The organism is Zoogloea dura (assembly GCF_012927165.1).
Lineage (GTDB): Bacteria > Pseudomonadota > Gammaproteobacteria > Burkholderiales > Rhodocyclaceae > Zoogloea > Zoogloea dura.
The window spans coordinates 1-230,686 of the sequence record NZ_JABBGA010000007.1 but is presented as its reverse complement, the minus strand read 5'-3'; the positions used below and the strand labels follow the sequence as shown (position 1 = coordinate 230,686).

The following is a 230,686-nucleotide window of genomic DNA, read 5'->3' as shown; positions in this document are numbered from 1 at the left end:
GCTTCGTCGCCCTGCGCATCCGCATCCAGGACTATCGCGGCGAGCGCCTGCTGGTGCGTTTCGAAGTGGAGGATTCCGGCATCGGCGTGCCCCTGGAGGACCAGGAGCGCATCTTCCTGAGCTTTGAGCAGGGCGACGCCTCGCCGACCCGCCAGCATGGCGGCAACGGCCTCGGCCTGGCCATCAACCGCCAGCTGGCCGAACTGATGGGCGGCCGCAGCGGCGTCAGCAGCACCCCGGGCAAAGGCAGCACCTTCTGGTTCACCGCCCTGCTCGGACGCGTTCCCGAAACCTGAACGCCCCTACAGCCAATCCACCAGCGACACCCCGAAACCGAAGGTGGTCTGGCGGTGGTTGTAGTCGATCAGGGTCTCGCCGTAGCCGCTGAACAGCTGCAGATAGCCCTTCAGGTTGCGGTGGATCGGGAAGCTCCAGTCCAGCTGGGCAGAACCGCGGCTGTCGAACAGATTGCCGCGCAGGTTCAGGCCGATGCCGTGCTCACCCAGCTTCCACATGGCCTGGATGTCGCCATTGCCCAGGTAGCGGGTGATGTCCGGGTTGTCGTCGTTGCTGCTCTTCTCCTCGAAGCGGTGCCAGCCGCGCAGCAGCAGCGCAAAATCGCCCCGCTCCACCCCCACCTGGGTCATCAGCCGGTTCCAGCTGCGCGACAGCGGCTGGGCGCGTCCGTTGGACTGGTGGTTGATGCCCACCGACAACATCTTCACCTTGAAGCCCAGGCCCGCATCCAGGTTGCTGCGAAACACCGCCATCAGCTCGGGCTCGTAGTCCGTCTCGCGGAAGGGCGAGGAATTGCTCTTGTTGTACACCTGCCAGTTGGATTGCTGGGTATAACCCAGCCACAGGTCACCGTGGTGGCCCACCAAGCCTTCCCACAGCTTGGTCTTGAAACTGATCTGATACTTGGCCTCCACCGGCGCCACGTCCATCGGCTCGGTCACCGTGTGGTCCCGGGCCGGCGACCCCGGCTGCCGGTTGGGGGTATTGCTCCATCGGCCCAGCAGCAAGTAGGTCGGCCGGTACGGACGGATCAGGAAGGTGCCACGCTTGTCCTCCGCATCCAGCTCCCAGCGGGCGCTCAGCGCCGTGTTGCCGGTTTCTACAGCGGGTGGCGCTTCCTGGTGGGGCCGCCCCACGGCCTGGTCATAGCAGGCCAGGCGTTCGGTATTGTCGGCAATGGCGGCACAGGTGGACGGTTCGCCAGCGTAAGCCTGCGAAACGCAGCACAACAGGATGAAGAGCGCGGCGCTGCCAGGCCCCTTCGATCGATTGGGATGCCGCATCAAGAACACTCCGGAGCAGGTCAGGGCCTCGAATTGTGGGCGCCACGCGCCATACTGTCGAGCCGGAAAGCCTCTTAAGCGGAGAACAGATGAAGTCCATACGGGCCCTCGAGCGCGGACTCGAAGTCCTGCGCCTGCTCGAGCAGCACGAAGGCCGGGCACTGCAGGATCTGCACCTGCGCACCACCCTGCCCAAGCCCACCCTGCTGCGCATCCTGCACACCCTCGAAGCCGCCGGCCTGGCCTGGCGCGCCATCGGCGACGGACGCTGGCGACGCAGCGTGTCCCTGCACATCGGCAGCCGCCCCGCCGAACGCAACCTGCGCTTCGCCGAGCTCGCCGCCCCCCACCTCGCCGCCCTGCAACGCAAAGCCTTGTGGCCTTCCGACCTGCTCATCTACGACAACTTCCAGATGGAACTGGCCGAAAGCTCCCGACGCCTCTCCGGCCTGGCCATGAACCCGCGCTACCAGATCGGCTTCCGGGTGGACCTGATCCTCTCCGCCCCCGGCCGCGCCTGGCTCGCCTTCTGCCCCGACGCAGAACGCGAAGCCGCCCTCGCCCACTACGCCGAACATCCCCCCGCCAACCCCCTGAGCGCCCGCGTATTGAAAGCAGGGCTTGACGCCCTCCTCACCGAAACCCGGCAACAAGGCTATGCGGTCCGGGATCCGGGCTTCGGCGGTGCAGAGGAAGACATCAGCGTGTTCGACGACGGCTTCGACGCCATCGCCGTCCCCATCCTCACCCCGACCGGCGTCCCCGGCTGCATCAACCTGGTGTGGCCACGGCGGTACAAACTGCGCAGCAAGGTCGTGGAAGCGCATCTGGAGGATTTGCAGGGTACGGCGAGGGCGATTGCGGAGGGGTTGGGGGAGGGTCGGGGGGGAGGCGGTGCGTAGTTTTGGCGGGGTGAGGGGAGCTGCGGTCCCGGGCAAGGGTTGGTGGTTGCTGGGCTCAAGCCCGATGGGTGAGGGGCGGCTTTTCGGCCTTTGCTGACGCTCATGGTCAGCAGACGGAGTGGCAGCTATGCGGCAGTCAGCTGTCGCCCAGGCTACGTCAGGGCTGAACGACAGCTTTCCCGGCTGCCAGCAGACTGGATCCGACCCAAAGCGGACGTTCGATCTGGAACGTCCGATGGCTGCTTCCAGCGATTGCGGTCGTTGGTGTTCGAAGGCCCAGTCTACGCTGAACAGCGAAAAACAGTTGTAGTCGCCGGAGAACGTATGCAGCGTCAAGATCGGCGGTTTGGGCCATAACTGCGCCGGGCTCAGCGCCGAGTCAGCCTTGAAGCACTATCTCCGACTGATAGGACTGAGCTCTCCGAGGATCATACTCAGCCGTCTGAATCAGGCGTAGCGGAAGCCACCTCTTCAGCTAGTTCGTCGAGCACGGCAAACACGCCAGCAAGGTCGTCGTGATAGGAAGCCGTGTAGCCAGGCATAAACACGCATCGCCCACCGTCTTGGAGTCCAAGCCCCCGTATGTAGTCGCGATGTTGCAGCCAGTACATACCCATCGCTTTCGGGTCTAGTCCACCAGGTAACTCTGTCTTGGTCGCAACGAAGCCGCCCTCATCTCGACCTGTATGGAACGGGCTACTCAAATGAGATAGGCAGTGATCGAGGAATCGGAGCACATTATCGTCATCGATCTGCGGATTGAAGCAAAAGCCGAAGACATAGTCGTTCATCTGCTTCGATATCCCGCCGAGGTCCTCAGTCCCGACTTCATCGTAGTGGCCGCAACCGACGCCTGCGCCATTCGGAGCGAGCGCATTGCTGAGCTGATAGATCACGAACGAAGCGGCGAAGGAGCGTGCAGCGGCGACTCGAAGTGACATCGTTGTGTCGCCGTGCTCGGATCCGGGGTCCCGCGAAGCCTGTTCATGAAGATGGACAAAGGCCTTGCCTAGGAGCGCGTCTACGGGAACTTCATACGCTTCTGTAATGAAGTTCCGTCCAGTGTCAATGTAGGAACGCTTGAAAAGTGCAAAAACGCGTTGAGAGAGCTTCCTCATCCCTAGTAACGCCAGTCGACTGACCGACCCGGACGTCGGAGCTGACATGTCCTGGTCGACGATGAGTGCTGTGTGTAGGTTGTACAACTGACCACCGCGATCCGCCGAGCACTGCAACCTGAACAACATGAGATCGTTCCAGCCCAGTACGCCACGGTCTGTGCTGGTAAGCCGCTCCAGCAGGCCTTTGCCAACGAAACCTTGCTCGCCAAAGATGCGCCGCGCGATCTCTATGACGTTTTCCGGACTGTTTGTCCGTCGTCGGCCAGCCGTACGCCCCCAGCCTGCGCGATCCAACAGCAGCAACAACGAGTAAATCGACCTCGGCCGCAGGCCCCGATCATCGTTGTCGAACGACGAATATCGAGGCACGTACTCGACGAGCGTTTCAATGGCGTCTTCGGCGGTCGCGCTAGTGAAGTCGTAGGCCTGACTGACCAGCACTCGCCAGAACTGGTCGTGCGCTTGCTCTGTTCGTTCCAACAAAAAGTCCGCCTCTACGAGTACCGAAGCAATGGATTGCCCCTTGCGAACTCGATCCACAGCTGTTTGGTAGAGAACAAAGGTCTCTTGCGGCTCCGGCGTTGCAAATCGCACGATGAGCTTCAAGTAGTTCTCCAGGTTTCTGGTGCCGCCCTTGTTGAAACACGCACGAGACCGAAGGACCGACTCTTCAACGTTGCGCCCGTCGCCTAGCTCTAATATCCCCACATCAAACAACTCTTCTAGCAAGAACTTGGCAGCTCCTTGGTGCTCTTCCTTAACCTGTGCAAAGCCTTTGGCGTTCTTGAACCCCGGATCGTCGTACTCCAGCTTAACTGAGAAAATACCACTGCGCCCCTCTGTCTCCTCGGCGTATATGCGCCTGAACAACCCTGGATAGTTCAAATGCAGCAGCATCAGGTTAATTAGGTCACGCTTGTCGAAGTCGGTACGCCCCAGGTTCGTCTTCTCAATCTGCATGAGAAGAATCGCATTGATGAAGCGCTTGACCTTGCGCAGATCGCCGACCAAAGGCAGGTACTTTGCCGCAGAGTCGCCATCCAGAATATTCGCAAGCTCATTGAGAACGGCACCAAGCTTGACCATCGTGTCTGACGGCACTGAGCCGAGCTGACTTTCGGCGCGTCCCCAGTCACGCCGCAGAAAATTGCGGATACTGGAACTATCCACGAACAAGCTCAGTTTGACTGTCACAAACTTCTCAAGGAATTCACGCGCTCTGGATCCTTCCTCCTTGCCGCCGGCCAGTACCTCAGTGTCATAGCAAAGGACGTAGGTCGCTTGCGACAACTTGAATGTGCGCCGAGTTGCGAACAGGACGTTGTTGACGGTCTTTGCGTCCAAACGATCTAAGTCGTCGATGACAACAATCACTCGTCGACCAATGCGACGAAGGACCTCATCAATGTCATCAAGCAGTTCATCAACAGTTTCCTGCGATGGCTCCAGGGAAAGCTTGAAACCTAGGAACGAAACGTCCGCCTTCCCCTTGATGAGTCGAGAGTATCGGGAGGCTGCTGGACGGAACTCCGGTGCAAAGACCTTGCTCTGAATCGCAGCAGACAGGTCGCGAATCAAGCGATCGGCAAGATCTGGCTCCGACGCATATCGCAGGGGCTCAAACCGACAAACGATCACCTTGTCCGCAGCTCGTTCCCAGTAGCGCTCGGCAAGATTAATGAAGCTGGTCTTACCCACACCCCACGGGCCATCGACACCGAATACCAATCCCGAATGCGCACCGCTTGCGAGGACTGTCTCTGCGAACGACTTTGCTTGGGTCTCATTCGAAAGCAGATCGTCGTTCTCGCGTCCGATCTCTTCGTCCGCAAGGAAATGGAGTTGCGAAGGAGTCTGCCGCCTCCTAGGCCAATGCCGCTGGACGAGCGGGGACAAAAGCGCAGTGCAGAACAGCAGAAGAGCAACTGGCGCCCAATACGGGTCCGACGCTTTTAATGCTGCATGGAACTTAGAAAACCAAGGCATGGCCAACTCGTTTGACCACGCTCCCAAGCACATTGCGATGAGTAGGTCGAGACGAAGGCTTCGCCCCATTTGTACAGCAGAAATATGCGCACCACGATTGACGGCGTATACCACACAAATCGCCAGCCCGATGAGAACCAGTATGCCCCTTGCACAAAGGGAAAAGTCGGCTATCGCAGGAGCAAACGCAGTTCCTAGGTAGTAAGCTGCCCTGCAAACTTCTGCGGCTACAAAGCCCACAACGAACATCTTGGTAAAGACCAGAAGTTCCGGCATCTTCATCGTGTGCTTGGTAGCCGCCATTCACCATTCCTCCTTGTAAAGTGTGAGCGTCGCATGTTTGTGGCGATTAGTGGGGCGTGCTGGTTCGCTTCTGCCCCTGCGCTGCCCGGAAGATTATCTGCGGGCCGACGCAGACTTGCCAGGTGACGCAATCCTACAGCGCGAAGACGCCCGTCAAAATGACGTCGAACGCTTTGCTCCAAAGCCGGGAGTTCTCGCACGCAGTGCGCGCGATATATGGAAAAGCGTGGGTGTCGGACGTAGAGGAATATCGGAGATGCGCTTTACGTGTTGCCGCTCCCCATCCTCAACGGTAATTCAGACTGTTTCTTTCAGGCGTTCTGGGCGGCGGTTCGATTCATTGGTCAAAACGCCGAGGTAGCTGAAGTCGCCCGCTACGACCCCGAAGCCACTGACCGCTCGCACCTTTACCTTCCGTCGACTACCGGAGTCACCAAGGGCTGCAGGCTGATGCTGCTCAGGTCGTAGGTTGTCATACTGCGTCTGTGCCTTTACTGGCCGGTTTTCCCCGTATTCCACGTTGGATTGGCCGGGAGTTCGCCCCGGCGGGCGACCTCCTTTCTTGCTTCGCCAAGAAAGGAGGCAAAGAAGGCGACCCGCCTCCCCGGTCATTCGCTTGCGCGAATGACTCCCCTGCGCTGCTCACGCCAGGCGGCCGGCGCGGAACTCGCCCTGCGGGCTCAAACAGCCGCGCCGGACTTCCCCGCCTGCCGTTCCGCTGCTCGGCGGGTCGGAACGGGCTTTTCGCAAACACCGAGCCTTTGCTGAAGTAGTTGTTGATGATCAACGCAAAGCAAAACCCCAGCGTCTCGCACCCACCGAGCTTTCCGTAGAGGCTCGGTGTTTGCTGAAAGCCCGTTCTGACCCGCCGAGCAGCGCAGCAGCGGGCGGGGAAGTCCGGCGCGGCTGTCTGAGGAGGCGTAGCCGACGAGTTCCGCGCCGGCCGCCCGATGCGAGCAGCGCAGGGGAGTCGTCCGCTACGCGGACGACCGGGGAAGCCGGGTCGCCTTTCTTTCCCCCTTTCTTTGGCGACGCAAAGAAAGGGGTCGCCCGCCGGGGCGAAATCCCGGCCAATCCAAGGCGGAACAACGGAAAGCCGACCAGACAAAGGCCTCGAACACAGAAATCCGGACAAGCCCAAGTCCGTCCTTGGCCGAATTTCCATCCCCTCCAGCAAAACTCGATCACGCCACCGCAGAACTCAGTTCACGAACCTGTTAACTGAGTTAACGCATCGCGGATGTCAGTTCACAGCTTCGTTAACTCAGTTAACGAAGCCCGGATGTCACTTCACAAGTTCGTTAACTCAGTTAACGCACTGCAGATGTCAGTTAACGACTTCGTTAACTGAGTTAACGCTCCGCGGATTTGAGTTAACGGACGGCGTAACTCACATCCGCGCCCCCGGATGTCAAATCCGCGGTCGCTTGACTGAGTAAACCGGGTGCAGAAACGAGATCAGGCCCCCGTGGAGCCTGATCTCGCAGGGGAGCACAGCGCCCCCCGCCTGCTGAAACGAAGCAAACCTCAGCGTACTTCGCGCGGCTGCATCTTTACTTCGATGGACAGGTCGTCGTAGTACTTGCCGCCGTTGCTGTAGCCGGGCCGGTTGGCCAGGTTGTCGATTTCCAGGGTGCCGGTCTCGGCGACGTACTGTTTCCAGTCGGCCAGCAGTTCCTTGAGCTTGGCCGGTTGGGCGGTGGCGAGGTTGCGGCTCTCGGTGCGGTCCTTGGTGATGTTGTAGAGCTCCCAGCTGCCTTCGCCCCAGGGCGTGTTGGCGTAGACGATCTTCCAGTCGCCCTTGCGCAAGGCCTTGCGGCCGCCCAGTTCCCAGCCCACCACGTCGTTCTTGCCGCGCACGCCGGGCGCCTTGCCTTGCAGGTAGGGCAGCATGGACTTGCCCCGCAGGGGCAGCACTTCACGGCCCTGGTATTGGGTGCCCGGGTGGTTCACGCCGGCGATCTGGTAGATGGTGGGGGCTACGTCCATCACGTGGGCAAACTCACGCTTGATGGTGCCGCCTCCGATGCCCGGCCCCCAGGCAATGGCGGGCACCGAGATGCCACCCTCGTACATGAAGGACTTGTAGAGCTTGAAGGGTGTCGACCCCACCTGCGCCCAGCCCGGCCCGTACTCGATGAAGGAGCCCCGCTTGCCGATGTTGGCGGTGCTGTTGTCCATGTCCTTGTGGATCCACTCGCGGGTGCGGCCCACGTCGTACACCGAGTTGCCGTCGGCGCCGTTGTCGGACATGAAGAAGACGAAGGTATTGTCCAGCTCGCCCTTTTGCTTGATGTAGTCGAGCACACGGCCGATCTGGCGGTCCATGTTGTCGATCATGGCAGCGTAAACCGTCATGCGGCGGGCTTCGGAGGCCTTTTGCTCGGGCGTCAGGCTGTCCCAGCGGGGCCAATGGGGGTGGCCTTCGTACACAGGCGTGTCGGCGGGGACGAGGCCGAGCTTCTTCATGCGCTCGAGGCGTTCCTTGCGCAGCCTGTCGTAGCCTTCCTTGTAGCGGCCTTCGTATTTGGCGATGTCTTCGTCGGGTGCGTGCAGCGGCCAGTGGGGCGCGGTGAAGGCCAGGTAGGCAAAGAAGGGCTTGCCGGTGTCTTCGCCGTTCTTCATGTACTCCAGCAGCTTGTCGGTGAAGGCCACCGACGAGTAGAAGCCGTCACGGGGGATGTCGATGGCCTTGCCGTTCTCCCGATACACCGCCTTGGGCGGCTTGTCCGGGTCCAGGGCGACGATACCGCTCTGGTCGCCCCAGTGACTGGCGCCCCCCATCACCATGGCGTAGGACTGCTCGAAGCCACGGGTGGCCGGGCTGAACTGTTCGGGCACACCGAGGTGCCACTTGCCGGCCATGAGGGTGCGATAGCCGCCATCCTTGAGGATCTGGGCCATCGGCACGACGCGGTCGTTGAGGTAGCCCTCGTAACCGGGCTTGCCCTTCTGTTCGGCGGTGATCAGCTCGGCCATGTCGCCAAAACCGACCAGGTGATTGTCCGAGCCGGACATCAACATGGCCCGGGTGGGCGAGCAGAAGGGTGCGGCGTAGAAACTGGTCATGCGCACCCCGGTGCGGGCCAGCGCGTCCAGGTTGGGCGTGGATATCTCGGCGCCGAAGCTGCCCAGGTCGGTGTAGCCCAGATCATCGGCGACGATCAACAGGATGTTGGGGCGCTTGGCTGGAGCGCTGTCGGGCTTGGCAGCAGGTGCGGCGAGCGCCAGGGCAGGCGCCCACAGGGTGGCAAGCAGCAAGGGCAGGGTTTTCATGGTGTCTCCTCGGGATTCTTGTGTGGCCGGCGCACAAAACCGGCTTACACATTCTTGGATAAATCTCGAGATTGCGCAGATCTCTATCCACGCGTTCCACCACGCGAAACTTAGGCCCTCCTTGCCACCATGAACTCGCCGAGGATCCGCCCGGTGTGGGAGCGGGCCACCTGCACCACGCTTTCCGGCGGGCCTTCGGCGACGATCTCGCCGCCGCCGTCGCCACCCTCGGGCCCCAGGTCGATGAGCCAGTCGGCTTCGGCCATCAGGTCGAGGTCGTGCTCGATGACCAGCACCGTGTGGCCGGCGTCGGCCAGGCGGTGGAGCACGTGGATGAGCTTTTCCACGTCGGCCATGTGCAGGCCGACGGTGGGTTCATCGAGCACGTAGAGGGTGTGCTTCTCGGGCGGCAGGGGGCGGCCGGGGCCGGCGGCGGATTCACCGGCGCGGCCACGCACCTTGGCCAGCTCGGAGACCAGCTTGATGCGCTGGGCCTCGCCGCCACTCAAGGTGGGGCTGGGCTGGCCGAGGGTCAGGTAGCCCAGGCCCACGTCCTGCAGCAGGCGCAGCGGGTGGGCGATGGAGGGATGGGCGGCGAAGAAATCCACGGCCTCCTCCACCGCCATGCCCAACACCTCGGCGACGCTCTTGCCCTTCCAGTGCACGGTCAGGGTTTCGGGGTTGAAGCGGGCGCCGCCGCAGGCCTCGCAGGGCATCTTCACGTCGGGCAGGAAGTTCATCTCGATGGTGATCTGGCCCTGGCCCTCGCACACCGGGCAGCGGCCGGCCCCGGTGTTGAAGGAGAAGCGCGAGGCCGTCCAGCCGCGCATCCTGGCCTCGGTGGTCTCGGCGAACATCTTGCGGATGGCGTCCCAGAAGCCGATGTAGGTGGCCGGGCAGGAGCGCGGCGTCTTGCCGATGGGGGTCTGGTCCACCTCGAGCAGGCGGCCGATCAGCTCGCGGCCTTCCAGCCCGGCGCAGCCCACCGGTGCGCCGGCGGCCAGGCTGGCGTGCAGCACGTCGCGGGCGAAGGTGGACTTGCCGGAGCCGGATACGCCGGTCACCACCGTAAGGCGGCCAAGGGGCACGCGGGCGGAGACGCCCTTGAGGTTGTGCAGGGTGGCGTTGCGGACGTGCAGCGCCGGGTGATCGGCCTCCACCGCCCGGCGCGGGCCCAGCGGGTGCACCAGGGGGTGGTTGAAGCAGCGCCCGGTGGCCGAATCCGGCGCCGCCATCAGGTCGGCCAGGCTGCCCTGGGCGATGATCTGCCCGCCGCGCACGCCTGCGCCGGGGCCGATGTCGATGACGTGGTCGGCGCGGCGGATGGTGTCCTCGTCGTGTTCCACCACCAGCAGGGTGTTGCCCCGCCCGCGCAGGGCTTCCAGGGTGTCGAGCAGCAGCTGGTTGTCGCGCGGGTGCAGGCCGATGGTCGGCTCGTCGAGGATGTAGCACACGCCGGTGAGGTTGGAGCCAAGCTGGGCGGCCAGGCGGATGCGCTGGGCCTCGCCGCCCGACAGGGTGGGCGCGGCCCGGTCGAGGGCCAGGTAGCCGAGGCCGACCTTCTGCAGGAAGTCCAGGCGGCCACGGATCTCGGACACCAGGTCGCGGCCGATCTCGGCTTCGCGGCGGGCCAGCTGCAGCGCCTCGAAGAAACCCGAGGCCTTGCCCACCGCCAGGGACGACAGCTCGTGCAGGCCCAGGTCGCGGAAGCGCACGGCCCGTGCCACCGGGTTGAGGCGGGCACCGTGGCAGCTCGGGCAGGCTTCTTCGCTGTCGGTCTCCAGCTCGCCCAGGTCCAGATCGTCGGGGTTGTCCACCTTGCCGGCGATGCGGATGCCGGTGCCGTAGCAGTCGGGGCACCAGCCGTGCTTGGCGTTGTAGGAGAACAGGCGCGGGTCGGGCTCGGGGAAGCTGGTGCCGCAGTCCGGGCAGGCGCGCAGGGTGGACAAGGTGATGAGCGGAGCGCCGGGCTGGCCGAGGGGCAGCACCTTGAGCACGCCCTTGCCGTGCTCGAGGGCGGCCTCGACGTATTCGCGCAGCAGGGCCTCGGTGTCGGGCCCGATCTTGACCATGCCCAGCGGCAGCTCGATGTTGTGTTCCTTGTAGCGGTCGAGGCGCGGCCACTTCTTCGTCGGCAGGTAGTCGCCGTCGACGCGCAGCTGGTCGAAGCCCTTGCCCCGCGCCCACTTGGCCAGGTCGGTGTACAAGCCCTTGCGGTTCACCACCAGGGGCGCCAGCAGCTCCACCGACTGCCCCGCGCAGTCGCGCTGGATCTGGGCGACGATGGCCTCGAAGCTCTGCGGCGTGACCGGCACGTCGCAGTCGGGGCAGTACTGGGTGCCCAGCTTGACGTAGAGCAGGCGCAGGAAGGGCTGGATCTCGGTGAGGGTGCCCACCGTGCTCTTGCGCCCGCCGCGGCTGACCCGCTGCTCGATGGCCACCGTGGGCGGGATGCCGAAGATCGCATCCACCTCGGGGCGCGCCGAGGGCTGGGCAAACTGGCGGGCGTAGGCGTTGAGGGATTCCAGGTAGCGCCGCTGGCCCTCGCCGAAGACGATGTCGAAGGCCAGGGTGGACTTGCCCGAGCCGGACAGGCCGGTGATCACGGTGAACTTGTCGCGCGGGATGTCCAGGCTGATGTTCTTGAGGTTGTGATGGCGGGCATGGCGGATGGTGATGGCCTTCTGCGCCACGGCCCGGTAGCGCGGCGCCGGCTCGGCGACCCGCGGCGCGGCCTGCATGGCCGACAACTGGGCGGCGTAGTCGGCCAGGGCCTTGCCGGTGTGGGAGGCCGGCGTGGCGATGAGCGCGGCCGGCGTGCCTTCGGCAACGATCATCCCACCGCCGCTGCCGCCCTCGGGGCCGAGGTCCACCAGCCAGTCGGCGGCGGCGATCACGTCCAGATTGTGCTCGATGACCACCAGGGAATGGCCGGCATCCAGCAGCTTCTCGAAGGCCGACAGGAGCCGCGCCACGTCCTCGAAGTGGAGGCCAGTGGTGGGCTCGTCGAACAGGAAGAGCAGGCCGGGCCCGGTCTCCCCGTCGCCGGCCTTGCGCTTCTTGCCGGCGAGCTGGGCCGCCTCGGCCAGGTAGCCGGCCAGCTTGAGGCGCTGGGCCTCGCCGCCGGACAGGGTGGGCACCGGCTGGCCAAGGCGCAGGTATTCCAGGCCCACGTCGGCCAGGGGCGCCAGGGCGGCGAGCACGGCTTTTTGGTCGGCGAAGAAGGCCAGGGCCTCGGAGACGGTCATCTCCAGCACGTCGGCAACGCTCCGGCCGCGCCAGTTGAGGGCCAGGATCTCCGGGCGGTAGCGTTTGCCGTCGCAGTCGGGGCAGCGCAGGTAGACGTCCGACAGAAACTGCATCTCCACGTGCTCGAAGCCGGAGCCGGTGCAGGTGGGGCAGCGCCCGGTGCCCGAGTTGAAGCTGAAGGTGCCGGGCGTGTAGCCGCGGTCCTTGGCCTCGTCGAGGTTGGCGTAGAGCTTGCGGATGGCGTCCCAGGCGCCGACGTAGCTCACCGGGTTGGAGCGGGCGCTCTTGCCGATGGGGGACTGGTCCACCATCACCACGCCCTTCAGCGCCTCAACGCCCACCAGGCTGTCGAAGGCACCGGGCGGCTCGGCGGCCTGGCCGAAGTGCTTGGCCAGGGCCGGGTAGAGCACGTCCTGTATCAGGGTGGACTTGCCGGAGCCGGAGACGCCGGTGATGCCCACCAGGCAATGCAGGGGGATGCCCAGGTCCACCCCGCGCAGGTTGTGCTGGCGGGCGCCGCGCAGGCTCAGGCGCGGGGCGTCGGCCGACACCGGACGCAACACCCGGCGGGCATCCACGCGCTTGCGGCCGGCCAGGTAGGCGCCGGTGAGGGAGGCCGGGTCATTGGCGATCTGTGTCGGCGGGCCATAGGCGACGATCTCGCCACCCCGCTCGCCGGGGCCGGGGCCGATGTCGAGCAGGCGGTCGGCGGCCAGCATGAGCTGCGGGTCGTGCTCCACCACCACCAGGGAGTTGCCGGCATCGCGCAGACGCTCCATGACCCCCAGGATGCGGTTGATGTCCCGCGGATGCAGGCCGATGGAGGGTTCGTCGAGCACGAACAGGGTATTCACCAACGAGGTGCCGAGGGCGGTGGTGAGGTTGATGCGCTGCACTTCGCCGCCGGACAGGGTGCGCGACTGGCGATCGAGGGTCAGGTAGCCGAGCCCCACTTCCTGCAGGTAGCGCAGGCGGCCGCGGATCTCGCCAAGGAGCAGTTCGGTGGCCTCGTCCAGCGGTGCGGGCAGTTCCAGGCCGGCCACGAAGGGCACGATCTCGTCGATCGGCAGGGCCATCAGCTGATGGATGGCGAGGCTGCCCGCCGCCGACGGCAGGCGCCACAGCAGGGCATCGGGCTTGAGGCGGGCGCCGTGGCAGGCGGGGCATTCGGTGTAGCTACGGTAGCGCGACAGCAGCACCCGGATGTGCATCTTGTAGGCCTTGCTCTCCAGCCATTCGAAGAAGTGGCGCACGCCGTACCAGTAGCGCGGCCAGGAGCTGTCCCAGTTCTTCCACTTCTCGTCGCCCTCCAGCAGCCACTGGCGGTGCTCCGGCGGCAGGTCGCGGAAGGGGATGTCCATGGCCACGCCGTGCTTCTTGGCCATCTTGGCCAGGTCGTCCTGGCATTCCTTGAAGCTGGGGCTCTGCCAGGGCTTGACCGCCCCCTCTTCGAGGGTCTTGGACTCGTCCGGGATGACCAGCGAGAAGTCCACCCCGATCACCCGCCCGAAGCCGCGGCAGGTGTCGCAGGCGCCGATCGGCGAGTTGAAGGAGAACAGGCTGGGTGTGGGGTCGGAATAGGCGATGTCGCAGTCGGCGCAGTGCAGGCCGGTGCTGAACTTCCAGCGCTGCTCGCCGCCGTCGTCCAGGGCGTGCACGCTGAGGCGGCCCTGGCCGGTGCGCAGGCCGGTCTCGAGGGCTTCCATGACCCGGGCGTGCTCGGCATTGCCGAGGCGGAAGCGGTCCTGCACCACGTGCAGCACCTGGCCTTCGCGGGCATGGATGCGGGTGTAGCCCTGCTGGGCCAGCAGGCCGGTGATCTCTTCGTCGCTGAAGTTGGCCGGCACCGTGACCGGGAAGCTCACCACCAGGCGCGGGTCGCCGGCCGCCGCGGCGCGGGCGGCGAGATCGTCGAAGATGCTGGCCGGCGTGTCGCGGCTCACCGGCTTGCCGCAGCAGCGGCAGTGCAGGCCGGCAGCCCTGGCGTAGAGCAGCTTGAAGTGGTCGGCCAGCTCGGTCATCGTCCCGACCGTGGAGCGGGAGGTGCGCACCGGGTTGGTCTGGTCGATGGCGATGGCCGGCGGCACGCCTTCGATGCGGTCCACCTGGGGCTTGTCCATGCGGTCCAGGAACTGCCGCGCGTAGGGCGAGAAGGTCTCGACGTAGCGGCGCTGGCCCTCGGCATACAGGGTGTCGAAGACCAGGGAGCTCTTGCCCGAACCGGAGACCCCCGTCACCACCACCAGTTCGTTGTGGGGGATGTCGAGGGACAGGTTCTTCAGGTTGTTCTGGCGGGCACCGCGGATGCGGATGGCTTCGGCGGCGGCCGGCGAGTGGTCATGGTCGGCGCTGCAGGCGGGATCGGAACACATGGCGATAGGTGAATGAAAACACAGTACGCATTGTAGTGTCTTCCACCCTTCCGTCGCCGCCCCTTAACCTCCATTAGCGCCCATTTGCGGCAACCCCGAAGGCTCAGGGGTTGATCACCCGGTCGATGGCGGCCTCGTCCACCAGGGAGCAAGGCTGCACGCAGCGGGCCTCGGACAGGTAGGCCAGTGCCCGGGCGGTCACCGCCAGCACCAGGTGGCTGTCGCCGTCAGCGATCAGGATCAGGTGCTGCTGCGGCCCGAGCAGGGCGACAAAGCCGCGCATCACGCTGCCACTGGGCAGGCTGATGGCAACCGGGTCGCCGACCTCGACATCCTCCCACTCGGGTAGCAGGGATTGCTCGCCGATGAAATACTGCTTGTGCTTGAGCACCCACAGATTCTGCACGTCAGCCACCGGCGTGAGAGCCGGCACGGCGACCGGCCGGCGCATCGGCGGCGGCAGGGGATGGCCGGCGATCAGCGCCGCCAGCAGGCTGCGGACCATGGTGAGGCCCTCCACCACCTTCTCGTCGCTCAAGCCGATCCAGCGCAGGCCGTCCTCCAGGCCGGCCATCAGCGCCCGCATCTGGGCCTGCAACTCGGCCCGGGCAGCCGCGTCCGGGTGGGCCCGGGTAGTGCTCAGCAGGCGGTTGGCCATCTGCACCCGGGCCGCCCAGCGCGGGCTCTCGGTGCCGTAGCGGTAGGCTGCCTTGGCCAGCACATGGACCCAGTAGCCCTCCACGAAATCGCGGGCGGCGGCGCTGTCATCCGGACTCAGCATCAGGTGGATGGCGCGGCTCGCCTGATGCAGCGCCACCTCGCGACGCTCCAGGCGCCCCGCCTCGCCGGCCAGGGCGGCGGCACGTTCGAGGGCATGGCGGCGGCGCGCTTCGATCAGCCCCTCCGCATTGACGAGCGCCGCCTCGACATCCTTCTCGCCGATGCGCGGCGCCTTGGCGAGCTCCATGGCCAGGTGCAGCAGACCACGGCATACCGGCAATTCCGGCGAACAATCGGGTGCCAGGCTGCGGCCCAGGTTGCCGATCAGGTCAAGCAGGCGCAGGGCCGCATGGCGCGGTTCGGCCAGCAGGGTTTCGCTGCGCAAGGCCAGGCGCAGGAGCGGGATCCGCAACTGGGCGACAACCGCCTGGAGCGCTGCCGGCAGCACGTCCTTCCGGACTGCGTAGTCGCAGACCGCCTCGATGACCTCCACCGCAACCGCCCGGGCGGGTGACAACAGGGCGCCCAGCTCGCTGGTTCCCAGGGACTCCGGCATGCCTTCGCCAAAGCGCTGGCGCTCCCCGAGCCAGGCCTCGATGCGGTCGATCAGCACGGCGGCCAGCCCCGCATCCAGGTTGCTGCGCCCGCCCCGCATCTCCTGACGCCGCGCCATGACGGCCAGGCGCAGGGATTCGACTGGGTGGATCGGCAGGCTGCTGCGGGCCGCGGCGGAGTTGCTCCAGGCGGCCCCGTCGTTCTGGCGCGGCACCGCACGCACGCGCGCCGGCTCGCCCCCCGCCGTCGCGAGCCTTTGCTCCAGGGCACGGTAGAAGGCACACAGATGCCGCCCCAGGGCAGGCTCGAGAAGGGGGATCAGCTTGAGCCCCTCCGCCGGACTCAGGCCTTCCCTGTCCTTGAAGGCACGCAGCGCGCGGCACACAGCCTCCGTACCGAGGGGCAGTTCCTCCGGCGGAACGGCATCCACCCCGGCAAGGAGCGGCCGCATGCGGATGTTCAGCGCCGACAGCTCCCTTTCGCAAAAGGTGTGGAGACGCTGATCGAGATTCATCAGTTCGACGGAGTAATCGAGGTCCTCGTCGTGCACCAGGCTGATCCTCGAGGCAGTCAGCCCCCTGGCTGCTTCAAAGCCGGGACGCCCGCCACCGCAAAGCTCATCGAAACATTCGCCGGCGGCTTTCACGAAGGCCGTGCGCCAACCCGGATGATGGACGACCTCCTCGACGGCGGCACCCAGGGCTTCAAGGAAACCCTGCCGGCAATGGGCAATCAGGACGTTGGCGGGAGTGGCCGGCGACGGGCCGGCGGGCTTGAGCGACTGCATGGAAGGCTGAGAAAGTCAGAATGTCACAGATTGTGATACAGCAATCCTCAAAGAAAACACGGCATGGGAGTTGCTCCGTGATCTACGCCATGACGCGCCCCACGGCGAGCACCGAAGTGCAAAAATCTGTTGAAGATCCTCCAGATCTGGCCGTTAGACCCAGTTCGGCGCATTTCCTCAATGGACCTGCCGCGGGTTGCACGGCATCGCATTCATGCCCACCATGCCCGTGCCGAACTCAATTCCCCGGCCCGTGACATAGTGACGGCGGGGAGAGAGAATCGTCGGGCAAAACTCGCAGCCTTCCATAAAATGCCAAAATTGATTTTTTTGGCAAATTCAACATTTTGCCGCACACATTGTTGATCACGCTCATGAACACTGCCGTCGATACGCGCTCCCTGACTCACACCGAACTCGAAGAGGCCCTGGCATCCGTCCGGATCCCCGCCTATCCCGCGACCGTCGCCGAAGTCATGCGCGAGGCCCAGAAGGACGACCCCCAGGTCAAGGTTCTGGCCCGCATCATCTCGTCCGACGTGGGCATGTCGGCCCTCGCGGTCAAACTGGCCAATTCGCCCATGTTTGGCAACGGCGGTCCGGTGAAGAGCGTGCAGCAGGCGGTCAGCCGCCTGGGCACCAGCAATATCCTCAACGTGGTCATCGCGGTCGCCCTGCGCAACACCACCACCGGCCTGCCGGCCGATCTGATGGAGAAGTTCTGGGCACGCACTTCTACCCTGGCACTGGCCACCGGGGTGCTGGCGCGCCGCCACATCGGCATCTCGCCCGATGCGGCCTACACCTATGCCCTGTTCCATGACGCGGCGATCCCGGTGTTGATGCTCAATTTCCCGAAATATGCGGAAATCTGCGGTGAAGCCCTGGATGATCCGGAAAGCCTGATTCCGATCGAGCGCGAGCATTTCAACTGTGACCACGCGGTGGTGGGCTGGCTGCTCGCCCGCAGCTGGGGCCTGCCGCCCCTGATTGCCTCGGCCATCCGCTATCACCATGACCCCGAGGTCTACATCCTGCCGGAGAAGGAGTTGCCCTCCAGCGCCCTGGCCCTGATCGCCGTCACCGTGATCACCGAGCACGCGATTGCCGACCTGACGGGCAATGCCGCGCCAGTCGGCAGCAAGGTCTTTGAAGACGCCAGGATGTTCCTCGGCAGCTCGGACGCGGACATCGATGAGTTCCGCGAGATCATCGCCGCCGCCCTGGTCTGAGACCATGGCCTGAACCAGGCGGCTCACCCAACAAAAAGCCCGCCGGATCACGGCGGGCTTTTTGTTGGGCTTGGCTGGCAGGGTGCCCGGCCTATTCCTCGGCAACGACCTTCTTGCGGGCGGCGGGCTTTTTCGCCGCCGCGGGCGCCTTGGGCTCCTTCTTCTCGAACTCGAAGCCGACCTTGCCATCGTCACCCCTCACCAGGAAGGCCGAGAACTTGCGCTTGGTGCGGCTGGAGACAAAGCCCCTCAGCAATTCGGTACGCCCCGTATCGAGGAGCTTGTGCATCTGCTCGCGCTCGATGGGCTGCTGCAGGATGATCTTGCCGGAGCGGAAATCGCAGGACTTGTCCGGCCCCACCGATTTTTCGCAGACATAGGAAAGACCGTGCTCGTACACCTGGGCCTGGCACTTGGGGCACTGGCCAAGGGAGTCCTGCCCGGAGAAGTCCACCGCCTCGGCCGCCTCGTCCTCCTTGGGCTGGCCAAAGTCGAACTCGGGCTGCTGGTCGTCATTGAGACGGATCTCGGCGTTGAACAGCCGCCCCATCTTGTTGCGGAAACCCAGCAGCGGCCCGACCCGGCCGGTGGCCAGCAAGGTTTCGATCTCGGATATCTCGAACTGGCGGCCGGCAACGATCTTCCAGGCGCTCCAGTCGCAGGCCTGGCAGGCGAACTTCTTGTAGTTCTCCTTCACCAGGCCACCGCACTTCGGGCAAGGCGTCTGCAGGGTGGCGAAATCACCGGGCACGGTATCCGACTCGTAGCGCTTGGCGCGCTCGACGATGTCCCGCGTCATGGCCTGGATGTGCTCCATGAACTCGGCTCGGGACAAGGCCCCCCGCTCCATCTGGGCCAGCTTGTGCTCCCACTCGCCAGTGAGTTCGGGCGAGGTCAATTCGTTGGTGCCGAGGCCGCGCAGCAGGGTGATCAGGGAGAAAGCCTTGGCCGTCGGAATCAGCTCCTTGCCGTCGCGCAGCATGTAGGTTTCGCCGATCAGGTTCTCGATGATCTGGGCGCGGGTGGCCGGCGTACCGAGGCCACGTCCGGCCATGGCGGCGCGCAACTCCTCGTCGTCCACCATCTTGCCGGCGCCTTCCATGGCCGACAGCAGGGTGGCTTCGTTGTATCGCGCAGGCGGCTTGGTGACCAGTGACTTGAGCAGGATCTCGTCGGTGCTGACCTTCTCGCCCGGCGTCACGGCCACCAGCTGGGGCGTGCCGCCCTCTTCGTCGTCGGCCACGGCGGCAGCCTTGCCATACACGGCCAGCCAGCCCGGATTGACGAGGATCTTGCCCTCGGTCTTGAAGGCCTCGCCCTCGACCCGGGTGATGCGGGTGGTCACGCGATATTCGGCGGCCGGGTAGAACACGGCCAGGAAGCGTCGGGTGACCAGGTCGTAGATCTTGGCCTCAGCCTCGGACAGGCTCTTGGGCGCCGTGCCGGTGGGGATGATGGCGAAGTGGTCGGAGATCTTGGCGTTGTTGAAGATCCGCTTGTTGGGCTTGGCCCAGCCCTGCTTGACGATCTCGTTGGCAAAGGGGGCGTAGCTGTCCGGCAGACCGCTCAGGATGCCCTTCACCTGCCCCACGTAGTCCTCCGGCAGGGCGCGGGCATCGGTACGCGGATAGGTCAGGACTTTGTGCTTTTCATACAGCGCCTGAGCCAGCTGCAGCGTGGTCCGGGCCGAGAAGCCGAAACGGCCGTTGGCTTCCCGCTGCAGGGAGGTCAGGTCGAAGAGCAGCGGCGACAGCTGGGTGGAAGGCTTGGACTCCTCCTCGACGGTACCCGGCTTGCCCTCGCACTTGGCCTTGATGGCCTGTGCGCGTGCCTTGTCCCACAGCCGGAAGGCAGTGGCATGCTCGGCCAGCGGCGTGCCCTCCTCGGGCTTCCGGAAGCCTTCGTCGAACCAGCGACCGGCGTAGGCACCTGCGGCGCAGCCGAAGCTGGCCTCCAGCTCCCAGTAATCGGTGGGCTTGAAGGCGCGGATCTTTTCTTCACGCTCGACAACAAGCGCCAGGGTCGGTGTCTGCACACGCCCTACCGTGGTGAGGTGGAAGCCGCCGGTCTTGGAGTTGAAGGCGGTCATCGCCCGGGTGCCATTGATGCCGATCAGCCAGTCGCTCTCGGCCCGGCACACGGCGGCCTCGCGCAGGCCCTCGACGTCGGCGGCGGCACGCAGCTGTGCGAAACCGTCGCGGATGGCGCCGGCCGTCATGGACTGCAGCCACAGGCGCTGCACCGGCTTGCTGGTGCCGGCATGCTGCACGATGAAACTGAAGATCAGCTCGCCCTCGCGGCCCGCGTCACAGGCGTTGATCAGGCCGGTGACGTCCTTGCGCTTGATCAGGCGGGTGAGCAGCTTGAGCCGGTCTTCGGTCTTCTCGATGGGATTGAGCGCGAAATGCGGCGGTATCACCGGCAGGTGGGCAAACGACCACTTGCCGCGCTTGACCTCGAATTCAGCGGGCACTGCGAGCTCCAGCAGGTGACCCACCGCGGAAGAGAGCACGTAATGCTCGGATTCGAAATAATCCTTTTCCTTGGTGAAACCACCGAGGGATCGGGCGATGTCCGCCGCGACAGAAGGTTTTTCCGCGATGATCAGCTGCTTGCTCATGCCTGTAGGGTGCCTCGTGACGCCTTGCTGGAAAGATGTAAACACGCAGCTGCACGCCCCTTCGCGGGGCGCTCGGCAAACCGGTTTACTGGCGCTCGGGTTGTTGGGAGCTGCGGCGCATCATACGGAAGGCCGCGCCGGGCTTGCAAGCCGACGGCCATTCAATGCACCGGGTATGACTCCTGCCCCTCTTCCTCCTCAGCGGATTCATTGAGCAGTTCGTCGAGGATCAGGCCGTTGATGGGCCGGTCCTGCTGCCACAGCACCATCAACACGATGACCTTGAGGTTCTCCAGCTCAATCTCGGTCTCGCCGAGGGCCAGGGCCCGCTCGACGATCATTTCGCGACACTCGGAATCAAGGATGCCGCTGTTCTCGAGGAACAGCAGGAAGCCACGGCACTCGACACCCAGGCGGACCTGTTCGTCATCGGCATAGATACGCAGGGAACCGGCACGGGAGAACTGGGCCGGCCGCTCGCCGTCGGAAAGCTGGCGCAGGCCGGAGAGCCACTCGAGGGCTTCGGTGATCTCTTCTTCCTCGAAGCCAGCGGCCGTCAGCTTGCGGGCCAGTTGCGCGGGTTCAGGGCACGCGTCGGCGTGGACATAATTCTCGAACAGGTACACGAGGATATCGAACATGGCGCATGGGCCTGAGGCCGGTCATTTTCAGAGACGCTGGAAGCGCCCTCCGGGCAGGCGGGCAACCCGTCCTTCGAGCTCCAGCGTAAGCAGAATGGCGTAGAGCGCTTCCGGCGTCAAGCTGGTGCGGTGCACAAGCAGATCGATATCCACCGGATCATGCCCCGCCGCCTGCAGCACCAGGGCTTCCTCCCCCACCGCCTCGGCGACAAGGGGATCAAGGGCTGGCGCGGCTTCCGGCACGGCCAGGGACAGCTCCTCAAGGATGTCGTCGGCACACTCGACGAGCTTGGCGCCATCACGGATCAGGCGATGGCAGCCCCTCGCCAAGGGCGAGTGGATGGAACCAGGGATGGCAAAAACCTCCCGCCCGCACTCGGCGGCCAACCGGGCGGTGATCAGGGATCCGCTCTTCACCGCCGCTTCGACCACCAGCACCCCCCGCGCCAGGCCGGCGATGAGGCGGTTGCGGCGGGGGAAGTTGTGGGTCAGGGGCCCGGTACCCAGGGGAAACTCGCTGACGATGGCACCCTCCGCGGCAATCCGCCGGGCCAGCTCGCCATTGCGGGCCGGGTAGATCCGGTCGGCGCCGGTGCCGATCACGGCCACCGTCCGCCCCGCCCCCGCAAGGCCACCGCGGTGGGCCGCGGCATCGATCCCGAGGGCCAGCCCGCTGACGACCACCAGGCCGGCGCGGGACAGCACGGACGCAAAGGCCTCCGCATTGGCTTCCCCCTGAGGCGTGGCGCTGCGCGCGCCCACCACGGCAAGACCCGGCCGCTGCAGCAGCGACACATCACCTTTTACATAGAGGCAGACAGGAGGATCAGGAATCTCGAGCAAGCCGGCCGGATAAGCCGCATCGCCCAGGGTCACCAGGGCGTTGCCGGGCTCGTCGAGCCACGCCAGGGCCTGGGCCACTGCCGCGGAAGCATCATGCTCCAGCAGCAGCCTTGCCGCCGGCCCCCCGACCACGCCGGCCAGGGAACTGTGAGAAGCCGTGTACAGCGCATCCGGCGGCCCGAAGGCGGCCAGCAACTGGCGCTGCGCCGTCGGGCCGAGGCCCGGCGTGAGCGTCAGGCGCAACCAGGCCGCGGAGGGATGCAACCCCGGCAAGGGCCTGTGCCGCCGATCAGGGCCGGCGGACGCTGTCCGCCACCGCGGCGGGCCCGTTGCTCTCCATCACGAGGGCGTAGGCCACCCGCTCGAAGACCCGGAACACGAACACCAGTCCGTAGCGCTGCTCGGGCAGCACATAGCGCTGGGCCGGGCCGACGTTGTCTTCCCGGTACTCGGACTGACCACGGTTGCGGTGCAGGGCCAGCACGTGGCCGACCTCGATGTCGTCGCGCTTGCCGACGCTGAGGGCCAGCACGTTGTAGCGGCCAGCGCCTTCGACACCGTTATAGATGGACACCACGCGGCCGGAAACCTCGGTATCCGGGGCGTGGGGCACGTAGCTGGGCAGCTCGGGACGCCCCGCCGGCAGCAGGCGGTCACCCTTGCCGATCTCCTGTTTGAAGGAGGTGACCACCAGGCTGGCCGGCACCGGCGAACCGGGTGGGATGGACGGCAGGCTCGCCTCGGCCGATACGACGCCCGCTTCGGAAGCCACCCGGGCCTGCCCCAGGTAGGCTGCCTCATAGCCGAGGATCTCGCCGGTGACGGGATCCTTCAGCGGCTTGGACTTGCGATAAACGCTCCACTGGCTGACGCCCGGGGTGATGCGGGTCGCGAAGATGATGTCTCCGGGCCCGGTGAACACGCGCCCCTCCTGGGTGGCCACGACAATCCCGGCGGATGCGTCATCCGCATCGGCGACGACCAGCGGTTGCACCAGGAAGGGAGCGATGGCCCGCAGCGGAATGCTCTGGATAGCCGTCTGTGCGGTCTCGGAATGGACCTGCGGGAAGCGCTTCTCGTACAGCGGCTTGCTCCCGCCGAGCGGCCGGCCGAGCTTGAGGGACGGCCCGTTGCGGTCCAGCACGACGATCTGGCCCGGATAGATCAGGTGGGGATTGCGGATCTGCTCGCGGTTCAGCCGCCACACTTCCGGCCAGCGCCAGGGCTCGCGCAGGAACTTGCCGGAGATTCCCCACAGGGTGTCCCCGGGGACCACGACGTGGCTGTCGGGCGCATCGTCGGCAAGGCGGATCGGGCCGGCCGCCCCCGCGCCCGCGGGAAGCAGGGCGGCGACGCCGATGAAGAGGGCGGATATAATGCGGATCATTGGAATTGCGCTCGCTTTCGGCGGTCCAAATGGCGCTTGGCAGCATGGCCCCCGGGGCCGTGCGCGTTGCGAAGTCGATGCCCTTAGTTCAAGACGCGGGCATCGCAGATTTTGCTCAAAATTCTGCACGTAAAGTCTTCATCCGGCAATCTTTATGGCTCTCCTACCCATTCTCCGCTACCCCGATCCACGCCTGCACACCCGCGCCACGCCGGTTCAGAAAGTGGACGACGAAATCCGCCGGCTGATCGCCGACATGGCCGAGACCATGTACGAGGCCCCCGGCATCGGCCTTGCTGCAACGCAGGTCAACGTCCACAAGCGGGTGGTGGTCATCGACGTGTCCGAGGACAAATCGGCCCTGCTCGCCCTGATCAACCCCGAGATCATCGCCCGCTCCGGCGAACAGATCTGCGAGGAAGGCTGCCTGTCGGTGCCCGGCATCTACGACAAGGTGACCCGCTCCGAAACCGTTCGGGTGCGCGCCCTCAATGCCCAGGGCGAATCCTTCGAGCTCGACGCCGAAGGCCTGCTCGCCGTGTGCGTGCAGCACGAACTCGACCACCTGGACGGCAAGGTCTTCGTGGAATACCTCTCCCAGCTCAAGCAGACCCGCATCAAGGGCAAGCTTGCCAAGAAATCCCGGATCACCGCCTGATGAAAGTTGCCTTCGCCGGAACCCCCGAGTTCGCCGCCACCGCCCTTGAAGCCATCATTGCAGCCGGCTTCGAGGTGCCCCTGGTCCTCACCCAGCCCGACCGTCCCGCCGGCCGCGGCATGCAGCTGCAGCCCAGCCCGCTCAAGCAGGTGGCGCTGGCCGCCGGCATCCCGGTGGATCAGCCGGAAAGGCTGCGCACCCCCGAACAGCAGGCGGCATTGGCAGCGGCCGGTGCAGACGTGCTGGTGGTGGCGGCCTACGGCATCATCCTGCCCCAGGCGGTGCTTGACCTGCCCCGCTACGGCTGCCTCAACATCCACGCCTCGCTGCTGCCGCGCTGGCGCGGGGCTGCGCCCATCCACCGGGCGATTCAGGCCGGCGACGCCGAAACCGGCATCACCATCATGCAGATGGATGCCGGCCTCGACACCGGCCCGATGCTGCTGCGCCGCGCCGAGGCCATCGCCGCCGACGACACCACCGGCAGCCTGCACGACCGCCTGGCCTGGCTGGGCGCCGACATGATCGTCGAGGCCCTGCACCAGTTGCCGGACGGCCTCCACGCCACACCGCAGCCGGAAGGCGGTGTCACCTACGCAGCCAAGATCGGCAAGGCGGAAGCTGCTGTGGACTGGACCCGTCCGGCCATCGAGATCGAACGCATGGTGCGCGCCTTCAACCCCTTCCCGGGGGTCGTGGCCACCCATGGCGACACGCCGGTCAAGCTGTGGCGGGCGCGCGCCATCGACGCCTCCGGCACGCCGGGCGAGGTGCTGCTGGCCGAGGGCGCCGGCGTCATCGTCGCCTGCGGCGAGGGCTCGCTGTGCGTCACCGAGTTGCAGAAGCCTGGCGCCAAGCGGCTGCCGGCGGCCGACTTCCTGCGCGGCATGCCGATCGCCGCCGGCAGCCGCTTCAACTGAAACAGGGTTTTGCAGTCCATTGAATCTTTTGGGAATCGCCCCATCTAATCCCTCGCTTTCCGCTTAACTTCGAAAGGACGGATAAACCCAATGCTCGGCAACTGGCTCAAGACCTCTATCCTCATGGCAGGGATCATCGCCCTCTTCGGGGCGATCGGCGCCATGATCGGTGGCAAGTCGGGGATGCTCCTCGCCCTGGTCTTCGGCGGGGCGATGAACATCTTCTCCTACTGGTTCTCGGACAAGATGGTGCTGCGCATGTACAACGCACAGCCGGTGGACGAGACCAGCTCGCCCTACCTCTACAACATGGTCCGCGAGCTGGCCGGCCGCGCCCAGCTGCCGATGCCCAAGGTCTACATCATCCATGAAGACCAACCCAACGCCTTCGCCACCGGCCGTAACCCGGAAAACGCCGCTGTGGCGGCCACCTCGGGCATCCTGCAGATGCTCAGCGAGCGTGAGCTGCGCGGCGTGATGGCCCACGAGCTGGCCCACGTGAAGCACCGCGACATCCTGATCTCGACCATCTCGGCAACCATGGCCGGTGCCATCTCGGCCCTCGCCAACTTCGCCATGTTCTTCGGCGGACGCGACGCCGAGGGGCGCCCGACCAACATCGTGGCGTCCATCGCGGTCAGCCTGCTGGCCCCCCTGGCGGCCAGCGTGATCCAGATGGCGATCTCCCGTGCCCGCGAGTTCGAGGCCGACCGGGGCGGCGCCGAGATTTCCGGTGACCCGCATGCCCTGGCTGATGCGCTGACGAAGATCGACGCCTACGCCCGCGGAATTCCCATGGCCACCGCCGAGGCTCACCCCGAAACCGGCCAGATGATGATCATGAACCCCCTGTCCGGTGGCGGCCTGCGCGGGCTGTTCAGCACCCACCCGGCCACCGAGGAGCGGGTCGCCCGCCTGCGGGCCATGGCGCGACGCTGATACCTTCCTGCCTGCACAACCAGAACCCGGCCCCGGCCGGGTTCTGCACTTTCAGGAGGGGAGACGGAGCGGCAGGCTCACCCGGAAGCGGCTGCCCTTGCCGGGGCGGCTGGCCACTTCGATCTGCCCGCCATGCTGGCGCACGATGCGGTAGGTGGTGGACAGGCCCAGCCCGCGCCCCTGCCCCACCGGGCGTGTGGTGAAGAAAGGCTCGAAGATCCGCGCACGGGTCGCCTCATCCATGCCACAGCCGGTGTCCTCCACGTCCACGACCAGACTCTCGCCCACCTGCCTGGCCCGCAGGGTGATCTTCCCCGGCCCGCCGCCTAGCGCCCGGCAGGCGTTGTCGAGCAAGGCCTTGAACCCCTCGCACAGCAAGGTCGGATTGACCGGTATCGCAGGCAGTTCGCCATAACTGCGCACCACCTCCTGACCCGGCAGGCGGCCCGCGGCAGTGGTCCGCAAGACTTCGTCGAGCAGGGCGTCGAGCGGGTGGGGACTGACCTCAGTCGGGCCCGGGCTGGCAAAGTCCTGCAGGGCATGGATGATCTCGGCCACCCGGCCGAGCCCCTTGCCCGACTCGGAGACCAGGCTCGGCAGGTCCTCGCGGATGAAATCCAGATCGGTGCCATCCCGCGCGGCCACCCAGGCATCCTGCCGCCCCGAGCCCGCCACCAGCCGGTCGGCGGTATCCACCAGGGCCAGCAGCCGATCGGCATATTCCCGCAAGGTCCCCAGGTTGGAGGCCACGTAGCCCAGGGGGTTGTTGATCTCGTGGGCCACGCCAGCGGCCAGCTGCCCCACGGCGGCGAGCTTGTCGGCCTCCAGCAGGCGGTCGCGGGTGTCCTGCAGGGTATCCAGGGTGCGCTGCAGGGTCTGGTTGGCCGCGGTCAGCGCCGCCGTCCGCTCGCCGACCCGCTCCTCCAGACAGGCATTGATGCGCGCCAGCTCGTTGTTGCGTTCGGCCACCAGGCCGAGCAGGTTGCGCACCGCCACCACCAGCGCCGTATTGCCCGGGTCGCTGCTGTGACCGGACTCCGCCTCGTAGGCTTCCGCCGGACTCGTCCCGGCGGCCACGGCACGCATCTGGCGCGCCATGCTCTGGTCGGTATCGAGGATGTGGAAGGTGAGCCAGCTGGTCACGAAACGATGAAGCAAAGGCACTACCCGGCTCGTAGCCGAAGCACCCCGCATTTCACCGACCTGGGTCACGAAATCCGCATGGGCCTTGCGGTGGCTCTGGATATGGCGCGGATCGATCCCCGCGTCCACCATCAAGGCCTCTTCGGTTGCGAAATGGTGGAGCGCATAGCGGGACAGGCCATCCAGCACCTTGGCCAGCTCCGCCGGCTGGATCTCGATGCCGCTGGCGGCCCGCTGGGCCAGCACGTTGACCAGGTCCACCAGCTTGCGATGCTGGGCGTCCACCTCGCCAAAGCCGGTTTCGAAATAGCTCGCCCAGCAGAAGGGCTCAATCGACGCGCGGACGCTCATGCGGGCTCCTTGCCGGTGGTGGGCCCCAGGCAGCTGTGCAGTTGCTCCAGGAACACTCTCAAGGCCTCACTCAAGCACGCCACGCGCGGGGTCAGCGCCTCGGCTTCCTCCTCGCCGCGGATCGCCTGGCACACCTCCGCAGCCAGCAGGCTCAGGCGGATCGCCCCCACGTTGCCGGCGGAGCCCTTGAGGGAATGGCTCAAGCGCTCCAGTTCGGCCCGATCGGCCCGGGCGCTGGCCGCCTCGAGCTGCATGGGCAGCTCGGCATGCGTATCAGCGAACAATCGCAGCAGGCGCAGGTAGGTGGGCCACTTGCCGCGCACCATGCGCAGGCCCTGCCCCACATCCAGTCCGGCGATGGCATCCAGCGCGGCGGAACTTCCCTTCACCGGCGTGGCGCCCGGCACGATCCCGGCATCCGCGACCAGCCACTTGAGGAGGATCCGGTAAAGCGCCTCGGGCTCCACCGGCTTGGGCAGGAAATCGTTCATGCCGGCGCTCATGCAGGCCTCCCGGTCTTCCTCGAAGGCATTGGCGGTCATCGCCACCACCACCACACGGCTGCCAGAGGGCAGGCCCCGGATCTGCCGGGTCGCCTCGAGGCCGTCCATCAGGGGCATCTGCATGTCCATCAGGATCAGGTCGTAGTCGTACTGCATCGCCAGGGCCACGGCATCCTGACCGTTCTCCGCGCGGTCGATGGACAGGCCCAGGTCACCCAGCATGTCCATGGCCACCTCCTGGTTGAGGGGGTTGTCCTCGACCAGCAGGAGGCGCCGGCCCGCGACGCGACGCGCCACCGCGGCGGCCGTCTCCACCGCAGGCTCCTCGGCCGGCACCGGCAGCACGACGCCGGGGCGCTGCTGCAGCTTTGCCGTGAACCAGAAGGTGCTGCCCTGGCCGAGTTCGCTCTCGACACCGGCGTCGCCGCCCATCAGGCTGGCCAGATGGCGGGTCAGGGCCAGGCCGAGACCCGTACCACCGTACTTGCGGGTGGTGGACGCATCCGCCTGCTCGAAGGACTGGAACAGGCGCGGAAGCTGCTCGGGCGCAATGCCGATCCCCGTGTCGATGACCTCGAAACGCACCAGCAGGGCCGTGCCTTCGTCCTCGAGAACCCGGGCGCGCAGGGCCACGCTGCCATGCTCGGTGAACTTGACCGCGTTGCCGAGGTAATTGAGCAGGGCCTGGCGCAGGCGGGTCACATCACCCCGCAGCACCGGAGGCAGGCCTTCGGCATCGACGCGGAAGGCCAGCGCCTTGGCGCTCAGGCGGTCGTGGATCAGTGACTGGGCCTGGTTGAACAGGGCGACCGGCGAAAAATCCATGGTCTCGAGATTGAGCTTGCCGGCCTCGATCTTGGAGATGTCGAGAATGTCATTGATGATCGACAGCAGATGGGACCCCGCGCTGCGGATCTTGGCCAGGCGGTCCTGCTGCACGGGATCCACCCCGCTGCGCTCGAGCAGGCGGGCCAGGCCGAGGATGGCATTCATCGGCGTGCGGATCTCGTGGCTCATGTTGGCCAGGAAGGCACTCTTGGCCTGGCTGGCCGCCTCGGCCCGCTGGGTCGCCTCGGCCAGCTGGGTGGTGCGCTCGGCGACCAGATCCTCGAGGTGGTGACGATAGCGCTGGAGCTGGGCATCCAGCTCGCGCATGTCGGTGATGTCGAAGAAGGTCCACAGGAAGCCGTCACCGACGTTCGCCCCGGCCACCATGAGGGTCCGCAGCTGCCCGTCGCGGCAGGCGATGCGCAGCTCCACCGGATCATTGGTACGGCCGCCGCCCTGGCCGAGCATCACGGCGGCACGCCACACGTCCTGCGCCTGGGCACGCGCCTCCAGGGCCGGGAAGGCCTTGCGCCACCAGGCATCCATGTCGGGCAGGTCGTCGAGGGTGTAGCCGAAGGTCTGGACGAAACTGCGGTTGAGATCCACCACTTCGCCCGCCGCATTGATCAGCACCAGCGGCATCGGCGCCACTTCGAAGAGCTGCCGGAAACGGGCCTCGCTGGCCCTCATGGCAGACTCCTCCCGGTGCCGGATGATGGCGATGGCCGCCACATCGGTGGCCAGTTCCACCTGTTCCAGGTGGGGGGCCTGCGGCAGGGAGGCTTCGTCCGGATAGAGGGCGAAGGTGCCCAGCACCTGGCCGCTGCGGCTGAGGATGGGGGTGGACCAGCAGGCCTTGAGATTGAAGCGGGCGGCCAGATCCCGGTAATCGGCCCACAGCGGGTCGGTGGCAATGTCTCCGACGATCACCTTCTCGCCGCGGAAGGCCGCCGTGCCGCAGGACCCGACGGCTTCGCCGATGGCCACACCGTCGATGATCCGGTTGTAGTCATCAGGCAGGCTGGGCGCCGCACCGGTGCGCAGGTGGCGGCCATCCTCGTCGAGCAGCAGCACCGACGCCCGCACACCAGGCAGCTGGGCCTCCACCCCCGCCACCAGGCGCTCCAGCGTGGCGCTCAGGGCGGCACCGGAAGCCACCATCTCAAGCACCTGGCGCTGGGTCGCGAGGGCCAGCTCGACCCACTTGCGGTCGCTCACTTCGGTCCACGATCCGACCAGTTCGAGATGGCCGTCGGAGGCCGGCCGGCCCACCCGCAGCTCATCCCGCAGCCAGATATATCGCCCGTCGCGGCAGGCGAACCGGTATTCGAGGGCCACCTGACCCCGCTGCAGCACCTCCCTGATCCCCTCCAGGGTGGCCTGCCGGTCGTCCGGATGGATGCCATTGCGCCACCAGCCCGGCGCCAGGACCTCATCGGCGGAATAGCCCAGGATGCGGTTCATGTTGTCGCTGACGATGATGGGCTCGCTGCGCCCGTCCTGCGCCAGGGTGAGGGCATAGAAGATGGTCGGGCTGGCCTCCAGGAGATGGCCGAGCTGGCGCTCCGCCTCCAGCTGGCTGCGGGTCGCCTCCTCCCTGCCGGCCCGGTCGCGCAGGCCGCGAATCCCGAACGACAGGTCGCTGGCCAGGTCGCTCAGCAACTGCACTTCCGTCGCGTCGAAGGCGTCCTCGTCCGGCGAATAGACATTCAGCGCCCCGAAGCACTCGCCATCCAGACCGATCAGCGGCAGGGCGCAGGACGACTGGTAGCCGGCCTTCAGGGCGGGCTCGCGCCAGCGCTCGAATTCGGGATCGCTCAGGATGCGGCGGCACTGGACCGGCCTGCCCGTGCGGATGGCGCGCCCGGTGGGCCCACGCCCGGCATCCGTATCGGCCCACGAGAGCTGCAGCCCGCGCACATAGTCCATCGCAACGCCGAATCCGGCGACGAGGCTCACCGAACTCTGCTCGTTGAACTCCCGGTAACCCACCCAGGCAGACCGGTAGGCACCGAACTCCACCAGCACCCTGCACACCTGGTGGAGCAGCGAGCTCTCCTCACTCGCCCGCGCCAGCACCTGGCTGCACTGCCCCAGGGTCTGCAGTGCCCGGTTGCTGCGCCTCAGGCTGGCCGCCGTACGCTTGGTGTCGCTGATGTTGCGGGCCACGCCAAGCACACCGAGCAGTTGCCCGGTGGCATCGAGCATGGGGGTCTTGAGGGTCTCCACCCATTCCCGGTGGCCGTCGTCGGCAAACACCAGCTCTTCTTCATTGCTGACCGCACGCCCGGCGTGGATGGCCGCCAGATCGTTACGGCGGAAGAAGTCCGCCAGGCTCCAATGCACGAAGTCGTAGTCGGTACGGCCGATGATGTCGGCCTCGCGGGCACCAAAGAAGCGCTCGAAGCGCGGATTGCAGGCCAGGTAGACGCCGTCGGGGTCCTTCAGCCAGACCAGGTCGGGCAAGGTCCGGACCAGGGTCTTGAGGAGTGCATGCTCGCGTACCAGCGCATCACTGGAACCCGCGGGAGGTGGTCCGTCGCCCCCCAACGGCGGGACGCCCGCGACACTGCCGGGAGAACCGGACCGGTCGGATGGAGGCGGACGAGACATGCTGGGAATCTCCGGGGTGAACGTCGTCAGGGCATTCGGGCCTCAATCCCGTCGGGAAAGGCGGCCGCACGGCAAGGGCATGATCATAACGGCAGGATCGGCTGCCGGTTGAGGGAAGTCACCCCTGCCCCCCGCGCCCTCCGGGAGCACGGCTCCAGGCGAGCAGGGCGCCAGCGATTTCATGCAGGGGCAGCACACTCTGCACCGCGCCGCGCTGGATGGCCTCCTTCGGCATGCCGAAGACCACGCAGGTCTCTTCCGACTCGGCCAGCGTGGCCGCCCCGGCATCGAACATCTCACGCAGCCCGAGGGCGCCGTCGTCCCCCATGCCGGTCATGATGATGCCCAGCGCGTTGCCGCCCGCAGCCCGCGCGACGGAACGGAACAGCACATCCACGGAAGGCTTGTGACGGTTGATCAACGGCCCCTCCACCACCCGCACGTGGTAGCCGGCGGCATCCCGGGCGAGTTGCAGGTGACGCCCTCCCGGGGCGATCAGGACCAGCCCCTCCTCGACCCGGTCGCCGTGGCGGGCCTCCCTCACCTGGAGACGGCACAGGCCGTTCAGACGACGGGCAAACATGTCGGTGAAACCGGACGGCATGTGCTGCACCACCACGATGCCCGGCACGCTGGCGGGAAGCGCCGTCAGCACCGCCTCGAGCGCCTGGGTGCCCCCGGTGGACGTGCCTATCGCCACCACCTGGGCGCCATCGCTGCTCCCCTTCAGGCGCGGCGGACGAGGCAGATCGTCAAGGGTCAGCTTGGGGCGCGGCACCGGCGCCTGCAGGCCCGGACGCAGGCGCGCCGCTGCCGCCGCCCGCACCGCCGCCGCCAGGCTCTCGCTTTCATCCTGCAGGAACTGCTTGAGCCCCACCTTGGGCTTGGTCACCAGGCTCACCGCACCGGCGGCCAGCGCGTCGAAGCTGGCCTTGGCGCCCCGCGCCACGTGGGACGAGCAGATGACCACCGGGGTCGGCCTTTCGGCCATCAGCTTGCGCAGGAAGGTCAGCCCGTCCATGCGCGGCATCTCGATGTCGAGCACGATCACGTCCGGCCACTCCCGGCGCATCTTCTCGATGGCGAAGAGGGGATCCGCCGCGGTGGCCAGCACCTTCATGTCGGGCTGCGCCGCGATGGCCTCGCTGGCCACCTGGCGCACGATCGCCGAGTCATCGACGATCATCACCCGGATCGGCTTCCCCCTCATCAGCCCTCCCCGCCCAGGGGTCGGTGGGCCAGCCAGACATGCCCGGTCCACAGCTCGAAGAACAGCTTGCGATGGCCCCGCCCGCCGCAGTGGCTGACCGTCGGCCGATAGCCATGGCGGGCCAGCAAGGCATGCGCGCTATCCACGTTGCGGGCGGCGATGTCCATCACCGGCGGCGCGGCATCACCCCGCTGCAGCATGTTGCCGCCCCCGAAGACCTTCACCTGGTAATCCCCCGGCGCGCTGCCAACCCGCGCCACCTCCCGATCGAAGAGCGCCAGGGCCTCGTCGGCATAGCGCCCGTCCAGCGGATCGGACGGGCGGCGGGCACGTGACGGCAGCATGTAGTGGCACATGCCGCCGATCAGCCGGCGCGGATGCCACAGGGTGATCGATACGCAGGAGCCGAGCAGGGTCGCGATGCGGGTACGCCCGCTGCCGAAATGGAAGCCGCCGGGCTGCAGGAAGACCTCCCGGATGTCATCACCGGTTTCGATCATTCAACCAGCGGCTTGCGATAGATGGTCGCCCGCACCGCCTCGAGGCCTTGCTGGATGCCATTGAGGGTCTCGGAATGACCGATGATCAGGTGACCACCACGCTTGAGCCGGGGCAGGAGGTTGCCCACCACCTTGCGCTTGGTCTCCATGTCGAAATAGATCATCACGTTGCGCAGGAAGATCACGTCGAATTCGCCGATATCGGCCTCCACCGGCAGGGTCAGGTTGATCTGCACGAAGCGCACCCGGCGCCGCAGCTCGGGCACGATCAGGAAGGTGCCGCTCTGGGCGCGCACACCCTTCAGACAATACTTGACCAGGAAATCCGGTGGAATCCCCTCGTTGCGCTCCATCGGGTAGTGGGCCGCCTCGGCCTTGGCCAGCACCTGGGTGCTGATGTCCGAACCGACGATCTCCCAGGGCGAGGTATTCAGGGTCTCGGCCAGCAGCATCGCCAGGGTATAGGCCTCCTCCCCCGTGGAGCTGGCGGCGCTCCACACCCGGAAGGGGGCCGGGCTGCGCCGGGGCCGGATGATCTCATCGCGCAGGAACTCGAAATGGCGGGGCTCCCGGAAGAAATAGGTCTCGTTGGTGGTGAGCAGGTCCACCATCACCTGCAGCTCCTCCGGGTGCTGGCCACCGGCGAGCATCCGGTAATACTGGGAGAAGTTCGCCAGATCGTAGTGGCGCAGCCGCTTCGACAGCCGCCCCACCAGCAGCACCTTCTTGGCGTCGGACAGGCTGATGCCGGCGATCCGGTAGATCAGGCGCTGGAAGAGGCTGAACTCCTCATCGGTGATGGCAGCACCCGTCGTCGGGCGCCCGGCGGCGGGTGCAGGCATGGCAGTCTCAGAACAGTTCCACGTTGTCGTCCGGCGTCTTGGGCGCCGCCAGCGTGGCGGCGTAGGCCCGCTCCTCGCGGGCGATCACTTCCGCCGTGGCATGGGAGGTGACGATGCGCTTGCACCACGCATCGCCGACGGAGGGCAGGAACAGCACCTTGCGCGACCACGGCCCCAGGAAATCCGAGGCGATCACCGGGATGCCCTCTCGCTTCAGCCACTCGCGGGCGAAGTGCGCGTTGCGCTGCCCGATGGCCAGGGACTGGCCGGAGGTCTCGATGATGGTGCCGCCGCCGAAGGCCTTGGCCTGGATCCTCGGCTTGCGCGCGCCCTGGGCCAGCAGGGCGTTGAGCAAGGCCTCCATGGCGTAGTCGCCGGCCAGCAGCGAGTCCACCTCGCTGTGGGCGCTGCGCTGCAGGTTGGGCAGCATGAAATGGTTGAGGCCGCCGATACGCGCCTGGGCATCGAACAGGCACACTGCCACGCAGGAACCCAGCAGCGTGGACAGCGGCCTCTCCCGCTCCACCGCCCAGGCGCCGGGCGGCACATTGCGGGACAGGCGCTCGATCTCACGGGCCGGCAGACTCGCGTAGTCCATGGCCATCGGCGCGGGCTGCCGCCTCAGGCCTGACCGGCGCTGCCCGCAAGGGCATCTCCGGTGGCATCGCCGGCGAGATGGGAGAGCGAGGCGATCTCATCCACCGACAGCACCTTGGCCACGTCCAGGATGATCACGAACCTGCCGTTCACCTTGCCCATGCCCTTGATGAAGTCGGCCCGGATGCGCGCCCCGAAGGCCGGCGGCGGCTCGATTTCCGACGCCGGGATCTCCAGCACTTCGGACACCGAATCCACCACCACACCGATGTCCTGGCGCTCCTCGCCTTCGGCCAGTTCGATGATCACGATGCAGGTGCGGCGCGACACTTCGGAGCGCTTTCCGCCGAAGCGGCTGGCCAGGTCGATCACCGGCACCACCGCCCCGCGCAGGTTGATCACCCCGCGGATGAAGGGCGGCACCATGGGGATTTCGGTGACGGAGCCGTACTCGATGATCTCCTTGATATTGAGAATGCCCACGGCAAACATCTCGCCGCCGAGCTGAAAGGTGAGGTACTGGGCAGGGCTGGCCTCGACAGCCACCGGCGCCTTGGCGGCGCCCGTGGCAGGCAGGCCCGCCGGGGTGGATGGGATGCTCATGGCCGGACTCCTTTCACCCCTCAGAACTTCTCGAAGTCACTCTCGTTGAAGGCGAAGCCCGCCACCCGGGCCGCTGCCCTGGGCCTGGCCGCGGGGCGCGCACCGGCCATCGACGGAGCCTGGACGAGGCTGCGCCCCATGCTGCGTTCGTCGATGGTGAAGAACTGCATCAGCTGCTGCAGCTGTTCGGCCTGGCCGCCCAGCTCTTCGGCGGTGGCTGCCAGCTCCTCGGACGCCGAGGCGTTCTGCTGGGTGGCCTGGTTGAGCTGGTTCATCGCGTTGTTGATCTGCGCCACGCCGGAAGACTGCTCCTGGGAGGCCGAGGCGATCTCCTGGACCAGGTCGGACGTCTTGCGGATCGACGGCACGATCTCGTCGAGCAGGTGCCCGGCACGCTCGGCCAGGCCCACCGAGTCGCCCGCCAGGCCGCCGATCTCCTGCGCCGCCACCTGGCTGCGCTCGGCCAGCTTGCGTACTTCGGCCGCCACCACCGCGAAGCCCTTGCCATGCTCGCCGGCACGGGCCGCCTCGATAGCCGCGTTGAGGGCCAGCAGGTTGGTCTGGTAGGCGATGTCGTCGATGATGCCGATCTTCTGGGCGATCTTCTTCATCGCATCCACGGTGTTCTTCACCGCGTCGCCGCCCTCGGTGGCTTCCACCGCGGCCTTGGAGGCCATGTTGTCGGTGACCTTGGCGTTCTCGGCGTTCTGGTTGATGGAGGCCGACATCTGCTCGACCGACGCGGACGACTCCTCCACGCTGGCCGCCTGCTCGGACGAGGACTGGGACAGGCTCTGGGCGGTGGCCGAGACCTGACCGGAGGCGTTGGTCAGCGCGTCAGCCGCGGTACGCACCTGGGTGATGGTGTCGGAGAGCTTGGCGACGGTGTTGTTCACCGCTTCCTTGAGCGCCTTGAAGTCACCCTGGTAGTCGTTGACGATGTTCTGGGTCAGGTCGCCCTGCTCGATGGCGCTCATGATGCGGCGCACCTCGTTGATCGGGCCGACGATGGCATCCAGGGTGCCATTCACGCCATCCACGATCTTGCGGAAGTCGCCCTGGTGCTGGGTAGCGTCGGCACGGGTCTCCAGGCGGCCTGCGATGGCTGCCGCGGACAGCAGGTTGGCGTCGGCCACCAGCTTGTTCACCGCCTCGACGCAGGTGTTCAGGTTGTTCTTGATGAGGTTGAAGTCACCGTTGTAGCTGTCGGTGATCTTCGCCGGGATGTCGCCCTTGGAAATACGGTCCACGTAGTTGGCCGCCACGTTCAGGGGGCCGATCACCGCGTCCAGGGTGTTATTGACGCCTTCCACGATCTTGCGGAAATCGCCCTGGTGCTGGCCGGCATCGGCACGCGTCGCCAGACGACCCTCGACCGCGGCCTTGGACAGCAGGATGGCATCGGCAACGAGCTTGTCCACCGCTTCAATGCAGGTGTTCAGGTTGTTCTTGATGAGGTTGAAGTCGCCGTTGTAGCTGTCGCTGATCTTGGCCGGGATATCGCCCTTGGAGATGCGGTCCACGTAGTTGGCCGCCACGTTGAGCGGCCCGATCACTGCGTCCAGGGTGTCGTTCACCCCTTCCACGATCTTGCGGAAATCGCCCTGGTGCTTGCTGGCATCGGCGCGGGTGGCCAGGCGGCCCTCCACCGCAGCCTTGGACAGCATCGAGGCGTCGGTTGCCATGGCTTGCACCGCTCGTTGCACCGCCGCCACTGCATTCACAACCTGGCCGACCTCATCCTTCGCATCGCTTGTCAGGCTGAAGCTGAAGTCGCCCACTGCCATCTTCTTGGCGGCATCCACGACCTGGCTCACCGGGCGGGTGATGCTGCGGGTCAGCAGAAGGGCGATCACGACAGCCAGCACAATGGCCAGCACGGACAGCGAAATCAACAAGGTCTGGGCTGCTGCAGACAGTTCGACAGCAACCTCACCCGTGGTCTTCGCACCCACCACCTGGAACTTGGAAAACTCCTCAAGGGCCCCGTTGTAGGCCGCCGCCACCTCGCTATATTCCCCGAACAGCAGTTGCACGGCCTTGTCCTGGTTGTATTGGGGTGACGACGTATCAGCGATCGGCAGCAGGCGCTCCACCACCGCGTTGAAACGGGCACGGGCCTCCTGGGTCTTGGCCAGGAGCGCCTTACCCTTCTCGGTATGCACCATCGGCGCCATTTCCTCGAGGATCTGCACGTTACGACTGCGGTACTTGGCGATGTCCTCGAGCTGCTTTTTTTCCGCAGCCTTGTCGGTGCTCATGATCATGTTGCGCACCCCCCGTCCGATGAGCTGGACGTTGAGGCGGACCTCCTCCGTCTGCACGATCTTCGGCAGGCGCTCCTCGGCGAGCTGGACCACCTGCCCATTGAGGATGTTGATACGCGAGATCGACACGATGGAGATCGTTGCCAGCAGGACGAGGACAAAGGCAAATCCCAGTCCCAGGCGAACTCCGATCTTGAGGTTCTTGAACATGATGGTCTCCGGATGATGCAGAAGGTTCAGGCGCTACGTTGTTCGGGTCTGGCCAGGAGGCGTTGTTCTGCCTGGCCGGAAATCTTGATGAGGGCGGATATGTCGAGAATCAGGGCCACTTCGCCGCTGCCCAGGATGGTCGATCCGCCGATGCCCTGCAGGTGGCGGAAGATCGCCCCGAGGGGCTTGATCACCGCCTGCAGTTCGCCGGCCAGGCGGTCCACCACGATGCCGGCGCGCTGGCCGGCGTACTGCACCACCACCACGCTCTCGCGGGTCGGCCGCTCGCCGGGCAGGTTGAAGCTCTCGCGCAGGCACACAGCCGGCAGGACCTGGCCGCGCAGGTTGAAATAATTGCGGTCGTGCTCCGCCACCGGCCGTTCAATGCACTCGACCACGGCGTCCAGCGGGATCACATAGGAGCGGTTGGCCGACACGACCAGGAAGCCATCGATGATGGCCAGGGTCAGCGGCAGGCGCAGAGTCAGGCGGGTGCCCCTGCCCGGCTGGCTGTCCACGTTGATGGTGCCACGCAGGGCCTGCAGGTTCCGGCGCACCACGTCCATGCCCACCCCGCGGCCGGACAGGTTGGTGACCTGCTCGGCGGTGGACAGGCCTGGGGCGAAGATCAGGTCATAGACTTCCCGATCGGACAGGTGGGCTTCTGCATCAACCAGCCCACGCTCGATGGCCTTGGCCAGGATTCTGTCGCGGTTCAGGCCGGCGCCATCGTCGGTCACTTCGATGACGATATTGCCGGCGTCGTGAAAGGCGTTGAGCGACAGGCTGCCGCGCGGGTTCTTGCCGGCGGCCTCGCGCACCGCCGGCGCCTCGATGCCGTGGTCGAGGGAATTGCGCACCAAGTGCATCAGGGGGTCGCCGATCTTCTCGACGATGGACTTGTCCAGCTCGGTCTCACCGCCCGAGATCAGCAGCTCCACGTCCTTGCCCAGGTCCTTGCAGGCGTCCCGCACCAGGCGCTGGAAGCGGTTGAAGGTCTCGCCGATCTGCACCGTGCGCAGCTGCAGGGAGGCATCGCGGATCTCCTCGACCAGGCGGGTCAGCAGCGAGGCGGACTCGATCAGCTCGCCGTCGCGCCGGCTGTGGGACAACAGGCTGGTCGCCGCGCCGGCGATCACCAGTTCCCCGACCAGGTTGATGAGGTGGTCAAGCTTGTCCGCCGGCACGCGGATCAGCTTGGCATCGTGGGCCTTCTTTTCACTGACCTGGGTCTGCTTGGCCACAGCCGCGGCCACCAGCTCCGGCTGCACCACGTGCTGGGCCACCAGGATCTCGCCGATCTGCCTGGCCTCCTGGGCCATCTCCCCGGCAGCCGGGCCGGACTGGGCACGCAGGCCCTCGGCCAACTCGTCGGCGGTCAGGGCGCCCACCCGCACCAGGATCTCGCCCAGGCGCAGGCTGTCTTCGGGCAGGCTCTCGATCAGCTCGAGGTAGTCGCCCACCTTGCTGTTGGGGGGCAGGATGGCAAGCTGGCATTCATCGCGCACGAAGGCAAAGACGTCCTCGATGGCCTGCTTGTCGGCAGCCGATTCGAGGGCGATCTCGAAGCCCAGGTAGCACAGCTCCGGATCCATCACCTCCGCGGCCGGCATGCTGTCGGCCAGGGTTTCCAGATGGCGGATGTTGCCCACCGTCTCAAGGAAACGCAGGAAGTTCTCCGGGTCCATGCCCTGGCGCAGCACATCCGGCCCGAAACGCACGGAGAGGTGCCAGCAGTTGTGCCCGGCCTGGGGGGACGGAATGCGCTGCACGTCCGGTTCGACCACCCGCGGGCTGCCCGCCGCATGCTGCCCGGCCGGCCCGTAGGCGTTCAGCCGCTCGAGCAGGCGGGCCGAATCGGCGGCGATCTGCGCTTCGTCCTTGTCGGCGGCCCCGGCCTCGGCGGCCACCAGCACCCGCAGCTGGTCGGTGCAGGCCAGCATCAGCGCGGCCAGCTCGGTGGTGACCTCGATCTCGTGGTTGCGCAGGCGGTCGAGCACGTTCTCGACCACGTGGGCAAAGGCCTCCACGGCGGCCGCCTCCACCATGCCGGCGGCCCCCTTGATGGTGTGGGCTGCGCGGAAGATGCCGTTCAGCGTGGTTTCGTCGTCGGGCCGGTTCTCCAGCTCCAGCAACAGGGCTTCCAGGGCGTCGAGCTGCTCGCCGCTTTCCTGCACGAAGACTTGCTTGAGTTCGTCCATGATGGTTCTGCCGCTATTGCGCAGCCACAACGAGAGGGTCGCCGAACCAGGCGGCGAGGTTGTAGAACTCGATCAGGGATTGCACCGCCGGGCTGTGGGCCACGATGGCCAGGGTCTTGCCTGCGACGCTGGCTTCGCGCTTGACCAGCATCAGCAGCTGGCAGCCTGCCGAGTCCATGTGCTCCACGCCGGACAGGTCGAGTTCTATGCGTTCGCCTTCAGCGACGGTGTCGAGCAGCAGCGGTTTGAGTTCGGCCACCCGGTAGATCGTGAAATCCTCGTGGAAGGCCTTGCGGATCACATTCATCTTTTTCTCCATCCTGAGCGCGGGCAGGCTCAGAACAGCTCGACCGGCGGACCATCGCCGCCACCGCTGGCCACGGCAGGCGCGGCACGACCGCTGCGGCGCGCATGCTCGTCACGCTCCCGCTGCATCACATAGCTTTCAAACAACCGGTCGATCTGCTCGGTCATGGCCGGGATGTCGCTCACCGCGCCCTGGCCGGACAGGCAGGCCGACAGCTTGAGTACATGCTCGTCGAGACGCTCCAGGGCCTCGATCACGTGCCCCACCTGCTGCCGCGTCACATCCTGGAACTGCACGCCGGCCATGGTCTCCATGAACATGGCCCCAAGCTGCCCACTGGACTCGCGGATCACGGAAAGCATCCGGCTCTCGTGGGACAGCAGTTGGTTGTAGCTCTCGCTGACCTCGCCGAACTGGACCACCACGGTACGCAGGGCATCCTCTTCGGCGTTGGAGATGGTCTGATCCAGCTGCGCCTGGAACTTCGACTCGATGGTGCTCACCACCCGGCCGATGCCTTCGTTGATCTTCAGCACCGCCTGATCGGTCTGCCCGGCCAGCTTGCGCACTTCGTCGGCCACCACCGCAAAGCCGCGCCCCGCCTCGCCGGCGCGGGCCGCCTCGATGGCCGCATTGAGCGCCAGCAGGTTGGTCTGGCCGGAAATGTCGCGGACCAGATTGACGAACTGGGCCAACGACTTGGCCTCGTTGAGGGCCGACATCACATGCTCCTGCTCCTCGCTGACGTTCTCGAGGCGGGAATGGATGTAGCGCTGCAGGGCCTCGAGGGTTTCCTGGTTGCGGGCCGCCCGGTTGTTGGCCTCATCGACGATGTGGGAGGACTCGTCCGAGAAATTCTGGACCACCTCGTCGAGCCTGCGCACCACGGCATCCACCGCCTGCAGCCGTTCGACCATGCCGAAGGCGGCGCTCTCGGTCTGCTCGGTCACCGCGTTCAACTGGCCGACCAGGATGCTGTTGAGGTGGGGCACCTGGTCGAGGGACTTCCCGACCTCCACGGCAACCGCCTGGTGCTGCCCGATGACCTCACGCTCCTTGCCCAGCTCAAGTTCCACGCCATAAATGGCGTCGTGGTAGCGCGCAACAGACAAGGCGTGATGGACGACGAAGGCCAGGATCACCGCCAGCGCGGCACCGAGGGCGTCACCCATGGAATGGCTGAAGCCCAGCCCTTCGAGAAGCTCATGGTAGAACGTGTCGCCGAGATAGACCGCAGCGAACACCCCGGTCGCGGTCACGACAGACAGCAGGACGATGCGCTGCCAGGACTTGCTGCTCCCGCCCATGTCCCGGTCGCTCAGCGCAAGACCAGCTTAATCGTATTGAGCAGCGTATCCGCCGTGGCGGGCTTGACGATCCAGCCCGACGCACCCGCGGCCTTCGCCTCGGCACGCTTTGCCTGCTGCGACTCGGTGGTCAGGAACAGGATAGGCATGAAGCGCAGCTCGGCCTTCTGCCGCACCACCTTGATGAACTCGATCCCGTTCATGCCCGGCATGTTGAGGTCGGTGATCAGCAGGTCGGGCTTGGTGCCGCCGGCCAACTTCTTCTGGCCGTCCTCGGCACTGTTGGCGGTGACGACCTGGAAACCCGCCTTGGTCAGAATGCCCGAAATGGACAGCAGCACAGTGGCGGAATCATCCACCAGCATGATCGTTTTCACGTAATCACTCCCTCCCAGGGCATGCAGACAACATCCCCGGAACAACGTATCGAACTGGATGAAAAGGGCGCCGGAGGCCAATCCGGCCATGTCCGGCACCCTTTCTGTTACAAGGCTCTACGGACTTGGAATACCAAACTTGAGAAAAATCGCAATAAATTGTTATATGAAACAAAAAGGAATATCAATTCCTCATTGACACATCCAGCCCGGGACGCCGCAGGGCGCCGCCCCGCAAAATCTCAGGAAAACTCACATAAGCCGTTGTAAATCCGCCTGTTTTCTACACACACGGGCAACCCGGCCCTGTCTTTTTGCAGCGCAAGGTCGTATCATTCGGCTCCCCCGATCCCGCTTCTCCCGGTTCATCCCATGCTTCATCCCACCCGATTCGACGTCATTGTTGTCGGCGGCGGCCATGCCGGTACCGAAGCCGCCCTGGCGGCCGCCCGGGCCGGGTGCGCAACCCTGCTGCTCACCCACAACATCGAGACCCTCGGCCAGATGAGCTGCAACCCGTCCATCGGCGGGATCGGCAAGGGTCACCTGGTCAAGGAAGTGGATGCCTTGGGGGGCGCCATGGCCGCGGCCACCGACGAGAGCGGCATCCAGTTCCGCATCCTCAATGCAAGCAAGGGCCCGGCCGTGCGCGCCACCCGCGCCCAGGCCGACCGGGTGCTGTACAAGGCGGCCATCCGCAGGCGCCTCGAGAACCAGCCCAACCTGTCCCTGTTTCAACAGGCCGTGGACGACATCACCGTGGTCGGCGACCGGGTCACCGGCGTGGTCACCCAGATCGGCCTGCGCTTCGAGGCGCCCACCGTGGTGCTGACCGCCGGCACCTTCCTCAATGGCCTGATCCACGTGGGCCTGCAGCACTACTCCGCCGGCCGCGCCGGCGACCCGCCAGCGATCAGCCTGGGCGAGCGCCTCAAGGAACTCGCCCTGCCCCAGGGCCGCCTCAAGACCGGCACGCCGCCGCGCCTGGATGCGCGGAGCATCGACTTCTCGGTCATGGAAGTGCAGCCCGGCGACGACCCGGTACCGGTCTTCAGCTTCCTCGGCCAGGCCGGCCAGCACCCGCGCCAGCTGCCCTGCTGGATCACCAGCACCAACAGCCGCACCCACGACATCATCCGCGCCAACCTCGACCGCTCGCCCATGTATTCGGGCGTGATCGAAGGGGTCGGCCCGCGCTACTGCCCGAGCATCGAGGACAAGATCCACCGCTTCGCGGACAAGGACAGCCACCACGTCTTCCTCGAGCCCGAAGGCCTCGACACCCACGAGATCTACCCCAACGGGATCTCCACCAGCCTGCCCTTCGACGTCCAGCTGGACATCGTGCGCTCGATCAAGGGCCTGGAAAACTGCCACATCCTGCGCCCCGGCTACGCCATCGAGTACGACTACTTCGACCCGCGCAACCTCAAGTCCAGCCTCGAGACCAAGTCCATCGGCGGGCTTTTCTTCGCCGGCCAGATCAACGGCACCACCGGCTACGAGGAAGCCGCTGCCCAGGGCCTGCTGGCCGGCCTCAATGCCGCCCTGCAGGTCAAGGGCCAGGAGGCCTGGTGCCCGCGCCGGGACGAAGCCTACCTGGGCGTGCTGGCCGACGACCTGATCACCCGCGGCGTCACCGAGCCCTACCGCATGTTCACCTCCCGCGCCGAATTCCGCCTGAGCCTGCGGGAGGACAACGCCGACCTGCGCCTGACCGAAGCCGGCCGCCGCCTGGGCCTGGTGGACGACATCCGCTGGGCCGCCTTCTGCGCCAAACGCGAAGCCATCGACCGCGAAACGGCCCGCCTGCGCGCCACCTGGGCCACCCCCGTCAAGGTGCCGGCCGAGGCCGCCGAGGCCGTGCTCGGCAAGTCCATCGAACGGGAATACTCCTTCTTCGATCTGCTGCGCCGCCCGGGCGTGAGCTACGCAGCCCTGATGACCCTGCCCTGCGCCCCCGAAGCCCCCGAGACCGATCCACAGGTGGTCGAGCAGCTCGAGATCGCCGCCAAATACCAGGGCTACATCGACCGCCAGCTGGACGAAGTCGCCCGCCAGGCCGACGCCGAGGCCACCCGCCTGCCCGCAGACCTGGACTACGCCACCGTGCGCGGCCTGTCCAAGGAGGTCCAGGGCCGCCTCAACCAGCACAAACCCGAGACCATCGGCCAGGCCAGCCGCATCCAGGGCATCACCCCGGCAGCCATCAGCCTGCTGCTGGTGTGGCTCAAGCGCAGCGAGCTGGCCCGCGGCCGGGAGCAAAGATCCGCATGAACGCCCTGCAGACCCTCGAACAGGGCATCACCGCCCTCGGCCTCAGCCTGCCCGCCGACGCGCCGGCCCGCCTGCTGGCCTTCGGCCAGCTGCTGATCAAGTGGAACAAGGTTTACAACCTCACCGCCATCCGCGACGAAGCCCAGGTGGTTTCCCACCACCTGCTGGATTCCCTGTCGGTGCTGCCGCAGCTCGACGGCATCACGCGGCTGGTGGATGTGGGTTCCGGCGGCGGCCTGCCCGGCGTGGTGCTGGCCATCTGCCGCCCCGACCTGCAGGTGGATTCGGTCGAGACGGTGCAGAAGAAGGCGACCTTCCAGAACCAGGCGAAGATCGAGCTCAAGCTGCCCAACTTCCGCGCCCACCACGCCCGCATCGAGAACTGGCGTCCCGCCTACGCGCCGGACGCCCCCGACGGGATCATCTCCCGCGCCTTCGCCGACCTGGCCGACTTCGTGAACCTCACCGCCCACCTGGCCGGCCCCGACACCCGCATCCTTGCCATGAAGGGGGTGTATCCGGCCGACGAGATCGCCCGCATCCCCCAGGGCTTCGTCCTCGACGCCAGCCTGCCGCTGCACGTCCCCGGCCTGGACGCGGAACGCCACCTCATCATCGTGAAACGGACCTGAGCCCATGGCCCGCATTTTCTGCATTGCCAACCAGAAGGGTGGCGTCGGCAAGACCACCACCTGTGTCAATCTGGCCGCCGGCCTTGCCTCTGCCGGCCAGCGCGTGCTGCTGGTAGACCTCGACCCCCAGGGCAACGCCACCATGGGCTGCGGCATCGACAAGCGCAGCCTGAGCAAGTCGGTCTATCACCTTCTGGTCGGCCTGTGCACCGTCGCCGAGGCGCGGGTCCGCTCCGAATCCGGCGGTTTCGACGTGATTCCCGCCAACCGCGACCTGGCCGGCGCCGAAGTCGAGCTGGTCGGCCTCGACCGCCGTGAGAACCGCCTGCGCGACGCCCTGGCCCTGCACCAGTCCGAGTACGACTTCGTGCTCATCGACTGCCCGCCCTCCCTGTCGCTGCTGACCCTCAACGGCCTGTGCGTGGCCCACGGCGTGGTCATCCCCATGCAGTGCGAGTACTACGCCCTGGAAGGCCTCTCCGACCTGGTCAACTCGATCAAGAAGGTGCACGCCAACCTCAACCGCGACCTGTCCATCATCGGGCTCCTGCGGGTCATGTTCGACCCCCGGGTAACCCTCCAGCAACAGGTCTCCGCCCAGCTCGAAAGCCACTTCGGTGACAAGGTGTTCAAGGCCATCGTACCGCGCAACGTACGCCTGGCCGAGGCGCCCAGCCACGGCATCCCCGGCGTGGTCTTCGACCGCAGCGCCAAGGGCGCCCAGGCCTACCTGGCCTTCGCCAGGGAAATGATCGAGCGCGTCAAGACTCTCTGAACCCCAAGATGGCACCTCCCAAACTCAAAGGCCTCGGCCGCGGCCTGGACGCCCTCCTCGCCGCCAACAACGACCCGGAGCAGGCAGAAGGCGAACTGCAGAACCTCTCCGCCGCCGACCTGCAGCCCGGCAAGTACCAGCCTCGGACCCGCATGGACCCCGGCTCCCTCGAAGAGCTGGCGGCATCGGTCAAGACCCAGGGGGTGATGCAACCCATCCTGGTGCGCCCCATCGGCGGCCTCTTCGACGCCAAACGCTACGAGATCATCGCCGGCGAGCGCCGCTGGCGCGCCGCGCAACTCGCCGGACTGGCCAATGTGCCCTGCCTGGTGCGGGAGATCCCGGACGAGGCCGCGCTGGCCATGTCCCTGATCGAGAACATCCAGCGGGAAGACCTCAACCCCCTGGAAGAAGCGGCCGGCATCCAGCGCCTCATCGATGAATTCGAGATGACCCACCAGCAGGCCGCCGACGCCGTCGGGCGCTCCCGCCCGGCCGCCTCCAACCTGCTGCGCCTGCTGCAGCTGGCGCCCCAGGTCCAGGAACTGCTGATGGCCGGCGACATCGACATGGGCCACGCGCGGGCCCTGCTGCCCCTCGACGGTGCCGCCCAGGTCGGCCTCGCCAACCTGATCGCCGCCCGCGGCCTGTCAGTGCGGGAAACCGAGCGCCTGGTCCACCAGGCCCTCAACCCAAAGGCCAAGACCGAAGCGCCCGCGCCGGACAGGGACATCCTGCGTCTTGAAGAAGATATCGCCGACCGCATCGGCGCCACCGTGAAGATCAAGGCCAACAAGAAGGGCGCCGGCGCGGTGACGATCCAGTTCGGCAGCCTGGATCAACTGGACGGGCTGCTGGAGCGGCTCAACCTGAAGTCCTGAGTCTGAAGCACCGAGCCCGAGGCCCTGGCCCCACGCCGCAGCCGGCCGGGGCCGGCCCGGCCGTTCCAAGCCTCTTCAGGCCTCTTCCTTCCCCAGCAACTGGCGGATCAGCGAACGTTTGCCAGCCTGGCGCTTGGCGCCCTGCGACGTGTCGTGGGGCCCGGCCTTGCGCTGCAGTGCAGGCACGACCAGCGGATTGCGTGGCCTCTTGGGCGCAGCCCGCCCCGGCCCTTGGTCGGGGCCACGGAAAACGAGCTTCTGGCGGGTTCCAAGAGTCCGGTTGGCCATTTCAGGCTGTGGGGTGGGCCAGCGCAAGCTCGCGCAGGGTGACCTCTTCCGTGATGCCGGAGGTTTCAGCAAAGCAACCATCCAGCGGGCACTGCCGGCCGGGCGGACACTCATGCTCGGCGGCACATTGGCGTTGAGTCTGGTCGGTCAGGACCATCTCGCGGACCGCTTCGCAGCGGCTGATCGGCGAATCGATGAAGCACATTATCTTTCTCCCTTGATGTCCACTTACAGTGTAGATCCCAGGAGAAAAATTACCTCTTCATCAGCAGGGTTTTTATCGCCCCGTCACCAGTTCTGGGGCAGCTTGCGGCAGATGATGATGCGGTGCTGCTCGAGCTCCACGTAGCCGCCCGACACCAGGTCGCGGAGGATGCGGTTCACCATCTCGCGGGATGCCCCCACCATGTTGGCCAGATCCTGCTGGGTCAGGCGGCGGTCGATCTGCATGACGCCATCCTTCTCGACGGCCAGCGAGTTGAAGACCCGCGAGATCCGCCCGAAAACATCCACCAGCGCCAGCGACCGCACGCTCTCGGTCAGCGTGCGGATGCGTCCAACCAGGTTGCGCACCACGATCTGCATGCAGGCGGGATGAACTTCGATCAGCGCAAGAAACGCCGTCCGCGGAATCTGCAATACTTCGCTCTTGGTCACGGCGGCCACCGAAGCAGACCTGGGCGCCTCGTCGAGCAGGGCCAGCTCACCGAAGTAATCGCCCGGATCGAGCAGTGACAGCGTCACCTCGCGCCCCGCATTGTCGGTGAGAAAGGCCTTCAGGGCGCCACTCTGCACGACGAACAGGCTGTTGCCCTCGTCGCCTTCGGACACCACGATGGTATTGGCTGCAAATGTCCGCACGCGCGAGCGCTCCATCAGCAACTCGGCATGCTCGTCGGTCAGCCCCTCGAACAGATCCACCCGATCCAGATACTTCACAACTTTCCCCTCGATGACCGTTCCCTGCAGAGACTAAATTCTTGCCACGCTTGGACAAAAAACCATTCGGACTGCTGCTGGCCTCGCTCCTGACGATGGCCGCCCTGATGTTGTCGCCGGTCCGGAACCTTGAACAGGGTGCCGGCCTCGATCTCTTGTATACCTTGAGGGGCGTTCGCCCGCCTCCCGCGGAAGTCGTGATTATAACCCTCGATTCCGGCTCGGCCCGGGCCCTGGGGCAATCCGAACGTCCGGAACGCTGGCCCCGCCACCTGCACGCACGCCTGGTGGAGGGGCTCGCCGCCCGCGGCGCCCGCGTCATCGGCTTCGACATCCTCTTCGAGCGGGCCCGCGAGGCGGACACCGACCGCGCCCTCGCCACCGCCCTGCAGCGCGCCGGCAACGTGGTCCTGATGGAGGGCGTGACCCGCGAGGGCGTCCCCGGCCCGGATGGCAAGGTGGTCGCCCACGTGGACCGGATCACCCGGCCCCTGCCGCTGCTGGCCGACGCCGCCTGGGCCAGCGGCCCCTTCCTGATGCCCAAGACTCCGGACGGCGTCATCGAGTTCTGGGGCTTCGTGCCGAGCATCGGCGACCATCCGTCCCTGCCCATGCTGATGGCCCAGCTGATGACCGCCGGCTCGCCCGCCGCCATCTCGCCGGCACCGGACATCCGGCGGCGCCCGCTCAACCTGTATGGTCCCCTCGGCACCCTCAACACCATCCCCTACGCCCGGGCCCTGGAGCTGATCGCCGACCCGGTCGCCGGCGAGGCCGCCTTCCGTGGCAAGGCCGTGCTGGTCGGCTTTTCGGAGTTCAACCAGTCCCGGCAGGCCGACATCTTCCATACTCCCTACAGCACCGCCGACGGGCTCGACCTGAGCGGCGTCGAGCTGTGCGGCACGGCGCTGGCCAACCTGCTCGACGGCAGCGGCCTGCGCCGGCCCGGAGAGCTCGACCAGCTGCTCGCCGTGCTGGCCTGGTGCGCCGCTCTGACCCTGCTCTGGCAACGCGCCCGCACCGGCATCGCGGTGGGCCTGAGCCTCGCCCTGGGCGCGGCCTGGGTCATCGCCGCGGCCTGGAGCTTCGGCGCCCTGAACCTGTGGCTGCCGGTCATCCTCCCCGGCATCATCGCCCCGCTCCTCAGTGGCGCCCTCGGGCTGGGCCTGCATCTGCGCGCCAACCGCCGCCGCGAGCGGATGCTCGAAAAAGCCCTGGAGCTGGGCCTCAGCCGCCAGGGCAGCGAAAAGCTGGCCACCCTGCTGGCCGGCCATGCCGAGGGGCGCAGCGTGCAGGGCGTCTGCTTGTGCAGCGACATCGAGGCCTACACCAGCCTTTCCGAGCGCATGAACCCCGCCACCACCCGGGAAACCCTGAACCGCTACTTCTCGGTGTTCATCCCGGTCATCGAAGCCCACGGCGGCCACGTGATGGACATCGTCGGCGACTCCGCCATGTGCCTGTGGCTGATCGACAAGCACCCCGCCGACGCCTGCCGCCAGGCCCGCGCGGCGGCCCTCGAGCTGCACCAGCGCTTGAATGAAGCCCCGCTGGACGACGACACCGCCCTGCCGACCCGTTTCGGCCTGCACCTGGGCCCGGTCTTCCTCGGCGACGTGGGCTCGGCCGGGCACCGGGAGCTGCGGGTGGTAGGCGATGTCGTCAACACCGCCAGCCGCATCCAGGGGGCCAACAAGCCCCTCGGCACCCGCATCCTCGCCTCGGCCGAGATCTGCCGGGCCACCGGCGAGGCACCCGGTGCCGGCCAGGCCCGTCCGCTCGGCCGCTTCCTGCTCGCCGGCAAGCAGAGCAAGCTGGATCTGTACGAGATCCGCCCCCGTGCTATCCCGGTCGACGCCGCGCAACTCTTCGAAACCGCCCGCGGTGAGCTGGTCAGCGCCCCCGGCAGCGCCCGGGAGCGGCTCACGGAAGTCCTCACCTGGTGCCCCGGCGACGGCCCCACCCGCTTCTACTTGCAGCGCGTCATCAACCGTCTGGCCGGCGAAAATCTCCCCGACCGGGACGACTGCATCGTGCTCGACACAAAATAGGTATCAAAAAAACCATCGGGGCGCGTGCCAATGATGTAGGTCACATTCATTTACAGCTAATATCCTTGACGGGACAAAGTTCCTGATTTTCAGCTCATTTGATCACCCCGCCCATGCAGACTCCCACCCCCTTGCCCCACCGCGCGGCGCTCAGGCCCCTCGTCACCGGTATCACGCTGGCCTTCGCCGGCCTGTCACTCCCCGTCCTGGCCTGCGACCCGCCAGCCGGGCGCCTGACCGCCACAGAAGGACGCGTCGAAGTACGCTCCGCAGCTGGCGGCGCCTGGCAGCCGGCCACCCTGCGGCAAGGGCTGTGCCCGGGCGACCAGGTGGCCATCCGCGGCGCCGGCCGGGCCGCCGTGGTGCTGTCCCAGGACGTGCTGATCAGGCTAGACCGGGACTCCACCCTGACCCTGCCACCCACCGCCACCAGTGGTGAGCTGGGCCTGCAGAAGGGCATCGTGCATGTGATAAGCCGCTTCAACCGGCGCTTCGGCATCATCACCCCCTTCGTCAACGCCTTCGTGGACGGCACCGAATTCACCGTCTCGGCCGACGACAGCCTGTCCCGCGTGGTGGTCGCCGAAGGCCATGTGCGCACCGGCAACCCTGCCGGCGAACGGCGCATCGGTGCCGGCGAGGCCATCGAAGCCCGGTCCGGCAGCGCCCCCGCCCCGATCAGCGTGCGCCCCCTCGACGCGGTGGCCTGGGCCATCCATTACCCGCAGGTGTATCGCCTGTCTGCCAAGGACCTGGCCACCTACCCCGAGGCCACCCGCAGCCGCCTCATCCAGGCCCAGCAGGACGCCGCCGCCGGCCGCTTCACGGCGGCCCTGGAAGCTCTCGAGACCCTGCCGGAAAGCAGCACGCGGCCCGACCTGGCCGCCCTGAAGGCCGGCAGCCTGCTCGGCCTTGGCCAGGTGGACACCGCCCTGGCCCTGCTCGGCCGCTTCCCCGCCGACGCCCATGCCGGTCTCGGCGCCGTGCGCGCCGTGGCCCAGGTGGCCCGCCAGGACAGCAGCGCCGCCGACACCGCCCGCCAGGCCGTGGCCCGCGACGCGCGCTCGGACGCCGCCCAGCTGGCCCTCAGCTACACCCTGCAGGCCAGGCGCCAGTTGCCGGCCGCCCTCGACGCAGCCCGCCAGGCCACCACCCTGGCCCCGGACAACCCCCTCGCCTGGGCCCGCCGGGCCGAGCTGGAACTGTCCCTCGGCGACGCCGCTGCCGGTGGCGACTCCGCCCGCCGGGCCAGCGCCATCGCCCCCGACACCCCGCGTGCCCTGGCCCTGGCCGCCTTCGCCCGCCTGATGCAGGGCGAAACCGCCGCCGCTGCCCGCGACTTTCAGGCCGCCCTCGAGCGTTCCGATGCCGACCCCCTGGCCCACTTCGGCCTCGGCCTGGCCCTGATGCGCCAGGGCAACACCGCCGACGGCCGCCGCGAGGTGGAAATCGCCGCCCTGCTCGACCCGTCCAATGCCGAGCTGCGCAGCTACCTGGGCCGCGCCTACCTCGAAGAAGCCCGCAGCAAGGTGGCCGGCGACCAGTTCGACCTGGCCCGCCGCCTCGACCCGGCCTCCCCCACGCCCTGGTATTTCGACGCCTTCCGCGCCCTGCGCGACGGTGAGCCGCTGACTGCCATCGAAAACACCAACCAGGCCATCGCCCGCAACGACAACCGCGCCGTGCTGCGCCCCAGCGCCCTCATCGACCAGGACCGGGCCGCCCGCAGCGCCAGCATCGGCGCCGCCTACCAGCAGGTGGGCTTTGCCCCGGCGGCCCACAGCCTGGCCATGAATGCCATCGAGGACGACCCGGCCAGCCCCGCCGCCCACCGCCTGCTGGCCGACGTGTATGCCGAGCTGCCGCGCTTCGAAAGCGCCCGCCAGTCCGAACTGCTGCAGGCCAACCTGCGCCAGCCCATCGGCCAGTGGCCCCAGGCCCCCCAACAGGTGATGCCGCCCACCCCGCTGTTCGACGGCCCGCGGGCGGTGTCGCCGGACGAGGCCACCGCCTTCTTCGACCGCAAGCCCACCCGCTTCGCCGCCACCTTCGGCGGCGGCACCCACAGCGCCCTGGCCGCCAGCGTGCTGCTGTCCCACGCCTGGGAGCAGGGCCAGCTGTCCTTCGGCAGCTTCGACTACCGCAGCGCCGGCCTCACCGACCGCACCGCCGACACCCACCTGGCCGGCAGCCGGCTGGATGCGCGCATCCGCCTGGCCCCCGGCACCACCCTGCTGGCCGAGGCCCGCCATGCCGAACTGGGTGGTGGCACCCAGTACCGCAGCCTGTTCGACGGCCAGTCCCAGACCCTGAACCGGCGGGTCATCAATGACCTGGGCCGGGTCGGCCTGCGGCAAGAACTAGGCAATGGCGACGAGCTCCTGGTGGAAGCCAACACCCAGCGCGTCCGTTTCCTGCAGCAGGACTTCTTCCAGTACAGCAGCGCGCAATACGGCATCAATCTGGACATCGGCAGCGAGGTGCTTGAACAGCAGCGGACCCGCGGCCTGTCGGCCTTGTACACCCGCCAGCGGGAGGACCTGGCCCTCAGCGCCGGAGCCAGCCTGGCCCGCCAGTCCGGCAAGCGCGACATCTCCGTTTCCACGGCCTTGAGCATGGACCCGAGCATGGTGCTGGATGTGACCCGCCTGCCCACCAGCCCGCTGAAGGCCGACCACGACACGGTGTTCGGCTATGCACAGTGGCGCCTCCATCCGGCCCTCACCCTGCATGGCGGTGCCGACTACGTCCGCTTCGACGACCAGGGCCGGACCCGCTCGGAGCGCATCAACGGCAAGCTCGGCCTGGTGGCCCGTCCGGCCGCCGGCACCACCCTGCGCGGGGCGATCTTCCAGGGCGTATCAGGCTCGAAGTACGACGCCGAGAACCTCGCCCCCACCCAGTTTGCCGGCTTCAACCAGATCTTCGACGAGATCGCAGGCACCCGTTGGCGGCGTGCTGCCGTGGCGGTGGACCAGCGCCTGGCCGGCGGCATCACGGCCGGCCTGGAAGCCTCGGGCCGCTGGCTCGACGCCCCCATGTTCAATACGCTCGATACGAACCCCGGCTATCACCCGGAACGCTGGAAAGAAGCCCTGCACCGGGCCCACCTGGCCGTGCCCCTGGGCCGCCGCCTGGCCCTGAGCGCCGAATGGCGCCACGAATCGATCCGCTACGAGGGCCAGGACGGCCTGGTGCGCGATACCCCCTACAAGGTGACCACCGACCTGCTGCCCCTGCGCCTGTGGCTGAAGGCCGGTCCGGCGGATGCCTTGCTGGAGCACTGGATGGTGCGCCAGCGTGCATCGCAGATCGCCGGTGGCATCACCAGCAGCGAATCCGAGGCCCGCTCCACCTTCAACGTCACCAACCTGCGCTTCAGCGTGCCGCTGGTGGAACACCGCCTGAGCGCCAGCCTGGGGGTGTACAACCTGTTCGACCGGCAGTTCCGTTTCCACAACACGGACCTCAACGGCGACCCGCGCGTGCCCCTGTTCTACGCCCAGCGCACCCTGATGCTGCAAGGCCAGTTCCGCTTCTGACGCACCGCACCTGCCCCCGCTTTCCCCTAGCCCCCAACCACGGAGATCATCGTCCATGAGGCAGCCCCCCTCCCCCTTGCGATCCACCCTGCTGGTCCTCGGCCTGCTGGCCGGCATCGCCCTGCAGGCCCCCGCCCACGCGGCGGGCGGCCTGGGCCAGTTCACCAAGGGCAGCATCGCCCCCGCCGACATCAGTGGCGGGGTCATCTTCGGCAAGAACGGCGAGGTCATCCAGCTCGACGCCAAGGGCAAGCCCCAGCATGCCTGCATCATGAGCAAGGCCGGCTCGGGCAAGGCCAGCAAGCTGCCGGAATGCCAGGCCGGCGACAAGGCCGTCAGCCGCAGCGCCGCACCCGCCGAGAACGCGACAGGCGTTCCCTGCGAAGGCTATTACATCATCTGGGTCGGCGGCTACCCGGTCCGAATCTGGTACCCCTCCGGCTGCACCCCGCCGCAGTAAGCTGCGTACCCGGCGCGTAGCAACGAGGGCCGCATTGCGGCCCTTGTCGTTTCCGGTGTGTCAGAAGGTGAGGAAAGGGCTATCAGCGAAGCCCGGCGCGCAGCAGCCGGGACGGGTCACGCTCGTGGCGGACGAAGCGGGCCAGCACCAGTTGCTGCAGATCGATCTCGTCGGGCAGGTTGCCGACATCCAGGTTCTGGCACTCGCTGCAGCAGTGCCCGGCTTCCGAACACAGGGACAGGGCTTGCCAGCAATCGGGGGGACAAGGCTTGGCCATTCAGAGCACTCCTCGAAGAAGGAGCGAACCGGGGCGGCCCGATGAGCCGCCGACGGCAACGCCCAAAGGCAGAAGCTTAGGCAGCGCCCGCCGGCAAGGCAAGCGGGCGGATCACGCCCAGGCTGTGCGGGGATGCACAGCCGCAGGCCACAGCATGGCCCGCCTGCCGCTCAGCGCTGCACCACGAAGGGCTTCAGCTTGAGGGTGGTGGCAATGCGCTCGGCGATGCTGCGGGCCTCCGGCGCGGAGGGGAAAGGCCCCACGCGCAGACGGTATTTGCCATCGGCAGCCAGCACCGACACGGACTCCGACAACCAGGCCAGCTCGTGCTCGACGAAGTTCTTGAACTGCTCGGCGTTGAGCAGGGACGGGAAGACCCCAAGCTGCAGGAAGACCTGGGGCGCCGCAACTCGCTCGGCAGCCTTGGCCACTGGGGCAGACTGCGACACGGCAGCCAGCTCGGCTCCGCGGACCTCGGCCGGCGCCGCGGCGGGCACTGCCGGTGCTGCGGCCACGGCGACAGGCGCCGCCGGGGTGGGTGTATTCCGGCCCTTGGCTGCCGCCAGGCTGGTGGCCGGCTGGGCAGCCCGGGCCCGCTTCAGGGGCGGTACGCTGCGACCGGGCTGGACCATCGCCACACCCTCGGGCAGCACCAGGGACAGCTCCACCTGGGCCGAACCCTGGCCGGTATAGCCCAGTTTGTAGGCCGCCGCATACGAGAGGTCGATGATGCGCCCCGGGTGATAGGGTCCGCGGTCGTTGATGCGCACCACCGCCGAACGGCCATTGGCCAGGTTGGTCACCCGCACGTAGCTGGGGATGGGCAGGGTGGGATGGGCCGCGGTGAGGGCGTACATGTCGAAGCTGTCGCCGCTGGAGGTCTTGCGGCCATGGAAGGCCTTGCCATACCAGCTGGCCATGCCACGCTCGCGGAAGGCACTGCTGCTGTTGCCGAGGGCCAGGCCGCCGCCCAGGGAGTAGTCGCCCTTCTCGTAGCGGGGCGCCTCGGCGCTGAGGCTCTCGTCGCCGTCGTCCTCATCCACATCCTGCAATGAACGGTCGAAGCGCAAGGTACTGCCCAGGGCGCGTCCCGACACAGTCGGCTTGAGACCGGCCTGGAAATAGGCAGGCTCACTGACGGGCTCGTTGAACGCTCCGAAACGCGCCTGGGCCGGGAAGGGTGCTGGAGATTGCGCCACGTTTTGCGGGTTGACGGCGCAACCGGCCAGCATCAGGGCGCTAAGAAGAGGCGCCAGCCAGGGGCCGGCGCGACGGTGTGTCGCTACAGGGGTCATGACGCTCAATCCTGTTCGGGCGCGCGCGAAAGCGCGCGCGGGTTCAGGTGCCTACCCGGCGTCGATGGCGCTGGATGCTCATGAGCATGCCAATGCCTAGACACAAGGTAACGAGTGCAGTGCCACCGTAACTGACGAAGGGTAGCGGGACCCCGACGACGGGGAGAATTCCGCTTACCATGCCCATGTTCACAAACGCGTAGGTGAAGAAGATCAGCGTAAGGGCGCCGGCGAGGAGGCGCGAGAACAGGGTCGGGGCACCAGCGGCGATAAAAAGGCCGCGAAAAATCAACAGGATGTAGAGTACTACAAGAATCGCCGCGCCGGCTAGCCCGAATTCTTCGGTGAGCACGGCGAAGATGAAGTCGGTGTGGCGTTCGGGCAGGAAGTCCAGGTGGGTCTGGGTGCCGTTGCCCCAACCCTTGCCGATGACTCCGCCGGAGCCGATGGCGATGGTGGACTGGATGATGTGGAAGCCCTTGCCGAGCGGGTCGGAGGTGGGGTCGAGCAGGGTACATACCCGGTGTTTCTGGTATTCCCGCAGCCCCGGCCACTCCACGTCCGGCTTGCAGATGGTGTCGCCCATGGCCACGATGGAGGCAATGCCGACGATGCCCACCAGGGCCACCGGCAGGATCAACCGCCAGGTCAGGCCGGCAAAGAACAGCACGTAGAAGCCCGCCGCCGCCACCAGGATGGCGGTGCCCAGGTCGGGCTGTTTGGCGATCAGCCCCACCGGCACCAGCAGCAGGCCGGCTGCGATCAGGAAGTCGCGCACCCGCAGCATGCCCTCCCGGCTCTGGAAGTACCACGCCAGCATCAAGGGCATGGCGATCTTCATGAGCTCGGAGGGCTGGATGCGCGCCACACCGATGTTGAGCCAGCGCCGCGCGCCTTTGGACACGTCGCCGAACAGCGCCACCCCGATCAGCAGCACCACGCCCAGCACGTAGAGCGGCAGGGCGATGGTCATCATGCGCGGGGGCGGGATGCTGGCCGCCACCCACATGACCACCAGCGCCACCCCGATGTTGAGGGCCAGCGTATCCAGGCGCTCGGGCGAGGCGCTGACCATGACGACGGCGGAAAAGCCGATGATGGCGAAGACGATCAGCGCCAACAGGCCATCCAGTGGCGACAGCACCTTGAGCAGCCACTTGCGCGGATCGAAGCGGAAATCACTCACCAGCGCCATCCCCCATGCTGCCTTCGGCACCCGGGTCTTCCGGGGCGACGCCGGCGGGCAGCTTGCCGAGCAGGTAGTAGTCGAGCACCTGGCGGGCAATCGGCGCGGCGGATTCAGCGCCGAAGCCGCCGTTCTCCACCAGCACTGCCAGCGCAATGGTGGGCTTGTCGGCCGGCGCGAACGCGATATAGAGGGCGTGGTCGCGCAGACGCTCGGCAATCCGTGAGGAATACTTGCCACCCTTCAGGGAAAACACCTGGGCTGTACCGGTCTTGCCAGCCGCCACGTAGCCGGCCCCGGCGAAGGCGCGGGTGCCCGTGCCCTCCCGGTTCACCCCGACCATGCTGCGGCGAATGGTCTCCACGTGCTCCGGCTTGATCGGAATGGTCTTGATCGGCTGGGGCTCGATCAGCTTCCGCGAACCGTCCTTGGCACTCTCGATGTACTTTACCAAGTGGGGCTTGAACATCACCCCACCGGCGGCCACGGTGGCAGTGGCGTGGGCCAGCTGCAGCATGGTGTAGGAGTTGTAGCCCTGGCCGATGCCGATGGAGATGGTCTCGCCGCCATACCACTTCTGCTGCTCTGGCTTCTTGAAGCGGCGCCTCTTCCACTCCGGCGAGGGCAGTACTCCGCTGCTCTCACCTTCGATGTCGATGCCAGTGCGGGTACCGAAGCCAAACTGACCGATCATCTGGGCGATCAGATCGATTCCCATGTCATTGGCCAGCTTGTAGTAGTAGGTATCACAGGAATGGACGATGGAGCGGTACATGTCCACCATACCGTGCCCGCCCACCTTGTCGTCGCGAAAGTGGTGACCGCCGAAGTCGAAGTAACCCGGGTCGGCGATGGCCTGGCCGGGGGTCCGCTTGCCGCTCATCAGTGCCGCCAGGGCCATGAAGGGCTTGAAGGTCGAGCCCGGCGGGTAGGCGCCGTTGAGGGCGCGGTTCACCATCGGGTGGTTGGGCGACGTATTGAGTTCGTCCCAGTCCTGGGGCGCAATACCGTCCACGAACAGGTTGGGGTCGAAGGTGGGCACCGACACCAGGGCCAGCACCCCGCCACTGCCCGGCTCGATCGCCACCAGGGCGCCGCGCCGGTTGCCGAAGGCTTTTTCGGCGATTTCCTGGAGCTTCAGGTCGACGGTCAGGATCAGGTTGTTGCCGGGCACTGCAGGGGTGCGGCGCAGCGCCCGCACAGCGCGGCCGCCGGAATCCACCTCGACCTCCTCGAAGCCGGTCACCCCGTGCAGTTCGCGCTCGTAGCTCTTCTCGAGGCCGGCCTTGCCGATGTGGTCGGTGCCCCGGTAGTTGGCGGTGTCCTCGTTCTCCTCGATGCGCTCCAGGTCCCGGTCGTTGATGCGGCCGATATAGCCGATCACGTGGGAGGCGAAACTGCCCATCGGATAGTCGCGGAACAGGCGCGCCTTCAGCTCGACCCCGGGGAAGCGGTAGCGCTGGGCAATAAAGCGGGCCACCTCTTCGTCGGACAGGCGGTTGCGGATCGGCAGGGATTCGAAGCTCTTGGACTCGTCCATCAGCTTCTTGAGGCGCTTGCGGTCCTTGGGGAGGATGTCCACCAGCTTGGACAACTCCTCGATGGTGGCCTCCAGGTCGGCCACCTTGGACGGCGTGATCTCGAGGGTGTAAGCCGAGTAATTGCGGGCCAGCACGGTGCCGTTGCGGTCGGTGATCAGGCCGCGGTTGGGGACGATGGGCACCAACGAGATGCGGTTGTCCTCGGCGCGGGTGGAGTAGTAGTCGTAACGAACCACCTGCAAGTAGAAGAATCGCGCCACCAGCAGCCCGAAGCAGACCAGGGCCACCACCCCTGCCACGGCCAGCCGGCCGCGGAAACGGGCCAGTTCCTGCTCGGGGGTACGCACGGAGCTCATCGCCGGGGCCGCCTAGATGGGCCGGTTCTCATCCCGCTCGACGGGCTGGTACTGGGGCAGCAGCAGCACGTAATGCAGGGGAATCCACAGCACGGCAGCGACGAAACTGCCGAAGAACATCCACCACCCCGGAAACTCCGCGCCCGCCAGCAGGCGCACCAGAACCATCAGCACCTGGGACATGAACAGCAGCGGCAGCACGTGCAGGGCCTGCTCCACCGGGGTGAACCACAGCACCCGGCGCGACAGCTCGTTGGCGGCATAGGCCAGCAACACGTAGGCAAAGGCATGCTGGCCGAGGGCCGCACCCACGCCCACGTCGGTCAGCAGGCCGAACACGAAGCCCGCGCCGATGCCGATCTTGACCGGCTCGCGGACGCACCAGAAGGCCAGCACCAGGGCCACGAAATCGGGCACGGCCGGCAGGTGGCCGGTGGGGATGTAGTTGAGGAAGAGCGCGATGAAGAGCGTGGTGAAGACGAACCACATCTTCACGGGCAGCAGGATCCGGCGCGAACGGTGGGTGGGCTGCATGGTCGGCTCCGCTTAGTCCCGTGCGGCCCGGGCGCGGCGGCCCTTGCCCTTGTTGATGACTTCCGGCTCGGGCGGCCGGGACGGCAGGGCTTCCCGGTGGCCGAGCACCAGCACCTGGCCGTACTGCTCCACGCCCGCCGCCGGCAGGCAGGGGATGCCGGCGAAGGTGCGGGCCTGGTCGCGCTCGACCTTGGCCACGGTGGCCACCGGCAAGCCTGCCAGGAAGACCCCGTCGAGACCGGAGGTGACCACCTTGTCGCCGGCCTGCACGTCGGCGTTGGCGGCCAGGTAGCGCAACTCCATGAGGCCGTTGCCGGCGCCGAACAGCACCGCCCGCAGGCCGTTGCGGACGATCATGACCGGGATCGCCTGGTCGCGGTCGGTCAGCAGGGTCAGCTCCGATTGCATCGGGAAGACCCGCGTGATCTGGCCGATCACCCCCAGGTCGTCAACCACCGCCTGGCCGGCCTCAATGCCGGCCTGGGTGCCCTTGTCGAGGATCACCTTGCGCGAGAACGGGTCCTTGGCGGAATACATGATCTCGGCCACCACCGACTTCACCGGCTGGCGCTCCCGTGCCTCCAGCAGGGCCCGCAGGCGGCGGTTCTCCTGCTCGAGCTGATCCAGCCGCAGCAGGCGCTCGCCGCCCTGCAGCTGCTTGTTTTTCAGATCCTTGTTCTCGATCTGCAGACGGACCAGCGAAGCAAAGTAGTTGGACGCGTTGCGTACGAAATCCGCCGGCGTGGCCGCCGCCATCTGCAGCGGATAGGACAGCACCGACAGGCCCTTGCGGAAGGCTTCGAGATAACGCAGGTTCAGGTCGCTGACCAGCAGGGCCAGGGACAGCACCAGGAAAAAGACGAGCTTGGCCAGCGGCGCCGGCCCGCGTTTGAAGAAGGGAGGGGGGGAATGGCCGACCACTGGGAGTCAGGTCATCCGGCAAACGGCGGCGCCCGGGGCCGGCCCGGGGAGCTGGCGCAGGCGGCAGGGCATGATGCTCACCGCCGGCGCCGGGCCGTCTGGCCGACGCTTATTCGCTGGTGAAGATGGAACCGAGCTGGTCCATCTTTTCGAGCGCCATGCCGGAACCGCGCACCACGCAGGTGAGGGGGTCGTCGGCGACGATCACCGGCAGACCGGTCTCTTCCATCAGCAGACGGTCGAGATCGCGCAGCAGCGCCCCGCCGCCGGTCAGGACCATGCCACGTTCGGCAATGTCGGCCCCCAGTTCGGGGGGCGTCTGCTCCAGGCCGATCTTGACCGCGGAGACGATCTGATTGAGCGGCTCGGTGAGGGCTTCGAGGATTTCGTTGGAGGAGATGGTGAAGGCGCGGGGAATGCCCTCGGCCAGGTTGCGGCCCTTGACTTCCATTTCCTGCACTTCGGAACCCGGGAAGGCCGAACCGATGCCCTTCTTGATGGATTCGGCGGTGGTTTCGCCGATCAGCATGCCGTAGTTGCGGCGGATGTAATTGACGATGGCCTCGTCGAACTTGTCACCACCGACCCGGATGGAACCCGCGTAGACCATGCCGCCCAGGGAGATCACCCCCACCTCGGTGGTGCCGCCGCCGATGTCGACCACCATGGAGCCCGTCGCGTCGGCCACCGGCATGCCGGCGCCGATGGCCGCGGCCATGGGTTCTTCGATGAGATAGACATTGCTGGCACCGGCGCCGAGGGCTGATTCGCGGATGGCGCGGCGTTCGACCTGGGTGGAGCCGCAGGGCACGCAGATGATGATGCGCGGGCTGGGAGAGAACAGGCGGGTGTCGTGGACCTTCTTGATGAACTGCTTGAGCATCTGCTCGGTGACGGTGAAGTCAGCGATCACCCCGTCCTTCATCGGACGGATGGCAGTGATGTTGCCCGGCGTCTTGCCCAGCATCTGCTTGGCCGACATGCCCACGGACAGGATGGTTTTCTTGGCGTTCGGCCCGCCTTCGGTGCGGATCGCCACCACAGACGGTTCGTCGAGGACAATTCCCTTGCCGCGAACGTAGATCAGGGTGTTTGCGGTGCCGAGGTCGATGGCGAGGTCGTTCGAAAAATAGGAGCGCAGAGAACCAAACATCGGAGAAAAATCCCGGTAAAGCCGTTGGACGGGGGGGTGGGAATTGGGGCAACAGAATCGCTTATGATAACCTACAAACCTTTGTCGTTTAAGCAACTTTGTAAATTACCATGTCCCTCAGCCTCGACGAAGTCCGCCATATCGCCAAGCTCGCCCGCCTCGAACTCGCCGACGGCGATGTCGACGCTACCCAGGCCAAACTGAACGGGATCTTCGGCCTCATCGAGGAGATGCAGGCCGTCAACACCGACGGGGTCGAGCCCATGAGCCACCCCCAGGAGCTGGCCCAGCGCCTGCGCCCCGACGTGGTCACCGAAGGCAACCGCCGCGAGGCCTTCCAGGCCATCGCCCCGCAGACCGAGGCCGGGCTCTACCTGGTCCCCAAGGTCATCGAATAAGCCCTCCCCTTCCGGCGCCGGCCCCTGTGGCAGGCGCCCCCAAGGCGCCCCATAACGTTCACCTTGCCGTCCCACGCACCATGATCGACTCCAGCCTCAAGGACATCGCCGCCGCATTGCGCGCGAAAACCGTCTCCGCCGTCGAACTCGCCACCGACAGCCTGGCCCGCATCGAAGCCGGCAACCCGAAGGTCAATGCTTTCATCACCATAGACCGCGATGGCGCCCTGGCTGCCGCCCAGGCCGCCGACGCGCGCCTGGCCGCCGGCAGCGCCGGCCCGCTCACCGGCATTCCGATGGCCCACAAGGACGTCTTCTGTACCGAAGGCGTGCTGACCACCTGCGGCTCGAAGATGCTGGCCAACTTCACCAGCCCCTACGACGCCCACGTGGTGAGCCTGCTCAAGGCCGCCGGCGCGGTGATGGTCGGCAAGACCAACATGGACGAGTTCGCGATGGGCTCCTCCAACGAGAACTCTCATTTCGGCCCGACCCGCAACCCCTGGAACACCGACACGGTGCCAGGCGGCTCCTCCGGCGGCTCGGCGGCCGCAGTGGCGGCGCGCCTGGTGCCGATCGCCACCGGCACCGACACCGGTGGCTCGATCCGCCAGCCGGCCTCCCTGTGCGGCATCACCGGCATCAAGCCGACCTACGGCACGGTGTCGCGCTACGGCATGATCGCCTACGCTTCGTCCCTCGATCAGGGTGGCGCCTTCGGCTACAGCGCCGAAGACTGCGCGCTGCTGCTGTCGGCCATGGCCGGCCATGACCCGCGCGACTCCACCAGCCTCGAACGTGAGGCCGAAGACTACGCCGGCAACCTGGACAAGCCCCTCGCCGGCCTGCGTGTGGGCCTGCCCAAGGAGTTCTTCGCCGAAGGCATGTCCGACGACGTGCGCGCCGCCGTGGACGCGGCCATCGCCGAATACCGCAAGCTGGGCGCCACCACTGTGGAAGTGAGCCTGCCCAACGCCCGCCTGGCGATCCCGGCCTATTACGTGATCGCCCCGGCCGAGGCCAGCTCCAACCTGTCGCGCTTCGACGGTGTGCGCTACGGCCACCGCGCCGCCGAGTACACCGACCTGATGGACATGTACTGCAAGAGCCGCGCCCAGGGCTTCGGCGCCGAAGTGAAGCGGCGCATCCTGATGGGCACCTACGTGCTGTCCCACGGCTATTACGACGCCTACTACATCAAGGCCCAGAAGCTGCGCCGCCTGATCGCCAACGACTTCCAGGCCGCCTTCGCCCAGTGCGACCTGATCGCCGGCCCGGTCAGCCCCACGGTGGCCTTCGGCATCGGCGAGAAGAGCGACGACCCGGTGCAGATGTACCTGTCCGACATCTACACCATCGCCGTCAACCTGGCCGGCCTGCCCGCCCTGTCCCACCCGGCCGGCTTTGGCGCCGGCGGCCTGCCGGTGGGCCTGCAGCTGATCGGCAATTACTTCGGCGAAGCCCGCCTGCTCGGTGCCGCCCACCAGTTCCAGCAGGCCACCGACTGGCACACCCGCAAGCCGGCCGGCTTCTGAGGCAGGGATGCGCATCCATTCCGCCCACGGCCTCTCCCGTCACCTCGCCACCGGCCTGAGCCTGGTGCTGCTGGCCGGCTGCGCGGCCCTGGAAGGCGGCCCCGCAGCCCGCCCGGCCGAGAGCGCCCCTGCCTCCCGCGAACCCTCTGCAGCCAGCCCGCTGCCCGCCCCCTCCGGCAAGCTCAAGCCGATGCCCCTGCGCACCTTCACGGTGAGCACCCAATGCAATTTCCGGGACGAGGCGGGCAACTTCGGCAAGGCCCGGGTGGACGTGGAAAACTCCAAGGTGAAGGCCTTCAACGTCGAACTGGTGATGCCCAAGCGCGGCTCCTGCCGCTACGACCTCGCCCAGTTCCGCCAGACCCAGGCCCTGCCTTCCATCGAGCTCGCCGGCAAGAACAACTGCCGGGTGCGCATGTGGGAGCAGGGCGAGCAGGTCACCGTGTCCTTTGCCGACTGCCACAACCTGTGTTCCCCCGCCAGCGCCCACGATTATGTGTGGCCGCTGCTGATCGACAAGCCTACGGGCAAGTGCGACTGAACGACCATTTCTAGAGAGCCATCATGAGCAGAACCGACTGGGAAGTCGTCATCGGGCTGGAAATCCACACCCAGCTCAACACGCAGTCCAAGATTTTCTCCGGCGCCAGCATCGCCTTCGGCGCCGAGCCCAATGCCCAGGCCTGCGCCGTGGACATCGCCCTGCCCGGCGTGCTGCCGGTGCTCAACAAGGGGGCGGTCGAACGGGCCATCCGCTTCGGCCTGGCAATCGGCGGCACGGTTGCCCCGAAGAGCATCTTCGCCCGCAAGAACTACTTCTACCCCGACCTCCCCAAGGGCTACCAGATCAGCCAGTACGAGCTGCCGGTGGTGCTGGGTGGCAAGATCAACCTGCTGGTGCCGGACGGCAAGGGCGGCCACTACGAGAAGCTCGTCAATCTCACCCGCGCCCACCTGGAAGAAGACGCCGGCAAGAGCCTGCACGAAGACTTCCACGGCATGACCGGGATCGACCTCAACCGGGCCGGCACGCCGCTGCTCGAGATCGTCTCCGAACCCGACATGCGCTCCTCCGCCGAGGCGGTGGCCTACGCCAAGGCCCTGCACGCCCTGGTGCGCTGGATCGACATCTGCGACGGCAACATGCAGGAAGGCTCCTTCCGCTGCGACGCCAACGTGTCGGTGCGCCCCCGCGGCCAGGCGGAGTTCGGCACCCGCCGCGAGATCAAGAACCTCAACAGCTTCCGCTTCCTGCAGCAGGCCATCGACTACGAGATCCAGTGGCAGATCGACCTGATCGAGGACGGCGGCAAGGTCCAGCAGGCCACCGTGCTGTTCAACCCGGACACCGGCGAGACCCGCGCCATGCGCAGCAAGGAAGACGCCCACGACTACCGCTACTTCCCCGATCCCGACCTGCTGCCGCTGGTCATCTCCAGCGACTGGATCGAGCGGGTGCGGGGCGAGCTGCCCGAGCTGCCGGCGGCCCTGTCGGCCCGCTTCGAGGGCGAATACGGCCTGTCCGCCTACGACGCCACGGCCCTCACGGCCAGCCGCGAGACCGCCCAGTTCTACCTGGACACCGTTGCCGCCGCCGGCACCGCCAATGCCAAGACCTGCGCCAACTGGGTGATGGGTGAACTGGCCGCGCGCCTCAACAAGGCCGAACTGGACATCAGCGCCAGCCCGGTGAGCGCCGCCCAGCTGGCCGGCCTGGTGCTGCGCATCGCAGACAACACCATCTCCAACGCCATCGCCAAGAAGGTCTTCGAGGCGCTGTGGAACCAGGAAGGCGGGGCTGACGCAAACGCCGCCGACGCCATCATCGAAGCCCAGGGCCTCAAGCAGGTCACCGACACGGGCGCCATCGAGGCGATCATCGACGAAGTGCTGGCCGCCAACCAGAAGTCGGTCGAGGAATTCCGCGCCGGCAAGGAAAAGGCCTTCAACGCCCTGGTCGGCCAGTGCATGAAAGCCTCCAAGGGCAAGGCCAACCCGGCCCAGGTGAATGAGCTGCTGAAGAAGAAGCTGGGCTAAGGCGTGCAAGGGCGGCCAAAGCCGCCCTCCCCCCACGCGCAGCCCCGGTGCAAGCCCCGAAGTTACGCTCCGGGAGCAACCAGTTTCCCTCGCAGCGAAGCGGGTTTCCCTCCGGGACGAACCCTCTTCCCCCGGAGGGAAACCAGTTCAAGTCAGAGCCCAACTCACTGGGCTGCGAGGGTAACTTGCTGCCCTCTGAGGGGAACTTGTTAGCCTGGGAGGGTGATAAGGGCGGCTTTCCGTTGTTCCGCGTTGAATTGGCCGGGAATTCGCCCCGGCGGGCGCCCCCTTTCTTTGCGTCGCCAAAGAAAGGGGGAAAGAAAGGCGACCCGGCTTCCCCGGTCGTCCGCTGCGCGGACGACTCCCCTGCGCTGCTCGGCGGGTCAGAACGGGCTTTTCGCAAACACCGCGCGGTTGCTGAAGCAGGGGACGATGATCGACGCAAAGGCAAAACCCCAGCGCCTCGCATCCGCCGGATTTTCCGTAGAGGCTCGGTGCTTGCTGAAAGCCCGTTCCGACCCGCCGAGCAGCGGAACGGCAGGCGGGGTAGTCCGGCGCGGCTGTTTGAGCCCGCAGGGCGAGTTCCGCGCCGGCCGCCTGGCGTGAGCAGCGCAGGGGAGTCATTCGCGCAGCGAATGACCGGGGAGGCGGGTCGCCTTTCTTGCTTACTTCTTTGGCGAAGCAAAGAAGTGAGTCGCCCGCCGGGGCGAAATCCCGGCCAATCCAACCCAAAACAACGGAAAGCCACCCAGCAAAGGCTCCCCCTACAACAACGCCTTCGCCGCCTCGACACGCAAGGCCATGTCCACCGTCGGGTCGTTCATCACGGCCAGCAGGAAGCGGCGCGCTTCGTCGCAGGCCTCGCCACCGGCCGGGCGGGGCGGAGCGGTCGGCAGCGGCGGCGGGGCCTCCGGCGCCGGGCCGAGGCGGGCCAGGGCCTGCGCAAAGGCGGCCGGTTTGATCGCCTCGAAGCCGGCCAGGATGTCCGCCTGCTTCTCGGGGTTGGGGGCCATGTCCAGCCAGGGCTCATCGGCCAGCATGCCGCCCAGGCCGGGATCAATGAAGGCCGACCACTTGCCGGTGGCCGGATGCAGCCCGGGCACCATCAGCACCTCGCCCACCTCGTCCAGAGGGCACAGGATCCGCCGCGCCGGCGGTACCTCCGCCAGGTAACGGTCGGCCAGCCCGCGCAGGAAAGCACCGGCCTCAGCGACGGACACCGGCTCCACCAGCGCGAACCACAGCCGGTAGCCCGCCTCGCCCGACACTGCCATGGCCGGCGCAGGCAGCGCCAGATCATCCAGCAGCCCTGCGTACAGCGCGGCAGTCAGCGCCCAGGCCTCCTCGCCATCCACGCCCACGACCATCCAGGCCACCCGCCCGTCCGCGCCCAAGGGCGACAGGCGCAAGGCCTCCCCGGCGGCCAGGGCGCGCGGCAGGGCATCGGCGCCCGGGGTGGCGGGGCGGACATAAAGGCGCCGCAGTTCGGCGACGAGACGCAACGGGGGCTGGGACATGGCGATCGTGCAGGCTGGCCGGCAGACAGGCCCGGCCAATCGGGAAAAACGCCATTATATCCACCGGCCGCAAGCTCACCGCACGGCCCGGCCGGGGGCGCTCAATACGGCCGCCCGTCCTTGTGCAGGAAGCGCCAGCGGCCATCCTCACCCAGCTCGGCGGCCAGGTCGTCGTCCGGGTAGTTCGCCCGGTCACCCAGGCTGCGGTCCCCCACCTCCAGGTAGAGCACCGCCTCATCCGTGTCATTCACCAGGTGGTGGGCATCCCCCCCGCCGGCCGCAAAGCCGGCGCACATGCCGGGCGCCAGGCGGGTCCTCCCGGCGTTGGTGAGCAGCGCCGGGCGGCCTTCCAGCACGTAGATGAACTCGTCCTGGGTGAGGTGGGCATGGCGCAGGGCCGACATGGCGCCCGGTGGCAGGCGGGTCAGGTTCACCCCGAAGTTGCGCAGCCCGAAGGCATCGCCCAGGGGCTGCTTGACGCGCCCGGCGAGGCGTTGCGCGAACTCCGGGGGATAGGACGAGGGGGTGCGCCGCGGCGGCATGTCGGCGGCGGGCAGGGCAATGGGGCGGAGGGAAGGGGTCATGGCGGGCTCTCCTTTGTCTGCGCACGAAGCGCCGGTTGCGCTCCGCAAGGCCGCCATTCTCGCTTGTGTCCGGGAGACGCCCTTAGCCCGTCCGGGCCGGAATATGTGCCAGACCGTTCAGCCTTCCCGCAGCCGGGACGGTGGAAACCCGAAGCGGCTCCGGAAGGCAGCGGTAAAGCGGCTGTGGGAGTCGTAACCACAGCGCGCGGCGATCTCGCCAACCGGCAGCCCGGTGCCCTGCAAGAGCCCCAGGCCGACCTCCAGCCGCAGCTCCCGCACCAGCCCGGCGCAGGCCAGGCCATGGGCGGCCAGGCGCCGCCGGAGGGTGCTGACGCTGACCCGGCAGGCGGCGGCGACGGCCTCGACGCTCCAGTCGGCGTGCGGCCGGCCGAGGACCAGGCGGCGCACCTGCTCGGGCCAGTCGACCTCCTCCCGGGCGTGCAGCACACAGCCCGCTTCGGCCAGCATCAGCAGCACCTCCTCGACCCGGTGCTGACGCAAGCCTTCCGACAGGCCGGGCCGGGCCAGGCCGGCCAGGGCCCGCTCCAGGCATTCGGTCAGCCCGCCGTCCGGCGTCAGCACATGGCAGCCCTGCAGCGGGGCCAGCGGAAAGTCTCCGCCATGGCGGGCGGCAAAGCGGCTCAGCGCCGCATCACCAAACTGCAGGATGTGCGCCTCGTAGCAGCCGTCGGGGCGGGGGTCGTTGATCACGTCCCAGCAGCTGCCCCGCGCCAGCAGCACCACCTGCCCGGCTGGAATCTCCCGCGGCCCGTCCGCCCCGAGCAAGGTCTTGCAGCCCTTGCGGACCCACACCAGCGCGTCGTCCCGCACGGTGAGGCTGCGGATGCGGTGCAGCGCACGCACCGAGATGCTGCCGCTGGCGGCGTCGTCGAAAGTGCCCATGGAAGATGGCGGCCCGCTCAGGCCGCCGGCGGGTCCAGCCATTTGAGCAGGGTGCTGAACAGCAGCTCGGGCCGCACCGGCTTGCCGATGTGGTCGTTCATGCCGGCCTCGATGCACACCTGCCGGTCCTCATTGAAGGCGTTGGCCGTCATGGCCAGGATGGGGGTGTCGGCGTAGCCGTCGAGGGCGCGGATCGCCCGGGTGGCGTCCACCCCGTTCATGTTCGGCATCTGCATGTCCATCAGGATCAGGGCATAGCGGTTCATGCGCGCCAACTCGACCGCCGCCAGGCCGTCCTCGGCCAGGTCCACCACCAGGCCGGCGCCTTCCAGCATGTCCCGGGAGACCTCCTGGTTGATCGGTTCATCCTCGGCCAGCAGGATGCGGGCGCCGGGGTGGCGCGCCTGCAGCACGCCCGCCGAGGCGCCCTGCCCGCTCGCCTGCAGCCGCGGGGCGCCGTCCGGATTGCGCTCCAGGCGCACGGTGCACCAGAAGGTGCTGCCCTCGCCGAGAACGCTCTCCAGGCCGACCGCCCCACCCATCAGCTGGGCCAGCCGCTTGCTGATGGCCAGCCCCAGGCCGGTCCCCCCGTAGGCGCGGGTCATCGAGCTGTCGGCCTGCTCGAACGGGGTGAACAGGCGCCGCTGGTCCGTGTCGCTGATGCCGATACCGGTATCCTGCACCTCGAAGCGCAGGAGCACGCCGGCCGTGCTGTCCTCGACCAGCCGGGCCCGCACGGTGATCGTGCCGCGGGGCGTAAACTTGATCGCGTTGCTGACGAAGTTGAGCAGGATCTGCCCCAGCCGCAGGGAATCACCAATGAAGAACCCCCGGGCGAGTTCCGGCGCCAGGTCGACGCGCAGCTCGAGATTCTTGCGCCGGGCCTTGTGGCCCATCAGGCTCAGCAGGTTCTCCACCACCTCGCCGAGCTGGAAGCTCACCGGGTTCAGGGACAGCCGCTCGGCCTCGATCTTGGAGATGTCGAGGATGTCGTTGATGACGTGCAGCAGGTGCCGCGACGCCTGGTCGATCTTGCCCAGCTGATCCTTGAGCGGGGCATCCGGGCCATTGCGCAGGGCGATGTTGGTCATGCCGATGATGGCGCTCATCGGCGTCCGCAACTCGTGGCTCATGTTGGCCAGGAAGGTGCTCTTGGCCCGGCTCGCCGCCTCCGCCACCTCCTTGGCCTGGGACAGGGACACATTGATCTCGTTGATCTCCCTGATGTTCCGGGTCACCGCGTCGTTCATCGCGATGAAGCTGCGGGTCAGCTCGCCGAGTTCGTCCTCCCGCCGCTGCGCCTCCGCCAGGGGGCCGGTGTCCACGCCCGGAACTTCGCTCTGTTGCCCGCCCGCGACATCGTGAAAGATGCGGCTGAGGGTGCTGATCGGGGTCGAGATCGAACTCGTGAAGCGCAGCACCATCGGCAGGATGAGCAGCAGGCTGCCGGCGGCGATCAGTCCCAGGGTGGTGACGATCTCCACGATGTTCTTGCGCACGGTCTCCTTGGAGCGCAGCACCGCGATGGTGCCGACCCGCTCCTCACCGCGCAGCAAGGGGATCAGGCCCTGGTAGAAACCCGCCCCGTCCACCGTGATCTCGTTGAAGGAATGGGCGCCGGCACGCCGCTCCGCCCCCGCCGGCACACCCCGCCAGTCCGGCGCGGCATAGGCCGGCATGTCGCCGACACTCAGGCTTTGCGGGGTGAAGATGTTGATCTTCACGTGGCTCAGGCTGGACAGACGATCCACGAAGCCCTGGTCGAGCGGCTGCGCCGTCACCACCCGGCCCACCTGCCGGAGCTCGCGCTTGCCGGTGGCCGGGTCGAAGGCCTCGCCCATGATGTAGGCGTCGGCCTCGATCAAGACCTGGCCGGCATCCACCAGGTAGCGCGTCAGGGGCTTGCGGGGCGGCTCCACCGCCAGCTGCAGCGCCGCCCTGGCCGACCGCTCGACCTGCAGCTTGTCCCGGCTCAGCTCCTCGCCATCCTTGAGCGTGGCGACCCGGAATACCGGCATCACCTGGTAGTCCACAAAGCCGACCTGGCTTCCGGCGCCGTCGAAGTGCGCAAAGAACACCAGCCGCCCGGCCATATCGTAGAGGCCGAGGCGGGACAGCCGGGCCGAATGTCCGATACGCATCGCCTCCTGGGCCAGCTGACGGTAGGTGCCCAGCAGGGTTTCACCCTCGACATCGGCCTGCGCATACTGCGCCAGGTACCAGATGGTGTCGCCGATGTTCTTTTGCGCCGCCAGCTGGGTGGTGGCTTCCAGCAGGCTGCCCTCGCGCTCGGCCAGGCTGTCGCGGATCACCTCCGAGGCCTTGCGCAGCTCGGCCTGGGCCTGGTCCAGATACTGCTGCCCGATGACCCACGAGGCCGCCAGCATGGAACTCAGCGCCACCACCAGGCTGACCGCCACCGCGCTCAGCAGCAGCCGGTTCCGGATCCGTGTGATCTTCATGGGCGCCAGCGCTAGCGGCCCGCTCCGGGCCTGTAGGAAAGAACCGGCACATAGCCCTCCGGCGCGATGGAGGCGCTGAATGGGTAGCGCGCCGCGTTGCTGCGGTCGACCAGCCCGAGCTTGATCAGGATGGTGTGCGGCAGCTTGCCGCCGCGGCCTTCCAGGTAACTCACCACCGCATTGGTGGCCACCCGGGCCTGGCTGACACCCTTGGTGTCGGCGGCGGCGGCGATCTCGCCCTTGCGGATGGAGTCGGCGATGTTGCGGGTCAGGTCGTAGGCCACGATGCGGATCCGGCCGCCGAGCCCGGCCTCCCGCACGGGCAGGATGGCGGCCGGCGCACAGCCGGTGCAGCCAAGGATGTAATCAAGCTTCTGCCCATGGCGGGCAATCAGCTGCGCCGCCAGCTGGGTCTGCCCGATCAAGTCACTGTCACCGTAGAGCGTATCGAGGATATTGACCTTGATGGGCGCTCTGCGCGCCGCCTCGTGGCTGCCGGTGACTTCACCGGAGACCCACCCGGCCCCCTCGGGCCCGGGCAGCAAGGCCACATTGATCGTGTTCAGGCCGCGCTTTTGCGCATCCCGGATGACCCAGTCCATGGCGTTGCCCCCCATAGCCTTGAGCGAGGTGGTCACCTTGACGGCCAGGCTGTCGCTGGTGCTGTCATTGGCCAGCTCGAAGACCGGAATCCCCATCTTGCGCGCCCGGTCAATGGCCGGATTATTGCCGGTCAGGCTGATCGGCGAGATCACTATCGCATCGTAGCGGGCCGCAATCGACTCATCCATCTTGCGCAGCTGGCCGACCAGGTCGTTGTAGCCGTCCGCCGGCAGGATATCCACGGCCACCCCCAGGCGCCGGGCCTCGCTGATGACGCCGTAACTGCAGCCGATCCAGTAGGGGTCCTTGAGGTGAGGGAACAGGAAGGCGATACGCCACGGCTTGCTGGCCGGCGCGGTCAGGGCGTAATGACCATTGACCACCCGGCCGGTGGCCAGCGCATCGTCCGCCGTGCCCTGCGGCTTGAGCGGCGGAAAGATGGACTGCACCGGGATCGGCAACACCTCATCGGACGGCCCGGCAACCGGGCCTGCCGCGGAGGCGGCCGCCATCAACGCCCCCAGCCACAGCACGGACACCCCGCAGACTCTGCCAATACCCCCAGCCAACCGGATCAGCCCCACCCTCGCCCGCCTCTCTGTGATCGGCCCACCGTCAGGGGACGGGCCACCTGTCACTATCGACACGACAGCGCCCGGCCTTGAGCCGCGCTTCCGCCGCCGCTCAGCCGAAGCGCTCCGCCAGATAGCCCAGCAGGGCCTTGATCCTGGCCGGCTGGTAGCGCCGGCTGGGGTAGGCCACGTAGAGCGGGGTCGAGTCATAGAGGGCGTCGGGAAAGAGATCGACCAGACGGCCGGCGTCCAGGTCGGCCTGCACGTCGAGGCGCGACTTGTAGGCGATGCCGTGCCCCGCCAGGGCCCACTGGCGGACCAGGGCACCGTCGTCGGCGGCGCGGTCACCGGAGACGGTGATCTCCCGCTGCTGGTCATGGCAGTACAGGCGCCAGCGGTCGAACAGCTCGCCATTGCGATAGAAGCAGATGCAGTTGCGGCGGGCCAGATCCTCGAAGCACTCCGGCTGCCCGTGACGGGCCAGGTAGTCGGGAGAGGCCACCAGTACCCGGGGGTTGTCGCATAGCTTGCGCCCGACCAGGCCGGAGTCCTCCGACAGGCCATAGCGCAGCACCAGGTCGATGGGGTTGCGGTAGAGATCGATGAGGCCGTCGGAGAGATGCATCACCAGCCGCAGCTGGGGATGGCGCTGGCGGAAGGGCTCGAGCAGGCTGTCGAGGCAGCCGCGCCCCAGGTCGGAAGGCGCGCCCAGGTGGATGTCGCCGGAGAGCTGCTCGCGGCCCTGGCGCAAGGCGGCGAGGCCTTCATCCAGGGCCTGGTGGGACTGCTGGCAATGCACCAGGAAGATCTCGCCCGCCTGGGTCAGGCGCAGCGAGCGCGTCGAGCGCTCGAAGAGCTGGCTGTCCACGCGCTTCTCGAGGCGCTTGAGGGCCGCGCTGGCGGCCGCCGGGCTGAGCCCCAGGGCCCGCCCGGCGGCGCTGATGGAACCCAGTTCACTGACCCGGATGAAGAGCTGGACATCGGATAGCTGGATCATCTTTCAAAATATTTTTGAAACTTCGTCACATCATAGGCCAATTATCAAATTCCGGACCAATCCCTAGACTTGCCCGGTCTTCACTTGATTCCGGTGCCCACCCATGAACACGCCCCTCTTCCAGCCTCTCACCCTCGGCAACATCACGCTGCCCAACCGCATCGTGATGCCGCCCCTGACCCGCGCGCGGGCGGCCCAGCCAGGCAATGTGCCGACGGCCATGAACGCCGCCTACTATGCCGAACGCGCCTCGGCCGGGCTGATCATTGCCGAGGCCACCGACATCTCCGCCGCCGCCAAGGGCTATTCCCTGACGCCGGGCATCCACACGGCGGAGCAGATCGCCGGCTGGCGCCAGGTGACCGACGCGGTGCATGCGGCCGGCGGGCATATCTTTCTGCAGATCTGGCATTGCGGCCGCATGTCCCACCCGGACCTGCATGGTGGTGCCCGCACGGTGGGCCCGTCGGAAGTCGCCTTCCCCGGCCAGATCTGGCTGGCCGGCCCGGACGGCAAGGGTGGCATGGTCGATTGCCCGGTGCCCCGCGCCCTGGACATCCGCGAGATTCCGCCCATCGTCGCGGACTTCCGCCAGGCCGCCCTGAACGCCATCGAGGCGGGCTTCGATGGCGTGGAGATCCACGCCGCCAACAGCTACCTGATCGACCAGTTCCTGCGCACCACCTCCAACCTCCGCGACGACGCCTACGGCGGCAGCCGGGAGAAGCGCCTGCGCTTCCTGTTCGAGGTGGTGGATGCGGTTGCCGGGGCCATCGGCGCAGCGCGCACCGGGGTGCGCCTGTCGCCGCGCAACCGGGCCCGCGGCATGGATTGCCCGGACAGCCTGCCCACCGCCCTGGAGGCCGCCGCCCGCCTGCACCAGCGGGGCGTGGCCTATCTGCACTTCAACGAACCCGAGGAAAACCCGCCCAGCGCCGAGGCCGGGGCCTTCCACCGGGATCTGCGGGCGGCCTTCCCCGGCCCGGTGATCGTGGCCGGCGGCTACACCGCGGCGCGCGGCGCAGCCGTGATCGACCAGGGCCATGCCGACCTGGTGGCCTTCGGCCGCCCCTTCATCGCCAACCCGGACCTGCCGGCCCGCCTGGCCCACGGCTGGCCGCTCAACCCGCCGGAGCCGGCCACCTTTTTCGGCGGCAACGCCGCCGGCTACACCACCTACCCGGCCTACGCCGGCACGGCCGAAGAGGCCCCCGCCTGAAAGCCGTCGGCTCCCAGCGCCCTCGGCGCCATCGACCGGGATGATGCCCGGACTTGAACACTTCACCCTCCGGGATGGAGTGCTTCAAGTCCGGGTTGGACTTTCCGGGCCTTGATTTGAAATCGTCCAAATCAGAGATGGACTCGCCGGGCTCCGATTTGGACGATTTCAAATCAAAGATGGACGGCTTCAAGTCTGATTTGCACTGTCGCACCTCGGACTTGAACCCGCCAAGCCCGGATTTGAACGCTTTCAAACCAAGGATGGACGGGTCCAAGTCTGAGCTGGACCCTCGCCCCTCCGGGCCCTGAACCTGGAGGCCTGGCCACGATCTCCCGGGCCAGGGCGCCAGGCCGGCGAGGTGAATGCGCCGGGCCAAGCCCGCCGGTACTCAGCCGGACTGCTTGCGCAGCCAGACCAGCAGCGTGGAATAGAGCCGGTCGGGCTCCACCGGCTTGGAGAGGAAGTCGTCCATGCCGGCCTCGATGCAGCGCACCCGGTCCTCGGCGAAGGCATTGGCGGTCATCGCCACGATCGGCACCCGCCTCCCGCTCTCCAGCTGGCGGATCCGCCGGGTGGCCTGCAGGCCGTCCATCTCGGGCATCTGCATGTCCATCAGGATGATGTCGAAGGCCGCGTTGCGCACCATGTCCAGGGCCACCGCGCCATTGCCGGCAACGGCCACGTCGAGGCCCGCGTCCTGCAGGAACAGCCTGGCCACCTCCTGGTTGACCGGCTCGTCCTCCACCAGCAGGACGTGGGCCCCCGCGAACTCCCGCCGCAATGCCACCTCAGCCTGGCCGATCACGTTGCGGGCATGGCGCACGTCACGCAGCGGGCCCCCCACCCCCAGGCGGGCGGTGAACCAGAAATTGCTCCCCACGCCCGGCACGCTGCTGGCCCCGGCCTCGCCCCCCATCAGGCCGGCCAGCCGGCGGGTGATGGCCAGGCCAAGCCCGGTGCCGCCGAAGCGCCGGGTATTGGAGGCGTCGAGCTGTTCGAAGGCCTGGAACAGGCGGGGCAGGAATTCGGGCAGCACCCCGATGCCGCTGTCCGTCACCTCGGCCTTGAGGCACAGGCAGTCGGCCTCCCGCGCCACCACCGAGACACGCAAGGAGACCGTGCCCGATTCGGTGAACTTCACCGCGTTGCTGGCCAGGTTGAGCAAGGCCTGGGTGAGGCGCGTGGCATCGCCATTGAGCATGTGGAGGAGGCTGTCGCACTCCACCTGGAGCCTCAGGCCCTTGGCCTGGGCCCGGTCCTGGATCATGGTGGCGACGTTGCCGACCAGGGTCTCCAGGGAGAACTCTTCCTCTTCGAGGATGAACTTGTCGGCCTCGATCTTGGACAGGTCGAGGATGTCGTTGATCACCGCCAGCAGGTGCTCGGCGGCCGTGTCGATCTTGGCCAGCCTGTCGGCCTGGGTCGGGCTGACGCCGTCGCGCTTCATGATCCGCGCCATGCCCAGCACCGCGTTGAGCGGCGTGCGGATCTCGTGGCTCATGTTGGCCAGGAAGGCGCTCTTGGCCCGGTTGGCGCTCTCGGCGGCCTCCTTGGCCAGGGCCAGCTCGCGGGTACGCTCGTCGACCAGGCTTTCCAGGTGCAGCCGGTGGCGCATCAGCTCGGCCTCGTTGCGCTTCTGCTCGGTGATGTCCTGCTTGATGCCGAGGTAGTGGGACACGCTGCCGTCGGCACGGCGCACCGGCGAGATGATGGCCGACTCCACGTAGGTTTCGCCGTTCTTGCGCCGGTTGCACAGCTCGCCGCGCCATATCCGGCCATCGGACAGGGCGGACCACATCTCGCCGAACACCTTGGGTGAGGTCTCGCCCGACTGCATGATGCGCGGGTTCTGGCCGACCACCTCCTCGGCGGCGTAGCCGGAGGCCTCCTCGAAGGCCTTGTTGACGTAGAGGATGCGGGCATCGAGATCGGTGAGGACGATGCTGCCGGGGCTTTGCTCGACCGCCGTGGTGAGCGTGCGCAGCTGCTCCTCCGCCCGCTTGCGCTCGCTGATGTCGGTGGAGATGCCGCACAGGGCATACACGCTGCCGTCGTCCCGGCGCAGGGGGATCTTGACCGACAGGTAGCTGCGGACCTGGCCGGTGCGCAGATCGACGTTGCTTTCCTCGACTTCGATGCCTTCGCCGTCCTCGATGATCCGCCTGTCGTTGACACGCAGGCGCGCGGCCGTCTCCGCGTCGAAGAAATCCGCGTCGGTGCGCCCGATGAGTGCTTCGCGGGTGCAGCCGAACAAGGCCTGCACGGCCCGGTTGGCATAGAGGTAGCTGTAATCCTGACCCTTGATGTAGATGCAGGCCCCGACGTTCTCGAGAATGGTCTCGAGCATCTCGTCGCTCTGCCGGCGCTGCAATTCGGACAGGCGGAGGGGCGTGACGTCCAGGACGATGCCGATGTAGCTCACCGTCCGGCCCGCGTCGTCCTGCACCGGCTGGCTGCGGCACATCAGCCAGCGGGGTGGCAGCTGAGGCGGAAGGGCCACCCGCCACTCGGCCTCGAAGCCCTCGCCCAGCGCGCTGGCAGCGGCGATGATGTGCTCCACCCGCTCGCGGTCCTGCGGATGGATCGCAGACCGCCAGGCATCGTAGGACGGGGTGCAGGACTGGTAGGGAAGGCCATAGAGCTCCCAGATCTCGTCCGACCAGAAATTGTCGTTGGTCTCGAGGAACCACTCCCAGGAGCCGGCCCGGGCGGCGTCCAGGGTCAGCCGCAGCCGCCGCTCGCTGGAGCGCAGCAGCGCCTCGGCAATGCTGCGCTCGGTCACGTCGGACACGGTGGCGAGCACCTGGTCCGCGCCCTCGATGCCCAGGCTGCTGAGGCTGATCTCGACCGCAATCTCGTCGCCGTTCTTGCGTCGCCCGCTCAGATGGCGCCTGGCCACCAGGGCCAGGCTTCGCGCCGGATCCGCCTGCATGAGCTCACGGTGGCGCAGGTGCCGCGCCTGCAGCGCATCGGGCACCAGCACATCCACGGACTGCCCGACGAGCTCGCCCGGCGCATAGCCGAACATGCGCTCCAGGGAGGGATTGACGAGGATCATCGCGCCCTGCGGGTCGACCACCACCAGCCCCTCGACGCTCGAATCCCAGACCCGCCGGAAGCGCGCCTCGCTGTCGGCCTTGGCCTCCTCGGCCCGGTGCAGGTCGGAGACGTCGGTGAAGGTCAGGACCGCCCCCGCCGTGTCGTTGAGCTCGTTGAGATAGGGGTCGATCTGCATCAGGTAGTGAAAACCGCGCTGATGCACGTGCTCGACCAGGGACGCGCCCTCGGTGACGACCTTGCCCACCCACTGGCGCAGGTGGGGCAGATCCAGGTGGCAAGGCACGCCGTACAGGAACTGGCCGATGTCATTGGGCAGCAGGCCGAAGACCCGCCCGGCCAGCGCGTTGAAGCGGGTCACCCGGCCATCCCGGTCCACCACCACCAGGCTGGTGCGGATGGAGTTCTGGATGTTGCCCAGGATGGCGTTGAGCTGGGCGTACTCCAGCGTGCTGATCCGCAACTCGTCGTTGAGGGTGGTGAGCTCCTCGTTGGAGGCCTGCAGCTCTTCGTTGGACGACTGCAGCTCCTCACTGGAGGACTGGATCTCCTCGTTGAGGGATTGCAGCTCCTCGTTGGAGCGCTCGAGCTGCTCGATCACCGCCTGCAGATGCTCCCGGGTGTCGGCCAGCTCCTGGCGCAGCCGCGCGATCTCGTCCGCGGCCACGGCCGGCGGCATGCCGGCAATCCCCTCGCCAGCGGGGAGGTCGGCCTGCACCGGGGTCTCCTCGAAGGAGATCAGGGTCACCCCCTCGGCCTCATCCGGCCCGGACACGCTGCGCAGCATCAGGCGCACGCGCAGCACCCGGCCGTCGAAACGCACCAGGGTCTCGCCACCATGCAGGGCCTGGGCCTTCTCGAGGCGCATGCGGTAGCACAAGGCCTTGAGCTCGCCCCGCAGCTCCGGGATGCACAGCGCAAACACGGAAAAGTCGGCCCTTTCGGACGGCAGCTCGAAGTAACGCCGGCTGGCCCCGAAGAAATGCAGGGGCGCAAAACCGGCGTCCACCAGTACCCCCGGCGGCCCGTAGGCCTCCAGCATCATTTCCCGGCTGCGCGTCACGAGGGACTGGGAGCGCTCGACACCACCCGGCTCGGGAAGCGCCGGACGCACCAGGCGATCGAGGCCGCCGCCCAGGCGCAGGCTGCGGTGCGGATGCCGCGTCACCATGGCCCGCCGCCGGTACAGCTTGACCGCCGGATCGATGGCCTCGAACAGCCCACCGGCCCCGCCCGCCGATTCGGATTGCCCGAGCAGGAGCAGGCCGGCCGGATTGAGGGCAAAGTGGAAAGTACGGATCAGCTCGGCCTGCTGGGCCGCCTTGAAGTAGATCAGGATGTTGCGGCAGCTCACCAGGTCCATGCGGATGAAGGGCGGATCACCGGTGAGGTCGTGCGCGGAGAACACGCACATTTCCCGCAATATCTTGCTGACCCGCCAGCCGCCTCCGTCGGGGCGGAACCAGCGCGACAGGCGCCCCCGCTCCACGCCTGCCAGGTCGCCTGCCGCATAGAGCCCGGCACGCGCGAACTCGAGGGCCTCCTGGTCAATGTCCGACGCGAAGACCCGTACCTCCTGCCGGGCCAGCCGTTCCCCCAGGACCTCGGCCACCAGGATCGCGATCGAATAAGCCTCCTCGCCCGTCGCGCAGGCCGGCACCCAGATGCGCAGGGGATCACCGTCCGGCTTGGCAAGCAGCAGGGTGCGCAGCGCGCCGGCCAGCACATCGAAGACCTCGCCATCCCGGAAGAAGGACGACACCGAGATCATGAAGCAGTGCTGCAGCAGCCCCAGCTCCTCGGGATGGGCCTGCACATGGGCCAGGTAGTCCACCAGCCGCTCATGGCCGAGACTGCGGCTGCGGCGCAGGGTCTGGCGGCGCAGAGTGTTCTCCTTGTAGCGCGCCAGGTCTACACCGGTCTCGCTCGACGCAAGCGCCAGCAAGGCGTGCAGGGCGGCGGACTCCTCGGCGTCGCGGGCCTCGAGAAAGGTCTTGAGACGGGTATCGAGGTGATTGAGCCAATCGGCACACCAGTCCAGGTCGCCGCCGGAGCCCATGCCCAGAAGCATGCCGCCCGCCAGGCGCAGCGCCGCGGCGCCCCCTCCGGGCATGTCGGCCCGGGGCAGGACCGCCACTGCGGCGGCGCCGCGCAGGCTGACCACGGACTCGAGCAGGCGATCGACCGCGGAGCGGGCCACCTCTTCCGCTCCCTCCTGGAACACCTTGATGCCTTCCGCGTCCACGATGATCTGGTGCCCGGGCGGACACACATGGACGCTGTCGGCCACCGCCGGGCGGTCATCGCCCCCCTCGATGACATCCAGGCTGCAGGCGGCCAGGGCCGCGGCCGGCAAGGGATCGGCCAGGATGCAGACGACCCGGCCCTGCCGGCGCAACCTGCACAGCAGCTGCACAACGAGGCCGGGCGCATCGGCGAAACCGCCGATGACCACCAGGTGGGGAAGACTTTCGCGGCCCGTCTCCGGGGCCGGATTTATTCTGACTCCCGTCATGGGCAATGAACGACACCGGGCTATGCAATGGGTAGCCAAATGGTATGCCGAAGCCCGCCGCTTGACCATGGGGACACGCGCGTCACACAGCGCGCCTACTCCGGGAGAGGTAGGCTCTTGCGAAACGCACCCGGACGTTCCATGATGGAACATCCACCTTCCCGGAGAGTGCTTCCATGATCCGCCATATCGCCCTTCTGCTCGCCCTTGCCCTCGGCTTCGCCGCCGGTGCCCAAGCCTGCGGTGAAAACGCCAAACACTCCAAGCCGGACATGAGCAAGCCGGCCGCCCCGAAGACGGGCACCTGATCGATCAATAAAAATACCAGAGGCGCGTAAGCGCCCTTTTTTCAATCACCCTGCCTGCACCTATATAAGGAGACAAACCATGCACAACCGTACCCTTCGAGAGATCGTTGAAGGCCAGACCGTCATCTCGGCCCTAGCTGACACAAGCGTCCGGGCCGCGGCGATTGCCATGGCCAACAGCAAGATCGGCGCCATCGTCGTGGTGGACGACAATGGCCAGCTGGCCGGCCTGTTCACTGAGCGCGACGTGCTCAACCGGGTCGTGGCCAAGGGGCTGGATCCGGACAAGACGCCGTTGTCTGCGGTGATGACCAGCCAGCTGCAGACGGCCGCACCGGACAAACCCCTGTCCCACGCCCTGCACATGATGTTCGAAGGCGGCTTCCGCCACGTGCCGGTGGTGGACAACGGCCGTCCGGTGGGCATGGTCTCCGCCCGCAACGCCCTCGGTCTGGAAATCTGCCAGTTCGAAAAGGAACTCGTCGAACGCGACCACATCGCCGAGATCCTGTAAGCCCGGGCAAAGCCCTCCAGCCCGTCATGCAAGAGCCCCGCGAGGGGCTTTTGCATCTGGCGCCGCCCCGCAGCGGGTGGCACAAACCGCCAGAAGCACGCCGAAATCGCCTAAAATCGCGTTTTCCCCTCTGCAGACCCCCATCCCATGTTTTCCGGAATCGTCGCCGCCACCGGCCGTATCCTGAACATCGCGCCCCTCGAAGAAGGCGTACGCCTGACGGTCGATGTCGGCACCCTTGAACTCGACGACGTGCAGCTCGGCGACAGCATCGCCAACAACGGCGTGTGCCTGACGGTCATCGCCCTGGAGGGCAAGACCGTCCAGTTCGACGTGTCCCGCGAAACGCTCAACTGCACCGTAGGCCTGGCTGAACCCGGCGAAGTGAACCTCGAGAAGGCCCTGCGCCTGGCCGACCGCCTCGGCGGCCACCTGGTCACCGGCCATGTGGACGGCATCGGCGAGGTCGTCCGCTTCGACCCGATCGGCGAAAGCCACGAGCTGGTCATCCGCGCCCCGGCCGATCTGGCCGGCTATATTGCACGCAAGGGCTCGATCACCATCGACGGCGTCAGCCTCACCGTCAACCGGGTCGAAGACCGCGAATTCTCGATCAACCTGATCCCCCATACCGTCCAGGTCACCACCCTCAAGCGCCTGGCTGCCGGCAGCCGGGTCAATCTCGAAATCGACCTGATCGCCCGCTACGTTGAGCGTATGCAGGCCTGGCGCAACGTCGAACAGGGAACCCCCGCATGACCGCACTCGCCCCCATCCAGGACATCATTGCCGACATCAAGGCCGGCCGCATGGTCATTCTCGTGGACGAGGAAGACCGTGAGAACGAAGGCGACATCGTCATCGCCGCCGAGTACATCACGCCCGAGGCCATCAACTTCATGGCCAAGCATGCCCGCGGCCTGATCTGCCTGACCCTCACCGAAGAACGCTGCCGCCAGCTGGGCATCAACCACATGGCGCGGGACAACCGCAGCCAGTTCAGCACCGCCTTCACCGTCTCCATCGAGGCCGCCGAGGGCGTCACCACCGGCATCTCCGCCGCTGACCGGGCGCGCACCGTGCAGGCCGCCGTGGCCCGCCACGCGAAGGCCGCCGACATCGTCCAGCCGGGGCACATCTTCCCGATCATGGCCAAGCCCGGCGGCGTGCTGATCCGCGCCGGCCATACCGAAGCCGGTTGCGACCTGGCCGGCATCGCCGGGCTGGAACCCGCCTCCGTGATCTGCGAGATCATGAACGACGATGGCACCATGGCCCGCCTGCCCGAGCTGATCGAGTTCGCGCAGATCCACGGCCTCAAGATCGGCGCCATCAGTGACCTGATCGAATACCGGGCGCGCACCGAGAAGCTGATCGAAAAGGTCAGCGAGAAGACCGTGGACACGGCCCACGGCCCCTTCCGCCTGTCAGCCTTCGAGGACAAGACCTCCGGCGACGTCCATCTGGCCATGGTGTATGGCGACATCGACCCCGAGGTGGACACCCTGGTCCGCGTCCACGAGCCGGTATCGGTGCTGGACTTCCTCGATCCGGCCAGCGGTCGTCACAGTTTCCCGGTGGACGCCGCCCTGAAACGCATCGTCAGCCACGGCCACGGTGTGATCGTCCTGCTCTACCGGCCGCAAACAGGCCAGGACCTGCTCGCCCAGCTGTCCGGCGATCCGGTGATCAACCGCCCGGCCCAGAAATGGGACCCCCGCCTGTTCGGCATCGGCGCCCAGATCCTGGCCGAACTCAAGGTCGGCAAGATGCAGCTGCTCGCCAGCCCCCGCAAGATTCCCAGCATGGCCGGCTTTGGCCTGACCGTCACCGGCCACGTGGCCCCCGACGCCTGAGCCCGCCTCATCACAGGATTTACCATGCCCCGTTACGACAACATCCCTGAAATCGCCCCCAGCCTCGACGGCAAGGGCCTGCGCGTCGGCATCGTCATGTGCCGCTTCAACATCGACGTCTGCGAAGGCCTGCTGTCGTCCTGCACGGCCGAGCTGCAGCGCCTTGGCGTGGCTGCCGGAGACATCACCATCGCCACCGTGCCGGGCGCCCTCGAGGCCCCGCTGACCCTGCAGGTGATGGCTCGCAGCGGCCGCTTCGACGCCCTGGTGGCCCTCGGCGCGGTGATCCGCGGCGAGACCTACCACTTCGAGCTGGTATCCAACGAGCAGGGTGCCGGCATCACCCGGGTCACCCTCGACACCGGCGTGCCCATCGCCAATGGCATCCTCACCACCGAGGATGACGACCAGGCCCTCGCCCGCATGCAGATCAAGGGGGCCGACTGCGCCCAGGCTGCCGTCGAGATGGCCCGTCTGCTGAAGGCGCTGGCATGAGCAACGCCATCAAGTCGCCCCGCCGCCGCGCCCGCGAGTTCGCCCTGCAGGGCGTGTACCAGTGGCTGCTGAGCCAGGCCCAGCTCACCTCCATCGAAAGCCAGATGGCCGAGGTCGGCGGCTTCGACAAGTGCGATCGGGAACTCTTCCTGGGCCTGCTGCGCGGCACCATCTCCAACGCCCCCGAACTGCAGGTGGGCTTCGCCCCCTACATCGAACGCCCGCTCAATGAGCTGTCGCCGATCGAACGCGGCATCCTGCTGATCTCCACCTTCGAGCTGATCCACCGCCCCGAGACCCCCTACCGGGTCGTCATCAACGAGGCCATCGAGCTGGCCAAGGGCTATGGCGGCACCGATGGGCACAAGTTCGTGAACGGCGTGCTCGACAAGCTGGCGGCCCGCGTCCGCGCCGACGAGGTCGAGGCCAACGCCCAGCAACGCCGCGCCGCCCGCAACGGCAACCCGGGCTGACCCCGGCCCGGCGCCGACGGTCACCCGCATCGACACGATGCCCTCCGAGTTCGCCCTGATCCGTCGTCACTTCACCCGCCCGGCCCGCCACACGGACCTGGCGGTGGGTGACGACGCGGCCTTGATCCGCCCGGCGCCCGGCATGCAGCTGGCCATTTCCACCGACATGCTGGTCGCCGGCACCCATTTCTTTGCCGACACCGACCCTGAAGGACTGGGCTGGAAGACGCTGGCGGTCAACGTCTCCGACATCGCCGCGATGGGCGCCCAGCCCCGCTGGGTGGTGCTGGCGGCCAGCCTGCCGGGCGCCGATGAGGCCTGGATCGAGGCCTTCGCACGGGGCTTCTTCTCCTGCTGCGAAGCCTTCGGCATCGACGCCATCGGCGGCGACACCACCCGCGGCCCCCTCAACCTGTGCCCCACCATCTTTGGCGAGGTGCCCTTCGGGCAGGCCATCACCCGCAGCGGCGCCCGGCCCGGCGACGACCTGTGGGTGTCCGGCACCCCCGGCCGCGCGGCTCTCGGCCTGGCACACCTGCAAGACCGGACGACACTCGCCGCCCCCTGCCTGGACGACTGCCTGGCGGCCCTGCACCGGCCCCAGCCCCGGGTGGCCCTGGGCCTTGCCCTGCGCAGCATCGCCAGCGCCATGCTCGACGTCTCTGATGGCCTGCTCGGCGACCTCGACCACATCCTTGAACTGTCGGGCGTGGGCGCCGAGATCGATCACGCCAGCCTGCCCCTCGCTCCCCTGGTGGCAGCCTGCGGTGACGCCGGCCTCGCCTTCCGGGCCTGCACCGCCGGCGGTGACGACTACGAGCTGCTGTTCTCGGCCCCGCCAGACCGGCGTGACGAACTCCTCGCCCTGCAGGACAGCCTGCAGCTTCCCCTGCACCGCATCGGCCGGCTCACCGCCGACATCCGGCAGGTGAGCCTGCGCTATCCCGACGGCCACCTCGAAAAGCTGGCGGCCAGCGGCTACGATCACTTCGGCCGCGACGCATGAAGCCCACTGCACGCTTCCTGCTGTCCGACCCGGCGCACTTCGTCGCACTCGGCTTTGGCTCCGGCTTGTGCCCCAAGGGGCCGGGCACCGCCGGCACCCTGGCCGGCTGGCTGCTCTACCCCTTCGTCAGCGCCGCCCTCAGCGACAGCCTGTTCGGCGGACTGCTGCTGGCGTCCTTCCTGTTCGGCATCCTGGCCTGCGAAAGGACCGGCCGGGCCCTCGGCGTGGCCGACCACGGCAGCATCGTCTGGGACGAGATCGTCGCGATCTGGCTGGTGCTCTGGCTGAGCCCCGACGGCCTGGCCTGGCAGGCCACGGCTTTCGTCCTTTTCCGCTTCTTCGACATCGTCAAACCGCAACCCATCCGCTGGGTGGACGAACACACCCGCGGCGGCTTCGGCGTGATGCTCGACGACCTGCTTGCCGCCGGCTACACCCTGCTGGCGCTGGCTCTTCTCGTAAGGATCTTCGACTGATGGACGCCCAACTCGAAACCCTGTCGCGCATCGTCGGCGATCACCTGCAGAGCCGCGGCTGGCGGCTGGCCACCGCAGAATCCTGCACCGGCGGCTGGGTGGCCGAAGTCGTCACGGCCACCGCCGGCAGCTCGCACTGGTTCGACAGCGGCTTCATCACCTATTCCAACGATGCCAAGGTGGCACTGCTGGGCGTTTCCCCCATGACCCTGGCCCGCCATGGAGCGGTCAGCGAGAACACCACGGCCTCCATGGCCAGGGGCACCCTCGAACGCACCGAGGCCGATGTCGCCCTGTCCATCTCGGGCATCGCCGGCCCCGGCGGCGGATCGGCCGACAAGCCGGTCGGTACGGTCTGCTTCGGCTGGGTGCGCACCGGGGAAGCCCCCCAGACGGCCACCTGCCGCTTCGACGGCGACCGGGAGTCGGTGCGCCGTCAGGCCGTCATCTTCGCCCTGGAAGAACTGCTTCGCCGCTATCGCTGACAGGCATTTTCCGGAGAACAGGCCAGCAAGGGTGGACCTCTCGCAATAACTGTATAAAATAACAGTTATGCGCAAGCATGCTCCGTACCCGGCATTGCGCGCCCACCCGCACGCAAACTCTGTGCCATAATCTCCAAAACCCTTAAAGCAAGGAATACGACACATGGATGACAACAAGGCCAAGGCCCTCGCCGCCGCGCTTTCGCAGATCGAAAAGCAGTTCGGCAAGGGCTCGATCATGCGCCTCGGCGACGGCGAGGTCGAAAGCGACATCCAGACCGTTTCCACGGGCTCCCTCGGCCTCGACATCGCCCTCGGCATCGGCGGCCTGCCCCGCGGCCGGGTTGTCGAGATCTACGGCCCCGAATCCTCCGGCAAGACCACCCTGACCCTCCAGGTCGTCGCCGAGATGCAGAAGCTCGGTGGCACCGCGGCATTCATCGACGCGGAACACGCCCTCGACGTCACCTACGCCCAGAAGCTCGGCGTCAATATCGGCGACCTGCTGATCTCCCAACCCGACACCGGCGAACAGGCCCTCGAGATCGCCGACATGCTGGTCCGCTCCGGCGGCGTGGACGTGGTCGTCATCGACTCCGTGGCGGCGCTCACCCCCAAGGCCGAAATCGAAGGCGAGATGGGCGACCAGCTCCCCGGCCTGCAGGCCCGCCTGATGTCCCAGGCGCTTCGCAAGCTCACCGCCAACATCAAGCGGACCAACACCCTGGTGATCTTCATCAACCAGATCCGCATGAAGATCGGCGTGATGTTCGGCAGCCCCGAGACCACCACCGGCGGCAACGCCCTCAAGTTCTACGCGTCCGTCCGCATGGACATCCGGCGCATCGGCACGATCAAGAAGAACGACGAGGTGATCGGCTCCGAGACCAAGGTCAAGGTCGTCAAGAACAAGGTCGCCCCCCCCTTCCGGGAAACCCTCTTCGACATCCTGTACGGCGAAGGCACCTCCCGCGAGGGCGAGATCATCGACCTGGGCGTGACCCACAAGTTCGTGGACAAGTCCGGCGCCTGGTATGCCTACAATGGCGAGAAAATCGGCCAGGGCAAGGACAACGCCCGCGAGTTCCTGAAGGCCAACCCGCACATCGCCCGCGAAATCGAAAACAAGATCCGCGTGGCCTGCAGCCTGCCCGAGATGGCCGTCATCGCACGGGCCCCCGCGGCAGCGGCAGTCGAGTAAGACCCGGGCAGCCCCATGGCCGCCAGCCTTCACGAACGTGCCCTGCGTTGCCTGGCCCAGCGGGAACACTCCCGGGTCGAACTGGCGCGCAAACTGGACGGACTGGGCAGCGAGGACGAAGTCAAGACCGAGCTCGACCGTCTGGCCGAGCTCGGCCTGCTTTCCGACGCCCGCTTTGCGGACGCGTATGTAAGAGCCAAGGCCAGCCGCTTCGGCGCCTCCCGCCTGCGCCTGGAACTGTCCCGGCGCGGCGTGCCGGCGGAGCTGATCGGCGAAGCCATCGAGGACAACTGCGGCGACAGTGAGCTGGAGCGGGCGCGGGATGTCACCCGCCGCAAGTTCGCCGGCGCCCCGGCGGATCAACGGGAATGGGCCCGCCAGGCGCGTTTCCTTCAAGGTCGCGGTTTTTCCACCGAAATAATACGTAGAGTCCTGAAAGAACACCCCGGCGATGAGCCTGCTTAAAGTCAGCAACCTGCGCAAAAAGTACAAGGCCCGTACCGTCGTCCACGACGTCTCCTTCGACGTCGGCAGTGGCGAGGTGGTTGGCCTGCTCGGCCCCAACGGCGCCGGCAAGACCACCTGCTTCTACATGATCGTCGGCCTGGTGGCCGCCGACGGCGGCGAGATCACGCTCGACGATCAGGTGCTGACCCATCGCCCCATCCACCAGCGCGCCCGCCTGGGCTTGTCCTACCTGCCCCAGGAAATGAGCGTCTTCCGCAAGCTCACGGTGGCCGAGAACATCCAGGCGGTGCTCGAACTGCAGAAGCTGGACAAGACCCGCATGGCTGAGCGCCTGGACGAATTGCTCGAGGAACTGGGCATCGACCACCTGCGCGACAGCACCGCCATCTCCCTGTCGGGTGGCGAACGCCGGCGCTGCGAGATCGCCCGCGCCCTGGCCACCGACCCACGGCTGATCCTGCTCGACGAACCCTTTGCCGGCGTCGACCCGATCGCCGTGATCGACATCCAGAAGATCATCCGCTTCCTCAAGGAGAAGGGCATCGGTGTGCTGATTACCGACCATAACGTGCGTGAAACCCTGGGGATCTGCGACCGCGCCTTCATCATCAACGCCGGCGAAGTCCTGGCCAGCGGGCGGCCCGACGAGATCGTACACAACGAGCAGGTTCGCCAGGTCTACCTCGGCGAGCACTTCCGGCTCTGAGGGCCACGACGACCCATGAAGCCAAGCCTTCAGCTCAAACTCTCCCAGCACCTTGCGCTGACTCCGCAGCTGCAGCAGTCCATCAAGCTGCTGCAGCTGTCCACGCTTGAGCTCAACCAGGAAATCGAGAAGATCCTTCTCGAAAACCCCATGCTCGAGCGCGAGGAGCCCGAAGGCGATCTCGGCTCGAGCCGCATGGAGACACCCGCGCCGGTGGCACCGGCGGGCAGCGAGGCCGCACAGGAGCGGGAGCAGGAACAATCGAGGGAAGCCGACCGTGAACGCGAAGCCGATCCGGATTTCGACAATTCCGGTGAGGCCGGCGAATGGCAGGCGGCAGGCAGCGGCAGCCAGCGCGACGATGATGACGACACCGACTTCCAGGAATTCCAGGCGGCGGTTCCGTCGCTGCGCGACCACCTGGACTCCCAGATCTCCCTGACCCCCCTGTCCGACCGGGACCGCGCCCTGGTCCGCTTCCTGGTCGAGGCCCTCGACGACGACGGCTACCTGAGCCAGGATCTCGAAGACCTGCTGCCCCTGCTGCCACCCGAACTGGAATTCGAGCTGGACGACCTCAAGATCGCCCTGTGCCAGATCCAGAGCCTCGACCCGGCGGGCATCGGCGCCACCGACGTAGCCCAGTGCCTCGGCCTGCAGTTGCAAACCTACCCCCCCAGCGACGCCCGCGAGCTCGCCCGGGCCATCGTCGCCAACCACCTGGAACTCCTGGCCGCCCGCGACTTCCTCAAGCTCAAGCGGGCGCTGCGCTGCAACGACGAGGCCCTGCGTGAGGCCCACGCCCTTATCCTGAGCCTCAACCCCCGGCCGGGCGCCCAGTTCTCCCAGGCCGACACCCGCTACGTGGTGCCCGATGTGGTGGTACGCAAGCTGCGCAACAACTGGGTGGTCAACCTCAACCCGGACGCCATGCCGCGGCTGCGCGTCAACCAGCTGTATGCCCAGATCCTGCGTGACAACCGTGGCGCCAGCGGCTCCCTGTCGAGCCACCTGCAGGAGGCACGCTGGCTGATCAAGAACGTTCAGCAGCGTTTCGAAACCATCCAGCGTGTCTCGCAAGCGATCGTTGACCGCCAGCGCCAGTTCTTCGATTATGGCGATGTGGCAATGCGCCCGCTTACCCTGCGGGAGATCGCCGAGCAGCTGGATCTACACGAATCCACCGTCTCCCGGGTGACCACCCAAAAGTACATGGCCACGCCGCGGGGCATTTTTGAATTCAAGTATTTTTTCGGCAGTCACGTCGCCACCGACAGTGGTGGGGCCGCTTCCTCGACAGCGATTCGGGCGCTGATTCGCCAGCTCGTGGGAGCGGAAGACAAGAAGAAACCCTTGTCCGACGCGAAGATTGCCGAGTTGTTAGGCCAGCAGGGTATCGTGGTGGCTCGCCGGACCATTGCAAAATACCGCGAGTCGCTCGATATTCCGCCGGTCAGTCTGCGCAAATCCATCTGACAGAAAGGTAACAGTCATGAACCTCAACATCACGGGGCATCACGTCGAAGTCACGCCGGCCATCCGCGAATACGTGTCGACCAAGCTCGACCGCGTCATCCGGCATTTCGACAACGTCACCAGCGTCGGCGTGATCCTCTCGGTGGAGAAGCTGCGTCAGAAGGCCGAAGTCACCGTGCACGTGCGCGGCAAGGACATCCACGTCGAGAGCGAAGACTCTGACATGTATGCCGCCATCGACACCCTGACCGACAAGCTGGATCGACAGGTCCTGAAGTACAAGGACAAGACCGGCGACCACGGCCATGACTCGCTGAAGCAGCACCTCGCCGAGTCCTGATCGTCCGCACGAGCAAGACCCTTTTCCCCGGGACCGTTGTGGCTATAATGCGCCCCAGTTGACACAACGGCCCCGGCGGCACCGCCTCCGGATCCCGGAATCGCACCTCACCGGAAACCTGTATCGGCCAGGCCGAATGCAGGAGAATCCATCAATGAATCTCATCGCCAAACTCCTGCCTCCGGCCAATGTGGTCGTCGGCCTCGAGGCGAGCAGCAAGAAGCGTGCTTTCGAGCAGGCCGGACTGCTGTTCGAGAACAATCACGGCATCGGCCGCAGCACGGTCTTCGACAGCCTCTTTGCCCGCGAAAAGCTGGGGTCCACCGGCCTGGGCCAGGGAATCGCCATTCCTCACGGCCGCATCAAGGGTCTCAAGGATGCCCTCGGTGCCTTCATCCGACTTGCCGAGCCCGTCCCCTTCGACGCCCCTGATGGTCGCCCGGTGAGCATGCTGTTCGTGCTGCTGGTACCCGAACAGGCCAACGAGCATCACCTGCAGCTGCTCTCCGAGCTGGCCCAGATGTTCAGCGACCGCCCCTTCCGCGAACAACTGATGAGCGCCCCGGACGCACTCGCAGCCCACGCCCTCTTCGCCCAATGGGGTAGCGATGCGCCAGACAACGGTAGCCCGTCTGTTTGACGACAACCTGGAACGCCTGAGGCTGCGGCACATCTGCGGCAGCCTCGAGACCCGCATTTCGGTCTCGGAAGACCGCATCTGGCCTGCCGACATGGTCGGCCACCTCAACCTGATCCACCCCGACCGCCTGCAGATCCTGGGCTCCTCGGAGGTCGCCTGGGCACGGCGCCAGACCCGCGAAAAGGTCATCCATCACGTCAGGGAAATCCTTTCCTACGCACCGCCGGCCCTCATCGTCGCCGACGACGAGGACATCCCGAGCATCATCCGCACCCTCTGCGCCAACGAGGATGTCGCCCTGTTCGCCAGCCCCCTGCCATCGGCGAACGTCATCGACAACCTGCGCAGCTACCTCTCCCGCAAGCTGGCAGAGCGGGTGGCCTTGCATGGTGTGCTGATGGACGTGCTGGGCCTCGGCGTCTTCATCACCGGAGACTCCGGCGCCGGCAAATCCGAGCTCGCCCTGGAACTGATCTCGCGTGGACATGGCCTGGTGGCGGACGACATCGTCGAATTCTCGCGCATCGCCCCCACCGTGCTCGAAGGGCGCTGCCCGGAACTGCTCCAGGACGTGATCGAGGTCCGCGGCCTAGGCATCCTCAACATCCGCACGATCTTTGGCGAAACCGCCTGCCGGCGGAAGATGAAGCTCAAGCTGGTGGTGCACCTGCAGCGGCGCCAACCGGGTCAGGAAGACCCTTTGCGCCTGAGCCACGACATGGAGCAGCAATTCATCGTGAGTGTGCCGGTGCGGCGTGTCGTGCTGCCGGTGGCAGCCGGCCGCAACCTGGCCGTACTGCTCGAAGCCGCGGTACGCTCGACCATCCTGCTGTTGCGCGGAATCGACTCCACCCAGGAATTCGTCGATCGTCAGCGACGGGCCATGGAGGAAGGTTTCTAGGGGTCTTCATCACGGCAGCACACTATTTAACCCGAAGTCCGGCGATCACCCCCTGACCGGCGGTCAACGCCGTGCAGGGTGCGCCGTTTATGATGCTGTAGCCGTTCCCGCAATCGCCCTTACGAGGAGTGACCTGATGAAAAAACTGATCCTGAGCGTCGCCGTGACCCTGCTCTCCGCCAGCCTGGCCCCCGCGGCCCTGGCCGCCACCGGGCAGCAGAACAAGATGAAGGAATGCAATGCCTCCGCCGCCGACAAGAAGGGCGACGAACGCAAGGCATACATGAAGGAATGCCTCTCCGCCAAGCCTGCCGCCAAGCCCACCCAGCAGGAAAAGATGAAGTCCTGCAACAAGGAAGCCGGCGAAAAGGCCCTGAAGGGCGACGAACGCAAGGCCTTCATGAGCGGCTGTCTGAAGGGCTGAGAGCCCCCACATCCAGCACCTCCCCCCGGGAGGTCCGCGAGAAAAAGGCCGCATGCGCGGCCTTTTTCATTTGGCTCGGCCGGTGAAGGCTCAGGCGAGGGCAAAGGCCACCGCGTCGGACATGTTCTCGGCCGGCGAGAAGCCACAACCGATGTGCCCCTTCTCACCCAGAATGAACTCATCCCGCTTGATGCATAGCTCGGCACGCCCCTGCTCGAGCAGGTAAGTGCCATTGGTGCTGGTGTCCGCCAGGTAGAAAAGGCCACCGCGCAATTCGATGCGGGCATGCTGGCGGGACACGCGGGGATCCGGGATCACGATGTCATTGCCCGTCTCGCGCCCGAAAAGCAGTGTCGGATGGGCCGCGTCGATGCACCAGTTGCGTCCGCGGAAACTCACATTGAGGGTCTTGTGGGCCTGGATCGCATCGAGGCGCAGTTCGGCAGGCGTCGGCGGCGGCGCTTCACCCAGTTCGAGGGCAGGAAAGGGAACGCCGCCCTCGTTGTCCCCCAGGCGCCCCAGCATGCGGCGCATGGATGGCGACAAGGCCTGACCGAAACCTTCGGAGACGGCGATGGTATCGGGGTTCTGGCTGGAGACCAGCCAGGCGGCAAGGGCTTCCGGCTTTTCAAGCGCACTCTCGGCATCCGCCTCCAGCACCACCCCGGCCCGCAGCACCAGCTTGATACCACTCATCGGCGGCAGCGCCCGGACACGCTCGCGCATCTCACGGGCAGCCAGCAAGGCCGAATCCGCATCGGCGAAACGCGCCACCACCACGTCCGTCCGGACCTGCAGGTCGGTCGCGGCGTAAGCCTCGGCACAGCGGGACATGCGGTTCAGGCAACGCTCAACGGCGTAGCCTGCCTCCGCCCCACCCAGCCGGACGGCCAGCCGGTCGCCTCCCGCGACATCGGCATACACGAGACTCGGGGCCTGGACACGCTCATTCATGCTTGCGAACTCCGGCAATACCTGGCGACCCGTCCGGGACGGGTCATGGATGCTAGCCTTTCCAGATTCCGATCGGAATCGCATCGCCTGCCACAAGCTCGGCAGGCAGATCGGGGGCGTCGAAAACAGTGTCACCCTGCTCAACATTTGTAGCACAGGAGACACCACGGAAGTCAAAGAGCTCGTTATCCGCGAGATGCGAGGGCACCACGCTCTTCAGGGCGTTACCGATCGAATTGACACGGCCGGGGAAGCGGGCATCCCAGTCCCTCAGCATAGCCTTGATCTGCTTGCGCTGTGCATTCTCCTGGCTGCCGCACAGGTTGCACGGAATGATGGGATATTCCATGCCCCGTGCGAAACGTTCGATGTCTTTTTCAGAGCAGTACGCCAGCGGACGGATGACCACGTTCTCACGGTCGTCACTGACCAGCTTGGGCGGCATGGACTTCATCTTGCCAGCGAAGAACATGTTCAGAAACAGGGTTTCGATCATGTCGTCGCGGTGATGGCCCAAGGCAATCTTGGTGGCTCCGATCTCTTTTGCAGTGCGGTAAATGATGCCGCGCCGCAGCCTCGAACAGAGCGAACAAGTCGTCTTTCCCTCGGGAATTTTTTCCTTGACGATCTTGTAGGTGTTTTCGGTGACGATGCGGTATTCCACCCCGAGGGATTCAAAATAGGCAGGCAGCACATGATCCGGAAAGCCGGGCTGCTTCTGGTCCAGGTTCATCGCCACGATGCGGAAGTCGATCGGCGCCCGCTCCCGCAGGGCCAGCAGGATGGATAGCAGGGAGAAGGAGTCCTTGCCGCCGGAGACGCAGACCAGCACCACGTCGCCGTCCGAAATCATGTTGTAGTCCCCGATGGCCTCGCCGACCTTGCGCTCTAGAAATTTCTTGAGGCGCAGGAAGGTGTTTGAATGGCGCGACTCCTTTTCCGGGACGTCTGCGGTCGGGAGATCGGCAACTGCCACTGCATGTTCCATGTTGTTCCAGTATTCGAAGATTATAGTTCGTCCGGGTATCACCCCATCCGAATCAAGTGTTAAAGAATCTATAGGTGGGCGCTGCGCCCGCCGTCCACCGCGAGGATCTGACCGGTGATGTAGGGCGCCTCCAGCAGCAGGAAGACCACGCTGCGCGCAATGTCCGAGGGAGCACCAACCCGCCCCAGCAAGGTATGCCGCACGATGGCATCACGCTCCTCGGGTGGAAACTGGCCGTCGTCCGGCCATTCGATGGCCCCCGGCGACACCCCATTGACCCTTACCTCGGGCGCCATCTCGAGCGCCAGGGCGCGGGTCAGACCCAGCAGGCCCGCCTTGGCGGCGCAGTACACGGGATAGCCCTTGAGCGGACGCTCCGCGTGGATATCCACGATATTGACGATCCCGCCGCGGCTCGCCCGCAGATGGGGAGCGGCGGCCTGGGCCAGAAACAGCGGCGCCTTGAGGTTGGAACCCATCAGGTCGAACCACGCCGCTTCGTCTATCTCGCCCAGGGCGGTCGGGAAGAAGCTCGAGGCGTTGTTGACCAACCCGTCCAGCCTGCCGAAGGCTGCCACGGCCCGCTCCACCAGGCCCGCCAGCGCAACGCTGTCGAGCAGGTCGGCCTGCAGGACCCGCGCCGAGTCCGGCCGCCGGGCATTGAACTCCGCCGCCAGCGCCTCGGCCTCCGCCCCGGAGCGACGGCAGTGCAGGACCAGGCTGGCACCTGCAGCATGCAGGTGGCGCGCAATCTCGGCGCCGACACGGCGGGCAGCACCGGTAACCAGGACGACGGGAGCGGAAGCTTCGGACTTCATCTGTTCAGGAATGGGACATCAGCCAAGGGATTGCAATGATACGGTGCGTCGGCCCCGCCGGGACACCTGGCTGGACGGGTAGAATGCGGGCTTTTCCGCGCACGCATCCCATGAAGCTCCCCCAGCCCTCGCCTGAAGCCCTTGAACAGAGCGACCGCCTGGTCGCCCGGCTGAACTCGCTGATCGACGCCGAGGGAGGCTGGATCTCGTTTGCCACCTACATGGCGGAAGCCCTCTACGCCCCTGGCGTCGGCTACTACAGCGGCGGCGCCCGCAAATTCGGGCCCGGCGGCGACTTCATCACCGCCCCGGAACTCACACCCCTGTTTGGGCAGGCGCTTGCCGCACAAGTCCAGCAGATCATGGCCCTGTCGGCGCCCCATATCATCGAAGCCGGCGCCGGCACCGGCCTGCTGGCCGCCGACCTGCTGCTCGAACTTGAACATCGCGGCGCCCTGCCCGACAGCTATGCCATCCTGGAGGTGTCCGGCGAGCTGCGCGAACGCCAGTTCGACACCCTGGCCCGGAAGGCTCCCCACCTGGCCAGCCGGGTCAGCTGGCTGGACGGCATGCCCGAGCGTTTCTCAGGCGCCCTGGTGGCCAACGAGGTCCTGGACGTGATGCCCGTCCACCTGATCGCCTGGCGCCCCGAAGGCATCTTCGAGCGCGGCGTGGCCAGAGCTGAGGCAGGGGGCTTCGCGTGGGCCGACAAACCGGCTGCCGGCAGGGTTGCCGAGGCCGCCGCAGCCCTGGAGATCCCCCTGCCGGAGGAGGGCGAGTACGTCAGCGAGCTCAACCTGGCTGGCCGCGCCTGGATTGCCGAATGGGCCGCGCGCCTCGAAAGCGGGGCCCTGCTGCTGGTGGACTATGGCTACCCACGGGCCGAGTATTACCTCAGCAGCCGCAGTACCGGCACCCTGCTCTGCTATTTCCGGCACCACGCCCACGGCGACCCCTTCCTGTGGCCGGGGCTGAACGACATCACCGCCTTCGTGGACTTCACCGCGGTGGCCGAAGCCGGCTTCGAAGCCGGCCTGGATGTACTGGGTTATGCCGACCAGGCCAACCTGCTGTTCAACTGCGGGATCCTGGAATGCCTGTCACGGCGTGCCCCGGAAGAAGGGGCCGACTACATCCGGGCCGCCAAGGCCGTGCAGCGCCTGACCGGCCCGCACGAGATGGGAGAACTGTTCAAGGTGATCGCCCTCGGCCGGAACATTGACCAGACACTGATCGGCTTCCTGCGCGGCGACCGGCTCCACACCCTGTAAACGCCTGAACCCCTGCGAACCGGCCCGTCACAGGCCCGGCGGCAGGGTGCTCACATCTACTCCTGGTAGAGATAGACTGCGCTCAGGAAGGCGTCCACATCCGTCGGTACAAAATGCCGCTCGGGCGTGCTGGCGGGGATTTCCTGCAGACCGAGGGCCAGCTCGGGCGGCAGCGGGTTGGCATTGAGCACTTCTTCGCCATAGGCCAGACCGACATCGTCTTCCGGGTCGGTATAGGTGCGGGCACCACTTTCCATGTCCATGCAGATCACCATTTCGGCCTCCGTTCGGGGTGGGGGAGCAGTCCCCCTGGGTTAACTTAACGGCGGCAGCCTTCGAAGGTTGAAGGAAACTCGGCCGACGCTCCGGGGAGTGGTCCCCGGAAACCTGCCTCGTGCGTGATTCAAGAATGGGTCAGCCCGGCGCTGTCGGCAATGACGAAGGTCACACCGCCAGATTTTTTACAACAATATTACAAATCCAGCGTCTTCAACCAGGCCACGATGGGGTCGGCAGCCTGTTGCCAATCCGACTCCATCATCATTCCATGGCCCAGCCCCGGCAGGATGAGCGAGTCCACCCCATAGCGCTGGGCCGTCATGCGAACCTGCTCGGGCGGTATCAACACGTCGTGCTGGGCCCCCATCACCAGCATCGGCGGCAACTGCATGCGCGACACGAAGGGCAGGTCGAACAGGGACATGTCCCAGATCGCCCGGTGGGATTCGGGCTGGCAGAGGTGGTAATAGCGCTGCAGCCGCTCCAGTTCGATGGCTTCATGGAAGAGCGCATGGCGCAGGGTTTCCATCTGCGGCTGGCCTCCCCCCATGATGCGGTTCAGGTCACCGAGCAGGCCCGGCTTGGAGAAGGCCAGGCCGAAGGCAGACCCCAGCAGGCCTTGCGGCGGAACCGAGGAAATCAGCACAACGGCGGGAGCCGAGTGCTTCTCCAGGTATTTCTGGACCACCATTCCGCCCATGGAATGACCGATCAGCACCGGCGCAACGGGCAGCTTCCCGACCACCTCGGCCACGTCATCGACGTAGTCGGCAATGGAGAAACTGTCCAGGTAGGCCCCTCCACGGCTGCCGCCATGGCCAGACAGGGAGACCGCGTAGGAGGAGTATCCCTTGCTGGCGAAATACTTCAGGAAATACTCGTCCCAGCACCATGCCCCGGTGTAGGCGCCATGCACGAACAGCAGGGGCGTCTCACAGGACGGAACGGAAGGGGCACGGCAGAGAACTTCCAGGTCACCAAAGCGGGATCGATTCATGCGGCGGCTCCGCATCCGGCCGGGCCGGCGGAGGTGACAACGAGGGCGAGGATCATGGGCTGTTCTGGGGTTATGGTGTTATCGGTACAAGGTACCGTACCCGCTGCGTGCGGCAAAGCACAAAAGTCGCCGAATGAGGTGCATCCGCGTTTAAATTGAGGGTTTGTACCCAGGCAGGTAACCGGAAATGCTCAAGTGGCTGCTCGCCATCGTAGTAATCGCCGTCGTGTCGGGATTCGGTTCCAGCCTCAGGACCCGGCGCTGGCGCCTGGGCCACCTGCCCGGCGACATCCATTTCGACCTCTTCGGGCGGCACATCCACATCCCGCTGACCAGCACCCTCCTGCTGTCCCTGCTGGTGGGGCTGCTGATCCGCTGGCTCTGATCACCCCGCGGCCGCGCCCCACGATCCCACGGCAACACTCACTCCAGCGGCGCCCGCACCGCGAAGATCACGCTGTCGAGCACCACCCCTTCAAGCGACACCAGCTCGAGCACATGCCGGCCGGCCACCGGCCGCCAGGCCGTACGCAGGCCATTGCTGCCGGCCAGCCGCTCGCCATTGAGACGCCACCACGCCCCCGGCGGCGCGTGCACGGCATCGAGCATGACGCGGAAACCGGGGTCATCCACGATGGCCATGGCATCGACAAGCACCCCGTTGAGGGGATGGCTGATGCGCGCCAGGCTGCGCGGCGGGCTGACCCTGTCGGTTTCCGTCCCACGGACAAACCACTCCCTGCGGGCATTCTCGAGCGGCGGCTCGAACACCACCAGGCTGGACACCACCCCGGGCGGCGGAACCGGCCTGAGCGGCGGCGCCGCGCGGTGCAGTCCGCGCATCATCTCGTGCCAGACCTGCCCCGCCACCAGGGCTGAACTCCTGCTGCCGGAAATCCACAGCGCGAGGGTGTAACGCTCCGAAAACCCGACCGTGACGGAGTCGCGAGCATCCGGAGAGAACTGGCGGTACACAAAGGGCAGGCCTGCCCCATCCTCATCGGGCTCGACCAGCACGTCGCTGACGATGAAAGCCGCCTCAGGCCGCAGCAGACGCCGGGCCGGCCGCTCGCCCGAGGCCGGCAACCAGCGCGGCAACAGCCACTGGCCGCCGCTGGCCAGACTGCGGTAAAGCCCCGCCAGCTGCATCAGGCCCAGATCGGGCACGCCGCCACGCCCACCCTCCACCTCGGCCAGGCGCAGGCGCTCGACCAGCCCTTCGCCAAGCAGGCGCATCAGGTTGGCCGCCGGGTCGGACATACTCTCCGCCAGCGCCCGCCGCACGCTCACCCACATACGCTCATCGGGAGTGGTCGGCGCGTGATTGGCGAGAGGCTCTTCAAGGAAGCTCGCGGCCGTCACCAGACGGCGTTCGATGGCCAGGCCGTAAACAAAAGGCTGAATCAGGCTGCCGACAGGGCGCGGCGCCTGAGCCTGGTCGGTTTGGGCGCCATCCAGTGCCCCCACGTAGGCCAGGATGTCACCCGACAGGTTGTCCACCACGACGCCCGCCGCCTGCTCGCCGACGCCCGGCTTGCGCAGGGCGGCCAGCAGGCTGCGCTGGAGCTCGCCGTCCAGGGTCGTCACCAGGCGTTCCCCCGGATGGGTCAATAACAGCCGGGCAGCGTGGGGTGCCATATCCCAGCGCGGAGCGGCGGGACGATCGAGACTGGACTGGGCCAGACGCTGCACCTGCGCACAGGCCGCCGGTGCCCCCACCCGCTCGGCCAGCACGCAGGCACGCCGCCCGACCACCTCGGGCCGCGCATTGGGGCCGCGCAACAGGACCGCCAGGATCAGGGCCTCGGGTCGCCCGAGCTCGGCTGGCGTCTTGTTGAACAGCGCCCGCGACGCGGCATGAACACCCTGCAGGTCACTTCGAAAAGGCGCCAGATTGAGGTAGGCCTCAAGGATCTGCTCCTTGGTCCAGCGGGCCTCGAGGGCCTGGGCGGCGAAGGCCTGGTCCCATTTCTGGCCGATGGAACGGCGCGGCATGCCGCTGCGCCCCAGCGCCAGCTCCGGGTCGAGCAGACCGGCCAACTGCATGGACAGGGTAGACGCGCCCCGTTTGCGCTCGTACCACAGGTTGTGCCACAGAGAGCCGGCGAAGGCCCGCCAATCGACGCCGGAATGCTCGAAGAAGCGCTTGTCCTCGGCGGCCAGCAAGGCCTCCTTGAGCGCCGGGGACAGACTGTTGAGGCCCACCCATTCGAGGCGCCGCACCGTCATGTCGAGGCGACGCTCCGAGATCGGCGTGCCATCGCGTGCCAGCAGCACGGCGACCGAAGGCCTGGCCCCGGCCCGCACCTCGGCGAACGCAGGGATGGGGTGCACCGCCCAGGCAGGGCCCGCCAGGCACCACAGCAGAACAAGCAGGACCCGGGACCGGGCAGTCAGGAGCAGGACGAGGGGCAGGCGCAGGCGGGGCATGAGTGGGCGGCATTGTAGGCCGCAAACCGGCATGCCCAAGGCGGTATTACTGACGCTCTCCGGCGGAGAAACTGTCAATCTTGGTGTCCTTGTCCGATGGCCGGGCTTTCACGGCCGCCACCCGAGCCGCATGGACCGACTCGGCGATTTTCGACTTGTCCGCCAGGCCGCGGGCGATGGCCCCCGCGTCCACCCCGCGCACGGCGGCCAAGGCATCCAGCAGATGCTGCTGCTGCGGATAAGGCCGTGCCTCGAAGCCGGCCCGCCCCCGGGCATCACAGACGCAGGCGTCGAGCATGGCCACGAAGCGTTCGGGCCGGCGGAGGCCGTCGCAACGCTCGATCAGCTTGACCATGGTTTCCGGCCGCAGCTGCAAGGCCTGGTGCACGATGCCATGCTCGCGGGCCGTCATCAGGGCCAGATCGCGGCAGTCGGACGGGCTCTTCAGGCGCTCGCAGACCTGGCGGGCCAGGCGTTCGCTGGCGGCCTCATGGCCATAGTGATGCGGCAGCACATGGCCGGGCGTGACGCCTTTACCCAGGTCGTGGAGCAGGCAGGCAAAGCGGACAGGCAGGGGATGACCGGCCTGCGCCGCCGCATCGATCACCAGCAGCGCGTGGATCCCGCAGTCGATCTCCGGATGGTGCGCGGCCGGCTGGGGCACGCCGAACAGGCGGTCGAACTCGGGCAGCAGGCGGGCCAGCGCGCCGCACTCGCGGAGCACCTCGAGCATGCGCGAGGGGCGCGCCTCCATCAGGCCTTTGGCCAGCTCCTGCCAGACCCGCTCGGGCACCAGGGCATCGACCTCCCCGTCCGCCACCATGGCCCGCATCAGCGCCAGGGTCTCCGGGGCCACCCGGAAATCGGCGAAGCGTGCCGCAAAGCGCGCCAGCCGCAGGATGCGCACCGGATCCTCGGCAAAGGCCGGGCTCACATGGCGGAACACCCGCGCGGCCAGATCGGCCTGCCCGCCATACGGGTCCACCAGCTCACCGTCGGGCCCGCGGGCCATGGCATTGATGGTCAGGTCGCGGCGCGCCAGGTCTTCCTCGAGGCTGACCGAGGCATCGGTATGGAAGACGAAACCGGCATAGCCCGGCGCAGTCTTGCGCTCGGTGCGCGCCAGAGCGTATTCCTCCTGGCTCCGCGGGTGCAGGAATACCGGAAAATCCTTGCCGACCGGCCGGAACCCCTCGGCCAGGAGGGCCTCCGGCGTGGCCCCGACTACGACCCAGTCCCGGTCCTTGACGGGTTGCCCCAGCAGTTCGTCGCGGATGGCTCCGCCAACGCAGTAGATCTTCACGGACGATGCACCTGGAAAGCGGCGTAGCGGGAACGCTTGTTGGCCTTGCCCAGGTAAGCCGGCGCCACGGCCTCGAGCGGAGTGGGCTCCCGTCCCCAGGGCTGGGGCGGCCCCTCGGCCACGTTCGGCGCCCGCATCGACAACACGTTGTCCCGGCTCATCAGCTTCATCGGGAGCATCTCCAGGAAGCCTGCCTGCAGCATCGCCAGCCCTTCGGGCAAGGGCAGTACCGGACGCCGGAAACCGGTCAGGTCGCCCACGTACTCCACCAGCTCGCGCAGGGTGTACTCCTGCGGCCCGGCCAGCTCGAAGGTCTGGCCACAGGCATCCACCCGCTGCAGGCTTTCGGCCACCACCGCCGCGACGTCCTCCACGTACACCGGCTGGAAACGTGCCGTGGCACCGCCCAGGGGCATCACTGGAAAACGCCGGAGCAGGCTGGCGAAGAGGTTCAGGAAGCTGTCGCCCGGCCCGAAGATCACGGAAGGACGCAGGATGGTCCAGGCCACCTCGGGGCTGCCGGCCCGGATCGCCGCCTCCCCGGCTGCCTTGGAACGCTGGTACTCAGAAGGGCCGTCGGCACGCGCACCGAGGGCACTCACATGCACGATCCGCCCGACCCCGGCCTCCCGGGCCGCAGCAACCAGACGGGTGGGCAATTCCACGTGGGCACGCGCAAAGTCGGGCCCATAGGGTACGCCCGACCGCGAATGCAGCACCCCCACCAGGCTCACCACGGCATCCACCCCTTGCATCAGGCGGGTCAGCGCGGCCGGATCGAAGACATCGGCCTCCACGACCTCGGCGGTGGGCAGGGTCAGCAAATGACGGGCACGGTCGAGGCGACGGGTCGGCACGATGACCCGCAGGCCCTGCTGGACCAGGCGACTGGCCACTGCCGTCCCCACAAAGCCACTACCACCAACGACAAGCACTGTTTGAACGGGACTCATGACGGGATCCTCCAGGGTGGTTCTGATGACACAGAGTGGGGCAGGTCGAAAGAATTCCCGCGACCCCTCACCTTACTCCAGGCCCGCCCCCGGTGCCGGACTCCCCATGCCCATGTTCGAGGTATCCCCGTTGGTCGCGGCAATGGTACCGAGGCGCGCCTTGAGGGACGGCGCCCGCCCTTCGAAGAGCGCACCGTAGATCACCGCGTTGGCCATCACCTTCTTGACGTAATCGCGGGTTTCGCCGAACGGGATGGTCTCGGCGTAGATGGCGCCCTCGAGGGGCTTGGCGTCCTTCCAGCGCTTGGCCCGGCCCGGCCCGGCGTTATAGGCGGCGGAAGCCAGCACCGGGTGGTTGTCCAGCCCTTCCAGCACCATCCGCATGTAAGTGGTGCCGAACATCACGTTGGTGTCCGGATCCCGCAACCAGCCCACGTTGTAGCCCTTCATGCCGAGCTTGCCGGCAATCCACTGACCGGTGGACGGCATGATCTGCATCAGCCCCTGAGCCCCGACACTGGAGCGGGCGGCCGTCACGAAACGGCTCTCCTGGCGCATCAGGCCATACACCCAGGCAGAGTCCAGGTCGCGGCTCTTCGCATTGGGCTCGATCCGCTCCCGGTAGGGCGACAGGTAACGGAGGCTGTAGTCGTGCTCGTTGCGGGTCTTGTCGGCGGCATTGATGGCCCGGTCGTAGATCCCCAGCTGCAAGGCAATCTGGGCTGCCGCCAGCAGGAAACGATCCTCCTGGTTGCGCAGGCTCCAGTTCCACTCGCGGGTGCCTTCGGTGCGCATGTCCAGGCGGAACAGGGCCAGCGCCCGCTGCAGGCCGGGCGTCTGACGGGCCTGCTCGAGCTCGTCCGGGCTGATGGCGCGCGCCTTGCTGGGCAGGGTGAAGCCACGCCCCTGCTCCTCGTCAGCGAGGATGCTGTAGAAGGTCGGGTGGCCGCCGATCCGCTCGAACTCGCGCCGCGCCGCCTCACGGTTGCCCGCTGCCTGGTAGGCCCGCCCCAGCCAGTAGGTCCATTCCGGCAAGGCCCGCTGCGCGGCGGACATGGCCTCGACCGTGGATCGGACGGCACGCCAGTCGCCGGCGCGCAGGGCAGCACGCACGCGCCAGGCGGCCTGCTCCTCGATCAGAGGCGTATCGCCGGCCGCCTTGAACCACTCATGGGCTTCCGGGACCAGTTTCGCCGCCGCCTGCCAGGCGATCTGGCCCAGCGCATAGCCCCGTTCGGCGGGAGAAAGACGCTCGTCGAGCCGCGCATAGCGCAGGTAGGCCCCCATCGGATCGTCCCGCGACAGGCGCGCCAGCGCGATCAGGGCCAGCTCGCGGCCAGTCCGGCTCGCTGCAAAATTGACCGGCAGCCGGTCCAGCCAGGTGGACGGATTGGCCCCCACCTTGTCGAGGTCGGACAGGGCCGGAGCCTGGTCCGCCGGCAACCACCCAGCCACTGCGCGGGCGCCGCTGAAGCGCTTGACCTCCATCAGGCGACGCACCCGCCCCCAGATCTCATCGGAATTGACACGACCATCGCGGACCAGCGCCTGCAGCACCGGAATGCAGCTGTCGGGCGTGTCGAAAAGGGTGAACCACAGCGGGCGCGCTTCGTCGAGGACGGCCCCATCGCCGTTGGAGAGACGGGCCTGGAAGTGGTAGCAGCGCAGATCCTGCTCCGGCTGCTCCATGAACGGGAACTCCGCTGCAAAGCTGCTCCACTCGCCGCGCTTGCCGAGGGCCCGCAGCCAGTCGCCACGGAGCCTTTCCGCCAACCAGCTGCCGGCCTGCCGGCCCAGGAAATCACGGATGCGGATGGTATCGGCCTCGCCGGTCGGCCGGGCCACCAGGGACGCCAGCAGCCAGTATTCAGGATAGGGGTCGAGCGCATGCCCGGTGGGTGCGGCCTGCTGCAGCAAACGGTTGCGGTCACCGCTGCGCGCGGCATCTCGGGCCAGCAGAATGCGCTCGTCACCCGGATCGCCCCCGGCCGGCATCGCGGCCCACAGCACTGCCGCCAGCACGGCCCACACGCTATTCTTGAACACCTTACGATTTGCCACGCTCTACGCCCTTACGCCTCAGCCCTTACATCTCTTTACGCCCTACCAAAATGCCGCCGGAGAATAGCATAGTGCCCCTGCCCTTCCCCCACTCCAGCCCCGATTCCGGCAAGGAAATTGCTGCACTGCGAAAATCATTGCGGGAAGCACGCATCGCTGCCCGTGAAGCCCTTCCCGAACATGCCCGCCAGCATCACTCCAGACTCATCGAAACCCATCTCGATGCGCTGATCGCCCGGCTTGCGCCGCAACGCCTGGCCTTCTGCTGGCCCTGGCGGGGCGAGGTGGACCTGGTGGCGTGGGTTGGCCGCTGGCTGGCCGGCGGTGCGGCCCGCGAGGCCGCCCTGCCGGTGGTGGACGCACCCGGCCAGGCGATGCGCTTCCTGCGCTGGTACCCGGAGGCGGTCATGGAGCGGGATCATCACGGCATTCCAATACCCGCGGAGGCCGCGGCCCTGACCCCGGAGCTGGTCCTGATTCCGCTGAACGTCTTCGACCGGGCCGGCTACCGGCTGGGCTATGGCGGAGGCTATTTTGACCGCACCCTGGCGGCCCTGCGGCCAGCCCCGATCTGCGTCGGGGTGGCCTTCGAACTGGCCCGCGCGGATACCGTCCACCCCCAGGACCACGACCAGCCGATGGACTGGATCGTGACCGAGGCAGGTGCCGAAAAGGCGCTCAGCGCGTGACCGGGCGAACCCCCTGCAGGGGGCTGCCGAGAATGGCCGAACGGATCACGTCGATGGCGCCGCTGCGCGGATAGGTGACCCGCCAGGCCAGGGCGATCCGCCGGAAGGGCTCCGGCGCCTCGAAGGGGCGCACCGTCAGCAGGCTGTTGCCGCCGGGCAGCGGGTCGGCCGCGCTGCTCGGCAGCACCGTGATGCCGGCCCCGGTGGCCACCATGTGGCGGATGGTCTCCAGCGAGCTGCCCTCCAGGGTGCGCTGCAGGCCCTCACCGCTGCGGCACATCGGGCATACCTCCAGCACCTGGTCACGGAAGCAGTTGCCGGCCCCGAGCAGCAGCAGAGGCGCCTCGGCCAGGCGCACGGCGGAGATGCTCTCGTCCTTCTCCCAGGCATGGCCGGCCGGCATCAGGACCCGGAAGGGCTCGTCATAGACCGCCTGCGTGACGATGCCCGGCTCCTCGAAGGGCAAGGCCACCACGATGACGTCCAGATCACCACGCTTGAGCGATTCAGCCAGGCGGGCCGTGTAGTTCTCCTGGATCAGCAGGGGCATGGAGGGCGCAGCCTCATGGACCCGGGGAATCAGGTGGGGCAGCAGGTAGGGCCCGATGGTGTAGATCACCCCCAGCTTGAGCGGCCCCGACAACGGATCGCGGCCAGCGGTGGCGAGCTCCTTGATCTGGCCGGCCTCGAGCAACACCTTTTCGGCCTGAGCCACGATGCGGGCTCCGATGTCGGTGATCTTGACGTCTGCCGCACTGCGCTCGAAGAGCGTCACCGCGAGTTCGTCCTCGAGCTTCTTGATCGCCACCGACAGGGTCGGCTGGCTCACATTGCAACGCTCGGCCGCATGGCCGAAATGGCGCTCCCGGGCCAGGGCGACAAGATAGCGAAGATCGGTTAACGTCATCGGGTCACCCCTGTCTGCGATAGAGATTAACTATACATCGCCCATGCCGAAAGCACATGACGCGCTGCACCGACAGCCTAAACCACCCCCTTGTACTCCCGGCCACCGCCCCCATTTCATCGCCAGACCGCCCCAAGACAAGAGCCCCTGAACCCGCAAGCCACGCAGCAGGCAGCGCGGGGGGACCTTTCATCGCCGGGCCGCCCCAAGATGAAAGCGCCCCCTTGGGGGGCAGCGAACCGCGCAGCGGCGAGCGTGGGGGTCTTTTTGTAAGCGCTTGTTCAAACAAGGAACAGGACGCCCCGCCGGCCGTCCATTCCCAGGCCACATACTGGAGCATCCGATGAAACCCGTTTTGGTCAAATCCACCCTTGCTTTCTCTGCCGTCGTCCTGGCCCTGAGCGGCTGCCTGCAGGAAGGCGCCATTTCGCCGTCCCATGCGGCCAACACCGCCACACCGGCGGCCCCCGTCCAGGCGAGCGGCCCGGTTTCCCAGGGGCGCTACGGCCTGCCCGACTTCTCCGCGCTGGTCGAACAGGTCGGCCCCGCGGTGGTGAACATCAGCGTCACCCAGAAGGTGGCCCGCGGCGGTGCCACCTCAGGTGAAGACCCCTTCGCCGACGATCCTTTCTACGATTTCCTGCGCCGCTTCGGCATCCCTGCCCCCGGCACCCCGGGCAATGGCGGCGGCCGGGGCGGCCGGGCCCCCGAGCAGATCCAGCAAGGCGTGGGCTCCGGCTTCATCGTCAGCGCGGACGGCTACGTGCTGACCAACGCTCACGTGGTGGACGGCGCCACCGAAGTCACCGTCAAGCTCACCGACAAGCGGGACTTCAAGGCCAAGGTCGTCGGCAGCGACAAGCGCACCGACGTGGCCCTGCTGAAGATCGATGCCACGGGGCTGCCCTTCGTGAAGACCGGCGACGCCGAGCGCAGCAAGGTCGGCGAATGGGTGGTGGCGATGGGCTCGCCCTTCGGCTTCGAGAACACCGTGACCGCAGGCATCATCAGCGCCAAGGCCCGGCGCCTCCCCGACGAAAACTACGTTCCCTTCATCCAGACCGACGTGGCCATCAACCCGGGCAACTCCGGTGGCCCGCTGTTCAACCTGGCCGGTGAAGTGATCGGCATCAACTCCCAGATCTACTCCCGCTCCGGCGGTTTCATGGGCATCTCCTTCGCCATCCCCATCGATGTGGCCTTGAAGGTCAAGGACCAGCTGCAGAAGTACGGCAAGGTATCCCGCGGCCGCCTCGGCGTGACCATCCAGGGGCTGGACCCCGAACTCGCCCAGAACTTCGGCCTCGACAAGCCTTCCGGTGCGCTGGTCGCCAACGTGGAGGCAGGCTCGCCGGCCGAAAAGGGTGGCCTGCAAACGGGCGACGTCGTGATTGCCGTCAATGGTCAGAAGGTGGACAGTTCCGCGGATCTGCCGCGCATCATCGGCGAACAGAAGCCCGGAACCACCGTCCGCCTGTCGGTATGGCGTGACCGCAAGAACCGCGAGGTCAACGTCGTCCTGGGCGAGCAGACGGCCGAGAAGACCCTCGCAGCCAGCCCCGACCGCAAGGGTGAAAGCCCCAGCGCCAAGCTGGGTCTGACCGGACGGGCCCTGAGCGCCCAGGAGGCCTCGCGCCTCGGCGTGCCGGGCGGCATCGTCGTAGAAGGCGCCAGCGGCCCTGCAGCCAAGGCCGGACTGCAGGGCGGCGACGTGATCCTCGGCATCAACAATCAGGCGATCACCAGCGTGGAGCAGTTCCGCAAGCTTCTGGACGCCGCCGGCAACCGCTTTGCGCTGCTGGTCCAGCGTGGCAGCGGCCGGATCTTCATGGCCGTGCGGCTGGGCTGAGCCCCGGCCGGAGCCGCGGGCGCCCCTTTGGAGCCCGCGGCGGCCGTGCATCGCATCACGCTCATATTGAGCACTAATCCACAAGAAGGAGGTTGAGGGCCCCCTATAATCTCGGGCCGGGGTAATGTGCTGAACTGTCGGCCCCCCGATCCCACACGAAATCACACATCCCGAGATGCCCTTGCTTCCCGACAGGCGGTTCCTGTGCGCTTTACTGACCGGACCCGCGGTCGCCCTGGCAGCCGACGCCGTTTCGGTGCCGGGTGCGGAAGCCCCGTTTTTTGAAGACCTGCCCACCGTTCTGTCGGCCTCCCGCCTGCCCCAGCCCCTGAACGAGGCTCCCGGGGCGGTCACCATCCTTGACCGGGATTTCATCCAGGCCACCGGCTACCGCGATGTGGCACGCCTGCTACGCCTGGTTCCCGGCATGCAGATCGGCCAGGAACGCGGCCATTCCCAGTGGGTGACCTATCACGGACTCGGCAGCGACTTTCCCACCGAAATCCAGGTCCTGATCGACGGCCGCTCGGTTTATGCCCCCAATTCATCGGGCGGCGTGGACTGGTCGGCTCTGCCCCTGACGATCCAGGAGATCGAACGCATCGAGATCGTGCGGGGTACCAACTCCAACGCCTACGGCGCCAATGCCTTTCTCGGCGTGATCAACATCATCACCCGCCACAGCCACCAGGAGCACGGAGCCTCCGGGCTGCTGAACGTCGGTAACCGCGGCATCGCCGATGCCCAGGTAAGCTGGACCGGTGGCGGCAACGGCGCCGGGGTGCGGCTATCGGCGGCCCGCACCCGGGACAGCGGCTTCCGCAATGTGCATGACTCACGCCTGAGCCAGACCCTCAGCCTGCGCAGCGACTACCGGATCGATGCCCGCGACGAACTGACCCTGCGCGCCGGCTACAACCACATCAACCGCGAGGCAGGCTACGCCGATTCAATCTACAACAACAACGGCGAGCGCATGGCCGCATCGGAGAACAGCACCCTGCACCTGACCTGGCGGCGCACCCTCAGCCAGGACGAGGAATGGCTGGTCAGCTTTTACCGCAACCACGAATCATCGATAGACCAGTGGCTGGCCAGCTCACCGGACTTCCCCGCCGTCCCCCTCAACCGCAATCGCCAGAGCGATCGCAGCAACGCCGAAATCCAGCACCGCTTCGCCCTGAATGCCCAGACCCGCATGGTCTGGGGCCTGGAAGGACGACGTGACGAGACCTCTGCGCCCTTCCTGTTTGCCGGCGGCTCCCCCCCATCCATCAACCTGTACCGGGCCTTCTCCAACCTGGACTGGCACATCACGCCCGGCTGGCAGCTCAATCTCGGCGGCCTTCTCGAAAAGAGCGGAGACAAGGCGGCGCAGTTCGTTCCCCGTGCCTTCATCAACTGGCAGAGCACACCCACCTCGACCCTGCGCGCTGGCTACGCCCGCGCCTGGCAGCAGCGCAACCTGTTCGACATCTACGGGGATGTGCGCGCCTACGCGCCGGGCAGCGACCCAGCCACCAGCAAGCCGATCGCCTGGCCCTACGTACCGAATCCCAATCTGCGCACACCCTCCGTCGACACCCTCGAGATCGGCTATCTGGGACGTTTCCCGTCGATCGATGCAACCCTGGACGTACGCCTGTTCCATGAGCGGATCAGCCACTTCGTGATCCGCCGCAGCATCCCCTCGCCGGTAGGGCCGCTGGCGCTGGCGGGACTCCCCTCGTCCCAGTTCGACAACCTGAGCTCGCCGGTCGTCCTGCGTGGCCTCGAATACCAGTTCCGCTCACGGCCACGGCCTGGCACCGAGATCCTGCTGAGCCACACCCTGATCGATCGCCACACCAGCGAACCGGAAGTGGCAGCCCGTACGGCGCCCTACTCGGCGTCCCTCACTTGGCTGCAGGACTACGGCGGGGGCTGGAAGAGCACGGCCAGCCTCCTGCGCATGGGCTCGCTGGCCGGCGGCTATGGCTATGTGCCAGGCTGTGCCTACGCCTCCGCCGATTACACCAGCCTCGACCTGCGCCTGGCCCGGGCTTTCCGGCTTGACGGCCGGAAAATGGAACTGGCGCTCAATGGCATCAACTTGGGTGGCCGCCACCAGGAGATCGCCGACCGCTCGGAGCAATGCTTGCCCCAGTACGTGAACAAGCCGGTCAATCCGGCCTCACCGATGGTCTGGCTATCCCTGGCTGTGGAGCTCTAGCCGGCAACGGGAGGCGGAAAGACCCGCCCCCCGTTGCTTTCAGCCCACTCCGGGCGTCTCCGGACCCACAGTCTTGCGGATGAACACCGCACGCTGCACATCCTTGACCCACACCAGCCCGTCGCCGGTCTGCCCGGTACTGGCCACCTGGACGATGTGATCCACCAGCAGGTCGGCGATATCGTCCGGCGCAATGATCTCGATGCGCACCTTCTCCGTGAAGTCGGTCAGCACCTCCTTGATGGAGTGCGGGGTATGGCGCACCGTCGCACCACAGCCCGCCGCCTTGGTGACGGTCATGCCGGGAAAGCCCGGCAGGGCCCGCAACACCTCGCGCAGGCGCGGCAGCTTCTGGGGACGGATGATTGCAAGTATCTCTCTCATGTTGCGTTCCTTCAGGTGCGGGGACGGACCCGCGAGGGCCCGCCCTGGATGTCACGCTTCGTACGGCGTGTCGTCAAACCACTTGTAAAGGGTGGGTAGCACCACCAGGGTCAGCAGGGTCGAGGTGATAAGGCCGCCGATCACCACGATGGCCAGCGGACGCTGCACCTCCGAGCCCGGCCCAGTGGCGAACAGGAAGGGAATCAGCGCCAGCAGGGCCACCGTCGCGGTCATCATGACCGGCCGGAAACGCAGCACCGCGCCCTGCACCACCGCCTGGGCCACCGGCATGCCTTCCGTGCGCAGGCTGCGGATATAGCTCACCAGCACCACCCCGTTGAGCACCGCGATCCCCCACAGGGCGATGAAGCCCACCGAGGCCGGCACCGACAGGTATTCGCCCGTCACCAGCAAGCCCAGCACTCCGCCCACGCTGGCAAAAGGCAGCACCAGGATGATCAGGCTGGCCAGCTTGAGCGAGCCGAACAGCAGGAAGAGCAGGAAGAAGATCGCCGCCACCGTCACCGGGATGATGATGGTCAGGTGGCCCATCGCCCGCTCCAGGTTCTGGAACTGGCCGCCCCACTCCAGGTAATAGCCCTCCTTCAGCTCCACCTTGGCGTCCACCACCTTCTGCAGCTCGGCGACGAAGCCGCCCAGATCGCGGTCCTTCACGTTGATGGCCACCACCACGCGGCGCTTGGCCAGCTCCCGGGACACCTGGGCCGGGCCATCCACCACCTTGATGGCGGCCAGATTCTCCAGCGCCACCTGGGCACCGCTGGGCGCGCTGACCAGGATATTGCCGATCTTCTCCACGTTGTCGCGGTAGCTCTCCGGCAGACGCACCACCGAGGCAAAACGCCGCTCGCCCTCGTAGATCTCGGTGGCCTGCTTGCCACCGATGGCGGCCTCGATCACGTCGTTCACATCCGACACATTGAGGCCGTGACGGGCGATCGCGGCCCGGTCGATCTCGATCGACAGGTATTGCTGGCCGGTCACCCGCTCGACCCGGATGTCGGTCGCGCCCTGCACCGAGGACGCCACCCGGGCGATCTCGTCGGCCTTCTTCTTGAGCAGGTCCAGGTCGTCGCCGAAGACCTTGACGGCCACGTCCGAACGCACCCCGGTCACCATCTCGTCCACCCGGTCGGAGATCGGCTGGGCCATCACCACCTGGGCGCCAGGCAGCACCTTGAGCTTCTCGCGCATGGCGTCGGCGATGTCGTCCTGGGTCCACCCGTCGGGCCACTCGTCGCGCGGCTTGAGGCTGACGATGGGGGTCGATTCGTTCTGCCCCTGGGGATCGGCCGGCGACTCGCCGCGGCCCACCCCGGAGATAGCCGACTTGACGCCCGGCACTTCCATCACCAGCTTCATCGCCTGCATTTCCATCTTGATGGACTCATCCAGGGAGATGTTGGGCACCCGGTTGATGCCGGGCACCACCGAACCCTCCTTCATCTCGGGGATGAAGGCGGTGCCCAGCAGCGGAAACACCCCCAGGGTCGACACCAGCAGCACGATGCCGCCCACCACCGTCTTGCGGCTGTTGGCCACCGACCAGTGGAGCATCTTCAGGTAGGGCGCCTTGAGCTTGGCGATCAGCCAGGTGTCGTGCTCCGCACCGCCCTTGAGCAGGTAGGAAGACAGCACCGGGGTGAGGGTCAGGGACAGGAACAGCGACACCGCCAGGGCGATCGCGATGGTGTAAGCCAGGGGCGCGAACATCTTGCCCTCCATGCCCTGCAGGGTCATCAGCGGCAGGAACACCAGGATGATGATGCTGACCCCGAAGATGACCGGCGTAGCCACCTCACGCACCGCATCGAAGATGATGCGGACCTTGCTCTCGCCGGATTCGCCCGCGTGCCCAAGCCGCCCGAAGGCGTTCTCCACCACCACCACCGAACCGTCCACCATCAGGCCGATGGCAATGGCCAGGCCGCCGAGGGACATCAGGTTGGCCGAGATGCCATAGTGGTTCATGGCCATGAAGGTGAGCAGCGGTGTCAGCACCAGGGTCGCCACCACGATCAGGCTGGAACGCACATCGCCGAGGAACAGGAACAGCACCACGACCACCAGCAGGATGCCCTCCATCAGCACCTTGGTCACGGTCCACAAGGCCGCATCCACCAGCTCCGAACGGTCGTAGTAGGGCACGATCTTCAAGCCGTCGGGCAGCATGCCCTTGTCGTTGATCTCGGCCACCCGGGTCTTGATGCGGCTGACCACCTCCTTGGCGTTGCCACCACGCAGCATCATCACCACGCCGCCGACCGACTCGGTAACACCGTTCTTCACCACAGCCCCCTGACGCACGTCGTGGCCGAAGGCGACTTCCGCCACATCACGCACGTAGACGGGCGTACCACCCACCTCCTTGAGCACGATCGCGCCGATGTCGGACAGGCTCTTCACCAGGCCCACCCCGCGGATCAGGTACTGCTCGGCGTACTGGGGCAGGACGCCTCCGCCGGAGTTGGCATTGTTGCGGGCCACCGCCTCATATACATCACGGATGGTGAGGTGGTGGTGGCGCAGCCGGTCCGGGTTCACCAGCACCTGGTACTGGCGGGCATAGCCACCCTGGGAGTTGATCTCCGCCACCCCCGGAATCGAGCGCAGCAGCGGGCGCACCACCCAATCCTGGACGATGCGCCTCTCGGTCAGCTCCTTCTCGCTAAGCTGACGGTCGCCGTCATCGGGATGATCGAGGGTGTACTGGTACACCTCACCCAGGCCGGTGGATACGGGGCCGAGCACCGGCACGATGCCCGTGGGCATGCGGCTGCCCACTTCCAGCAGGCGCTCCATCACCAGCTGGCGGGCGAAATACACGTCCGTCGCATCGGTGAACACCAGGGTGATCAGAGACAGGCCGGGCTTGTTGAGGGAACGCATCTCCTCAAGCCCGGGCAGGCCGGTCATGGCGATCTCCAGCGGCACCGTGACAAAGCGCTCCACCTCTTCAGGGGAACGGCCCTTGGCCTCGGTGGCGATCTGGACTTGTACGTTGGTGACGTCGGGGAAGGCATCCACCGACAATTTGCGCGCCGCATTGAGGCCGAAGACCATCAACACGACCGCCACCACCACCACTACCAGACGTTGCTGGAGGGCGGTTCTGACGAGGGATTCGATCATGGCCGGTCCTTATTCCAGTTCCTTGCGCTTGCGCTCGTTGTTCAGGTGGAAAGCCCCCGACACGAGAATGCGCTGCTCCGGCTTGAGCCCGGACAAAACCGCCCGCTTGCCGTCCATGTCCGGCCCCAGACGCACCGGCGTCAGGCGGAACTGCTGGGCCGCTACTTCAACGAAGACATTGTCGGCATCGGAATCGCGCACCACCGCCTCGGCGGGAATGACCACCCGTTGCACCGGCGCGGCCTGGATCAGCATGGTGGCCAGCATGGCTGGCTTGAGCTGGCGGTTGGCGTTATCCACCACACTTCGTACTGCGATCGTGCGGGTTTCGGGATTCACCGTATCGGCCACGAAGATCAGCTTGCCAGACAGGCTCGAACCCAGCGCCGGCACCTCGATGTCTACTGTCTGCCCTGCCTTGACCAGAGCGGCCTGCTGCTCCGGCACCTCGGCAGTGACCCATACCCGGGACAGGTCGGCCACCACGTAGAGGGCGTCAGCGGGCTGCACGACCTGGCCCTGGGCCACCTGGCGCTCCACCACGGTTCCAGCCATGGTCGAAGCCACCGAGGTCACCGAGTTGATGGCCCCTGTCACCCCCAGCTTGTTAATCGCGGCGGAAGACATGCCCAGCACACGCAACTGATCGGCAGCCCCACGCTGCTCGGCGGAAGCGATGGAAAGCTCGCTCTCGCGCCGCTGCAACTCGGCCTTGCCGATCACGTCGGCGGCGAAGAGCTGGCGCGCCCGCTCGACGCTGCGGGCCTGCAGATCGGCGTGGGCCCGGGCTTTCAGGTAAGTGAGCTGGGCCTCGCCCAGCTCGGTGCTGTTGATCACCGCCAGGGAATCACCCACCTTCACCTGCTGGCCCAAGTGTGCCTGGATCTCGATGACCCGGCCGGTCACCGTGGCACCGATACGGGTCACCCGGGTCTGGTCGAAGTCCACCTTGCCGGCCACCCGCAGGGTGTCGGATATCTGGGTCTGTCCAGCGGGCATCACCTTGATTTCCGCACCAAAAGCGGGCGGAACGGTGACCAGTGCGGGATCGGGCGGGGAGACCTTGATTTCGGCCCCCGTCCCCTCGCTGAGGGTCGTCGCAGTGGCGTTGTCGCCTGCCTTTGTTGCGGGGCTGGACGCTTCCTTGCAGCCACCGAGGACGAGGGCGGCCAGCAGGATGGCCAGGTTAATCGGTCTGAGCTTCATGGTTGGGATCCGGATCATTGGGCAGCGCGCAGGCGCTCGATTTCGATGACGGCCAGCTGCAGTTCGTAGCGGGCGGAGATGAGTTCATTGCGGGCAAAGCGGAACACGCGCTGGGCGTCGAGGTAGTCGAGGATGCCGCGCTCACCGAAACGGTAAGCCGCCTCTGCCACCTTGAGGGCTGCCTCGGCCTCGCGCAGGATGCCGTTCTCCAGCGCGTTCACCTGGTTGCGGGCAATCTCGTAATGGCGATAGGCCGTTTCCAGGGCCTGCAGCAGCAGCAGCTCCTGGTTGTCGCGGTCGCTGCGCGACTTGCCCAGCAGGGCCCCCGCCTCGGCCACCGGCCCGGTCCGCCGATCCCACAGCGGCACCACCGCAAACACACCGATGCGGCTGTTGCGGGTCTCCACGTCACGATCCTCGGCCACCTTCAGGGCTACCTCCGGATGGCGGCGCAGCCGCTCCAGCTCCAGCTGGGTCTCAGCCCGGCGCACTTCCGCACGGGCCCGGGCCAGCTCCGGGTTGCGCGCCAGCACCTCCTCACGCAGGGCCTCGAGGCCCGGAACCGCCGGGCCGGCGGCCAGTGATCCATCCACCTCGAAGTCCACCGGCAAGCCCGGGCCCACCATGCTGCGCAGCAGCGCCTTGGCCTGGGCCACCCGCAAGCCGGCGCTCTCGGCCGTCTTCTGGGCGTTGAGCAGCTCTGTGTCGGCCTTGATCAGCTCATAACGGGGTGCTTCACCAGTCTGCACGCGGACGGCGACCCGCGCGCGGATCTGCTCGGCCAGGCTCAGGTCTTCGCGGGCAGCCCGCTGCTCGGCCTGGCGACGCAGCAATTCGAAGAAACGCTGGTCGAGACGCGCCAGCAGATCCACCTCGAAAACACGGCCCTCGGCCTGACGGGCTTCCAGCCCGTAGCCCGCCGCACCGACGCGTGCCTCGCGCTGCCACGGGTTATCGATGCGCTGCGTGATCTCGAGGGTCTGCGAAGCGCCCGTTGCGGCACCCGGCACGCGCGCCTGGGTCCGGCCGGCCAGGAACTCGACTTCCGGATTGGGATAGGCGCCCGCGGTGACGATCTGGGCCCGGCCCGCGTCCACCATGGCGCGGGCAGCCTGCAGCGAGGGATGAGTGGCCCGGGCCGCATCACGCAGGGCCTGAAGCTTGTAGGGCTCGGCCGCCGGCGCAGCGGCCAGGGCTGATTGCGCCATCGCCACAAAGGCGAGGGCCGCACAAAATCTGATTGACATAAAGATCCTTCAGTACCCGGGAGGGCACTGCCGATGACAACAAAAAGCAACAGGCGCGAACAACCCGTCGGCGAACAGCCCCTTGTCCGGGGGCAAGGTCAACCCAGACGTGGAGGTGGCGATATTTGCCGGGGTGTCACCGAAAACCAGTGGCAAAGCACATGGCCTGGAGGATCTTCAAGCAGAAAGCGGACCTGCCCACGTATCTCGCAGGCCAGGGCAGGGCAATCCAGCGGATCCGGACAATCCAGATCCATGCTTGCATCAAGGACGGGGGACAGCTGCTGGACCTGTTCGGCCATGTCAGCCAACTCGGCGGCGGCCTCCACGTTGTCGTCAGCCATGGAGGTGCCTGCCCAGAACAGGACAAGGCAGGCCATCAACAGGGAGAGGAGTCGACGCAGGGATTGCATTGCAACAAAAGACCGGAGTGGGGCCATCAAAGTTCCGCATCCGCTTACGATTACGTGGGAGCGACGAGACGTGGGCGTGACTATAATCGCACTTTTTTCGTTTTCCCTTCTCATCATGTTGCGTCGCATCATCCTGCTCCTGCTGGTCCTTCCGGCCCTCGCCTTCGCCCAGATGACCCCGCCGACGGTCGCGGCCAAGGCTTGGTTGCTCCTCGACGTGGGCTCCGGCCAGACCCTCACCGCAGAGAAGCCCGACGAGCGGATCGAGCCGGCCTCACTGACCAAGCTCATGACGGCCTACCTCAGCTTTGCCGCCGTCAAGAACAAGACCATTGCCCTCGACCAGGTCGTCCCGGTGTCCGAACGGGCCTGGAAAGTCCCCGGCTCCAAGATGTTCATCGAGCCGAACATGCCAGTCACCGTGAAGGAGCTGATCCACGGCATGATCATCCAGTCCGGCAACGACGCCTGCGTCGCCCTGGCGGAAGTGATCGCCGGCTCCGAAGAGAACTTCGTGCAGCTGATGAACAAGGAGGCCGCCCGCCTCGGCCTCAAGAACACCCACTTCGAGAACTCCACCGGCCTTCCCCACCCCTCGCACCTGGCCTCGGTGCGTGACCTGGCCACGCTGGCCACCGCCATCATCCGCGACTTTCCCGAGTTCTATCCGATCTATTCCATCAAGGAATACACCTACAACAAGATCAAGCAGCCCAACCGCAACCGCCTGCTCTACATCGACCCCACCGTCGACGGCGTCAAGACCGGCCACACCGATAGCGCCGGCTACTGCCTGATCGCCTCCGCCAAGCGCAACGAGCGCCGCCTGATCTCGGTGGTGGTCGGCACCACCAGCGACGGCGTGCGCGCCCAGGAATCCCAGAAGCTGCTCAACTGGGGCTACCTGGCCTTCGACACCGTCAAGGTATACACCGCCAACCAGGCCGTGCAGGAGTTCCGCATCTGGAAGGGCCAGGAGAACATGGTCAAAGCCGGCTTCCTGAACGATTTCGTGCTGTCCCTGCCGAAGGGTGACGGGGACAAGCTGAAGGCCAACGTGGTCAGCCAGCAACCCCTGATGGCGCCGGTGGCCAAGGGCCAGGCCATCGGCACCCTGCAGCTCAGCCTGGACGGCAAGCCGGTCGGCGAATACCCCCTGGTCGCCCTCGAGGAAGTCCCCGAGGCCGGCTGGTTCGGCCGCCTGTGGGACGCCATCCGTCTGTGGTTCAAGAACCTTTGAGCGAGACGCCGATGACTGAAGAACGCACCACCCTGCTCGAATTCCCCTGCGAATTCCCCATCAAGATCATGGGCGCGCGGGTGGATGGCTTTGCCCAGACGGTGCTCGAGGTGGTGCTGCGCCACGCCCCGGACTTCGACGCCGGGGCCATGCAGATGCGGCCCTCCACCAAGGGCAACTACCTGGCCATCACCTGCACCCTCAACGCCACCTCCCAGGCCCAGCTCGACGCCCTGTACCGGGAGCTGTCTTCCCACCCGATGGTCAAGGTCGTCCTGTGATCGTCCGACGCCCGGGCCTGGTGCCCTACGAGCCCACCTGGCGGGCCATGCAGGAATTCACCTCCAGCCGCGACGCCAGCACCGAGGACGAACTGTGGCTGGTCCAGCACCCGCCGGTCTACACCCTCGGCCAGGCGGGCAAGCCGGAACACCTGCTGCAGGCCACCGAGATCCCCATGGTCAAGATCGACCGGGGCGGCCAGATCACCTACCACGGTCCCGGCCAAGTGGTGGCCTACCTGCTCCTCGACCTGCACCGGCGCCACCTCAAGGTGCGCGAAATGGTCAATCTGCTGGAACAGTCCCTGATCGACTGCATCGCCGACTACGGCCTGACGGCCGAGCGCAAGGACGGTGCCCCGGGGGTTTATATTGCCGGCGAGAAGGTGGCAGCCCTCGGCCTGCGGGTCAGGAACGGCTGCACCTACCACGGCCTGTCCCTCAATGTCGATATGGATCTCACACCATTTACGTGGATCAATCCTTGCGGCTATAGTGGGCTCAAGACCATACAACTCAAGGACTTCGGTGTGACCGAGGCACCCGACGAAGTCGCCGAGCGGCTTCTCGGTCACCTCCGGCGACATTTTCCCGACGTCCCCCCCACTGCCTGACCAAAGGACAACCGCCCCATGGATTCCGAGAGCCGCAAGCAGCGCGGCGCCGCCAAGACCGCCCGCATCCCCATCAAGATCGTTCCCGCCGAACGCCTCAAGAAGCCCGACTGGATCCGCATCAAGCTGGGCGCCGGCGCCGAGGTCGAACGCTTCAACGAGATCAAGGACACGCTGCGCGAGCACAAGCTGCACACGGTCTGCGAGGAAGCCTCCTGCCCGAACATCCACGAGTGCTTCGGCAAGGGCACGGCCACCTTCATGATCATGGGTGACATCTGCACCCGCCGCTGCCCGTTCTGCGACGTGGGCCACGGCCGCCCCGAGGCGCTGGACGCCGACGAACCGGCCAACCTGGCCAAGACCATTGCCGCGATGCGCCTCAACTACGTGGTGATCACCAGCGTGGACCGGGACGACCTGCGCGACGGCGGCGCCGACCACTTCGTGCAGTGCATCAGCGCCACCCGCGAGGCCAGCCCCAAGACCACCATCGAGGTGCTGGTGCCCGACTTCCGCGGCCGCATGGAGATCGCCCTGGACATCTTCGACCAGGCTCCGCCGGACGTCATGAACCACAACCTGGAAACCGTGCCGCGCCTCTACAAGCAGGCCCGTCCGGGTTCCGACTACGCTTACTCCCTCGAGCTGCTGAAGCAGTTCAAGGCCCGCCACCCGGAGGTCAACACCAAGTCCGGCCTGATGGTCGGCCTCGGCGAGACCGATGACGAGATCCTCGAGGTGATGCGCGACATGCGTGCCCACAACGTGGACATGCTCACCATCGGCCAGTACCTGCAACCCTCCGGCGGCCACCTGCCGGTGCTGCGCTACGTCCATCCCGACACCTTCAAGATGTTCGAGACCGAAGCGCTGAAGATGGGCTTCAAGAACGCCGCCTGCGGACCCATGGTGCGCTCCAGCTACTGGGCTGACCAGCAGGCCCACGGCGCCGGGGTCGTGTAAGCCGGCCGCCCCTGCATCACCGAAGGCCGGATGTCCGCAGCCCGCGGCATCCGGCCTTCGCACGTTCACGGGCCGGCCTCCCCCTAAGCCCCACCCCGCGACGTTTTGCCACGCGCGGGCCATTGCCCGACCCACGGACAATCCGCGCTTTGCCACCCCGCGCAGGAAGTCCCGATGCATTCAATCCGTCCCAGGCCGGCCACGCTCGCCGTGATGCTCGCAGCCGCCTTCCCCCTCCTTGCCGCGCCCGCGGCCCGGGCTGAAGAGCAAGCCCCCGAATTGCCGGACGTGGCCGTCACAGCCCCGCGGATCAAGCCCCTCCCCACCGCTTCAAGCCCCGACCGTAGCCGCCTGGCCGGCCTGCGCGCCACCACCGCCGACACGGCGGCCCTGCTGGGCGAACTCCCCGGCGTGGCCCTCTCCAGCGCCGGCGGTGTCTCAAGCCTGCCGGTGATCCGCGGCTTCGCCGACGACCGCAACCGCATCCAGGTCGACGGCATGGACCTCATCTCGGCCTGCGGCAATCACATGAACCCGCCCCTGTCCTACCTCGACCCCAGCCGCCTGGAAAACATCCAGGTATACAGCGGCGCCACACCGGTCAGCCTGGGCGGCGACAGCATCGGCGGCACCGTCGTGGCCCGCTCGCGGTCGCCACGTTTCGCCGCTCCGGGCGAAGGCCCCCTCAGCAGCGGCGAGGCCGGCGTGTTCTACCGCTCCAACGGCGACGCCCACGGCGCCCGCATCAGCGCCGACTGGGCCGGCGAAAGCCTCGCTGCCCGCTATACCGGCTCCACCGCCCAGGCCCGCAACTACCGCTCGGCGAAGGCCTTCAAGGCCGGCACCACGGCCACCAACAGCGTGTCCGGCCCCCACTGGATCGCCGGCGACGAGGTCGCCTCCACCGCCTATCGCACCGACAACCACGCCCTGGACCTCGCCTTCCGCCATGAGCAACACCAGCTCGGCCTGGAGATCGCCACCCAGCACATCCCCTACCAGGGTTTCCCCAACCAGCACATGGACATGACCGACAACCGCAGCAGCCGGGTGAACCTGGGCTACCAGGGGCGCTTCGGCTGGGGCGGCATAGAAGGCCGGCTCTACCACGAGAGCACCCGCCACAAGATGGACTTCGGCGATGACAAGCTCTACTGGTATGGCGCCGCCCGCAACGTGGCGGGCATGCCCATGGACACCCACGGCCGCAACACCGGCGCCCGCCTGAAGGTGGAGCTGATGCCCAACGAGCGGGACACCCTGCGCCTTGGCGCCGACCTGCAGCGCTACCGTCTCGACGACCAGTGGGCGCCAGTGGCCAACTCGATGATGATGTCGCCCGACACCTTCTGGAACATCCGCAACGGGCGGCGCGACCGCAACGAACTGTTCGCCGAATGGGAAGCCGCCTGGTCGCCCCGCTGGCTCACCCTGGCCGGCCTGCGCGGCGGCACCGTCCGTACGGATGCCGGCAGCGTACAGGGCTACAACAGCATGGCGATGATGTACGGCAACGATGCCGCCCGCTTCAACGCCGCCGGGCGCCGCGTGACCGACCACAACCTGGACGCCACCCTTCTGGCGCGCTTCACGCCCGACGCCGGGCAAACCTTCGAGGCCGGCTATTCCCGCAAGACCCGCTCCCCCAGCCTGTACGAGCGCTACACCTGGTCCACCAACGGCATGGCCGTGGCCATGAACAACTGGGTGAACGACGGCAACGGCTACGTGGGCGACGTCGGCCTCAAGCCCGAGGTGGCCCACACACTCAGCCTCGCCGCAGATTTCCACGATGCGGCCGAGCAGGCCTGGGCAATGCGGATCGCCCCCTACTATTCCTTGGTGGACGACTACATCAATGCCCGCTGCCTCGGCAGCTGCACGCCCGGCCGCTTCAACGCCCTGAAGGTGGCCAATACCGACGCGCGGCTCTACGGCGTCGACGTATCCGGCCACGCCCTGCTGCATGCCTCCGAAGGCCTCGGCCGCCTGCTCGGCAAGGCCGTCGTCGGCTACGTGAAGGGCAAGGACACCCGCAGCGACGACGGGCTCTACAACATCATGCCGCTCAACGCCCGCCTCATGCTGGAGCAGCAGGCCGGCGCCTGGACTCATGGCATCGAGGGCTTCTTCGTGGCGGCCAAGCACGCCGTATCCGACGTGCGCAACGAGATCCGCACCGCCGGCTACGGCCTCCTCAACCTGCGCAGCAGCTATGACCAACAGCGCTTCCGGATCGACGTGGGCATCGAGAACCTCTTCAACAAGCACTACGCCCTGCCCCTGGGCGGCGCCTACATCGGGCAGGGCAGCACCATGTCGCTCAACGGCACCGGCGCGCCCTACGGCATCGCCGTACCCGGCATGGGGCGTTCGCTCTACGCGGGGCTCACCGTCCGCTTCTGACGCGGGCGCCGGCGCACTCCGCCGGTGCCCGCGTGCCAGGCGCGCACCAGATCGGCTCTCCCATCTGCCGGTTTGGCAGGGCAAACCCGCTTTTCCGGCCATTCCGGGTACTTGGAACGATTTTTGCAGCGCAACAGGGATATCGTTCAAGGAGCACCAACATGGCCGCGAATTGCACCTGGGATTCCATGGATGTCCACCTGCTGCGCGTACTCCACGCCCTGCTCACCGAATGCAGCGTGAGCAAGGCGGCGCGCCGCCTCAACCAGTCGCAGCCGGCCGTCAGCACCGCCCTGCGCCGCCTGCGCGACATCACCGGTGACCAGCTGCTGGTACGCAGCCGCAACGGCATGACCCCCACCGAAAGGGGGGCCGGCCTGCTCGAGCCGGTCAAGATCGCCCTGCAACAGATCGAAGCCATTGCCGTACGCCAGGTGAAGTTTGATGCGGCCAGCTCCCGCCGGGTCTTCAACATCGCCACCCCCGACTACCTCAATGCCGTGCTGCTGGGCGAGATCGTGGCCCGCCTGCGCAGGCTGGCGCCTCACTCCCAGGTCGCCTTCCACTCCCTCGGGCCCGACTACGACTACGCCCGCGCCCTCGAGAACGGCGAGCTCGACGTGGTCATCGGCAACTGGCCGCAGCCGCCGGAAAACCTGCGCATGGCCCCGCTGTTCGACGACGAGGTGGTGTGCCTGATGCGCAACAGCCACCCCCTGGCCGGCCGCACCCTGACCACTGACGAATACCTGTCCGCCGAGCACCTCGTCCCCACCCCCTATGCAGTCGGCCAGCGCGGCGTGATCGACCTGCACCTGGCGCGGGAACGCATGAAGCGCAACGTGGTGGCCTATGTGCCCTACTTCGGCCTGGTGCCCTACCTGCTGCTGGAAACCGACATGCTCTTCTCCAGCCCGCGCATCTTTGCCGAGCACTGTGCGCGGATGATGCCCCTGTCGGTGGCCGAGGCCCCCATCGACTTCCCGAAGATGAGCTTCTACCTGCTGTGGCACGACCGCAGCCATTACGAAGAGGAATGCCGCTGGTTCCGCGAGCAGATCACCACGGTGGCGCGCAACTCGCCCGCCCTGCAGCGCACCCGGGAAGCCTCCCAGGACAGCGCCCGCAGCCCGGCCGGCCTCGCGCCGGCCCCGGCATTTGCCGCCTGAAGAGACTCCCGCCGCGACACCCCGGCATCAGTGGTGCACTTGCCCCTGTGCGCTCAGTACATCGGCCGCATTCGGCGCCACGATGCCCTGGCGCTGCATGCGCCGGTAGAGGGTCGAGCGGGAGACACCGATATGGGCCGCCGCCGCCGAGATGTTCCAGTGGCACTGGCGCAGCACGTGCAGCATGTGCTCCCGCTCGTCCCCGGCCGGCAGCACAGGCGGGGGCAGCGCGAACACCGTGGGTGAAAGCGCCACCGGCATGGCCAGCGGATCGGTGACCGACTCGGGAAAGTGTTCCAGCGCCAGCGTTTCGTCGTCGCACACCGCCACGGCGAAGCGCAGCGCGTTGCGCAGCTCACGGATATTGCCCGGCCAGGGATAGCCGGCCAGACGCTCCAGCACCGCGTCGGGCAGCACCAGGCGCCGCCCGGCGGTGACCATCTCCTCCTCCAGCACCTGGCGGATCACCTCGCAGCGGTCACTGCGCTCCCGCAGGGGCGGCAGGCGGAACACCGCCGCATTGAGGCGGTAGAACAGATCCTCGCGGAACTGCCCGCTGCGCACCATCGAGGCCAGATCGCGGTGGGTGGCACAGATCACGTTGAGATCGACCTTCTCGGGCTCGGACGCCCCCAGGGCCACCACCTCGCCCTCCGCCAGCACCCGCAACAGGCGGGTCTGCAGGGCCAGGGGCATGTCGCCAATCTCGTCGAGGAACAGGGTGCCGCCGTTCGACTGCTGCACCTTGCCCTTGGCCCCCCTGGCCTTGGCCCCGGTGAACGCGCCCTCCTTGTAACCGAACAGCTCGCTCTCGATCAGGGTCTCCGGAATGGCCGCGCAGTTGAGCGCCACGAAGGGCTTGTCACGGCGCTGGCTGTGGCCGTGGATGGCCTTGGCGAACGCCTCCTTGCCGGACCCGGTCTCCCCCAGCAGCAGGATGGTGAGCTTGCGATCCACCACCCGCTTGACCCGCTCGATGCTCTCCAGCACCCGGGGATCTCGGGCGGCCAGCGCATCGAAACCACGCTTCACCGACAGGGTCGAGCACGGCGCGGCCTCCCGCACCGGCGCCCGCAGCTGGGCTTCGAAGAGCAGTCCGTTGGCCAGGCAGCGCAGGGCAATCGGCGCCCCCGGCCGCTCATGGGCACGCCGCACCAGCTCACTGGCCGACAGGTCGAAGAAATCCTCGAGGCGCCGGGACGGCAGGCTGGCGCCGGCAAACAGGCCGACCCGCAGGCGGCGGCTGGCGGCCACGATGCGGCCCCCGTCATCGAAGGCCAGGTAGTGCACCTCGCCCAGGCTCCAGCTGTCGCCGGGTGCGCTGATCGAGAGGGTCCACGCCGACTTGTAGCCCTCGACGAACAGGGCGTTCTCGATGGCCAGCGCATTCTGCTGAACCAGCCGGTACACCACCGCCTGGCTGTTGCGGTTCTCCGGCGCGGCGAAGGCCGATGCATTGAGCACCCCGACCAGCTCGTCGCCAGGCCCGAAAACCGGTGCGGCGCTGCAGGTGATGCCACTATTGTGGCTGCGGAAATGCTCGGCCCGGTGCACCAGGATGGGCGCCCGGTCCACGATGGCCGTACCGACCCCGCAGGTACCTTCCTCGACCTCCGACCAGCACGCCCCGACCAGGAAGCCACGGCGGCGGAAGTCCTCGTCCAGGCTCGGGCTGCCCCGGAAGTCGATGGTCGCCCCGTGGCCGTTGGTCAGCAGCACGCAATAACCCGAGTCGCGCACCTGCTCATGCAGGCGCGACACACCGAGCTGGGCGATGCGCAGGAAGGACGACAGGCGGTCACGCAGCTCGCGGAACTCGGATGCCGTCAGCACCCGCGCACCGGCCCGGGTGGAGGGATCGATGCGATAGGTCTCCTCCGATCTCCGCCACGACTCCCGCAGGCGCTCCTCGTTCCCGAGCAGGCTCAAGGCCCCACCGGGCACCACGCCCCCGGCCAGGACGTCTCCACGTCTGTCCCGCATATCCAGCTCCTCTTCGTCTCCACACTCATGCTGCGGCCTTCCTGCAGGCGCTTTGGTCACCCGGGAGCACGCTTCTTTGTGGGTGAATCATAGCGCACGGTAAATAGATCGGCGAATAAAAAACCACCTGCCTTCAATTATGGAAAATACTGCGATGCAACATCATGAAAATAGAAATCAAATTGCACAGGCGTTACACGACAACTGATCCATGCAGCGCTACACCTGTAGTGCACACCCCCCGAAAACGGCGCCATGATAAAAACCCATATTCCATCAAGGCAGAATTCAAATAAATAAAAAACAAACCCAAGCCAATGAATAAAAACACATAAATAAAAACTCAAATCCATAATTTCCTTTCCGCCCTGCCAATGGCACAGGCCTTGCCTAATCAGCCTGGCCACAAACCAGAAAGCAGGACAGGAAATGAATAAGACTCCACACCACCCTGATCACAGCCACCCCGTCGAAAGCCCCTCCTCGCCCGAGAGGAGAGATGCACTCCGAGCCAGCTCTGCGCTCCTTCTCTGTGCGGGGCTCGGAATAGGAAAAGCCGCCTTGGCCGAAGGCCCGTCCAATTCCCGGCCAAAAGCAGGCGACCAATTGGTCCGTAGCGACAGCGAGGGCAATCCGGTTCCACTGCGCAGCACCGAGATCCTCCCCGACACCAAGCCCCTGCCCGCCTTTCCGCTGGAGCCCGCCAGTGGCGAAGTGCGCAGCGGCTCGCGGCTCAACAAGGTGATCCTGATCCGCGTCGCGCCCGGCGACCTGACCGAGGAGACCCGGCCCTACGCCGCCGGCGGTGTCCTCGCCTATTCCGCGGTGTGCACCCACCAGGGCTGCGAAGTCTCCGAATGGGTCGCCAAGGACAAGACCCTGATGTGCTACTGCCACTTCTCCAAGTTCTCCCCGGGCCGGGCCGGCGAAGTGGTGGCCGGCCCCGCCCCCCGCACCCTGCCGCTCCTGCCCCTGCGGGAAGAGAACGGCGTGCTGGTGGTGGCCGGCCCCTTCACTTCGAACCCGGGGGTCGCCAAGTCCACCTGATTCAGCCTGAGTCCGCCCGATTTCCCGCAGCACCCGTCACGCCTGAAGTCTGCAGCACCCGCTCACCCACACCAATAATGGAGACACCAGACATGCAAACCCGACTCAAGGCCCTGTGCGCCAGCCTGGCTGCACTGCCCCTGCTGGCCAGCGCCGCCCTGCCCGCCTACAGCCCGGTCACCGACGCCCGCCTGACCAAACCCGAAGCCGCCAACTGGCTCATGTACCGGGGCAACTACGAAGGCTGGGGCTACAGCCCGCTGAAGCAGATCAACAGCCAGAACGTCGGCAAGCTGGTGCCGGCCTGGTCCTACGCCACCGGCATGACCGAGGGGCACCAGGCGCCGCCCATGGTGAACAACGGCTACATGTACGTGACCACCCCCAACAACCAGGTCATCGCCCTGGAAGCCTCCACCGGCAAGGAGCTGTGGCGCTACAAGAAGACCATCCCCGACGAGCTGATGCAGCTGCACCCCACCAACCGTGGCGTGGCCCTGTACGGCGACAAGCTCTACCTGGCCACCACCGACGCCTTCCTGGTGGCCCTCGACGCCGCCACCGGCAAAGAGCTGTGGAAGGTCGCCGTGGCCGACTGGAAGAAGGGCTACTACATGACCCTCGCCCCCCTCGCCGCGCGGGGCAAGATCATGGTGGGCTCGTCGGGCGGCGAGCTGGGCATCCGCGGCTTTGTCGCCGCCTTCGACGCCCAGACCGGCAAGGAGGCCTGGCGCACCTACACCATCGCCGGCCCTGGCGAAGCAGGCGCCGAGACCTGGCCCGGCGAGACCTACAAGACGGGCGGCGGCTCGGTGTGGATCACCGGCACCTACGACTCGGAAACCAGCCTGGCCTTCTGGGGCGTCGGCAATGCCGGCCCGTGGATGCCCGACACCCGCCCGGGCGACAACCTCTACGCCAACTCCACGATCGCCCTCGATGTGGACACCGGCAAGATCAAGGGCCACCACCAGTACCACTGGAACGACGCCTGGGACTGGGACGAAGTCTCCGCGCCGCTGCTGATCGACGTGGAGCACAAGGGCAAGAAGGTCAAATCCCTGGTCCATGCCGGCCGCAACGGCTACCTGTGGTTGCTCGAGCGCACCCGCGACAAGGTCAATTACGTGGATGCCTGGCCCTACGTGACCCAGAACGTGTTCACCAGCCTCGACCCGAAGACCGGCCGCCCCACCTACGACCCGAAGCGCGTCCCCGGCACCGGCAAGACCACCAACTTCTGTCCGTCCCTGTGGGGCGGCAAGGACTGGCCGCCGGAAGCCTACAACCCCGGCACCGGCCTGCTCTACATCCCCGCCAACAACAACCTGTGCTCCGAGCTGACCGGCGAACCCGTCAAGTACAACGCCGGCAACCTGTTCATCGGCGTGTCCCTCGACAACATCCTGACCAACGTGCGGATGACCGAGAAGTCCCGCAAGCACATCGGTGAAGTACAGGCCTGGGACCTGAAGACCGGCAAGAAGGTGTGGACCCACACCTACCCCGAGATGAACTGGGGCCCGCTGATGACCACCGCCGGCAACCTGGTCTTCGGCGGCGGTACCAACGACCGCATGTTCCGCGCCCTCGACGCGAAAAGCGGCAAGGTCCTGTGGGAGACCCCCACCCCGTCCGGCGTCACCGGCGTGCCCTCGTCCTTCGAGGTGAATGGCGAGCAGTACGTGGCCGTTCAATCCGGCTGGGGCGTGGATGCCCAACGCATGCAGGGCGCCTTCGACGCCGTCCTCGAACACAAGACCGTCGTCCCCCAGGGCGGCACGATCCACGTGTTCAAGCTCCAGAAGTAGCCCCCAAAGCCGGTTCAGCCCACCCGCGCGGCAGGCCCCGCACCGTCATCCCGACGGCGCGGCGGGGCAGGCCACGCCCAAAAAACGAAAAAGGAGACACTCCATGCAAACCCATCGCGCCGCAGCGGTTCGCTCCACCCCGCGCCCCACCTCGCGGCTGATCCCCGTCCTGCTGGTGGCCGGCCTGGCCGGCGGCCTTGCCCCTGCCGCCTTCGCCCAGACTACCTTCGACGTCATCGGCCCCCACGAATACGAGCTGCCGGTGGACTTCAAGCCCTTCAACGTCTTCGTCCAGTACGCCTACGTGCAGAACAACAAGGACACCTTCAACGCCAGCGGCGACAAGGTGAAGGGCAACGGCAGCCAGACCATCGTCGGCATGTCCAAGTACGTGCGCTTCTGGACGCCGGAGTCCAACCCGAAGATCGGCCTCGCCTACGAGGTCATCGTGCCGGAGATCGGCGTGCGCAACCAGCACGCCGCCAATGCCGCCGACCGCCACGTCAGCGGTGTCGGCGACCCGCTCACCGGCTTCGCCATCTGGATGAAGCCGACCCCCACCTCGACCTTCGGCTTCCAGTCCTTCCTGCAGGTGCCGGTGGGCGACAACCGGGTCAGCGACACCAACTGGAAGAACCTCTCCAGCTTCCTGTGGGACGTGCGCCTCACCGACAAGCTGGGCTGGACCGCCGATGCCGGCATGGTCTTCCAGAGCGAGAAGAGCGACGGCAGCCGCCCCGGCAACACCTTCCACACCAACCACCGCCTGGGCTACCGGGTCAGCGGCCTGCTCGAGCCCTTCATCGCCCTCGACTACGAGAGCACCTCCAGCCGCGGCGCCACGCCCAGCGCCCGGGCCCTCGACGGTGGTGTCGGGATGATGTTCCACACCTTCGACAACCAGTCAGTCAGCCTGCGCTATTCCACCAGCATCGACGGCAAGAACCACGCCGCCAACAACAGCCTGAACATCAAGTACGCCTACGTCTGGTAAGCCCCCAGCCGGCTGCCCGCGGGCGGCCGGCCTTTCCCGATACCGCGAAAAGGAGTGTTCCCATGAAGATCCTGCATGCCCTCGCCCTCAGCATCGCCCTGCTCGTCGCCGCCTGGGTCTATCTCAGCGTCGGCAACCCCGACCTCGGCTTCAACCCGTGGATCGGCTTTGTCGCCTGGGCCGCCTTCTTCGCCGCCGGTGGCGGCAGTGAAGGCTTGGGCAAGGCCCTGCCCGCCGGCATCGCCGGCATCCTCCTCACCGCCCTCACCCTGGCCGCCGTGCAGGCCCTGGGCGGCGGACTGGTGCCGCTGATCGGCCTGGTCGCCGTACTGGCCTTCGTGCTGGTGGCGATGGCCGACATCGGCGCCCTGTCCTACACCCCGGCGGCCTTCCTGGGCGCCGCGTCCTTCTTCGGCTCGGGCGGCAAGATCGACATCAGCATCGCCCTGGTCGCCCTGACCTGGGTGGCCGGCCTGGCTTTCGGCTTCGTCTCCGAGAGCGTCGGCAAGAAACTCGCCCGCCCCGCCTGAACGTCCCCCCACGCCCCCGACCTCCCAACACCCCCACCCCGAACGGAGACCTGCCATGACCACCCTGTACCAGAACTTCATCGACGGCCGCTTCCCGCCCGCCGACCCCGACACCGCCATCGATGTGCACAACCCCGCCACCCACGAACTGCTGGCGCGCATCCCCACCGCCCCGGAGGAGGAAGTGAATGCCGCCGTGGAGGCCGCCCGCCGCGCCCAGCCGGCCTGGGAACGCACCCCGGCGATCCAGCGCGCCGGCCACCTGCGCGCCATCGCCGCCAAGGTCCGCCAGCACAAGGAGCGCCTGGCCGAGATCATCACCCGCGAACAGGGCAAGATCCTCGGCCTGGCCCGGGTCGAGGTGGACTTCACCGCCGACTACATCGACTACATGGCCGAGTGGGCGCGCCGCATCGAAGGCGAGGTGCTGACCAGCGACCGGGCCGGCGAGAGCATCTTCCTGACCCGTCGCCCGATCGGCGTCACCGTCGGCATCCTGCCCTGGAACTTCCCCTTCTTCCTGATCGCTCGCAAGATGGCCCCGGCCCTCATCACCGGCAACACCATCGTCGTCAAGCCGAGCGAGGAGACCCCCATCAACGCCTTCGAGTTTGCCCGCCTGGTGGCCGAAACCGATCTACCCGCCGGTGTCTTCAACCTGGTCGGCGGGCGCGGCGCGGATGTGGGTGCGGCCCTGTGCAACCATCCGGAGGTCGGCCTGATCAGCTTCACCGGCAGCGTCGGAACCGGCTCCACCATCATGCAGGCCGCCGGCCGCAACCTGACCCGGGTGAACCTGGAACTGGGCGGCAAGGCCCCGGCCATCGTGCTCGCCAGCGCCAACCTGGACCTGGCCGCCAGGGCGGTGGTGGATTCCCGGGTGATCAACACCGGGCAGGTCTGCAACTGCGCCGAGCGGGTCTATGTGGAACGCGCCGTGGCCGACGAGTTCACCGCCAAGGTGGTGGCCCTGATGGCCGCCACCCGCTACGGCGACCCGATGGCCGAAGCCGACCTGAACATGGGCCCGCTGGTGAACCAGATCGGCCTCGACAAGGTGGCGGCGATGGTCGACCGGGCCCGTGAAGAGGGCGGTGAAGTCGTCCTCGGCGGCCGCAAGGCCGACCGGCCGACCGGCTTCCACTACGAGCCGACGGTGATCACCCACTGCCGGGCCGACATGGAGATCATGCGCAAGGAGATCTTCGGCCCGGTGCTGCCGATCCAGGTGGTGGACAGCCTGGACGAAGCCGTGGCCCTCGCCAACGACTCCGAGTACGGGCTCACCTCGTCCATCTTCACCCAGGATCTCAACGCCGCCATGCGCGCCTGCCGCGACCTGCGCTTCGGCGAGACCTATGTGAACCGGGAACATTTCGAGGCCATGCAGGGCTTCCATGCCGGCCGCCGCAAGTCCGGCATCGGCGGTGCCGACGGCAAGCACGGCCTCTACGAATACACCGAGACCCACGTGGTGTATATGCAGCACGGCTGAGCGCGCCGGGCGCGGGGGTGACAGCCCGCGCCAGCGCTCGAAACTTGATTGTCTTCTCCGTGTCGTTTTGCGGCCGCCTTGCTCCGGGCGTGGCCGCGGGGTGGCCGAGCCTTCCTCCCTCGCGCCCGGTCACCCCGATTTTTTCCGCCAGCCCTACGGCGCCACCCGCTCCTCCAGGCGCAACGCCGCGATGCGGGCGATCTGCGCCAACGCCTCGGCAAACTCCACCTCGTCCGGGTTATCCAGCCGCCGCTGCATCGCCGCGATGATGTCGGCCCGTGCCAGACCGCGCACCGCAATGATGAAGGGGAAGCCGAAACGGGCGTTGTAGGCCGCGTTGAGGGCCTGGATCAACTCGAACTCCTCCTGCGTGCACGCCGCCAGGCCCGCCCCCGCCTGCTCCCGGGTCGACTCGCGGGTCAGCTCGCCACGCACCGCGGCCTTGCCGGCCAGCTCCGGGTGGGCCCGGATCAGGGCCAGCTGGTCGGCGCGGGGCGCCGCCTGCATGGTGCCGACCAGGGTCCCCAGCAGGGCCTCCCGGTCGGCAAAGGGGCGGCGCGGCCAGGCGCGCTCGGCCACCCAGGGGGAATGCTCGAAGATGCCGTCGAGGGCCGCCACGAAGTCGGCCTGGTCCAGCTGCGACAGGCGGGCGGCGGTGAGGGTCGGGGTCGTCATGAAGGGGCTCTCCGGGCCTGGGAATCGGGAAGATCGGATCAATGCAGTTCGGCTTCCATCGCCATGCTCTTGGCCTGCTCGGCGGCATCGCGACGATAGCCGTTGAAGAACAGGTTGAGCAGCACGGCACTGATGGCAGTGAGCAGGATGCCACTGTGCAGCAGCGGGCCCAGCACCTTGGGCATCTGGTGGAAGAACTTGTCGGCCACCAGCGGGATCATGCCGAAGCCGATGCTGATGGCGATGATGTAGGGATTGAAGCGGTTGGTCTTGAGGTCCGCCGCCAGCAGGATGCGGATGCCGGTGGCGGCCACCATGCCGAACATCACGATGCCGGCCCCGCCCAGCACGAACTGGGGTACCGAGGCCACCACGTGGGCCATCTTGGGAAACAGGCCGAAGGCCACCAGGATCACCCCGCCGGCCACGCAGACCCAGCGGCTCTTGACCCCGGTGACGCCCACCAGGCCGATGTTCTGGGAGAAGGAGGTGTAGGGAAAGGCATTGAAGATGCCGCCGATCAGCGTACCCAGGCCATCCGTGCGGAGCCCCCGCTCGAGGTCCTGCGGGCTCAGCGGCTTGCCGGTGAGTTCGCCCAGGGCCAGGAACATGCCGAGGGACTCCACCATCACCACGATCATCACCAGGCACATGGTCATCACCGACACCAGGTCGAAGGTCGGCAGGCCGAACTGGAAGGGGTAGACCAGGGCGAACCACTCGGCCTGCTCCAGCCCGTCGAAATGCACCTTGCCCATCGCCAGCGCCACCAGGAAGCCGAACACCAGGCCCAGCAGCACCGACACGTTGGCGATGAAACCCTTGCCGTACTTGGACAGGATCAGGATCACCAGCAAGACTCCGAAGGCCACCCCCAGGTGCTCCGGCGCACCGTAGGCGGGATTGGGGACCATCTGGCCGCTGGTCAGATCCTTGATCATGGGCTGGCCGCCGGCTGCCCAGTTGATGCCCACCCGCATCAGGGTCACGCCGATCACGGCGATGATGGTGCCGGTGACCACCGGCGGAAAGAGGGGCAGCATGCGGCTGATCAAGGGCGCCACCAGGATGCCGAAGATCCCCGCCGCGATCACCGCCCCGAAGATCGCGGTGATCCCCAGGTCGGGATTGCCCGCCATCGCCAGCATCGGGCTCACCGCGGCAAAGGTCACCCCCATCATCACCGGCAGGCGGATGCCGAAGGGCCCCACGCCGAAGGCCTGGATCAGGGTCACGATGCCGCAGCACAGCAGGTCGGCGTTGATCAGCAGGGCGATCTGGTCCTTGGGCAGCTTGAGCGCACCGCCGAGGATCAGCGGCACCGCGACGGCGCCGGCATACATCACCAGCACATGTTGCAGGCCCAGCGCGAACAGGCGGGGCAGGGGCAGTTTCTGGTCCACGGGGTGGACGTCGGCGGGGGTCGTCACGGGCTTCTCCTGAAAGATCGGTCGGCAGTCCATGCCGCATGAATCGAGAGTACGGAGGCCCTCCGGGAGCGACAAGACGCTGGCGCGCATAACGATCTTGCGGACTTTCATATGAGCCAGCGCAGAGCCCCCCGGCACGCCCTCATGCGCGAACTGCGATAGGGGATATTCGCCGGGCGGATCCACGCCCTTCCTATAATCAGCCCATTCCCCACCCCCGCCCGAGGACCCGCCATGGGACGCCTGACCACCCACGTACTCGACACTGCCCGCGGCTGCCCCGCCGCCGGCATGGCCTATGCCCTGCATGCCGTCGCCGCCGACGGCAGCCGCCGGACCCTGTGCCGCGGCCTCACCAATCACGACGGCCGCGCCGCTGCGCCGCTGCTGGAGGGCGATGCGCTGGTCGCCGGCAACTACGAGCTGGTCTTCGAGGTGGCGGCCTACTTCGCCGCCGCCGGCGTGCCCCAGGCGGAGCCGCCCTTCCTCGACAGCGTGCCCCTCGCCTTCGGCATCGCCGATCCCGCCGCCCATTACCACGTGCCCCTGCTGGTGTCGCCGTGGAGCTATTCGACCTACCGGGGAAGCTGATGGACGCCTATCTCATCGAATGGGGCAGCCTGCTGCTGCGCTGGCTGCACCTGATCGTCGGCATTGCCTGGATCGGCTCGTCCTTCTATTTCGTGTGGCTGGACAACAGCCTCAAGCCACCCGTGGATCCGGCCCTCAAGGCCAAGGGGGTGGGCGGCGAGCTGTGGGCGGTACACGGCGGCGGCTTCTACAACCCGCAGAAATACCTGGTGGCCCCCGCCCACCTGCCGGACGAGCTGCACTGGTTCAAGTGGGAGAGCTACTCCACCTGGCTGTCGGGCTTCGCCCTGATCTCCACCCTGTATTACTTCCAGGCCGCCAGCTACATGGTCGATCCGTCCGTGGCGGCCCTCACCCCGGCCCAGGCGGTGGGCATCGGCCTGGCCACCCTGGCCGGCGGCTGGCTGGTCTATGACGGCCTGTGCCGGCTGCTCATCAACCGCAGCCAGCTGCTCTTCGGGCTCATTTACTACGCCTTCGTGGTGGCCGTGGCCTGGGCCCTGACCCACCTGCTGTCGGGCCGCGCGGCCTTCATCCACGTCGGGGCGATGATCGCCACCACGATGAGCGGCAATGTCTTCTTCTGGATCATCCCCGGCCAGAAGCGGGTGGTCACCGCCATGCAGAAGGGCGCCACGCCGGACCCGCTGGACGGCATCCGCGCCAAGCAGCGCAGCTACCACAACAACTACCTGACCCTGCCGGTGCTGTTCTGCATGATCAGCAACCACTACGCCTTCACCTACACCCACGCCCATGCCTGGGCGGTGCTGGCGCTGATCATCCTGGCGGCGGTGCTGATCCGCCACTTCTTCAACCTGAAGCACAAGGGCGCGGTGCGCTGGGAATTCCCCGCCATTGCCGTCGCCATCCTGGCCGGCGTGGCGGTGTGGCTGGCCCCGGCGCCACGGGTGGCAAACGCCTCGGTCGCCCCCACCCTGGCCGCCGTTCAGCCCATCATCCAGGCCCGCTGCGCCGCCTGCCATGCCGAGAAGCCGACCCTGATGGCCTCGGCGCCGGCCGGGGTGCTCCTCGACACCCCCGCCCGCATCGAAGCCCAGGCCCAGCGTATCTACGAGCAGAGCGTCAAGCTGAAGGCCATGCCCCTGGGCAACGTGACTGGCATCACCGATGCAGAGCGGGCCACCCTGGCGGCCTGGTTCGAGGGGCGCTGAAACCCGCGGCGTTCAGCCCAGCCGCTCCCAGGGCGGCAGCGGCTTGAACTCCGCCTCCAGCGCGTCCAGGAAGACTTTCAGCTTGGGCGCCTGGGCGCGGCTCGGCAGGTAACAGGCATACAGGGTGCTCGCCACGTACACCTGGGGCGCATAGTCCTCCAGCACCACCAGCAGGCGCCCCGCCGCGAGGTCGGCGGCGCACAGGTAGTGGGGCAGGATGGCGATGCCGTGGCCTTCCCGCACCGCGTCGAGGATGCAGCCCATGCTGTCCGACTGGAAACGCCCCCGCACCGGGACGTTGTGCTCCCGCCCGTCCCGGTCGAGCAGGTGCCAGACCCGCCCGTCGTGCAGCATGTAACTGAAGCAGGCATGTTCCAGCAGATCGGCAGGCACCCGCGGCCGGCCATGGGCCGCCAGGTAGGACGGCGCCGCGCAGATGAAGCGGCGCAGTTCGAGGAGCGGCCGCGCCACCAGGTCTTCCGGCGGGGTCTGCAGCAGGCGCAGGGCCAGATCGATGCCTCCATCGCCCAGGTCCACCCGGGCGTCGGACAGCAGCAGCTCGACCTCCAGCCCGGGGTGGCGTGCCAGCACCCGGGGGATCAGCGGGGCGATGCACTCCCGGCCGAAGATCACCGTGGTGCTGATGCGCAGCAGGCCGCGGGCCTCCGCCCCGACGTTGCGTACTGCCACCTCGGCCCCCTCGACCACCTCCAGGGCCTGCAGGGCATGGCCGTGGAAGACTTCGCCGGCAGGCGTCAGCACCAGGCGGCGGGTGCTGCGCTCGAACAGGCGCACCCCGAAGCGCCGCTCCAGCTCGCCGATCTGCTTGCTCACCTGGGCCCGGCTGCAGTCCAGGCGCCGGGCGGCGGCAGCCATGCTGCCTTCCGCCACCACCTTCACGAAACAATCCCAGTCGCCAAGCCAGCCCATACGTCAATGATCCGTTGACACAACGAGCACGATTATGGGCTATTTCGGAATCAATCGCCTGCCTATAGTGTCCGCAATCATCCTGGAGTCACCCTCATGTTCCACGCCCTGCGCAGCCCCGGAACCCTCGCAGTCACCCTCGCCGCCGCCGGCATCCTGCTGGTGACCATGGGCGCCCGCCAGTCCGTCGGCCTGTTCATCGGCCCGATCAACAGCAGCACCGGCCTGGGCATTGCCACCCTCAGCCTGGCCCTGGCCATCGGTCAGTTCGCCTGGGGCGCCATCCAGCCGCTGGCCGGCGCCCTCGCCGACCGCCACGGCCCGCGCCCGGTGTTGATCGGCGGCATCCTTCTGCTGGCCGCCGGCAGCGCCCTCACTCCCTTCATGGACACCGGCTTCGGCCTGATCGTCTCCCTCGGCCTGATGTCGGCCATGGGCTCCGGCGCCGGCAGCTTCTCGGTGCTGATCGGCGCCGCGGCCCAGCGCATGCCGGCCTCTGCGCGCGGCACGGCATCGGGCGTCATCAACGCGGGAGGCTCCTTCGGCCAGTTCCTGTTCGCCCCCATCCTGCAGGGCCTGATCCAGGCCATCGGCTGGATGGGCGCGATGGGGGCCCTGGCGGTGATGAGCCTGGGTGCGCTACCCCTGGTCAATCGCCTCACCGGGGCGGCCACCACCCGGCCCCACGACAGCAGCGAGCCCACCGATACCCGCGGCCTGCGCCAGGCGGTGAGGGAGGCCCTGCGCGACCGCAGCTACCTGCTGCTGCATGCGGGCTTCTTCACCTGCGGTTTCCATATCGCCTTTCTGGTCACGCACCTGCCCGGCGAGGTGGACCTGTGCGGGCTGCCGCCTTCGGTGGCCAGTACCTCGCTGGCGATCATCGGCCTGGCCAACGTGGCCGGCAGCCTGCTGGCAGGCGCCAGCATCGCACGCTACCGCAGCAAGCATGTGCTGGCCCTGATGTACGCCTCGCGGACCCTGCTGATCGCCTGGTATCTGCTGATGCCGCGCAGTGCCGCGGTGTATTACGTGTTCGCCGCCGGCCTGGGGCTGACCTGGCTGGCCACGGTACCGCCCACCGCCAACCTGGTGGGCAGGCTCTTCGGCGTGCGCCACCTGGGTACCCTGTTCGGCCTGACCCTGCTATCCCACCAGCTGGGCGGCTTCCTGGGTGCCTGGCTGGGCGGGCTGGCCCTGACCCGTTTCGGCGACTTCAGCTGGATGTGGTACGCCGACATGGCCCTGGCCGCCGCTGCCGCCCTGCTCAACCTGCCGATCCGCGAGGCCGCGCCCCGCACGGCCACCGCCTGACCCTCACCACCACGGAGATCCCCACCCCATGACGCCCACCCTGCGCCCCGAAGTCACCCTGGCCGTGCTCAACGAGAAGGGCAGCGAATACCTGCCCGGCTTCCTCGGCATGGAGATGACCGAGCTGGTCCCTGGCAGCCTGTCCAGCCGCATGGCGGTACACAAGCTGCACTTCGCTCCCAACGACTTCCTGCACGCCGCCAGCGTCGTGGCCCTGGCCGACACCACCTGCGGCTACGCCTGCCTGGCCCACCTGCCGCCCGGCGCGGAGTCCTTCACCACCATCGAGCTGAAGAGCAACCACCTGGGCACCGTGCGCGAGGGCCGCATCGTATGCACGGCCACCGCCCAGCATCTGGGCCGCAACACCCAGGTGTGGGATGCGGTGGTCAGCGACGAGGCCAGCGGCCGCAAGATCGCCCTCTTCCGCTGTACCCAGATGGTGTTGTGGCCGCGCTGAATTCAGCGCAACTCCTCAATGCAGCAGGCGGGTCGCCACCACCTGGTTGCGCCCGCGCAGCTTGGCCTGGTAGAGCTGGCGGTCAGCCTCCTGCATCAGCTGTTCCACGTCCCAGCCCTCCACCGCCTGCAGGGAGGCCACGCCGATGCTGACCGTCATCGCGGCACCGGGCAGCTCCACCACCTTGAGCCTTTCCACCTGCTCGCGGATCCGCTCGGCCACCATCAGCGCGTTGTCGGTCGGACACACCAGCAGCAGCCCGAACTCCTCCCCGCCGAGCCGCCCGAATACATCCTGGGGCCGGATGCACACCTCCACCGTACGGGCCAGGGCACGCAGGGCGGCATCCCCCGCCGGATGCCCGAACTGGTCGTTGAGCTGCTTGAAGTGGTCCACATCGAGCATCAGGAAGCTCACCGGCGACCAGGAGCGGGACGCAAAGCCCATCGCCAATTGCGCATGGGAAAAGAAGGCACGACGGTTGAACAGCCCGGTCAGGTCGTCCGTCCTGGCCGCGTGCAGCAGCTCCAGCTCGGTCTTCTCGCGCAACAGCAGCATGTAGCCCACGCTGCCGAAGATCAGCAAGGCGAAGAGCCCGAGGAAAACCACGCTGTGCATCAGGTTGCCGACCATCACCGAGACATTGTCGGTATGCACCACGTAAATCGCCCTCACCACGTTGATCAAACAGTACAGGAGATAGAAGAAACCCACTGCCCGGGTGAAACTGGAACTCTCCCGGCCAAAAGTGAGCATGTAGGCTGGAATGCAGAAGATCGCCACCAGCAGGACGCTGATGCTCAGATTCATCACGTTATAGGATGCATCCAGGCTGAAATTGAGCAGCAGGCTGCCCAGCCCCAGCACTGCGATCAATACATAGACGCGCTCAAGACGCGGATTGCGCCGCTCGATGGCGAGGATCGCCAGCACCTCGAGGATCCAGCCCACGATCAGCAGCCCGTTGCCGGCCACATACCACAGGAATAGCGGCAGGACCGGGCGGTGGAAGAACAGGATCCAGCCCGCCGCCTGAGCCACCCGACCCCACACGTAACGGGCGGGAAACTCCTGCCAGCTCCGGCACACCACGAAGAAGGAGGCAATCAACGCATTCCCGAGAGCCAGCAGGAGAATGGTGGTCTTGATATCGATGGCATACATCGCACACTCCTTGCCGCTGCACTGCAGTCAGGGAAGAGCCTTCTCCTGATTGTCGGAGACGGCCTCCGCAGAGGCAAGGCGGGATTGCAGGCCGCCGGACTTTCAGGCGCGACGGAAGCGGGTCAGCCGGACATCCACACTGACCCGCAACGCGGTCAGGGCCGCAGCCCGCGCCCGCCCTTCGGCAGTGGCGCGGAACAGGTGGGGGGTCATCAGCAGCAGGTCGGCAATGATCGCTGCCGAGGGCAGAGCAGCGGCGTAATGCACGCCATCGACGCCATCCATCTCAAACCCCGGCGGAGGCACCAGGCTGGCCGGCCTCTCCGGCTTGAGCACCGGATAGATCACCTCGCGCAGTTCGCGCAGGTGATCGGGGCCGGCATCCACCTGGATCAGCAGGCCGCCCGGCCTGAGCACGCGGGCGAATTCCGGGTACACCGGAAAGCCGAAGAGGCACAGGACCCGGTCCAGGGTGGCCGGCAATACCGGCAGGTTGGCATTGCTGCCCACCACCCAGCCCATCCGCCGCTCCTGCTTCGCCGCAGCCAGCACGGCCCACTTGGAGATGTCGAGGCCCAGCACCGCCAGGCCCTGCCCCGCCGCCTCGGCGGCCTCGGCCAGGCGGCGCAGGTAGTAGCCCTCACCGCAGCCGGCGTCGAGACAGGCCAGGGGCCTGTCAGCCGCGCCGGCATCCAGCACCGCGCGGCTCACCGCCGCGGCGATCGGGGCATACACGCCGGTTTCCAGGAAGCGCCGGCGGGCCGCCACCATCTCCTTGCTGTCACCGGGGTCGCGGGAGCGCTTCTGCTGCACCGGCAGCAGATGGGTATGCCCCTGGGCGGCGATGTCGAAACTGTGGCCGGCGGCGCAACGCCAGGCGGCGCCCGCCGGGATGAGCGGCGCGCCGTCCAGGGGGCAGGCCAGCGCCTGGAAGGGAGTGATCATGGGGAAACGGTCCTGGAGGCCCCGGTGGCGGGCCGGCGGGCCCGATGTTAGCCCACAATCGCGCCGCTGCGCCGGAACTCCCCCCGCATCGCCGGGTCCCTGTCCTGCGGCCCGGCCTTCCGGACCGAAAGTCATTCACCCCAAGGAGACCCCCAATGAGCCAGACCCTCGACGCCATCCCCCTCAAGAAGATCGACGGCAGCCCCGCCACCCTGGCCGAACACGCTGGCAAGGTCCTGCTGATCGTCAACGTGGCGTCCAAGTGCGGCCTGACCGCCCAGTACACCGGCCTCGAGGCGCTGTACGAGCGCTACCGCGACCAGGGCCTGGTGGTGCTCGGCTTCCCGGCCAACGACTTCGCCGGCCAGGAACCCGGCAGCGACAGCGAGATCGCCCAGTTCTGTACCGCCAGCTTCGGCGTGCAGTTCCCGATGTACAGCAAGCTCGTCGCCACCGGCCCCGACAAGCATCCCCTCTACGCTCACCTCACGGCCACCCGCCCGGACACCGAAGACCGCGCCCGCATGGAGCAGATGCTGAAGGGCTACGGCATCGAACCGACAGCCCGCCCCGAGGTGGTGTGGAATTTCGAGAAATTCCTGATCGGCCGCGACGGCAGCGTGCTGCGCCGCTTTGCGCCCGACACCGCGCCCGACGCAGAAGCGCTGACCACGGCTATCGAGGCCGCCCTGTCGGCCGGCTGAAACCAGGGCTGCGCCCTCCTCCCGGTCAGGGCGCCCGACCGATCCTGTAAATGACGTTGTCCGACAGGGACACCACGTACAGCGCCCCATCGGGCCCCCGCTCGATACTGGGCGTGATGCCGAAGCCCCTGCCGATCAGCAGGGTTTCGCTCTCGGTGCCGTCGAACTTGTTCGCGCTGAACAGGTTGTCGGCCACCTTGTCGGCCAGGCGGGGATCGGCGCTCAGATCGGCTTGCAGGCGGTCGGCGGTCAGGCGGATCCGGTACAGGCTGCCACCGGTTCCGCCCACCTGGGCAAAGGCTCTGGACGAGCCGATCCACAAGGTCCCCTCATAGGCGGTGCCCAGGGCATTGCCCTGCACAAAGGCCGCCCCGGACGGACCGATCTCGTAACGCCAGCTCAGCTCGGGATCCTTGTAGACAGCCCCCGGCAACATGACCATGCGGGCCTGGGCCAGGGCAGCGGAATAGGCCGCCCGGGTGGGCGGATAACGGACCTGCTGCAGGCTGCCGCCGAATTGGGTGGTCTCGATGCTCTTCCAGGTCGGCACCCGCGCCAGCGGCCCGGCCAGCTGGATCCAGCCGCCGTTCATGCCGGGCACGACCCGGTTGAGTTCCGAATACGCATCATCGGCATTCTCCGTGGCCCACAGACTGCCGGACAAGGGATCGAAGGCCATGCCGAAGCCGTTGCGGTGGCCATAGGAGAAGATCCTCTGCAGATTGGCCCCCACCTCACCGCCCATTGCCGCCCCTGTCGCGAAGAAGGGATTGTCGGCTGGCGTGGTGCCGTCGCCGTTCATGCGCAGGATCACCCCCGCCAGGTGCGCGTTGTCGGGTGAGGGCCCACCAAAAGTGTCATCGACGAGGGGGGCCGTCAGGAAGGGCCCGTTGGCCAGGTTCTGCATCCAGCCCCGCCGCCCCTGGTCGCCCATGAATACGTACAGCTTGCCGTCAGGCCCGAAGCGCATCACGCCGCCGTTGTGGTTGCCGCGCTCGGCGGGATTGGCCGTGCCCGGATGGCCGGGCGTCGCCACGTTGTCCGTCTGGCGCGCCCTCAGCCTGAGCAGGTTCCGGTCGAGGACCAGGCTGGCACCGCCCCACACAAAGCGGTCGACCCGGTTGCCGAGCAAGGGCGTGTCGGACAGCGCAGTCGAATCGACCCCGGACAGGCTTTCGGTCCAGAACACATACACGAAGGGCACGGTCGGGAAGGCCGGATCCAGGACCACACTGAGGAGACCCCGCTCGGAAGCGGAGTTCACAGCCAGATCCAGCGCCGGGACGGGCTGCACCACGCCGTTGATGACCCGCTTGATCTGCCCGGAGGCTTTCTCCGGCACCAGGAAATCGTTGGGGCCAAGGAACACGATCCCGATCGGCTGGTTGAGCCCGCTGTTCACCACGGTCTGCACCGTCAGGGCGGGGTCGAGCAGTTGGGCCGGAATGCTGTCAGCCCGGGCCGGCCCCGTCAGCCCCGCGCCCATGCCGGCCAACAGCCCCGCTACAGCCAGGGTAGCTTTCAGGCCGCTGCGGCCGCGCCGGCAGACTGCCATGGCGCAAAATGCCAGACCCAGCAGGAGCCCGCTCGCCGGCTCGGGAAGGACGCCGCCCTTCGCCTCAATGCGCACGTCGTCGACGCCCATCTGGAAGGAGAACACGTTGTCGGTCTCGGCAAAGCGCAGGCGCAGGGTCTCGCCATCATGAGCGGCAAGGATCGCGCTGATGTCCGCCACGATGGTGGAATAGCCGTCCACCAGCGGATCGCCGGCGACGCTTTGGTAGAGGGTCATCAGGACATCGCCGGCAGCCAGGCTGAACGGGTCCGCAGAAGCCTTCAGAATATCCACCCGGGCCTGCTGGTTGAGCGTCGGCGTGGCAAAGTCGAGGCTCGCCGGCGTGTAGAAGGCGTCCGCCCGGTTGCCGATGAAGAGCTGGAAGCTCAGATTCGCACTGCCTGCGCTGGCCACGAAATCCTGGTACAGCACATGGCTCCCGGGGCCGCCGAGGCCGCCATCGCTCATGGCCGCGGAGGTCCCCTCGGGAGGCGCCGGCACCGCCTCGCCCAGGGTCGGGCTGGTGGTCCCGCCCTGCACATAGAAGGTGCCCTCGCTACCGGTCTGATCAGCCGTGCTCCAGCCACTCAGGCCGGACTCGAAGCCCCCATTGACGAGGCTTGGCAAGGCCAGGGCCGGGCCCGCCAGGGAAAGGGCGACGAGCATGCCCGCCATCGTCGTTGCGCTACGCAGGATCTGACGTTTCATGAGTCTCTCCACGCGGGAACATCACTGCAGGAGCCGGGATGCCCGACTGACCGGACCGACAGAGGCACGCGAGCATAAAAAATGCCCGACGGGAGAATAAAAGTTACAAATCTCCAAGACTGTTTCCTGCTGCAGGGCTTACCGCGGCATGAATCCGGCTGGCATACTCCAGTCTCCAGCGCTTGCGCTTCGCCTGTAAAATTACCCGACAGCTTTTCCTTGTCGATCGCTCCGATGCCTGCCCTGGTCTTGGTATTTTCGAGGCCTCGACTAACCTGAAGACTCCGAGCGCCCTGCCGTCCCCGATGAACCGTTCATCAAGCACGAGCCTCACTGCCCCGCCCGGAGTGGCCCTGACCGGTCGGGCACCGCCCCCCATCCCCTTGCAGGAGGCTCACCTGGAAGATCCCGTCCTGCGGCTGGCACCCGAGATCCGCAGCGCCCCCTGTCCGCCGCCCACTCCAGGGGCCCGGACGATGACAGACGTGTGGCACGCCACCACCGGGGTGCGCACCCGCGTACCTGGAACAGCCCTGTACGCGGCGCTCGCCTGGCGCGGGCATTTCCTGCTGCTGATGGGCGATGCAGACGAGGCGCAGGGCCGGATGCACCTGCAGCTTGTCGATAGCGAACTCCGCTTCCTCGATTCGGCAAGCCTGACAACGCCCGGGGCCTGCCAGCCGCCCGGCCCGCTGGTGCTGTCCCACCCCAACCACATCGTGTTCTGTTTCCCGGCCGGTGGAACGGTCTGGCGCATCAGCCTCTTCCCCGCCTTCCGGCTACGCCTGCCGAGGCTCTCCGAACCCGCCGATGTACAACGCCACTTCTCCTGGCGCCGCCATTTCGGGGTGGCGCGGATCGACTGATCCGCGCTTCGCGCCAGCGCAGCTCAGACTACCGGCGGATACACCCCAGCAGCGGCAAAGAAACTGTCCAACCGCCCGATCAGGCCGGCCTTCTCTGCATCCGTCACAAAACTCGCCTCGAAACTGTTGCGGGCCAGCCGGTACCAGGTGGCGGCATCAAACGCGAACGCGGCCTGCACGGCCCGGATGTTGTCGTTGAGATAGCCGCCGAAATACGCCGGGTCATCGCTGTTGAGGGTCACCCGGGCGCCCGCCGCGAGAAGTTGCGGCAGGCTGTGCTCGCTCATCTCCGCAAACACGCAGAGGCGGGTGTTGGAGAGGGGACACACCGTCAGGGCCACCCCCTCGCGGGCCAGGCGGGCCAGCACCGCCGGATCGTCCACCGCCCGTACGCCGTGGTCGATGCGCCGGGCGCCGAGGATGTCCAGCGCCTCGGTGATGTACGCCGGCGGCCCCTCCTCGCCAGCATGGGCCACCACCGGCTTGCCCAGCGCGCGGCAACGGGCGAACAGGCGGGCGAACTTGGAGGGCGGATGTCCTCGCTCCGACGAATCCAGCCCGAAGCCGTGGATGCGCCCGATGAAGGGCTCCGCTTCGTCCAGCGCCGCCAGGCATTCGTCCTCGCTGAGATGGCGCAGGAAGCACAGGATCAGCCGGCCGCCGATTCCCCAACGACGGGCGCCTTCGGCGAGGCCGTCCTCCAGGCCTTCGAGCACGGTCCGGAAAGGGATGCCGCGGGCCGTGTGGGTCTGCGGGTCGAAGAAGATCTCGGCGTGGATCACCCCGTCGGCAGCGGCCCGCTCCAGGTAGGCCAGCATCAGGTCACGGAAGTCCTCGCGGGTCCGCAGCACGTCGGCGCAGGCGTAATACAGGTCGAGAAAGCTCTGCAGGCTGTCGAAGGCGTAGGCCGCCTTGAGGGCCGCCTCGTCGGCATACGGCAGGGAGATCCCGTTGCGGCGGGCCAGGGCGAAGGCCAGCCCGGGCTCCAGGGTGCCTTCGATATGCACATGGAGCTCGGCCTTCGGCATGCCGAGGGCCAAGGCCAGCGGATCGGCGGAAAGAGGTGCGGTCATGGTCGGATCTCCCGGAGAGGTGCACGTAGGCGCATCTTAGAACTCCACAAAAAAAGGCGCAGCCGAAGCTGCGCCCAGGTTGCCACTTTGCGAGGAGAGAAAGTGGCTTACTTCGGGATGGCGCCTTCCACGCCTTCCACGTAGTAGTTGATCTTGCGCAGGTCCGTGTCGCCCATGCTCTTGCCGGCGGCGAGGATCTCCTTGCCGTCCTGGGCCTTGAGCGGGCCGGTGAAGGGGTGCAGGGTGCCGGCCTTGATGGCGTCGCGGCGCTCTTCGGCCAGCTTCTTCACGTCGGCGGGCACGGCCGGACCGAAGGACTCGATGTTCACCGCGCCTTCCTTGACGCCCCACCAGATGTCGCCCGGCTTCCAGGTGCCTTCCAGGCTCTCGCCGACCACCTTGTTGTAGATCACGCCCCAGTGCAGTACCGAGGCCGCCAGGTGGGCCTTGCCGCCGAACTTGCTCATGTCCGAATCCCAACCGAAGGCCAGCACGCCCTTCTCCTGGGCCGCCTGCACCACGGCGGGCGAGTCGGTGTTCTGCATCAGCACGTCGGCGCCCTGGGCGATCAGGGTCAGGGCGGCCTCGCGCTCCTTGCCCGGGTCGAACCAGCTGTTCACCCAGATGGCCCGGGTGGTGGCCTTGGGATTGACGCTGCGGGCGCCGATGGTGAAGGCGTTGATGTTGCGGATCACCTCGGGGATGGGGATCGACGCCACCACGCCGAGCTTGCCGCTCTTGCTCATCTTGCCGGCCACCACGCCCAGCATGTAGGCCCCCTCATAAGTACGCACGTCATAGACGCCCAGGTTGGGGGCGGTCTTGTAGCCGGTGGCGTGCATGAAGGCGGTCTTGGGGAAGGCCTTGGCCACCTTGAGCTGCTGGTTCATGTAGCCGAAGGAGGTGGCGAAGATCATCTTGTAGCCCTGCTGGGCCAGGTCGCGGAAGACCCGCTCGGCGTCAGCCGTTTCGGGCACGTTCTCGACGAAGGTGGTCTTCACCTTGTCGCCGAACTTCGCCTCCACGGCCTTGCGGCCCTGGTCGTGGGCATAGGTCCAGCCGTGGTCGCCGGTGGGGCCGATATATACGAAGCCGATCTTGGCGGGGTCGGCGGCCAGCGCCTGGGAGGCGAGCCCCAGCGTCACGACGAGGGTGGCGACGCGGCACGCTGCGGTCTTGAATCGGGACAGGGACATGGGGTTCTCCATGGACACAGGTTTAGGTTGGTGGCTTCACTGTAACAACCGGACCGCCCGCAACCCATCCCGGTTCCGTTATGAAGGGTATATGGATCGGGCCACCAAGCCTCCTCCGCTGGAACGGGATAATCCACCCATCCCCACACGGAGCCTTGCCATGCCCCCCTTCTCCCCCCAGGACGAGCACTTCCTGCGCCAGGCCATCGCGCTGTCGGGCGAGATACGCACGCGCGGAAAGCACCCATTTGCCGCCCTGGTCGTCGATCGGCACGGCCACATCGTCGCCGAGGCCGGCAACGACTCGCTGCCGCCGGAGGGCGACCCGACCCGCCATGCCGAGCTGGTCGCGGCGTCGCTGGCCGCGCGCCTGCTGCCACCGGAGGAGCTGGCCGCCGCCACCCTGTATTCCAGCGCCGAGCCCTGCGCCATGTGCGCCGGGGCGATCTACTGGTGCGGCATCGGCCGGGTCGTCTATGCGCTGTCCGAACACAGCCTGCTCGGACTGACCGGCGACCATCCCGAAAACCCCACCTTCGCCCTGCCCTGCCGGGAGGTCTTCGTGCGTGGCCAGCGCCCCATCGAGGTGATCGGCCCGCTGCTGGAAGACGAGGCCGCCCTCGCCCATGCGGGCTTCTGGAGCCGCCCCTGACACACCGCCCCGCAACGGGGCCCGAACACATGAAGTCGCATCAGTTTGGGGAATATCAAAGGGCAAAGGACAGCGTTATGCTCTAATATGGTGCAAATTGCGGTAAAACCTGATGGAAAGCCTATGCATGCACCATAAGCAGGCATTCAGCAGGCCCGTATCACGCCGCTACAGCCTCCGTCACCACCGCCATGTCTCCAGAATTCCCCGTGAAGCCCACGGGTGGCACCCGCCACCCGTGGGCGCGCTTCGTTCTACCCCTGCTGGCCATTTCCGCCCTGATCGGCGTGATCGGCAGCGTGGCCTACGGCTACCTGAGTGATGAAATCCGCCAGGACAACCAGCGCACCCTGGCTGTCATCGCTGAACAGAAACGCCAGCAGATCGAAGACTGGCTGAGCAGCACCCGCATCGACGCGGAGTCGTCCTTCTCCGGGCATTCCCAGTTCGAGACCCTCTTCGGTGAATGGCTGGCCGGCCAGCGCCGGGACGCCCGGGTCCTCAGACACATGCAGATGCTGATGGAGGAGATCGCCCAGGTGCGTGGCTGGGAAAGCGTGACAGTGCTGGACGGCGAGGGCGCAAGCGTCTTCGGCGTCGGCAAGGCGCAGCCGCAGGAGCACGGCGCTCTGATCCGCGACGTGCTGGAGCGGCCGCGCATCCAGCTCGTCGATCTGCACCGCAACGCCCAGGGCGAGGCCCTGTATGGCGTGCTCGCCCCCATCGGCCCCTCCGGCGCCCGCCCCCTGGGCATCGCCTACCTCACCTGGAAGGCTGACCGGACCCTCTATCCTCTGGTCGAATCGTGGCCCGTCCCGACCCGCACTGCCGAGACCTACCTCGTCCGCCGGGACGGCCAGGCGGTACGCTTCATCACGCCCCTGCGCCATCAGCACGATGCCGCCCTGTCGATCACCCGCGCCCTTGGCACGCCCGACCTGCCCGCCGCCCGCGCCGCTTCCGGCGAACAGGGCATCCTGGAGGGCGGCCGCGATTACCGGGGGGTTCCGGTGCTCGCCTACACCGCCCCGGTGGCCGGCACCCCCTGGCTGATGATCGCCGAGATCGATGAGCAGGAGGCCTATTCCGGCATCCGCACCACGGCCTGGGCCACCGGCCTGGTCATGGCGCTGGGCCTGCTGCTGGTGTATTCCGCCGGCTACCTGATGTGGCGGCGGGATGGCCAGCGCCAGGAACTCGCCACCCTCCAGGCCCGCCAGGCTGCGGAAGCCCGCTTCCGGGTCGTCTTCGAACAGGCGCCCCTGGGCGTGGCCCTGCTTGACTCCGGCTCCAACCGGATCCTCGAGGCCAACCGCCGCTTCGCCGACATCGTCGGCCTGGGCCAGGCCGAGCTGGCCGGGCTGGACCCGATGCAGATCACCCACCCGGACGACGTCATCCTGAGCCGGCGCAAGCTGGCCGGGCTCAAGGCCGACGATGCCGGCGGCTACCGGATCAACAAGCGCTACCTGCGCCCCGACGGCACGGTGGTGTGGATCAGCCTGACCTGCGCCCCGGTCAAGGTCGAGACCGAGGACACACCGCGCTACCTGGCCATCGTCGAGGACATCACCGAACGCAAGCACATGGAGGAGCGCCTGAGCATCAGCGAGGAACGCCACCGCCTGCTCGCCGACAACGCCATCGATGTGATCCTGACCATGGACCTGGAAGGGCATGTGTCCTACGTCAGCCCCTCCGTCGAACAGCTCCGCGGCTTCACCCCGGACGAGGTGCGGAGCCAGCGCCTCGACCAGATGCTGACGCCCGACTCCCTGCGGATCGCCCAGGCCTACCTGCGCGAGCTGCGCACCAGCATCAAATCCGGCGAGCCCATCGGCCACTTCCGGGCCGAGCTGGAACAGCGCTGCCGGGACGGCAGCACGGTGTGGACCGACGTCACCGCCAACCCCCTGTTCGGCAGCGACGGCCGTTTCATCGAGATCCTCGGTGTCACCCGCGACATCAGCGAGCGCCGGCACCACGAGCAGGAGCTGCAGCAGGCCTACGACGCCGCCGAGGCCGCCAATGCCGCCAAGAGCGAGTTCCTGGCCCACATGAGCCACGAGATCCGCACCCCGATGAACGCCGTGCTGGGGCTCGCCCAGGTGCTCGAGCGGGAAGCCCTGGCCGGTCACCAGCGGGACATGGTCCAGCGCATCCGCAGCGCTGGCCAGTCCCTGCTGGCCATCCTCAATGACGTGCTCGATCTCTCCAAGATCGAAGCCGGCCAGTTACGCATCGAGCCCCGCCCCTTCCGGCTCGAGGTGCTGCTCGCCAACCTGGACAGCCTGATGGGTCAGGCCGCCCGTGCCAAGGGCCTGGCGCTGCACCTTCCGGCGCAGCCGCTGCCGCCCGGCCCGCTCCTGGGCGACGGCCTGCGCCTCGAACAGATCCTGTTCAACCTGACAGGAAACGCTATCAAGTTCACCGAACGGGGCGACATTTCCCTCGAAATCCACAACCTGCCGGCCGAGGCCGGCAGCCTGAGGATACGCTTCGAACTCCGCGACACCGGCATCGGCATCAGCCCGGAGGCGCTCGACCGCCTGTTCGCCCCCTTCACTCAGGCCGACGCAGGCATCGGGCGGCGCTTCGGCGGCACCGGCCTGGGGCTGTCGATCTGCAAGCGCCTGGTGGAGCTGATGGGCGGCGAGATCGGCGCCGAGAGCCGCCAGGGGGCCGGCAGCCTGTTCTGGTTCGAACTCCCCTTCGGCCTGGCCGCCGCGGATGCGCCGGACACCCTCGCCGTGGCCCCCGCCCCCCGCCCCAGCGGCCCGCGCCTCAACGGCGCGCACCTGCTGGTGGTGGACGACAGCGCAATGAACCGCGACCTGGTCGAACGGGCCCTGGCCCTCGAGGGCGCCACCACCACCCTGGCCGCCGACGGCCTGCAGGCCCTGCAGATCCTGCAGGCCCGGCCCGGCGGCTTCGATGCCGTGCTGATGGACGTCCAGATGCCGGTCCTCGACGGGCTCACCGCAACCCGCAGGATCCGCGAGGAGCTCGGCCTGTCCGCGCTGCCCATCATCGCCTTCACGGCCGGGGTCAGGGACGAACAGCAGGCCGCCGCCCGCGAGGCCGGGGCCAACGACGTCCTGCCCAAACCAATGGACCTGGAACAGATGACTGTGCTGCTGGCCCACTGGATTTCCGGCCCCGCCGCAAGCCGCGCGGCACCGGCGCAGCCCGCCGCAACAAGCGCTGCGCGCCCGTCCGTCACGGCCGGCGACGACGCCGGTTTTCCGGACATCCCCGGGATCGACCGCCAGCGCGCCGCCCAGCGCCTGAGCCGTGACCGCGACATGTTCCTGAGCCTGCTCGAGCTGTTCGTCGAAGACAACGCCCAGGCCCCGGCCCTGGCCCGCCAGGCTCTGGCGCAAGGCGACCGGGACAGCGCCGCCAGGCGCATGCACACCCTGCGCAGCAATGCCGGCTTCCTCTGCGCGCTGGACCTGATGGAGAGCGCCGGCCAGCTCGAGAAAGCCATTGAGCAGGACGAGCCGGACCTGGATGCCCGCCTCGCCGCCCTTCAGGCGGAGATCGATGCCCTGATTGCAGCCAGCGCCCCCTGGCGCATGGACTGCAAGGTCTGAGCCCGGCCCCGCCGGGCCAAGCAGGGATCAGGCCTCCGCGGCCGGCTCCATCGCGGCGAGCGTCTTCTTGAGATCGGCCAGGATCTCGCTCAACACCAGATGCTGGCCATGCCAGATCGGCGCGCCGGCCATGGCGATATCGGCGCACTCAAGGGCGGTCCGCAGAATCTCGTTTTCGGCACGCAGGATTTCGTTCGCCGCACGCAGGTGCTCGATCTCGAGTGCCGCCGCGCCATTGAGTTCGCAATCCGGCGCATGGGCGCGCAGGTTTTCGACGATGTCCATCACAACTCCTTTTCTCGCAAGGCCTGCACCGGTCCGGAAACTCCGGACCGGTGCAGGCCTTGCCGACAGCCTGAAGTATGAAGACGGCACACCTATATTAGAAATAGATTAATAATATTGGACTCATCATCCGTTCCGATACGTCAGCATGGACCTGCGACAGATCGACCTCAACCTCCTGCTGTCCCTCGACGCCCTGTTGGCCGAATGCAATGTCACGCGGGCGGCGCGCCGGCTGCACCTGAGCCAGCCGGCCCTGTCGGGGCAGCTGGCGCGCCTGCGCCAGATCTTCAACGACCCGCTGCTGCTGCCCGCCGAGACCGGGCGCGGCATGACCCCCACGGCCCGTGCGCTGGCCCTCGGCCCGGCGCTCCATTCGGTGCTGAAGGATCTGGAAGCCGTGGTGCAGTACCGCCCGAGCTTCGACCCCCTGACCGATGAACGCAGCTTCCAGATCGCCGTCAACGACACGGCCATGGTGGTGCTCGGCCTGCCACTGATCGAAAGGCTCGCCACGGAGGCCGGCCCCGGCGTGCGCGTGGCCTTCCGCAATCCGGCCGCGGAGACGATTGCCGCGCAGATGGAGGGCGGCGAGGTGGACCTGCTGATCGCCTCGGAACGCCTGCTGCCCGCCTCGATGAAGATGCGCCCGCTGGTCCACGGCCGCTTCGTGATGGCTCAGCGCAAGCGTCATCCCCGGGGCACCGGCCCCCTCGACGTGGAGGCCTACAGCGCCCTCCGGCACGTGCTGGTGACCGAATTTGCGGGGCGCTTCACCGGCTACATCGATGAAGCCCTCGCCGAAAGGGGATACCACCGCCAGGTGGTGGTCTCGGTCGAGAAGTTCTCACTGGTCCCCGAGATCCTGCGCCACTCGGACTACGTGTGCACCCTGCCGTCGATGCTGATGGGCCGCTTCTCCCACGCGCTCGACATGTTCGACCTGCCCTTCGACGACCGGGGCTTCGGCCTGCAGCTGGGCTGGCACCCCCGCAACCACGCCGATCCGGCGGTGAGCTGGCTGCGGAACCTGGTGCTCGGACTGGTGGAGGAAGGCGCCGGCGGCGCTGCCTCCGCCATCCGCACTCAGCAGGGCGTGTAGAAGCGCACGTCCAGCGGTTCCGCCAGCAGCGGCGCGCTATTCACCACCAGCCCCTTGAGATGCGGCGTCTCCATGTGGGCGTTGATGGCCTCCTGGCTGGCCCACTCCTCGACGAACAGGAACTCGGCCGCATCGGCCTTGTTGTTGATGAGCTCGTAGCGGATGCAACCGGCCTCCTGGCGCGTGGGCTCGAGCATGCCCAACAGCAGGGGACGGAGCGCTTCGATCGAATCGGGACGGGCGACAAGGCGGGCAACGATGTGAATGGACATGAATTTCTTTCAGGGTTCTGGATGAGCCGCCATGTATAGCCCAAAACGACGTGTTTGCGTGCAGGGGCAGGTTTCATTGCAGGCTTGAGCGAAGGCCCGGGGCGGCGGATGAAGCCGCAGGCGGCCTTTCTTGAAAACAAGAATCATTATCAATTATAATCCCCCGCCGAACTTTTCTTTCCAGCACAAGCCAGCCTCCGCCAGCCAGTGCCCACTGACTCAGGAGAACAATGTGATGCTGCGAATGACCCCGGTCGCGCTGGCGCTAAGTGTGGCTTTGTTGCCCCAGTCGGCCAACGCCCAGGTGGCTGCTGCCGAAGGAAGCGCCGGCGAGGCGACGCTGACGGCCGTAAAGGTGAGCGCCGGCACGGACTCGCCGACGGAGCTGCCATCGCCCTACGCCGGCGGCCAGGTCGCCAAGGGCGCGCGCCTGGGTGCGCTCGGCAACCAGAATGTGATGGACACGCCGTTCAACATCACCAGCTACACCGCCGAGCTGATCGAGAACCAGCATGCCCGGAGCATCGCCGACGTGGTGGCCAACGACCCTTCGGTGCGCTTCACGACCTCTGGCGGGCACATGTACGAGAACTTCCGCATTCGCGGTTTCGACGTGAACCAGAACGATGTGTCCATCGACGGGATGTTCGGGTTGGTTCCGTCAGGCCACGTTCCGCTGGAATTCGTCGAACGTGTCGAAGTCTTCAAGGGGCCGAGCGCCCTGTTTGGCGGCATGGCGCCCAGCGGCGCAGTCGGCGGCACGATCAACCTGTCGCCCAAACGGGCTGGTGATGCCCCCTTGACCCGGGTGTCAGTGGGCGTCCAGTCGGGATCGCAGCTCAGCACCAGCGTCGATGTCGGCCGCCGCTTCGGCGAACGCAAGGCCTGGGGCCTGCGGGTCAATGCCGCCTACAGCGACGGCGACACCACGCTGGATGGCCAGTCGAAGAAGCGCGAGTTCGTGTCGGCAGCGCTGGACTACCGGGGCAACGCCCTCAAGGCATCCCTCGACACCTACTACAGCAAGGAGTCGTTCAAGGGCGGCACGCCAGCCATGTTCTGGTTTGCCACCACGGCCATCCCGAAGGCACCGGATCCCAGCATCAACCCGTTCCCGGCCGCCTATGGCGAGCTCGAGAGCAAGGCGCTGATCGCCCGCGCCGATTATGAATTCCGCCGCGGCCTGGCGGCCTTTGCCGGGGTCGGCCTGATGCACCACGACTTTGCCGGCTTCATCAACGGCACCCACATCCGCAGCATCAATGCGGCAGGTATCAGCAAGACCTCCTTCACCTCCGGCCAGCGCGGCTACAACGAGAACCTGGCATCGGAAGCCGGCCTGCGCGCCAGCTTCGACACTGCCGGGGTGGGGCATGAGCTGGTGCTGCACGCCTCCGGCCTGAGCCAGGAATCCGGCGCCGGCAGCTCGATCTCCTCGCCCGCCTTCACCACCAGCATCTACAGCCCGACCTTCCAGGCCATGCCCTCGCTGCCGGCGACCACACCGAAGACCAGCGAGACCGATCTGTCCAGCCTGGCCCTGATGGACACCTTGTCCTTCCTGGAAGACCGCCTGCGCCTGACCATCGGCCTGCGCAACCAGCAGATCAAGACCACCAACTACAACGCCGCCGGCGCGGTCACGGCGCGCTACGACAAGAGCGCCGTGACGCCCGCCGTGACGATCGTCGCCAAGCCGTGGGGCCCCGCCGTCTCTCTCTACGCGAACTACGTGGAAGGCCTGAGCAAGGGCGACACCGTCACCACCCCCACCACCGCCACCAACTACCTGCACGTCTTTGCGCCGTACAAGACCGAGCAGAAGGAAGCGGGCGTCAAATGGAATGCCGGCAGCTTCGCCCATACGGCGAGCCTGTTCGAGATCACCCGGCCCATGATGGTCGCCACCGGCAGCAGCGCCGCGCCCACCCTGTCGGACGACGGCGAGAAGCGCATCCGCGGCCTGGAATGGAACACCTTCGGCGAGCTGGCGCGCGGCCTGCGCCTGCTCGGTGGCGCCACCTATACCCAGGGGGTCCAGACCAAGACCGCCTACGGCCTGAACGATGGCAAGGTGGCTGTCGGCGCACCCCGCTGGCAGGGCAACCTGGGCAGCGAATGGGATGTTCCGGGGCTGCCCGGCCTCACCTTGAGCGGGCGCCTGATCGCCACCACCAACCAGTACCTGGATGCCGCCAATACCATCCGCATTCCGGGCTGGGGCCAGGTGGACGCGGGGGCCCGCTACGCAACCATGATGGATGGCCGCAGGCTGGTGCTGCGCCTCAACGTCATCAACCTGTTCGACCGCCATTACTACGCGGGCAGCTTCAGCGACACCACGCCGATCGCCACCCTGGGCCTCGCCCGCAGCGTGTCGGCATCCGCCACGATGGACTTCTGAGGCCATGGGACACAGCGCCCGGCGCCTGAAGGCATGCGGACTGGTCCTGGCGGCGTGGGTGCTGCCGGCCACCGCCAGCGACCCGCACACCTGGAGCGAAGTGACGCTCCCAGCCGCACAGCAGCTCGATCTGCGCTCGGCCGAGGGCCACGCCTACCGGATCTACCTGTCGGTCCCGGCAGCCCCGCCACCGCCGGGGGGCTACCCGGTGTTCTACGTGCTCGATGGCAATGCCGCCTTTCCGGTGGCCGCCTTCCTCGCCCGGATCTCGGCGGGGCGACGGGACGTCACTGGGCATCCGCCGGCCCTGGTGGTCGGCATCGGCTACCCCGGTGCCACCGACTTCGACGTCCCGGCGCGCCGGCGCGACTACACCCCGGGCGGCAGCCAGCCGGGTCCGGATGCAGGCCGCGCCACGCAGTTCCTGGACTTCATCGAGCACACGGTGAAACCCCTGGTCGCCGCCCGCCACCCCGTGGACGGGCAGCGGCAGGCACTGTTCGGCCACTCCTTCGGCGGCCTGTTCGTGCTCAATGCGCTGTTCACCCGGCCGGCCGCCTTCTCCACCTACATCGCCTCCAGCCCCTCCATCTGGTGGGATGGCCAGCGCGTGCTGCAAGGTCTGCCCGCCCTGCAGGCGCAGGGCGATGCACCCCGGCCGCGGGTCCACATCAGCGTCGGCGCCCTGGAAGACGATCCGCCCAAAGGCAACTACCCGCCGGAAATGCGGGCGCTGCTCGACTCGCGCAAGATGATCCCCCCCGCCCGGGAACTCGCCGCACGCCTGGGCGCCCTGCCGGGCTGGCGTGAGCGGGTGGCCTACCACGAGCTTGCCGGCGAAGACCACGGCCCGGTCTGGCTCCCCGCCATGAGCCGCGGCATGCAGTTCTTTCTGGACACACCCCGAGCGCCCCTTCCGCCATGAACACACTGACGCTCCTCGCCCTCGCCACCGCCCTGGCCGGCTGCACCTGCATCCATCTCGCCTCGCCGAACCAGCGCTGGCGCCACACCCCCCTGCCCGCCGGACCCGCACGCGGGCTGGGTGCCCTGCTGCTGGCGGCCAGCTGGCGGGGCTTCGCAGAGCTCATGCAGGCCACCCCCGCCACCTTCACCTTCGCCACCGTGCTGATGCTGCTGTTCGTGCTCCTGCCCTATGTCGGCGCCCTCATCGCCATGAGGCGGGCGCGCTGATGGACACGCGCAAACCCCTCCCCATCCAGCGCGACTGGGTCGCCAAGAGCCTGGCCGGCACCTTGCTCGGCTTCGGCCTGGCCCTCTGCATCAGCGGCCTGTTCGTCCGCCTCAATCCCGGCATGGCGCTCCCGGTCAAAGGCCAGCTCGCCATGTGGATGCTCCCACCGATCTGGCTCGGCACCCTGGCCGGCAGCTATTTCTTTTCCAGCGGCCTGCGCGCCTGGCTGTGGCTGGGTGGCGCCAACCTGCTGCTCGCCGCAGTCCTGGCTGCCATTTCCGCGTCATCAGGAGCCTGAGCACGATGCTGCGAGCCGACTTCATCCGCATCTACAAGGCCGTGCACACCTGGACCGGCATCCTCACCGGCATGGCCTTGTTCATCGCCTTCTACGCCGGCGCCCTGACCGTCTTCAAGGAGCCGCTGGCACGCTGGGTGGCACCACCGGCGCTCGACCGGCCTGCCGTCCCCTTGAGCGCAGCCCAGCCCCTCATCGTCGAGACCCTGCGCACGCATCCCGCCGCCGCCAGGGACTTCACGCTCCACCTGCGGGACGCGGAGCACCTGCCTGCCCGCATGGAATGGCAGATCCGCCCGCCCGGTGGCGACGACCACGACGAATCCGGCGTCCGCCACTACGCGGCAAGCCTGGACGCTCAGGGCGCGGCCCAGGTGACCGAGACCCATCCGTCACGGGTCGCCGCCTTCATCGACACGCTCCACCGCGTCGTCGGGCTGCCGGTGGACAACGACCCGAACCGCTGGGTGATGGGCCTCGTCGCCGCGCTCTACACCCTTGCGCTGGTCTCCGGCGTCATCGTGCTGCTGCCCTCTCTGGTCAAGGACTTCTTTGCCCTGCGGATCGGCAGGAACCTCAAGCGCATGTGGCTGGACGCCCACAACGCGGTCGGCATCATCAGCCTGCCCTTCCACCTGGTGATGGCCCTGACCGCCGTGGCGTTCGCCTATCACGACGGCTTCTACAGCGTGCAGGACGCGCTCATCCATGGCGGCAAGTGGTCATCCGCCTTCGAGCGCCAGCGGCCGACGCCGGGCGCGGCACCGGCACGCGATCCGGCCGCCATGCTGCCGCCGCTGGAGCTCGTCGCCCGGGTCCAGGCGCTCTCGCCGGGCTTCGAGCCCGTCCTGCTGCAGTACCAGCAGGTGACCGGCCCCCGCCCCATGGTGCGCGTGTGGGGCAAGGACGCGGCCGCAGTGTCGCCACGCGCACGGGGCGGTTTCGCAGCCATCGACCCCTACTCCGGCAAGCTGCTCGGCAGCGACTTCCTGCCCGGCCTGCAGAGCACCCCCAATCTCGTCATCAGCAGCTTCTTCGCGCTGCACATGGCGGCCTTCGGCGGCACCCTGGTGCAGTGGATGTACTTCCTGCTCGGGCTGGCCGGGGCTTGGCTGTTCTACAGCGGCAACCTGCTGTGGATCGAGACCCGTCGCCGCAAGGCCCCCCGGCAAGGTGGCGAGCTGCCGGCCCAGCGCCGCGACGCCCGACTGCTGGCGGCCGGCACGGTGGGGGTGTGCCTGGGCTGCGTGGGCGGCATCTCGCTCACCCTGGTGGGCGGAAAATGGCTGCATGACCATGTCGAGGACCTGAACGCATGGCACTGGGGGCTGTATTACGCGGCCTTCTTCGCCAGCATCGCCTGGGCCTTCCGGCGGGGGGCAGGCAAGGCGGCGGTTGAACTGCTGTGGGCCGCGGCCGCCCTGACCGCGGCGATTCCGGTCACCACGCTGCTCGGCTGGAGCCTGCCTTCCCTCGGCCTGTGGGCGCATACCTCCGTCGCCACCCTGAGCGTCGACGCGACAGCCCTGGCCGGAGCCCTGGCCCTGGCGTGGATGGCGCGGGCCACAAGCCGCCGCGTGCGTGAGGGCGCCGCGGACAGCGTGTGGTCGGCAGGTGGTGGATAGGACGGGGGACGACGACGACGGGGCGCCGGACGCGCCTCTAGAACAGTTCCACGCCCGTCTCGCCCCTGCCCATGTTCAAGGCCGTCAGGACCTGCTCGAACTGCGCCTCGAAGTCCGCGCTGCGCGACATGCGCTCGAGCACCCGCTGGATGGCGTTGTCCATGGCGTGGCTGATGGAGGACTCCTGGGTCTGCGAGGTGTTGAGCCAGGAATACGAACGCTCGATGCCGTCGGCCAGCTCCTGTAGCAGCAGCCGGCAATCCATCTGCATCACACGGTTCTTCTCGCCCAGCACCAGCAAGGCCTGCTCAGCGGTGGTCATGGCCACCTGCAGTTGCTCGGCGCGCTGGCGCGCCTCCAGGCGCATGTCCACATTGACCGCCAGCGCCTCCGCCGTCTCGGCCAGGATCACCAGGCTGTCGCGCAGGGCGCCGGCCCGCTCCGGCTCGGCCGCCTCGTCCGGCATGTCGGACACGATGATCGAGGCGCGCTCATAGTTCACCACCAGGCGGCGCTTGAACTGGAAGACCCGACCCATCTCCTGGGCGTAATCGAGGATCGACAACTCCAGCGGCGTCGGCTCGCCATGGCCGGTCACCGCCGCCCGGCCGGTGGCATGGTGGATCACGGCACAGCAGCTGAGCCCCAGATCGCGGGTCGCCCCCATCAGCTGTACCGCCAGCTCGCGGTAGTCCTGACAGACCATGCTGGAGCGCATGAAATTGAGCAGGATGCCGTTCTGGGTGGCCCCCGACAGAAAGCCCATGGCCATCCGTTCGAGCACCGCCTTCTCCTGCGCCAGGGTCAGCGCCACCTGATGCTGGCGGATCGCCACCCCGACCTTGCGGATCAGGATGTCGCCATTCACCGGCTTGGTGATCAAATCATTGCCTCCCGCCTCGTAGGCCTTGAGGTGCTCCTCCAGGCACTGGTGGGCGGTCACGAAGATGATCGGGATGCCCGCCCATTCGCGCAACTGGCGACAGGTCTCATAGCCATCCAGCCCCGGCATCCCCACATCGAGCAGCACCACGTCGGGCAGCTGGGCCCGGCACAGCTCGAGGGCCTCCTCGCCAGACGCGGCGGTCAGCACGTCGAACTTGCGGGCCAGCACGCTCCGGTGGGCCGTGCGGGTCATCCGGTCGTCGTCGACGACCAGCACCCGACCGGTGATCACGACGTCATCCTCGATCGCCATCTCCCCGTCCGTGCCTTCCGGTGTGTGACTCAGCATCAGCGACATCCTCAAATCGTAAAAAAGGGTGAGCAATTCATGTAGTCATGGAGTCTAGCTGCAATTGCCGGCGCCGACTTCATACAGCAATCCCCATACCCCGTATACGCCGCCGCCGGCAGCGCCGCGGCGCGCCATGTGTTAACTTGAAATTGTCCCGGACAGTCCGGCATGAGCGAGCCCCCACCATGAGCGAACGTCCCATCCACTTCTATTTTCGTGGCGAGATCCGTCAGGTCGGCGGTCTCTCCCCCGCCCGCACGGTGCTCCAGTACCTGCGCGAGGATGTGCACGCCACCGGCACCAAGGAAGGCTGTGCCGAGGGCGACTGCGGCGCCTGCACCGTGGTGCTGGGCGAGGCGGTGGACGGCCAGCTGCAGCTGCGCGCAGTGAATGCCTGCATCCAGTTCCTGCCGACCCTCGACGGCAAGGCCTTGTTCACCGTGGAGGATCTGGGCAACCAGAGCGGCCTGGGGCTCACCGGCCTGCTCCATCCGGTTCAGCAGGCCCTGATCGATACCCATGGCTCCCAGTGCGGCTTCTGCACGCCGGGCTTCGCCATGTCGCTGTTCGCCCTTTACGAGAACAATGCCGACTGCCCCGGCCGCGAGGCGGTCTGCGATGCCCTGTCGGGCAACCTGTGCCGCTGCACCGGCTACCGGCCCATCGTGGACGCGGTGCCCGTCGCCTATGCCCAGCCCCGGGTGGCCGTGGATCGGCCTGCGGTCCTGGCCGCACTTGCCACGATGGCGACCCTGCCGCCCCTCGATTACCGGGCCGCCGGCCAGCGCTTCCTGGCGCCGCGCAGCCTGGACGAACTGGCCGCCGCCCGTCTGGCCGCCCCGCAGGCCCGCCTGCTGGCCGGCTCCACCGATGTGGGCCTGTGGGTCACCAAGCAGCTGCGCGACCTCGGCGACCTGATCCACCTGGGCGCCGTGGCCGAACTCAAGCTCATCCGGCACGATGCCGACGGCCTCACCATCGGCGCCGGGGCCAGCCTCACCGACGCCTTCGCGGCCCTGGGCGCCATCGAACCGGCGTGGGACGAGCTGGCCCGCCGCTTCGCCTCCACCCCGGTGCGCAATGCCGGCACCCTGGGGGGCAACGTGGCCAACGGCTCGCCCATCGGCGACTCCATGCCCGGCCTGATCGCCATGGGTGCCCACGTGGTGCTGCGCAAGGGTGATGCCGTCCGCAGCCTGCCCCTCGAGGACTTCTACCTGGCCTACCAGAAAACCGCCCTGGAGCCCGGCGAGTTCCTGCAGGCCATCCACATTCCGCCTCAACCCGCTGAGCGCCTGTTCCGCACCTGGAAAGTCTCAAAACGGGAGGACCAGGACATCTCCGCCGTCTGCGGCGCCTTCGCCCTCGACCTCACCGATGGCATGCTGCGCGGCGCCCGCATCGCCTTCGGCGGTATGGCAGCGACCCCGCTGCGGGCCCGCGCCACCGAGAGCTTCCTGCTCGACAAGCCGTGGAGCGCCGACACCGTGGACGCCGCCGCCGCCATCCTCGCCAACGAATACACGCCGCTTTCCGACATGCGTGCATCCGGCACCTACCGTAGCCGCATCGCCGCCGGTCTGCTGCGGCGCCTGTGGCTGGAACAAGCGGGCACCGCCCCGGCACGCCTCGGTGATCTGGAGGAACTCGTATGAGCGCAGCGCTCCCCAACCCCGTCCCGGGCGTCGGTGACGGCCTGCCCCACGAAAGTGCCCACCTGCACGTCACCGGCCGCGCCACCTATATCGACGATCTGCCGGTGCCGGCCGGCACCCTGCATGCGGCCCTCGGCCTGTCCGCCATCGCCCACGGCCGCATCCGCCACCTGGACCTGTCGGCGGTGCTGGCGGCGCCCGGGGTGCGGGCCGTGATCACCGCGGCGGACATCCCCGGCGTCAATGACTGCGGGCCGGTCAAGCACGACGATCCGATCCTGTGCGAGGGCGAGATCCTGTTCCACGGCCAGCCGCTCTTTGCGGTGGCCGCCGACAGCCACGACCTGGCCCGCCGCGCTGCCCGCCTGGCGAAGATCGAGGTGGAGGCCCTGCCGGCCCTGCTCACCGCCGAAGCCGCCGCCAAGGCCGAGTCCTGGGTGCTGCCGCCCGTCGAGGTGAGCCGCGGCAACGCCTTCGCCGCCCTGGCCGTGTCGCCCCGCCGCCTGCGCGGCGAGGTGCAGCTGGGCGGCCAGGAACACTTCTACCTCGAAGGGCAGGTCGCCTGCGCGATCCCCGGCGAGGACGACACGATGCGCGTGCTCACCTCCACCCAACACCCCACCGAGATGCAGCACATGGTGGCCCACGCCCTCGGCTGGCGGGTGCACCAGGTCACCGCCGAGTGCCGGCGCATGGGCGGCGGTTTCGGTGGCAAGGAGAGCCAGTCGGCCCAGATCGCCTGCATCGCCGCCGTGCTGGCCCAGCGCTGCGGGGTGGCCGTCAAGCTGCGCCTGGACCGGGACGACGACATGCGCATCACCGGCAAGCGCCACGACTTCCACATCGAGTACGACGCCGGCTTCGACGAGGATGGCCGCCTGCTCGGGCTCAAGCTGCTGCTGGCCTCCCGCTGCGGCTTCTCGGCCGACCTGTCGGGGCCGGTGAACGACCGGGCGATCTTCCACGCCGACAACGCCTATTACCTGGACGCGGTGGACATCCTGAGCCTGCGCGGCCTTACCCACACCGTCTCCAACACCGCCTTCCGGGGCTTTGGCGGTCCCCAGGGCATGTTCGCCATCGAGATGGTGATGGACGACATCGCCCGCGAGCTCGGCAAGGAGCCACTGGAGGTGCGCCGCCTCAACTTCTACGGCACCAGCGACGCCACCGGCCGCAATGTCACCCACTACGGCATGAAGGTGGAAGACAACGTGATCGAGCCGCTGGTGGACCAGCTCGCCGCCAGCGCCGGCTACGCCGCCCGGCGGGCCGCCATCGACGCCTTCAACGCGGGCAGCCCGGTCATCAAGAAGGGCCTGGCCCTGACCCCGGTGAAGTTCGGCATCTCCTTCACCGCCACCTTCTACAACCAGGCCGGCGCCCTGGTGCATGTTTACAACGACGGCACCGTGCTGGTCAGCCACGGCGGCACCGAGATGGGCCAGGGGCTTTACACCAAGATCCGCCAGATCGTGGCCCAGGAGTTCGGCCTGCCCATCATCGATGTGCGCCTGTCCTCCACCGACACCAGCCGGGTGCCCAACACCTCGGCCACCGCGGCCTCATCGGGCACCGACCTCAACGGCAAGGCCGCCCAGGCAGCCTGCCAGGCCATCCGGCGGCGCATCGCCGGCTTCGTGGCGGAGCGCCTGGGGGTCAGCGACGACCTGGTGATCTTCGCTGCCGGCATGGTCAGTGCGCCGGGCTTCGATGCCCCCTTCGCCAGCGTGGTGGCGGATGCCTACAAGGCCCGCATCCAGTTGTGGGACGCCGGCTTCTACCGCACCCCCAAGATCCACTACGACCCGGTCACGATGCAGGGCCGGCCCTTCTACTACTTCTCCTACGGCGCCTCGGTCAGCGAGGTGGCCATCGACACCCTGACCGGCGAATCGAAGGTGCTGCGCGTGGACATCCTCCACGACGTAGGCCGCTCCATCAATCCGGCCATCGACATCGGCCAGATCGAGGGCGGCTTCATCCAGGGCATGGGCTGGCTGACCACCGAGGAGCTGGTCTACCAGCCCGACGGCCCCCAGGCCGGGCGCCTCGCCACCCACGCCCCGTCCACCTACAAGATCCCGGCGGTGTCCGACCTGCCCCGCCAGTTCAATGTGCAATTGTTCGACAACGCCAACGTGGAGGACAGCATCCACCGCTCCAAGGCGGTGGGCGAACCGCCGCTGATGCTGGCCTTCTCGGTCTTCTTCGCCCTGCGCGACGCGGTGGCCGCGGCCCTCGGCCCAGGCACCCGGCCCAGGCTCGACGCGCCGGCTACACCAGAGGCGATCCTCAAGGCGCTGAAGGGGGGGCGGCTATGAACCCGGGATGCAGGGGTTGCAGGGGCGGCTTCAGCCGCCTGCAGCGCCTTGACTGGGCGGCTTTCCTTTGTTTTGCGTTGGATTGGCCGGGAATTCGCCCCGGCGGGCGACCCCTTTCTTTGCGTCGCCAAAGAAAGGGGGAAAGAAAGGCGACCCGGCTTCCCCGGTCATCCGCTGCACGGACGACTCCCCTGCGCTGCTCGCATCGGGCGGCCGGCGCGGAACTCGTCGGCTGCGCCTCCTCAGACAGCCGCGCCGGAAGGCCCCGCCCGCTGCTGCGCTGCTCGGCGGGTCAGAACGGGCTTTCAACAGACACCGAGCCTCTACGGAAACGCCGGTGGATGCGAGACCTTGGGGTTTTGCTCTTTACCCTGAAAGCCAACCCCGGTTTCAGCAAACGCGCGGTGTTTGCGAAAAGCCCGTTCCGACCCGCCGAGCAGCGGAACGGCAGGCGGGGAAGTCCGGCGCGGCTGTTTGAGCCCGCAGGGCGAGTTCCGCGCCGGCCGCCTGCCGTGAGCAGCGCAGGGCAGTCGTTCGCGCAGCGAACGACCGGGGAGGCGGGTCGCCTTTCTTGCTTACTTCTTTGGCGAAGCAAAGAAGTGAGTCGCCCGCCGGGGCGAAATCCCGGCCAATCCAACGTGAAACAACGGAAAGCCCCCCCACCCGCCTCCACCCTCCAGGAGATGTCACCATGAACGACTGGCTGCACACCCTCGCCAACTGGCTTGAAGCCGGGCAACCGGCGGTCATGGTCACCGTCGTGCGGGCCGACGGCTCCACCCCGCGGGAGGCGGGCGCCACCATGCTGGTCGGGCGCGCCGCCACCGCCGACACCATCGGCGGCGGCCACCTGGAGTGGCTGGCCACCAGCACCGCGCGCGAGCTGCTGCTCAGCGACGCCAAGCCGCGCCTGATGCGCTGCGCCCTCGGCGCCAGCCTCGGGCAATGCTGCGGCGGCGCCGTGTGGCTGGCCCTGGAGCGCATCGACGTGCGCGATGCCGCCATCTGGCGCACCCGCGCCGAGGCTGTCGCCGCCGGCCACACCCTGCAGCGGCGGCTGCTCTCCGGCGACGAGGGCAGCCTGTGGTCCCTGGCGGAGGGCGACCCCGGCCGCGGCGAGCCGGCCCACTTCTGGTCCGACGGCGGCCACTGGCAGTTCGAGCAGCAGGTGGCGGCCAGCCGCTTTCCGGTGATGCTCTTCGGCGCAGGCCACGTCGGCGAGGCCATCGCCCGCGCCCTGGCACCCCTGGGCGCCCAGGTGAGCTGGGTGGACAGCCGCGACGACATCTTCCCGGCCGTGGCCCCCGACGGCATCACCCCGCTGTGCACCGACACCCCCGCCGCGGAGGTGCGCGCCGCCCCGCCGGGCAGCTACTTCCTGGTGCTGACCCACAGCCACGCCCTGGACTTCGAACTGTGCGAGGCCATCCTCGCCCGCGAGGACTTTGCCTACTTCGGCCTGATCGGCTCGGCCACCAAGCGGGCCAGCTTCGAACACCGCCTGATCGCCCGCGGCCTCGAGCCGACCCGGCTGATCGACATGACCTGCCCCATCGGCATCCCCGGCGTACGCAGCAAGCAGCCGGCCGTCATCGCCGCCTCGGTGGCGGCCCAGCTGCTGCAGGTGCGCGAAGCCCGCGAAGCGGTGGCGAAAGTTGCCCGCCCGGTGGCGATCACCCCTTTCCTGCTATCCGGAGCCCGCCCGTGACGACCATCCCGCCCCCTTTCAGCAGCCCGCCCCCGGGCGCCCTGCGCCTGGAGCTGACCGGCATCACCAAGCGCTACCCGAGCGTGGTGGCCAATGATGGCGTCCAGCTCAAGGTCGCCCCCGGCGAGATCCATGCCGTGCTCGGCGAGAACGGCGCCGGCAAGAGCACCCTGATGAAGATCATCTACGGCGCCGTACAGGCGGATGCCGGCCAGATCCAGTGGAACGGGCGGGAAGTGGTCATCGCCAACCCCTCCGAGGCCCGCCGCCTGGGCATCGGCATGGTGTTCCAGCACTTCTCCCTGTTCGAGACCCTCACGGTGGTCGAGAACATCGCCCTGGCCCTCGACGAACCCTTCGACCTCAAGCGCCTGGCCGAGCGGGTGCGCGAGGTATCCACCCGCTACGGCCTGCCCCTCGACCCCGACCGCCTGGTGCACAGCCTGTCGGTGGGCGAGCGCCAGCGGGTCGAGATCGTGCGCTGCCTGCTGCAGGAACCCCAGCTGCTGATCCTCGACGAACCGACCTCGGTGCTCACCCCCCAGGCCGTGCAGAAGCTCTTCGAGACCCTGCGCCGGCTGGCCGCGGAGGGCGTCAGCATCCTCTACATCAGCCACAAGCTGCACGAGATCCAGAGCCTCTGCCACAGTGCCACGGTGATGCGCGGCGGCAAGGTCACCGGCACCGCCACCCCGTCGCAGGAGACCCCGGCCAGCCTGGCGCGCATGATGATCGGCCGCGAGCTGCCAGTGTGCGAGGTGCCGGCCTATACCGGCGAGGCGCTGCCGGTACTGACGGTGAGCAAGCTGTCGATGATCCCCGACGACCCCTTCGGCACCCAGCTCAAGGACATCGACCTGGAGGTGCGGCGCGGCGAGATCCTCGGCATTGCCGGCATCTCGGGCAACGGCCAGGCGGAGCTGCTGGCGGCCCTGTCGGGCGAAGCGCCCGGCCGCGCCGAAGCGGTCAAGCTGGTCGGCCTGCCGGTGGGCCACCTGGACGCCGGCAAGCGGCGCAAGCGGGGCCTCGCCTTCGTGCCCGAAGAGCGCCTGGGCCGGGGTGCGGTGCCGCCGATGTCCCTGGCCGACAACGCCACCCTGTCGGCCCACGCCCAGGGGCTGGTGAAGAAGGGCTTCCTGCGCCCCAAGGCCGCCTGGGAGTTCGCCAAGACTTGCATCCAGCGCTTCGACGTCCGCTGCGGCGGGCCCGGCGCGGCGGCCCGCAGCCTGTCCGGCGGCAACCTGCAGAAGTTCATCGTCGGCCGCGAGATCATGCAGAAACCCATCGCCATGGTGGTCGCCCAGCCCACCTGGGGGGTGGATGTGGGCGCCGCTGCCTTCCTGCGCCAGACCCTGATCGACCTGTCCCGCTCCGGGGTGGCGATCCTGGTGGTCTCCGAGGAGCTGGAAGAGCTCTTCGAGATCTGCGACCGCATCGCCGTGCTCGCCGAGGGCCGCCTCGGCCCCGCCGTGCCCAAGGCCCACACCAACGCCGAGAAGATCGGCATGCAGATGTCCGGCCTGTTCACCAGCGCCACCGACCGGGAGCCCGACCATGCCGCTGCTTGAACCCCGCCCCACCCCATCGGCGCAGATGCGCCTGTGGTCGCCGCTGATCGCCATCGGCCTGACCCTGCTGGTCGGTTCCCTGCTCTTCCTGTCCCTCGGTAAGGATCCAATCGAAGCCTTCGGCGTGTTCTTCATCCAGCCCCTGTCCTCGGGCAACGGCTGGAGCGAGCTGATGGTCAAGGCCGGGCCGCTGATCCTCATCGCCCAGGGCCTGGCCATCGGCTTCCGGGCGCGCATCTACAACATCGGCGCGGAGGGCCAGCTGATCGCCGGCGCGCTGGCCGGCGGCGGCGTGGCCATCGCCTGCGACGGCATCGACGCCTGGTGGGTGCTGCCCCTGATGGTGGTGGCCGGGGCCATCGGCGGGGCCCTGTGGGGTGCCATCCCGGCCCTGCTGCGCACCCGCTTCAACGCCCAGGAGACCCTCACCACCCTGATGCTCGCCTACGTGGCCAGCTTCGCCCTGTCGTACATGGTGAACGGCCCCTGGCGCGACCCGGAGGGCATGAACTTCCCGCAGTCCATCATGTTCGGTGACCCGGCCCTGTTCAGCCCCTGGTTCGAGGGCATGCGGGTCAACGCCTCGATCCTGATCGCCGCAGTCGCCTCGGTGGGCTTCTGGATCTTCACCTCGCGCAGCTTCCTGGCCTACCAGCTCACGGTGGGCGGCCTGGCCCCGGCGGCGGCCCGCTATGCCGGCTTCTCGGCCGACCGCACGGTGTGGATCAGCCTGCTGCTGTCCGGTCTCACCGCCGGCATCGCCGGGGTCGGCGAGGTGGCCGGGCCGGTGGGCCAGCTCAACCTCAACATCTCGCCGGGCTATGGCTTCGCCGCCATCATCGTGGCTTACCTGGGGCGCCTCAACGCCATCGGCATCGTGCTGGCCGGCCTGCTGATGGCCCTGCTCTACCTCGGCGGCGAGGCGGCCCAGGTGGCCCTGCAGCTCCCCGCGGCCATCACCGGCCTGTTCCAGGGCATGCTGCTGTTCTTCCTGCTGGGCGCCGACGTATTCGTCGACTACCGCCTGCGCCCCCGCCCGAAACCCGTCATCGCCTGAGGACCGCGCCATGCTCGAACACCTGATCCCCGTCCTCGCCGGCACCCTGGCCGCCGCCACACCGCTGATCTTCGCCGGGCTGGGCGAGCTGGTGGCCGAACGCAGCGGCGTCATCAACCTGGGCGTCGAAGGCATGATGCTGATCGGCGCCATCGCCGGTTTTGCCGCTGCAGCCGACAGCGGCGGGGGCGCCCTGGCCGGCCTGCCCGCCGGTGCGGTGGCCGGGGCCCTGGCAGCCCTGGTCTTCGCCGTGCTGTCACTGTCGATGGCAGCCAACCAGGCCGCCTGCGGGCTGGCCCTGACCATCTTCGGCATCGGCCTGTCGGCCTTCATCGGCCAGCACTACGTGAGCTTCAGCCTGCCCGGCCTGCAGCCCCTGGACATCCCGGGGCTGGTGGACATCCCGGTGCTGGGCCGGATCTTCTTCCACCAGGACGCCGTCACCTACCTGGCGCTGATCAGCTTCGGCATCGTCTGGTGGGTGCTCCGCAAGACCCGCCTCGGCCTGATCCTCAAGGCCGTCGGCGAAGCCCCCGACGCGGCCCACGCCATCGGCTACCCGGTGATCGCCATCCGCTATGGCGCCACCCTCTTCGGCGGGGCCATGGCCGGCATGGGCGGGGCCTACCTGTCCACGGTCTACACGCCCCTGTGGGTCCAGAACATGGTCGCCGGCCGCGGCTGGATCGCCATCGCCCTGGTCGTCTTCGCCACCTGGAATCCCACCCGCCTGGTCCTCGGCGCCTGGCTGTTCGGCGGCGTCACCATCCTGCAATTCCACGCCCAGGGCCTGGGCATCGCGGTGCCGGTGCAACTGCTGGCGGCCCTGCCCTACCTGGCCACCGTGGTGGTGCTGGTGCTGATCTCACGCGACAAGCGGCTGCTGCAGCTCAACCTGCCGGCTTCGTTGGGGAAGCCGTGGTTGCCGTAAGGGGGATGCTGTTTCGTGCTCTGGCTTGTGGTGGCTTTGCTGGGCGGCTTTCTGTTGTTTTGCGTTGGATTGGCCGGGAATTTCCCACGGCCGGGTTTGCACACCCGGCCGGCTACGGCGGCGCGGAGCAGTGCTCCGCGAAACCCCGCCTCCGCCCCCGGCGGGCGACCTCCTTTCTTGCTTCGCCAAGAAAGGAGGCAAAGAAGGCGACCCGCCTCCCCGGTCATTCGCTACGCGAATGACTCCCCTGCGCTGCTCACGCCAGGCGGCCGGCGCGGAACTCGCCCTGCGGGCTCAAACAGCCGCGCCGGACTACCCCGCCTGCCGTTCCGCTGCTCGGCGGGTCGGAACGGGCTTTTCGCAAACACCGCGCGTTTGCTGAAGCCTTGGTTGGCTTTCATGGAAAAAGCAAAACCCCAACGTCTCGCATCCACCGGTCTTTCCGTAGAGGCTCGGTGCTTGCTGAAAGCCCGTTCTGACCCGCCGAGCAGCGCAGCAGCGGGCGGGGCTTTCCGGCGCGGCTGTCTGAGGAGGCGTAGCCGACGAGTTCCGCGCCGGCCGCACCATACGAGCAGCGCAGGGGAGTCGTCCGCTACGCGGACGACCGGGGAAGCCGGGTCGCCTTTCTTTCCCCCTTTCTTTGGCGACGCAAAGAAAGGGGTCGCCTGCCGGGGCGAATTCCCGGCCAATCCAACGTAGAACAAAGGAACGCCGCCCAGCAAAGGCGGGTCCCCATAAAGCCCCAGGCGGCCCCACCCACCACAGGATCAACGGACACACCGAGACCATGCCGCACACCAAGACCCTCCTCCTCCGCCACGCCGACCTGGTCGTCACGATGGACCTCCACCGCCGCGAGATCCCCGACGGCGCGGTGTTCATCCGCGGCGGGGTGATCGAAGCCGTGGGCCCCACCGCCGAGCTCCCCGACCACGCCGACGAGGTGCAGGACCTGCGCGGGCGCATCGTGCTGCCCGGCCTGGTGAACACCCATCACCACATGTACCAGAGCCTCACCCGGGTGGTGCCGGGGGCCCAGGACGCGGAGCTGTTCGGCTGGCTGCAGACACTCTACCCCCTGTGGGGCGGGCTCACCCCGGAGATGATCCGGGTGTCCACCCTCACCGCCATGTCGGAGCTGATCCTGTCGGGCTGCACCACCTCGTCCGACCACCTCTACCTCTACCCCAACGGCAGCCGGCTGGACGACAGCATCGAAGCCGCCAGCGAGATCGGCATGCGCTTCCACGCCTGCCGCGGCAGCATGAGCGTGGGCCGCTCGGCCGGGGGGCTGCCGCCCGACGAGTTGGTGGAGGACGAGGACGCCATCCTGGCCGACAGCCGCCGCCTCATCGAGACCTGGCACGACCCGGCCCGCCACGCCATGCTGCGCATCGCCGTGGCGCCCTGCTCGCCCTTCTCGGTGAGCACCGACCTGATGCGCGAATCGGCGCGGCTGGCGCGCAGCTACGGGGTGTCGATGCACACCCATCTGGCCGAGAACGACAACGACGTGGCCTACAGCCGCCAGCGCTTCGGGATGACCCCGGCCGAGTACGCCGAGAGCCTCGGCTGGGTCGGCCACGACGTATGGCATGCCCACTGCGTCAAGCTCGACGCGGCCGGCATCGCCCTGTTTGCCCGCACCGGCACCGGGGTGGCCCACTGCCCCTGCTCCAACATGCGCCTGGCCTCGGGCATCGCCCCCATCCCGGCAATGCGGGCGGCCGGCGTGCCGGTGGGCCTGGGGGTGGACGGCTCGGCCTCCAACGACGGCGCCGACCTGCTCGGCGAGGCCCGCCAGGCCATGCTGCTGGCCCGGGTCGGCCACGGCCCGGCAGCCATGAACGCCCGCCAGGCCCTGGAGCTGGCCACCCTGGGCGGCGCCCGGGTGCTCGGCCGTGACGACATCGGCGCGCTGACCCCCGGCATGAGCGCCGACCTGATCGCCTTCCGCAGCGACACCCTGGCCCTTTCCGGCGCCGCGGTGCATGACCCGGTGGCGGCGCTGGTATTCTGCGCCCCCGAGAAAGTGGACCTGAGCCTCATCAACGGCCGCTGGGTGGTGCAGGACGGCACGCTCCAGACGGTGGACCTGCCCCGTGTGGTGAGCCACCATAACCACCTCGCCCGCCAGCTCGCGGAGGCCCTGTGATCCAGCAACAAACCCTGGCCGCCGGCCACCACGTCCTGGTCCGTGGCCAGGTGCTGCACTACCTGTCCGACCCCGGCCCGGGCGACGACCCGACCGCCTGGGAGTTCTTCGACGACGGCGCCCTGTGGATCATCGACGGACGCATCCACGCCGCCGGCCCGTGGGCCGCGATCCAGGCCAACATGCCGCCCGCCGTGCGCGAGGGCGCCGACTTCCACGACTACCGCGACCACCTGGTGCTGCCCGGCCTGGTGGACACCCACATCCACTACCCCCAGGCCGGCGTCATCGGCTCCTTCGGCCGCCAGTTGCTGGACTGGCTCAACGACTACACCTTTCCCGCCGAGCGCCGCTTCGCCGACTACTCGGTCGCCGAGCAGACCGCCGCCTACGTGGTGGACCGCCTGCTCGCCCATGGCACCACCACCGCGTCGGTGTTCGCCACCGTGCATGCCCACTCGGTGGACGCCTTCTTCCGGGTGGCCGAGGCAAAAAAGCTGCGCATGCTGTGCGGCAAGGTGCTGATGGACCGCAACTGCCCCGACACCCTGCAGGACACCGCCGAGTCCGGCCGCGCCGACAGCCTGGCCCTGATCGAGCGCTGGCACGCCAAGGGCCGCCTGGGCTACACCCTGACCCCGCGCTTCGCCCCCACCTCGACCCGGGAGCAGTTGCAGGCCACCGGCGAGCTCTTCGCCGCCCGGCCGGACCTGCACCTGCAGACCCACCTGGCCGAGAACCCGGCCGAGATCGAATGGGTGAAAAGCCTGTTCCCCGAGCGCGCCAGCTACCTGGACGTCTACGCCCACCACGGCCTGCTCGGGCCACGCAGCATCTACGGCCACTGCATCCACCTGTCCGACGCCGAGCGCCGCCAGATGGCCGCCACCGGCGCGGCGGCAGCCTTCTGCCCCACCTCCAACTTCTTCCTGGGCAGCGGCGCCTTCGATTACGCCGCCAGCAGCGCCGCCGGCATGCGCGTGGGCCTGGCCAGCGACGTGGGCGGCGGCACCGGCTTCAGCCTGATCCGCACCCTCGGCCAGGCCTATGAAGCCAGCCAGATCCACCACACCCCGCTATCCGCCATGCGCGGCTGGTACCTGGCCACCCTGGGCGGCGCCCGTGCGCTCTACCTCGACGACCGCATCGGCAGCTTCCAGCCCGGCCGCGAAGCCGACTTCACGGTACTCGACTGGACAGCCACCCCCGAGCTGGCCTGGCGCATGGACAGCACCCGGACACTTGCCGAAAGGCTGTTCGCGCTGATGATCCTGGGGGATGAACGCTGCGTGAGGGGGACGTATGTGCTGGGGGAGAAGACGTGGCCGGGCGGCCTGGGGGTTTGAGGGTAGCCGGATGCGCGGCGACGGGAAGGCCGCCGAAGGACATGCGCCTCAATCAGACTTGCCCACCCACGCGTTTGAACTTTTCAACAAATGCAGCGATTTTCTGGAACACGCTCTGCTTTTTGGTCAGATATTGCGGATTAAGCGGACTCATTTTGGGCAAGACGGCGTTGAGCTCCGTGCCGCTGTCACTGGCAAACTCTCGCTTGAGTGAGGTAGTGATATAGCGCCTGGCAGCCTCTGCATTCAGGCCCTCGTCGCTGATCAGCTCTTGCGCCTCGCGCTGCTGTTCCGCTTGTGCGAAGGTAAAGAAGGCATCAATCACACTGGCCTTATCGCCAATCCGATCCAGGTCGGTTTGATTAATAAAATCAACCAGCAAGCTCTCTTTGGCACGATTGCCCAGGCTGGCGCGAATCACCCGGCGTACATCTTCGACCAGCGAGGCTTTGTCCTTGATCTTTTTATTGTGCTCAAAGATCAATTCCAGAATGTAGTCCAGGTTGATCTCCTGTGACTTCAGCAGGTCCACCTCGAAGACCACGTCATCCCAGTCAATGGTGGATTTTTCCTTTTCAGAACCGGACTTCTCCCGACGCAGCCAATCGCGAACGTCGTTGTAGGTTGAACGGTAGTCTTGAATTTTCCGTTCAGCCGGTATCTTGATGGCTTGCAGCACTGCCAAGTCTTCATCGTTTAGATAATGCCTGGCCTTGAACGCCTCAACCGCAACCGGGTCGTCCATATCGACGCTCTGCAAGGCTTTCAGGCTGGCAAATTCGTCGTAGTTTTGCAGCACGTTTTCAACGCGCAAATACTCGCCGAACAGCTTGACGAAGGCCTTCTTGTCGGACTCCTTTTCAATCGCCGAGGGGTCAGGAAAGCGCTGCTCCAACTCCCTCACCACCTCCACAAAGCCCCGCCTCGCCTCACCAGTCACTACATCGGTGAAGCCTTCCATGTATTCCTTGTAGCTCTTCTCCAACACCACGTTCCTGGTGTTGTTGTTGCCGAACAGGGTGATGGCGTCGACAGTCGCCTGTTCCAGGTCACGGAAAGTGACGATATTGCCAAAGGTCTTGGTGGCATCAAAGATGCGGTTGGTACGCGAGTAGGCCTGCATCAAACCGTGGTAGCGCAGGTTCTTATCTACAAACAAGGTGTTCAGCGTGGGGGCATCAAAGCCGGTCAGGAACATGCCGACCACGATCAGCAGATCGATTTCCTTGGCTTTCACCTGCTTGGCCAGGTCGCGGTAATAGTTCTGAAAGCCGTTGCTGTCGACGCTGAAATTGGTCTTGAACAGCGCGTTGTAATCAGCAATGGCCGCACTCAGAAACTCCTTGGCGCTGACACTCATGGCTGAAACATCGAAGCTTTCATCCTGAATGTCGCCCACCGCATCCTGCTCCTCGTTGGCGGCAAACGAGAAGATGGTGGCGACCTTCAGGGGTTTGTCGCTGTCCTTTTGCAGTGCCTTGAACGACTCGTAGTACAGCTTGGCCGCGTCCACACTGCTCACCGCGAACATGGCGTTGAAACCCTTGGCACCCGCTTGCAGGCGGTGCGTCTTCTGCCGGAAGTTGTTCAGGATGTACTGCGTGATCTCGCGGATGCGGTCGGGGTGCAGCAGGGCTTGCCTGTTCTCCGCAGCGCTCAGCTTCTTCTCGTCCTTCTCTGTTTCGATGGCCTTGAACTGCGGGCGCACATCGTTGTAGTCCACCTTGAACTTCAGCACCTTCTCGTCCCGAATGGCATCGGTGATCACGTACGAATGCAGTTCGCGGCCAAAGACACTGGCGGTGGTTTCGGCACCCAACGCGTTCTGCGCAAAGATCGGCGTGCCGGTAAAACCGAACTGGTAGAACCGCTTGAACTTCTTCTTCAGGTTCTTCTGCGCTTCACCAAACTGGCTGCGGTGGCACTCGTCAAAAATAAAGACCACCTGCTTAGCGTAGATGGGCAGATCGCTCTCACTCTTCATCAGGTTGTTGAGCTTCTGGATGGTGGTGACGATGATCTTGTTGTCGTCCTTATCCAGATTTCGCTTGAGGCCAGCGGTGCTGTCCGAGCCATTCACGCTGTCCGGTGAAAAGCGCTGGTATTCCTTCATGGTCTGGTAGTCCAGATCCTTGCGGTCCACCACAAAGAACACCTTGTCGATAAACTCCAGTTCAGTGGCCAGCCGAGCCGCCTTGAAGCTGGTCAGCGTCTTGCCCGAGCCGGTGGTGTGCCAGATGAAACCACCGCTTTCCGTATTGCTCCAGCTCCTGGCCTGCCAAGCGCTGTTGATCTTCCACAGAATGCGCTCGGTGGCGGCAATCTGGTACGGGCGCATCACCAGCAGCGTGTTGCTGGTATCGAATACCGAGTAGCGCAGCAGCACCTTCAGCAGCGTGTCTTTCTGGAAGAAGGTAGCGGTGAAGTCTTTCAGGTCTTTGATCAAGCCGTTATCCGACTTCGCCCAGTTCATGGTGAAGTCGAAGCTATTCTTGTTGCGCTGGGTGGTGTTGGCGAAGTAGCGGCAGTCAGTGCCGTTGGAGATCACGAATAGCTGCAGGTACTTGAACAGGGACTGGGTGCTGTTGAAACTCTCCTTGCTGTAGCGATGCACCTGGTTGAAAGCCTCGCGGATCGCCACACCACGCTTCTTCAACTCCACCTGCACCAGCGGCAGGCCGTTGACCAGAATGGTCACGTCGTAGCGGTTGGCGTGTGAGCCGGCTTGCTCAAACTGCTTGATGACCTGCATCTTGTTACGGGCGATGTTCTTTTTGTCCAGCAGGTAGATGTTCTGGATATGCCCATCGTCAAAGACAAAGTCGTGTACGTAGTCGTCGTGAATCTTGCGGGTTTTCTCGACGATGCCATCGCTGGGCTTGTCCAGCCAGGTCTCCACAAAACGCAGCCATTCGCCATCGGAAAACTGCACATTGTTCAGCACCTGCAAAGCGCCGCGCACATTGGCCAGCAGCTTCTCCAGCGTGTTCAGGCCGGGCGCATAATCATAGCCCTGACTCTGCAAATCCTGAATGAACTCCCGCTCCAGATCGTATTCGCTTTGGTAGCTTTCGTTCGCCTGCCATTCTTTGACGTACTTATCCAGGACAATGAAGTTTTTCGATTCGGCAATGGTCTTGTAGTCGCTCATTCTTCAGCGCCCTTCTTTTTCAGCAGTCTTTTCACTTCACGATCAAAGTCAGATTCGATGCGTTGCTGCTTGTTGAATTTCTCGTATTCCGCAATGGCTTTCTGATCGGCCTGCTTTCGGCTGACTGATCCGTATCCCTCCAGAATCTGGTATTCATTGAAAGACAGAAACTTGTTCACGCTTTCGGCAAAGCTCTCCATCGTGAAGGTATTTCGCCGCTCGATGATACCCTCGATGTAATCAAAAAACGCGGCGACGGCCCGCTCAAGCTTCTTGATTTCCTCTTCACTCAAGTAATTCTTGGCCACAAGCGAATCGGACTTCAGCACCCGCCCACCCGGTGCATTTTTATACGTGCTCATGCCCATCAAGGGCTTGCTGGCATCAGCCTTCAGCGAAATTATTTCTGCTGACGTGTGGCCGGTAATCGCAAAATGAAACTTGTCCTGCACATGAGCGTAAAAAAGACGAGTGGTTTCAGACTTCGGGTCGTAATCTTTGCTGCACTCGGCAAAAATATCCGTGATCTGCTGATAAATCCGCCGCTCGCTGGCGCGAATGGAGCGCACCCGCTCCAGCAACTCACGGAAATAGTCCTTACCAAAAAAGCGGCCATTTTTCAGCCGCTCATCATCCATGGCAAAGCCCTTGATGATGTACTCCTTGATCAGCTGGGTGGCCCAAATACGAAACTGGGTTGCCTGCGCCGAGTTCACCCGGTAACCGACTGAAATCACCGCATCGAGGTTGTAGTACTTGACCTGTTGCGTCTGGGTCAGGCCTGCCACCGCACCGTGCTCAGTGGTTGTTTCCAAAATGGAAACAACCACTTCTTCTGCCAGTTCACCACGGTCAAAGATATTCTTCAGATGCTTGGAAATGGCCGGAACGCCGACACCAAACAGTTCGGCCATGCGCTTCTGGGTCAGCCAGATGCTCTCATTGCTGAGCAGAACCTCAACCTTGATGCTGCCGTTGGGGGCGGTGTAGAGCAGGAACTCAGTGGTTTGGTCCTGCAGGCTCAGGGGGCCTTTGTTCATGCCCTCAGCCCTCCTTCTGCTGCCAAAAGCCGTGGCTCTTGATGATGTGCTCCACCAACCTCACCAGAATCTGCTTCTCCTCAGGTTTCAGCGGAGCTACTTCTTCGGCAGCGTGCTTTGAATGACTTGAAAAATTCACTATTCGTTTTGCAACCGGATCAGGCAGGCCGTCGCTCTTATCTGGCAGAAGGAGCTCCCACCTCTTGTAGCCGAGAAATGTTGCTGTCTTTTCTAGGACATTTCTTAGCAAGTTGAAGTGATACTTTTCAATCTGTCCGGTCTTTATCGCTTCCTCAAGCAAAGCAATCAAGTGCAGGTGATAGGCGAACGGAGAATCGTTTGGCTGCTCTGAAAGATTGAGACTGCCATCGCTATCTTTCTCTAATCGTGACTTGCTGAACCATTTCGATTTCCAGCTATAACGATCGGTTTTTTCATCGCTACCGAACTCGTTGCATAGCACGTTAAAGAAAAGTGGACTATGTGTCGTGATGACAAATTTGATATTTGATTTGTTTAATTTAATAAGTTGCGCCAAGTCTATGGCCAGCTGAATCAGGTGATTGTCATCCAGAGAGCTGACAGGATCATCAATGAATACATATTCCAAGCTGTCAAATGGGGTTTGCTCAGGGAAGTCAGGCTGAACATCATTGAGTGTGAGAATCGCCTGCTCTACCAAAGAGTAGAAAATACTCCATATAAAACTATTTTCTTCACCTTTGGATATTTTCAAATTATCCGTGCGCTCATCATCGCCGCGCTCCAGCGAAAAAGTCACCTCCGAAAACGCTTTAACCGTGACCTCCTTATCGTCCTCGCCTTTGGCTTTGTACTCTTCGTTGAATCGCGGCGTGAGCTTGTCGTTGGCGTAACGCTGAAAGTTCGTGATGATATTCTGGTCCTGCCCTTGGTCCTTCAGTACCCAGTCGGTAAACGAGTTGGGCTGGATTTTCAGCTTGTGCACGGCGTCCAGCGCCAGATTGTTATCCCAGTAAAACAAGTCTTCGGTGAAGGCGTTGTAATACAGCATCTTGTTGCGCGAAAACTCGGCTTGATCGGCTTCTTCATCATCGTCGGCCTTGAACTTCCGCGACAGGCGTGTCTTGCCCGTGCCGTTGAAGGCATAGATCAGTTGCACCTTTTTATTGGCGGCTCTCAACTGCTGAGAGATTTCGGTCAGCGTCTTGCCCATGTTATGCCCCTACCTCTTTCGGCTTGGGAAAACTCAACAACAAGTCACGGTAGTGCTCGTATTGCTTCTTGCGCAGCTCGATTTCGCGGGGCAGGCCTTCGCTGATGGAGTGGGTCAGGGCGTCGAATTTGTCCAGGATGGCGACGATTCGCGCTTGCTCAGAGAGAGACTTTTCGCGGTCATCCGGATACGGAACAGGAATAGAAATCTTGGAAAAGCCATTGATCAACAGGGTATTGACCTTGGTCCTAGCAACATATTTCGCCTTTTCGGCAATGAATGAGGCGGTCTGCATGCAATAGGAGACAAACTTCGGATTCATAGCGTGCCGAAAAGCATAGCAGTGATCGTGAATGGCAACCTTTCCGTCACCAAGCCATGCCACAGCTTTGCCGACATCTTCCACTGTCTCGCCGACATCGGTGATCACCACGTCGCCCGGCTCTGCATAGCGCAGCGATTCAGCCATATCGTCTCTGACCTGAGAGTGTGCGTAGGTTGCAAACACGCCGTACCGAGTGTAGATCTCACCGTAGTGGATGACACTGATTCCGTCTTCGACATAATCAGCCTTCGTAAAGCGTTTGCCGCGAATAAACTCCCCGATTTCGCTCAGCGCTTTCCACTCGACATTTCCGCCTTCAAAGCTTAACAACTTATCTCGATAGTAGCTGTATTGTTTCTTGCGTGCGGTAAGCTCGGCGGTAAGCTCGGCGGTAAGCTCGGCGAAGGAGTCAAGTATGCGGACGATTTCGGCCTGAATTTCAAGTGACCTTTTGGCATTTTCTGGGCAAGGGATGGGAATTCGATAATTTAATATTGACGATTTATCCCCGCGTGGCATCTTTGCGCCTTTTGCGTTCTGCATGCTGTACGCAAAAAACTCATCTGAAGACAAAAGACAATAGAGAAATTTCGAGTCTACAAATGATTTTCTCTTGTTCTGGATGCGTACGGCAAGTACATCACCGCTACAGCCGCCCGAGTTTGTCGCTCTCCAAACCTTCTTTAGGTATGGGCGAATATTGCCGAGCAGGATGTCTCCCGGTTCGTATGCCGTCAAACGCTCCGTGTTAGGCAGGTAGGTTGCGTTAACTCGCCCGCCTTTGTCAGCGACAAGGTTATCTACTCCTACGAATGAAGTCGCATCTAGTTCTGCAGCATCAACTCGCGTCGGCGAATATTCCGCTACATCTCCCAATGCCTTCCATTCCACCGCGCCCCCATCCAGCAGCTTCTCCATAAAGCCCACGCTGCTCATGCCTCCAGCTCCTCGCCTTCGATCTCGGCCACGATGGCGTCAATCTCCTTACGCAGCTGGTCGATCCGGGACGCGGTGGTTTTCAGTTCGGCATTGAGCTGGACAATGTCCACCACCTCGCGGCTGTCCCTGGCTTCGATATAGCTACTCACCGACAGGTTGTAGTCGTTGGCCACGATGGCTTCAAAGCGCTCCGATTTGGCGAAGTGCGCGACATCGACCTTGCTGTCGAAGACCTGCATGATCTCTTCGATGTGCTGGTCGGACAACTCGTTGTTATTGGTTTTCTTATCGAACAAGCCGCTGGCGTCGATAAACTGGATGGTGGTGTCGGTTTTGTGTTTGGACAGCACCAGGATGTTCACCGCGATGGTGGTGCCATAAAACAGGTTGGAGGCCAGCGAAATCACCGTCTCCACATAGTTGTTGTCCACCAGGTATTGGCGGATCTTCTGTTCGGCGCCACCCCGGTAGAAGATGCCGGGGAAGCAGACGATGGCGGCGCGGCCTTTGGCCGAGAGGTAGCTGAGCGCATGCAGCACAAAGGCGAAGTCGGCCTTGGATTTGGGCGCGAGGACACCGGCTGGGGCAAAGCGGTCGTCGTTGATCAGGGTCGGGTCGTCCGAGCCTTTCCATTTCACCGAGTAGGGCGGGTTGGAGACGATGGCGTCAAACGGTTTGTCATCGCCGAAGTGGGGCTCGATGAGGGTGTCGCCCAGCTGGATGTTGAACTTGTCGTAGTTGACGTTGTGCAAGAACATGTTCATCCGCGCCAGGTTGTAGGTGGTGTGGTTGAGTTCCTGCCCGAAGAAGCCGTCTTCGATGATGTGTTCATCGAAGTGCTTCTTGGCTTGCAGCAGCAGTGAGCCGGAGCCGCAGGCCGGGTCGTAAATCTTGTTGATGCTGGTCTGCCCGTGCATGGCGAGGCGGGCGATCAGCTTGGAGACCTTCTGCGGCGTGAAGAACTCGCCGCCGGACTTGCCGGCGTTGGCGGCGTAGTTGGAGATGAGGTACTCATAGGCGTCACCGAACAGGTCAATCTGGCTGTCGTCAAAGTTGCCAAAGTCCAGGTCGGCCACGCCTTTGAGCACAGCCGCCAGGCGGGTGTTTTTGTCCCTGACCGTGTTGCCCAGGCGATTGCTGGTGGTGTCAAAGTCAGCAAACAGGCCTTTGATGTCCTGCTCGGAGGGGTAGCCGCTGGCGGACGCTTCAATGTCGGCAAATATTTTGGCCAGGTCGGTATTCAGGCTTTCGTTGGTACTGGCCTTGGCGGCCACGTTGACAAATAGCTGGCTGGGCTTGATGAAGTAACCCTTGGTCTTGATGGCGTCATCCTTGATCTCCGGGGTGATGACGCTATCGGACAGTTCGGCATACTTGATACTGTCGTCACCGCCTTCGATGTATGCCGCAAAGTTTTCGCTGATGAAACGATAGAACAGGGAACCGAGCACGTATTGCTTGAAATCCCAACCGTCGACCGCGCCACGCACCTCGTTGGCGATTCCCCAGATTCGGCGTTGCAGTTCGGCGCGTTGTTGGATGCTTGTCATCGTAAAAAGTCCAGTTTCAATTCATTTGGTTCGACTCAAGCACGGGGCGTGAGCCAAAGGAACCAGGTTGCTGCGGCACCATGCTCGAGTTCTATCTCCCAAACACTATTGCCTGGAAGATAGAAGCCGTTTGATTCATCAGGCCGATGCTGAACTATCGCCCAAGCTCTATCGCCCATCCATCACCGATAGGGCATGAGTTGTCCGATAGCCCGTTCATCTCAACGCCTAGTACCGCCGCCAGCGGCTGTTGCCCTCAAAACGCAGCTATCCGCGTTCGACCAGTTCTTCCAGTGAGCGCGTGACCTGCTTGGGGTGAATCTCACCGCCGACGCGCTTGTGGATATCGCTGATCGCAGATCCGGGGTAGCACTGCTGGTCTTCAAGCACTAGGGCTGTCAGGCGATGTGGTTCGATGCGCTTGAGCGTGGTCGCCCCGGCGAACTTGAGGCTGCGCAGCAGGCCCGGATCAACAAAATAGCGCGTGGCATGGGTATGCGGATTCATCGATCTCAGAGCGCAGGGAATGTCCACGATCTGCAGATATTGGCGCTCAAAGCGGTTCTTGAATCGCTCTAAATCGTCATCAGTTTATCAGGCAGGGACAGCCTTCGGATTCGGCCCGTACTCGTTGGCCTCCGGCTGGCTGTCCTGGATGGCGAAGAAGATCAGGATCAGTGCGCCGATCAGCGGCACGATCATCAGCAGGGCCCACCAGCCGCTGCGGCCGATGTCGTGCAGGCGGCGGACCGTCACGGCCACGCTGGGCACCATCACCGCCAGGCTGTAGAGGCCGGACAGCACATCCCCCAGGCCGCCCTCGCCACCGCCGCCCACCAGGGTCAGCACGATCATGATCACTAGGTTGAAGAGGGCGAACATCCAGTATTCCTTGCGCTGGGCACGCCCCTTGAAATCGGCGTACTGGCGAAATGCCTTCAGATACCACTCCATGGAAAGCTCCTTGTGCGAGAGAAGAACGGGTCGGGTCTTTCAGCACCATAGCATGGCGTCGCCGCCGTAACGCACGGCTGGCTGGCGTCACCACCGGCTCACCCGCCAGGAAAAATCCAATACGAATAGCCGCTCCGTGAATTCAGTCGCGCCCGGCCCGAACAAATCCTTGCAGGCCCTTGCGCCCCTGGTCCAGGCTCCTTATGTTGTTGGTCCGATAACAATAAATAGCCCGGGAGCCTGCTCATGCCTCACACCGCCCACCTCGTCGATCAGACCTGGCAAGTCCTCACCGAGACCTGCTCCGCCGAGGTCCGTGCCGAGGTGGCCCGTATCGTTGCGCAGGACAAGGCCGACCTTGCCGCCACCTTTTACCGCTTCATGCTCGAGGACGAGGGCGCCCAGCCCTTCCTCTCCGTGACCACCGTCGAGGCCCGTCTCAAGCCGGGGCTGCAACGCTGGCTGGGGGTGCTGTTCGGGCATACCAGCCGGGACGAGCTGGCCGGTGCGCTGGCCCTGCAGCGGCATGTGGGCGAGGTGCACGCCCGCGCCCAGATCCCGGTGAACCTGGTGGCTCGCGGGCTGCGCCTGCTCAAGCACGAAATCAACACGCGCCTGCTCGCCACGCCCCTGGGCCGCAACGAGCTGGTGAGCGCGGTGCTCTACGTGGACCGCCTGACCGACGTGGCCTTCGAGGAGATGAGTGCGGCCTTCATCCAGTCATCCGAGCGCAGCGTGCGCACCGACGAGGCCTACCGCATGTTCGCGGCCGGGCGGGACCTTGCCCTGGAACGCGAAAAACAGTCGGTGGCGGTGCTGGAGTGGGAGGCCCGCTTCTACCGCCTGCTCGCCGCCGGCTCGTCCTTCGACGACATGTCCAGCCTGGCCGACTCCGAGTTCGGCCTGTGGCTCAACCACAAGGCGCCGCTGCTCTTCGACGAAACGCGGGAGCTGCCGCTGATCATCGAGTGCGTCGATCGCATCGATCAATCCCTCTTTCCGCAGCTCGTCTTCGGGCGTGACAAGGATCTCCAGTCCGAAGCCAACCGGGCCCTGGCCAAGGCCGTGCTGGTGGAGGTGGACGAGATCAAGTTCCTGCTGCGCTCGATGTTCGACCGCCTGGTGGACCTGGACGTGGGCCGCGATGTGCTGACCCAGCTCTTCAACCGGCGCTTCCTGCCCTCCATCCTCAAGCGCGAGATCGGCCTTGCGCGACGCAACGAGGAGAGCTTCTGCGTGCTGATGCTCGACATCGACCACTTCAAGCGGGTCAACGACGAGCACGGCCACGACGCGGGCGACCGGGTGCTGCAGCATGTGGCGGGCCAGATCATGAGCCAGGTGCGGGGGGGCGACTTTGTCTTCCGCTACGGTGGCGAGGAGTTTCTCGCGGTGCTGGCTGCCATCGACGAGGAGCGGGCGCGGGCGGTGGCCGACAAGCTGCGCCGGCGCATTGGCGAGCTGGACATCCCCCTGTCGGGCGAGCGCAACATCCGGGTCACGGTAAGCATCGGCCTTGCCGCCAATGATGGCCACCCGGACTACCAGCGGATCATCGAACGCGCCGACAAGGCGCTGTACTGCGCCAAGGAGTCCGGCCGGAACCGGGTCTCCAGCGCCTGATATCATTCGTGCTCCGCAATGCTCCACCCGCCGGGCCGTCCGCCCGGCTTCCGCCATGACCGAAACCTCCGGCGCCAGCGCATCCGCGCTCCGCGTGCTGTCGCTCATCCCGCCGATGACGCAGCTCAACACGCCCTACCCGTCCACCGCCTACCTCACCGGCTTCCTGCGCAGCCGCGGGGTGGACGCGGTGCAGGACGACCTGGCCCTCAAGCTGGTGCTGGAACTGTTCTCGCCGGCCGGGCTGGATGCCCTGCGGGAGGCCGCGCGGGCGCTTCCGGGCAAGAAACACAGCCCCACCCTGCAGACTTTCGAAGCCGCCTTCGAACGCTATCGGGCCACCGTCGGCCCGGTCATCGCCTTCCTGCAGGGGCGTGACCCGACCCTCGCCCACCGCATCGCCAGCCGCGCCTTTCTGCCTGAGGGGCCGCGCTTTGCGTCGCTGGACGTGTATTACGACCCGGACGGCGGCGACCCGCTGGCCTGGGCCTTCGGCGCCCTCGGCGTGCAGGACAAGGCCCGCCACCTCGCCACCCTGTATCTCAACGATCTGGCCGACGTGCTGCGCGAGGCCGGCGACCCGCGCTTCGAGTTCGTGCGCTACGCCGAATCCCTGGCCATGGCCCAGCCCAGCTTCGAACCGCTGGCCCAGGCTCTCGCCGCCCCGCCGACGCTGGTGGACGAGACCCTGCTGCGCCTCGCCCTGGCCACCGTGGAAGCCCACCGGCCGCGGGTCGTGCTGCTGTCGGTGCCCTTCCCCGGCTCGGTGTACGCGGCCTTCCGCATCGCCCAGGCCATCAAGGCCCACGACCCGTCCATCGTCACCGTGCTGGGCGGCGGTTTCGTCAATACCGAACTGCGGGAGCTCACCGAGCCGCGCGTCTTCGACTATTTCGACTTCATCACCCTGGACGACGGGGAACGCCCCCTGCTGGCCCTGCTCGAGCACCTCGACGGCAGGCGCGGCCGCTCCCGGCTGGTGCGCACCTACCTGCGGGAAGACGGCGCGGTGCGCTACATCAACCTCGCCGAGCCCGACGTGCCCTTCGCCGAGGTCGGCACCCCGACCTGGGATGGCCTGCCCCTCGACGGCTACCTGTCCATCCTCGACATGCTCAACCCGATGCACCGCATGTGGTCGGACGGGCGCTGGAACAAGCTCACCGTGGCCCATGGCTGCTACTGGAAGAAGTGTAGCTTCTGCGACGTGAGCCTCGACTACATCGGGCGCTACGACGCCGCCGGTGCCGAGCTGCTGGTGGACCGCATCGAGGCCATCGTCGCCGAGACCGGCCAGACCGGCTTCCATTTCGTGGATGAAGCCGCCCCGCCCAAGGTGCTCAAGGCCCTCGCCGAAGAGCTGGCCCGGCGCAACCGGGCGATCTCGTGGTGGGGCAACATCCGCTTCGAGAAGTCCTTCAGCCCCGAACTGTGCCAACAGCTCGCCGACAGCGGCTGCATCGCCATCTCCGGCGGGCTGGAGGTGGCTTCCGACCGCCTGCTCTCGCTGATGAAGAAGGGTGTGTCGGTGGACCAGGTGGCGCGCGTCACCAAGGGCTTCAGCGACGCCGGCATCCTGGTGCATGCCTACCTGATGTACGGCTTCCCCACCCAGACCGTGCAGGACACCGTGGATGCGCTGGAATACGTGCGCCAGCTGTTCGACGCCGGCTGCATCCAGTCCGGCTTCTTCCACCGCTTCGTGTGCACGGTGCATTCACCGGTGGGACAGAACCCCGCGGAATACGGCGTCCGCCTCAAGCCCCTGCCGCCGATCAGCTTCGCCAAGAACGACGTCGGCTTCATCGACCCCACCGGGGTGGACCACGACGCCCTCGGCGTAGCCCTCAACAAGGCCCTCTACAACTACATGCACGGCATCGGCCTGGACCAGGACGTGCGCAGCTGGTTCGGTACAAAGGTGCCCCGCCCGCGCGTCCCGAAGAACTTCATCGCCCGCGCGCTGGGGTATTGACGCGCCCCGGGCCCCGCCGCCGGCTGGCCAGCCATCCCAGGCCGGCGCCCAGCAGGCAGGCCAGCGCCCCCGGCTCGGGCACCGTCGTGGCAACGAGGCTGTAGGTGAAGGACTCGAAGCCGTTCAGCGGCGACTGCCCGGTCAGGATCAGGGTCTGACCATCGAAGTCTCCTTCATAGGTGTTGTGGAAGAGGCTCCAGCCCACGCACACCCCCGGGAAGAACACGCAGGCATCGTCGCTGCCGCTGACATGCGTGCCGGCCACCACCCCGGCGAAATCCGGGAACACGAAACCCAGGGCCGCCGCCCCCCCGGCATCGACGACCGCCGAATCGAAGTGGATCAGGGTCATGTCGATGACGTTCGCCGGATCAAAGGGCGAGGGCAGGAAGATCGCCTCCCGGACCACCTCGAAATGGCCCGACAATGAAAAGACCTGCGATGGGGTCGGCACGGAACACTGACCGGACAGATCGCAGATCGGAGGCGCAGTCGAGATGAAGCTCACGGAACTCCGCCCCGGATCGATACGGACCTCGACGGCAGAGGCCGGCGCGCCCAGGGCAAGAAACGTCGATGCAAGCGTGAGCTGGCCAAGCAGGGCAGAGCAACGCGGGGAGATCAGGGATGACATCAGGGGCATATCCATCAGGGGTATGAGCTTTACGCTCGCAGGCAGGGGCTGAACGCAAGATCCCGCCCAGCAATCACCCAAAGGGCATAAATGTATCATGCATTTTGCAAATCCCGGAGCGAACCGGCCACCCGATCCCCTCCCCGGCATGACCGGGCCACGAGATGCCCCTTTAGAATGTCGGCTTTGACCCACAGCCTCCTGCCATGAAGATCAACCTCCTCCCCATCGGCGCCCGCTTCGAATACGAAGGCCAGATCTACACCAAGACCGGCCCCATCACCGCCACCGCCGAGAAGGGCGGCCAGCGCATGATCCCGCGCCACGCGGCGCTGCGCCCGGTGGATGGCTACTCCCCTCCCCCGTCGGACACCGGCACCCGCAAACTCGACGAAAAAGCCGTCCTCGAAGCCTTCGAGACCTACCATGCCATCGCCTTGCGGCTGGCCGAAGGGCTGGGCAAGGCAGAGCTGGAGCAGGCGCGGACGAAGTTCCTGGCGGTGCTGGCGAGCGGACGCGGAACCCTGGCGTGAAGAACGGGACTCAGTCCGTCCTCATCCTTTCGCTGCACGTTCAATGCGTTCCTTCAGATCCTCTGGACAGGATGCACGAAAGGGGCACTCCCTTCATCACACCTCCAGGGAGAAGCCCTCTGGCGGTTACCGGTGCCGAAGCTCATCCCAGTGCAGGTTAGACGCAAAAAAGGCCGGAACCCTTGATTTCTCTGGGCTTGCCGGCCTGCTTTGGACTTCTTCGGAACAGTAATTGGTGCCTTGGGCGAGACTCGAACTCGCACGTCTTGCGACACTACCCCCTCAAGATAGCGTGTCTACCAATTTCACCACCAAGGCATTCTTGCGTCTGACGGCTTCCACTCGGGACACCGTGCTTCCATTGAAGCTGAGACGCAGAAGGGTGCGCATTTTAGCCGAATCTGCGCCAAGGTCAACCCGTTTCAGGCGTAAAGCGGGCCGGACTCAGGCTGCGCCGTTGGGATTGCGGTGTGCCCAGCCGGTCATGCGCTTCTCGACGAGGGCGAAGAGTTCATACATCACCACGCCCATCACGCCGATGACGATCAGGCCGGCAAAGACCAGGGGCATGTTCATGGACGAGCTGGCGGACATCATCAGGTAGCCGATCCCCAGGTTGGAGGCCACCGTCTCGGCGATCACCGAGCCGACGAAGGCCAGGGTGATGGCGACCTTCAGGGACGCAAAGAAATAGGGCATGGCCCGTGGCAGACCGACCTTGCCGAGGATGTCGAGGCGCGAGGCGCCCAGCGAGCGCAGCACGTCCTCCAGCTCGGGCTCCAGGGTGGCCAGGCCGGTGGCGACGTTGACCACCACCGGGAAGAAGGAGATCAGGAAGGCGGTGAGGATGGCCGGCACGGTACCGATGCCGAACCACACCACCAGCACCGGCACGAAGGCCACCTTGGGGATGGAGTTGAAGCCCACCAGCAGCGGGTACATGGCCCGGTAGAGCAGCGGCGAGGAGCCCACCGCCATGCCGATCAGCAGGCCCACCACCACCGCGATGGCGAAACCGGCCAGGGTGGTGAGGAAGGTCTGGGTGGCGTGCATCATGATCGGCTCGAACTGCTCGACGCCCACCTTCCACACCGCGCTGGGCGCCGGCAGCAGGAATTCGGGGATGTCAAAGCCGAGACAGATCAGCTCCCACAGCAGGAACATGGCCGCCACCACCAGCCAGGGCGCGGCTTTCACGAGATTGGGTTGCATCGGATCAGTCCTTTCAGGTGGCGCGCACGCGGCCGATGTGTTCGCGCAGCTCATGCACGTAGCCGGCGAAGGCGTCGGTATAGGTCACGTCCAGGTCGCGGGGACGCGGCAGCTCGATTTCGCGGCGGACCAGGATGCGCCCGGGGCGCTTGCTCATCACGTACACCGTATCGGCGAGGAAGACCGCCTCGCGCAGGTCGTGGGTGACCAAGATCACCGTGAAGGGCTGCAGCTGCCACAGATCGCGCAACATGCACCACAGCTCCTCGCGGGTGAAGGCGTCGAGAGCGCCGAAGGGCTCGTCGAGCATCAGCAGGCGGGGCTGGTGGATCAGCGCCCGGCAGATGGAGGCGCGCTGCTGCATGCCGCCGGACAGCTCCCAGGGGAACTTGTCCTCGAAGCCGGCCAGGCCGACCCGGGCCAGCAACTGGCGCGCTTCCGCCTCGTAGCGGCTGCGCTCCTTCTTGAGGGTGGAGCGGTAGGGCTCGACGATCTCGAGCGGCAGCATCACGTTGTCCAGGGTGGTGCGCCAGGGCAGCAGGTTGGCGTTCTGGAAGGCCATGCCGACGATCTTCAATGGCCCGCCGACCTGGCGGCCATCCACGTACACATAGCCGCCGGACGGCATGCGCAGGCCGGAGATGAGCTTCATGAGGGTGGACTTGCCGCAGCCGGAGGGGCCGACCACCGCCACGAACTCACCCTCGCGGACATCCAGGCTGACATCCTCGATGGCCAGCGCACCACCGGGCGCATAGGCGAGATCGACGTTCTCGAATTTGACGAAGGACATGGGCGCTCCCGGGCCGCCTTACAGGCTGCGCTCTGCCTTGGCGGGCAGGAAGGCCGGGTTGAAGAGTTCCGCAGCGGACGGCACCTTGGGCAGCGCGTAGGCTTCCGCCGTCTCGGCCATGGAGCGCTTGAGGCGTTCCGGGGTCACCGCCCCCAGGCCGATCTGCTTCACCTCCGGCGTCACCACGCTGGACTCGAGCGCCAGCTTGAGGCGGCGGGTTTCCAGGGGCACATCGATCAGCGGGTCGCGTTCCTTCACGGACGGAATGGCGGCCTCGGGCTTGGCGATGGTTTCCTTGAGAGCCTTGTTGAAGGCGCGCAGGAAGCCCTCCACCGCCTTGGGCTTCTCGGCGATCAGCTTGGGGCTGGCGATGATGGCATTGCCGTAGAGCTCCACGCCGTGGTCGGGGTAACGCAGGGCGACGATGTCGGCCGGCTTCACGCCGCGGGCTTCCAGGTTGAGCAGGCTGGTGAAGTAGAAGCCGGTGATGCCGTCCACGTCCCCCCGGGCCAGCAGGGTTTCGCGGATGGCCGGATCCACCGACTGCCACTTCACCGCATCCACCACCAGCCCGTTGGACTTGGCAAAGGCCGGCCAGGCCTTGCGGCCGGCGTCGAAGATGGGCGCGGCAAGCGTCTTGCCCGCCAGGTCGGCCGGCTTGGTGACGCCGCTCTTCTTGAGCACGAAGACCGCCGCCGGGGTGGCGTTGTAGACCATGTAGACCGCCTGGATCCTGGAGCCCGGTGTTTTGGCGTCGTATTCCACCAGCGCATTGAAGTCGGCGAAGCCCATTTCGTAGGCCCCGGTGGCGACCCGGGTCACCGCACCGGCCGAGCCGTTGCCCGCGTCGATGGTCACATCGAGGCCCTCGGCAGCAAAGTAACCTTTGCTCTTGGCCAGCAGGAAGGGCGCAGCCGGGCCTTCGAAGCGCCAGTCGAGGGTGAACTTCAGCTTGACCGGTTCTTCCGCGACAACCGGCGAGGACAGGAAAGGAATGGCGGCGGCGGCAAGACCGGCGGCAAGCAACAGGCGGCGGGAAGCGCTGAAGGGGTGAGGCATGACGGAAGACTCCAGGAGATGAGGGGCGAAAGCCGCAGGTGGGCTGAACACCTGCTTCGCAACCTCCGTGCCAGAGTTCAAGTCATTGTTTTATATGTTGATATTTATGACATTACGCAACAGTGCCAGCACCGGACGGGAAAACCCGCGGTATCCGGCCCGATCAGGCATGAAAATACGCACCCGGGTGGTGCGGGCGACGCTTCCATGCACCCCGCCCGTGCATGCAAAAAACATATACCAATACGTAAAGAGTGTTTATTTTCAAATGGATATACCACCATATGAGTATATCCATTTGGTGATGAAGGATATCGCCAACCCGGAACCACGCTCCTGCTAGATTCGGTTCCATGGCTGTGCCGTGACTTGCTGCGCGGCACCCCGACCGATACTTGCATCGACCAATCAGGAGCTCACCATGAAGTTCTCGCAGAAGAAGTGTCTCGCCGCAGCCACGCTGGCTGTGTCCGCCCTTGCCGCACAGTCCGGTACGGCCCATGCAGCCACCTGGAGCGACACCTCCATCGGCTATCGCTGGGGAGCGAACTTCGCCGAACCCTTCGGCAGAAACGACATTTCCAAGAGCATCGTCAACCTCACCCACGCGAGCGGCTACAAGTACGGCACCAACTTCCTGAACGCCGACGTGCTGATGGCCGACAGCAAGGATCCATCCGCCCCGGGCTCCAAGTCGGGCTCCCAGGAGATCTACATCGTCTACCGCCATACCCTCGATCTGGGCAAGGTGACCGGCAACGACTTCAAGTTCGGCCCGGTGCGCGGCCTCGGCCTGACTGCCGGCTTCGATGTGAACACAAAGAACGACGCCGGCTACAACTCCAAGAAACGCATGATCGTGGCCGGCCCCACGCTGATGATGGATGTGCCGGGCTTCCTCAACGTGGGCCTCTACTACCTGTGGGAAAGCAACGCCCCCTACAGCAAGTTCAGCCACACCCAGACCGACCGCTACAGCTACGATCCGCACCCCATGCTCAACCTGGCCTGGGGCATCCCCTTCAACCTGGGTCCGGTGCCGCTGTCCTTCGAGGGTTTCGCCAATTTCATCGCCGCCAAGGGCAAGAATGAATTTGGTGGCAACACGGCGGCCGAAACCAATATCGACATGCAGGTCATGTACGACGTGAGCCCGCACCTGGGCGCCGCCCCGAAGACCTTCAAGGCCGGCCTGGAATACCAGTACTGGCGCAACAAGTTCGGCAACAATCACAATGGTCCGGCCGGCGACGGAGCCTTCGCCAAGACCACCATGATCCGCGTCGAGTATCACTTCTGAGCATTTCGCCAAGACGTTAAAAAGCCGGCCCGACTTACGTCGGGCCGGCTTTCTCCTTTGCGGGAGCGGAAATCAGCGGGCGGGCGCCAGCTCCGGCTGAATCGCCGGCAGTTCCGGCACCACAACCACCTCGTCTTCCAGCTTGCCGTCGAGGGCCAGGGCCATGCGATCCCGGTCCAGTTCCTTCTCCGAGGCAGACACCACCACGGTGGCCACCGCGTTGCCGATGATGTTGGTCAGGGCACGGGCCTCGCTCATGAAGCGGTCGATACCGAGGATCAGGGCCATGCCGGCCACCGGGATGGTGGGCACCACAGCCAGGGTCGAGGCCAGGGTGATGAAGCCGGCGCCGGTGATGCCGCTGGCGCCCTTGGAGGTAAGCATCGCCACTACCAGGATGGTCAGCTCCTGGGTCAAGGTCAGTTCGGTGTTGGTGGCCTGGGCGATGAACAGGGCGGCCATGGTCATGTAGATGTTGGTGCCATCCAGATTGAAGGAGTAGCCGGTGGGGACCACCAGGCCGACCACGGAGCGGCCGCAACCCATCTTCTCGAGCTTGGCCATCAGGCGGGGCAGGGCCGACTCGGAGGAGCTGGTGCCCAGCACGATCAGCAGCTCTTCACGGATGTACTTGACGAATTTCCAGATGCTGAAGCCGGTGTAGCGGGCAATCGCACCCAGCACGACAAAGATGAAGAGACCGCAGGTGATGTAGAAGGAGCCCATCAGCTTGGCCATCGGCACCAGGGAGCCGACGCCGTACTTGCCGATGGTGAAGGCCATGGCACCGAAGGCGCCCAGCGGGGCCAGCTTCATGACGGTATTGACGATGCCGAACATCACGTGGGAGATCTGCTCCACGAAGTCGAACACCGGCTTGCCCTTCTCACCCATGGCGGCCAGCGAGAAGCCGAACAGGATGGCCAGCAGCAGCACCTGCAGGATGTCGCCCTTGGCAAACGCATCCACGAAGGTGGAGGGGATGATGTTGAGCACGAACTCGGTGGTGCTCTGAGCGTGGGCCTTGGCCGTGAAGCTCTCGATGGACTTGGCGTCCAGGTGGGTCACGTCGGCGTTGAAGCCGGCACCGGGCTGGGCCACGTTGGCCACCAGCAGACCGATGGCGAGGGCCAGGGTGGAGACGATCTCGAAGTACAGCAGCGCCTTGCCGCCGACCCGGCCGACCTTCTTCATGTCCTGCATGCCGGCAATGCCGTGCACCACGGTGCAGAAGATCACCGGGGCGATGATCATCTTGACCAGCTTGATGAAACCGTCACCCAGGGGCTTCAGGTCCACCCCCAGCTTGGGCTCGAAATACCCCAGCAGCACGCCGCAGGCGATGGCGAACAGCACCTGTACGTAAAGTACCTTGTAAAACGGCTTTTTCATGACGGTTCATCTCCGGTGGTATGTGGCTATGGACTGGAGATTAGGCCCATCACCGGAGCACCGAAATTGTGTGCTCCCCCATTGTGGACGGCCCTATTGTGGAAAGCCGTAACACGGGGAGAAGCAGGAAGACACAGGCTCAGCCGGGCACCTCCACCGCCAGCCGGCGGACCAGCTCGATGCCATACGCATCGATGCGGGCACCCAGCGCAAGCACCTCCACGCCCGTCGCGAGGGCCGCCCGCAGAGCCCGGCCATAGTCGGGATCGATATGATCGGCGGGCCGCACGCCGTCCACGTCGGTGCGTTGCACGCAGAACACCAGCACCGCCCGGTGGCCGGCCGCCACCATGGCCGACATCTCGCGCAGGTGCTTGGCGCCGCGGGTGGTCACCGCATCGGGGAAGTAGCCGATCCGCCCCTCCACCGCCGCCGTGACGTTCTTCACCTCCACGTAGCAGTCCGGGCGCCCTGCGGCCTGCAGCAGCAGGTCGATGCGGCTGCCCTCGCCGTACGTCACCTCGGGACGGATGCCTGTGTAGCCGGCCAGCTCCGGCACCTGGCCGGCCTCGATGGCTTCGCGCACCAGGCCGTTGCTGCGCCCGGTGTGCACGCCCACCGTCACGCCGGGGGCGACTTCGACCAGTTCCCAGGTCCAGGGCAGCTTGCGGGCCGGGTTGTCGGCGGGCGACAGCCACACCCGGCTGCCGGGCTCCTTGCAACCCAGCATGGAACCCGTATTCGGGCAGTGCGCGGTGACGACCCGCCCGTCGGGCAGGCTGACATCGGCCAGGAAGCGCTGGTAGCGCCGCAGCAGCAGGCCTTCCACGAGGGGAACGGTGAATTTCATGGCACGCCCGGACTCAGGCCTCGACCGCCAGCTCGCCGCCCAGGCGGGCCGCCAGCTTGTCGGCGGACAACAGCAGCAACAGGCCGCCGCCCAGCCCGCCATCGGTCTTGACGATGCTGTCCACCAGGCTCGCGCTGCCCTGGAAGAGGCCGGCCACCGGCTGGATCAGGGACACCGGCACCTCCGGGATCTCGCCCAGCTCATCCACCAGCAAGCCCAGCAGCTGGCCGTTGGTGGCCCCCTTGACGATCACGATCTGGCTCGCTGCGCCGTTGGGCGCGCCATTCACGTAGTCGCGCAGATCCACCACCATGATCGGGTCGCCCTCGTACATCACACAGCCCCGCACATGGGCCGGCAAGCCCGGCAGGCTGGTGATGCGCTGCACGTCGATGGACTCGACGATGTCACCGGAGTGCATGCCGTACCAGTTACCGCCGATATGGAAGGTGGCCAGCTCGACGCTCACCTCGTCGGGCTTGCCCTGCAGACGGCTGGCCGCGCTGCGGCGAACCGGCGCGGCATGGGCAACGGCTGCCTCGTCCGCATCGGTCAGGGGAATCAGCATCAGCGCCAGCACGTCATTGCGGTAGGCATCGTCGGGTCCCTTGTATTCCCGGTAGCCCGCCGACATGCGTGCCGCCACGGCATGCAACCGGCCGTCATGGGCGACGATGCCGCTGTAGGACGCGCCGGGCGCCAGGGCGAAACAGGCCTCCGGCAAGGCCAGCGGCGTGCCCGCCGGCAGGCTCGGATCGGAGGCGGCGATCACCCGGCCGTCGCTGCCGGCGAAGATGGCCACGCCCGCATGGGGATCATCCGGCGCCGCCTGCGGCAGGGAGTCGCTGAGCATGGCCGCGAGCTGAGGCGCCGCATCAAAGACAATGGCGATGCCGCCGACCACCTGGTGGGTATGCACCGGGTGGCGCACGGCGGCACCGTAGATGTAGGTGGGCCGCCCCCCGTACAGGGGCGTCGGGGCAAAGGCCGACACGCAATAAGCCTGCGGGTTGTCGAGCATCAGGGTGCGACGCACCCACTCCTCCTCGAGTGTCTGGCCGACCAGGGCCTCACTGTCCGGGCTGGACACCGCCAGCACCGTGCCAACTTCGTCGAACAGGATCAGGTTGGTATACACCGTGTACAGGCTGTTGATGGTGCGCAGGATGGGGCTCAGGCGGCGGGCCGCCTCGGCGCCGGCCATGCCCGCCGCCAGGGCTTCCCGGAAGGCGGTGGTCAGCGCCCACCAGCGGCAGTCGTTGGCCCGCTCGTAGAGGTTGCGGTCCATGATGTCGATGGCCAGCGCGGCCCGCCCGGCACAGTCGCGCAGGATGGTGGACACCACCGTCTCGTGCAGATTGGCGATCGAGCGCTCGAAGATGTCCTTGGTGCGCACGCCGGTGTTGCTGATCTCCCACAGCAGGGTCTTCGAGAAGGACGCGTTGATGCCTTGGGCCGCCTTCCCCTGGCGGCTCTGCCGCACATTGCCGTTCCACACCGCGCGGTTGAGCTCCCTCTGGATCGCGTCGGCCTGCCGCGGGATCAGCTGGAGGGCCTCGGAGAACAGCGCCGGGCTCTCCATCACCTGGGCCAGCACGGGCGCCGGGACGTTCTCCAGGGCCCGCACCGCGGGGGCCTCGAAGGCGTACTCGAGGGGCACCATCACGTGGCCGCGCCAGCCGGGGCCGAAGTAGCCCTGGTAGCCCCGCGTCGCCCGGGTGGCGGCCATGTATTCGCGTCCGGCAAAGCGGATGATGCGGCAGGACGAATCGTCGCAGGTCTCAAGCGGTGCCCCGACCGGGACCTGCCAGGGGTCGCTGGAGGCCAGCACCCGGCCGGCGTCGTCGAGCACGGTGATCACGCTCCAGTCGTCGCCGGCGCGCAGGTTGCGGAAGATTCCCTCGCATTCGTTGGCAAAGCGGAACACCAGGCACAGCACCCCCGCCGCCCCGCCACCACCGGGCGGGCAGACGCGCCAGGCGTAGATCAGGGCCGGGCCGGCGCCGGGCTGCAGGTCGGTGGGGCCGTAGCGCTCCACGTAGGCGGCATCGGCGGTCAGCGCCTCGCGGATCAGCGGATCAGCGGAATGTTCAACCGGGTGGGCCTCGTCCAGCTGGCACAGCACGCTGCCATGGCGGTCGAGGAGCAGGATGTCCGAATACACCGAGTACTTGGCCACGTATTCCTGGAAGCGCGCCAGGATGCGCTGGCGGTCGCTCACCTGGCCGGCGCTGGCCGCTTCCACAAAGGCACACAGATCGCTGTCGGTGGCCAGGAAGCCAATGTCGGCGGTACGCTCGAAGAGGTTGCGGATCAGGATGTCGATGCTCACCTGGGCCCGCGAGCCCAGGTCTTCAGCCACCTTGCGGCGCGACTCGGTGGCCAGGCTGTTGAGCAGGGTGCCGGTGAGCTGGGCGAAGGCCGCCCGCATGCCGGTGATCTCGGTGCCGGTGCCCGACAGCTGGCCGAGCACCGTCAGGTTGTCCCACACCGCCTGGAGCGACTGCAGGGACTCCCGGTAGGTTTCCACCTCGACCATATGGCGGACGATGCGCGCCAGGTCGCCATCGAAATCCACGCCCTTCCAGCTTGCCATTGTTCGGTTCTCCATCGGGAATACAAGGTCAGCAAAACATTACGGCGGGCACCCTTCGAGGTTTAGTCTCCGGAAAAAATAATTTCTGCAGCGCAACAATTCAACCGGTGCGCCTCCCCGGCAAGGGCGCATCGCCGTATCATGCGGACAAGATCCAGACGGAATGCGGCTCTCGGGCCCATACCGCGCTGCCGCCACCTGCCATCCACCAAGACGAGCCATGCGCGAATCCAGCTCCGCAGCAGCTTCCAAATTGCCCGACTACCTGCGGGACACCTACACCTGGGCCTACCTGGATCACCGGACCGTGCCCTGGCTGGACAGCCCGGTGGTGGTGTCCGCCATTCTGTGGGGTAATGCCTCGCGGCTGATGAACCGGGCCGTGGCGGAATTCGAGCCGGGCCAGCGTGTCCTGCAGGCCGCCGCGGTGTATGGCGATTTTTCCCAGCGGCTGGCGCGCCGGCTGGGCGACAGCGGCCAACTGACAGTGCTCGACGTAGCCCCGATCCAGATCGCCAACACCCGGCGCAAGCTGGCCGGCTGGCCCCACGCCAGCGCCCACGTGGCCGACCTGGCCGAGCCGGTGGGCGAAGTCTTCAACGCGGTGTGCTGCTTCTTCCTGCTCCACGAAGTACCGTCCCACGCCCGCCGCCTCATCGTCAGCAACCTCCTCGACGCGGTGGAACCGGGCGGCCGGATCGTCTTCGTGGACTACCACCAGCCGCGCTGGTGGCACCCCATGCGGCCGGTGATGGCCATGGTCTTCCGCTACCTGGAGCCCTTCGCCAACTCCCTGCTGGCCGACTCCATCGACCGCCTGGTGCCGGAATGCGCCGCCTTCGAATGGCACAAGGAAACCTACTTCGGCGGCCTGTACCAGAAGGTGGTCGGCGTACGCCGCAGTGCCTGAGGGACAGGCAGGAGCGGGCTCAGCCGCTCGCGGACTCCGATCCTGCGGGCGGCTGAAGAGGGTGTTGTACAGCTTGTCTTGGTGGTCACACTGCGTTTGTGCCTTTGCTGGCCGGCTTTCCGTTGTTTTACGTTGGATTGGCCGGGAATTCGCCCCGGCGGGCGACCCCTTTCTTTGCGTCGCCAAAGAAAGGGGGAAAGAAAGGCGACCCGGCTTCCCCGGTCGTCCGCTGCGCGGACGACTCCCCTGCGCTGCTCGCATCGGGCGGCCGACGCGGAACTCGTCGGCTGCGCCTCCTCAAACAGCCGCGCCGGAAAGCCCCGCCCGCTGCTGCGCTGCTCGGCGGGTCAGAACGGGCTTTCAGCAAGCACCGAGCCTCTGCGGAAAGACCGGTGGCTGCGAGACGCTGGGGTTTTGCTTGTGCGTTGATCATCAAGCTCTGCTTCAGCAAACGCGCGGTGTTTGCGAAAAGCCCGTTCCGACCCGCCGAGCAGCGGAACGGCAGGCGGGGAAGTCCGGCGCGGCTGTCTGAGCCCGCAGGGCGAGTTCCGCGCCGGCCGCCTGCCGTGAGCAGCGCAGGGGAGTCATTCGCGTAAGCGAATGACCGGGGAGGCGGGTCGCCTTCTTTGCCTTCTTTCTTGGCGAAGCAAGAAAGAAGGTCGCCCGCCGGGGCGAATTCCCGGCCAATTCAAGGCGGAAAAAATGAAAGCCGCCCAGTAAAGGCACACCAGCTCGAACACAAAGTGCTGACCGCATTCCCCCACAGCCCTCGGCGAGGATCTCCACCGCCTCTTTTTTGATCGCCAGCGACGCAGCGATCAGCCTCGTCGCCCTGAAAAAGGGCGATCGAGGGTCGACGTCGATGCTCCGGGAGCCGACGGCGGGCCTCCGCAGGTCTCCTGGGGCCCTGCAACGCCCCTGCATCCCTCAGCCCAGCCGGTCGAGGCAGGCCGCGATGGCGGGCAGGCCTTCGCGGATGGCGGCGGGGCCGGGTGCCAGCAGGATCGCCGACTTGATCTCGTAGACGTGCCCGTCGCGCACTGCCGGCACCGCGTCCCAGCCCGGGCGGGCGGTGACGTGGCCGGGCTGGAAGTGCTTGCCGCACCAGGAGCCGATGACCAGCTCGGGCGCCCGCGGAATCACCACCGCAGGGTCGGCCAGGATGCGGTCGCGGGCATTGGGATGCACCGACAGCTCACCGAAGCAGTCCTCGCCGCCGGCGATCCCGATCAGCTCCGAGACCCAGCGGATGCCGGTGATCAACGGCTCGTTCCACTCCTCGAAGTACACCCACGGACGGCGCCCCAGGCGGGCGACCCGAGCCTCGCCCTCGGCACGGATCCGGGCGATGCTCTGCTCCAGCCCGGCCACCAGCGCCAGCGCCCGGGCTTCGGCCCCCACCAGGCGGCCGACGGTTTCGATCATGGCCAGGATGCCATCGACGCTGCGGTGGTTGAACACATGCACGGCCACGCCGGCCTTGACCAGGTCACGGGCAATCTCGCCCTGCAGATCGGAAAAGGCCAGCACCAGATCCGGCTCGACGGCCAGGATGCGCTCGATCTTCGCGCTGGAGAAGCCGCTGACCTTGGGCTTCTCCTTGCGGGCCCGCGGCGGGTGGGTGGTGAAGCCGGAGATGCCGGCGATGCGCGCCTCCTCGCCCAGCAGGTAGAGCACTTCGACCGTTTCGGTGGACAGGCAGACGATGCGCCGGGGCAGACGGGACATGGCGGTTCTCTATCGGAAGATCAGCGGGGTCAGTGGGGTCAGTGGGATCAGCGGGATCAGCGGGGGAAGGGGGCCGGGCAGGCGCTCCGCTCGAGCGCCGGGTTGCACAGCTGCACCTTGGCCAGGAAGGCTTCGGCGGCCTCGCGGGGTTGGCGGCTGGCGCGGCGCACGGCCTCCGCCGAATCGGACGGCAGACGCCAGGCCCGCTGCACCACGTAGAGCCAGTCGGGGCCTTCGATGGCCTTGACCACCGCCATCTCGGCGTAATTGGTGCCGGGCACCTGCGGGCACAGCAGGTAGGTGCCCGCCACCACGCCGTGGGACGCATTGCTGCCCGGCGGCTGGAGATCCACCTCGCCGGCGGGCACGCCGCAGCGAGCAGCCCGCGCCTTCTGCATGCCCTCCAGCAGCGCCACGGCCTGACCGTTGCCGCTCACCCGGGGAAGGCCCTGCACCGACACCAGCTGGGTCCAGTCCTGCAGGGTTTCACCCAAGGGCGCGAAATCCGCCAACCAGCCCCGGCCATCGCTGCGATTGGCCACCGGCAGCGTATCGGGCGGCAGCGGCAGATTGAGCCAGCGCGCCTTGCCGCCGGCCTCCTCGGCACGCCGGGCCTCGGCCAGCTCGCGCAGGCGCCGGTAGGGCGGGTCCAGCTCGGCCTGGAAGTCGGCGCCCTTGGCATCGACCACCACCAGCCGCGACGCCCCTTTCTCGAAACGGTACCACACGTCATAACGCAGGGCCTTGCCGCAGGCTTCGACCTCCCATGACTCCAGCGCGTGGTGGGTCGGCCGGGCACCGCCCTCGATGAGGTCCGGCGCCGCCTGAACGGTGTCGATGACCCGCAGCTCCCGGCAGGCCGGCGTGGCACGCTCCTGCAGGCCCTTGATCCAGTCGATCACCTTGCCCTGGGCGGCGGCCGGCCGCCAGGCGCCGGCAAACCCGGGCACCTGACGCTGGTCGGCCGGGATCGCCGCCACCTGGCCGATGCGCGTCAGCGTCTCGCCGGGCAAGGGGCCCGCCTCGGCGGCAGCGCCAGGCAGGGCCAGGGCAAGCAGCAGCAGGGACAGACCCGGCCCGCGCCTCATCGCCGCTCCCGGGCTTCTTCGAGCTGGCCGCAGAGGCGCTCGGCGCCATCCAGGATGCGCGGCGTGTGGCGCTGGATCTGGTCCGGCGGGATGAAGAAGAGGTTGCCGCGGGCCACCGCCGGCAGCTTGGTCCATTTGCGCCAGTCATCCAGCCACTCCGGGCGCGCCTCGCCCATCCCGCTGGCCACGATGGCCTCGGGCTGGGCCGCCAGCACGGCCTCCACGTCGATGGCCGGGGCCAGCACCGGCAGCTTGGCAAAGACGTTCTCGCCGCCGCACAGGCGCATCACGTCGGCGATCAGGTGCTCGCCGTTGATGGTCATCAGGGGACGGTTCCAGATCTCGTAGAAGGTGCGCACCTTGGGCCGCGCCGAGTACCGGGCGGCCAGCGCCGCGTAACGCTCGCGGAAGGCCTTGGCGGCTGGCTCGGCGACAGCCTCGGTGCCGGCAAGGCGGCCGAACTGGGACAGGCTGCGGGCCACGTCGTCGATCTTGCGTGGCTCGTTGATGAAGACCGGGATGCCCAGCCCGCGCAGCTTGTCGAGGTGGGCGTCGCGGTTGCCGCTCTTCCAGGCCACCACCAGGTCGGGCTTGAGGGCCACCACCTTTTCCATGTCCACCGCGGTGTAGCTGCCGACCCGCGCCACCTTCTTCGCGGCCTCCGGGTAGTCGCTGTACTGCACCGCCCCGACCACCCGCTCGCCCGCGCCGGCCGCATACAGCAGCTCGGTGACATGGGGCGCCAGGCTGACGATGCGGCGGGCCGGCTGGGCAAGGTGGACGGGCTTCCCCTGGTCGTCGGTCAGGTCCACATCGGCCCGGGCAAGGCCACTGAAAACAAGAAGGCTGAAGGCGAGGTGGCGCAGGCGCATGGAAGGCTGTCTCACAGTCGGGCGAGGGCCGCCTGCAGGCGGCTCCATTCGGTTTCGGAACCCGGCAGGCCAAAGCGCAGGCCGGCGGGGGAGGTAAACAGGCGGGTCAGGATGCCCTGCTCCGCCAGGCGCGCGTGGATGTCCGCGGCGGCGGGCGTTGGACGCCACTGGAACAGGGCCGTTCCCGCTCCGCCGGTCAGGCCGTGGCGGTCCAGCAGGGCCGCCAGGCGCCGACTTCCGGCCTGTAGCTGCTCCCGCGCGGCGGCCTGCCAGGCCCGGTCGGCGAGGGCCACGGTGGCCACCACCCGGGCCGGGCCGGAGATCGGCCATGGCCCCAGGCGTTCAGCCAGTGCCGCCAGCAGCTCCGGTTCGGCAAAGACAAAGCCGACCCGCGCCCCGGCCAGGCCGAAGAACTTGCCCAGCGAACGTAGCACCACCAGGCCGGGCGTGCCGGCCAGGGGCACCAGGCTGTCAGCGGGCTCGGCATCGAGGAAGGCTTCGTCAACGATCAGGCGGCCACCACGGGCCGCCAGGCGGGCCCGCCAGTCGAGCAGCTGCTCGCGGGGGAAACGCTGGCCGTCAGGGTTGTTGGGCTGCACCAGCAGCACGGTGTCTGCGTCCGTCACCGCCGCATCCATCCCGGCGGCGGGCAGCGCGACGAGCTGATGATCACGCCAGGCGTGGGGATGCTCGGCGTAGGTGGGCGCGAGGGTCAGCACCCGCCCCGCCGAAAAGCAGGCCGGCAGAGCCTGGATCGCCGCCTGGGAGCCCGCCACCGGCAGCAGCAGCGGGCTGCCATAGAAGGCCGCAGCCGCCTCGGCCAGGCCGTCGTCGTCCTCCGGCAGGCGCTGCCAGGCCTCGGCCGGCACGGCCGGCAGCGGGCAGGCGAAGGGGTTGATGCCGGTGGACAGATCCACCCAGTCGGCCAGCGGAATGGCGTACTGCTGCGCCGCCCGGCGCAGTCGCCCGCCGTGCTCAAGCATGGATGAAGGCGCTCGCCGCAGCCACCGCCAGCAACCACAGCCAGACGCTGTTATTGACCAGCGCCAGGGCCTTGTCGATGTCGCCAGCCTTGGCCGGGGCACCCTCGCCCAGCGGCGGACGGGTTTCCAGGCGGCCGTGGTAGACCGCCGGGCCGCCGAGGCAGACGTCCAGCGCCCCGGCGCCGGAAGCCATCACCGGGCCGGCATTGGGGCTGTCCCAGGCCGGCGCCTGGGTGCGCCAGCAGTGCAGGGCCCGCGCGGTGTGGCCAAGCAGGGCGTAGCTGAGCGCCGTGAGGCGGGCCGGGATGAAGTTGAGCACGTCATCGATGCGCGCCGCGGCCCAGCCGAAGCGCAGGTAACGCTCGGTGCGGTAGCCCCACATCGCATCCAGGGTGTTGGCCAGGCGGAACAGCAGCGCCCCCGGCCCACCCAGCAGGGCGAACCACAGCAGGGCCCCGAAGATGGCGTCGTTGCCGTTCTCCAACACCGACTCGACGGTGGCCTTGGCCACGCCGGATTCATCCAGGCCGGCGGTATCCCGCGAGACGATCCAGGACAGGCGCTCCCGCGCACCGGCCAGGTCGCCGGCGGCCAGCGGCACGGCTACCGCCCGGGCATGCTCGGCCAGGCTGCGCTTGCCGAGGGCGAAGTACAGCAGGCCCACATCCAGCGCCAGAGCCAACCAGCCGCCCTCCGCATGCACGGAGCCGGCCAGCGCCACCCAGGGCAATACGGCGACGCTCCAGGCCAGCAGGCCCGCCGCCCGATTGCTGCCGAGGCGCCGCAGCAGGCGTTCGACGGCTGCCGCATAGCGGCCAAAGCCCACCAGTGGATGGAAGCGCCGGGGTTCGCCCAGCAGGCGGTCGAGAAGCAGGCCGAGGGCCATGGGCATGGCGATCGGGAACAGGGCGGCGAGAAGCAGGACGAGCATGGGATAATCAGAAACTTTTTTGCACCCTGGATTGTAAGTCATGCGTCAAGCCCGCACCCTGATGGTTCAGGGCACCACCTCCGATGCCGGCAAGAGCACCCTGGTCGCCGGCCTGGCCCGCCTGCTCAAGCGGCGCGGCGTGCAGGTGGCCCCCTTCAAGCCGCAGAACATGGCGCTCAACTCCGCGGTGACGGTGGACGGTGGCGAAATCGGCCGCGCCCAGGCCCTGCAGGCGATTGCCGCCGGCCTCGAACCGCACACCGACATGAACCCGGTGCTGCTCAAGCCCTCCAGCGACATCGGCGCCCAGGTCATCATCCACGGCCACCCCGTGGCCAACCTGTCGGCGCGGGACTACCACGACTACAAGCCCCGGGCGATGGCCGCCGTGCTCGAGAGCTACGGCCGCCTGGCCGACGCCTACGAGGCCGTGCTCGTCGAAGGCGCCGGCAGCCCGGCCGAGATCAACCTGCGCGACCGGGACATCGCCAACATGGGCTTCGCCGAGGAGGTGGACTGCCCGGTGATCCTGGTCGCCGACATCGACCGCGGCGGCGTCTTCGCCCACCTTGTAGGCACCCTGGAGCTGCTCTCCCCCTCCGAGCAGGCCCGCGTGAAGGGTTTTGTGATCAATCGCTTCCGCGGCGACATCGGCCTGCTGCAGTCGGGCCTGGACTGGCTGGAGGCACGCACCGGGCGCCCGGTGCTGGGCGTACTGCCCTATCTGCACGGCCTGTTCCTCGACGCCGAGGACGCCCTCGCCGACGCCCGCGCCGAGAAAGGCGAGGCCCGCCTGCGGGTGGTCGCCCCGGTGTATCCGCGCATTTCAAACCACACCGACCTGGACGCCCTGCGCCTGCACCCCCAGGTGGACTTCAGCTGGGTCGGCCCCGGCCAGGCCATCCCGCCCGCCGACCTGATCGTGCTGCCCGGCTCCAAGGCCGTCCAGGCCGACCTGGCCTGGCTGCGCGCCCAGGGCTGGGACGAGGCCCTCCGGCGCCACCTGCGCTACGGCGGCAAGCTGGTTGCCATCTGCGGCGGCTACCAGATGCTGGGCCGCCAGCTGCACGACCCCCTGGGCCTCGAAGGCCGCCCCGCCAGCGTCGCCGGCCTGGGCCTGATCGACGCCGAAACCGTGCTGGAAGCCGAGAAACAGCTGGTCAACGTCACCGGCACCCTCCAGCTGCCCGGCCAGCCGACCGTCCAGGGCTACGAGATCCACATGGGAGTCACCCGCGGCCCGGCCCTGGAACAGCCCAGCGCCCTGCTCGGCAGCACTCTACGGGCCGACGGCGTGCTGAGCGCAGACGGGCAGATCCTCGGCACCTATGTGCATGGCGTGTTCGACCACCCGGACGCCCTGGCCGCCCTGCTCGCCTGGGCCGGTGTTAACGACGCAGTCCGGGTCGACCTGTCCGCCCGCCGCGAAGCCGACCTCGACCGCCTCGCCGACAGCCTGGAAACCAGCCTGCACCTGGATCGGCTGGCCGACTGCTTCGGTCCCGGCGCGGCCTCCAGCGCCTTGCGGACGTCATCTGCCACCGGGCTCCCTTGACCGCACCCCCTGCCCCTCTCTAACATTCCCGCATGGACGCAGAACTCGCCTCACTCGAACAAAAGCTCGAACAACTGATCAGCCGCCACGCTTCCGAGCAGGCGCGGCTGCACGGCCAATTCACCGCAGCCCAGGCAGACAAGCGCCAGCTGCAGGAACAGGTCGACGCCCTCGAAAACGCTAACCGCGAACTCAACGACAAGCTCGGACTGGTCGGCAGCCGCCTCGAAGCGCTGCTCGCCCGCATCCCGGAGGCCTGAGATGGAACACCTCGACATCAAGCTGCTGGGGCGCGAGTACCGGGTCGCCTGCAAACCCGAAGAGAAGGACGCCCTGCTCGCCGCGGTGACCTACCTCGACGAAAAAATGCGCGATCTCGCCGGCAAGACCAACTCGGCCGGCGAACGGCTGGCGGTCATGACGGCCCTCAACATCACTCACGAATTTCTGCAATTTCAGCGTGCCGGCGGGTTTGACATCCCCACGCTCAAGCGTAGAATCGAACGCATCAACGGTCGACTCGACGGTGCCCTGGCAGAGCAGGAAACGCTCTTCTGAACAACCCCAGGAACACCCCGGAGTCACCGGGCAACACAGGTTTCAGTTAATCCCCTGCGGTGTTGGTCAAGGCTTAAGACTCCTTGAACCAATGTCTACGTGACATGGGTCGCTGACCATTGAAACCGCTGGTGTGCGCGCTCCTCGTCGAGTGTGCCTGATGCGGAAGGGATGCGGCCCCCCTGAACTCCGGTTCAGGATGAAGGCCTGACGGCATGCGCGGGGGACCCAACAAGCAAAAGGCGCAGACCACGGTCTGCGCCTTTTGCTTTGTGCCTTTTTCTTTGTTCTTCTGCCTTGCTGCTCCTGCCCTTGCATCGGCCCGCAGACTCGCAGACCGCTCACAAGCCTGCCAGGGAGCCGCAGCTCCCCCGGCAATGTCCCACACTCAGTCCGGAGCCTTGAAGCCCGCGCCAGCCTTGTTGGCCAGGAAGGCCACTGCACGCTTCAGCTCGTTGTCGGTCAGGTCGGCTGCGCCGCCCTTCGGAGGCATGGCGTTCTTGCCGGCAGCAGCCGACTTCACCAGGCCATCGTAACCCTGGGCCAGACGCGGAGCCCAGGCACCCTTGTCACCCGCCTTCGGCGCACCGGCAGCGCCGCTCTCATGACAGGCGCCACACACGGAGGTGTAGATCTGCTCGCCCGTACGGCTACCCGGCGCGGCAGCCGGCGCGGCCTGCAGCGAAACACTGGCTACCGGCTGGGTCAGCTTGGCTGCCAGTTCTTCGTCAACAGCCGCCTTCTTGCCACAGCCCACAAGCTGAGTCGCCAGGGCCGCCACACCGACAGAAAGCGCAATCCGCGCAAAGGAACGGACGGGGGAACTACGAAAATCCGACATTCTGAATTCCTCGAGTACGGGCTAAATGGGGTAAAACATTAATTATAGCGGGGCTATTCATCTTCTGTCAGGCAAAGCATGGACTCCTGCATCGATTCGCGCTATCCTGCGCCCCACGCAACGCATCAAGAAGCAAGAAGCACCGCGCGCCCGTAGCTCAGCTGGATAGAGTACTGCCCTCCGAAGGCAGGGGTCACACGTTCGAATCGTGTCGGGCGCGCCAAACAAATCAATGGGTTAGATCTTGAGGATCTAGCCCATTTTTGTTTTGTGCCTACGCCGTGCCCATCCTGTGCCCATGCCGTGCCCTACGCTCCGGCAGCTTTTCCCCCGAGGCACGGTTTTGAGTTCTGCTTTCCGTGCCTTCGTTTTCACGAAGCCGAGTCGTCAGGCATTCGCTCAAACAGATCCCCCACCCCGCACGCAAACAAGTCGCAGAGGCGGTCGATCGTCTCCATGTCCACCCGGTTGGCCGTCTCGTTGTAGAGCAAGGTAATCGTGTTGCGGTGAAGGCCTGTTTCACGGGCTACGTCAGCAATCTTGAGCTTTCGCTCGCCCATCATCCGGGACAGGTGACATCGGATCATTCTTTCCTCCAAAACAAAAAGTCATCTTGAATGACAAAAATAGATTGACAACGACTTTCTGAGAGATAGAATGTCATTCAGAACGACAAAACACCCAGCTAGATGTGTTTTTGAAGTTCTGCGTGATTTTAATTCTTGGAGACTGTCATGTCACTGACCTACCTCACTACCGACGAACTGTCGGGCCTCATCAAGTACGACTCAAGAACCATCCGCGAACGCCTCAAGGACAGCGTCCTTCTTGAAGGCAAGCACTACATCCGGCCTTTTGGCGGCAGGAAGATCCTCTACATCTGGGAACACATTGAACGGGACATGGGCCTGAAGTCAGCTGACACGAGCTTCTCTATTCCGATGGCAAACGGAGGTGTGTGCCATGGGTAGTATTCGTCGGCGAACCGACAACAACCTACTCTTTCTGGATTTCCGCTACAGGGATATCCGCTGCCGGGAACAGACTGCGCTTCCCGACACGGCCACCAACCGGAAAAAGGTTCAGAAGCTCCTCGACCGCATCGAAGCCGACATCGCCGCCGGCACCTTCGACTACCGGCGCTACTTCCCGGCCAGCAAGAACGCCGCGCGTTTCGACGCCGCACCGGCGGGGACCGCCACTGTGACCGTGGCAGCACCAAGCGCACCCACGGCCTCCCCGACGCCCCTCTTCAAGGACTTCGCGGAGACTTGGTATCTGGAGAAGGAGGTGGAGTGGCGCAAGTCCCACCGGATCACCGTCCGTCGGGAACTCGACAGCCTGATTTCCCGCTTTGGGGAGAAGGCGGTCGGCCAGATCACCAAGGCTGACGTACTTGCCTACCGCGCCGAACTCGGCAAAGTAACCGCGCGGGGCAAGGAAACAAAGCTGTCTGCTGCACGGATCAACAAGATGCTGAACCCGCTCAGGCAAATCCTCAACGAAGCGGCCGACCGCTTTAATTTTCCCACGCCTTGCCAGAACATCAAACAGTTGCGCATCAAGCGCACCGATGTGGATCCCTTCTCCCTCGAGGACGTGCGATCCATCCTCGCCACGGTGCGGGAGGATTTCCGCGACTACTTCACAGTGCGCTTCTTCACCGGGATGCGCACCGGCGAGGTGGATGGGCTGAAGTGGAAGTACGTGGATTTCGAGCGCCGGCTGATCCTCGTGCGGGAAACGGTGGTCCTCGGCGACGAGGAGTACACCAAGACCGACGGCTCGCAGCGGGACATCCAGATGAGCCAGCTCGTCTTTGAGGCCCTGAAGCGCCAGCAGGCCGCGACCGGCAAGGTGTCGGAGTTCGTGTTCTGCAACCGGCTCGGCAAGCCCCTTGACCACAAGAACGTGACGAACCGGGTCTGGTATCCCCTCCTCCGTCACCTGGGGCTCAAGAAGCGACGGCCCTACCAATGCCGGCACACGGCGGCCACCCTGTGGCTCGCCGCCGGCGAGGCGCCGGAGTGGATCGCGCGGCAGCTCGGCCACACGACGACCGAGATGCTGTTCCGGGTCTACTCCCGCTACGTCCCCAACCTGACCCGCCGGGATGGTTCGGCCTTCGAGCGCCTGATCACCCAGTCGATTGCCGACACCCCCTTGCCCGTGAATCCCGTCGAGGAGCCCCGCCATGTCTGATGCCCGCAAAACTGTGTTTTCCCTGAACCAGCTTCCCCAGCCGGATCACGTCATCGACCGCCTGCCGCCGGTCTTCCGGATCCAGTCGATCGAGCGCCTGCCCTTCGACGCCCGCAACCTGCTCAACGTGGCGGTCGTCTTCCACGAACGGGCAGTGCTGCGCGTCGAATGGCTGTGCCGCCATCCGGACAGCCGCCTGACCGTCGGCAGCCTCGTGTCGATCCGCTGGCTGGGTCGGCCGACCAGCACCCTGGGGGCGATCCGGATCGCTCGGCTGGTGAAGCTCGAACGGCCCGAGGCGAGCTTGAATCCCTTCGACACGGTGCCCCACGCCTGGGTCCGGGATCGGGAGCTCGTCGCGCGGGCAGGGCGCTTCTGGGAAAGCCTGAGCCGGCCGCTGCAGCACCTTTTCAACGCGGTGTTCTGGGAGCCGCGGCGCTTCCAGCGTTATCTCGAGGGGCCGAGTTCGCTCCAGGGGCATCACAACGGCCGTAACGGCAACTTTCGCCATGCGCTGGAAGTTGCCGAGCGGGCCCGTACCCTCGGTAGCCATCACGCGGAGGTGCATCTGCCTGTGCTGATCGCGGCGAGCCTGCTCCACGACGCGGGTAAGGCCGAAGAGTACAAGTTCAATCCGGTGCGGTGCCGCTACGAGATGACGGAACGCGGGGCGCTGCTGGGCCACAAGCATACGATTCTCGAGTGGATCGCCGCAGCCCGGGCCCAGCACCGGGTGATCGTGCCGGAGGCCCATTACCTGGCGCTCCTCCATGCCATCACCGCCGCCAAGGGGGCGCCCGACTGGCTGGGGCTGCGGGAGCCCCTGAGCCTGGATGCCCACATCCTGTCGACGGTGGATCGCCTCTCGGGCCAGGCTGATCTCGTCAGCCGCCACGCGGCGCGGGACGGGGGCTTCGGTGCCTATCACCGCCACCTGGGCGGACGGCCTTACGTCGTGCGGGAGTGAGGCTGGCCGTGCTGCCGCGACCCACCCGCGGCGGCGCCCGCAGCTCGCTTAGGGAATCGAGACGTTTCGCTATGCTGTTCCGGACAGCGGACGTCCCGTCATTCCACCCTTCGTAATTGCTTGGAGATTCTCATGGATCAACATGATGACCGCGCTCGTCCTCAATCTCGGACCCTGCGTGGCACCTGTATCACCCGAACCGTCGATCTCGCCAATCCGCGCCTGATCGGCGTCTGGAAGTGGAACTTTGAAGAGGCCAGTCGCCGCCTGTACGCGGTGTGCGTCTATGCGCCCAACGTCCTGCGGGATGCCTACCCCCTGGAGGAATTGGAACATCTGAAGGACTGCATCGCGCAGCAGGGCCACAAGGTCGAGAAGATGATCGACTGGACGCGGACCCAGCTCGACGCCGCCGGCCTGCAGGTGGGCGAATCTGGCCGGGTCGAGCTTTTGAGCGCCGATATCCGCACGCCCCTGGCGAGCGCTTACGCGGACCTCTTCCTCCGCGCCGATCTCGCCATCCAGCTGCTGGACGCCCTGTGGGTACAGGGGGCACTGACCGACGCGGGCCACGCGGAGCGGACCGGGGCGATGCGCCGCGCACCGCTCAGTGTCCTGGGTGCGATCCAGCGGATGCATGCGCGGTGCCGGGCGCACATCGAGGCGCTGTACCGACAACGGGAGTCGGGGCCGACATAGACGGCGTGTAGCCAGGCTCAGGCGCTTTGGAGGGTCTCGAGCTGGGTGATCAACTGGCGGAGCTGGTCCCGGGAGCACCCTCCCAAGAGCCGGATCAGTTCCGCCAGGTCGTCATCCGGCTCGTACAAGCAGGAGACCGGAACACTCAGTTCTGCGGCCAGCCGCTGCGCCGTCTGCACGTCCGGCACATGCTTGCCCCGCTCGTACTGGTTGATCCGCGCACTGGCAACGAACTGGTCAATCCCGGCCAGGATGCCGAGCTGCTTTTGCGATACGCCTCTCGCCTCCCGGGCCGCCCGTAGCCGCCTGGCAAACACTGACTTCTCTTCCATCCCCGTCCCCCGCGCTTGAGGACTAAGAGATTCTTAGGAAGGACGCCTATGGCATACTAAGGAATCCTTAGCTTTGTGGTCATAAGACCCACCCAACCCGGGCCTCCGTGGCTTTTGACTGCGACGAAGTTCGCTCACACGACGGCCCACACATTGAATATCAATAAGGATCAAACCATGTACAAGATGACGACCGCATTGGTGCTCGGCCTCGCTCTGACCGGCTGTGCCTCGATGAAGCCCACGGTTCACACCGAATCGACCTTCGTGATTTACGACGTCAAACCCGCCACGCTCGACCGGAATCTGTTTCTGAAGGCGGTGCTCGATGGCGTGCAGAAGAGTGCCAGCAAACTGCGGGTGAATCGTGAGATTCCCCCCGCGGAGCTGCCGGCCACACCAGGGCGCTTCGAGCTCCAGGATCCGTTTGCGAATTCCAGGATGGGCGCGCTGCTGGCGTCCCAGGCCCAGAGCATCCGCGTTCCGGTCTGCAAGAATGCGCTGATGACGGTTTCTACCGATAACACCAGCATGGCGCAGTACGGTGAGCAGACGACCTTCTTCCTGTGCGTCCTGCCCTACAAGGATGGCTACCACATCGATATCCACGCGACCTTCGTGCGAGCGAACAGCGGCTTGACCCCGCAGGGGATCAGCGCCGCGGTCGGGCGCTCGCTGATCGGGGACTCGAGCCAGTTCATCCCTCGCACGATGAATAACGTCCGCGCCGCGGCCGAGGCAGTCGGGGGGAAGGTGACGGTGATCGATAGCTACATCCCTGAGGATTTCAAAGGGGCGTTTGTTAACCAGGCCGAGAGTGCCGGCAAGTAAGCCCAGGAAGGAGACACCTGAAATGGACAAACGCGTCGTTGGAACACTGCTGGGAATCGTCGGCGTGCTGTTGTGGTTCATGCCCTGGATGGCGTTCTCGATGGGGGACATGAACTTCCACCGGACCGGCAGTCACGTTGGCGGGATCGCTTACGTCCTGCTGATGAGCTCGCTGGCCTCTGCGGTGCTGTCCTGGGTGCCCCAGCCTGTGCCACGCATCATCGTGGCCGCGCTCTCGACGCTGCTCAGCGGGTTCTTCTGGCTGAACGCGGGGGAGGAGGCTGCGTGGGGACTGGTCTGGCTGTGTACAGTGAGCGGCTTCAGCCTGCTGCAGGCGATCGAGAGGAATAGCGCGGAACGGAAGTCGGATCCGCAGGCTGAGTAGTTCATCATCGGGCCGGGACGAGGGAGCGTGCCCCCTCGTCCCGATATCCGATTCCTTGAGCCATCAGCGCCCTCTCAATGCATCGAGCAGCTTTACAAAGTTCCTCTGGCGCTTCCACTCTGGCCGAACTTCCAGCAGTTCGTCGTCGAACAGGCCCAGCTACTCGCGGTGTGCTGCGAAAGGTCGAGACGTCCGTCTGAGTGAGTCTGGCACCATTACGCCGATTCGGCGCTGGCTCCAATGTGCCGGTCGGTGCCCGAAAAACCTCCTTCATTTTTTCCAAACCCTGCTACCGACAACTCGGGATGTTCTATCGATACTTGTCCTTGCCGGAGTGACCGGCATAACCAAGGAGAACATCATGAGCAAGGGTACCAACGGTAATAGTGGTCGCAGCGGAAGCGGAAGTGGGCATCAAGGAGGTCGCCCGAGTGGCGGAGGCGGGCGACCGGCGAACGGCCTCCCTGGCGGAAACTGGCCGAGCACGACGGGGCAGCCTTCCGGTGGTGGACGAGGCAATGCTCCAGCACGCGGCAGCAAATAAATCTGCTAGTCATTAGCTCCGCCTTCTAAGCTTGCGGCTGGATTTATCTTGGCCGCCGCAAGCTTGTCCAGATGGTATTGGCACCAGAAAGGTAGGCGTCCGGCAGCCCAATCATGGAAGCTCTCATAGCCAAACGGAAAGTATGGCCATGGGGCACATTGCTCCTGAGCACCCGGAGTCTTTGCATGCAAAACGGCATTACTCACGAAGGACTCCGAAATGTAGCCCAGAAGTGACAGACAGCGCATCGCCCAATGCATGCTCATGATGCGTTCCTCATCATCAGGACAACACCGCTGGATGATTACTCGCACCTGAGTCTCATCGGGTAGTGTCTGTCCGGCGCTCCAGCGCTTCAAGGTTTGAATATCAATAGAATCATCCACTTGCGATAGGTGGTCACTAAGCGCCCCCATCGACTTTTGCTTAGCAAGGTGCATCAAGAACCGAAAGAATGAGCGGCCAAATCCCACACGTCGTCCATCCTCATCGGCGATTAGGCTCGTGAGGTCATGCGTTATTTCATCACTTGACTTCATTTGCATGCCGACACACCAAGCAGCCAGCAAAGACATTGTGGTCTCTAAGGTAATAGCCCACTGCACACACACAAGCCGCCGTCTCGATGTTACAGCCGCTAGAGCAAAATACATTTCAGGTGAGGCCAGCTCGGCAGTGACTTTGTTTCGGTATAAACCCCTGGCCGCCGCTGCAAATTCACCGCTCTGAATTAGCGTTTCCGGGTTCCATAGCGCTTCAGAGAGAGTCATAAGATAGTGACTTGAATAAGAGCGCTCCTCATCCGTCTTGCGCAACCACACTCCCTGCAAGAAGCATCCCCACTCCCCATGAGGGCCGAGTACATCCTCTGGCCCATAGCTGCAACAGCTCGTTGACAAGACGCGCCGGCACGTCCTGTCCTCGTTTCTGGTGGTATTTGATGCTCTTAACGGTGGACTCTACCCCCAACTCTTTGAGGGCCTTATTGAAGGGGACTCCCATCAACTTCATGAATACAGCTGGAGAGAGCATAAATTGCCTGGTCAACTGTATTGGGGCCGGTCGCCCGCCAAACGGATTCAGGAATACTCCGCGTTTTTCAGCCATCTACAGAACCAACCGAACAGTCACGAAAAAGGTTGGTCCGGTGCCACGCCAAGTAGGTGCGATGACCTCCCGCCACCGAAAGAAGCCGAAGCCGCCGGTCGGCCAGTCCCAGGGCCTCCCACTGCTCCGACCCCAAAGTGGGTGACCGCAACAACGCTCCTTCATCAGAGAAGGTAAGCAATCCTCTGTCAAACAAGGCATCCAGATGAGGCACGAGCAGGAGTCCGTTAAACACGTCCAGCCTCTCAATGTCACTCCCACACACAGACCAAGGTTTGATGTGTGAAGCCCGAAGCAACTCGACGACATCAAACCCAGTTACGGCGCACCGGCCTCCCCAGTAGTCGATAAGTGAGCGTCGAAAGATGTCCTGTCCCACCCGCTGGGTGATCTCCCTTAGAACTTCGGTTCCATTTGGTGGAATGACGTGGGCAGACCGGAACTCACGTAGCCCTGACTGACTGACCACGCGGGCCAATTCACCGGCCCGAATCAATACCTCGTAGAGATGGCCGTAGTCCGGAATACCATCCATCCTTACGGACCAAACTCCGGTTTCGGGCACCGATGACAGGTGAAACTCGTCAATCAGCCGGTTACCAACCGCGGGGTCGGACACTCCTAGCTCGAACTGCAGCTGGGCCTCGTTCTCCCTCAGGGCAACACCGAGAGAGGCTGGAAACGCAGTAGAGCGAAAAATCAGCCAGTCTCCCTCTTCCTGACAAGTCAGGTCGAAACCCGCATCCGCGGTCGCTTTCGCGACACGCGTACGTTCGAGGGCAAATCCGATCAAAGCCATTAGGCTCCTTTCCCCGTCAAACGCCGACAGCCCCGTCACATCGAATCGAAGAGCTCGCGGACCTTTCAGGTGGCCAAAACAACGGGTTGCGGGATGCTGGACAAGCCAATAATATCTGTAATGAGGGCGCCAAGGCTGCAGGTAAGCTCCTTCAAACCATTTCGGACATCAGCCTGCTCTCGACACCATAGGCACCAACCGCCCATCCTCAAACTCCATCACTACCGTAGTCACTGTTAGCGGGTCATCTGGGAGCGATAGGCTGAAAGCCTCATAGCCATTCTTGCCGACGCGAACCTGCTGAGGAATTGACTTTTCCAGCCTCTTAAAAAGCGGCTCGAACAACACACCCGCCATGCGCTCACCGCCTGCGCCATGGACAGCGAATTGCTTGGAGACCCTCATCCATTCAGAATAAATAAAGTCAGAGGCCGCGAGTCGATGAAGAACGGACAACTTGTCATCGTCGTCGCCATCCAGCACGTAGGCGCGAGCAGCGACGCGCGCGATACAGCCGCCTTCGTCCGCATAGGCCCACAGATTTAGGCAAACTTCGGGATTGCTCAGTGGTCGTAACTTAGCTTCAGACATCACTTTTCTCCTCTGTCCTTCGTTACACCATCCAACGAGTTCGCATCTCTCTCGCCAGTAGGAGCTCCTTCCTGCCCCCCGTCCTTCGCGGGCAAGGCAGTTGTGACCATAGCCGTTTGTTGGCGCTCCACCAACTTGGACGTCAACACGCAGAACTTGAGCAAGAGCCACCACGCATACAACACCTCATAGTCAAACATACCCGAGTCGTCTCGCAGTCCATGGGCCACTTCGTTTCGAAGGTTAGTGCCCAGAGGATCAACAAGGAGACCCTGTAACTCAAACACACCGTCTGCGCCGAACGCCTGTGCAGCTTCCGGGGTCTCGAGCAGCGCGCTCAAAGGCCGTTCAGGTTGAAGCCCCCCCGGCTCGAGCATCGAAGTAGCACCGCCGCGAGACTCTACGACATGGCGTACCATCGCTTCGAGTTGCGATGGGATTAAATGTCCAGCAACCAGCATGTCCCCCTGAAAGCCTGCCAGCAGTGCCCTCAAGATACTTTCAGCGTGACCAGGCGGAATCCAAGGGCTGTATTGAATCAAGCTGGCCAAGTCGAGTCGGTCAGGCCCATGAGCGGAGAGGACTTCCAGCCTGGCCGGATTCAGCATTGCTTGGACGTTAAGGCTACGGGTCAGGTGCGCATTGCGGAACATGCGCCAGCGCAGACCATCATCCTTCGGGTCGTTTGCTCCGGCCTCTAGCCTAGGTGGTCGCGCAACAACTCGGCCTCGTGAGTTGAGAACCTCGCTGGAGAAAAGGCTGCCGAGCACCGCGACGCGCGCCTGCTCGTGAACATCTTGCTTGAGCTTAGAAATGGACGGTGGTTTCACCATCTTGCAGAGAGCAAGGATTGCCTCCGCGAGGGACTTGTCTCGAACGGCAGTCACTGCGATTTTTACAAGTGCCTCGGCATCCACGCTACTTGATAGCGGCTTTAGCTCCGTCAGCGACTCCTGTTGTAGCACCAATAGCCTTTCATGCAACTCCGCAGCGCGGTCACGCCCTCCTGGTGCTTGGCGCATCGCCTCCACCGCGTCGGACAAAACCGAAGCCGCAGTAATCGCGCCGCGCCCGAGTTGCTTGTATGCAAGCTCGGACTCCTTAACAAGGCATTCTGCGGATTGCCGCAGCGCCGGACCTTCGGCCGCAGCATCACCCCCAGCTCGGTGGCAGTCGGCTGTGAGTTGGTAGTAATCCTTCGCCCGCCAGAAGTCATTGGCTGCCTCAGCGGATGCAGCCGCGGCTAAGGCAAAGCCAGCGAACTGGCAGGCATCTCCATGCTTGAACTCCAACAGCAACCGCGTGAGTCGCAGCGTCAGGTAGAGCGGGTCGGTGCCGCGGTGGCGATGCAGCATAGCCTCAATCTCGCTCAGCACACGCAGGCGCAGGTCAGCTCCGCCTTTACCCAGCCCAGCAGCCAGTCGCAGCGCTCGCTCCAGACGCTTATGGCATGAGGACCAATCTTTGGGATGCTCAAGCCGCAAGGCAGAAGCAATGTAAGCATCCACGGCGCCTTGCGCCGCAGGAAAGGAGCGCGCTTGAATCCACAGCACATCCAGGAACCGCGCCCGAAGCTCCGGGTCTTGCAACGATAGCGCCCACGCCTGCAAGCTGAGGAGTTCCTCCTTCGGAAAGTCAGCTGGGATGGCGCTGCGCTGACCGTCCATGACGAACATGGGACCGAAGGGCTCGGCCGGTTGGTCTGCCCTCAGCATCATGGTCAACACGGCGCCCACAAATCGCAGGCACTCACGTTGCTCGGCACTCCATCGCCCCTCTTCACGCTCAACGCGGGAGACCTCGTCGCGGAAAGTATTGCAATCGAACCGCTCGACGCCGCAGAGCAGGCCGTCAAAGTCAATCAACTTCAGGGCATCGTGGTTTATGAGCGTCCAATCAAGTGGCACTGGCCTCTCCCGCATTCCTTTTTCTTGGCATTTAACGCCTACTGCAACTCAAAGCCCGGCAAGGTGGGCATCAGCTCCCTCCTGAACAGCAAACGTTCATCAACACCTGGCTCCAACTCCAGCACCACAGCTCCGTCGCCTTGAAGTTCGAGCGGTGGCGCCGAAGTCGTCGTGACGATAAACTGAAACGGCACGGCGCCATCCTTGCCAAATTGCTTAGCCGCTTCAGCGGCGGCGAGGAAGAACTCCCGGTACAGGCGCTCGCTCATATCGGCCTCTCTCGGACAGTCATGAACCAGGAAGCCCGGGTGGCTGCTCGCATCGGAGACAGCCGAGTCGAGCAGGCACACGATGTCGCCCAGAAGCACTTCCAGCACCTGGTAGGCTTCACCACCGCGCGCAACTTGGAAGGGCCGAAATTCGTGCCCCGAAACAAACCGAGCGTGTCCTGCGGCTCCAAGGAGTCTGGTCGAGACGGCTGCCGTCAAAGCCTTGATGGCGTCCACTCTTGATGACTGCTGAGACCTGCGGCTGAGCTCGGCGGCTCGGAGGGCATTCAGTGCTGTCTCGAACTCCTGAAGTTGCGACCGCGCCTCGACCAGCTCGGCCGTATCGCCGCCTATGGCTCTTTGTGTGTGCTGCACCTGAAGTTCGCTCCAGGACTGCTTCAAGAGTGCCCGTGAGCTCTCACTGGTGGCGACGCGGACTCGCAATCGGCGAAGCTCAGCCTTCTTCTCAGAAATGCGATGCGCTTGTTCAGAGGCGGTCTTTGCGGCCCTGTCGAACTCCCGCATCTGAGCTTCGTAGCGTTCGGCGAGCTCCGGGGCCGTTGCCTTGGCCTGTCGACCGTCTCGGTACCAAGTCATATTGACCGCGCTCTTGCGCTCCCGGATGTGCTGGCACGCATTGAACTCGACATTCCCGTGGTCGCATCGACCCTCCAGGCCTTCCAGTTGGTCCCGTTCATTGGTCAGCCGCTCAAAATCTGCTTGGTTCGCGTCAACCAGGGACTTGGCAATGCCCACCGTAAGTTCCGCCAGCTCGCGGGCTTTGTTTAGCTCATGCAGACGCACCTGTTCCCCTGCTAGGACATCCTCCGCCTGCTCCACGTCGCGCTCCAATCGCCGCTCCTCAAGCTCGGCAGCCTGCAAGGCCGCTTGAACACGCGATTCGAGGGATTCGCCGACTATCGTCATGAAGACCGGCTCGTCCTCTTCCGATTTCACCCGCAAACGTAACTGTCGGTCGGCATGGGTCAGCGCAAAGGTCGGTGCCCGTTCAAGTTCAGAAATGCGTTCCTTACACTGTTCGACCTGTTTCTGCTTGGCCTCAATGTCACGCAGCAGCCGGTCCAGCTCCAGGTCCACCAGACCCAACACCGAGGCGACCAACAGCGGCGGGTCACGCCGTGACCTCTTGAAGCCCAAGCCTTCACCCTCTCGCCAGTGGTAGAAGCCATCAAAACGGGTTCGTTGCTCCCTGATGCACCAAGCCAGCAAATGGCGCCACTCCAGCGGTTGATTCGTTCCTGGCAGTGAGCGTGTCGCAAGCCGGCCAATCGAGAACTGCTCCAGCGCGTGGCTGTAGCCGTCGAAGTCATTCGCCGCCGTTCCTTGGAGCAGCTGGTTCAACGCGTCGCATTGAGCCGCCATGGGCTGACTGTACGCGCCGTACGGTCGGAAAACCAACCAGACCGAGCCGTCCACATGGACCTGCGCGGCCACCCCACCTTTGGGAAAGCCTCCGGCGGCCTTGCCGCGCAGGGTGGCGATGGCGGGTGCATCATCACCCAGGACATACCTCAGTAACAGGCAAAGCGAGGTTTTACCGACGCCATGACCTGCGCTCGACAAGCCTGAGGCTTCGCTCGATGCGGACTCCTTGGCCCATACGATGTTCAGCCCTGCGTGCAGGTCGATTGTGCGCGTGAAAACGAGCGGCTCACGGGATTCGACGAGCCACAGGGTTTCGACCCATAGTCTGGGTTGAGCGCGGACCGGTTCACACGCCTTGAGCCAGTTTGACATCGCACCACTCCTACTGCGTGCCAGTTGCCTTGGGGCTTACAGGCACAGTCACGCTCTGCTCTCTCTCCAACGTCATGCGCCGACCCTCGGCTAGCCACAGAAGTCGAGCGGCTTCGTGATGTTCCGGCAACAGGATGACATCGCCCGGAGGTGTTCCGGAGCCACGCGTAAAAATGGGCTCGCCACCCCGCGTGGAACGCACGAGCACTCCGACTACCTCAAGGCGCTGAACGATAGGAAGGATGCGGCCCAGAAGCGGCGCTACATCTGCAATCTCAAGCGCCCCCCGCAGGGCTTCGAGGCTTGGACCATCAACCGGGCCAAGGTAGTGCGCTGCCGTTATCAATCCAGCGACCGCCGACTGGATTGCGACCAGTGAAATCCCCCCTGTTCGCTCAGCGACCAGTGCCGTAACAAGGCCGGCCAGCCGGCCTTCTTCGGCATTTCGAATCATTCCGTGTTCGGAGTACGAAACGTGCCCCGACTGTGCCAAAGACGACATGATGGTCTGCTGGTCCCACGCCTCCAGCACTAGCCTCCGCGTCCGGTACTCGTTATAGGCCCGCATCTCACCCTCTCTCAGCACGCGGAAGGTCTCGCCTGGGTAGGCGATTCCCATCACGTCGGCGGGGTCGAGGATGTAGCGCAGTTCGTCGCGGGTGAGGCCGTAGAGGCGGGCGTAGTAGGCATCGAGTTCGGCACGCAGTCGCGCGCGGCGTTCGGGGTTCCAAACGAAGGGCTGGCCCTGCTCAGCGGCGGGGCGCACGTCATAGGCGGCGAGGTCCTCGCCCCAGGCCTGCAGGTCGTGCGCAGTGTAGGTGAGTTCAAGGACGCGGGGAACAATGAAGGCGAGGTCAGCGGAGGTGTAGCGGTCAGGCGGCAGCACTGGGAACTGCTTCAGGTAGCCATAGGTAAGGTGCGTACCGCCGACCTTCTGGCGAGCCACATAGTCGAAAACCAAGGACTGCCAATTGCTGAGAAGGCAGGCTTGTCTCGCCGCATTGCCAGAGCTGAAGTAGAGGGGCAAGGTGTGACCAACACCGACGCGGGGAACGACCGTTCCGATGACGGTTCGCACCTTCTCGACTCCAGTGATGTCCCGCCAGCCCATCAGCCACCGCGGACTACGGCGGTCCATCCACTCGTCCACAAAGTTGAGCAATGAGCCAATCCTGGCTCCCTCGCTCGATAGGCCATGGAAGGTCTCTTGCCATGCCTGAATTGCCGTCTCCTCCGCCTCCATGAGCGGCGTGTCAGCGTCCTGTTTCGCCCACTTCGTCCAGTTGTTGATGTCCTCGCCACCTCTCGCGCTCCGTAGTGCGCCGAGGAGGGGACGGGCACTTCGGTCGATTTCAGCCATGGCACGCCACTGAGCCTCAGCCAGTACCCTGGCACTACCACCAACCAACTCGTCAGCACAGAGCCGCCGCATCCACTCGCCAGCAAGCCAAGTGGCAACCGCGAACTTGAGTGACTTTTCATCGTCGATCGTGGCACACGGGCCCAGTTGGTGGGTCAGAAGCCAAGCTTTGGCGACGCGGCTAGGTACCCGGGCAATCCGGGCCAGCACTTCGCGCTCGTCCACCCAGTAACGCGGGCGCACAGTGCAGGCGGGGTCGGCCTTCTGCGCGTCGCCCACGTCCGCGGTCTCCACTTCACCCGCAATACCACTCGAGGCATCCACATAGGTCGCCCACCGGTGGTCGAACTGGTGAATCATCTTGGCCTCGTACAGCGGCAAACTCACAGGCTGGCCGGCAACCGAAGGCACATCGGCGAACAAGCCGCTGTCGCTGGACATGTGGAACATGGTCTGGAAGCGGATTCCCCATGGGTTCTTCTCAGGCCGCACGGCTGTACCCTCGGCGTCGGTTAGAGCTTCTTCAATGAGCACTGGCGCGGCGTGGTAAAGCTTCTTGGTCAGTTCCGCATCGCGCTCGCTCCGAAACACCGGGCAGGTACGGGTGTTGGGGTTGATAAGTGCGAATTCGTCTGGGGTCAGCACAAAGCGGCGACGGGGGTCGTGAATCTGCTCGGGCTGACGCGCGAAGAACACGAGCGAGGCAACATCCCCAGAGGCTTCACCGCCTAGCGTCAGCAGCGCAAACCTGAACGCATGGTGCACGGACGGGAAAACGAACTCTTCATTCTCCAGACACAACAAGCTTCGGAGGTGTCCGCCAGTGGCTAGACGCTCAAAGTAGGCTTTGGTGGAATCGTCGGTGGCAATACCAGTTGGCACGATGAAGCCGGCGCGACCGCTGGGTGCCGTGGCCTGCAGGAAGGTCTCAGCAAACAGCGCGTAAGTATTGACGTCGCCCACCCCTGTGAGCGGATAGCGCCGACTGTCGTGGGCGTAAAGGCTGGCCGCTTCGGCGCCACGGCGCGCGGCGATGAAGCTTGCGTACAACGCCATTTCTGCGCGGTTGGGTGGAGTCAGGCCCTCGGCGCGCTCCAGGTCGGGGCTCAAGCGGTGGAGCAGAACGCCTTCGCGTAGCCATTCGATTCGTTGGGTGCGCTCGGCCTTGTTCTTGGCTTGGGCGACCAGCGCGCTGCGGGTAGCAAAAAACTCCTCTTCCTGCAGCTTGATGCGCTCCCACGGCGGGTTACCCAGCATCACGCTGAAACCTCCGCGCGCCGCCACCTGGGGGAAGGCCAGCCACCAATGGAAAACGCTGTGTTGGTGGCACAGCGCTTGCGCGGCGTCTTCCATCTCGACTATGGCCGTTTGACCGCTCATCACGCCCCACAAGTAGCCCGACAGCGGCACCATGTCACCTGCCTCAGCCAGCTTGGGGGCCAGGAAGGCGGCCACGTAGGTGTCAGCCAGACGCCCAAAGGTACTGTGTCGTGCCTCGGCTTCAGCTCTCGACCAAGCCTGGCGCTTGGCTTCGAGGTGCTCGAGGGTGTCGTCGTCCAGGGTCTCGACGCTGACGGCCTGCGCGGCCAAGCCAGACTGAGTCAACAGGTCACCGCTGGCAATCTGGCGCCAACTCTTCAGGTCGGCCTTGTTCTGCTTCTTAAGCGCCTTGGCGACTTCCTTGTCGTCGCCCGAAAGGGCGGTATAGGCCTCGTCGGGGATACCTTGCTCCAGCACCTTGGGGTCCAGAACACCAAGCAGCGCGTCGCCCACGCGCAGATGGTGGTCAATAAAGCTCAACGGCCGGTCGGGGGTGTAGGCCTCCAGCCACAGAGCAGTGCGGGCGAGCTCCACTGCCATTGGGTTCTTGTCCACGCCGTAGATGCAGTGCGCCACCACATCGCGCAGGGCGTGACGGAAGTCGTCCTCGGTAGGGTTTCCTTCCGAGGCGCGCAGTAGAGCCACTTCATCTGCGATGCGACGGGCGGCAGCGAGTAAGAAATGGCCGGAGCCACAGGCTGGGTCGCACACGGTGAGCGCGAGCAGGGCCTTGACCGGCTCCTGCGGGCTCTCGGCCAGAGTACGGACGATGACCGGCTCCAGCGCACTCTTGATGAGTTCCTGCACCAGGCTATCCGGGGTGTAGTACGAGCCGGTGAGCTTGCGGGCGTTGCCGCGGGTAGAGCCCTCCTCCTCGTCGCCGATGAAGCCGAACTTACGTATACCGCCGGTGAGCGTGACCTGGGGAACGAGTTCCAGCAGGCTCTCATACACGCTGCCAAGCTCCTCGGAATCCATGTCACGGTAGTTAACCCGCGACAGCGCCGCACCATCGCGAAAGAAACACAAGCTGAAGAGCGCGGACAGCAGTGCCTGGTTTTCCAGGCGGGCGATGTTGAGGTCAGGGCACTGGGCGGCATCAAACAGGCCCCCTAGGGCGGGCAGGCCCAGCGCGGGCTGTCCTCGGCCCAGTCCACCGAAGGTGATGGTGAGCACCTGCCACAAGTCGGCATGCCGGTCGTAGCTGCGGCGGCGAGCGGCGAGCTGGCGCAGTCGAGTGAGGCTGTAGCCGGCGAGATAGCGCTCGCGGGCTTCCTGCGTGGCTTCGGGCGCGAAGACTAGTTCGCGGTCTTCGATGGTGGCGAGGAATATGAAGCGGTAGATGAGGCGCAGCAGCTGCTCGAAGTAGGCCTGAGTGCTGAGTTCGCCGCTCTCGATGCGGCGGCGCAGTTCGGCGTTGTCCCTGTGGGCGAGAAAGCCGGTGCCGAGGGAACGCAGGGCTTCTGTGACGCCCACCCGCAGGCGGTCGCGGGCGCGGATGCCGTCTTCCTGTGCAGTGTTGCGCCAGCGCTCCAGCGCGCAATCGGCAGGCTCAGCGCCGACCTTGCCAAAGCGAGAGGCGTGAGCGAGCAGCCACAGGGCTGTGAAGTCCGGATAAAGCCCTTCGTTGAAGAGGGCTTCCAGGTCGGCCTCGATGTAGGCCGGGCGGGTCAGGCTCGGGTTGTCGCGCAGGATGCGCAGCTTGAGGCCGTTGCTCACCACAGCCCACAGGCAATCGCCACTAGCGTTGAGGTATTCCTGCGCGAGCAGGAAAGGCGAGCGGCGGCGTACGCCGTCGCCGTGACGGGTGCTGGGTTTGTCCAACGCCTGGTCACTGGCGGCGAAGACCAGTGGCACTCTGCCCTCTCCTGCGGCAAAGCCTATCGGGAATACGCGCTCGTCGAGGGTGACCTGTCCCACCGCGCGCATATCGGCAAAGCCCAAAACTTGGCGGCAGAAGGGTTCGAGGAAATCGCGCACCGTCACGACGTGGCTATCCATGTCGGCGCGCTGCCGCCTAGCGGAGAAGTCTTGCCAGAGGTTCTGCGCAATCTTCCAGTAGCGGCCGATTTCATCGCGCAGCTTGAGGCCGCGGGGGATGTCGTAGTCGGCCTCCGACTGCTCGGCGGCATCGAGATGCGCAACCTTGTTGAGAAAGTCTGGTGCCAGCAGCGCCCCCTCGATGGACAGGGCGGCAAAGGCGAGTTCGTGGTTATTACGGCGAGCCATGTTGTTGTCGATTCCTGTTTACTGGCTTCAGGCCGGGATGAGAACGAAGACGCCCATGATGTCCACCGGCAGGCTCGGCGTAACGCGATATTCCCCCCGCGCATCCGACGCCACCCGCACGCGGCGGTGGTCTTCGAGCAGTTGCTGGGCACGGGCACGGGCGAGTTCTTCCAGCGTGGGCTGAATCCCGGGCAGTTGCGCCAGCGCGCGCTGGATATGCTGGTCGCGCAGCGGCGGCGGCATGTTGCGGGCCGGTTCAGCAGTCATCAACGCGCGAGCGGAGGCTTCTTCAAGCGGTGTGGATTCGTTGCCAGCCTCCAACCCGACGGTGAGCGTCTCCTCACATAGCAGCAAGCGCGACTGCCCCCGGTGACTGACGGTGAGTTGGTGGCGCAGGCGCACCAGTAAGACGGTGGTTCGGGTCTCCACGGCTCCGGTGAAGATGGCCCCAGCCCGAGCAACGGCGTCGAGCGTTGTGTCTGCCTCGATGGAGGCATAGTCCAGCGCGGTTTCAAGCAGGAAGTCCGCCAATACGGATACGAGCGGGTGGGTGCGGTGGATGAACTGCGTACCCGGTGCCGGCGGCTGATGGAAGTCGATGCGCAGCGTGCCGGCGAGGCCCTCGCCTTCCAGGCGCTCACGCACGGCCGCGGGGAGGCTTGAGGCATGGAGTTTCCAGTGAGTCGCAGTGCCTTTGGCCGTCTCTTCTAGCGGCGCGCCGAGCTGCTGGGCGACCCGTTTGATGAAGCGCTCCACATCTGCCTCGCCGCCAAGCACGGCCAGCGTTTTCTGCCATTCGGGCAGTACATCTTCGGGCTTCAGGCGGCGCTGGGCGAACAGGGTGCGGTTCTTGGCTGCCTTTTCGCGCGCGGAGGTCCACGCGGTATCGATGGACAGCTCCGGGTCGCCGAAGTCGAGACCGAGCTGAGGGACGCGGGCCGTAGTCGTGCCCTTACGCAGCAGCACGGCACCAACCAGCGCCTGGGTGAGCTTGCCTTGGTCGTCGGGCATCGGCACCAGAACACCGAGCTCTTTACGGATACTCTCGGCCTTACGCAGGATGACCTGCAGCACAGCGCCGTCGACCGGGTTGTCCTGGCCGTAGAGCATGGTGGTGCGCACTTCGCGCGCTTTCTGGCCGAAGCGGTCGACACGGCCTTCACGCTGCTCGTGACGGGTGGGGTTCCACGACAGGTCGTAGTGCACCACCGCTGTGAAGAGGTTCTGCAGGTTGATACCTTCAGACAGGCAGTCGGTCGCGACCAGGATGCGCGGCTCCGCTTCACCCATGGCCTCCACGGCGGCTTCCCGCTCGGCGGGCGTGAACTGGCCCGTTACCGGCGTTACCTGATGGTTGCGGAAGACAGTGCGCAGATTATCGGCCACATAGTGCGCAGTGGCGATGTAGCGGCAGAACACCACCGGCTGGAAACCAGCTTCGGTGAGCTCCTTGAGGTGGTCGATGAGCTTCTTGAGCTTGGGGTCCTTCGCCGGTCCGGCCAGGCTCTCGGCACGGTCTATCAACTCGGTGAGACGGGCACCATCTTCGGTGCGGGCGCCCGGTTCGATGTCCTGAGTGGAGAGGTCGTCTTCCACGCCATCGAGCACGCGCTCGCGGCCCCGCTCTTCCGCCTCTTCCAGGGTGAGTTCGACTTCTACCGCATCCACGTTGTCAGTTGGCGCCGTACCGTGAAGGCGGGTACGCAACGCATTGACCGCTGCAGCCGGCGACGAGGAGATACAACGCAACAAAGCCAGTGCAGCCCACCAACTCATGCGTTGCTGCAACAGCCCTTTGCCTTCGGCACGCTCGACCAGATCGCGCGCGTAGTCGAGCACTTCATCAAACAACCGGCCCCAATCACCCGTTAGCTTGTAGGTGATTTCTGCAGACAGCCTTTCGGGAAAAACATTGCGGTCCTGCCATTCCTCGATGTCCGGGCGACGACGTTGCACGAAATGATTGGCCAGCTGCTCACGAAGCGGCTTGCGGCTAGTTGAAGGAATGTCCTTCAGCTCACGGAACTCCGGGTGGAGCAGACCAAGTAGGTTGTAGAAGGCTTCCTCATCCCCTGAGTGGGGAGTCGCAGTGAGCAAGACCATGTGGCGCGACGTATCTTCCGCTAACCCCTTGAGCAGAGTGTAGCGCTTCTGCTTGCCCTGGCCGCTGAAGGTACAGGTATGCGCCTCATCGACGATGACGCACTCCGGGCAGGCGCGCTGGAATTCGTCACGGCGGCGGTCGGACTTGATGTAGTCCAAACTGACCACCGTAAAGGGATAAGCCTCGAACACCGACTGATTGGCGGGCAAGCCGCGCTCCAGCCGGTTGGCGGTGGTGCTGCGTACGACCACGGCGTTGATGTGGAAGCGCTGCTTCAACTCGCGCTGCCACTGCTCGCACAAGTGCGGTGGGCACAGCACGGCCATTCGGATGATTTCTCCGCGGTCAAGGAGCTCCCGAACGATAAGCGCAGCTTCGATGGTCTTACCTATACCCACATCGTCCGCAATCAACAGCCGTACAACCTCCTGCTTGAGCGCCATCAGCAAGGGGACGAGCTGGTAGGCGCGCGGCTCAACGGCGATGTTACCGAAGCTGCGGAACGGTCCGGCACCTGTGCGCAGCTTGAGCTGCAGCGCATCACGCAGCAACTGACCGGCGGCAAAGTTGGACGCCTGTTCGGCCGTCGGCCAGGGGAAGGTTGCCGGACCTACCGGGCCCGGCTCGATGGGCAGGTAGATGAGGGTTGCGTCGTCGTCGGTGGCGCCGAGCGGGCGAAGATGGAGCGTGTCGTCCGAGGATTGGGGCAGGACTATCCACTCACGGCCACGGGCGGAGACGAGGGAGCCTGGCTGAAATGTAATGTTTTGCATTCGGAACAAAATTCAGTTTTATCGACTTCTTTTCCCTAAACTAGGCAGCCCACCCTGAAAAACATAAACCCATCTACTATTCCGTATAGAGGAACTCTCAATACGGCTCATGCTTTTCGGTCGAACATCAGCGAGAGGAATGTAGTCACGCCCTTCATGCATGGCTTCGTGCTTAAGACCCTGACCAAGAGGAATCCACTTTCCACACCGAAAGCATTTGAAACGCTTTTGATAGCGATAGACAGGCGATGCTTTAGCATTTTTAGAAGCACTATTAGCATCTAGTTTCTTATTTTCACTTTTCTTGGCCGCGACGGGAGCGGCATAATTCTTCGATGGCGGCGGCCCAGACCTCACATTACGAGTGCTCTCCGCCCCTTCGTCCTCTCGAAGCTCCCCAACCAAAGACAAGTAATCAACGCCATCCACGACTCCTCGAGTAGAAAGAGCCTTCCTTAGAACGTTCAAGTCGAGAACTGGGCCTCTGTCTTGCCTACGAGTAGTACATCTTCTTATAGCGCCGCTTTGAATATCTGCGCTCAACTTCACCTTCTTCGAGGGAGTTTTTCCCCCGTTGGATGCAGGCTTGATAACACCCTGAGCAATAAGGCGCTCGCGTAGCGAAAGATTACTTCCGGGAAAAACAGGTCGTGACAAAGCCGCTTCAGGCTTTGCGGCGGCTAAATTAACACCCTTACTTCTATCCTGCTCTGCAGAGCCATCATTCAATGACTTTTGATTAGCTTGACGGTAACGTGGCGTCAAAAAGTCTGACTTATTCGACGACTCAAAGGTCTTCGGTTCATTTTTATTCAGCAGCGCAAGTAGCTGTTCTTGCATACTCTTACGCATCTTTAACCTCATACACCTAGTCCAAACAAAGCAGAGTGATGCTTAAAAACCTCTTTCCAAGTACTCTTGTCCCTTGCAAACCGAACAACATAATATCCCGCAGCCTCCAAGCATGCATTGATGGCTGCATCCCGCTCGGCCTGAGATTCGGCCTCATGATGCGGACCGTCGATAAAGACAACCGCTTTCCAGTCCTCATAGAAAAAATCAGCGGATGCTTGGCAGCGCTCGATGGTGTGCTGCCCTTGGTCAGGAAGACGATAACCATGCTCACGCACATAGGCCAACCAAGCCTGTTCGAGGGAACTGCCGGAGACACGCTCAAGCTCGCCTCGCTGCTGTTCAGCAGTCCGCCCAAAGCTCCCCGACTCACCCCTCGCGCGTGAAAGCTGGCACAGGATGTCGAGGACCTTGCCATCGTTGTCGGCATCCTGCCGGTCGATGTTCAGATGGTCAGGCTGGTTGTAGTAGGAGAGCAGGCAGCGGTAGCAGCCCGCCTCGCAGATGGGCTTGCCGGCGGGGTCGAGCTCTTCTTCCAGATGCTCACGATCCCAGATGCCCAACTCGGGTCGGCGGAAATGCATGATGGCGAGCGCTTCGCCTGCGACCCTTGCCAAAGCCTCAGGCTCGGTGGCTAGACGGGTTAGCACGCCCGCCCCGCCCTCAGCGGACTCGTAGAAGAGAATGGAACGGCGCAGGTCAGCCTTCGGCAAGGGTTCGGCCATCAGCTCGCTTTCTTCGAGCTGATAGACCGCCTCGATGCCGCGCTTCAACGCATATTGGAGCGTCGCCATCGTTTTGATGCCGAGTTCCTCGAGCGGTCGCACAATGAGCACGTTACGACGGTCTTCCACATAGGGAACGATACGCTGCGGCGGAGTCTTATCAGGCGGGGTATCGGGTTCATCAGCCTCCTCTGCACCACCGACCCAGTGGCCAGTCACCGGGTTAATCATGAAGCCGAGGAGGCTCTTCTCCTTGCGACGTCGCCATCCAAGATTCATCCGCCAGACCGTGGCCGCGGGTCCGTACTGGAGTTCCAGTACCGGCGTGTCGCCTTCCTTCATGACCGCGTGCATGACCTGCAGCCGCGCATCCTGTTCTCCGAACTGGATGGTAGTCTGCATCTCATAGCCTTGGCGGGTGCGCTCCTCTTCGTTGGCGGTGATGCGCTCAGCCCGTTTGGTGGAGACGTTTTCGATGCGGTAGAGGTTTTGCACCGCTACCGAGTCAGCTAACGCTGCGTTACACGACACGCAGCGGTCAGCATCGCGCTGGTTGCGGAAGTGGCCGTAGCCGCAGGCGGGGCAGATACGGGCAACCTCTGTGCTGAGCTTGGCGCCGACCGAGACCTGGTCTTCAGCACCGACGGAAAGCATGGCGCGCACGACGCGATACTGGCTACCCTCGTGGTAGATGACGCTGTAGGGACCAAATTCGGACAAAGCCAGGAAGCGCGGGCGCGAGAGGAAGTTCTCGCGCCCAATCTTGCCTTTGCGCGCTGGGATGTAGGCCATCAGCGGCAAACGTGGGAAGTTATAGCCCGGCAGGAAACCTTGGCTGGCGAGATAGCGGTAGGTATAGAAGTCCGAGTTGGCGGAACCCGACTGCTGCAACAGCAGAGTCTGCTGACGGAAGGCTTCGTCGTGGCGCTGCTTGGCATCGCGACGGTCGCGTTCGCTGGCCGCGGGGTTGTTCATCACCTTTTGGTTGATCTCCATTTGCCGCTTGGTGGCGGCAAAAAGGTCGCGCCATCGGTCTAGTGCCCGGTCAAAGGATTGGAAGGCACGCCGGAAAACCTCGTCGGCGAAGGTTGGCGTGTGCCAAGGCGCTTTCTCCTCGGTGAGTTCGTCCTGGAGCATGCTCAGGACGCGCAGCCCACGATCGTGGGCACGTCTCTGCGGGGTGTCCGCATCCATCTGCTGCCGGTAGTCGTCGGTCAGGGGAGCTGTGGGGTCATTCATGTCGAGAAGACCACGCACGCTGTTGTCGAGCTTCTTGCCTGTTTCGGCAAGCCAGATGGCATGCAGGTGGCTCTGGATGAGTTCGCGGTTGGCGAGGTCGAGCGTGGGCGGATTGACCTGACCATGAACCATACGCACCGGGTCACGGAAAAAGTACTGATCGTGAGGCGACTGGGCTGCGCAATAGGTAATGACTAGCGCGGGCTGCCCCGCCCGCCCCGCCCGGCCGCTGCGCTGGGCGTAGTTGGCTGGCGTGGGCGGCACGTTGCGCATGTACACGGTGTTGAGCGACGAAATATCAACGCCCAACTCCATGGTCGGCGAGCAGAACAACACCGGCAGCCATTCGAGCGGCTTGCCATTTGCAGCCAGCCAGTCATCGCGGTCTTTCTGGGTAAAGCGGAAACGAGCCTCCCGCTCGAGTCGCTCATCCTGTTCGACTTGGGCGGTGTGCTCGCGCGCTTCAAAGTCGAACAAGCGATGCACCGGGTCAGCGAGCATGCCCGCGATGTTGCCGTACAAACTGCGGAAGAAGGTGTTGTCGTCCGCACCCTTCTTGCTTTTGCCCTCACCGAGTGTCCAAAGGAGACCAGTACCGTTGAGCTGGTAGCCTGTGATGCCGAATTCGGTCTCCTCGGATACCACCAAGCCGTAGGACTTGGCTGCCTTGAGCAGCGCCTTGATGACATCCTCGCATTGCTCATCCTTCAGCTTGGCGGCATGCGGGTTATCGCTCTCGTCAGCCTCACGCCAGTTACTGGGCCGTTTCAGTTCCCGGCCGAGCTTGGAGCGCGCACTGCCCGAAACGAGATATTCGACGTTCCGCCGGTCTTCGTCCCGGGGCTTGGCGCCAACGATGAACCAGTTCGAGGAGATAGGAGTCTCGTCCTCCGAGAACCCCCAGGGTTCCCGCAAATTAGCGTAGCTGGCGGTCTTGAGGCGGTCGAGTTCGCTGCGGTCGAGATAACGCGACGAGAGACACAGGCCTTGACGCATGGCATCGAAAAGCATAACCAAGAGCCGCTTGCGAACATCGGAGGACGCTGCCTGCAGGGCGGCGGGCGCCGCTGACCATTCGGCTGTATCAGCGACCAAGTCGTCGAGGTCCTGATACTCAATGTGGACGAGACCTAGCTGTTCGAGGTTGGGATTGTTGAAACGCCAGCCACGACGTAGGTCGAAGTACACCCGGTAGCCGAGGATGGCACGCATGATGTCCTGCACCTGGCGCCGGGCGTTGCCCTTAATGTCTGGCTCCTGCATGTACTCGGCACGGACACCGTGGTCATCACGGTCGAAGCCGAGCGCCTTGAAGACGGCTTCGGGAACCTGCCCCTCGGTAAGGCTGCCGCCGGCTTTCTGGACGGCGGCAAAAAGTGCGGCCCGCTGCAAGAGCACTTGCAGGAAATCATTGAAGTGGCCGACCTGAAGCGCAGCATCCTGACGGTTGTCGGTGAAGCCGAGAACCTTTTTGGCTTCTTCCTTGAGGTGTTCATCTGCCTCGTAGAGGTAGCGCAGCGCGGACAGGGTGAGCATGGTGGTCGCGGAACTCCGCCCTTCACCCGATAGGCCAGTGAGCCGCAGAGATTCCTTACCCGCGGTTGGGTGCACGACCCCACAACGCAAGCAGAAGCCGAAATTACCCGGGATGTACCAACCAGTTGTGCCGTCGCAAGTGTGGCGCCCTTCTGCATCGACTCGGACGTGATGGGGCTGACGCTTCTTGTAGTTCGAGCGCAACTTAAGGTCGCCGTCTTTCTTGGGCTCCAGCCAAGTCTCGGGATAGCGGTCGAGCGTGTCGTTCCAGACGCCTGAGGTGTCGGGCATGAAATAGCCATTCTTGACGTCCTCGTCCTCATGGCTGCGCTCTTCGATGTTGCGGGGATTGAACACCCGTCCGCTTGAGCTGCTCTCGTCCCAGACCGGGATGTACTCCTGTCCGCACTCACGACAGAAATGCAGCGCGTAGAGCCGACGGGCACGGTCGCCCGGAACGAACTGGCTGCCTTCGAGAGTGAGATAGCGTCGACCTTCGGGTTCGAGGGTGCCATACACCTTGCTGCCACCGGAAATGAACTGGTGGAGTTTGAACGCAAAGAGACTTCGGCCTCCCTCAGAGGGTGGCTTGTCGGTGGTCCGGTAGGCGAGCAAAAGGAAGTCCGACAGCACCGCCTTGGCTCGGTCTATCTCGACTCCTGCATCCGTCGCCAGCTGTTTGGCCGCGGCATCCAGGGTGATGGGGCGCGCTCGACGCCATTTGCCCTCGTCACGGGTCAGGCCCAGAGTCAATTCGACCCAGACAGCAAGCGGATGCTGAGCGAGCGTTGTGTAGGGAGCGGGCTCAGGCACTCCGACATCAGCAGCTTCCGCAAGCTGAGGGCGAACATGGTCAACCAGCAGATGCTCGGGCGTGACCCGCTGCAGGGTTTCGGTGATGACGCTGGCCGCCGTGATGCGGGTACCAAAGAGCCTACTGGCCACTTCGGCCACCTTCTCGTTCTTAGCCTGCTCGGTGCCTTCCGTAGCCATCGTTGCGGAAGTGCCGATGCATTGCAGCCGGTCGGCCAGCGCTTCTCGCACACGCCGCACCAGTAGCGCAACGTCAGCCCCTTGCCGGCCCCGATAGGTGTGCAGCTCATCCAGAACAAGGAAACGTAACCCCGTGGCGTTGCGAATCACCGCCTTGTCCTTGTCGTCCTGCCGGGTCATGAGCAGTTCAAGCATCATGAAGTTTGTTAGCAGGATGTCCGGAGGGTTGGCAGCCAGACGCTGACGCTCCTCATCGCTTTCCTGTCCTGTGTAACGGCCATAGGTCACGGGCGGATGGTCGCCGTAGTCGCCCAGGAACTTGCCGAGCTCCTCGAGCTGGCTGTTGGCAAGCGCGTTCATCGGATAAATGACGATGGCCCGAGTGCGTGGAGTCGGGTCAACCGCCTTGGCTTTCAGGATGGCGTCGACGACCGGGATGAAGTAGGCCAGTGACTTGCCCGAACCGGTGCCGGTCGTCAGGACATAGCTCGCGCCGCTCTGGGCGAAGCCGATGGCCTCTTCCTGGTGCTTGAAGAGAGTGAGCGACACACCCATGCTCGAAGCCGACTTACCGGCGCGGAAGATGCGTCCGCACTCGGAGTGCAGCGCGCCGGAAGCAACCAGGGCCTCGACCGTAGCGCCTGTTTTGAAGTTGGGATTAACCTGTACCAGCGGCGCGGGCCAGTAGCGGCCCGAGTCGTACGCACTATCCACGAAGGCCTGGACGTCCTTAGCGTTGATACGGGTAAAGCTACGGGTGAAGGCGGCGTAGTCACTGATCAACTTCACACGAAATTCAAAAACATCCATCCAGGACACCTTCCTTTTTTTGCCGCAGCCAAAGCACGACCTTGATGCTGGTCGCGTGATCTAACCTCGCCCCTTTGTAGCCACTGATTTTACTTGCACAGCTTTGCCGAGAGGGACCAAATACACAGCCAGCAAGGTTTTTCACCACCTCACCCAGGGGCATAGAATTTACCTGTCATCCGCATCTCTGCTTACTCAAAAAGCATTCAACGATGCTAAAACCCGCTCACACTCAATAGCTTGCGCAAGCACCTAGTGAACTTCTTCCAAAAGGCGTCTACTCTCGTCTCTTGGACGATCAGCATGGAAACGCCTGCACCGATGCCGCTGATGAGTTGCCTCTCCCTGGTGCGTATTCCGAGGAAACCGTCCACTCATAACGATCTGAAACCCTCCACGTGTTCCAGCCGCAAACCCTCCACCGATAACAATGCATGCCGCCACGCTCACCCTAACGGGCTTGGGAGCGTTTTCTTTTATCGTATTTGGGGAAGTCCGTGGAGGGCAAAGCCCGGAGCGGACTTCCCCGTACAGCACAATTCTTTCGGCTGCACAATCCTGCTTCAGCGGTAGTCCCTCACCCGCAAGTGCCAGGTGACGGGCGTCTCTGTGGTGGCCCAAGGGATGTGATCGTTGAGTTCAACACCACTCCACCCCTTGCCGAGCACCGGGAACCGACCCTATGGCAACAGCAAGACGTGGACATCTATCTGCAAAGCGTTTGCAAGACGTTCAATGTTGTCGATCGAGATATTTCGTACTTGGCGTTCAACGTGCGCCACGAAGGTGCGATGCAAGCCAGATTCCAACGCGAGATCTTCCTGAGACCATCCCCGTTCCTTGCGGAGGCGAACTATGTTCATCGCAAGGAGCTCACGCGCCGTTGGCGCGCGTGAACTAGACGATGATTCGCTGACTGGCATTGAATCAGTGTCTCGGAATGATGCTTTTAAGTCAGCCGCGTTTACGTCACAATATTGCCCCTCCCGACATATTCAGTTCCTACTGAGTTCACGGAAAACGTCCTCACCCGGCCAACGCGATCATTCGATTAATTGGTCACGCGCCGCTACTGAAAGTCTCGAATCGCAATGTTTATTACTGACGTGTCAGCTCATCATCCTTTCATGTCGGGCCTTCTTGGCACTGGAAAAGATGCTTGGCGGGCGGTGGGTATCACTACGCCCAATGAATGGTTTTACGTGAGTTATGCTGTTTTTACACAGGAAGGGCGTTTTTCCGAAACAGTGATGATTTCCAATCCTGCGAACGAGTTGGTAGCTTTTTTTGATCGGGAGAGCAAAGGTGTTTCAATCGTTGGCATCCAACTCGTTAGCCCGCCGTTTTTGAACGGTTCGGCTCACTGGAAGATGGAGCCATTGATCCGAATCTGGAAAAAGCCGTCCGACCCGTTGGCGCACGTGTATGAGGTCGCTGATGGTAAGCAGTACTGCAGCGCTTACGGCACATGGGACATCTCCGAGTATGAATTCTGGAAGGAGTTCACTTCACTCCAGTGATCGCCCAGAGCCTGGATCTGAATGAGGTGCAGATCTGGATGGTCCGTTCAACACCAAAGATCTGGCGCAACTTGTTCTTGGCGGACGGAAGTCACTTTCTGGATCACCCTCCCACCATATGATCAAGGCGATCGTGTTCGACGTGTTTGGTACCGGCGCGCGTCAAGGTAGTTGTCGCCTCGGTCATGCAGCCAACTGTTGAGTATTCACGTCAGGCAAATGCGTCTTTATGACGGACTCACGTTCCGGGTTGAGCGTGACTGCGCCAATGGGCGACCAGTTGCGCGTATTGCCGGACCAACGCGCCGGGTTGAGTTCGCGAGCCTCGGTGTAAAGAGCATGCCTGGCAGCCAGAATCGCCTGATCCTCACCGGCATGGCGCTGGGCCGGACTGACGTAGCGGATACCGCTGTGACGATGATCGACGTTGTACCACTGGACGAAGCCGGCT

General features: G+C 65.9%; 185 protein-coding genes, 2 tRNA genes, 1 other RNA gene and 1 pseudogene (1 of these 189 cut by a window edge). 90 read left to right on the top strand and 99 right to left on the bottom strand.

Going from position 1 to position 230,686, the window contains the following annotated elements; translation table 11 throughout:
- Positions 1-296: the final stretch of a sensor histidine kinase gene (locus HHL15_RS11335; protein WP_169145871.1), read on the top strand. Its footprint begins 2,173 nt before the window's first position; the window shows 296 of its 2,469 coding nt (coding positions 2,174-2,469); its start codon lies beyond the left edge, outside the window; its stop codon occupies positions 294-296.
- Positions 297-302: 6 nt separating this feature from the next.
- Here the strand turns inward: HHL15_RS11335 and HHL15_RS11330 are convergent, their stop codons facing one another.
- Entirely contained in the window at positions 303-1,301 is a 999-nt protein-coding gene (locus HHL15_RS11330; protein WP_169145870.1) for a phospholipase A, read from the bottom strand.
- A gap of 89 nt (positions 1,302-1,390) precedes the next feature.
- Here HHL15_RS11330 and HHL15_RS11325 point away from each other — a divergent pair, with 89 nt between their 5' ends.
- On the top strand, positions 1,391-2,203 hold the full coding sequence (locus tag HHL15_RS11325) for a helix-turn-helix domain-containing protein (RefSeq protein WP_169145869.1): 813 nt from the start codon (positions 1,391-1,393) through the stop codon (positions 2,201-2,203).
- A 434-nt stretch (positions 2,204-2,637) separates the two neighbouring features.
- On the opposite strand, the gene HHL15_RS11320 is transcribed toward HHL15_RS11325, so the two are convergent.
- The 4 genes from HHL15_RS11320 to HHL15_RS11305 all read right to left on the bottom strand — a co-directional run bounded on the left by HHL15_RS11320 (position 2,638) and on the right by HHL15_RS11305 (position 16,572).
- Entirely contained in the window at positions 2,638-5,613 is a 2,976-nt protein-coding gene (locus HHL15_RS11320; protein ID WP_169145868.1) for a KAP family NTPase, read from the bottom strand.
- A 1,527-nt stretch (positions 5,614-7,140) separates the two neighbouring features.
- On the bottom strand, positions 7,141-8,889 hold the full coding sequence (locus HHL15_RS11315; protein WP_169145867.1) for an arylsulfatase: 1,749 nt from the start codon (positions 8,887-8,889) through the stop codon (positions 7,141-7,143).
- 110 nt (positions 8,890-8,999) lie between these two features.
- Positions 9,000-14,510: an excinuclease ABC subunit UvrA gene (uvrA, locus tag HHL15_RS11310; RefSeq protein WP_169145866.1), complete on the bottom strand. Its 5,511-nt coding sequence runs from the start codon at positions 14,508-14,510 to the stop codon at positions 9,000-9,002.
- Positions 14,511-14,613: 103 nt separating this feature from the next.
- Positions 14,614-16,572: a DUF1631 family protein gene (locus tag HHL15_RS11305; protein WP_169145865.1), complete on the bottom strand. Its 1,959-nt coding sequence runs from the start codon at positions 16,570-16,572 to the stop codon at positions 14,614-14,616.
- A 374-nt stretch (positions 16,573-16,946) separates the two neighbouring features.
- Here HHL15_RS11305 and HHL15_RS11300 point away from each other — a divergent pair, with 374 nt between their 5' ends.
- On the top strand, positions 16,947-17,804 hold the full coding sequence (locus HHL15_RS11300) for an HDOD domain-containing protein (protein ID WP_169145864.1): 858 nt from the start codon (positions 16,947-16,949) through the stop codon (positions 17,802-17,804).
- 91 nt (positions 17,805-17,895) lie between these two features.
- On the opposite strand, the gene HHL15_RS11295 is transcribed toward HHL15_RS11300, so the two are convergent.
- The 4 genes from HHL15_RS11295 to HHL15_RS11280 all read right to left on the bottom strand — a co-directional run bounded on the left by HHL15_RS11295 (position 17,896) and on the right by HHL15_RS11280 (position 23,295).
- A complete protein-coding gene (locus HHL15_RS11295; protein WP_169145863.1) occupies positions 17,896-20,424 on the bottom strand; it encodes a DNA topoisomerase III in 2,529 nt (842 codons plus the stop codon).
- 161 nt (positions 20,425-20,585) lie between these two features.
- Positions 20,586-21,065, bottom strand: coding sequence for a DUF494 family protein (locus HHL15_RS11290; RefSeq protein WP_169145862.1), 480 nt, complete (start codon positions 21,063-21,065; stop codon positions 20,586-20,588).
- Between the two features lie 27 nt (positions 21,066-21,092).
- On the bottom strand, positions 21,093-22,172 hold the full coding sequence (dprA, locus tag HHL15_RS11285) for a DNA-processing protein DprA (RefSeq protein WP_235943346.1): 1,080 nt from the start codon (positions 22,170-22,172) through the stop codon (positions 21,093-21,095).
- Positions 22,173-22,197: 25 nt separating this feature from the next.
- Entirely contained in the window at positions 22,198-23,295 is a 1,098-nt protein-coding gene (locus HHL15_RS11280) for a LysM peptidoglycan-binding domain-containing protein (RefSeq protein ID WP_169145860.1), read from the bottom strand.
- A 154-nt stretch (positions 23,296-23,449) separates the two neighbouring features.
- Here HHL15_RS11280 and def point away from each other — a divergent pair, with 154 nt between their 5' ends.
- From def to htpX, 3 genes are all read left to right on the top strand, one after another.
- On the top strand, positions 23,450-23,953 hold the full coding sequence (gene def, locus HHL15_RS11275) for a peptide deformylase (RefSeq protein WP_169145859.1): 504 nt from the start codon (positions 23,450-23,452) through the stop codon (positions 23,951-23,953).
- On the top strand, positions 23,953-24,873 hold the full coding sequence (gene fmt / locus HHL15_RS11270; protein WP_169145858.1) for a methionyl-tRNA formyltransferase: 921 nt from the start codon (positions 23,953-23,955) through the stop codon (positions 24,871-24,873). The genes def and fmt overlap by 1 nt, the downstream gene beginning before the upstream one ends.
- A 90-nt stretch (positions 24,874-24,963) precedes the next feature.
- Positions 24,964-25,812, top strand: a complete 849-nt coding sequence (htpX, locus tag HHL15_RS11265; protein WP_169145857.1) for a zinc metalloprotease HtpX — start codon at positions 24,964-24,966, stop codon at positions 25,810-25,812.
- Positions 25,813-25,863: 51 nt separating this feature from the next.
- Here htpX and HHL15_RS11260 read toward each other — a convergent pair whose 3' ends face one another.
- The 12 genes from HHL15_RS11260 to HHL15_RS11205 all read right to left on the bottom strand — a co-directional run bounded on the left by HHL15_RS11260 (position 25,864) and on the right by HHL15_RS11205 (position 41,671).
- The gene (locus HHL15_RS11260; RefSeq protein WP_169145856.1) at positions 25,864-27,306 is read right to left on the bottom strand and encodes a hemerythrin domain-containing protein; all 1,443 of its coding nucleotides are present in this window, start codon (positions 27,304-27,306) and stop codon (positions 25,864-25,866) included.
- The gene (locus HHL15_RS11255) at positions 27,303-31,250 is read right to left on the bottom strand and encodes a PAS domain S-box protein (RefSeq protein ID WP_169145855.1); all 3,948 of its coding nucleotides are present in this window, start codon (positions 31,248-31,250) and stop codon (positions 27,303-27,305) included. Before HHL15_RS11255 ends, HHL15_RS11260 begins: the two co-directional genes overlap by 4 nt.
- 118 nt (positions 31,251-31,368) lie before the next feature.
- Positions 31,369-32,460, bottom strand: a complete 1,092-nt coding sequence (locus HHL15_RS11250) for a protein-glutamate methylesterase/protein-glutamine glutaminase (RefSeq protein ID WP_169145854.1) — start codon at positions 32,458-32,460, stop codon at positions 31,369-31,371.
- The gene (locus HHL15_RS11245; RefSeq protein WP_169145853.1) at positions 32,460-32,960 is read right to left on the bottom strand and encodes a chemotaxis protein CheD; all 501 of its coding nucleotides are present in this window, start codon (positions 32,958-32,960) and stop codon (positions 32,460-32,462) included. Before HHL15_RS11245 ends, HHL15_RS11250 begins: the two co-directional genes overlap by 1 nt.
- A complete protein-coding gene (locus tag HHL15_RS11240; protein ID WP_169145852.1) occupies positions 32,957-33,802 on the bottom strand; it encodes a CheR family methyltransferase in 846 nt (281 codons plus the stop codon). The genes HHL15_RS11245 and HHL15_RS11240 overlap by 4 nt, the downstream gene beginning before the upstream one ends.
- Positions 33,803-33,809: 7 nt before the next feature.
- Complete coding sequence (locus HHL15_RS11235) at positions 33,810-34,400, bottom strand: chemotaxis protein CheD (protein WP_169145851.1); 591 nt, start codon at positions 34,398-34,400, stop codon at positions 33,810-33,812.
- A 23-nt stretch (positions 34,401-34,423) separates the two neighbouring features.
- Positions 34,424-35,002, bottom strand: a complete 579-nt coding sequence (locus tag HHL15_RS11230) for a chemotaxis protein CheW (protein ID WP_169145850.1) — start codon at positions 35,000-35,002, stop codon at positions 34,424-34,426.
- 20 nt (positions 35,003-35,022) lie between these two features.
- A complete protein-coding gene (locus HHL15_RS11225) occupies positions 35,023-37,479 on the bottom strand; it encodes a methyl-accepting chemotaxis protein (RefSeq protein WP_169145849.1) in 2,457 nt (818 codons plus the stop codon).
- Between the two features lie 26 nt (positions 37,480-37,505).
- Complete coding sequence (locus HHL15_RS11220; protein WP_169145848.1) at positions 37,506-39,680, bottom strand: chemotaxis protein CheA; 2,175 nt, start codon at positions 39,678-39,680, stop codon at positions 37,506-37,508.
- A 13-nt stretch (positions 39,681-39,693) separates the two neighbouring features.
- Positions 39,694-39,987 (bottom strand): STAS domain-containing protein, encoded by a 294-nt coding sequence (locus HHL15_RS11215; protein ID WP_206198720.1) that lies wholly within the window; start codon positions 39,985-39,987, stop codon positions 39,694-39,696.
- Between the two features lie 29 nt (positions 39,988-40,016).
- Positions 40,017-41,294 carry a methyl-accepting chemotaxis protein gene (locus tag HHL15_RS11210; protein WP_169145846.1) on the bottom strand — a complete coding sequence of 426 codons (1,278 nt, stop codon included), beginning with the start codon at positions 41,292-41,294 and terminating at the stop codon, positions 40,017-40,019.
- Between the two features lie 11 nt (positions 41,295-41,305).
- Positions 41,306-41,671, bottom strand: coding sequence for a response regulator (locus HHL15_RS11205; protein ID WP_169145845.1), 366 nt, complete (start codon positions 41,669-41,671; stop codon positions 41,306-41,308).
- A gap of 372 nt (positions 41,672-42,043) precedes the next feature.
- Here HHL15_RS11205 and mnmG point away from each other — a divergent pair, with 372 nt between their 5' ends.
- Genes mnmG through HHL15_RS11185 form a run of 4 tightly spaced genes read left to right on the top strand, consistent with a single transcriptional unit; the run spans position 42,044 to position 46,236 of the window.
- Positions 42,044-43,948: a tRNA uridine-5-carboxymethylaminomethyl(34) synthesis enzyme MnmG gene (gene mnmG / locus HHL15_RS11200; RefSeq protein WP_169145844.1), complete on the top strand. Its 1,905-nt coding sequence runs from the start codon at positions 42,044-42,046 to the stop codon at positions 43,946-43,948.
- The gene (gene rsmG, locus HHL15_RS11195) at positions 43,945-44,580 is read left to right on the top strand and encodes a 16S rRNA (guanine(527)-N(7))-methyltransferase RsmG (protein ID WP_169145843.1); all 636 of its coding nucleotides are present in this window, start codon (positions 43,945-43,947) and stop codon (positions 44,578-44,580) included. Before mnmG ends, rsmG begins: the two co-directional genes overlap by 4 nt.
- 4 nt (positions 44,581-44,584) lie before the next feature.
- Positions 44,585-45,355: a ParA family protein gene (locus tag HHL15_RS11190; protein WP_169145842.1), complete on the top strand. Its 771-nt coding sequence runs from the start codon at positions 44,585-44,587 to the stop codon at positions 45,353-45,355.
- An 8-nt stretch (positions 45,356-45,363) separates the two neighbouring features.
- On the top strand, positions 45,364-46,236 hold the full coding sequence (locus tag HHL15_RS11185; RefSeq protein WP_169145841.1) for a ParB/RepB/Spo0J family partition protein: 873 nt from the start codon (positions 45,364-45,366) through the stop codon (positions 46,234-46,236).
- A gap of 75 nt (positions 46,237-46,311) precedes the next feature.
- Here HHL15_RS11185 and HHL15_RS11180 read toward each other — a convergent pair whose 3' ends face one another.
- The 3 genes from HHL15_RS11180 to HHL15_RS11170 all read right to left on the bottom strand — a co-directional run bounded on the left by HHL15_RS11180 (position 46,312) and on the right by HHL15_RS11170 (position 47,463).
- On the bottom strand, positions 46,312-46,524 hold the full coding sequence (locus HHL15_RS11180; protein ID WP_169145840.1) for a hypothetical protein: 213 nt from the start codon (positions 46,522-46,524) through the stop codon (positions 46,312-46,314).
- Between the two features lies 1 nt (position 46,525).
- Positions 46,526-46,729 (bottom strand): hypothetical protein, encoded by a 204-nt coding sequence (locus HHL15_RS11175; RefSeq protein ID WP_169145839.1) that lies wholly within the window; start codon positions 46,727-46,729, stop codon positions 46,526-46,528.
- 83 nt (positions 46,730-46,812) lie between these two features.
- Entirely contained in the window at positions 46,813-47,463 is a 651-nt protein-coding gene (locus HHL15_RS11170; RefSeq protein WP_169145838.1) for a Crp/Fnr family transcriptional regulator, read from the bottom strand.
- Between the two features lie 95 nt (positions 47,464-47,558).
- Between HHL15_RS11170 and HHL15_RS11165 the strand changes: the two genes are divergently transcribed.
- From HHL15_RS11165 to HHL15_RS11155, 3 genes are all read left to right on the top strand, one after another.
- Entirely contained in the window at positions 47,559-49,514 is a 1,956-nt protein-coding gene (locus HHL15_RS11165) for a CHASE2 domain-containing protein (RefSeq protein WP_328825027.1), read from the top strand.
- Between the two features lie 113 nt (positions 49,515-49,627).
- The gene (locus tag HHL15_RS11160) at positions 49,628-53,056 is read left to right on the top strand and encodes a FecR domain-containing protein (RefSeq protein WP_169145836.1); all 3,429 of its coding nucleotides are present in this window, start codon (positions 49,628-49,630) and stop codon (positions 53,054-53,056) included.
- A 55-nt stretch (positions 53,057-53,111) separates the two neighbouring features.
- Positions 53,112-53,516: a hypothetical protein gene (locus tag HHL15_RS11155; RefSeq protein WP_169145835.1), complete on the top strand. Its 405-nt coding sequence runs from the start codon at positions 53,112-53,114 to the stop codon at positions 53,514-53,516.
- An 82-nt stretch (positions 53,517-53,598) separates the two neighbouring features.
- On the opposite strand, the gene HHL15_RS11150 is transcribed toward HHL15_RS11155, so the two are convergent.
- From HHL15_RS11150 to HHL15_RS11120, 7 genes are all read right to left on the bottom strand, one after another.
- Positions 53,599-53,793, bottom strand: coding sequence for a hypothetical protein (locus tag HHL15_RS11150; protein WP_169145834.1), 195 nt, complete (start codon positions 53,791-53,793; stop codon positions 53,599-53,601).
- A 170-nt stretch (positions 53,794-53,963) separates the two neighbouring features.
- A complete protein-coding gene (locus HHL15_RS26790; RefSeq protein WP_169145833.1) occupies positions 53,964-55,088 on the bottom strand; it encodes a septal ring lytic transglycosylase RlpA family protein in 1,125 nt (374 codons plus the stop codon).
- A gap of 43 nt (positions 55,089-55,131) precedes the next feature.
- On the bottom strand, positions 55,132-56,274 hold the full coding sequence (gene rodA, locus HHL15_RS11140) for a rod shape-determining protein RodA (RefSeq protein WP_169145832.1): 1,143 nt from the start codon (positions 56,272-56,274) through the stop codon (positions 55,132-55,134).
- Positions 56,267-58,171, bottom strand: a complete 1,905-nt coding sequence (mrdA, locus tag HHL15_RS11135) for a penicillin-binding protein 2 (RefSeq protein ID WP_169145831.1) — start codon at positions 58,169-58,171, stop codon at positions 56,267-56,269. The genes rodA and mrdA overlap by 8 nt, the downstream gene beginning before the upstream one ends.
- Positions 58,172-58,183: 12 nt before the next feature.
- On the bottom strand, positions 58,184-58,705 hold the full coding sequence (gene mreD / locus HHL15_RS11130) for a rod shape-determining protein MreD (RefSeq protein WP_169145830.1): 522 nt from the start codon (positions 58,703-58,705) through the stop codon (positions 58,184-58,186).
- A 12-nt stretch (positions 58,706-58,717) separates the two neighbouring features.
- Positions 58,718-59,626: a rod shape-determining protein MreC gene (mreC, locus tag HHL15_RS11125; RefSeq protein WP_169145829.1), complete on the bottom strand. Its 909-nt coding sequence runs from the start codon at positions 59,624-59,626 to the stop codon at positions 58,718-58,720.
- A 109-nt stretch (positions 59,627-59,735) separates the two neighbouring features.
- Positions 59,736-60,779: a rod shape-determining protein gene (locus HHL15_RS11120; protein ID WP_169145828.1), complete on the bottom strand. Its 1,044-nt coding sequence runs from the start codon at positions 60,777-60,779 to the stop codon at positions 59,736-59,738.
- A 110-nt stretch (positions 60,780-60,889) separates the two neighbouring features.
- On the opposite strand from HHL15_RS11120, the gene gatC reads away from it, so the two are divergent.
- The 4 genes from gatC to gatB all read left to right on the top strand — a co-directional run bounded on the left by gatC (position 60,890) and on the right by gatB (position 64,749).
- On the top strand, positions 60,890-61,177 hold the full coding sequence (gatC, locus tag HHL15_RS11115) for an Asp-tRNA(Asn)/Glu-tRNA(Gln) amidotransferase subunit GatC (RefSeq protein ID WP_169145827.1): 288 nt from the start codon (positions 60,890-60,892) through the stop codon (positions 61,175-61,177).
- Positions 61,178-61,257: 80 nt separating this feature from the next.
- A complete protein-coding gene (gene gatA / locus HHL15_RS11110) occupies positions 61,258-62,712 on the top strand; it encodes an Asp-tRNA(Asn)/Glu-tRNA(Gln) amidotransferase subunit GatA (RefSeq protein ID WP_169145826.1) in 1,455 nt (484 codons plus the stop codon).
- A 7-nt stretch (positions 62,713-62,719) separates the two neighbouring features.
- Positions 62,720-63,253, top strand: coding sequence for a hypothetical protein (locus HHL15_RS11105; protein ID WP_169145825.1), 534 nt, complete (start codon positions 62,720-62,722; stop codon positions 63,251-63,253).
- Positions 63,254-63,276: 23 nt separating this feature from the next.
- The gene (gene gatB / locus HHL15_RS11100) at positions 63,277-64,749 is read left to right on the top strand and encodes an Asp-tRNA(Asn)/Glu-tRNA(Gln) amidotransferase subunit GatB (protein ID WP_169145824.1); all 1,473 of its coding nucleotides are present in this window, start codon (positions 63,277-63,279) and stop codon (positions 64,747-64,749) included.
- 764 nt (positions 64,750-65,513) lie between these two features.
- On the opposite strand, the gene HHL15_RS11095 is transcribed toward gatB, so the two are convergent.
- The 6 genes from HHL15_RS11095 to HHL15_RS11070 form a co-directional block, all read right to left on the bottom strand.
- Positions 65,514-66,266: a hypothetical protein gene (locus HHL15_RS11095; RefSeq protein WP_169145823.1), complete on the bottom strand. Its 753-nt coding sequence runs from the start codon at positions 66,264-66,266 to the stop codon at positions 65,514-65,516.
- Between the two features lie 101 nt (positions 66,267-66,367).
- Entirely contained in the window at positions 66,368-66,850 is a 483-nt protein-coding gene (locus HHL15_RS11090; RefSeq protein ID WP_169145822.1) for a cupin domain-containing protein, read from the bottom strand.
- 117 nt (positions 66,851-66,967) lie between these two features.
- Positions 66,968-67,795, bottom strand: coding sequence for a helix-turn-helix transcriptional regulator (locus HHL15_RS11085; RefSeq protein WP_169145821.1), 828 nt, complete (start codon positions 67,793-67,795; stop codon positions 66,968-66,970).
- On the bottom strand, positions 67,771-70,215 hold the full coding sequence (locus tag HHL15_RS11080; protein ID WP_169145820.1) for a hybrid sensor histidine kinase/response regulator: 2,445 nt from the start codon (positions 70,213-70,215) through the stop codon (positions 67,771-67,773). The genes HHL15_RS11085 and HHL15_RS11080 overlap by 25 nt, the downstream gene beginning before the upstream one ends.
- 11 nt (positions 70,216-70,226) lie before the next feature.
- On the bottom strand, positions 70,227-71,357 hold the full coding sequence (torT, locus tag HHL15_RS11075; RefSeq protein WP_206198717.1) for a TMAO reductase system periplasmic protein TorT: 1,131 nt from the start codon (positions 71,355-71,357) through the stop codon (positions 70,227-70,229).
- Between the two features lie 145 nt (positions 71,358-71,502).
- Positions 71,503-72,387: a LysR family transcriptional regulator gene (locus tag HHL15_RS11070; protein ID WP_169145819.1), complete on the bottom strand. Its 885-nt coding sequence runs from the start codon at positions 72,385-72,387 to the stop codon at positions 71,503-71,505.
- Positions 72,388-72,490: 103 nt separating this feature from the next.
- Here HHL15_RS11070 and HHL15_RS11065 point away from each other — a divergent pair, with 103 nt between their 5' ends.
- The gene (locus HHL15_RS11065) at positions 72,491-73,606 is read left to right on the top strand and encodes an alkene reductase (RefSeq protein WP_169145818.1); all 1,116 of its coding nucleotides are present in this window, start codon (positions 72,491-72,493) and stop codon (positions 73,604-73,606) included.
- A gap of 391 nt (positions 73,607-73,997) precedes the next feature.
- Here HHL15_RS11065 and HHL15_RS11060 read toward each other — a convergent pair whose 3' ends face one another.
- Positions 73,998-79,181, bottom strand: a complete 5,184-nt coding sequence (locus HHL15_RS11060; protein WP_169145817.1) for a PAS domain S-box protein — start codon at positions 79,179-79,181, stop codon at positions 73,998-74,000.
- A 176-nt stretch (positions 79,182-79,357) separates the two neighbouring features.
- Between HHL15_RS11060 and HHL15_RS26785 the strand changes: the two genes are divergently transcribed.
- The 17 genes from HHL15_RS26785 (at position 79,358) to HHL15_RS10980 (ending at position 90,950) form a co-directional block, all read left to right on the top strand.
- Positions 79,358-79,489 (top strand): hypothetical protein, encoded by a 132-nt coding sequence (locus tag HHL15_RS26785; protein ID WP_268967098.1) that lies wholly within the window; start codon positions 79,358-79,360, stop codon positions 79,487-79,489.
- Between the two features lie 79 nt (positions 79,490-79,568).
- Positions 79,569-80,003: a CBS domain-containing protein gene (locus HHL15_RS11055; RefSeq protein WP_169145816.1), complete on the top strand. Its 435-nt coding sequence runs from the start codon at positions 79,569-79,571 to the stop codon at positions 80,001-80,003.
- A 147-nt stretch (positions 80,004-80,150) separates the two neighbouring features.
- Positions 80,151-80,762, top strand: a complete 612-nt coding sequence (locus tag HHL15_RS11050) for a riboflavin synthase (RefSeq protein WP_169145815.1) — start codon at positions 80,151-80,153, stop codon at positions 80,760-80,762.
- Positions 80,759-81,859, top strand: a complete 1,101-nt coding sequence (gene ribBA, locus HHL15_RS11045; protein WP_169145814.1) for a bifunctional 3,4-dihydroxy-2-butanone-4-phosphate synthase/GTP cyclohydrolase II — start codon at positions 80,759-80,761, stop codon at positions 81,857-81,859. The genes HHL15_RS11050 and ribBA overlap by 4 nt, the downstream gene beginning before the upstream one ends.
- Positions 81,860-81,883: 24 nt before the next feature.
- Complete coding sequence (gene ribH, locus HHL15_RS11040; RefSeq protein WP_169145813.1) at positions 81,884-82,354, top strand: 6,7-dimethyl-8-ribityllumazine synthase; 471 nt, start codon at positions 81,884-81,886, stop codon at positions 82,352-82,354.
- Entirely contained in the window at positions 82,351-82,827 is a 477-nt protein-coding gene (gene nusB / locus HHL15_RS11035) for a transcription antitermination factor NusB (RefSeq protein WP_169145812.1), read from the top strand. Before ribH ends, nusB begins: the two co-directional genes overlap by 4 nt.
- A gap of 37 nt (positions 82,828-82,864) precedes the next feature.
- Positions 82,865-83,833, top strand: coding sequence for a thiamine-phosphate kinase (gene thiL / locus HHL15_RS11030; RefSeq protein ID WP_169145811.1), 969 nt, complete (start codon positions 82,865-82,867; stop codon positions 83,831-83,833).
- A complete protein-coding gene (locus HHL15_RS11025) occupies positions 83,830-84,309 on the top strand; it encodes a phosphatidylglycerophosphatase A family protein (protein WP_169145810.1) in 480 nt (159 codons plus the stop codon). The genes thiL and HHL15_RS11025 overlap by 4 nt, the downstream gene beginning before the upstream one ends.
- The gene (gene pncC, locus HHL15_RS11020; protein ID WP_206198716.1) at positions 84,309-84,794 is read left to right on the top strand and encodes a nicotinamide-nucleotide amidase; all 486 of its coding nucleotides are present in this window, start codon (positions 84,309-84,311) and stop codon (positions 84,792-84,794) included. The genes HHL15_RS11025 and pncC overlap by 1 nt, the downstream gene beginning before the upstream one ends.
- Before the next feature lie 163 nt (positions 84,795-84,957).
- The gene (recA, locus tag HHL15_RS11015) at positions 84,958-85,995 is read left to right on the top strand and encodes a recombinase RecA (protein WP_169145809.1); all 1,038 of its coding nucleotides are present in this window, start codon (positions 84,958-84,960) and stop codon (positions 85,993-85,995) included.
- A gap of 15 nt (positions 85,996-86,010) precedes the next feature.
- Positions 86,011-86,460, top strand: coding sequence for a recombination regulator RecX (gene recX / locus HHL15_RS11010; RefSeq protein WP_169145808.1), 450 nt, complete (start codon positions 86,011-86,013; stop codon positions 86,458-86,460).
- Entirely contained in the window at positions 86,447-87,169 is a 723-nt protein-coding gene (lptB, locus tag HHL15_RS11005; protein WP_169145807.1) for an LPS export ABC transporter ATP-binding protein, read from the top strand. The genes recX and lptB overlap by 14 nt, the downstream gene beginning before the upstream one ends.
- 15 nt (positions 87,170-87,184) lie before the next feature.
- Complete coding sequence (locus HHL15_RS11000; protein ID WP_169145806.1) at positions 87,185-88,645, top strand: RNA polymerase factor sigma-54; 1,461 nt, start codon at positions 87,185-87,187, stop codon at positions 88,643-88,645.
- Positions 88,646-88,661: 16 nt separating this feature from the next.
- On the top strand, positions 88,662-88,985 hold the full coding sequence (gene hpf, locus HHL15_RS10995; RefSeq protein WP_169145805.1) for a ribosome hibernation-promoting factor, HPF/YfiA family: 324 nt from the start codon (positions 88,662-88,664) through the stop codon (positions 88,983-88,985).
- Positions 88,986-89,139: 154 nt separating this feature from the next.
- Complete coding sequence (ptsN, locus tag HHL15_RS10990) at positions 89,140-89,625, top strand: PTS IIA-like nitrogen regulatory protein PtsN (protein ID WP_169145804.1); 486 nt, start codon at positions 89,140-89,142, stop codon at positions 89,623-89,625.
- Positions 89,594-90,526, top strand: a complete 933-nt coding sequence (hprK, locus tag HHL15_RS10985; protein WP_169145803.1) for an HPr(Ser) kinase/phosphatase — start codon at positions 89,594-89,596, stop codon at positions 90,524-90,526. The genes ptsN and hprK overlap by 32 nt, the downstream gene beginning before the upstream one ends.
- Positions 90,527-90,662: 136 nt before the next feature.
- Entirely contained in the window at positions 90,663-90,950 is a 288-nt protein-coding gene (locus HHL15_RS10980; protein ID WP_169145802.1) for a PsiF family protein, read from the top strand.
- A 90-nt stretch (positions 90,951-91,040) separates the two neighbouring features.
- Here HHL15_RS10980 and HHL15_RS10975 read toward each other — a convergent pair whose 3' ends face one another.
- The 3 genes from HHL15_RS10975 to HHL15_RS10965 all read right to left on the bottom strand — a co-directional run bounded on the left by HHL15_RS10975 (position 91,041) and on the right by HHL15_RS10965 (position 93,710).
- A complete protein-coding gene (locus HHL15_RS10975; RefSeq protein ID WP_169145801.1) occupies positions 91,041-91,904 on the bottom strand; it encodes an FHA domain-containing protein in 864 nt (287 codons plus the stop codon).
- Positions 91,905-91,956: 52 nt separating this feature from the next.
- Positions 91,957-92,892 carry a tRNA 2-thiocytidine(32) synthetase TtcA gene (gene ttcA, locus HHL15_RS10970; protein ID WP_169145800.1) on the bottom strand — a complete coding sequence of 312 codons (936 nt, stop codon included), beginning with the start codon at positions 92,890-92,892 and terminating at the stop codon, positions 91,957-91,959.
- A gap of 68 nt (positions 92,893-92,960) precedes the next feature.
- Positions 92,961-93,710, bottom strand: coding sequence for a pteridine reductase (locus HHL15_RS10965; RefSeq protein ID WP_169145799.1), 750 nt, complete (start codon positions 93,708-93,710; stop codon positions 92,961-92,963).
- Between the two features lie 110 nt (positions 93,711-93,820).
- Here HHL15_RS10965 and HHL15_RS10960 point away from each other — a divergent pair, with 110 nt between their 5' ends.
- Positions 93,821-94,981: a class I SAM-dependent methyltransferase gene (locus tag HHL15_RS10960; RefSeq protein ID WP_169145798.1), complete on the top strand. Its 1,161-nt coding sequence runs from the start codon at positions 93,821-93,823 to the stop codon at positions 94,979-94,981.
- 56 nt (positions 94,982-95,037) lie between these two features.
- Here the strand turns inward: HHL15_RS10960 and HHL15_RS10955 are convergent, their stop codons facing one another.
- Together HHL15_RS10955 and HHL15_RS10950 are read right to left on the bottom strand one after the other, a co-directional pair.
- Positions 95,038-95,244, bottom strand: coding sequence for a hypothetical protein (locus tag HHL15_RS10955; protein WP_235943345.1), 207 nt, complete (start codon positions 95,242-95,244; stop codon positions 95,038-95,040).
- Positions 95,245-95,453: 209 nt separating this feature from the next.
- Positions 95,454-96,257 carry an alpha/beta hydrolase gene (locus HHL15_RS10950; protein WP_169145796.1) on the bottom strand — a complete coding sequence of 268 codons (804 nt, stop codon included), beginning with the start codon at positions 96,255-96,257 and terminating at the stop codon, positions 95,454-95,456.
- 187 nt (positions 96,258-96,444) lie between these two features.
- Between HHL15_RS10950 and HHL15_RS10945 the strand changes: the two genes are divergently transcribed.
- Positions 96,445-96,642, top strand: a complete 198-nt coding sequence (locus HHL15_RS10945; protein ID WP_169145795.1) for a DUF2905 family protein — start codon at positions 96,445-96,447, stop codon at positions 96,640-96,642.
- Between the two features lie 38 nt (positions 96,643-96,680).
- Here the strand turns inward: HHL15_RS10945 and HHL15_RS10940 are convergent, their stop codons facing one another.
- From HHL15_RS10940 to HHL15_RS10925, 4 genes are all read right to left on the bottom strand, one after another.
- Positions 96,681-98,687 carry a transglycosylase domain-containing protein gene (locus HHL15_RS10940; protein WP_169145794.1) on the bottom strand — a complete coding sequence of 669 codons (2,007 nt, stop codon included), beginning with the start codon at positions 98,685-98,687 and terminating at the stop codon, positions 96,681-96,683.
- A 46-nt stretch (positions 98,688-98,733) separates the two neighbouring features.
- Positions 98,734-99,990 (bottom strand): multifunctional CCA addition/repair protein, encoded by a 1,257-nt coding sequence (locus HHL15_RS10935; protein WP_169145793.1) that lies wholly within the window; start codon positions 99,988-99,990, stop codon positions 98,734-98,736.
- On the bottom strand, positions 99,987-100,943 hold the full coding sequence (locus tag HHL15_RS10930; RefSeq protein WP_169145792.1) for a complex I NDUFA9 subunit family protein: 957 nt from the start codon (positions 100,941-100,943) through the stop codon (positions 99,987-99,989). The genes HHL15_RS10935 and HHL15_RS10930 overlap by 4 nt, the downstream gene beginning before the upstream one ends.
- 72 nt (positions 100,944-101,015) lie before the next feature.
- Entirely contained in the window at positions 101,016-103,004 is a 1,989-nt protein-coding gene (locus HHL15_RS10925) for a lytic transglycosylase domain-containing protein (protein ID WP_328825025.1), read from the bottom strand.
- A gap of 71 nt (positions 103,005-103,075) precedes the next feature.
- Here HHL15_RS10925 and HHL15_RS10920 point away from each other — a divergent pair, with 71 nt between their 5' ends.
- Positions 103,076-103,693, top strand: coding sequence for a 5-formyltetrahydrofolate cyclo-ligase (locus HHL15_RS10920; RefSeq protein WP_328825024.1), 618 nt, complete (start codon positions 103,076-103,078; stop codon positions 103,691-103,693).
- Here HHL15_RS10920 and HHL15_RS10915 read toward each other — a convergent pair.
- On the bottom strand, positions 103,683-104,600 hold the full coding sequence (locus tag HHL15_RS10915; RefSeq protein WP_169145790.1) for a hydrogen peroxide-inducible genes activator: 918 nt from the start codon (positions 104,598-104,600) through the stop codon (positions 103,683-103,685). The two genes, HHL15_RS10920 and HHL15_RS10915, sit on opposite strands and share 11 nt — an antisense overlap.
- A 343-nt stretch (positions 104,601-104,943) precedes the next feature.
- On the opposite strand from HHL15_RS10915, the gene HHL15_RS10910 reads away from it, so the two are divergent.
- Together HHL15_RS10910 and HHL15_RS10905 are read left to right on the top strand one after the other, a co-directional pair.
- The gene (locus HHL15_RS10910; RefSeq protein ID WP_169145789.1) at positions 104,944-106,449 is read left to right on the top strand and encodes a DegQ family serine endoprotease; all 1,506 of its coding nucleotides are present in this window, start codon (positions 104,944-104,946) and stop codon (positions 106,447-106,449) included.
- A gap of 181 nt (positions 106,450-106,630) precedes the next feature.
- The gene (locus HHL15_RS10905) at positions 106,631-108,661 is read left to right on the top strand and encodes a TonB-dependent receptor plug domain-containing protein (RefSeq protein ID WP_169145788.1); all 2,031 of its coding nucleotides are present in this window, start codon (positions 106,631-106,633) and stop codon (positions 108,659-108,661) included.
- Between the two features lie 39 nt (positions 108,662-108,700).
- Here the strand turns inward: HHL15_RS10905 and HHL15_RS10900 are convergent, their stop codons facing one another.
- The 5 genes from HHL15_RS10900 to HHL15_RS10880 form a co-directional block, all read right to left on the bottom strand.
- Entirely contained in the window at positions 108,701-109,045 is a 345-nt protein-coding gene (locus HHL15_RS10900; RefSeq protein ID WP_169145787.1) for a P-II family nitrogen regulator, read from the bottom strand.
- A gap of 51 nt (positions 109,046-109,096) precedes the next feature.
- Entirely contained in the window at positions 109,097-112,198 is a 3,102-nt protein-coding gene (locus HHL15_RS10895; protein ID WP_169145786.1) for an efflux RND transporter permease subunit, read from the bottom strand.
- A 9-nt stretch (positions 112,199-112,207) separates the two neighbouring features.
- Positions 112,208-113,404, bottom strand: a complete 1,197-nt coding sequence (locus HHL15_RS10890) for an efflux RND transporter periplasmic adaptor subunit (protein ID WP_169145785.1) — start codon at positions 113,402-113,404, stop codon at positions 112,208-112,210.
- Positions 113,405-113,418: 14 nt separating this feature from the next.
- Positions 113,419-114,651, bottom strand: coding sequence for a TolC family protein (locus tag HHL15_RS10885; RefSeq protein ID WP_235943344.1), 1,233 nt, complete (start codon positions 114,649-114,651; stop codon positions 113,419-113,421).
- A gap of 98 nt (positions 114,652-114,749) precedes the next feature.
- Complete coding sequence (locus HHL15_RS10880) at positions 114,750-114,995, bottom strand: hypothetical protein (protein ID WP_169145784.1); 246 nt, start codon at positions 114,993-114,995, stop codon at positions 114,750-114,752.
- A gap of 184 nt (positions 114,996-115,179) precedes the next feature.
- On the opposite strand from HHL15_RS10880, the gene HHL15_RS10875 reads away from it, so the two are divergent.
- The 6 genes from HHL15_RS10875 to HHL15_RS10850 all read left to right on the top strand — a co-directional run bounded on the left by HHL15_RS10875 (position 115,180) and on the right by HHL15_RS10850 (position 121,740).
- The gene (locus tag HHL15_RS10875) at positions 115,180-116,304 is read left to right on the top strand and encodes a D-alanyl-D-alanine carboxypeptidase family protein (protein WP_408065725.1); all 1,125 of its coding nucleotides are present in this window, start codon (positions 115,180-115,182) and stop codon (positions 116,302-116,304) included.
- Positions 116,305-116,315: 11 nt separating this feature from the next.
- Entirely contained in the window at positions 116,316-116,585 is a 270-nt protein-coding gene (locus HHL15_RS10870; RefSeq protein ID WP_169145783.1) for a YbeD family protein, read from the top strand.
- Positions 116,582-117,199, top strand: coding sequence for a lipoyl(octanoyl) transferase LipB (gene lipB, locus HHL15_RS10865; RefSeq protein WP_169145782.1), 618 nt, complete (start codon positions 116,582-116,584; stop codon positions 117,197-117,199). Before HHL15_RS10870 ends, lipB begins: the two co-directional genes overlap by 4 nt.
- Positions 117,200-117,217: 18 nt before the next feature.
- Positions 117,218-118,165, top strand: a complete 948-nt coding sequence (gene lipA, locus HHL15_RS10860; protein WP_169145781.1) for a lipoyl synthase — start codon at positions 117,218-117,220, stop codon at positions 118,163-118,165.
- Positions 118,166-118,339: 174 nt separating this feature from the next.
- Complete coding sequence (locus HHL15_RS10855) at positions 118,340-120,571, top strand: TonB-dependent receptor (RefSeq protein ID WP_206198715.1); 2,232 nt, start codon at positions 118,340-118,342, stop codon at positions 120,569-120,571.
- 161 nt (positions 120,572-120,732) lie between these two features.
- The gene (locus tag HHL15_RS10850; protein ID WP_169145780.1) at positions 120,733-121,740 is read left to right on the top strand and encodes a LysR substrate-binding domain-containing protein; all 1,008 of its coding nucleotides are present in this window, start codon (positions 120,733-120,735) and stop codon (positions 121,738-121,740) included.
- 27 nt (positions 121,741-121,767) lie between these two features.
- On the opposite strand, the gene HHL15_RS10845 is transcribed toward HHL15_RS10850, so the two are convergent.
- The gene (locus HHL15_RS10845) at positions 121,768-123,723 is read right to left on the bottom strand and encodes a sigma-54-dependent Fis family transcriptional regulator (RefSeq protein ID WP_169145779.1); all 1,956 of its coding nucleotides are present in this window, start codon (positions 123,721-123,723) and stop codon (positions 121,768-121,770) included.
- Positions 123,724-124,329: 606 nt separating this feature from the next.
- On the opposite strand from HHL15_RS10845, the gene HHL15_RS10840 reads away from it, so the two are divergent.
- From HHL15_RS10840 to aldA, 5 genes are all read left to right on the top strand, one after another.
- A complete protein-coding gene (locus tag HHL15_RS10840; RefSeq protein ID WP_206198714.1) occupies positions 124,330-124,770 on the top strand; it encodes a QcrA and Rieske domain-containing protein in 441 nt (146 codons plus the stop codon).
- Positions 124,771-124,862: 92 nt separating this feature from the next.
- Positions 124,863-126,581, top strand: a complete 1,719-nt coding sequence (locus tag HHL15_RS10835) for a methanol/ethanol family PQQ-dependent dehydrogenase (RefSeq protein ID WP_169145777.1) — start codon at positions 124,863-124,865, stop codon at positions 126,579-126,581.
- A 103-nt stretch (positions 126,582-126,684) separates the two neighbouring features.
- Positions 126,685-127,575, top strand: coding sequence for a transporter (locus HHL15_RS10830; protein WP_169145776.1), 891 nt, complete (start codon positions 126,685-126,687; stop codon positions 127,573-127,575).
- Between the two features lie 62 nt (positions 127,576-127,637).
- Positions 127,638-128,105: a DUF1097 domain-containing protein gene (locus HHL15_RS10825; RefSeq protein ID WP_169145775.1), complete on the top strand. Its 468-nt coding sequence runs from the start codon at positions 127,638-127,640 to the stop codon at positions 128,103-128,105.
- Between the two features lie 55 nt (positions 128,106-128,160).
- Positions 128,161-129,600: an aldehyde dehydrogenase gene (gene aldA / locus HHL15_RS10820; RefSeq protein ID WP_169145774.1), complete on the top strand. Its 1,440-nt coding sequence runs from the start codon at positions 128,161-128,163 to the stop codon at positions 129,598-129,600.
- A gap of 153 nt (positions 129,601-129,753) precedes the next feature.
- Here aldA and uraD read toward each other — a convergent pair whose 3' ends face one another.
- Together uraD and HHL15_RS10810 are read right to left on the bottom strand one after the other, a co-directional pair.
- On the bottom strand, positions 129,754-130,275 hold the full coding sequence (gene uraD / locus HHL15_RS10815) for a 2-oxo-4-hydroxy-4-carboxy-5-ureidoimidazoline decarboxylase (RefSeq protein WP_169145773.1): 522 nt from the start codon (positions 130,273-130,275) through the stop codon (positions 129,754-129,756).
- A gap of 38 nt (positions 130,276-130,313) precedes the next feature.
- Positions 130,314-131,705, bottom strand: a complete 1,392-nt coding sequence (locus HHL15_RS10810; protein ID WP_328825023.1) for a nucleobase:cation symporter-2 family protein — start codon at positions 131,703-131,705, stop codon at positions 130,314-130,316.
- Between the two features lie 234 nt (positions 131,706-131,939).
- Here HHL15_RS10810 and uraH point away from each other — a divergent pair, with 234 nt between their 5' ends.
- Both uraH and HHL15_RS10800 read left to right on the top strand, forming a co-directional pair.
- Positions 131,940-132,296, top strand: a complete 357-nt coding sequence (gene uraH / locus HHL15_RS10805) for a hydroxyisourate hydrolase (RefSeq protein ID WP_169145771.1) — start codon at positions 131,940-131,942, stop codon at positions 132,294-132,296.
- Positions 132,296-133,471: a urate hydroxylase PuuD gene (locus HHL15_RS10800; protein WP_169145770.1), complete on the top strand. Its 1,176-nt coding sequence runs from the start codon at positions 132,296-132,298 to the stop codon at positions 133,469-133,471. Before uraH ends, HHL15_RS10800 begins: the two co-directional genes overlap by 1 nt.
- Before the next feature lie 12 nt (positions 133,472-133,483).
- Here the strand turns inward: HHL15_RS10800 and HHL15_RS10795 are convergent, their stop codons facing one another.
- Complete coding sequence (locus HHL15_RS10795; protein WP_169145769.1) at positions 133,484-134,401, bottom strand: LysR family transcriptional regulator; 918 nt, start codon at positions 134,399-134,401, stop codon at positions 133,484-133,486.
- A gap of 96 nt (positions 134,402-134,497) precedes the next feature.
- Between HHL15_RS10795 and HHL15_RS10790 the strand changes: the two genes are divergently transcribed.
- Positions 134,498-135,715: an MFS transporter gene (locus HHL15_RS10790; RefSeq protein WP_169145768.1), complete on the top strand. Its 1,218-nt coding sequence runs from the start codon at positions 134,498-134,500 to the stop codon at positions 135,713-135,715.
- Positions 135,716-135,743: 28 nt separating this feature from the next.
- Positions 135,744-136,175 (top strand): PaaI family thioesterase, encoded by a 432-nt coding sequence (locus HHL15_RS10785; RefSeq protein ID WP_169145767.1) that lies wholly within the window; start codon positions 135,744-135,746, stop codon positions 136,173-136,175.
- 15 nt (positions 136,176-136,190) lie between these two features.
- Here HHL15_RS10785 and HHL15_RS10780 read toward each other — a convergent pair whose 3' ends face one another.
- Positions 136,191-137,339, bottom strand: a complete 1,149-nt coding sequence (locus HHL15_RS10780; protein WP_169145766.1) for a GGDEF domain-containing protein — start codon at positions 137,337-137,339, stop codon at positions 136,191-136,193.
- A gap of 102 nt (positions 137,340-137,441) precedes the next feature.
- The gene (locus HHL15_RS10775) at positions 137,442-138,284 is read right to left on the bottom strand and encodes a putative RNA methyltransferase (protein ID WP_169145765.1); all 843 of its coding nucleotides are present in this window, start codon (positions 138,282-138,284) and stop codon (positions 137,442-137,444) included.
- A gap of 155 nt (positions 138,285-138,439) precedes the next feature.
- On the opposite strand from HHL15_RS10775, the gene HHL15_RS10770 reads away from it, so the two are divergent.
- On the top strand, positions 138,440-138,988 hold the full coding sequence (locus tag HHL15_RS10770) for a glutathione peroxidase (protein WP_169145764.1): 549 nt from the start codon (positions 138,440-138,442) through the stop codon (positions 138,986-138,988).
- Positions 138,989-139,013: 25 nt separating this feature from the next.
- On the opposite strand, the gene HHL15_RS10765 is transcribed toward HHL15_RS10770, so the two are convergent.
- Positions 139,014-141,251 (bottom strand): PQQ-dependent sugar dehydrogenase, encoded by a 2,238-nt coding sequence (locus tag HHL15_RS10765; RefSeq protein WP_169145763.1) that lies wholly within the window; start codon positions 141,249-141,251, stop codon positions 139,014-139,016.
- Positions 141,252-141,727: 476 nt separating this feature from the next.
- Here HHL15_RS10765 and HHL15_RS10760 point away from each other — a divergent pair, with 476 nt between their 5' ends.
- Positions 141,728-142,117 (top strand): hypothetical protein, encoded by a 390-nt coding sequence (locus tag HHL15_RS10760; protein ID WP_169145762.1) that lies wholly within the window; start codon positions 141,728-141,730, stop codon positions 142,115-142,117.
- A 23-nt stretch (positions 142,118-142,140) separates the two neighbouring features.
- On the opposite strand, the gene HHL15_RS10755 is transcribed toward HHL15_RS10760, so the two are convergent.
- Both HHL15_RS10755 and HHL15_RS10750 read right to left on the bottom strand, forming a co-directional pair.
- Positions 142,141-143,190 carry an adenosine deaminase gene (locus HHL15_RS10755; protein ID WP_206198713.1) on the bottom strand — a complete coding sequence of 350 codons (1,050 nt, stop codon included), beginning with the start codon at positions 143,188-143,190 and terminating at the stop codon, positions 142,141-142,143.
- 107 nt (positions 143,191-143,297) lie between these two features.
- On the bottom strand, positions 143,298-144,386 hold the full coding sequence (locus tag HHL15_RS10750) for a BMP family ABC transporter substrate-binding protein (RefSeq protein WP_169145761.1): 1,089 nt from the start codon (positions 144,384-144,386) through the stop codon (positions 143,298-143,300).
- 160 nt (positions 144,387-144,546) lie between these two features.
- Between HHL15_RS10750 and HHL15_RS10745 the strand changes: the two genes are divergently transcribed.
- On the top strand, positions 144,547-145,038 hold the full coding sequence (locus HHL15_RS10745; RefSeq protein WP_169145760.1) for a nucleoside deaminase: 492 nt from the start codon (positions 144,547-144,549) through the stop codon (positions 145,036-145,038).
- Between the two features lie 209 nt (positions 145,039-145,247).
- The gene (locus HHL15_RS26475) at positions 145,248-148,634 is read left to right on the top strand and encodes a PAS domain S-box protein (RefSeq protein WP_328825022.1); all 3,387 of its coding nucleotides are present in this window, start codon (positions 145,248-145,250) and stop codon (positions 148,632-148,634) included.
- A 27-nt stretch (positions 148,635-148,661) separates the two neighbouring features.
- Here HHL15_RS26475 and HHL15_RS10735 read toward each other — a convergent pair whose 3' ends face one another.
- Positions 148,662-148,919: a hypothetical protein gene (locus HHL15_RS10735; protein ID WP_169145759.1), complete on the bottom strand. Its 258-nt coding sequence runs from the start codon at positions 148,917-148,919 to the stop codon at positions 148,662-148,664.
- Between the two features lie 148 nt (positions 148,920-149,067).
- On the opposite strand from HHL15_RS10735, the gene HHL15_RS10730 reads away from it, so the two are divergent.
- A complete protein-coding gene (locus tag HHL15_RS10730; RefSeq protein WP_169145758.1) occupies positions 149,068-150,021 on the top strand; it encodes a LysR family transcriptional regulator in 954 nt (317 codons plus the stop codon).
- On the opposite strand, the gene HHL15_RS10725 is transcribed toward HHL15_RS10730, so the two are convergent.
- On the bottom strand, positions 150,006-150,293 hold the full coding sequence (locus HHL15_RS10725) for a putative quinol monooxygenase (RefSeq protein ID WP_169145757.1): 288 nt from the start codon (positions 150,291-150,293) through the stop codon (positions 150,006-150,008). The two genes, HHL15_RS10730 and HHL15_RS10725, sit on opposite strands and share 16 nt — an antisense overlap.
- Before the next feature lie 235 nt (positions 150,294-150,528).
- On the opposite strand from HHL15_RS10725, the gene HHL15_RS10720 reads away from it, so the two are divergent.
- Genes HHL15_RS10720 through HHL15_RS10700 form a run of 5 tightly spaced genes read left to right on the top strand, consistent with a single transcriptional unit; the run spans position 150,529 to position 155,815 of the window.
- Entirely contained in the window at positions 150,529-152,697 is a 2,169-nt protein-coding gene (locus HHL15_RS10720) for a TonB-dependent receptor (protein WP_169145756.1), read from the top strand.
- Positions 152,698-152,701: 4 nt separating this feature from the next.
- Complete coding sequence (locus tag HHL15_RS10715; protein ID WP_169145755.1) at positions 152,702-153,622, top strand: alpha/beta hydrolase; 921 nt, start codon at positions 152,702-152,704, stop codon at positions 153,620-153,622.
- On the top strand, positions 153,619-153,891 hold the full coding sequence (locus HHL15_RS10710) for a hypothetical protein (RefSeq protein ID WP_169145754.1): 273 nt from the start codon (positions 153,619-153,621) through the stop codon (positions 153,889-153,891). Before HHL15_RS10715 ends, HHL15_RS10710 begins: the two co-directional genes overlap by 4 nt.
- A complete protein-coding gene (locus HHL15_RS10705) occupies positions 153,891-154,190 on the top strand; it encodes a hypothetical protein (RefSeq protein ID WP_169145753.1) in 300 nt (99 codons plus the stop codon). Before HHL15_RS10710 ends, HHL15_RS10705 begins: the two co-directional genes overlap by 1 nt.
- A 5-nt stretch (positions 154,191-154,195) precedes the next feature.
- Complete coding sequence (locus tag HHL15_RS10700; RefSeq protein WP_206198712.1) at positions 154,196-155,815, top strand: PepSY-associated TM helix domain-containing protein; 1,620 nt, start codon at positions 154,196-154,198, stop codon at positions 155,813-155,815.
- Positions 155,816-155,852: 37 nt separating this feature from the next.
- Here the strand turns inward: HHL15_RS10700 and HHL15_RS10695 are convergent, their stop codons facing one another.
- Positions 155,853-157,049 (bottom strand): response regulator, encoded by a 1,197-nt coding sequence (locus HHL15_RS10695; RefSeq protein WP_169145752.1) that lies wholly within the window; start codon positions 157,047-157,049, stop codon positions 155,853-155,855.
- A 188-nt stretch (positions 157,050-157,237) separates the two neighbouring features.
- On the opposite strand from HHL15_RS10695, the gene xdhA reads away from it, so the two are divergent.
- The 8 genes from xdhA to guaD all read left to right on the top strand — a co-directional run bounded on the left by xdhA (position 157,238) and on the right by guaD (position 169,796).
- On the top strand, positions 157,238-158,707 hold the full coding sequence (gene xdhA / locus HHL15_RS10690) for a xanthine dehydrogenase small subunit (protein ID WP_169145751.1): 1,470 nt from the start codon (positions 157,238-157,240) through the stop codon (positions 158,705-158,707).
- On the top strand, positions 158,704-161,031 hold the full coding sequence (xdhB, locus tag HHL15_RS10685) for a xanthine dehydrogenase molybdopterin binding subunit (protein WP_169145750.1): 2,328 nt from the start codon (positions 158,704-158,706) through the stop codon (positions 161,029-161,031). Before xdhA ends, xdhB begins: the two co-directional genes overlap by 4 nt.
- Positions 161,032-161,722: 691 nt before the next feature.
- Positions 161,723-162,739 carry a xanthine dehydrogenase accessory protein XdhC gene (gene xdhC / locus HHL15_RS10680; protein WP_169145749.1) on the top strand — a complete coding sequence of 339 codons (1,017 nt, stop codon included), beginning with the start codon at positions 161,723-161,725 and terminating at the stop codon, positions 162,737-162,739.
- 5 nt (positions 162,740-162,744) lie between these two features.
- A complete protein-coding gene (locus HHL15_RS10675) occupies positions 162,745-164,307 on the top strand; it encodes an ABC transporter ATP-binding protein (RefSeq protein WP_408065724.1) in 1,563 nt (520 codons plus the stop codon).
- Positions 164,294-165,364 (top strand): ABC transporter permease, encoded by a 1,071-nt coding sequence (locus tag HHL15_RS10670; protein WP_169145747.1) that lies wholly within the window; start codon positions 164,294-164,296, stop codon positions 165,362-165,364. Before HHL15_RS10675 ends, HHL15_RS10670 begins: the two co-directional genes overlap by 14 nt.
- A 10-nt stretch (positions 165,365-165,374) precedes the next feature.
- Positions 165,375-166,295 (top strand): ABC transporter permease, encoded by a 921-nt coding sequence (locus HHL15_RS10665; protein WP_169145746.1) that lies wholly within the window; start codon positions 165,375-165,377, stop codon positions 166,293-166,295.
- A gap of 787 nt (positions 166,296-167,082) precedes the next feature.
- The gene (locus HHL15_RS10660) at positions 167,083-168,450 is read left to right on the top strand and encodes an 8-oxoguanine deaminase (RefSeq protein ID WP_169145745.1); all 1,368 of its coding nucleotides are present in this window, start codon (positions 167,083-167,085) and stop codon (positions 168,448-168,450) included.
- Complete coding sequence (guaD, locus tag HHL15_RS10655; protein ID WP_328825021.1) at positions 168,447-169,796, top strand: guanine deaminase; 1,350 nt, start codon at positions 168,447-168,449, stop codon at positions 169,794-169,796. Before HHL15_RS10660 ends, guaD begins: the two co-directional genes overlap by 4 nt.
- 52 nt (positions 169,797-169,848) lie before the next feature.
- On the opposite strand, the gene HHL15_RS10650 is transcribed toward guaD, so the two are convergent.
- From HHL15_RS10650 to HHL15_RS10620, 7 genes are all read right to left on the bottom strand, one after another.
- Positions 169,849-172,947 carry a type I restriction endonuclease subunit R gene (locus tag HHL15_RS10650; RefSeq protein WP_169145744.1) on the bottom strand — a complete coding sequence of 1,033 codons (3,099 nt, stop codon included), beginning with the start codon at positions 172,945-172,947 and terminating at the stop codon, positions 169,849-169,851.
- Entirely contained in the window at positions 172,944-173,987 is a 1,044-nt protein-coding gene (locus HHL15_RS10645; RefSeq protein WP_169145743.1) for a virulence RhuM family protein, read from the bottom strand. Before HHL15_RS10645 ends, HHL15_RS10650 begins: the two co-directional genes overlap by 4 nt.
- 4 nt (positions 173,988-173,991) lie before the next feature.
- Positions 173,992-175,182 carry an AAA family ATPase gene (locus tag HHL15_RS10640; RefSeq protein ID WP_169145742.1) on the bottom strand — a complete coding sequence of 397 codons (1,191 nt, stop codon included), beginning with the start codon at positions 175,180-175,182 and terminating at the stop codon, positions 173,992-173,994.
- 1 nt (position 175,183) lies between these two features.
- Positions 175,184-176,443: a restriction endonuclease subunit S gene (locus tag HHL15_RS10635; RefSeq protein WP_169145741.1), complete on the bottom strand. Its 1,260-nt coding sequence runs from the start codon at positions 176,441-176,443 to the stop codon at positions 175,184-175,186.
- Entirely contained in the window at positions 176,440-177,996 is a 1,557-nt protein-coding gene (locus tag HHL15_RS10630) for a type I restriction-modification system subunit M (protein WP_169145740.1), read from the bottom strand. Before HHL15_RS10630 ends, HHL15_RS10635 begins: the two co-directional genes overlap by 4 nt.
- Before the next feature lie 267 nt (positions 177,997-178,263).
- Positions 178,264-178,503 carry a hypothetical protein gene (locus HHL15_RS10625; protein WP_206198711.1) on the bottom strand — a complete coding sequence of 80 codons (240 nt, stop codon included), beginning with the start codon at positions 178,501-178,503 and terminating at the stop codon, positions 178,264-178,266.
- A gap of 87 nt (positions 178,504-178,590) precedes the next feature.
- Positions 178,591-178,950, bottom strand: coding sequence for a DUF805 domain-containing protein (locus tag HHL15_RS10620; protein WP_169145739.1), 360 nt, complete (start codon positions 178,948-178,950; stop codon positions 178,591-178,593).
- Positions 178,951-179,196: 246 nt separating this feature from the next.
- On the opposite strand from HHL15_RS10620, the gene HHL15_RS10615 reads away from it, so the two are divergent.
- Both HHL15_RS10615 and HHL15_RS10610 read left to right on the top strand, forming a co-directional pair.
- Positions 179,197-180,573, top strand: coding sequence for a GGDEF domain-containing protein (locus HHL15_RS10615; protein WP_169145738.1), 1,377 nt, complete (start codon positions 179,197-179,199; stop codon positions 180,571-180,573).
- Positions 180,574-180,628: 55 nt separating this feature from the next.
- Positions 180,629-182,548, top strand: a complete 1,920-nt coding sequence (locus HHL15_RS10610; protein ID WP_169145737.1) for a B12-binding domain-containing radical SAM protein — start codon at positions 180,629-180,631, stop codon at positions 182,546-182,548.
- Here HHL15_RS10610 and HHL15_RS10605 read toward each other — a convergent pair.
- A complete protein-coding gene (locus tag HHL15_RS10605) occupies positions 182,523-183,182 on the bottom strand; it encodes a PEP-CTERM sorting domain-containing protein (RefSeq protein ID WP_169145736.1) in 660 nt (219 codons plus the stop codon). The two genes, HHL15_RS10610 and HHL15_RS10605, sit on opposite strands and share 26 nt — an antisense overlap.
- A gap of 206 nt (positions 183,183-183,388) precedes the next feature.
- Here HHL15_RS10605 and HHL15_RS10600 point away from each other — a divergent pair, with 206 nt between their 5' ends.
- Positions 183,389-183,715, top strand: a complete 327-nt coding sequence (locus tag HHL15_RS10600; protein ID WP_169145735.1) for a hypothetical protein — start codon at positions 183,389-183,391, stop codon at positions 183,713-183,715.
- 233 nt (positions 183,716-183,948) lie between these two features.
- On the opposite strand, the gene HHL15_RS10595 is transcribed toward HHL15_RS10600, so the two are convergent.
- The 4 genes from HHL15_RS10595 to HHL15_RS10580 form a co-directional block, all read right to left on the bottom strand.
- Positions 183,949-184,033: transfer RNA gene (locus HHL15_RS10595), tRNA-Leu, on the bottom strand.
- Positions 184,034-184,159: 126 nt separating this feature from the next.
- Positions 184,160-184,927 carry an ABC transporter permease gene (locus tag HHL15_RS10590; protein ID WP_206198710.1) on the bottom strand — a complete coding sequence of 256 codons (768 nt, stop codon included), beginning with the start codon at positions 184,925-184,927 and terminating at the stop codon, positions 184,160-184,162.
- A 13-nt stretch (positions 184,928-184,940) separates the two neighbouring features.
- Positions 184,941-185,720: an ABC transporter ATP-binding protein gene (locus HHL15_RS10585; protein WP_169145733.1), complete on the bottom strand. Its 780-nt coding sequence runs from the start codon at positions 185,718-185,720 to the stop codon at positions 184,941-184,943.
- Positions 185,721-185,738: 18 nt separating this feature from the next.
- Positions 185,739-186,779 (bottom strand): ABC transporter substrate-binding protein, encoded by a 1,041-nt coding sequence (locus HHL15_RS10580; RefSeq protein WP_169145732.1) that lies wholly within the window; start codon positions 186,777-186,779, stop codon positions 185,739-185,741.
- A gap of 421 nt (positions 186,780-187,200) precedes the next feature.
- Here HHL15_RS10580 and HHL15_RS10575 point away from each other — a divergent pair, with 421 nt between their 5' ends.
- Complete coding sequence (locus tag HHL15_RS10575) at positions 187,201-188,079, top strand: outer envelope protein (RefSeq protein WP_169145731.1); 879 nt, start codon at positions 187,201-187,203, stop codon at positions 188,077-188,079.
- 72 nt (positions 188,080-188,151) lie between these two features.
- Here the strand turns inward: HHL15_RS10575 and HHL15_RS10570 are convergent, their stop codons facing one another.
- From HHL15_RS10570 to HHL15_RS10560, 3 genes are all read right to left on the bottom strand, one after another.
- Positions 188,152-189,471: a dicarboxylate/amino acid:cation symporter gene (locus HHL15_RS10570; RefSeq protein ID WP_169145730.1), complete on the bottom strand. Its 1,320-nt coding sequence runs from the start codon at positions 189,469-189,471 to the stop codon at positions 188,152-188,154.
- A 139-nt stretch (positions 189,472-189,610) separates the two neighbouring features.
- Positions 189,611-190,321: a DNA/RNA nuclease SfsA gene (sfsA, locus tag HHL15_RS10565; protein ID WP_169145729.1), complete on the bottom strand. Its 711-nt coding sequence runs from the start codon at positions 190,319-190,321 to the stop codon at positions 189,611-189,613.
- 13 nt (positions 190,322-190,334) lie between these two features.
- Entirely contained in the window at positions 190,335-192,917 is a 2,583-nt protein-coding gene (locus HHL15_RS10560; protein WP_169145728.1) for a chemotaxis protein CheW, read from the bottom strand.
- Positions 192,918-193,137: 220 nt separating this feature from the next.
- On the opposite strand from HHL15_RS10560, the gene rquA reads away from it, so the two are divergent.
- Positions 193,138-193,827: a rhodoquinone biosynthesis methyltransferase RquA gene (rquA, locus tag HHL15_RS10555; RefSeq protein ID WP_169145727.1), complete on the top strand. Its 690-nt coding sequence runs from the start codon at positions 193,138-193,140 to the stop codon at positions 193,825-193,827.
- A gap of 927 nt (positions 193,828-194,754) precedes the next feature.
- Here the strand turns inward: rquA and HHL15_RS10550 are convergent.
- From HHL15_RS10550 to cbiB, 5 genes are read right to left on the bottom strand one after another with little or no spacing between them, the layout of a single operon-like run.
- Positions 194,755-195,555: a cobalamin-binding protein gene (locus HHL15_RS10550; protein WP_169145726.1), complete on the bottom strand. Its 801-nt coding sequence runs from the start codon at positions 195,553-195,555 to the stop codon at positions 194,755-194,757.
- 56 nt (positions 195,556-195,611) lie between these two features.
- Positions 195,612-196,643, bottom strand: a complete 1,032-nt coding sequence (locus HHL15_RS10545; RefSeq protein ID WP_169145725.1) for a hypothetical protein — start codon at positions 196,641-196,643, stop codon at positions 195,612-195,614.
- Entirely contained in the window at positions 196,640-197,515 is an 876-nt protein-coding gene (locus HHL15_RS10540; protein WP_169145724.1) for a cobalamin-binding protein, read from the bottom strand. The genes HHL15_RS10545 and HHL15_RS10540 overlap by 4 nt, the downstream gene beginning before the upstream one ends.
- A gap of 11 nt (positions 197,516-197,526) precedes the next feature.
- On the bottom strand, positions 197,527-198,498 hold the full coding sequence (cobD, locus tag HHL15_RS10535; protein WP_169145723.1) for a threonine-phosphate decarboxylase CobD: 972 nt from the start codon (positions 198,496-198,498) through the stop codon (positions 197,527-197,529).
- On the bottom strand, positions 198,491-199,429 hold the full coding sequence (gene cbiB / locus HHL15_RS10530) for an adenosylcobinamide-phosphate synthase CbiB (protein ID WP_206198709.1): 939 nt from the start codon (positions 199,427-199,429) through the stop codon (positions 198,491-198,493). Before cbiB ends, cobD begins: the two co-directional genes overlap by 8 nt.
- Before the next feature lie 40 nt (positions 199,430-199,469).
- On the opposite strand from cbiB, the gene HHL15_RS10525 reads away from it, so the two are divergent.
- The 4 genes from HHL15_RS10525 to ssrS all read left to right on the top strand — a co-directional run bounded on the left by HHL15_RS10525 (position 199,470) and on the right by ssrS (position 201,772).
- Positions 199,470-200,984 (top strand): cobyric acid synthase, encoded by a 1,515-nt coding sequence (locus HHL15_RS10525; RefSeq protein WP_169145722.1) that lies wholly within the window; start codon positions 199,470-199,472, stop codon positions 200,982-200,984.
- 32 nt (positions 200,985-201,016) lie between these two features.
- On the top strand, positions 201,017-201,244 hold the full coding sequence (locus HHL15_RS10520; protein ID WP_169145721.1) for a hypothetical protein: 228 nt from the start codon (positions 201,017-201,019) through the stop codon (positions 201,242-201,244).
- 1 nt (position 201,245) lies between these two features.
- On the top strand, positions 201,246-201,542 hold the full coding sequence (locus tag HHL15_RS10515; protein WP_169145720.1) for a cell division protein ZapA: 297 nt from the start codon (positions 201,246-201,248) through the stop codon (positions 201,540-201,542).
- Between the two features lie 48 nt (positions 201,543-201,590).
- Positions 201,591-201,772: non-coding RNA, 6S RNA (ssrS, locus tag HHL15_RS10510), on the top strand.
- A gap of 158 nt (positions 201,773-201,930) precedes the next feature.
- Here the strand turns inward: ssrS and HHL15_RS10505 are convergent.
- On the bottom strand, positions 201,931-202,383 hold the full coding sequence (locus HHL15_RS10505; protein WP_169145719.1) for a c-type cytochrome: 453 nt from the start codon (positions 202,381-202,383) through the stop codon (positions 201,931-201,933).
- A gap of 146 nt (positions 202,384-202,529) precedes the next feature.
- Here HHL15_RS10505 and HHL15_RS10500 point away from each other — a divergent pair.
- A tRNA-Arg gene (locus tag HHL15_RS10500) sits at positions 202,530-202,606 on the top strand.
- 148 nt (positions 202,607-202,754) lie between these two features.
- Here the strand turns inward: HHL15_RS10500 and HHL15_RS10495 are convergent.
- Positions 202,755-202,970 carry a helix-turn-helix domain-containing protein gene (locus HHL15_RS10495; protein WP_169145718.1) on the bottom strand — a complete coding sequence of 72 codons (216 nt, stop codon included), beginning with the start codon at positions 202,968-202,970 and terminating at the stop codon, positions 202,755-202,757.
- A 147-nt stretch (positions 202,971-203,117) separates the two neighbouring features.
- Between HHL15_RS10495 and HHL15_RS10490 the strand changes: the two genes are divergently transcribed.
- From HHL15_RS10490 to HHL15_RS10475, 4 genes are all read left to right on the top strand, one after another.
- Positions 203,118-203,354 (top strand): hypothetical protein, encoded by a 237-nt coding sequence (locus HHL15_RS10490; protein ID WP_169145717.1) that lies wholly within the window; start codon positions 203,118-203,120, stop codon positions 203,352-203,354.
- Positions 203,347-204,585: a site-specific integrase gene (locus tag HHL15_RS10485; protein WP_169145716.1), complete on the top strand. Its 1,239-nt coding sequence runs from the start codon at positions 203,347-203,349 to the stop codon at positions 204,583-204,585. The genes HHL15_RS10490 and HHL15_RS10485 overlap by 8 nt, the downstream gene beginning before the upstream one ends.
- Positions 204,578-205,552, top strand: a complete 975-nt coding sequence (locus tag HHL15_RS10480) for an HD domain-containing protein (protein WP_169145715.1) — start codon at positions 204,578-204,580, stop codon at positions 205,550-205,552. The genes HHL15_RS10485 and HHL15_RS10480 overlap by 8 nt, the downstream gene beginning before the upstream one ends.
- A 132-nt stretch (positions 205,553-205,684) precedes the next feature.
- Positions 205,685-206,251, top strand: a complete 567-nt coding sequence (locus HHL15_RS10475) for a hypothetical protein (protein ID WP_169145714.1) — start codon at positions 205,685-205,687, stop codon at positions 206,249-206,251.
- 17 nt (positions 206,252-206,268) lie between these two features.
- On the opposite strand, the gene HHL15_RS10470 is transcribed toward HHL15_RS10475, so the two are convergent.
- The gene (locus HHL15_RS10470; protein WP_169145713.1) at positions 206,269-206,583 is read right to left on the bottom strand and encodes a helix-turn-helix domain-containing protein; all 315 of its coding nucleotides are present in this window, start codon (positions 206,581-206,583) and stop codon (positions 206,269-206,271) included.
- A gap of 177 nt (positions 206,584-206,760) precedes the next feature.
- Here HHL15_RS10470 and HHL15_RS10465 point away from each other — a divergent pair, with 177 nt between their 5' ends.
- Together HHL15_RS10465 and HHL15_RS10460 are read left to right on the top strand one after the other, a co-directional pair.
- Positions 206,761-207,414 (top strand): hypothetical protein, encoded by a 654-nt coding sequence (locus tag HHL15_RS10465; protein ID WP_169145712.1) that lies wholly within the window; start codon positions 206,761-206,763, stop codon positions 207,412-207,414.
- 22 nt (positions 207,415-207,436) lie between these two features.
- Complete coding sequence (locus HHL15_RS10460) at positions 207,437-207,799, top strand: hypothetical protein (protein ID WP_169145711.1); 363 nt, start codon at positions 207,437-207,439, stop codon at positions 207,797-207,799.
- A 549-nt stretch (positions 207,800-208,348) separates the two neighbouring features.
- Here the strand turns inward: HHL15_RS10460 and HHL15_RS10455 are convergent.
- The 10 genes from HHL15_RS10455 to HHL15_RS10410 all read right to left on the bottom strand — a co-directional run bounded on the left by HHL15_RS10455 (position 208,349) and on the right by HHL15_RS10410 (position 229,578).
- Positions 208,349-209,158 carry a hypothetical protein gene (locus HHL15_RS10455; protein WP_169145710.1) on the bottom strand — a complete coding sequence of 270 codons (810 nt, stop codon included), beginning with the start codon at positions 209,156-209,158 and terminating at the stop codon, positions 208,349-208,351.
- A gap of 284 nt (positions 209,159-209,442) precedes the next feature.
- Complete coding sequence (locus HHL15_RS10450; RefSeq protein WP_206198708.1) at positions 209,443-210,249, bottom strand: HNH endonuclease; 807 nt, start codon at positions 210,247-210,249, stop codon at positions 209,443-209,445.
- Between the two features lie 168 nt (positions 210,250-210,417).
- Positions 210,418-210,840 (bottom strand): hypothetical protein, encoded by a 423-nt coding sequence (locus HHL15_RS10445; protein ID WP_169145709.1) that lies wholly within the window; start codon positions 210,838-210,840, stop codon positions 210,418-210,420.
- Positions 210,840-212,747, bottom strand: a complete 1,908-nt coding sequence (locus HHL15_RS26905; protein ID WP_169145708.1) for a DUF4209 domain-containing protein — start codon at positions 212,745-212,747, stop codon at positions 210,840-210,842. Before HHL15_RS26905 ends, HHL15_RS10445 begins: the two co-directional genes overlap by 1 nt.
- 38 nt (positions 212,748-212,785) lie before the next feature.
- Complete coding sequence (locus HHL15_RS10435; protein ID WP_169145707.1) at positions 212,786-214,774, bottom strand: coiled-coil domain-containing protein; 1,989 nt, start codon at positions 214,772-214,774, stop codon at positions 212,786-212,788.
- A 10-nt stretch (positions 214,775-214,784) separates the two neighbouring features.
- Complete coding sequence (locus HHL15_RS10430) at positions 214,785-219,683, bottom strand: Eco57I restriction-modification methylase domain-containing protein (protein ID WP_169145706.1); 4,899 nt, start codon at positions 219,681-219,683, stop codon at positions 214,785-214,787.
- A 27-nt stretch (positions 219,684-219,710) separates the two neighbouring features.
- On the bottom strand, positions 219,711-222,560 hold the full coding sequence (locus HHL15_RS10425; protein WP_169145705.1) for a helicase-related protein: 2,850 nt from the start codon (positions 222,558-222,560) through the stop codon (positions 219,711-219,713).
- A gap of 18 nt (positions 222,561-222,578) precedes the next feature.
- The gene (locus HHL15_RS10420) at positions 222,579-223,412 is read right to left on the bottom strand and encodes a hypothetical protein (RefSeq protein WP_169145704.1); all 834 of its coding nucleotides are present in this window, start codon (positions 223,410-223,412) and stop codon (positions 222,579-222,581) included.
- Between the two features lie 8 nt (positions 223,413-223,420).
- Complete coding sequence (locus HHL15_RS10415; RefSeq protein WP_169145703.1) at positions 223,421-228,715, bottom strand: DEAD/DEAH box helicase; 5,295 nt, start codon at positions 228,713-228,715, stop codon at positions 223,421-223,423.
- 680 nt (positions 228,716-229,395) lie between these two features.
- On the bottom strand, positions 229,396-229,578 hold the full coding sequence (locus HHL15_RS10410; protein WP_235943343.1) for a helix-turn-helix domain-containing protein: 183 nt from the start codon (positions 229,576-229,578) through the stop codon (positions 229,396-229,398).
- Between the two features lie 228 nt (positions 229,579-229,806).
- Here HHL15_RS10410 and HHL15_RS10405 point away from each other — a divergent pair, with 228 nt between their 5' ends.
- Complete coding sequence (locus HHL15_RS10405; RefSeq protein WP_148580831.1) at positions 229,807-230,235, top strand: hypothetical protein; 429 nt, start codon at positions 229,807-229,809, stop codon at positions 230,233-230,235.
- Between the two features lie 183 nt (positions 230,236-230,418).
- Here HHL15_RS10405 and HHL15_RS10400 read toward each other — a convergent pair.
- Positions 230,419-230,686 (bottom strand): annotated as a pseudogene (locus HHL15_RS10400) (IS3-like element ISAzo10 family transposase); the annotation flags it as partial.

Coding starts and splice junctions, on each gene's coding strand:
- gatB (WP_169145824.1), top strand. CDS start 63,277: ATGAGCAGAACCGACTGGGAAGTCGTCATCGGGCTGGAAATCCACACC.
- HHL15_RS10885 (WP_235943344.1), bottom strand. CDS start 114,651: ATGTCAATCAGATTTTGTGCGGCCCTCGCCTTTGTGGCGATGGCGCAA.
- HHL15_RS11120 (WP_169145828.1), bottom strand. CDS start 60,779: ATGTTTGGTTCTCTGCGCTCCTATTTTTCGAACGACCTCGCCATCGAC.
- HHL15_RS11180 (WP_169145840.1), bottom strand. CDS start 46,524: ATGGCCAACCGGACTCTTGGAACCCGCCAGAAGCTCGTTTTCCGTGGC.
- HHL15_RS11220 (WP_169145848.1), bottom strand. CDS start 39,680: ATGGACGAACTCAAGCAAGTCTTCGTGCAGGAAAGCGGCGAGCAGCTC.
- pncC (WP_206198716.1), top strand. CDS start 84,309: ATGGACGCCCAACTCGAAACCCTGTCGCGCATCGTCGGCGATCACCTG.
- HHL15_RS11225 (WP_169145849.1), bottom strand. CDS start 37,479: ATGTTCAAGAACCTCAAGATCGGAGTTCGCCTGGGACTGGGATTTGCC.
- HHL15_RS10450 (WP_206198708.1), bottom strand. CDS start 210,249: ATGGCTTTGATCGGATTTGCCCTCGAACGTACGCGTGTCGCGAAAGCG.
- HHL15_RS10575 (WP_169145731.1), top strand. CDS start 187,201: ATGAAGTTCTCGCAGAAGAAGTGTCTCGCCGCAGCCACGCTGGCTGTG.
- HHL15_RS10880 (WP_169145784.1), bottom strand. CDS start 114,995: ATGGCTGACGACAACGTGGAGGCCGCCGCCGAGTTGGCTGACATGGCC.
- HHL15_RS10845 (WP_169145779.1), bottom strand. CDS start 123,723: ATGCGGGACAGACGTGGAGACGTCCTGGCCGGGGGCGTGGTGCCCGGT.
- HHL15_RS11155 (WP_169145835.1), top strand. CDS start 53,112: ATGAGGCAGCCCCCCTCCCCCTTGCGATCCACCCTGCTGGTCCTCGGC.
- HHL15_RS11245 (WP_169145853.1), bottom strand. CDS start 32,960: ATGATCGAAACCGGTGATGACATCCGGGAGGTCTTCCTGCAGCCCGGC.
- HHL15_RS11255 (WP_169145855.1), bottom strand. CDS start 31,250: ATGTCTCGTCCGCCTCCATCCGACCGGTCCGGTTCTCCCGGCAGTGTC.
- HHL15_RS10725 (WP_169145757.1), bottom strand. CDS start 150,293: ATGTCCATTCACATCGTTGCCCGCCTTGTCGCCCGTCCCGATTCGATC.
- HHL15_RS10915 (WP_169145790.1), bottom strand. CDS start 104,600: ATGACGTTAACCGATCTTCGCTATCTTGTCGCCCTGGCCCGGGAGCGC.
- HHL15_RS11250 (WP_169145854.1), bottom strand. CDS start 32,460: ATGAGGGGGAAGCCGATCCGGGTGATGATCGTCGATGACTCGGCGATC.
- thiL (WP_169145811.1), top strand. CDS start 82,865: ATGCCCTCCGAGTTCGCCCTGATCCGTCGTCACTTCACCCGCCCGGCC.
- HHL15_RS11330 (WP_169145870.1), bottom strand. CDS start 1,301: ATGCGGCATCCCAATCGATCGAAGGGGCCTGGCAGCGCCGCGCTCTTC.
- HHL15_RS11065 (WP_169145818.1), top strand. CDS start 72,491: ATGAACACGCCCCTCTTCCAGCCTCTCACCCTCGGCAACATCACGCTG.
- HHL15_RS10515 (WP_169145720.1), top strand. CDS start 201,246: ATGGAACACCTCGACATCAAGCTGCTGGGGCGCGAGTACCGGGTCGCC.
- HHL15_RS10470 (WP_169145713.1), bottom strand. CDS start 206,583: ATGGAAGAGAAGTCAGTGTTTGCCAGGCGGCTACGGGCGGCCCGGGAG.
- HHL15_RS10870 (WP_169145783.1), top strand. CDS start 116,316: ATGACTGAAGAACGCACCACCCTGCTCGAATTCCCCTGCGAATTCCCC.
- HHL15_RS10910 (WP_169145789.1), top strand. CDS start 104,944: ATGAAACCCGTTTTGGTCAAATCCACCCTTGCTTTCTCTGCCGTCGTC.
- HHL15_RS10645 (WP_169145743.1), bottom strand. CDS start 173,987: ATGAACAAAGGCCCCCTGAGCCTGCAGGACCAAACCACTGAGTTCCTG.
- HHL15_RS10490 (WP_169145717.1), top strand. CDS start 203,118: ATGTCACTGACCTACCTCACTACCGACGAACTGTCGGGCCTCATCAAG.
- HHL15_RS10520 (WP_169145721.1), top strand. CDS start 201,017: ATGGACGCAGAACTCGCCTCACTCGAACAAAAGCTCGAACAACTGATC.
- HHL15_RS11105 (WP_169145825.1), top strand. CDS start 62,720: ATGCGCATCCATTCCGCCCACGGCCTCTCCCGTCACCTCGCCACCGGC.
- HHL15_RS10640 (WP_169145742.1), bottom strand. CDS start 175,182: ATGGGCAAGACGCTGACCGAAATCTCTCAGCAGTTGAGAGCCGCCAAT.
- HHL15_RS10760 (WP_169145762.1), top strand. CDS start 141,728: ATGACAGACGTGTGGCACGCCACCACCGGGGTGCGCACCCGCGTACCT.
- HHL15_RS10695 (WP_169145752.1), bottom strand. CDS start 157,049: ATGCTGAGTCACACACCGGAAGGCACGGACGGGGAGATGGCGATCGAG.
- HHL15_RS10945 (WP_169145795.1), top strand. CDS start 96,445: ATGCTCAAGTGGCTGCTCGCCATCGTAGTAATCGCCGTCGTGTCGGGA.
- HHL15_RS10790 (WP_169145768.1), top strand. CDS start 134,498: ATGTTCCACGCCCTGCGCAGCCCCGGAACCCTCGCAGTCACCCTCGCC.
- recX (WP_169145808.1), top strand. CDS start 86,011: ATGGCCGCCAGCCTTCACGAACGTGCCCTGCGTTGCCTGGCCCAGCGG.
- HHL15_RS10980 (WP_169145802.1), top strand. CDS start 90,663: ATGAAAAAACTGATCCTGAGCGTCGCCGTGACCCTGCTCTCCGCCAGC.
- HHL15_RS11060 (WP_169145817.1), bottom strand. CDS start 79,181: ATGACGGGAGTCAGAATAAATCCGGCCCCGGAGACGGGCCGCGAAAGT.
- HHL15_RS11090 (WP_169145822.1), bottom strand. CDS start 66,850: ATGACCCCTTCCCTCCGCCCCATTGCCCTGCCCGCCGCCGACATGCCG.
- HHL15_RS10420 (WP_169145704.1), bottom strand. CDS start 223,412: ATGCGTAAGAGTATGCAAGAACAGCTACTTGCGCTGCTGAATAAAAAT.
- HHL15_RS26785 (WP_268967098.1), top strand. CDS start 79,358: ATGATCCGCCATATCGCCCTTCTGCTCGCCCTTGCCCTCGGCTTCGCC.
- HHL15_RS11000 (WP_169145806.1), top strand. CDS start 87,185: ATGAAGCCAAGCCTTCAGCTCAAACTCTCCCAGCACCTTGCGCTGACT.
- ribBA (WP_169145814.1), top strand. CDS start 80,759: ATGACCGCACTCGCCCCCATCCAGGACATCATTGCCGACATCAAGGCC.
- HHL15_RS11190 (WP_169145842.1), top strand. CDS start 44,585: ATGGCCCGCATTTTCTGCATTGCCAACCAGAAGGGTGGCGTCGGCAAG.
- HHL15_RS11300 (WP_169145864.1), top strand. CDS start 16,947: ATGAACACTGCCGTCGATACGCGCTCCCTGACTCACACCGAACTCGAA.
- gatC (WP_169145827.1), top strand. CDS start 60,890: ATGTCCCTCAGCCTCGACGAAGTCCGCCATATCGCCAAGCTCGCCCGC.
- HHL15_RS10795 (WP_169145769.1), bottom strand. CDS start 134,401: ATGGGCTGGCTTGGCGACTGGGATTGTTTCGTGAAGGTGGTGGCGGAA.
- HHL15_RS10825 (WP_169145775.1), top strand. CDS start 127,638: ATGAAGATCCTGCATGCCCTCGCCCTCAGCATCGCCCTGCTCGTCGCC.
- HHL15_RS10855 (WP_206198715.1), top strand. CDS start 118,340: ATGCATTCAATCCGTCCCAGGCCGGCCACGCTCGCCGTGATGCTCGCA.
- HHL15_RS10435 (WP_169145707.1), bottom strand. CDS start 214,774: ATGTCAAACTGGCTCAAGGCGTGTGAACCGGTCCGCGCTCAACCCAGA.
- HHL15_RS11230 (WP_169145850.1), bottom strand. CDS start 35,002: ATGAGCATCCCATCCACCCCGGCGGGCCTGCCTGCCACGGGCGCCGCC.
- nusB (WP_169145812.1), top strand. CDS start 82,351: ATGAGCAACGCCATCAAGTCGCCCCGCCGCCGCGCCCGCGAGTTCGCC.
- HHL15_RS10585 (WP_169145733.1), bottom strand. CDS start 185,720: ATGTCCTTCGTCAAATTCGAGAACGTCGATCTCGCCTATGCGCCCGGT.
- HHL15_RS11325 (WP_169145869.1), top strand. CDS start 1,391: ATGAAGTCCATACGGGCCCTCGAGCGCGGACTCGAAGTCCTGCGCCTG.
- HHL15_RS10890 (WP_169145785.1), bottom strand. CDS start 113,404: ATGAAGCTCAGACCGATTAACCTGGCCATCCTGCTGGCCGCCCTCGTC.
- HHL15_RS10735 (WP_169145759.1), bottom strand. CDS start 148,919: ATGGACATCGTCGAAAACCTGCGCGCCCATGCGCCGGATTGCGAACTC.
- HHL15_RS10960 (WP_169145798.1), top strand. CDS start 93,821: ATGAAGCTCCCCCAGCCCTCGCCTGAAGCCCTTGAACAGAGCGACCGC.
- cobD (WP_169145723.1), bottom strand. CDS start 198,498: ATGCTTGAGCACGGCGGGCGACTGCGCCGGGCGGCGCAGCAGTACGCC.
- hpf (WP_169145805.1), top strand. CDS start 88,662: ATGAACCTCAACATCACGGGGCATCACGTCGAAGTCACGCCGGCCATC.
- HHL15_RS10750 (WP_169145761.1), bottom strand. CDS start 144,386: ATGTCCCTGTCCCGATTCAAGACCGCAGCGTGCCGCGTCGCCACCCTC.
- HHL15_RS11295 (WP_169145863.1), bottom strand. CDS start 20,424: ATGAGCAAGCAGCTGATCATCGCGGAAAAACCTTCTGTCGCGGCGGAC.
- HHL15_RS10875 (WP_408065725.1), top strand. CDS start 115,180: ATGTTGCGTCGCATCATCCTGCTCCTGCTGGTCCTTCCGGCCCTCGCC.
- mnmG (WP_169145844.1), top strand. CDS start 42,044: ATGCTTCATCCCACCCGATTCGACGTCATTGTTGTCGGCGGCGGCCAT.
- HHL15_RS10830 (WP_169145776.1), top strand. CDS start 126,685: ATGCAAACCCATCGCGCCGCAGCGGTTCGCTCCACCCCGCGCCCCACC.
- HHL15_RS11240 (WP_169145852.1), bottom strand. CDS start 33,802: ATGCCTGCACCCGCCGCCGGGCGCCCGACGACGGGTGCTGCCATCACC.
- HHL15_RS11320 (WP_169145868.1), bottom strand. CDS start 5,613: ATGGCGGCTACCAAGCACACGATGAAGATGCCGGAACTTCTGGTCTTT.
- HHL15_RS10835 (WP_169145777.1), top strand. CDS start 124,863: ATGCAAACCCGACTCAAGGCCCTGTGCGCCAGCCTGGCTGCACTGCCC.
- HHL15_RS10710 (WP_169145754.1), top strand. CDS start 153,619: ATGAACACACTGACGCTCCTCGCCCTCGCCACCGCCCTGGCCGGCTGC.
- HHL15_RS10580 (WP_169145732.1), bottom strand. CDS start 186,779: ATGCCTCACCCCTTCAGCGCTTCCCGCCGCCTGTTGCTTGCCGCCGGT.
- ptsN (WP_169145804.1), top strand. CDS start 89,140: ATGAATCTCATCGCCAAACTCCTGCCTCCGGCCAATGTGGTCGTCGGC.
- uraH (WP_169145771.1), top strand. CDS start 131,940: ATGGGACGCCTGACCACCCACGTACTCGACACTGCCCGCGGCTGCCCC.
- mreD (WP_169145830.1), bottom strand. CDS start 58,705: ATGCAGCCCACCCACCGTTCGCGCCGGATCCTGCTGCCCGTGAAGATG.
- HHL15_RS11290 (WP_169145862.1), bottom strand. CDS start 21,065: ATGTTCGATATCCTCGTGTACCTGTTCGAGAATTATGTCCACGCCGAC.
- HHL15_RS11305 (WP_169145865.1), bottom strand. CDS start 16,572: ATGCAGTCGCTCAAGCCCGCCGGCCCGTCGCCGGCCACTCCCGCCAAC.
- xdhC (WP_169145749.1), top strand. CDS start 161,723: ATGAACGACTGGCTGCACACCCTCGCCAACTGGCTTGAAGCCGGGCAA.
- HHL15_RS10635 (WP_169145741.1), bottom strand. CDS start 176,443: ATGAGCAGCGTGGGCTTTATGGAGAAGCTGCTGGATGGGGGCGCGGTG.
- HHL15_RS11080 (WP_169145820.1), bottom strand. CDS start 70,215: ATGAAGATCACACGGATCCGGAACCGGCTGCTGCTGAGCGCGGTGGCG.
- HHL15_RS10775 (WP_169145765.1), bottom strand. CDS start 138,284: ATGATCACTCCCTTCCAGGCGCTGGCCTGCCCCCTGGACGGCGCGCCG.
- HHL15_RS10765 (WP_169145763.1), bottom strand. CDS start 141,251: ATGAAACGTCAGATCCTGCGTAGCGCAACGACGATGGCGGGCATGCTC.
- HHL15_RS10625 (WP_206198711.1), bottom strand. CDS start 178,503: ATGAATCCGCATACCCATGCCACGCGCTATTTTGTTGATCCGGGCCTG.
- HHL15_RS10665 (WP_169145746.1), top strand. CDS start 165,375: ATGCTCGAACACCTGATCCCCGTCCTCGCCGGCACCCTGGCCGCCGCC.
- mrdA (WP_169145831.1), bottom strand. CDS start 58,171: ATGAGCTCCGTGCGTACCCCCGAGCAGGAACTGGCCCGTTTCCGCGGC.
- lptB (WP_169145807.1), top strand. CDS start 86,447: ATGAGCCTGCTTAAAGTCAGCAACCTGCGCAAAAAGTACAAGGCCCGT.
- HHL15_RS10660 (WP_169145745.1), top strand. CDS start 167,083: ATGCCGCACACCAAGACCCTCCTCCTCCGCCACGCCGACCTGGTCGTC.
- HHL15_RS11055 (WP_169145816.1), top strand. CDS start 79,569: ATGCACAACCGTACCCTTCGAGAGATCGTTGAAGGCCAGACCGTCATC.
- HHL15_RS11235 (WP_169145851.1), bottom strand. CDS start 34,400: ATGGACTACGCGAGTCTGCCGGCCCGTGAGATCGAGCGCCTGTCCCGC.
- HHL15_RS11315 (WP_169145867.1), bottom strand. CDS start 8,889: ATGAAAACCCTGCCCTTGCTGCTTGCCACCCTGTGGGCGCCTGCCCTG.
- HHL15_RS11175 (WP_169145839.1), bottom strand. CDS start 46,729: ATGTGCTTCATCGATTCGCCGATCAGCCGCTGCGAAGCGGTCCGCGAG.
- HHL15_RS10715 (WP_169145755.1), top strand. CDS start 152,702: ATGGGACACAGCGCCCGGCGCCTGAAGGCATGCGGACTGGTCCTGGCG.
- HHL15_RS11070 (WP_169145819.1), bottom strand. CDS start 72,387: ATGATCCAGCTATCCGATGTCCAGCTCTTCATCCGGGTCAGTGAACTG.
- HHL15_RS10895 (WP_169145786.1), bottom strand. CDS start 112,198: ATGATCGAATCCCTCGTCAGAACCGCCCTCCAGCAACGTCTGGTAGTG.
- def (WP_169145859.1), top strand. CDS start 23,450: ATGGCTCTCCTACCCATTCTCCGCTACCCCGATCCACGCCTGCACACC.
- HHL15_RS10460 (WP_169145711.1), top strand. CDS start 207,437: ATGGACAAACGCGTCGTTGGAACACTGCTGGGAATCGTCGGCGTGCTG.
- sfsA (WP_169145729.1), bottom strand. CDS start 190,321: ATGAAATTCACCGTTCCCCTCGTGGAAGGCCTGCTGCTGCGGCGCTAC.
- HHL15_RS26790 (WP_169145833.1), bottom strand. CDS start 55,088: ATGACCCCTGTAGCGACACACCGTCGCGCCGGCCCCTGGCTGGCGCCT.
- HHL15_RS10430 (WP_169145706.1), bottom strand. CDS start 219,683: ATGGCTCGCCGTAATAACCACGAACTCGCCTTTGCCGCCCTGTCCATC.
- HHL15_RS11215 (WP_206198720.1), bottom strand. CDS start 39,987: ATGAATGTGATCCGCAAGGCCTTCCACGAGGATTTCACGATCTACCGG.
- HHL15_RS10540 (WP_169145724.1), bottom strand. CDS start 197,515: ATGCGCCTGCGCCACCTCGCCTTCAGCCTTCTTGTTTTCAGTGGCCTT.
- HHL15_RS10940 (WP_169145794.1), bottom strand. CDS start 98,687: ATGCCCCGCCTGCGCCTGCCCCTCGTCCTGCTCCTGACTGCCCGGTCC.
- HHL15_RS11085 (WP_169145821.1), bottom strand. CDS start 67,795: ATGGCTGGACCCGCCGGCGGCCTGAGCGGGCCGCCATCTTCCATGGGC.
- HHL15_RS10745 (WP_169145760.1), top strand. CDS start 144,547: ATGCCCCCCTTCTCCCCCCAGGACGAGCACTTCCTGCGCCAGGCCATC.
- HHL15_RS10930 (WP_169145792.1), bottom strand. CDS start 100,943: ATGAGTCCCGTTCAAACAGTGCTTGTCGTTGGTGGTAGTGGCTTTGTG.
- HHL15_RS10605 (WP_169145736.1), bottom strand. CDS start 183,182: ATGTCATCCCTGATCTCCCCGCGTTGCTCTGCCCTGCTTGGCCAGCTC.
- HHL15_RS11280 (WP_169145860.1), bottom strand. CDS start 23,295: ATGATCCGCATTATATCCGCCCTCTTCATCGGCGTCGCCGCCCTGCTT.
- HHL15_RS11050 (WP_169145815.1), top strand. CDS start 80,151: ATGTTTTCCGGAATCGTCGCCGCCACCGGCCGTATCCTGAACATCGCG.
- HHL15_RS10975 (WP_169145801.1), bottom strand. CDS start 91,904: ATGAATGAGCGTGTCCAGGCCCCGAGTCTCGTGTATGCCGATGTCGCG.
- HHL15_RS10505 (WP_169145719.1), bottom strand. CDS start 202,383: ATGTCGGATTTTCGTAGTTCCCCCGTCCGTTCCTTTGCGCGGATTGCG.
- HHL15_RS11210 (WP_169145846.1), bottom strand. CDS start 41,294: ATGGGCGGGAGCAGCAAGTCCTGGCAGCGCATCGTCCTGCTGTCTGTC.
- HHL15_RS10720 (WP_169145756.1), top strand. CDS start 150,529: ATGCTGCGAATGACCCCGGTCGCGCTGGCGCTAAGTGTGGCTTTGTTG.
- rquA (WP_169145727.1), top strand. CDS start 193,138: ATGCGCGAATCCAGCTCCGCAGCAGCTTCCAAATTGCCCGACTACCTG.
- uvrA (WP_169145866.1), bottom strand. CDS start 14,510: ATGTGTTCCGATCCCGCCTGCAGCGCCGACCATGACCACTCGCCGGCC.
- HHL15_RS11025 (WP_169145810.1), top strand. CDS start 83,830: ATGAAGCCCACTGCACGCTTCCTGCTGTCCGACCCGGCGCACTTCGTC.
- HHL15_RS10850 (WP_169145780.1), top strand. CDS start 120,733: ATGGCCGCGAATTGCACCTGGGATTCCATGGATGTCCACCTGCTGCGC.
- HHL15_RS10495 (WP_169145718.1), bottom strand. CDS start 202,970: ATGATCCGATGTCACCTGTCCCGGATGATGGGCGAGCGAAAGCTCAAG.
- HHL15_RS10615 (WP_169145738.1), top strand. CDS start 179,197: ATGCCTCACACCGCCCACCTCGTCGATCAGACCTGGCAAGTCCTCACC.
- HHL15_RS10405 (WP_148580831.1), top strand. CDS start 229,807: ATGTTTATTACTGACGTGTCAGCTCATCATCCTTTCATGTCGGGCCTT.
- HHL15_RS11185 (WP_169145841.1), top strand. CDS start 45,364: ATGGCACCTCCCAAACTCAAAGGCCTCGGCCGCGGCCTGGACGCCCTC.
- HHL15_RS10600 (WP_169145735.1), top strand. CDS start 183,389: ATGAAGATCAACCTCCTCCCCATCGGCGCCCGCTTCGAATACGAAGGC.
- HHL15_RS11165 (WP_328825027.1), top strand. CDS start 47,559: ATGGCCGCCCTGATGTTGTCGCCGGTCCGGAACCTTGAACAGGGTGCC.
- HHL15_RS11260 (WP_169145856.1), bottom strand. CDS start 27,306: ATGAGCGTCCGCGCGTCGATTGAGCCCTTCTGCTGGGCGAGCTATTTC.
- xdhA (WP_169145751.1), top strand. CDS start 157,238: ATGAGCGAACGTCCCATCCACTTCTATTTTCGTGGCGAGATCCGTCAG.
- HHL15_RS10950 (WP_169145796.1), bottom strand. CDS start 96,257: ATGAATCGATCCCGCTTTGGTGACCTGGAAGTTCTCTGCCGTGCCCCT.
- HHL15_RS11160 (WP_169145836.1), top strand. CDS start 49,628: ATGCAGACTCCCACCCCCTTGCCCCACCGCGCGGCGCTCAGGCCCCTC.
- HHL15_RS10730 (WP_169145758.1), top strand. CDS start 149,068: ATGGACCTGCGACAGATCGACCTCAACCTCCTGCTGTCCCTCGACGCC.
- ttcA (WP_169145800.1), bottom strand. CDS start 92,892: ATGGAACATGCAGTGGCAGTTGCCGATCTCCCGACCGCAGACGTCCCG.
- HHL15_RS10670 (WP_169145747.1), top strand. CDS start 164,294: ATGCCGCTGCTTGAACCCCGCCCCACCCCATCGGCGCAGATGCGCCTG.
- HHL15_RS10425 (WP_169145705.1), bottom strand. CDS start 222,560: ATGCAAAACATTACATTTCAGCCAGGCTCCCTCGTCTCCGCCCGTGGC.
- htpX (WP_169145857.1), top strand. CDS start 24,964: ATGCTCGGCAACTGGCTCAAGACCTCTATCCTCATGGCAGGGATCATC.
- HHL15_RS10965 (WP_169145799.1), bottom strand. CDS start 93,710: ATGAAGTCCGAAGCTTCCGCTCCCGTCGTCCTGGTTACCGGTGCTGCC.
- HHL15_RS10570 (WP_169145730.1), bottom strand. CDS start 189,471: ATGAAAAAGCCGTTTTACAAGGTACTTTACGTACAGGTGCTGTTCGCC.
- HHL15_RS10955 (WP_235943345.1), bottom strand. CDS start 95,244: ATGGACATGGAAAGTGGTGCCCGCACCTATACCGACCCGGAAGACGAT.
- uraD (WP_169145773.1), bottom strand. CDS start 130,275: ATGACGACCCCGACCCTCACCGCCGCCCGCCTGTCGCAGCTGGACCAG.
- HHL15_RS10590 (WP_206198710.1), bottom strand. CDS start 184,927: ATGCAACCCAATCTCGTGAAAGCCGCGCCCTGGCTGGTGGTGGCGGCC.
- HHL15_RS11150 (WP_169145834.1), bottom strand. CDS start 53,793: ATGGCCAAGCCTTGTCCCCCCGATTGCTGGCAAGCCCTGTCCCTGTGT.
- HHL15_RS10705 (WP_169145753.1), top strand. CDS start 153,891: ATGGACACGCGCAAACCCCTCCCCATCCAGCGCGACTGGGTCGCCAAG.
- xdhB (WP_169145750.1), top strand. CDS start 158,704: ATGAGCGCAGCGCTCCCCAACCCCGTCCCGGGCGTCGGTGACGGCCTG.
- gatA (WP_169145826.1), top strand. CDS start 61,258: ATGATCGACTCCAGCCTCAAGGACATCGCCGCCGCATTGCGCGCGAAA.
- HHL15_RS10630 (WP_169145740.1), bottom strand. CDS start 177,996: ATGACAAGCATCCAACAACGCGCCGAACTGCAACGCCGAATCTGGGGA.
- rsmG (WP_169145843.1), top strand. CDS start 43,945: ATGAACGCCCTGCAGACCCTCGAACAGGGCATCACCGCCCTCGGCCTC.
- HHL15_RS10415 (WP_169145703.1), bottom strand. CDS start 228,715: ATGGATGTTTTTGAATTTCGTGTGAAGTTGATCAGTGACTACGCCGCC.
- ribH (WP_169145813.1), top strand. CDS start 81,884: ATGCCCCGTTACGACAACATCCCTGAAATCGCCCCCAGCCTCGACGGC.
- HHL15_RS10785 (WP_169145767.1), top strand. CDS start 135,744: ATGACGCCCACCCTGCGCCCCGAAGTCACCCTGGCCGTGCTCAACGAG.
- HHL15_RS10560 (WP_169145728.1), bottom strand. CDS start 192,917: ATGGCAAGCTGGAAGGGCGTGGATTTCGATGGCGACCTGGCGCGCATC.
- HHL15_RS10800 (WP_169145770.1), top strand. CDS start 132,296: ATGGACGCCTATCTCATCGAATGGGGCAGCCTGCTGCTGCGCTGGCTG.
- HHL15_RS10900 (WP_169145787.1), bottom strand. CDS start 109,045: ATGAGAGAGATACTTGCAATCATCCGTCCCCAGAAGCTGCCGCGCCTG.
- HHL15_RS10550 (WP_169145726.1), bottom strand. CDS start 195,555: ATGTCCCGTCTGCCCCGGCGCATCGTCTGCCTGTCCACCGAAACGGTC.
- cbiB (WP_206198709.1), bottom strand. CDS start 199,429: ATGCTCGTCCTGCTTCTCGCCGCCCTGTTCCCGATCGCCATGCCCATG.
- recA (WP_169145809.1), top strand. CDS start 84,958: ATGGATGACAACAAGGCCAAGGCCCTCGCCGCCGCGCTTTCGCAGATC.
- aldA (WP_169145774.1), top strand. CDS start 128,161: ATGACCACCCTGTACCAGAACTTCATCGACGGCCGCTTCCCGCCCGCC.
- HHL15_RS10780 (WP_169145766.1), bottom strand. CDS start 137,339: ATGTATGCCATCGATATCAAGACCACCATTCTCCTGCTGGCTCTCGGG.
- HHL15_RS10755 (WP_206198713.1), bottom strand. CDS start 143,190: ATGACCGCACCTCTTTCCGCCGATCCGCTGGCCTTGGCCCTCGGCATG.
- HHL15_RS10445 (WP_169145709.1), bottom strand. CDS start 210,840: ATGTCTGAAGCTAAGTTACGACCACTGAGCAATCCCGAAGTTTGCCTA.
- HHL15_RS10525 (WP_169145722.1), top strand. CDS start 199,470: ATGCGTCAAGCCCGCACCCTGATGGTTCAGGGCACCACCTCCGATGCC.
- HHL15_RS10610 (WP_169145737.1), top strand. CDS start 180,629: ATGACCGAAACCTCCGGCGCCAGCGCATCCGCGCTCCGCGTGCTGTCG.
- HHL15_RS10700 (WP_206198712.1), top strand. CDS start 154,196: ATGCTGCGAGCCGACTTCATCCGCATCTACAAGGCCGTGCACACCTGG.
- HHL15_RS10465 (WP_169145712.1), top strand. CDS start 206,761: ATGTACAAGATGACGACCGCATTGGTGCTCGGCCTCGCTCTGACCGGC.
- HHL15_RS10620 (WP_169145739.1), bottom strand. CDS start 178,950: ATGGAGTGGTATCTGAAGGCATTTCGCCAGTACGCCGATTTCAAGGGG.
- lipA (WP_169145781.1), top strand. CDS start 117,218: ATGGATTCCGAGAGCCGCAAGCAGCGCGGCGCCGCCAAGACCGCCCGC.
- fmt (WP_169145858.1), top strand. CDS start 23,953: ATGAAAGTTGCCTTCGCCGGAACCCCCGAGTTCGCCGCCACCGCCCTT.
- hprK (WP_169145803.1), top strand. CDS start 89,594: ATGCGCCAGACAACGGTAGCCCGTCTGTTTGACGACAACCTGGAACGC.
- HHL15_RS10410 (WP_235943343.1), bottom strand. CDS start 229,578: ATGAACATAGTTCGCCTCCGCAAGGAACGGGGATGGTCTCAGGAAGAT.
- HHL15_RS10770 (WP_169145764.1), top strand. CDS start 138,440: ATGAGCCAGACCCTCGACGCCATCCCCCTCAAGAAGATCGACGGCAGC.
- HHL15_RS10650 (WP_169145744.1), bottom strand. CDS start 172,947: ATGAGCGACTACAAGACCATTGCCGAATCGAAAAACTTCATTGTCCTG.
- HHL15_RS11095 (WP_169145823.1), bottom strand. CDS start 66,266: ATGTCCCAGCCCCCGTTGCGTCTCGTCGCCGAACTGCGGCGCCTTTAT.
- HHL15_RS10480 (WP_169145715.1), top strand. CDS start 204,578: ATGTCTGATGCCCGCAAAACTGTGTTTTCCCTGAACCAGCTTCCCCAG.
- HHL15_RS10485 (WP_169145716.1), top strand. CDS start 203,347: ATGGGTAGTATTCGTCGGCGAACCGACAACAACCTACTCTTTCTGGAT.
- HHL15_RS10475 (WP_169145714.1), top strand. CDS start 205,685: ATGGATCAACATGATGACCGCGCTCGTCCTCAATCTCGGACCCTGCGT.
- HHL15_RS10545 (WP_169145725.1), bottom strand. CDS start 196,643: ATGAGGCGCGGGCCGGGTCTGTCCCTGCTGCTGCTTGCCCTGGCCCTG.